Source organism: Sphingomonas cellulosilytica, assembly GCF_052321755.1.
Taxonomy (GTDB): Bacteria; Pseudomonadota; Alphaproteobacteria; order Sphingomonadales; family Sphingomonadaceae; genus Sphingomonas.
In genome coordinates this window covers 106971-330093 of record NZ_JBQRTT010000004.1, presented here as the reverse complement: position 1 = coordinate 330093, position 223123 = coordinate 106971, and the positions used below count along the sequence as shown (strand labels likewise).

218 protein-coding genes and 3 tRNA genes (2 of these 221 only partly in view) are annotated in these 223123 nt (G+C 68.5%); 96 read left to right on the top strand and 125 right to left on the bottom strand.

The window, feature by feature from the left end; translation table 11 throughout:
* Both ACTZQ5_RS09070 and ACTZQ5_RS09065 read left to right on the top strand, forming a co-directional pair.
* A protein-coding gene (locus ACTZQ5_RS09070; RefSeq protein WP_443584846.1) for a ferritin-like domain-containing protein crosses the window boundary here: on the top strand, positions 1–792 show its 3' portion. Its footprint begins 192 nt before the window's first position; the window shows 792 of its 984 coding nt (coding positions 193–984); its start codon lies beyond the left edge, outside the window; its stop codon occupies positions 790–792.
* A gap of 31 nt (positions 793–823) precedes the next feature.
* A complete protein-coding gene (locus ACTZQ5_RS09065) occupies positions 824–1816 on the top strand; it encodes a ferritin-like domain-containing protein (protein ID WP_443584845.1) in 993 nt (330 codons plus the stop codon).
* Positions 1817–1880: 64 nt separating this feature from the next.
* On the opposite strand, the gene rplS is transcribed toward ACTZQ5_RS09065, so the two are convergent.
* From rplS to ACTZQ5_RS09045, 4 genes are read right to left on the bottom strand one after another with little or no spacing between them, the layout of a single operon-like run.
* Complete coding sequence (gene rplS / locus ACTZQ5_RS09060) at positions 1881–2273, bottom strand: 50S ribosomal protein L19 (protein WP_443584844.1); 393 nt, start codon at positions 2271–2273, stop codon at positions 1881–1883.
* A gap of 5 nt (positions 2274–2278) precedes the next feature.
* Positions 2279–3010, bottom strand: a complete 732-nt coding sequence (gene trmD, locus ACTZQ5_RS09055) for a tRNA (guanosine(37)-N1)-methyltransferase TrmD (protein ID WP_443584843.1) — start codon at positions 3008–3010, stop codon at positions 2279–2281.
* Entirely contained in the window at positions 3007–3390 is a 384-nt protein-coding gene (locus ACTZQ5_RS09050) for a type II toxin-antitoxin system VapC family toxin (RefSeq protein ID WP_443584842.1), read from the bottom strand. The genes trmD and ACTZQ5_RS09050 overlap by 4 nt, the downstream gene beginning before the upstream one ends.
* The gene (locus ACTZQ5_RS09045) at positions 3387–3650 is read right to left on the bottom strand and encodes an AbrB/MazE/SpoVT family DNA-binding domain-containing protein (RefSeq protein ID WP_443584841.1); all 264 of its coding nucleotides are present in this window, start codon (positions 3648–3650) and stop codon (positions 3387–3389) included. Before ACTZQ5_RS09045 ends, ACTZQ5_RS09050 begins: the two co-directional genes overlap by 4 nt.
* Positions 3651–3681: 31 nt before the next feature.
* Between ACTZQ5_RS09045 and ACTZQ5_RS09040 the strand changes: the two genes are divergently transcribed.
* Positions 3682–4611 carry an NAD(P)/FAD-dependent oxidoreductase gene (locus ACTZQ5_RS09040; RefSeq protein WP_443584840.1) on the top strand — a complete coding sequence of 310 codons (930 nt, stop codon included), beginning with the start codon at positions 3682–3684 and terminating at the stop codon, positions 4609–4611.
* A 23-nt stretch (positions 4612–4634) separates the two neighbouring features.
* Here the strand turns inward: ACTZQ5_RS09040 and rimM are convergent, their stop codons facing one another.
* From rimM to ffh, 4 genes are all read right to left on the bottom strand, one after another.
* Positions 4635–5153: a ribosome maturation factor RimM gene (gene rimM / locus ACTZQ5_RS09035; protein WP_443584839.1), complete on the bottom strand. Its 519-nt coding sequence runs from the start codon at positions 5151–5153 to the stop codon at positions 4635–4637.
* Complete coding sequence (locus ACTZQ5_RS09030) at positions 5101–5256, bottom strand: hypothetical protein (RefSeq protein ID WP_443584838.1); 156 nt, start codon at positions 5254–5256, stop codon at positions 5101–5103. The genes rimM and ACTZQ5_RS09030 overlap by 53 nt, the downstream gene beginning before the upstream one ends.
* Before the next feature lie 58 nt (positions 5257–5314).
* The gene (gene rpsP / locus ACTZQ5_RS09025; RefSeq protein ID WP_443584837.1) at positions 5315–5731 is read right to left on the bottom strand and encodes a 30S ribosomal protein S16; all 417 of its coding nucleotides are present in this window, start codon (positions 5729–5731) and stop codon (positions 5315–5317) included.
* A gap of 106 nt (positions 5732–5837) precedes the next feature.
* The gene (ffh, locus tag ACTZQ5_RS09020) at positions 5838–7346 is read right to left on the bottom strand and encodes a signal recognition particle protein (RefSeq protein ID WP_443584836.1); all 1509 of its coding nucleotides are present in this window, start codon (positions 7344–7346) and stop codon (positions 5838–5840) included.
* A 362-nt stretch (positions 7347–7708) separates the two neighbouring features.
* Between ffh and mtaB the strand changes: the two genes are divergently transcribed.
* The 3 genes from mtaB to ACTZQ5_RS09005 are packed head-to-tail and all read left to right on the top strand — an operon-like array spanning position 7709 to position 10600.
* Positions 7709–8962 carry a tRNA (N(6)-L-threonylcarbamoyladenosine(37)-C(2))-methylthiotransferase MtaB gene (mtaB, locus tag ACTZQ5_RS09015; RefSeq protein ID WP_443584835.1) on the top strand — a complete coding sequence of 418 codons (1254 nt, stop codon included), beginning with the start codon at positions 7709–7711 and terminating at the stop codon, positions 8960–8962.
* Positions 8959–9897 (top strand): signal recognition particle-docking protein FtsY, encoded by a 939-nt coding sequence (gene ftsY, locus ACTZQ5_RS09010; RefSeq protein WP_443584834.1) that lies wholly within the window; start codon positions 8959–8961, stop codon positions 9895–9897. The genes mtaB and ftsY overlap by 4 nt, the downstream gene beginning before the upstream one ends.
* Before the next feature lie 31 nt (positions 9898–9928).
* Complete coding sequence (locus ACTZQ5_RS09005; protein ID WP_443584833.1) at positions 9929–10600, top strand: inner membrane-spanning protein YciB; 672 nt, start codon at positions 9929–9931, stop codon at positions 10598–10600.
* A gap of 163 nt (positions 10601–10763) precedes the next feature.
* Here ACTZQ5_RS09005 and ACTZQ5_RS09000 read toward each other — a convergent pair.
* The 3 genes from ACTZQ5_RS09000 to lon all read right to left on the bottom strand — a co-directional run bounded on the left by ACTZQ5_RS09000 (position 10764) and on the right by lon (position 13719).
* A tRNA-Val gene (locus tag ACTZQ5_RS09000) sits at positions 10764–10838 on the bottom strand.
* A gap of 62 nt (positions 10839–10900) precedes the next feature.
* Positions 10901–11173: an HU family DNA-binding protein gene (locus tag ACTZQ5_RS08995; protein WP_163958216.1), complete on the bottom strand. Its 273-nt coding sequence runs from the start codon at positions 11171–11173 to the stop codon at positions 10901–10903.
* A 152-nt stretch (positions 11174–11325) separates the two neighbouring features.
* Positions 11326–13719, bottom strand: a complete 2394-nt coding sequence (gene lon / locus ACTZQ5_RS08990; protein ID WP_443584832.1) for an endopeptidase La — start codon at positions 13717–13719, stop codon at positions 11326–11328.
* A gap of 151 nt (positions 13720–13870) precedes the next feature.
* On the opposite strand from lon, the gene ACTZQ5_RS08985 reads away from it, so the two are divergent.
* Genes ACTZQ5_RS08985 through ACTZQ5_RS08975 form a run of 3 tightly spaced genes read left to right on the top strand, consistent with a single transcriptional unit; the run spans position 13871 to position 16403 of the window.
* The gene (locus ACTZQ5_RS08985; protein ID WP_443584831.1) at positions 13871–15577 is read left to right on the top strand and encodes a M1 family metallopeptidase; all 1707 of its coding nucleotides are present in this window, start codon (positions 13871–13873) and stop codon (positions 15575–15577) included.
* Positions 15574–15825 carry a hypothetical protein gene (locus ACTZQ5_RS08980; RefSeq protein WP_443584830.1) on the top strand — a complete coding sequence of 84 codons (252 nt, stop codon included), beginning with the start codon at positions 15574–15576 and terminating at the stop codon, positions 15823–15825. Before ACTZQ5_RS08985 ends, ACTZQ5_RS08980 begins: the two co-directional genes overlap by 4 nt.
* Positions 15822–16403: a methyltransferase family protein gene (locus tag ACTZQ5_RS08975; RefSeq protein ID WP_443584829.1), complete on the top strand. Its 582-nt coding sequence runs from the start codon at positions 15822–15824 to the stop codon at positions 16401–16403. The genes ACTZQ5_RS08980 and ACTZQ5_RS08975 overlap by 4 nt, the downstream gene beginning before the upstream one ends.
* On the opposite strand, the gene ACTZQ5_RS08970 is transcribed toward ACTZQ5_RS08975, so the two are convergent.
* Both ACTZQ5_RS08970 and ACTZQ5_RS08965 read right to left on the bottom strand, forming a co-directional pair.
* On the bottom strand, positions 16361–16960 hold the full coding sequence (locus ACTZQ5_RS08970; RefSeq protein WP_443584828.1) for a GNAT family N-acetyltransferase: 600 nt from the start codon (positions 16958–16960) through the stop codon (positions 16361–16363). The two genes, ACTZQ5_RS08975 and ACTZQ5_RS08970, sit on opposite strands and share 43 nt — an antisense overlap.
* A gap of 44 nt (positions 16961–17004) precedes the next feature.
* Positions 17005–18126, bottom strand: a complete 1122-nt coding sequence (locus ACTZQ5_RS08965; protein ID WP_443584827.1) for a calcium:cation antiporter — start codon at positions 18124–18126, stop codon at positions 17005–17007.
* Between the two features lie 238 nt (positions 18127–18364).
* On the opposite strand from ACTZQ5_RS08965, the gene ACTZQ5_RS08960 reads away from it, so the two are divergent.
* On the top strand, positions 18365–19225 hold the full coding sequence (locus ACTZQ5_RS08960) for a manganese catalase family protein (RefSeq protein WP_443584826.1): 861 nt from the start codon (positions 18365–18367) through the stop codon (positions 19223–19225).
* Between the two features lie 48 nt (positions 19226–19273).
* Here ACTZQ5_RS08960 and ACTZQ5_RS08955 read toward each other — a convergent pair whose 3' ends face one another.
* The 7 genes from ACTZQ5_RS08955 to ACTZQ5_RS08925 form a co-directional block, all read right to left on the bottom strand.
* Positions 19274–19918, bottom strand: coding sequence for a hypothetical protein (locus ACTZQ5_RS08955; RefSeq protein ID WP_443584825.1), 645 nt, complete (start codon positions 19916–19918; stop codon positions 19274–19276).
* Positions 19919–19961: 43 nt separating this feature from the next.
* Entirely contained in the window at positions 19962–20492 is a 531-nt protein-coding gene (locus tag ACTZQ5_RS08950; RefSeq protein WP_443584824.1) for a hypothetical protein, read from the bottom strand.
* 437 nt (positions 20493–20929) lie between these two features.
* On the bottom strand, positions 20930–22201 hold the full coding sequence (clpX, locus tag ACTZQ5_RS08945) for an ATP-dependent Clp protease ATP-binding subunit ClpX (protein WP_443584823.1): 1272 nt from the start codon (positions 22199–22201) through the stop codon (positions 20930–20932).
* Positions 22202–22314: 113 nt separating this feature from the next.
* Complete coding sequence (locus ACTZQ5_RS08940) at positions 22315–23004, bottom strand: ATP-dependent Clp protease proteolytic subunit (RefSeq protein ID WP_443584822.1); 690 nt, start codon at positions 23002–23004, stop codon at positions 22315–22317.
* Between the two features lie 55 nt (positions 23005–23059).
* Complete coding sequence (locus tag ACTZQ5_RS08935; protein ID WP_443584821.1) at positions 23060–24001, bottom strand: glycosyltransferase family 2 protein; 942 nt, start codon at positions 23999–24001, stop codon at positions 23060–23062.
* A gap of 158 nt (positions 24002–24159) precedes the next feature.
* The gene (gene tig / locus ACTZQ5_RS08930; protein ID WP_443584820.1) at positions 24160–25854 is read right to left on the bottom strand and encodes a trigger factor; all 1695 of its coding nucleotides are present in this window, start codon (positions 25852–25854) and stop codon (positions 24160–24162) included.
* Between the two features lie 71 nt (positions 25855–25925).
* Positions 25926–26010, bottom strand: a tRNA-Leu gene (locus ACTZQ5_RS08925).
* A gap of 152 nt (positions 26011–26162) precedes the next feature.
* On the opposite strand from ACTZQ5_RS08925, the gene ACTZQ5_RS08920 reads away from it, so the two are divergent.
* A complete protein-coding gene (locus ACTZQ5_RS08920) occupies positions 26163–26324 on the top strand; it encodes a hypothetical protein (protein WP_443584819.1) in 162 nt (53 codons plus the stop codon).
* A 1-nt stretch (position 26325) separates the two neighbouring features.
* The gene (locus tag ACTZQ5_RS08915) at positions 26326–26550 is read left to right on the top strand and encodes a hypothetical protein (RefSeq protein ID WP_443584818.1); all 225 of its coding nucleotides are present in this window, start codon (positions 26326–26328) and stop codon (positions 26548–26550) included.
* 287 nt (positions 26551–26837) lie between these two features.
* On the opposite strand, the gene ACTZQ5_RS08910 is transcribed toward ACTZQ5_RS08915, so the two are convergent.
* The 6 genes from ACTZQ5_RS08910 to gatC all read right to left on the bottom strand — a co-directional run bounded on the left by ACTZQ5_RS08910 (position 26838) and on the right by gatC (position 31840).
* Positions 26838–27467: a peptidylprolyl isomerase gene (locus ACTZQ5_RS08910; protein WP_443584817.1), complete on the bottom strand. Its 630-nt coding sequence runs from the start codon at positions 27465–27467 to the stop codon at positions 26838–26840.
* A gap of 370 nt (positions 27468–27837) precedes the next feature.
* On the bottom strand, positions 27838–29310 hold the full coding sequence (gene gatB, locus ACTZQ5_RS08905) for an Asp-tRNA(Asn)/Glu-tRNA(Gln) amidotransferase subunit GatB (RefSeq protein WP_443584816.1): 1473 nt from the start codon (positions 29308–29310) through the stop codon (positions 27838–27840).
* Positions 29307–29717: a type II toxin-antitoxin system VapC family toxin gene (locus ACTZQ5_RS08900; RefSeq protein ID WP_443584815.1), complete on the bottom strand. Its 411-nt coding sequence runs from the start codon at positions 29715–29717 to the stop codon at positions 29307–29309. Before ACTZQ5_RS08900 ends, gatB begins: the two co-directional genes overlap by 4 nt.
* Positions 29714–30010 carry an AbrB/MazE/SpoVT family DNA-binding domain-containing protein gene (locus tag ACTZQ5_RS08895; RefSeq protein ID WP_443584814.1) on the bottom strand — a complete coding sequence of 99 codons (297 nt, stop codon included), beginning with the start codon at positions 30008–30010 and terminating at the stop codon, positions 29714–29716. The genes ACTZQ5_RS08900 and ACTZQ5_RS08895 overlap by 4 nt, the downstream gene beginning before the upstream one ends.
* 46 nt (positions 30011–30056) lie before the next feature.
* Positions 30057–31538 carry an Asp-tRNA(Asn)/Glu-tRNA(Gln) amidotransferase subunit GatA gene (gene gatA, locus ACTZQ5_RS08890; protein ID WP_443584813.1) on the bottom strand — a complete coding sequence of 494 codons (1482 nt, stop codon included), beginning with the start codon at positions 31536–31538 and terminating at the stop codon, positions 30057–30059.
* On the bottom strand, positions 31538–31840 hold the full coding sequence (gatC, locus tag ACTZQ5_RS08885) for an Asp-tRNA(Asn)/Glu-tRNA(Gln) amidotransferase subunit GatC (RefSeq protein ID WP_443584812.1): 303 nt from the start codon (positions 31838–31840) through the stop codon (positions 31538–31540). The genes gatA and gatC overlap by 1 nt, the downstream gene beginning before the upstream one ends.
* A 107-nt stretch (positions 31841–31947) precedes the next feature.
* On the opposite strand from gatC, the gene ACTZQ5_RS08880 reads away from it, so the two are divergent.
* The 6 genes from ACTZQ5_RS08880 (at position 31948) to ACTZQ5_RS08855 (ending at position 36569) form a co-directional block, all read left to right on the top strand.
* Positions 31948–33057, top strand: a complete 1110-nt coding sequence (locus ACTZQ5_RS08880; protein ID WP_443584811.1) for a DUF3089 domain-containing protein — start codon at positions 31948–31950, stop codon at positions 33055–33057.
* A complete protein-coding gene (gene ruvX, locus ACTZQ5_RS08875; RefSeq protein WP_443584810.1) occupies positions 33054–33515 on the top strand; it encodes a Holliday junction resolvase RuvX in 462 nt (153 codons plus the stop codon). The genes ACTZQ5_RS08880 and ruvX overlap by 4 nt, the downstream gene beginning before the upstream one ends.
* Before the next feature lie 61 nt (positions 33516–33576).
* Positions 33577–33867 (top strand): type II toxin-antitoxin system RelE/ParE family toxin, encoded by a 291-nt coding sequence (locus ACTZQ5_RS08870; RefSeq protein ID WP_443584809.1) that lies wholly within the window; start codon positions 33577–33579, stop codon positions 33865–33867.
* A complete protein-coding gene (locus ACTZQ5_RS08865; protein ID WP_443584808.1) occupies positions 33857–34159 on the top strand; it encodes a HigA family addiction module antitoxin in 303 nt (100 codons plus the stop codon). The genes ACTZQ5_RS08870 and ACTZQ5_RS08865 overlap by 11 nt, the downstream gene beginning before the upstream one ends.
* A 209-nt stretch (positions 34160–34368) precedes the next feature.
* Positions 34369–35352, top strand: a complete 984-nt coding sequence (locus ACTZQ5_RS08860) for an aspartate carbamoyltransferase catalytic subunit (protein WP_443584927.1) — start codon at positions 34369–34371, stop codon at positions 35350–35352.
* A complete protein-coding gene (locus tag ACTZQ5_RS08855) occupies positions 35349–36569 on the top strand; it encodes a dihydroorotase (RefSeq protein ID WP_443584807.1) in 1221 nt (406 codons plus the stop codon). The genes ACTZQ5_RS08860 and ACTZQ5_RS08855 overlap by 4 nt, the downstream gene beginning before the upstream one ends.
* A gap of 29 nt (positions 36570–36598) precedes the next feature.
* Here the strand turns inward: ACTZQ5_RS08855 and ACTZQ5_RS08850 are convergent, their stop codons facing one another.
* The 3 genes from ACTZQ5_RS08850 to ACTZQ5_RS08840 are packed head-to-tail and all read right to left on the bottom strand — an operon-like array spanning position 36599 to position 39274.
* Positions 36599–37969 (bottom strand): tetratricopeptide repeat protein, encoded by a 1371-nt coding sequence (locus tag ACTZQ5_RS08850; RefSeq protein WP_443584806.1) that lies wholly within the window; start codon positions 37967–37969, stop codon positions 36599–36601.
* A gap of 19 nt (positions 37970–37988) precedes the next feature.
* The gene (locus tag ACTZQ5_RS08845) at positions 37989–38546 is read right to left on the bottom strand and encodes a hypothetical protein (RefSeq protein WP_443584805.1); all 558 of its coding nucleotides are present in this window, start codon (positions 38544–38546) and stop codon (positions 37989–37991) included.
* 5 nt (positions 38547–38551) lie between these two features.
* The gene (locus ACTZQ5_RS08840) at positions 38552–39274 is read right to left on the bottom strand and encodes an AAA family ATPase (RefSeq protein ID WP_443584804.1); all 723 of its coding nucleotides are present in this window, start codon (positions 39272–39274) and stop codon (positions 38552–38554) included.
* 153 nt (positions 39275–39427) lie between these two features.
* Between ACTZQ5_RS08840 and ACTZQ5_RS08835 the strand changes: the two genes are divergently transcribed.
* Positions 39428–40438, top strand: coding sequence for an SPOR domain-containing protein (locus ACTZQ5_RS08835; RefSeq protein ID WP_443584803.1), 1011 nt, complete (start codon positions 39428–39430; stop codon positions 40436–40438).
* 9 nt (positions 40439–40447) lie between these two features.
* Here ACTZQ5_RS08835 and serB read toward each other — a convergent pair whose 3' ends face one another.
* The gene (serB, locus tag ACTZQ5_RS08830) at positions 40448–41323 is read right to left on the bottom strand and encodes a phosphoserine phosphatase SerB (RefSeq protein ID WP_443584802.1); all 876 of its coding nucleotides are present in this window, start codon (positions 41321–41323) and stop codon (positions 40448–40450) included.
* Between serB and miaA the strand changes: the two genes are divergently transcribed.
* The 5 genes from miaA to ACTZQ5_RS08805 all read left to right on the top strand — a co-directional run bounded on the left by miaA (position 41322) and on the right by ACTZQ5_RS08805 (position 46663).
* Positions 41322–42245: a tRNA (adenosine(37)-N6)-dimethylallyltransferase MiaA gene (gene miaA, locus ACTZQ5_RS08825; protein ID WP_443584926.1), complete on the top strand. Its 924-nt coding sequence runs from the start codon at positions 41322–41324 to the stop codon at positions 42243–42245. The genes serB and miaA overlap by 2 nt on opposite strands.
* Positions 42246–42313: 68 nt before the next feature.
* Positions 42314–44062, top strand: a complete 1749-nt coding sequence (gene ilvB / locus ACTZQ5_RS08820; RefSeq protein WP_443584801.1) for a biosynthetic-type acetolactate synthase large subunit — start codon at positions 42314–42316, stop codon at positions 44060–44062.
* Positions 44063–44173: 111 nt separating this feature from the next.
* Positions 44174–44689, top strand: a complete 516-nt coding sequence (gene ilvN, locus ACTZQ5_RS08815) for an acetolactate synthase small subunit (RefSeq protein ID WP_443584800.1) — start codon at positions 44174–44176, stop codon at positions 44687–44689.
* A gap of 133 nt (positions 44690–44822) precedes the next feature.
* On the top strand, positions 44823–45842 hold the full coding sequence (gene ilvC / locus ACTZQ5_RS08810; protein ID WP_443584925.1) for a ketol-acid reductoisomerase: 1020 nt from the start codon (positions 44823–44825) through the stop codon (positions 45840–45842).
* Positions 45843–46054: 212 nt separating this feature from the next.
* Positions 46055–46663 (top strand): YceI family protein, encoded by a 609-nt coding sequence (locus ACTZQ5_RS08805; protein WP_443584799.1) that lies wholly within the window; start codon positions 46055–46057, stop codon positions 46661–46663.
* 16 nt (positions 46664–46679) lie between these two features.
* Here the strand turns inward: ACTZQ5_RS08805 and ACTZQ5_RS08800 are convergent, their stop codons facing one another.
* Complete coding sequence (locus tag ACTZQ5_RS08800; RefSeq protein WP_443584798.1) at positions 46680–47075, bottom strand: BLUF domain-containing protein; 396 nt, start codon at positions 47073–47075, stop codon at positions 46680–46682.
* A 293-nt stretch (positions 47076–47368) separates the two neighbouring features.
* Between ACTZQ5_RS08800 and leuA the strand changes: the two genes are divergently transcribed.
* Together leuA and ACTZQ5_RS08790 are read left to right on the top strand one after the other, a co-directional pair.
* Positions 47369–49024 carry a 2-isopropylmalate synthase gene (leuA, locus tag ACTZQ5_RS08795; protein ID WP_443584797.1) on the top strand — a complete coding sequence of 552 codons (1656 nt, stop codon included), beginning with the start codon at positions 47369–47371 and terminating at the stop codon, positions 49022–49024.
* Between the two features lie 173 nt (positions 49025–49197).
* Entirely contained in the window at positions 49198–49488 is a 291-nt protein-coding gene (locus tag ACTZQ5_RS08790) for a DUF6894 family protein (RefSeq protein ID WP_443584796.1), read from the top strand.
* A gap of 30 nt (positions 49489–49518) precedes the next feature.
* Here the strand turns inward: ACTZQ5_RS08790 and ACTZQ5_RS08785 are convergent, their stop codons facing one another.
* Genes ACTZQ5_RS08785 through folE form a run of 3 tightly spaced genes read right to left on the bottom strand, consistent with a single transcriptional unit; the run spans position 49519 to position 51234 of the window.
* A complete protein-coding gene (locus tag ACTZQ5_RS08785; RefSeq protein WP_443584795.1) occupies positions 49519–49869 on the bottom strand; it encodes a dihydroneopterin aldolase in 351 nt (116 codons plus the stop codon).
* The gene (locus tag ACTZQ5_RS08780) at positions 49862–50608 is read right to left on the bottom strand and encodes an SDR family oxidoreductase (protein WP_443584794.1); all 747 of its coding nucleotides are present in this window, start codon (positions 50606–50608) and stop codon (positions 49862–49864) included. Before ACTZQ5_RS08780 ends, ACTZQ5_RS08785 begins: the two co-directional genes overlap by 8 nt.
* Positions 50608–51234, bottom strand: coding sequence for a GTP cyclohydrolase I FolE (gene folE / locus ACTZQ5_RS08775; protein ID WP_443584793.1), 627 nt, complete (start codon positions 51232–51234; stop codon positions 50608–50610). The genes ACTZQ5_RS08780 and folE overlap by 1 nt, the downstream gene beginning before the upstream one ends.
* A gap of 225 nt (positions 51235–51459) precedes the next feature.
* On the opposite strand from folE, the gene ACTZQ5_RS08770 reads away from it, so the two are divergent.
* Genes ACTZQ5_RS08770 through ACTZQ5_RS08760 form a run of 3 tightly spaced genes read left to right on the top strand, consistent with a single transcriptional unit; the run spans position 51460 to position 54980 of the window.
* The gene (locus ACTZQ5_RS08770; protein WP_443584792.1) at positions 51460–54411 is read left to right on the top strand and encodes a TonB-dependent receptor; all 2952 of its coding nucleotides are present in this window, start codon (positions 51460–51462) and stop codon (positions 54409–54411) included.
* Positions 54412–54469: 58 nt separating this feature from the next.
* Complete coding sequence (locus ACTZQ5_RS08765; protein ID WP_443584791.1) at positions 54470–54673, top strand: hypervirulence associated TUDOR domain-containing protein; 204 nt, start codon at positions 54470–54472, stop codon at positions 54671–54673.
* A gap of 46 nt (positions 54674–54719) precedes the next feature.
* Positions 54720–54980 carry an SWIB/MDM2 domain-containing protein gene (locus ACTZQ5_RS08760; RefSeq protein ID WP_443584790.1) on the top strand — a complete coding sequence of 87 codons (261 nt, stop codon included), beginning with the start codon at positions 54720–54722 and terminating at the stop codon, positions 54978–54980.
* Positions 54981–55679: 699 nt separating this feature from the next.
* Here the strand turns inward: ACTZQ5_RS08760 and ACTZQ5_RS08755 are convergent.
* The 5 genes from ACTZQ5_RS08755 to ACTZQ5_RS08735 form a co-directional block, all read right to left on the bottom strand.
* Positions 55680–55756: transfer RNA gene (locus ACTZQ5_RS08755), tRNA-Arg, on the bottom strand.
* A gap of 42 nt (positions 55757–55798) precedes the next feature.
* Positions 55799–56230 carry a DUF1178 family protein gene (locus tag ACTZQ5_RS08750; RefSeq protein ID WP_443584789.1) on the bottom strand — a complete coding sequence of 144 codons (432 nt, stop codon included), beginning with the start codon at positions 56228–56230 and terminating at the stop codon, positions 55799–55801.
* Positions 56227–57048 (bottom strand): carbon-nitrogen hydrolase family protein, encoded by an 822-nt coding sequence (locus ACTZQ5_RS08745; RefSeq protein WP_443584788.1) that lies wholly within the window; start codon positions 57046–57048, stop codon positions 56227–56229. The genes ACTZQ5_RS08750 and ACTZQ5_RS08745 overlap by 4 nt, the downstream gene beginning before the upstream one ends.
* Positions 57045–57302, bottom strand: coding sequence for a glutaredoxin 3 (gene grxC, locus ACTZQ5_RS08740; protein ID WP_443584787.1), 258 nt, complete (start codon positions 57300–57302; stop codon positions 57045–57047). The genes ACTZQ5_RS08745 and grxC overlap by 4 nt, the downstream gene beginning before the upstream one ends.
* Positions 57303–57333: 31 nt before the next feature.
* Complete coding sequence (locus tag ACTZQ5_RS08735) at positions 57334–58125, bottom strand: ComF family protein (RefSeq protein WP_443584786.1); 792 nt, start codon at positions 58123–58125, stop codon at positions 57334–57336.
* A gap of 41 nt (positions 58126–58166) precedes the next feature.
* On the opposite strand from ACTZQ5_RS08735, the gene ACTZQ5_RS08730 reads away from it, so the two are divergent.
* Entirely contained in the window at positions 58167–59018 is an 852-nt protein-coding gene (locus ACTZQ5_RS08730; RefSeq protein WP_443584785.1) for a class I SAM-dependent methyltransferase, read from the top strand.
* A 49-nt stretch (positions 59019–59067) separates the two neighbouring features.
* Here the strand turns inward: ACTZQ5_RS08730 and ACTZQ5_RS08725 are convergent, their stop codons facing one another.
* From ACTZQ5_RS08725 to ACTZQ5_RS08680, 10 genes are all read right to left on the bottom strand, one after another.
* Positions 59068–59457: a response regulator gene (locus ACTZQ5_RS08725; RefSeq protein ID WP_443584784.1), complete on the bottom strand. Its 390-nt coding sequence runs from the start codon at positions 59455–59457 to the stop codon at positions 59068–59070.
* Between the two features lie 58 nt (positions 59458–59515).
* Positions 59516–61927 (bottom strand): ATP-binding protein, encoded by a 2412-nt coding sequence (locus tag ACTZQ5_RS08720; protein WP_443584783.1) that lies wholly within the window; start codon positions 61925–61927, stop codon positions 59516–59518.
* Between the two features lie 44 nt (positions 61928–61971).
* Entirely contained in the window at positions 61972–63183 is a 1212-nt protein-coding gene (locus ACTZQ5_RS08715; RefSeq protein WP_443584782.1) for an EAL domain-containing protein, read from the bottom strand.
* 452 nt (positions 63184–63635) lie between these two features.
* Positions 63636–65108: a flavin-containing monooxygenase gene (locus tag ACTZQ5_RS08710; protein ID WP_443584781.1), complete on the bottom strand. Its 1473-nt coding sequence runs from the start codon at positions 65106–65108 to the stop codon at positions 63636–63638.
* 57 nt (positions 65109–65165) lie between these two features.
* Positions 65166–69401 carry a translocation/assembly module TamB domain-containing protein gene (locus tag ACTZQ5_RS08705; RefSeq protein WP_443584780.1) on the bottom strand — a complete coding sequence of 1412 codons (4236 nt, stop codon included), beginning with the start codon at positions 69399–69401 and terminating at the stop codon, positions 65166–65168.
* Complete coding sequence (locus ACTZQ5_RS08700) at positions 69401–71638, bottom strand: autotransporter assembly complex protein TamA (RefSeq protein WP_443584779.1); 2238 nt, start codon at positions 71636–71638, stop codon at positions 69401–69403. Before ACTZQ5_RS08700 ends, ACTZQ5_RS08705 begins: the two co-directional genes overlap by 1 nt.
* 153 nt (positions 71639–71791) lie before the next feature.
* A complete protein-coding gene (locus tag ACTZQ5_RS08695; RefSeq protein WP_443584778.1) occupies positions 71792–73210 on the bottom strand; it encodes a coniferyl aldehyde dehydrogenase in 1419 nt (472 codons plus the stop codon).
* The gene (locus tag ACTZQ5_RS08690) at positions 73207–73620 is read right to left on the bottom strand and encodes a hypothetical protein (RefSeq protein WP_443584777.1); all 414 of its coding nucleotides are present in this window, start codon (positions 73618–73620) and stop codon (positions 73207–73209) included. Before ACTZQ5_RS08690 ends, ACTZQ5_RS08695 begins: the two co-directional genes overlap by 4 nt.
* Entirely contained in the window at positions 73617–74372 is a 756-nt protein-coding gene (locus ACTZQ5_RS08685) for a prepilin peptidase (protein ID WP_443584776.1), read from the bottom strand. Before ACTZQ5_RS08685 ends, ACTZQ5_RS08690 begins: the two co-directional genes overlap by 4 nt.
* A 1-nt stretch (position 74373) precedes the next feature.
* Positions 74374–74634, bottom strand: coding sequence for a hypothetical protein (locus ACTZQ5_RS08680; RefSeq protein WP_443584775.1), 261 nt, complete (start codon positions 74632–74634; stop codon positions 74374–74376).
* A 109-nt stretch (positions 74635–74743) separates the two neighbouring features.
* Between ACTZQ5_RS08680 and ACTZQ5_RS08675 the strand changes: the two genes are divergently transcribed.
* Positions 74744–75928 carry an acetyl-CoA C-acyltransferase gene (locus ACTZQ5_RS08675; protein ID WP_443584774.1) on the top strand — a complete coding sequence of 395 codons (1185 nt, stop codon included), beginning with the start codon at positions 74744–74746 and terminating at the stop codon, positions 75926–75928.
* A 46-nt stretch (positions 75929–75974) separates the two neighbouring features.
* On the opposite strand, the gene ACTZQ5_RS08670 is transcribed toward ACTZQ5_RS08675, so the two are convergent.
* A complete protein-coding gene (locus ACTZQ5_RS08670; protein ID WP_443584773.1) occupies positions 75975–76466 on the bottom strand; it encodes an SH3 domain-containing protein in 492 nt (163 codons plus the stop codon).
* 76 nt (positions 76467–76542) lie between these two features.
* On the opposite strand from ACTZQ5_RS08670, the gene ACTZQ5_RS08665 reads away from it, so the two are divergent.
* Both ACTZQ5_RS08665 and ACTZQ5_RS08660 read left to right on the top strand, forming a co-directional pair.
* Positions 76543–77559 carry a 2-hydroxyacid dehydrogenase gene (locus ACTZQ5_RS08665; protein WP_443584772.1) on the top strand — a complete coding sequence of 339 codons (1017 nt, stop codon included), beginning with the start codon at positions 76543–76545 and terminating at the stop codon, positions 77557–77559.
* Positions 77560–77653: 94 nt separating this feature from the next.
* Positions 77654–77851 carry a YMGG-like glycine zipper-containing protein gene (locus ACTZQ5_RS08660; RefSeq protein WP_443584771.1) on the top strand — a complete coding sequence of 66 codons (198 nt, stop codon included), beginning with the start codon at positions 77654–77656 and terminating at the stop codon, positions 77849–77851.
* 23 nt (positions 77852–77874) lie between these two features.
* Here ACTZQ5_RS08660 and ACTZQ5_RS08655 read toward each other — a convergent pair whose 3' ends face one another.
* The 3 genes from ACTZQ5_RS08655 to ACTZQ5_RS08645 are packed head-to-tail and all read right to left on the bottom strand — an operon-like array spanning position 77875 to position 80083.
* A complete protein-coding gene (locus ACTZQ5_RS08655; protein WP_443584770.1) occupies positions 77875–78342 on the bottom strand; it encodes a hypothetical protein in 468 nt (155 codons plus the stop codon).
* A 38-nt stretch (positions 78343–78380) separates the two neighbouring features.
* Positions 78381–78680 carry a putative quinol monooxygenase gene (locus ACTZQ5_RS08650; RefSeq protein ID WP_443584769.1) on the bottom strand — a complete coding sequence of 100 codons (300 nt, stop codon included), beginning with the start codon at positions 78678–78680 and terminating at the stop codon, positions 78381–78383.
* The gene (locus ACTZQ5_RS08645; protein WP_443584768.1) at positions 78680–80083 is read right to left on the bottom strand and encodes an NAD(P)H-dependent flavin oxidoreductase; all 1404 of its coding nucleotides are present in this window, start codon (positions 80081–80083) and stop codon (positions 78680–78682) included. Before ACTZQ5_RS08645 ends, ACTZQ5_RS08650 begins: the two co-directional genes overlap by 1 nt.
* A gap of 344 nt (positions 80084–80427) precedes the next feature.
* On the opposite strand from ACTZQ5_RS08645, the gene ACTZQ5_RS08640 reads away from it, so the two are divergent.
* Positions 80428–80886: a hypothetical protein gene (locus ACTZQ5_RS08640; RefSeq protein WP_443584767.1), complete on the top strand. Its 459-nt coding sequence runs from the start codon at positions 80428–80430 to the stop codon at positions 80884–80886.
* A 72-nt stretch (positions 80887–80958) separates the two neighbouring features.
* Here the strand turns inward: ACTZQ5_RS08640 and ACTZQ5_RS08635 are convergent, their stop codons facing one another.
* From ACTZQ5_RS08635 to ACTZQ5_RS08625, 3 genes are read right to left on the bottom strand one after another with little or no spacing between them, the layout of a single operon-like run.
* Entirely contained in the window at positions 80959–82092 is a 1134-nt protein-coding gene (locus tag ACTZQ5_RS08635) for a glycosyltransferase family 4 protein (protein WP_443584766.1), read from the bottom strand.
* A 20-nt stretch (positions 82093–82112) separates the two neighbouring features.
* Positions 82113–83306, bottom strand: coding sequence for a DUF418 domain-containing protein (locus ACTZQ5_RS08630; RefSeq protein ID WP_443584765.1), 1194 nt, complete (start codon positions 83304–83306; stop codon positions 82113–82115).
* Positions 83303–84154 (bottom strand): alpha/beta fold hydrolase, encoded by an 852-nt coding sequence (locus ACTZQ5_RS08625; RefSeq protein ID WP_443584764.1) that lies wholly within the window; start codon positions 84152–84154, stop codon positions 83303–83305. The genes ACTZQ5_RS08630 and ACTZQ5_RS08625 overlap by 4 nt, the downstream gene beginning before the upstream one ends.
* Before the next feature lie 78 nt (positions 84155–84232).
* Between ACTZQ5_RS08625 and ACTZQ5_RS08620 the strand changes: the two genes are divergently transcribed.
* Complete coding sequence (locus ACTZQ5_RS08620) at positions 84233–85591, top strand: protein adenylyltransferase SelO family protein (RefSeq protein ID WP_443584763.1); 1359 nt, start codon at positions 84233–84235, stop codon at positions 85589–85591.
* A gap of 54 nt (positions 85592–85645) precedes the next feature.
* Here ACTZQ5_RS08620 and ACTZQ5_RS08615 read toward each other — a convergent pair whose 3' ends face one another.
* The 3 genes from ACTZQ5_RS08615 to ACTZQ5_RS08605 form a co-directional block, all read right to left on the bottom strand.
* Positions 85646–88513 carry a TonB-dependent receptor domain-containing protein gene (locus ACTZQ5_RS08615; RefSeq protein ID WP_443584762.1) on the bottom strand — a complete coding sequence of 956 codons (2868 nt, stop codon included), beginning with the start codon at positions 88511–88513 and terminating at the stop codon, positions 85646–85648.
* 106 nt (positions 88514–88619) lie between these two features.
* A complete protein-coding gene (locus ACTZQ5_RS08610; protein WP_443584761.1) occupies positions 88620–90251 on the bottom strand; it encodes a beta-helix domain-containing protein in 1632 nt (543 codons plus the stop codon).
* 297 nt (positions 90252–90548) lie between these two features.
* A complete protein-coding gene (locus tag ACTZQ5_RS08605; protein WP_443584760.1) occupies positions 90549–91889 on the bottom strand; it encodes an alkyl sulfatase dimerization domain-containing protein in 1341 nt (446 codons plus the stop codon).
* A 309-nt stretch (positions 91890–92198) separates the two neighbouring features.
* Between ACTZQ5_RS08605 and ACTZQ5_RS08600 the strand changes: the two genes are divergently transcribed.
* Positions 92199–92804, top strand: coding sequence for a pseudouridine synthase (locus ACTZQ5_RS08600; RefSeq protein WP_443584924.1), 606 nt, complete (start codon positions 92199–92201; stop codon positions 92802–92804).
* The gene (locus tag ACTZQ5_RS08595) at positions 92801–93637 is read left to right on the top strand and encodes a 23S rRNA (adenine(2030)-N(6))-methyltransferase RlmJ (RefSeq protein WP_443584759.1); all 837 of its coding nucleotides are present in this window, start codon (positions 92801–92803) and stop codon (positions 93635–93637) included. The genes ACTZQ5_RS08600 and ACTZQ5_RS08595 overlap by 4 nt, the downstream gene beginning before the upstream one ends.
* Positions 93638–93738: 101 nt before the next feature.
* On the opposite strand, the gene ACTZQ5_RS08590 is transcribed toward ACTZQ5_RS08595, so the two are convergent.
* From ACTZQ5_RS08590 to ACTZQ5_RS08570, 5 genes are all read right to left on the bottom strand, one after another.
* On the bottom strand, positions 93739–94707 hold the full coding sequence (locus ACTZQ5_RS08590) for an FAD:protein FMN transferase (protein WP_443584758.1): 969 nt from the start codon (positions 94705–94707) through the stop codon (positions 93739–93741).
* Positions 94707–95570 (bottom strand): DUF4198 domain-containing protein, encoded by an 864-nt coding sequence (locus ACTZQ5_RS08585; RefSeq protein WP_443584757.1) that lies wholly within the window; start codon positions 95568–95570, stop codon positions 94707–94709. The genes ACTZQ5_RS08590 and ACTZQ5_RS08585 overlap by 1 nt, the downstream gene beginning before the upstream one ends.
* A 17-nt stretch (positions 95571–95587) precedes the next feature.
* Positions 95588–96067, bottom strand: a complete 480-nt coding sequence (locus ACTZQ5_RS08580) for a DUF2271 domain-containing protein (protein WP_443584756.1) — start codon at positions 96065–96067, stop codon at positions 95588–95590.
* Positions 96068–96078: 11 nt separating this feature from the next.
* Complete coding sequence (locus tag ACTZQ5_RS08575) at positions 96079–96732, bottom strand: PepSY-associated TM helix domain-containing protein (RefSeq protein WP_443584923.1); 654 nt, start codon at positions 96730–96732, stop codon at positions 96079–96081.
* 73 nt (positions 96733–96805) lie between these two features.
* Positions 96806–97969 carry an acetyltransferase domain-containing protein gene (locus tag ACTZQ5_RS08570; protein ID WP_443584755.1) on the bottom strand — a complete coding sequence of 388 codons (1164 nt, stop codon included), beginning with the start codon at positions 97967–97969 and terminating at the stop codon, positions 96806–96808.
* 162 nt (positions 97970–98131) lie between these two features.
* Here ACTZQ5_RS08570 and ACTZQ5_RS08565 point away from each other — a divergent pair, with 162 nt between their 5' ends.
* The 4 genes from ACTZQ5_RS08565 (at position 98132) to fghA (ending at position 101540) form a co-directional block, all read left to right on the top strand.
* Positions 98132–99238, top strand: coding sequence for an S-(hydroxymethyl)glutathione dehydrogenase/class III alcohol dehydrogenase (locus tag ACTZQ5_RS08565; protein WP_443584754.1), 1107 nt, complete (start codon positions 98132–98134; stop codon positions 99236–99238).
* Positions 99239–99457: 219 nt separating this feature from the next.
* Positions 99458–99841 (top strand): VOC family protein, encoded by a 384-nt coding sequence (locus ACTZQ5_RS08560; RefSeq protein ID WP_443584753.1) that lies wholly within the window; start codon positions 99458–99460, stop codon positions 99839–99841.
* Positions 99838–100707 carry a formyltetrahydrofolate deformylase gene (gene purU, locus ACTZQ5_RS08555; RefSeq protein ID WP_443584752.1) on the top strand — a complete coding sequence of 290 codons (870 nt, stop codon included), beginning with the start codon at positions 99838–99840 and terminating at the stop codon, positions 100705–100707. Before ACTZQ5_RS08560 ends, purU begins: the two co-directional genes overlap by 4 nt.
* Positions 100704–101540 (top strand): S-formylglutathione hydrolase, encoded by an 837-nt coding sequence (fghA, locus tag ACTZQ5_RS08550; protein WP_443584751.1) that lies wholly within the window; start codon positions 100704–100706, stop codon positions 101538–101540. Before purU ends, fghA begins: the two co-directional genes overlap by 4 nt.
* 124 nt (positions 101541–101664) lie before the next feature.
* Here the strand turns inward: fghA and ACTZQ5_RS08545 are convergent, their stop codons facing one another.
* On the bottom strand, positions 101665–101973 hold the full coding sequence (locus tag ACTZQ5_RS08545; RefSeq protein ID WP_443584750.1) for a polyhydroxyalkanoic acid system family protein: 309 nt from the start codon (positions 101971–101973) through the stop codon (positions 101665–101667).
* A gap of 127 nt (positions 101974–102100) precedes the next feature.
* The gene (locus ACTZQ5_RS08540) at positions 102101–104572 is read right to left on the bottom strand and encodes a glycoside hydrolase family 31 protein (RefSeq protein WP_443584749.1); all 2472 of its coding nucleotides are present in this window, start codon (positions 104570–104572) and stop codon (positions 102101–102103) included.
* A gap of 272 nt (positions 104573–104844) precedes the next feature.
* Between ACTZQ5_RS08540 and purL the strand changes: the two genes are divergently transcribed.
* The 3 genes from purL to bfr all read left to right on the top strand — a co-directional run bounded on the left by purL (position 104845) and on the right by bfr (position 108126).
* Positions 104845–107064, top strand: a complete 2220-nt coding sequence (purL, locus tag ACTZQ5_RS08535; RefSeq protein ID WP_443584748.1) for a phosphoribosylformylglycinamidine synthase subunit PurL — start codon at positions 104845–104847, stop codon at positions 107062–107064.
* Between the two features lie 263 nt (positions 107065–107327).
* Positions 107328–107498 (top strand): (2Fe-2S)-binding protein, encoded by a 171-nt coding sequence (locus tag ACTZQ5_RS08530; protein WP_443584747.1) that lies wholly within the window; start codon positions 107328–107330, stop codon positions 107496–107498.
* A gap of 112 nt (positions 107499–107610) precedes the next feature.
* Positions 107611–108126, top strand: a complete 516-nt coding sequence (gene bfr / locus ACTZQ5_RS08525; RefSeq protein WP_443584922.1) for a bacterioferritin — start codon at positions 107611–107613, stop codon at positions 108124–108126.
* A gap of 160 nt (positions 108127–108286) precedes the next feature.
* Here the strand turns inward: bfr and ACTZQ5_RS08520 are convergent, their stop codons facing one another.
* Together ACTZQ5_RS08520 and ACTZQ5_RS08515 are read right to left on the bottom strand one after the other, a co-directional pair.
* Complete coding sequence (locus tag ACTZQ5_RS08520) at positions 108287–108661, bottom strand: glycine zipper 2TM domain-containing protein (RefSeq protein WP_443584746.1); 375 nt, start codon at positions 108659–108661, stop codon at positions 108287–108289.
* A gap of 43 nt (positions 108662–108704) precedes the next feature.
* Entirely contained in the window at positions 108705–109370 is a 666-nt protein-coding gene (locus tag ACTZQ5_RS08515) for a peptidylprolyl isomerase (protein ID WP_443584921.1), read from the bottom strand.
* A gap of 370 nt (positions 109371–109740) precedes the next feature.
* Here ACTZQ5_RS08515 and ACTZQ5_RS08510 point away from each other — a divergent pair, with 370 nt between their 5' ends.
* Entirely contained in the window at positions 109741–110439 is a 699-nt protein-coding gene (locus tag ACTZQ5_RS08510; protein ID WP_443584745.1) for a type 1 glutamine amidotransferase, read from the top strand.
* A 31-nt stretch (positions 110440–110470) separates the two neighbouring features.
* Here ACTZQ5_RS08510 and ACTZQ5_RS08505 read toward each other — a convergent pair whose 3' ends face one another.
* The 7 genes from ACTZQ5_RS08505 to ACTZQ5_RS08475 all read right to left on the bottom strand — a co-directional run bounded on the left by ACTZQ5_RS08505 (position 110471) and on the right by ACTZQ5_RS08475 (position 117765).
* Positions 110471–110896 (bottom strand): Hpt domain-containing protein, encoded by a 426-nt coding sequence (locus ACTZQ5_RS08505; protein WP_443584744.1) that lies wholly within the window; start codon positions 110894–110896, stop codon positions 110471–110473.
* Between the two features lie 91 nt (positions 110897–110987).
* A complete protein-coding gene (der, locus tag ACTZQ5_RS08500; RefSeq protein ID WP_443584743.1) occupies positions 110988–112364 on the bottom strand; it encodes a ribosome biogenesis GTPase Der in 1377 nt (458 codons plus the stop codon).
* A 181-nt stretch (positions 112365–112545) separates the two neighbouring features.
* On the bottom strand, positions 112546–113250 hold the full coding sequence (locus ACTZQ5_RS08495) for an NTP transferase domain-containing protein (protein ID WP_443584742.1): 705 nt from the start codon (positions 113248–113250) through the stop codon (positions 112546–112548).
* Positions 113250–114341, bottom strand: a complete 1092-nt coding sequence (locus ACTZQ5_RS08490; protein ID WP_443584741.1) for an inositol-3-phosphate synthase — start codon at positions 114339–114341, stop codon at positions 113250–113252. The genes ACTZQ5_RS08495 and ACTZQ5_RS08490 overlap by 1 nt, the downstream gene beginning before the upstream one ends.
* The gene (locus ACTZQ5_RS08485) at positions 114338–115210 is read right to left on the bottom strand and encodes a CDP-alcohol phosphatidyltransferase family protein (RefSeq protein WP_443584740.1); all 873 of its coding nucleotides are present in this window, start codon (positions 115208–115210) and stop codon (positions 114338–114340) included. Before ACTZQ5_RS08485 ends, ACTZQ5_RS08490 begins: the two co-directional genes overlap by 4 nt.
* 45 nt (positions 115211–115255) lie before the next feature.
* Positions 115256–117313, bottom strand: a complete 2058-nt coding sequence (locus tag ACTZQ5_RS08480; protein WP_443584739.1) for an NAD(+) synthase — start codon at positions 117311–117313, stop codon at positions 115256–115258.
* Positions 117314–117423: 110 nt separating this feature from the next.
* Positions 117424–117765, bottom strand: coding sequence for a hypothetical protein (locus tag ACTZQ5_RS08475; RefSeq protein WP_443584738.1), 342 nt, complete (start codon positions 117763–117765; stop codon positions 117424–117426).
* Positions 117766–118014: 249 nt separating this feature from the next.
* Here ACTZQ5_RS08475 and ACTZQ5_RS08470 point away from each other — a divergent pair, with 249 nt between their 5' ends.
* The 7 genes from ACTZQ5_RS08470 (at position 118015) to ACTZQ5_RS08440 (ending at position 125690) form a co-directional block, all read left to right on the top strand.
* The gene (locus ACTZQ5_RS08470) at positions 118015–118362 is read left to right on the top strand and encodes an ArsC family reductase (protein WP_443584737.1); all 348 of its coding nucleotides are present in this window, start codon (positions 118015–118017) and stop codon (positions 118360–118362) included.
* A 67-nt stretch (positions 118363–118429) separates the two neighbouring features.
* Positions 118430–119305, top strand: coding sequence for a 3-methyl-2-oxobutanoate hydroxymethyltransferase (panB, locus tag ACTZQ5_RS08465; protein ID WP_443584736.1), 876 nt, complete (start codon positions 118430–118432; stop codon positions 119303–119305).
* 80 nt (positions 119306–119385) lie between these two features.
* The gene (locus ACTZQ5_RS08460; RefSeq protein WP_443584735.1) at positions 119386–120126 is read left to right on the top strand and encodes a tetratricopeptide repeat protein; all 741 of its coding nucleotides are present in this window, start codon (positions 119386–119388) and stop codon (positions 120124–120126) included.
* Positions 120123–121463: an outer membrane protein assembly factor BamB family protein gene (locus tag ACTZQ5_RS08455; RefSeq protein ID WP_443584734.1), complete on the top strand. Its 1341-nt coding sequence runs from the start codon at positions 120123–120125 to the stop codon at positions 121461–121463. The genes ACTZQ5_RS08460 and ACTZQ5_RS08455 overlap by 4 nt, the downstream gene beginning before the upstream one ends.
* A 293-nt stretch (positions 121464–121756) precedes the next feature.
* Positions 121757–122503 carry a trehalose-phosphatase gene (gene otsB / locus ACTZQ5_RS08450; protein ID WP_443584733.1) on the top strand — a complete coding sequence of 249 codons (747 nt, stop codon included), beginning with the start codon at positions 121757–121759 and terminating at the stop codon, positions 122501–122503.
* A complete protein-coding gene (locus tag ACTZQ5_RS08445; protein WP_443584732.1) occupies positions 122500–124296 on the top strand; it encodes a glycoside hydrolase family 15 protein in 1797 nt (598 codons plus the stop codon). The genes otsB and ACTZQ5_RS08445 overlap by 4 nt, the downstream gene beginning before the upstream one ends.
* A complete protein-coding gene (locus tag ACTZQ5_RS08440) occupies positions 124293–125690 on the top strand; it encodes an alpha,alpha-trehalose-phosphate synthase (UDP-forming) (RefSeq protein WP_443584920.1) in 1398 nt (465 codons plus the stop codon). The genes ACTZQ5_RS08445 and ACTZQ5_RS08440 overlap by 4 nt, the downstream gene beginning before the upstream one ends.
* Here ACTZQ5_RS08440 and ACTZQ5_RS08435 read toward each other — a convergent pair.
* From ACTZQ5_RS08435 to ACTZQ5_RS08420, 4 genes are all read right to left on the bottom strand, one after another.
* Positions 125638–126732, bottom strand: a complete 1095-nt coding sequence (locus ACTZQ5_RS08435) for a mechanosensitive ion channel family protein (RefSeq protein WP_443584731.1) — start codon at positions 126730–126732, stop codon at positions 125638–125640. The genes ACTZQ5_RS08440 and ACTZQ5_RS08435 overlap by 53 nt on opposite strands.
* 48 nt (positions 126733–126780) lie before the next feature.
* On the bottom strand, positions 126781–127899 hold the full coding sequence (locus ACTZQ5_RS08430) for a PepSY-associated TM helix domain-containing protein (protein ID WP_443584730.1): 1119 nt from the start codon (positions 127897–127899) through the stop codon (positions 126781–126783).
* Entirely contained in the window at positions 127896–129935 is a 2040-nt protein-coding gene (locus ACTZQ5_RS08425) for a TonB-dependent receptor (RefSeq protein WP_443584729.1), read from the bottom strand. Before ACTZQ5_RS08425 ends, ACTZQ5_RS08430 begins: the two co-directional genes overlap by 4 nt.
* Before the next feature lie 69 nt (positions 129936–130004).
* Entirely contained in the window at positions 130005–130412 is a 408-nt protein-coding gene (locus ACTZQ5_RS08420; protein ID WP_443584728.1) for a DUF2946 family protein, read from the bottom strand.
* Between the two features lie 91 nt (positions 130413–130503).
* On the opposite strand from ACTZQ5_RS08420, the gene ACTZQ5_RS08415 reads away from it, so the two are divergent.
* From ACTZQ5_RS08415 to ACTZQ5_RS08395, 5 genes are all read left to right on the top strand, one after another.
* Positions 130504–131406, top strand: a complete 903-nt coding sequence (locus tag ACTZQ5_RS08415) for an ATP-grasp domain-containing protein (protein ID WP_443584727.1) — start codon at positions 130504–130506, stop codon at positions 131404–131406.
* Positions 131406–132422, top strand: coding sequence for an LLM class flavin-dependent oxidoreductase (locus ACTZQ5_RS08410; RefSeq protein WP_443584726.1), 1017 nt, complete (start codon positions 131406–131408; stop codon positions 132420–132422). The genes ACTZQ5_RS08415 and ACTZQ5_RS08410 overlap by 1 nt, the downstream gene beginning before the upstream one ends.
* Positions 132423–132686: 264 nt before the next feature.
* Positions 132687–134333: an inorganic phosphate transporter gene (locus ACTZQ5_RS08405; RefSeq protein ID WP_443584725.1), complete on the top strand. Its 1647-nt coding sequence runs from the start codon at positions 132687–132689 to the stop codon at positions 134331–134333.
* A gap of 94 nt (positions 134334–134427) precedes the next feature.
* A complete protein-coding gene (locus ACTZQ5_RS08400) occupies positions 134428–135291 on the top strand; it encodes a UDP-2,3-diacylglucosamine diphosphatase (RefSeq protein WP_443584724.1) in 864 nt (287 codons plus the stop codon).
* Complete coding sequence (locus tag ACTZQ5_RS08395) at positions 135291–136316, top strand: glycosyltransferase family 4 protein (protein ID WP_443584723.1); 1026 nt, start codon at positions 135291–135293, stop codon at positions 136314–136316. The genes ACTZQ5_RS08400 and ACTZQ5_RS08395 overlap by 1 nt, the downstream gene beginning before the upstream one ends.
* Before the next feature lie 181 nt (positions 136317–136497).
* Here the strand turns inward: ACTZQ5_RS08395 and ACTZQ5_RS08390 are convergent, their stop codons facing one another.
* From ACTZQ5_RS08390 to ACTZQ5_RS08380, 3 genes are read right to left on the bottom strand one after another with little or no spacing between them, the layout of a single operon-like run.
* Entirely contained in the window at positions 136498–138018 is a 1521-nt protein-coding gene (locus tag ACTZQ5_RS08390) for an efflux transporter outer membrane subunit (RefSeq protein ID WP_443584722.1), read from the bottom strand.
* 3 nt (positions 138019–138021) lie between these two features.
* Entirely contained in the window at positions 138022–141222 is a 3201-nt protein-coding gene (locus tag ACTZQ5_RS08385; protein ID WP_443584721.1) for an efflux RND transporter permease subunit, read from the bottom strand.
* Between the two features lie 6 nt (positions 141223–141228).
* Positions 141229–142437: an efflux RND transporter periplasmic adaptor subunit gene (locus ACTZQ5_RS08380; protein WP_443584720.1), complete on the bottom strand. Its 1209-nt coding sequence runs from the start codon at positions 142435–142437 to the stop codon at positions 141229–141231.
* Between the two features lie 161 nt (positions 142438–142598).
* Between ACTZQ5_RS08380 and ACTZQ5_RS08375 the strand changes: the two genes are divergently transcribed.
* Positions 142599–143180 (top strand): TetR/AcrR family transcriptional regulator, encoded by a 582-nt coding sequence (locus tag ACTZQ5_RS08375; RefSeq protein ID WP_443584719.1) that lies wholly within the window; start codon positions 142599–142601, stop codon positions 143178–143180.
* On the opposite strand, the gene ACTZQ5_RS08370 is transcribed toward ACTZQ5_RS08375, so the two are convergent.
* The 5 genes from ACTZQ5_RS08370 to ACTZQ5_RS08350 are packed head-to-tail and all read right to left on the bottom strand — an operon-like array spanning position 143177 to position 149061.
* On the bottom strand, positions 143177–144499 hold the full coding sequence (locus tag ACTZQ5_RS08370) for a sigma-54-dependent transcriptional regulator (RefSeq protein ID WP_443584718.1): 1323 nt from the start codon (positions 144497–144499) through the stop codon (positions 143177–143179). The two genes, ACTZQ5_RS08375 and ACTZQ5_RS08370, sit on opposite strands and share 4 nt — an antisense overlap.
* Entirely contained in the window at positions 144496–146196 is a 1701-nt protein-coding gene (locus tag ACTZQ5_RS08365) for a sensor histidine kinase (RefSeq protein WP_443584717.1), read from the bottom strand. The genes ACTZQ5_RS08370 and ACTZQ5_RS08365 overlap by 4 nt, the downstream gene beginning before the upstream one ends.
* Positions 146197–146249: 53 nt before the next feature.
* Entirely contained in the window at positions 146250–146861 is a 612-nt protein-coding gene (locus tag ACTZQ5_RS08360) for a TetR/AcrR family transcriptional regulator (protein ID WP_443584716.1), read from the bottom strand.
* 58 nt (positions 146862–146919) lie between these two features.
* Positions 146920–148566: an NAD(P)/FAD-dependent oxidoreductase gene (locus ACTZQ5_RS08355; protein ID WP_443584715.1), complete on the bottom strand. Its 1647-nt coding sequence runs from the start codon at positions 148564–148566 to the stop codon at positions 146920–146922.
* Positions 148567–148599: 33 nt separating this feature from the next.
* Positions 148600–149061 (bottom strand): NUDIX domain-containing protein, encoded by a 462-nt coding sequence (locus ACTZQ5_RS08350; RefSeq protein ID WP_443584714.1) that lies wholly within the window; start codon positions 149059–149061, stop codon positions 148600–148602.
* 91 nt (positions 149062–149152) lie between these two features.
* Between ACTZQ5_RS08350 and dcd the strand changes: the two genes are divergently transcribed.
* A complete protein-coding gene (gene dcd, locus ACTZQ5_RS08345) occupies positions 149153–149707 on the top strand; it encodes a dCTP deaminase (RefSeq protein ID WP_443584713.1) in 555 nt (184 codons plus the stop codon).
* A gap of 24 nt (positions 149708–149731) precedes the next feature.
* Here the strand turns inward: dcd and ACTZQ5_RS08340 are convergent, their stop codons facing one another.
* The 6 genes from ACTZQ5_RS08340 to ACTZQ5_RS08315 form a co-directional block, all read right to left on the bottom strand.
* Positions 149732–150076, bottom strand: a complete 345-nt coding sequence (locus ACTZQ5_RS08340) for a tetratricopeptide repeat protein (protein ID WP_443584712.1) — start codon at positions 150074–150076, stop codon at positions 149732–149734.
* 291 nt (positions 150077–150367) lie between these two features.
* Positions 150368–151963 carry a GH39 family glycosyl hydrolase gene (locus tag ACTZQ5_RS08335; protein ID WP_443584711.1) on the bottom strand — a complete coding sequence of 532 codons (1596 nt, stop codon included), beginning with the start codon at positions 151961–151963 and terminating at the stop codon, positions 150368–150370.
* A gap of 198 nt (positions 151964–152161) precedes the next feature.
* On the bottom strand, positions 152162–152590 hold the full coding sequence (locus ACTZQ5_RS08330; RefSeq protein WP_443584710.1) for an ExbD/TolR family protein: 429 nt from the start codon (positions 152588–152590) through the stop codon (positions 152162–152164).
* Positions 152591–152626: 36 nt separating this feature from the next.
* Complete coding sequence (locus tag ACTZQ5_RS08325; RefSeq protein ID WP_443584709.1) at positions 152627–153103, bottom strand: ExbD/TolR family protein; 477 nt, start codon at positions 153101–153103, stop codon at positions 152627–152629.
* Positions 153104–153200: 97 nt separating this feature from the next.
* Positions 153201–153995, bottom strand: a complete 795-nt coding sequence (locus ACTZQ5_RS08320; protein WP_443584708.1) for a MotA/TolQ/ExbB proton channel family protein — start codon at positions 153993–153995, stop codon at positions 153201–153203.
* Positions 153996–154070: 75 nt separating this feature from the next.
* The gene (locus ACTZQ5_RS08315; protein WP_443584707.1) at positions 154071–154748 is read right to left on the bottom strand and encodes an energy transducer TonB; all 678 of its coding nucleotides are present in this window, start codon (positions 154746–154748) and stop codon (positions 154071–154073) included.
* Between the two features lie 217 nt (positions 154749–154965).
* Here ACTZQ5_RS08315 and ACTZQ5_RS08310 point away from each other — a divergent pair, with 217 nt between their 5' ends.
* Complete coding sequence (locus tag ACTZQ5_RS08310; protein ID WP_443584706.1) at positions 154966–155835, top strand: hypothetical protein; 870 nt, start codon at positions 154966–154968, stop codon at positions 155833–155835.
* A 3-nt stretch (positions 155836–155838) separates the two neighbouring features.
* Here ACTZQ5_RS08310 and ACTZQ5_RS08305 read toward each other — a convergent pair whose 3' ends face one another.
* Complete coding sequence (locus tag ACTZQ5_RS08305; protein ID WP_443584705.1) at positions 155839–156210, bottom strand: dihydroneopterin aldolase; 372 nt, start codon at positions 156208–156210, stop codon at positions 155839–155841.
* Positions 156211–156338: 128 nt separating this feature from the next.
* On the opposite strand from ACTZQ5_RS08305, the gene ACTZQ5_RS08300 reads away from it, so the two are divergent.
* From ACTZQ5_RS08300 to ACTZQ5_RS08285, 4 genes are read left to right on the top strand one after another with little or no spacing between them, the layout of a single operon-like run.
* Positions 156339–156836, top strand: coding sequence for a GNAT family N-acetyltransferase (locus tag ACTZQ5_RS08300; RefSeq protein WP_443584704.1), 498 nt, complete (start codon positions 156339–156341; stop codon positions 156834–156836).
* A 38-nt stretch (positions 156837–156874) separates the two neighbouring features.
* A complete protein-coding gene (locus tag ACTZQ5_RS08295) occupies positions 156875–157441 on the top strand; it encodes a DUF1285 domain-containing protein (protein WP_443584703.1) in 567 nt (188 codons plus the stop codon).
* Positions 157438–158040: a CoA pyrophosphatase gene (locus ACTZQ5_RS08290; protein ID WP_443584702.1), complete on the top strand. Its 603-nt coding sequence runs from the start codon at positions 157438–157440 to the stop codon at positions 158038–158040. The genes ACTZQ5_RS08295 and ACTZQ5_RS08290 overlap by 4 nt, the downstream gene beginning before the upstream one ends.
* Positions 158031–159245, top strand: coding sequence for a CCA tRNA nucleotidyltransferase (locus tag ACTZQ5_RS08285; protein ID WP_443584701.1), 1215 nt, complete (start codon positions 158031–158033; stop codon positions 159243–159245). Before ACTZQ5_RS08290 ends, ACTZQ5_RS08285 begins: the two co-directional genes overlap by 10 nt.
* Here the strand turns inward: ACTZQ5_RS08285 and ACTZQ5_RS08280 are convergent.
* From ACTZQ5_RS08280 to glmU, 11 genes are all read right to left on the bottom strand, one after another.
* On the bottom strand, positions 159161–160855 hold the full coding sequence (locus ACTZQ5_RS08280) for a putative bifunctional diguanylate cyclase/phosphodiesterase (RefSeq protein ID WP_443584700.1): 1695 nt from the start codon (positions 160853–160855) through the stop codon (positions 159161–159163). The two genes, ACTZQ5_RS08285 and ACTZQ5_RS08280, sit on opposite strands and share 85 nt — an antisense overlap.
* Positions 160856–160940: 85 nt before the next feature.
* Positions 160941–163193, bottom strand: coding sequence for a DNA topoisomerase IV subunit A (parC, locus tag ACTZQ5_RS08275; RefSeq protein WP_443584699.1), 2253 nt, complete (start codon positions 163191–163193; stop codon positions 160941–160943).
* A 12-nt stretch (positions 163194–163205) separates the two neighbouring features.
* Positions 163206–164399 carry a glycosyltransferase gene (locus ACTZQ5_RS08270; protein ID WP_443584698.1) on the bottom strand — a complete coding sequence of 398 codons (1194 nt, stop codon included), beginning with the start codon at positions 164397–164399 and terminating at the stop codon, positions 163206–163208.
* A 22-nt stretch (positions 164400–164421) separates the two neighbouring features.
* Complete coding sequence (locus ACTZQ5_RS08265; protein WP_443584697.1) at positions 164422–166281, bottom strand: CHASE4 domain-containing protein; 1860 nt, start codon at positions 166279–166281, stop codon at positions 164422–164424.
* Positions 166281–168179 (bottom strand): EAL domain-containing protein, encoded by a 1899-nt coding sequence (locus ACTZQ5_RS08260; RefSeq protein ID WP_443584696.1) that lies wholly within the window; start codon positions 168177–168179, stop codon positions 166281–166283. The genes ACTZQ5_RS08265 and ACTZQ5_RS08260 overlap by 1 nt, the downstream gene beginning before the upstream one ends.
* Before the next feature lie 48 nt (positions 168180–168227).
* Entirely contained in the window at positions 168228–169142 is a 915-nt protein-coding gene (locus ACTZQ5_RS08255; protein WP_443584695.1) for an ROK family protein, read from the bottom strand.
* A 45-nt stretch (positions 169143–169187) separates the two neighbouring features.
* On the bottom strand, positions 169188–170363 hold the full coding sequence (locus tag ACTZQ5_RS08250; RefSeq protein ID WP_443584919.1) for an FAD-dependent oxidoreductase: 1176 nt from the start codon (positions 170361–170363) through the stop codon (positions 169188–169190).
* 14 nt (positions 170364–170377) lie between these two features.
* A complete protein-coding gene (gene glmS / locus ACTZQ5_RS08245; protein ID WP_443584694.1) occupies positions 170378–172201 on the bottom strand; it encodes a glutamine--fructose-6-phosphate transaminase (isomerizing) in 1824 nt (607 codons plus the stop codon).
* Positions 172202–172211: 10 nt separating this feature from the next.
* Positions 172212–172586 carry a PIN domain-containing protein gene (locus ACTZQ5_RS08240; RefSeq protein ID WP_443584693.1) on the bottom strand — a complete coding sequence of 125 codons (375 nt, stop codon included), beginning with the start codon at positions 172584–172586 and terminating at the stop codon, positions 172212–172214.
* Entirely contained in the window at positions 172583–172906 is a 324-nt protein-coding gene (locus ACTZQ5_RS08235; protein WP_443584692.1) for a CopG family transcriptional regulator, read from the bottom strand. Before ACTZQ5_RS08235 ends, ACTZQ5_RS08240 begins: the two co-directional genes overlap by 4 nt.
* Before the next feature lie 25 nt (positions 172907–172931).
* Positions 172932–174284 (bottom strand): bifunctional UDP-N-acetylglucosamine diphosphorylase/glucosamine-1-phosphate N-acetyltransferase GlmU, encoded by a 1353-nt coding sequence (gene glmU / locus ACTZQ5_RS08230; RefSeq protein WP_443584691.1) that lies wholly within the window; start codon positions 174282–174284, stop codon positions 172932–172934.
* Positions 174285–174346: 62 nt separating this feature from the next.
* Here glmU and ACTZQ5_RS08225 point away from each other — a divergent pair, with 62 nt between their 5' ends.
* On the top strand, positions 174347–175039 hold the full coding sequence (locus tag ACTZQ5_RS08225) for an HAD-IA family hydrolase (protein WP_443584690.1): 693 nt from the start codon (positions 174347–174349) through the stop codon (positions 175037–175039).
* A 40-nt stretch (positions 175040–175079) separates the two neighbouring features.
* Here the strand turns inward: ACTZQ5_RS08225 and ACTZQ5_RS08220 are convergent, their stop codons facing one another.
* The 4 genes from ACTZQ5_RS08220 to ACTZQ5_RS08205 are packed head-to-tail and all read right to left on the bottom strand — an operon-like array spanning position 175080 to position 177595.
* Entirely contained in the window at positions 175080–176069 is a 990-nt protein-coding gene (locus ACTZQ5_RS08220; RefSeq protein ID WP_443584689.1) for a nucleotidyltransferase domain-containing protein, read from the bottom strand.
* Positions 176054–176908, bottom strand: coding sequence for an HprK-related kinase A (locus ACTZQ5_RS08215; protein WP_443584688.1), 855 nt, complete (start codon positions 176906–176908; stop codon positions 176054–176056). Before ACTZQ5_RS08215 ends, ACTZQ5_RS08220 begins: the two co-directional genes overlap by 16 nt.
* Positions 176905–177132 (bottom strand): HPr-rel-A system PqqD family peptide chaperone, encoded by a 228-nt coding sequence (locus tag ACTZQ5_RS08210; RefSeq protein WP_443584687.1) that lies wholly within the window; start codon positions 177130–177132, stop codon positions 176905–176907. The genes ACTZQ5_RS08215 and ACTZQ5_RS08210 overlap by 4 nt, the downstream gene beginning before the upstream one ends.
* A 43-nt stretch (positions 177133–177175) precedes the next feature.
* Positions 177176–177595, bottom strand: a complete 420-nt coding sequence (locus ACTZQ5_RS08205) for a hypothetical protein (protein ID WP_443584686.1) — start codon at positions 177593–177595, stop codon at positions 177176–177178.
* A 137-nt stretch (positions 177596–177732) separates the two neighbouring features.
* Between ACTZQ5_RS08205 and ACTZQ5_RS08200 the strand changes: the two genes are divergently transcribed.
* The 10 genes from ACTZQ5_RS08200 to ACTZQ5_RS08155 all read left to right on the top strand — a co-directional run bounded on the left by ACTZQ5_RS08200 (position 177733) and on the right by ACTZQ5_RS08155 (position 187658).
* Positions 177733–178959 (top strand): ATP-binding protein, encoded by a 1227-nt coding sequence (locus ACTZQ5_RS08200; RefSeq protein ID WP_443584685.1) that lies wholly within the window; start codon positions 177733–177735, stop codon positions 178957–178959.
* 55 nt (positions 178960–179014) lie between these two features.
* Positions 179015–180055: a substrate-binding domain-containing protein gene (locus ACTZQ5_RS08195; protein WP_443584684.1), complete on the top strand. Its 1041-nt coding sequence runs from the start codon at positions 179015–179017 to the stop codon at positions 180053–180055.
* Positions 180052–181428 (top strand): phosphate ABC transporter permease subunit PstC, encoded by a 1377-nt coding sequence (gene pstC / locus ACTZQ5_RS08190; RefSeq protein WP_443584683.1) that lies wholly within the window; start codon positions 180052–180054, stop codon positions 181426–181428. Before ACTZQ5_RS08195 ends, pstC begins: the two co-directional genes overlap by 4 nt.
* Complete coding sequence (gene pstA / locus ACTZQ5_RS08185) at positions 181421–182677, top strand: phosphate ABC transporter permease PstA (protein ID WP_443584682.1); 1257 nt, start codon at positions 181421–181423, stop codon at positions 182675–182677. The genes pstC and pstA overlap by 8 nt, the downstream gene beginning before the upstream one ends.
* A 20-nt stretch (positions 182678–182697) precedes the next feature.
* Entirely contained in the window at positions 182698–183444 is a 747-nt protein-coding gene (gene pstB, locus ACTZQ5_RS08180) for a phosphate ABC transporter ATP-binding protein PstB (protein ID WP_443584918.1), read from the top strand.
* Positions 183437–184147, top strand: a complete 711-nt coding sequence (gene phoU, locus ACTZQ5_RS08175; RefSeq protein WP_443584681.1) for a phosphate signaling complex protein PhoU — start codon at positions 183437–183439, stop codon at positions 184145–184147. The genes pstB and phoU overlap by 8 nt, the downstream gene beginning before the upstream one ends.
* Positions 184147–184839 (top strand): phosphate regulon transcriptional regulator PhoB, encoded by a 693-nt coding sequence (gene phoB, locus ACTZQ5_RS08170; RefSeq protein WP_443584680.1) that lies wholly within the window; start codon positions 184147–184149, stop codon positions 184837–184839. Before phoU ends, phoB begins: the two co-directional genes overlap by 1 nt.
* Positions 184840–185129: 290 nt before the next feature.
* Positions 185130–185555: a hypothetical protein gene (locus tag ACTZQ5_RS08165; RefSeq protein WP_443584679.1), complete on the top strand. Its 426-nt coding sequence runs from the start codon at positions 185130–185132 to the stop codon at positions 185553–185555.
* Between the two features lie 87 nt (positions 185556–185642).
* Positions 185643–186542, top strand: coding sequence for an SDR family NAD(P)-dependent oxidoreductase (locus ACTZQ5_RS08160; RefSeq protein WP_443584678.1), 900 nt, complete (start codon positions 185643–185645; stop codon positions 186540–186542).
* Positions 186543–186632: 90 nt separating this feature from the next.
* Positions 186633–187658 carry a hypothetical protein gene (locus tag ACTZQ5_RS08155; RefSeq protein ID WP_443584677.1) on the top strand — a complete coding sequence of 342 codons (1026 nt, stop codon included), beginning with the start codon at positions 186633–186635 and terminating at the stop codon, positions 187656–187658.
* A 145-nt stretch (positions 187659–187803) separates the two neighbouring features.
* On the opposite strand, the gene ACTZQ5_RS08150 is transcribed toward ACTZQ5_RS08155, so the two are convergent.
* Positions 187804–188142, bottom strand: coding sequence for a DUF2794 domain-containing protein (locus ACTZQ5_RS08150; RefSeq protein WP_443584676.1), 339 nt, complete (start codon positions 188140–188142; stop codon positions 187804–187806).
* A complete protein-coding gene (epsC, locus tag ACTZQ5_RS08145) occupies positions 188142–188834 on the bottom strand; it encodes a serine O-acetyltransferase EpsC (RefSeq protein WP_443584675.1) in 693 nt (230 codons plus the stop codon). The genes ACTZQ5_RS08150 and epsC overlap by 1 nt, the downstream gene beginning before the upstream one ends.
* Before the next feature lie 174 nt (positions 188835–189008).
* Here epsC and ACTZQ5_RS08140 point away from each other — a divergent pair, with 174 nt between their 5' ends.
* The 5 genes from ACTZQ5_RS08140 to ACTZQ5_RS08120 all read left to right on the top strand — a co-directional run bounded on the left by ACTZQ5_RS08140 (position 189009) and on the right by ACTZQ5_RS08120 (position 193922).
* Positions 189009–189782: a sulfite exporter TauE/SafE family protein gene (locus tag ACTZQ5_RS08140; RefSeq protein ID WP_443584674.1), complete on the top strand. Its 774-nt coding sequence runs from the start codon at positions 189009–189011 to the stop codon at positions 189780–189782.
* Positions 189783–189933: 151 nt separating this feature from the next.
* Entirely contained in the window at positions 189934–190497 is a 564-nt protein-coding gene (gene ahpC, locus ACTZQ5_RS08135; protein WP_443584673.1) for an alkyl hydroperoxide reductase subunit C, read from the top strand.
* Positions 190498–190567: 70 nt separating this feature from the next.
* Positions 190568–192157 carry an alkyl hydroperoxide reductase subunit F gene (ahpF, locus tag ACTZQ5_RS08130; RefSeq protein WP_443584672.1) on the top strand — a complete coding sequence of 530 codons (1590 nt, stop codon included), beginning with the start codon at positions 190568–190570 and terminating at the stop codon, positions 192155–192157.
* A gap of 233 nt (positions 192158–192390) precedes the next feature.
* On the top strand, positions 192391–193293 hold the full coding sequence (locus ACTZQ5_RS08125) for a hydrogen peroxide-inducible genes activator (RefSeq protein ID WP_443584671.1): 903 nt from the start codon (positions 192391–192393) through the stop codon (positions 193291–193293).
* Between the two features lie 17 nt (positions 193294–193310).
* Positions 193311–193922: a fasciclin domain-containing protein gene (locus ACTZQ5_RS08120; protein WP_443584670.1), complete on the top strand. Its 612-nt coding sequence runs from the start codon at positions 193311–193313 to the stop codon at positions 193920–193922.
* Positions 193923–194121: 199 nt separating this feature from the next.
* Here the strand turns inward: ACTZQ5_RS08120 and ACTZQ5_RS08115 are convergent, their stop codons facing one another.
* Genes ACTZQ5_RS08115 through pgsA form a run of 3 tightly spaced genes read right to left on the bottom strand, consistent with a single transcriptional unit; the run spans position 194122 to position 195403 of the window.
* Positions 194122–194577: a molybdenum cofactor biosynthesis protein MoaE gene (locus tag ACTZQ5_RS08115; protein WP_443584669.1), complete on the bottom strand. Its 456-nt coding sequence runs from the start codon at positions 194575–194577 to the stop codon at positions 194122–194124.
* Positions 194574–194831 (bottom strand): molybdopterin converting factor subunit 1, encoded by a 258-nt coding sequence (gene moaD / locus ACTZQ5_RS08110; RefSeq protein ID WP_443584668.1) that lies wholly within the window; start codon positions 194829–194831, stop codon positions 194574–194576. Before moaD ends, ACTZQ5_RS08115 begins: the two co-directional genes overlap by 4 nt.
* A 5-nt stretch (positions 194832–194836) precedes the next feature.
* Complete coding sequence (gene pgsA / locus ACTZQ5_RS08105) at positions 194837–195403, bottom strand: CDP-diacylglycerol--glycerol-3-phosphate 3-phosphatidyltransferase (protein WP_443584667.1); 567 nt, start codon at positions 195401–195403, stop codon at positions 194837–194839.
* 136 nt (positions 195404–195539) lie between these two features.
* Here pgsA and ACTZQ5_RS08100 point away from each other — a divergent pair, with 136 nt between their 5' ends.
* Positions 195540–196829, top strand: coding sequence for an MFS transporter (locus ACTZQ5_RS08100; protein WP_443584666.1), 1290 nt, complete (start codon positions 195540–195542; stop codon positions 196827–196829).
* Between the two features lie 15 nt (positions 196830–196844).
* On the opposite strand, the gene ACTZQ5_RS08095 is transcribed toward ACTZQ5_RS08100, so the two are convergent.
* Complete coding sequence (locus tag ACTZQ5_RS08095) at positions 196845–197012, bottom strand: hypothetical protein (protein ID WP_443584665.1); 168 nt, start codon at positions 197010–197012, stop codon at positions 196845–196847.
* Positions 197013–197122: 110 nt separating this feature from the next.
* Here ACTZQ5_RS08095 and ACTZQ5_RS08090 point away from each other — a divergent pair, with 110 nt between their 5' ends.
* A complete protein-coding gene (locus tag ACTZQ5_RS08090; RefSeq protein ID WP_443584664.1) occupies positions 197123–197593 on the top strand; it encodes a GreA/GreB family elongation factor in 471 nt (156 codons plus the stop codon).
* A gap of 121 nt (positions 197594–197714) precedes the next feature.
* Positions 197715–197987: a hypothetical protein gene (locus ACTZQ5_RS08085; RefSeq protein ID WP_443584663.1), complete on the top strand. Its 273-nt coding sequence runs from the start codon at positions 197715–197717 to the stop codon at positions 197985–197987.
* A 198-nt stretch (positions 197988–198185) separates the two neighbouring features.
* Here ACTZQ5_RS08085 and ACTZQ5_RS08080 read toward each other — a convergent pair whose 3' ends face one another.
* Together ACTZQ5_RS08080 and ACTZQ5_RS08075 are read right to left on the bottom strand one after the other, a co-directional pair.
* Positions 198186–199526, bottom strand: a complete 1341-nt coding sequence (locus ACTZQ5_RS08080; protein ID WP_443584662.1) for a sensor histidine kinase — start codon at positions 199524–199526, stop codon at positions 198186–198188.
* A 2-nt stretch (positions 199527–199528) separates the two neighbouring features.
* Positions 199529–200275: a response regulator gene (locus ACTZQ5_RS08075; RefSeq protein ID WP_443584661.1), complete on the bottom strand. Its 747-nt coding sequence runs from the start codon at positions 200273–200275 to the stop codon at positions 199529–199531.
* Between the two features lie 140 nt (positions 200276–200415).
* On the opposite strand from ACTZQ5_RS08075, the gene ACTZQ5_RS08070 reads away from it, so the two are divergent.
* Positions 200416–201117 (top strand): EF-hand domain-containing protein, encoded by a 702-nt coding sequence (locus ACTZQ5_RS08070; RefSeq protein WP_443584660.1) that lies wholly within the window; start codon positions 200416–200418, stop codon positions 201115–201117.
* A 116-nt stretch (positions 201118–201233) separates the two neighbouring features.
* On the opposite strand, the gene ACTZQ5_RS08065 is transcribed toward ACTZQ5_RS08070, so the two are convergent.
* On the bottom strand, positions 201234–202562 hold the full coding sequence (locus tag ACTZQ5_RS08065; protein WP_443584659.1) for an MFS transporter: 1329 nt from the start codon (positions 202560–202562) through the stop codon (positions 201234–201236).
* A 168-nt stretch (positions 202563–202730) separates the two neighbouring features.
* Here ACTZQ5_RS08065 and cyoA point away from each other — a divergent pair, with 168 nt between their 5' ends.
* The 5 genes from cyoA to ACTZQ5_RS08040 are packed head-to-tail and all read left to right on the top strand — an operon-like array spanning position 202731 to position 207609.
* Positions 202731–203882 (top strand): ubiquinol oxidase subunit II, encoded by a 1152-nt coding sequence (gene cyoA, locus ACTZQ5_RS08060; protein ID WP_443584658.1) that lies wholly within the window; start codon positions 202731–202733, stop codon positions 203880–203882.
* Between the two features lie 10 nt (positions 203883–203892).
* Positions 203893–205893: a cytochrome o ubiquinol oxidase subunit I gene (cyoB, locus tag ACTZQ5_RS08055; RefSeq protein ID WP_443584657.1), complete on the top strand. Its 2001-nt coding sequence runs from the start codon at positions 203893–203895 to the stop codon at positions 205891–205893.
* A 5-nt stretch (positions 205894–205898) separates the two neighbouring features.
* Positions 205899–206528 (top strand): cytochrome o ubiquinol oxidase subunit III, encoded by a 630-nt coding sequence (gene cyoC / locus ACTZQ5_RS08050; protein ID WP_443584656.1) that lies wholly within the window; start codon positions 205899–205901, stop codon positions 206526–206528.
* Positions 206525–206935 (top strand): cytochrome o ubiquinol oxidase subunit IV, encoded by a 411-nt coding sequence (gene cyoD, locus ACTZQ5_RS08045; RefSeq protein WP_443584655.1) that lies wholly within the window; start codon positions 206525–206527, stop codon positions 206933–206935. The genes cyoC and cyoD overlap by 4 nt, the downstream gene beginning before the upstream one ends.
* A gap of 5 nt (positions 206936–206940) precedes the next feature.
* A complete protein-coding gene (locus tag ACTZQ5_RS08040) occupies positions 206941–207609 on the top strand; it encodes an SURF1 family protein (RefSeq protein WP_443584917.1) in 669 nt (222 codons plus the stop codon).
* Between the two features lie 21 nt (positions 207610–207630).
* Here the strand turns inward: ACTZQ5_RS08040 and ACTZQ5_RS08035 are convergent, their stop codons facing one another.
* The 3 genes from ACTZQ5_RS08035 to ACTZQ5_RS08025 form a co-directional block, all read right to left on the bottom strand.
* The gene (locus tag ACTZQ5_RS08035) at positions 207631–207807 is read right to left on the bottom strand and encodes a DUF4169 family protein (RefSeq protein ID WP_443584654.1); all 177 of its coding nucleotides are present in this window, start codon (positions 207805–207807) and stop codon (positions 207631–207633) included.
* A 268-nt stretch (positions 207808–208075) separates the two neighbouring features.
* The gene (locus ACTZQ5_RS08030; protein ID WP_443584653.1) at positions 208076–208621 is read right to left on the bottom strand and encodes a 3'-5' exonuclease; all 546 of its coding nucleotides are present in this window, start codon (positions 208619–208621) and stop codon (positions 208076–208078) included.
* A gap of 26 nt (positions 208622–208647) precedes the next feature.
* On the bottom strand, positions 208648–209733 hold the full coding sequence (locus ACTZQ5_RS08025; protein WP_443584652.1) for a GNAT family N-acetyltransferase: 1086 nt from the start codon (positions 209731–209733) through the stop codon (positions 208648–208650).
* Positions 209734–209832: 99 nt separating this feature from the next.
* Here ACTZQ5_RS08025 and ACTZQ5_RS08020 point away from each other — a divergent pair, with 99 nt between their 5' ends.
* Positions 209833–210282 (top strand): DUF2721 domain-containing protein, encoded by a 450-nt coding sequence (locus ACTZQ5_RS08020; RefSeq protein ID WP_443584651.1) that lies wholly within the window; start codon positions 209833–209835, stop codon positions 210280–210282.
* Positions 210279–210692, top strand: a complete 414-nt coding sequence (locus tag ACTZQ5_RS08015; RefSeq protein WP_443584650.1) for a DUF4345 domain-containing protein — start codon at positions 210279–210281, stop codon at positions 210690–210692. The genes ACTZQ5_RS08020 and ACTZQ5_RS08015 overlap by 4 nt, the downstream gene beginning before the upstream one ends.
* 13 nt (positions 210693–210705) lie before the next feature.
* On the opposite strand, the gene ACTZQ5_RS08010 is transcribed toward ACTZQ5_RS08015, so the two are convergent.
* Positions 210706–212283: an amidase gene (locus ACTZQ5_RS08010; RefSeq protein ID WP_443584649.1), complete on the bottom strand. Its 1578-nt coding sequence runs from the start codon at positions 212281–212283 to the stop codon at positions 210706–210708.
* Positions 212284–212405: 122 nt separating this feature from the next.
* Between ACTZQ5_RS08010 and ACTZQ5_RS08005 the strand changes: the two genes are divergently transcribed.
* Positions 212406–213575, top strand: a complete 1170-nt coding sequence (locus tag ACTZQ5_RS08005; protein ID WP_443584648.1) for an MBL fold metallo-hydrolase — start codon at positions 212406–212408, stop codon at positions 213573–213575.
* Positions 213576–213695: 120 nt separating this feature from the next.
* On the opposite strand, the gene ACTZQ5_RS08000 is transcribed toward ACTZQ5_RS08005, so the two are convergent.
* On the bottom strand, positions 213696–214517 hold the full coding sequence (locus tag ACTZQ5_RS08000; protein WP_443584647.1) for a ferredoxin--NADP reductase: 822 nt from the start codon (positions 214515–214517) through the stop codon (positions 213696–213698).
* Between the two features lie 146 nt (positions 214518–214663).
* On the opposite strand from ACTZQ5_RS08000, the gene uvrB reads away from it, so the two are divergent.
* Positions 214664–216859, top strand: a complete 2196-nt coding sequence (gene uvrB, locus ACTZQ5_RS07995) for an excinuclease ABC subunit UvrB (protein WP_443584646.1) — start codon at positions 214664–214666, stop codon at positions 216857–216859.
* A gap of 19 nt (positions 216860–216878) precedes the next feature.
* On the opposite strand, the gene ACTZQ5_RS07990 is transcribed toward uvrB, so the two are convergent.
* Entirely contained in the window at positions 216879–217256 is a 378-nt protein-coding gene (locus ACTZQ5_RS07990; protein WP_443584645.1) for a PRC-barrel domain-containing protein, read from the bottom strand.
* 101 nt (positions 217257–217357) lie between these two features.
* On the opposite strand from ACTZQ5_RS07990, the gene ACTZQ5_RS07985 reads away from it, so the two are divergent.
* Positions 217358–217894, top strand: a complete 537-nt coding sequence (locus ACTZQ5_RS07985) for a hypothetical protein (RefSeq protein WP_443584644.1) — start codon at positions 217358–217360, stop codon at positions 217892–217894.
* 529 nt (positions 217895–218423) lie between these two features.
* On the opposite strand, the gene ACTZQ5_RS07980 is transcribed toward ACTZQ5_RS07985, so the two are convergent.
* A complete protein-coding gene (locus ACTZQ5_RS07980; RefSeq protein ID WP_443584643.1) occupies positions 218424–219947 on the bottom strand; it encodes a fumarate hydratase in 1524 nt (507 codons plus the stop codon).
* Positions 219948–220113: 166 nt separating this feature from the next.
* Here ACTZQ5_RS07980 and ACTZQ5_RS07975 point away from each other — a divergent pair, with 166 nt between their 5' ends.
* Together ACTZQ5_RS07975 and ACTZQ5_RS07970 are read left to right on the top strand one after the other, a co-directional pair.
* On the top strand, positions 220114–222768 hold the full coding sequence (locus ACTZQ5_RS07975; protein WP_443584642.1) for an EAL domain-containing protein: 2655 nt from the start codon (positions 220114–220116) through the stop codon (positions 222766–222768).
* 99 nt (positions 222769–222867) lie between these two features.
* Positions 222868–223123, top strand: partial view of a prolyl hydroxylase family protein gene (locus tag ACTZQ5_RS07970; RefSeq protein WP_443584641.1) — the start only. The gene runs 452 nt beyond the window's last position; only the first 256 of its 708 coding nucleotides appear in the window; its start codon is at positions 222868–222870; its stop codon lies beyond the right edge, outside the window.

Genomic DNA, 223123 nt, shown 5'->3' with positions numbered 1-223123 from the left:
TATCTCGAGGCGCAATTCTACGCCTATGCCGCTAACGGCACCGGCCTCGCCGGCAACCTGCTGACCGGCAGCGGCACGCAAGGTCCGGTCAATGGCGGCCGCCAGGTACAGTTCACCGACACCGCCGTCCGCCAATATGCCCGAGAAATCGCCGCCGACGAGGCGGCCCACGTCGCCTTCCTGCGCAACACGCTGGGCAGCGCGGCGGTGGCGCAGCCGGCGATCGACATCGGCGTCGGCCCCAACACCGCCTTCTCCGCCGCGGCGCGTGCCGCCGGCCTCATCACCGCCGGCCAGACCTTCGATCCATATGCCAGCGACGAGAACTTCCTGCTCGGCGCCTTCATCTTCGAGGATGTCGGGGTCACCGCCTATAAGGGCGCCTCGCCGCTCATCACCAACAACACCTATCTCGATGCCGCCGCCGGCATCCTGGCGGTCGAGGCGTTCCACGCCGGCCTGATCCGCAGCGTGCTCTATGCCAAGGGCATCGCCACGCCGACGCTGCGTTCGGGATCGGAGGCGATCTCCAACGCACGCGATTCGCTCGACGGCGCCTCGGACCTCGATCAGGGCGTCGCGCCGCAGACCGTCGCCTATGTCAACGGCAGCGCGGCGGCGGTGAACGTGCAGGTCAGCAACATCGCGCCGACCGATGCGAACGGCATCGCCTTCAGCCGCACGCCGGCGCAGGTGCTCAACATCGTCTACCTCACCGCCGGCACGACCGCCTCATCGGGCGGCTTCTTCCCCAATGGCGTCAACGGCACGCTCCGCACCACCGCCGCCTGACCACCGACGCCACTCCAGGGAGACCCTCATCATGACCGACCAGACCACGATCCTCGACATGCTGGAAAGCGCCGGCCACGCGCGCGACGCCCGGCGCCGCTTCATCCGCCTGTGCGGCGGCGCCGCCGCGATGGCCGGCGGGCTGTCGCTGCTGTCCGCCTGCGACGACGACGATGCGCAATCGACCCCCTTCCCTACTCCTACCCCCACGCCGGCGCCGACCAGCACCAGCGCGGATATCGACATCCTCAACTTCGCTCTCAGCCTCGAATATCTGGAGGGCGCCTATTACAACCAGGCGGCGTTCGGGCAGGCGGTGAGCGCGGAGCTCACCACCGGCGTCGGTACGCAGGGCACGGTGACGGGCGGGCGGCAGGTGACCTTCACCGATCCCGTCGTCGCGGATTATGCGCGGGAAATCGCCTATGACGAACTGGCGCACATCCGCTTCCTGCGCAATTCGCTCGGCCTGTCCGCGGTGGCGCAGCCGGCGATCAATATCGCGGGCGACGCCAGCGGCGCGTTCACCGCAGCGGCGCGCGCCGCCGGTGTGATCGGCCCGACCGAGACGTTCGACCCCTATGCCAATGACGAGAACTTCCTGCTTGGCGCCTATCTGCTGACCGACGTCGGCGTGACCGCCTATCGCGGCTCCGCCCGGCTCATCACCAACAAGGTGTTCCTGGAGGCATCGGCCGGCATCCTCGCCACCGAATGCTATCACGACGCGGCAATTCGTGGCACCCTGTGGGCCAAGGGCCTGACCCGTTCGGCGATCTACACCAACGTGACGAAGATCAGCGATACGCGCGATTCGCTCGATGGCCCCGCCGATACCGATCAGGATATCGGCAACGCCGCCACGGCCAACATCGTACCAGCCGACGGCAATGGCCTGGCCCTCGGCCGCACCGCGCCGCAGGTGTTGAACGTCGTCTATCAGAACCGCGCCGCGGTCAGCTCCGGCGGGTTCTTCCCGGCAGGCGTCAACGGCAACATCCGCACCAGCGCGGCCAACGCCTGAATGCAAAAAGGGCGCGGAAGGTGATCCCTTCCGCGCCCTGCGCTGTACCGTTGCCGGTGCCGGATTACTCGGCGGCGACAGTGCCCTTCGCCGGACGCGTGTCGCGGCGCTCGGCGATACGCGCCGACTTGCCGGTGCGGCCACGCAGGTAATACAGCTTGGCGCGACGCACCGCGCCCTTGCGCACCACTTCGATCGAATCGATGTTCGGCGAGTAGAGCGGGAAGACGCGCTCGACGCCCTCGCCGAAGCTGATCTTGCGCACCGTGAACGACGATCCCATGCCCTTGTTCGAACGCGCGATGCACACGCCTTCGTAGTTCTGGACGCGGGTCCGCTCGCCTTCGACCACCTTCACGCCGACCTTCAGCGTGTCGCCGGGACGGAATTCGGGGATCGGGCGATTGCCGGTGAGCTTGGCGATCTGCTCGGCTTCGAGCTGCTGGATCAGGTTCATTGACGTCAGTCCTTCGTTCGCCGCGCGCCAGAGGGAGGTTGGACCCGAGCGCCCTCGTGGCGCTCCCAAAGGTCCGGCCTCCGTAGCCGTGTATCGGTCTCGGCCTGCGCCATACGCCAGGCCGCGATCCGCGCATGATCCCCCGATCGCAGCACTTCGGGGATCGTGCGCCCTTCCCATTCATAGGGGCGGGTATATTGCGGATATTCGAGCAGCCCCGTTTCGAAGCTCTCGTCATCCCCGCTTGAAGCCGCGCCCATTACGCCTGGCAGCAGCCGAATGCAAGCGTCGAGCAGCACCAGCGCGCCCATCTCGCCGCCCGACAGGATATAGTCGCCGATCGATACCTGCTCGATATCGCGGCCCTCAAACAGCCGTTCGTCGAACCCCTCGAACCGCCCGCACAGCACGATGACACCCGGCCCGTCAGCCAGTTTGCGCACCCGCGCCTGCGTCAGCGGCCGGCCGCGCGGCGTCATCGCGAGGATCGGGCGCGCGTCGGCGACGCTGTCCACCGCTGCGGCAAGCACGTCCGCACGCAGCACCATCCCCGCGCCACCGCCCGCCGGCGTATCGTCGACCGAGCGATGCCGGTCGGTAGCGAAGTCGCGGATCTGGACGGCGTCGCACGACCAGCCGCCCTCGCGCAGTGCCCGCCCCGCCAGCGATACGCCGAGCGGCCCGGGAAACATCTCGGGGTAGAGCGTCAGGATGGTGGCGGCGAAGGTTCCGCTCATGCCGGCAGCGTCCAGTTCTCGACCACCAGACCGGGTACGTCGACGAAATCGCTTTCGTTGTTGGTGACGATCGTCAGCCCTGTCGCCAGCGCATGCGAGGCGATAAACCGATCGAGCTTACCGCGCCGAAACGGTACGTCGGGAAAGCGCCGTGCCTCCGGGAGGCCGAAAGGCAACGGTTCGATCGCCGTCAGCAGGCGGCCGAGCGCGACCTTCTGCTTGTCCTCCGTGACGCCATACAACGCCTCGGCCACGCAGAGCGTCGAAGTGACGATTACCCCCGGCTCATGCTCCTCGACCCGATCGCGCAAGGCATCGTTCTCTCCCGCGACGAGATAGATGAGGATATTGGTGTCGAGGAGAAAGCGCGGCATGTTCATCGGCGAAGCAGCGTCCCCTTCCAGTCCAGGTCGCGCGGCGCCATTTCCAGTCGATCGACCGGCTTGAGGCCAGGACATGACCCATAGATGCCGGTCAGGTCGATCTTCTTCGGCACCGCCGGCGCGGGTTCAACCGTGAAGCTGCCTCGCTCCTCGCGCAGCAGCATCTCGTCGCCGTCCTTGAGGCCGAGTGCCTTGGGCAGCCGCAGCGCGACGGAGTTTCCCGATTTGAACACCTTGGCGCGATATTCGTTACTCATGCCGGCCTCCGTATAGACGGGATGTATATACATGGACGAAGCGGTGCAAGGCGAGCTGGACGATTGCATCATCATCGGTGCCGGGCCGGCGGGCCTCACCGCCGCGATCTATCTTGCGCGCTTCCATCTTTCCATTCGGCTGTTCGATAGCGGATCGAGCCGCGCCGCGATGATCCCGTGCACGCGCAACCATGCCGGCTATCCCGATGGCATCGCCGGCAAGGACCTGCTCCGGCTGATGCTTGCCCAGGCCGAGAAGTATGGGGCGTATCGCGAGGAAAAGAAGGTCACGGCGATCGAGCGCGACGGGCAGGATTTCCACATCGTCACCGATCACGGCACCTATCGCGCCCGCAGCGTCCTGCTCGCGACCGGCGTGGTGAACCACCGGCCGCATATCCTGCCGGAGGTGCATGACCCGGCCCTGGAACGCGGCCTGATCCGCTATTGCCCGATCTGCGACGGCTATGAGGTGACCGACAAGCGGGTCGGCGTGATCGGCACCGGCGACCATGGCATGCGCGAGGCGCTGTTCCTGCGCGGCTACACCCGCGACGTCACGCTGATCGCCCCTGATGCGGAGCATATGCTCGACCGGGCGTGTGCGGCGAAGCTGGATGAAGCCGGCATCGTCCGGGTCGATGGGCCCTGCGGCGGCTGGGCGATCGAAGGCGACCGGCTTGCGCTCGACACCGCGCGCGGTCGGATGGCCTTCGACAGCGTCTACCCTGCGCTCGGATCACGCATCCGCTCGCACCTTGCGGTCGCCGCGGGCGCACGCGCGAGCGACGAGGGATGCCTGGAAGTCGACGATCACCAGCGCACCAGCATCCCCGGCCTGTTCGCCGCTGGCGACGTGGTGAAGGGGCTCGACCAGATCAGCCACGCGATGGGCGAGGCCGGCGTCGCCGCGACGACGATCCGCAACCTGCTCAGCGAGCGGCAGCCGATCCGACGCTGACGCGCCGGTCGGCCGATCGCCTCCTATTCGACGAAGTCGGCGTTCACGATCAGGCGTTCGCCATCCCACGCCGGGACAGCATCGACCGTCATCGGGACCATGAAGCGTTTGCCGTCCGGCCGCTCGATCTCGATCACGTCGCCAGCGCCGAAGTTCTCGATTAGCACTACGGTGCCGAGCGGCTGGTCATCACTGGACACGGCAGCGAGCCCGATCAGGTCGGCATGATAATATTCGCCGTCCGCCAGCGGCGGCAGCACCGATCGCGGCACCGTCAGTTCGGTCCCCCGTAACGCCTCGGCGGCATTACGGTCGGCGACTTCAGCGAAGCGCGCGATCGTACCATTGCTGCCGGGCTGGGCCGATTTCAGCGTCAGCGCACCACCGTTGAAGCTTTTGTAGGTCGCGATATCCTCGGCGAACACCTTCAGGCGAACCTGGCCGTGGATGCCGTGCGCGCCGATCACCACGGCCAGCGTGATGGTGTCGTCAGCCTTGCGCGCGATCGGGTGACCCGTCGGTTCCTGTGGGGGCATCATCATCGCCTTCCGCAGGCTCGGTGGTGGAGACGCCCTGGTTGGTGGCGTCGTTCGCACTCTCCTCGACGGCGTCGGGAGCGGTGCGGGGGTCGGGTTCGGTGGCCATGATGCGTTCGGTCCTTCGTTGGTGAAGGCGATCAACGCATCATGGCCCGATCCGATGCTTAGGCCTCGGTGGTCTCTTCCGCGGCCGGTGCCTCTTCGGCCGGAGCGGCAGCGGCAGCTGCAGCGGCCTCTTCCTGCGCCTTCAGCTTCTCGGCACGCTCTTCGGCGCGCTCGGTCGCCTTCTCGCCCGGCTTGCCCTTGTTGGGGTTGCTGCGCGCCGCGCGTTCACGCACGCCGGCCTGATCGAGGAAGCGGGCGACACGGTCGGTCGGCTGGGCGCCGTTCGACAGCCAGTACTTGGCGCGCTCGGCGTCGAGCACGATGCGGTTCTCGGCGTCCTTGGCGAGCAGCGGGTTGTAGTTGCCGATCTTCTCGATGAACTTGCCGTCACGCGGGCTGCGCGCATCGGCGACGACGATGCGGTAATAGGGACGCTTCTTGGAGCCGCCACGCGACAGGCGAATGCTGAGTGCCATTGTAGTTTCCTTGCCTTCTGATCGTCACCCCAGCGAAGGCTGGGGTCTGGTTAGTGTCGTATTCCCTCGCGTGAGATCCCGGCCTGCACCGGGATGACGGTCGGGACTATTTCTTCTTCAGGATATTCTCGAAGCCGGGGGGCAGCTTGGGCATGCCATCCTGGCCGCCGCCGAGGCCGGGAAGCCCCTTGGGCAGGCCGCCGCCGGCCTTTTCCATCATGTCGCCGAGGCCCTGGCCGCCGAGCGCGTTGCCGAGGCCGCCCATGCCGCCCTTCCCCAGCATCGCCATCATGCCCTTGAGGCCGCCCATCTTCTTGATCTTCTTCATGGCGGTGGACATTTCCTGATGCATCTTCAGGAGCTTGTTCACCTCCTGCACCGTCGTGCCCGATCCCTTGGCGATGCGGATCTTGCGCTTGGCGTTGATGAGTTCGGGCTTGGACCGCTCCTTGACGGTCATCGATCCGATCATCGCATCCATGTGGATGAGCACCTTGTCGCCGCCCGCCTGGGCGAGCGCACCCTGTGCCTTCTTCATCCCCGGCATCATGCCGGCGAGCGCGCCGAGGCCGCCCATGCGACGCATCTGCGCCAGCTGCCCGCGCAGGTCGTTCATGTCGAACTGACCCTTGGCGAGCCGCGCGGTCATCCGCTCGGCATCTTCCTGCTGGATCGATTCCGCGGCGCGCTCGACGAGGCTGACGACGTCGCCCATGCCCAGGATGCGGCCGGCGACGCGGCTGGGGTGGAAGGCCTCCAGCGCATCCATCTTTTCGCCCGTACCGGCGAACTTGATCGGCTTGCCGGTGACGGCGCGCATCGACAGCGCCGCACCGCCGCGCGCGTCGCCATCCATGCGGGTCAGCACGACGCCGGTCAGCGGCACCTGGTCGGAGAAGTTCTGCGCAACGTTCACCGCGTCCTGGCCGGTCAGGCTGTCGACGACGAGCAGGATCTCCTGCGGCGTGGCGATCTCCGCCACCGCCTTCATCTCGTCCATCAACGCCTGATCGACGTGCAGGCGGCCCGCGGTGTCGAGCATCAGGACGTCATAGCCCTGCAGCTTCGCCGCCTGGAGCGCGCGGCGGGCGATGTCGACCGGCTGCTGGCCCGCGACGATCGGCAGCGTCGCCACCTCGATCTGCGTGCCCAGCGTCGCCAGCTGCTCCTGCGCCGCCGGGCGGTTGACGTCGAGCGACGCCATCAGCACCTTCTTGCGGTCACGGCCGGCGCCACCCGAACTCAGGCGCTTGGCGATCTTGGCGGTCGTCGTCGTCTTGCCCGAGCCTTGCAGGCCGACCATCATCACGACGGCGGGCGGCGTCACCGCCAGCTCCAGCTCCGACGCATCGGCACCGAGCATCTCGACCAGCGCATCGTTGACGATCTTGATGACCTGCTGCCCCGGCGTGACCGAGCGCAGCACGTTCTGGCCGACCGCTTCCTCGGTCACCTTGTCGACGAACTGGCGCGCCACCGGCAGCGCCACGTCCGCCTCGAGCAGCGCGACGCGCACCTCGCGCATCGCGGTCCGCACATCGGCCTCGGTCAGCGCACCACGGCCACGCAGGCGGTCGAACACGCCGCCAAGCCGGTCGCTCAGACTGTCGAACATCGCCTCAAACCCTCACTCAAGCCACACAACGCAAAAGACGCCGGCGGGCGAAACCTCGCCGGCCAGCGTGCACCCGTGGGCGCGTCCTCGATCGCATTCCGTGGTGGAACGTGGGGGCGCCTTACGGGAATGCGGCGGGAAAGGCAAGGTGCGCAGTGCAGTGGGCGAGACGCCGCCCCCCCCCTTCCCGTCATCCCGGCGAACGCCGGGCCCCATGGATACGAGGCGGCCGTTCTTTACGCTCCACCATCAGCGTTGCGCGTCCATGGGTCCCGGCGTTCGCCGGGATGACGAATACAGCGGCGGCCTCCCTACTCGCTCGAACATGGACTTGGGCCGCCACCGCGACTAAATCCCGCGCCATGCATGCTTCCGCGCCAGAGGTGATCTCCCTCGGCTGCCGCCTCAACATCGCCGAGAGCGAGACGATCGCCACGCTGATCGCGGGTCGCGACACGGTGGTGGTCAATTCCTGCGCGGTCACTAATGCCGCGGTAAAGGCGACCCGCCAGGCGATCCGCCGCGCCCGCCGCGCGCGGCCGGATGCGGAACTGGTCGTCACCGGCTGCGCAGCGCAGATCGACCCGGCAAGCTTCGCCGCGATGCCCGAGGTCACCCGCGTCATCGGCAACGGCGAGAAGCTGCTGCCGGAGGCGTGGGCCAGCGCCGAACCGATCGTCGTCGGCGACATCATGCGGCTAACCGAAACCGCGCCGCACCTCGCGCCCCTCTTCACCGGCCAAGCCTTCGCCGGCCACGCGCGCGCCTTCGTCGAGGTGCAGAACGGCTGCGACCATCGCTGCACCTTCTGCGCCATCCCCTTCGGCCGCGGCCCGAGCCGATCGGTGCCGGCCGGCGCGGTGGTGGAGCGGATCGCGGCACTCGTCGATGCCGGCCATGCCGAGGTGGTGCTGACCGGCGTCGACCTCACCAGCTATGGCCACGACCTGCCCGGCACGCCGACGCTCGGACTGCTGGTCGAACGGATCCTGCGCCACGTCCCCGCCCTCGCCCGCCTCCGCCTCTCGTCGCTCGATTCGATCGAGATCGACGACCGCCTGGCCGACATCGTCACCGGCGAGCCGCGGGTGATGCCGCACCTCCATCTGTCCTTCCAGGCGGGCAGCGACATGATCCTCAAGCGGATGAAGCGCCGCCACAGCCGCGCGCAGGCGATCGAGACGGTCGCCCGCCTCAAGGCGGTGCGGCCGGACATTGCCATCGGCGCCGACCTGATCGCCGGCTTCCCGACCGAGGACGAGGCCATGTTCGCCGACACGCTGGCGCTGATCGACGATGCCGACATCGTCCATGCCCACATCTTTCCCTATTCGCCCCGCGCCGGCACGCCCGCCGCGCGCATGCCGCAGGTCGACGCCGCTACCATCCGCACCCGTGCCGAGCGGCTGCGCACCGCCGCCGCCCGCCGCAAGGCGGCCTGGCTTCGGGGGCTCGTCGGCACGACGCAGGCGGTGCTGGTCGAACGGCCCGGCGACCGCGGCCACGCCGATACGTTTGCCGAAGTGCGCCTCTCCTCCAGCGGGCAATCGGGGCAGATCGTCTCCGCCCGCATCACCGCCGCCACCGACACCCATCTGTTAGGTACCATCGCATGAGCACCACTCCCACCTGGCACGAGCGGCTGCTCGGCGGGTTCAAGAAGACCTCGGACCGGCTGGTCGGCAATCTCGCCGGGTTAGGCGGCGCGCGCCTCGACGATGCGACGCTCGACGAGGTCGAGGAGGCGCTGATCGCCTCCGACCTCGGCCCCGAAACCGCGGGCAAGATCCGCACGCGGCTCGCGGAGGGGACGTTCGAGCGCAACATGGAGGAACTCGGCATCCGGCTGGTCGTCGCCGAGGAGGTGGAGAAGGCGCTGGCGAAGGTCGCGCAGCCGATCGCGGTCGAAGCCTTTCCGCGGCCGCAGGTGATCCTGGTCATCGGCGTCAACGGATCGGGCAAGACGACCACGATCGCCAAGCTCGCGCACCTCTTGATGGAGCAGGATTACGGCGTGATGCTGGCCGCCGGCGACACCTTCCGCGCCGCGGCGATCGGCCAGCTCGCCACCTGGGCGGAACGGGTCGGCGTGCCGATCGTCACCGGGCCGGAGGGCGGCGACGCCGCCGGCGTGGTGTGGGATGCGGTGAAGAAGGCGACAGAAACCGGCATCGACGTGCTGATCGTCGACACCGCCGGGCGCCTGCAGAACAAGCGCGAGCTGATGGACGAACTCGCCAAGATCCGCCGCGTGCTCGGCCGGATCAACCCGGCAAGCCCGCACGACGTGGTGCTGGTGCTCGACGCCACCACCGGCCAGAACGCGCTGTCCCAGATCGAGGTGTTCAAGGAGGTGGCGGGCGTCACCGGCCTGGTCATGACCAAGCTCGACGGCACCGCGCGCGGCGGCGTGCTGGTCGCGGCGGCGGAGAAATACGGCCTGCCGATCCACGCGATCGGCGTCGGCGAAGGGATGACGGACCTGCGCCCCTTCGATGCGCACGAGGTCAGCCGGATCATCGCCGGCGTCGATACCGGGGGGCGGAAGTGAACGGGCCTCGCACCCGCCGCGAGGTGATGGCATGACCCACAAATCGTCCCCCGGCCTGCGCATGGGCGTCGAATACGGGCCCCTGCTCGTCTTCTTCGCGGTGAACTTCCTCTTTCCCGCGGCGCTCGCCATGCGGCTCGTCGGCGCGAGCACCGGCTTCCTCTCCGACCTCGATCGCGCCGGCGCGCTGGTGATCGCCAAGGTGATCGTCGCCACCACCGCCTTCGTCATCGCGACGGTCGCGGCGATGATCGTGTCCCGGGCGAAGCTCGGCCAGATCTCGCCGATGCTGTGGATCTCGGGTGGGTTCGTCGTCGTGTTCGGCGGCCTCACCGTCTATTTCCACGACCCCAAGTTCATCCAGATGAAGCCGACCTTCGTCTATGCGATGTTCGCGGTCGTGCTCGCCTTCGGCCTGCTGACCGGCCGCCCGCTGCTGCAAGGGCTGCTCGGCACCGCATATCCCGGCCTGACCGCTGAGGGCTGGCGCAAGCTGACCCGCAACTGGGCGGTGTTCTTCGCCGGCATGGCCGGGCTCAACGAGCTCGTGTGGCGGACGACGAACTGGGACTTCTGGGTCGGCTTCAAGCTGTGGGGGGCGATCCCCCTGACGCTGCTGTTCGCCTTTGCGAACATCCCGATGCTGCTGCGGCATGGGCTGTCGACGGGGGAGAACCCGGCCGTGGACGTGCCGCCGGAATAACGGGCCGTCCTGCGCCCACCCTCACCCTCTCGCCGCCTTCGGCGTCTTTCTCCCTCTCCCATTGGGAGAGGGAGGGAGGCGCGAAGCGCCGGAAGGGTGAGGGTGAGCGCTGGACGCCAGAACCAAAAAGCCCGCGCCGGTCGTGCGACCGCGCGGGCTATAATGGTGGGCGCGACAGGGATTGAACCTGTGACCCCACCCGTGTGAAGGGTGTGCTCTACCGCTGAGCTACGCGCCCGAAACCGTTTGAAACTGTTCGGAGGCGGGCCTTTACGAAGCCCCGCGCCCCCTGTCCAGCCCTCAGTTCACAGAATCCTTCAAGCCCTTGCCGGCCTTGAACTTGGGCTGCGAGGACGCCTTGATCGTCATCGGTTCGCCGGTGCGCGGGTTGCGGCCGGTCGACGCCTTGCGCTTGGACACCGAGAAGGTGCCGAACCCGACCAGGCGCACTTCGTCGCCCTTCTTGAGGCTCGCCGAGATCGCGTCGAACACCGCTTCCACCGCCTTGATCGCATCGCCCTTGGCGAGGCCGGAGGTGTCGGCGACCGTGGCGATCAGCTCTTGCTTGTTCATGGAATTGCTGCCCCCTTCATAAACTTATGAGAATCGTTGCCGCGCCAGAATGACCAGTAAGGCGATCAGGCGCGGCAGAGTCAATGGATACCGCCGGGCCTTGGCAGCCGCGGCGGTTCCAAAACGTTAACAAGCGGACCGAAGTCCAAGGCTCAGTGATGCAACTCGCCGCCCGCCGGCGCAACCCCCGCCGGGGGCAATGCGGCGAGTTCGTCCGCGTCGGTCCAGTCGATCGCCTCCAGCGGCTCGGTCAGCGCGAGCTTCAGCACCTCGTCGACATGGGACACCGGAACGATGGTCAGCCCGTCCTTGATGTTCTGCGGAATGTCGGCGAGGTCCTTCTCGTTCTCCTGCGGGATGAGCACCGTGGTGATGCCGCCGCGCAGCGCCGCGAGCAGCTTTTCCTTCAACCCGCCGATCGGCAGCACGCGGCCGCGCAGCGTCACCTCGCCGGTCATCGCCACTTCCTTCTTCACCGCGACGCCGGTCAACGTCGAGACGATCGAGGTGACGAGGCCGATACCCGCCGACGGCCCGTCCTTGGGCACCGCCCCTTCGGGCAGGTGGATGTGGATGTCCTTGCGATGGAACAGCGACGGCTTGATCCCGTAGCTGGGCGAGCGCGCCTGCACGAAGCTGAAGGCGGCCTGCACCGATTCCTTCATCACGTCGCCGAGCTTGCCGGTCGTCTTCACCGCGCCCTTGCCCGGCACGGTGACGCTCTCGATCGTCAGCAGTTCGCCGCCGACCTCGGTCCAGGCGAGGCCGGTCACCGCGCCGATCTGATGCTCGGTCTCGCTGAGCCCGTGGCGATACTTCTGCACGCCGGCGAACTCGTGGAGGTTGTCGGGCGTGATCGTCACGCTGGTCGCCTTGCCCTCCAGGATCTGGCGCAGCGCCTTGCGCGCCAGCTTGGCGATCTCGCGCTCCAGCGTGCGCACGCCCGCCTCGCGGGTGTAGCGCTGGATCAGCGCCCGCAGGCCGGCATCGGTCAGCGTGAACTCGCCGTCCTTCAGGCCATGCGCCTCGACCTGCTTGGCGACGAGGTGCCGCTCGGCGATCTCGACCTTTTCATCCTCGGTATAGCCCTCCAGCCGGATGATCTCCATGCGGTCGAGCAGCGGCTGCGGCAGGTTCAGCGTGTTCGCCGTGCAGACGAACATCACGTCGCTGAGGTCGATATCGATTTCGAGATAGTGATCGTTGAACTTGCCGTTCTGTTCGGGGTCGAGCACCTCGAGCAGCGCCGACGCCGGATCGCCGCGGAAATCCTGGCCGAGCTTGTCGATCTCATCGAGCAGGAACAGCGGATTGCTGGTCCCGGCCTTCTTGAGGTTGGTGACGATCTTGCCGGGCAGCGAGCCGATGTACGTCCGGCGGTGACCGCGGATCTCGGCCTCGTCGCGCACGCCGCCGAGGCTCTGGCGGATGAACTCGCGCCCCGTGGCCTTCGCGATCGACTTGCCGAGGCTGGTCTTGCCGACGCCCGGCGGGCCGACGAGGCACAGGATCGGCCCCTTCAGCTTGTTGGTGCGCGCCTGCACGCCGAGATATTCGACGATCCGGTCCTTCACCTTCTCCAGCGCATAATGGTCCTCGTCGAGCACCGCCTGCGCTGCCGCGATATCCTTCTTGATCTTGCTCTTCTTGCCCCACGGCAAGCCGAGCAGCACGTCGAGGTAGTTGCGCACCACCGTCGCCTCGGCGCTCATCGGCGCCATGGTCTTCAGTTTCTTGAGCTCGGCGGTCGCCTTGGTGCGCGCTTCCTTCGAAAGCTTCAGGCCTGCGATCTTCTGCGTCAGTTCGGCGATCTCGTCGCCGTCGCTCTCGTCGTCGCTGTTGCCCAGCTCGCGCTGGATCGCCTTGAGCTGTTCGTTGAGGTAATATTCGCGCTGCGTCTTTTCCATCTGGCGCTTGACGCGGCTCTTGATCTTCTTCTCGACGTGCAGGACGCCGAGTTCGCCCTCCATCAGCGCATAGGCCATCTCCAGCCGCTTTACGGGGTCGAGCTCGACCAGCAGCGCCTGCTTGTCGGCGACCTTCACCTGGATGTTGGCCATGATCGCATCGCCCAGCTTGGAGGCCTTGACGATCTCGCCCAGCTGCTGCGCGGTTTCGGCCGGCAGCTTCTTGTTGAGCTTGGCATAGGTTTCGAACTGGTCGACTGCCGAGCGCATCAGCGCGTCGACCTCGATCCCCTCCGCCTCGCGCTCTTCCAGCATCTCGACGGTGGCATGCAGATAGCCGTCGGCTTCCGTCAGCTCGCCCAGGCGCGCGCGCGCTTTGCCCTCGACCAGCACGCGCACGGTGCCGTCGGGCAGCTTCAGCAATTGCAGCACGGTGGCGGTGACGCCGACCTCGTACAGGTCTTCGCGGCCGGGATCGTCCTCGGCCGGGTCGAGCTGCGCGACGAGGAAGATCTCCTTGTCGGCGCCCATCGCCGCTTCCAGCGCCGCCACCGATTTGTCGCGCCCGACGAACAGCGGCACGATCATATGCGGGAAGACGACGATATCGCGCAGCGGCAGAACGGGGAATGTGGTCATGGATACTCCGGTGCCGCGTCGAACGGGGCGGCTTTGCTACACTATATGGGGCGCGCGGCGCATCCATCAATCGTCACGGCTGCGGCATGATGCCTCTTGTCATCGACCGGGCGAGCGCCGAAACCCGCGGGCGATCGATCGGGAGTATGGAATGTCGCTTCGCCTGCCGTTTGCCGCCCTGCTGCTGCTCTCGTCGAGCGCCTTCGCCGCCGACCCGGGCAAGCCGCCGCTTACCGCCCAGACCTCCGCCTCCGGCGGGCCGCTGGACGCAGCGCAGAAGAAGGTGACGTTCGACACCGCCGATCTCGCGATCGAGGTCGATCCCGACCGCGAGGTCATCAACGCGACCGCGACCCTCGTCTTCACCACGCTCGACAAGACCGACCGCCTCGTGGTCGATCTCGACAAGAACTACACCGTCACGGCGGTGACGGTCGACGGCGCCGATTCCGCCGGCTTCAGCAATCCCGAAGGCCGGATGACGATCAAGCTGGTCAAGAAGGCCGCCAAGGGTGCCAAGCTGACCGTCAAGATCACCTACGGCGGCCGGCCGCACACCGCGGTGCACGCGCCGTGGGACGGCGGCTTCGTCTGGGCGCGGACGCCCGACGGGCAGCCCTGGGTCGCCACCGCCGTGCAGAACGAGGGCTGCGACCTCTTCTGGCCGTGCATCGACTATCCGACCTACGAGCCGCAGTCGGTGACGCTGCACATCACCGTGCCCAAGGGGCTGAAGGCGCCGTCCAACGGCAAGCTGCTCGGCGTCGACACGTTCGACGACGGCCGCACCACCTGGAACTGGCAGATCGCCCATCCCAACCCCTACGCCATCGCGCTCAACATCGGCCCGTACGAGGAGATCAGCGGCACCTACAAGAGCCGCTACGGCAACGAGATCCCGATGTTCTACTGGTACCTGCCGGGCGAGAAGCCGCAGGCGGAGAAGCTGTTCGCCGAATTCGCCCCGACGCTCGACTTCTACGAAGCCGTGGTCGGCCCCTACCCCTGGCCGAGCGAAAAGGTCGGCGTGGTCGAGACGCCGCACCTCGGCATGGAGCACCAGACGATCAACGCCTACGGCAACAAATACGCCAAGGCGCCTGAGGGATTCGACTGGCTGTTCCAGCATGAATTCGGCCACGAATGGTTCGCCAACCAGATGACCGCGCCCAATTGGGACGACTTCTGGATGCACGAAGGCTTCACCGAATATATGCAGCCGCTCTACGGCCGCTGGCGCGAGGGCGAGGCGCGCTACGACGCGATGATGCTCGACATGCGGCCGAAGATCCTCAACCAGTCGGCGCTGGTGACCGGCAAGCCGCAGACCGCCGACGACGTCTACAAGAAGGCGCCCGGCCGCGGCGGTGACATCTACTACAAGGGCGCCTGGGTACTCCACACGCTGCGCAACGCGATCGGCGACGCCGCCTTCCACCGCGTGCTGCAGCTGACCGTCTATGGCATTCCGGACCCGCAGCCGGGCAATTTCCAGCCCGTCTTCCGCACGACCCCGGAATTCATCGCCTACGTCAATCAGGTGACCGGGCAGAACTGGCAGTGGTTCTTCGACGTCTACCTGTATCAGGCGGGGCTGCCCAAGCTGACGGTCAGCCGCAATGCGACGCAGCTCCAGCTGAAATGGGTCGCCCCCAACGGCAAGCCCTTCCCGCTGCCGGTCGAGGTGTCGATCGACAATGTGGTGCAGAAGGTGCCGATGACCGGCGGCCTGGCGACGATCACGGTGCCCGAAGGCGCGCACGTCGTCGTCGATCCGATGGCGCGCGTGCTGAAGCAGGACGATGCCGTCGACGCCTTCCAGGCCTGGAAGTCCGCGCAAAAGGCGCCGGCCAAGTGAGCGCGCGCCCGTCCGCTTCGGCACCCTGGCTCGCCCGCGCCGCGGAGATGGCGGCGATCTTCATGGTCGGCGACGGACTGGTCGGTCTCGCCCAGCCGCGCCGCCACGTCGACCTGTGGAAGCGCGATGCGCTGGGTGCCGAACGGACGGTGCGCCCCTTCGTCGACCGGCCGGGGCGGCGGCGGCTGTATGCCGTGGCGCAGATCGCCACCGGCTTGTGGCTGGCGGGCAAGCAGCGTCCGCGATGATCGCCGCCACCGGCCTGCCCGCGCTCGCCGCGCTGGCGCTCGGCCTGTTCCTGTTCGCGGTCGCGCTCGTCGCGCGCCGCTGGCAGCGTCGGCCGGAGGCAGGTGGTCGGCGCGACCCGGTTTCGATCGGGGGCATCGCGGTGCAGGGCGTCGCCTTCTGCATCGCCTGGGCGGGGCCGGTGGCGGTGACACTCGATCCGCTCGGCGCGGCGGCGATGGCGCAGGCCGCGGTGACCGCGCTGCTGCTCGCCGCGGCGCTGGCGCTGTTCGTCTGGGCGACCGCCGTGATGGGCCGCAACTGGAGCCTCGTCGCGCGCACCCGGGCCGATCACCGGCTGGTGACCACCGGCCCGTTCGCCTGCGTCCGCCACCCGATCTATAGCGCGCTGGCGCTGGTCGTGGTGGCGATGGCGCTGGCGCTCGGCCACGCCGCGCACCTGCTGGCGGCACTGCCGGTCTATGCGCTCGGCACCTGGCTGCGCGTGCGCGCCGAGGAACGCCTGCTGCACGCGCTGTTCGGCACCGCTTATGCCGATTACGCCGGACGGGTGAAGCGCTTCGTGCCCGGCGGGTTCTGACGTTCCCCGCCCGCGGGACCTCGATCCGGCTGGCGCAGCATCGACCAGAAGCGTGGCCCGTCGCGCCCGACCCGCCAGTCCGCCGTCACCGCAAACCCCGCCGCGGCATAGAAGCCGAGGTTCCGTTCGGTCGCCGTCTCCAGATAGCAGGGCAGCCGCCCCGCCGCCCGCGCAAGTCCCGCAGCAAGGGCCGCCCGGCCGAAGCCCTGGCCCTGCGCCGCCGGATCGCACCCGGCGATGTGCAGATACCAGAAGGCGCCTTGCGGCATGTGAGCGTCGATCGCCGCGCTGACCGCCAGCGCGCGCCGCACCCCGCCGCGCAGCGCAGCGAGCAGGGGCACGGCATGGCGCACCATCTCCCCCCAGCCGACCGCCGCCTGCCCCGGTGCCCGCCACAGCGTCGCCGCCTCGCCGCCCCCCGTCAGCAGCCGCATCCCGGCCCGTCCGTCGCTGTCGAAGAGCAGCGCGAACAATCGCGGCAGCCGAGCCGCGCGCTGCACCGGATCGGGGATGATGTAGGCGAACGCCGGATCGTCCTGAAACGCGCGCGCCAGCATCGCCGCGGTGGGCGTGCGATGGGTCTGGCGCGCGAGCAGGATGGTCAGGGGATCACCGTCGTGAAGAGGTAGGCGGCGAAGATGACGAGGTGCACCACGCCTTGCAACACCGTCGTCCGCCCGGTGCCGAGCGAGATGGTCGTCACGAACAGCGACAGGGCGAGCAGCGTCATGCTCTTGGCACCGATGCCGAGCGCCAGCGGCAGGCCCAGGGTCAGGCTGACGATCGCCACCGCCGGGATGGTGAGGCCGATCGTCGCCAGCGCCGATCCGAGCGCGAGGTTGAGGCTCGTCTGCAATCGGTCGCGTCGCGCCGCATTGTAGGCGGCCAGGCTCTCCGGCGCGAGCACCAGCCCGGCGATCACCACGCCGACGATCGCATGCGGCAGGCCGGCGGAGGCGATCGCCTCCTCGACCCGCGACGACAGCCCCTTGGCCAGCATCACCACCACGACCAGCGCGACCAGCAGCACGCCGAACGCGGTCCACGCGGTACGGTTGGTCGGCGGCGCGGCGTGCCCCTCCGGCTCGATATCGCCGGCGGGCAGGAAATAGTCGCGGTGCCGCACCGTCTGCACCAGCACGAACGTGCCGTAGAGCACCACGCTGACCACCGCGACGAACAGCAGTTGCGAGGGCGCATAGGTCGGCCCCGCCGCGCTGGTCGTGTAATTGGGCAGGATCAGCGACAGCACCACCAGCGCGGCGAGCGTCGCCAGCGCCGCGCTGATCCCGCGCAGGGTAAAGCGCTGCTCGCCATGCTTCAGCCCACCGGTCAGCAGGCAAAGGCCGATGATGAAGTTGAGGATGATCATGATCGCCGCGAACACCGTATCGCGGGCGAGCGCCGCGACATCGCCCGATCCCGACAGCATCAGCGAGACGATCAGCGACACCTCGATCACCGTCACCGCGACGGCGAGCACCAACGTGCCAAACGGCTCGCCGACGCGGTGCGCGACGACCTCGGCATGGTGGACCGCGGCGACCACCGATCCGATCAGGATCGCCGCCGCGATGCCGGTGCCCACCGCCCCCATCGCATAGACCGACAGCAGCACCGCCGGCACGCCGGCCAGCGGAAACAGGATCGCCCACGGCGGCAGGCCGAACCATCCCTTTGCAGGTCCCTGCCCGGTCGTGTCGTCGTTCGTCGCTGCAGCCACCTGTGCTCCTTCGCATCGCCCGTAAAAGCCAATGCACCGCCGCCGCGAAAGGTCCGTGTCGATCCATCCGGCGAATTGCGCGGCGATGCGCGGCGACCCCGGTACGGCGTGATCTAAGTTACGACGATTGTTGGACTTTGTTATTCCTTCGCAACAAACCCTTGCGCGTCTGAACGGTTAGCACCGGGTCGGCACACTGCCGGCGTCCATCCTCACGATCCATCAGGAGACGCCCGTCATGTACTACCACGACAAGCGACTGCAGTATCCGGTCACCGTCGAGAAGCCCGATCCCCAGTTCGCCCGCATGCTCCAGCAGGCGATCGGCGGCGTCGAAGGCGAGATCCGCGTCTGCATGCAATATTTCTTCCAGGCCTGGGGCAATCGCTCGCCCGATCCGCGCTATCGCGACATGCTGCTCAACACCGCGACGGAAGAGATCGGCCATATCGAGATGCTGGCGACCGCGGTCGCGCTCAACCTCGACAAGGCGCCCGCCAGCCTGCAGGAAGAAGGCGCGGCTGACGGCATCGTCGGTGCGGTGATGGGCGGCGAGCGGCCGCGCCACATCGTCGAGGGGCTGATCCACAAGAACCTGCTGTCAAGCGGCCTGTCGGCGATGCCGATCGATTCGGACGGCGTCCCCTTCGACATGAGCCACATCTACGCCAGCGGCAACGTCGCCGCGGACATGTATGCCAACGTCGCGGCGGAGAGCACCGGGCGCGTGCTCGCCGTGCGCCTGTTCAACGCCGCGCATGACGAAGGCATGAAGAAGATGCTGCATTACATGATCGCGCGCGACACCATGCACCAGAACCAGTGGCTGGCCGTGGTGGAGGAACTGGGCGGCGCGGCCAAGCAGGTGCCGATCCCCAACAGCTTCCCGCAGAGCGAGGAGGACAACCAGAACAACTACAATTACTACGTCACCTCGATCGACGGATCGGTGCCGGAGGGCCGCTGGACGAGCGGACCGTCGATCGACGGCAAGGGCGAGTTCACCGTGTTCCGCAACGAGCCGCTGGGCGACGTGCCGAACCTGGGCCCCGCCCGCCCCGACAGTGGCGCGCAGACCGACCAGATCGGCAAGCCGTAACCCAAGCGGAGCCGGCGGCGATGGAAGCGCCGCCGGCTCCATACCCGGTCAGCGCTTCTGGGCGGCCCGCGCGTGCGCCGGCCGGTCGAAGGCATGCTCGCGATAGCGGCCGTCCTTTTCCACCCAGTGCAGAAAGAGGTGCGCGGACCAGCTGTTGGGACTGGGGTCGAGCCGCCCGTGGCGGTGGTGCGTCCCCTGGTACATCACCCCATCGCCCGGCTGCATCGCCACCGAACCATAAGGCTGGCTGCCGAAATCGTCCGCCATCACCGGCTGCGGTACCTCGGTCCGCTCCGTCGCCACCGACAGAGCCCAGGGACGGTCCTCGGCGTAAGCGATGGTCAGCGACAGGCTGTGCTCGCAGGCCTGCCGATCGGAGTGCACGCGGCATACGTCGCCCTGCTGATAGGCGCGGAAATAGGCGTAGGTCGGCATGAGGTCGCAACCGGCGACCTCCGCCATGCGCGGCGTCAGCCCCCACAGGAAGGTGAGCATCGGCGCATATTGGAAGGCATAGATTTCGATCGCCGGCTGCCGCAGCAGCGGCCCGCGCGCGGCGAAGCTCTGGAGCGGCCGCCCCGCTGCCGCCAGATCGGCCTGCATCATCTGGTAGAAGGCACGCAGCACCTCGGGCGGGAACAGGCCCGGCAGCGCGACATAGCCCTGGTCGCGATAGGTCGTGGCAAGTGTCATGACCGCAGCCTAGGACAGCGGCATCACGCAGGCCAGAGCCCGCTCAATGCCCCGTGACGATCAGGATCGCCGGGAAAACGTTCTGGAGGATGTGCACGGCCGCGACCAGCGCGGCGGCGCGCCAGAAGCCGCGACGGCGCCAGGTGACGTAGAGCGTCGAGAAGATCAGGAACGGCCACCAGATCACCGCCCCCCACCAGGGCGAGGCGAGGCTGTGCAGCACGCCCCAGATGGCGGCGCTGGCGACTACCGCCTGCCACGCACCCAGCAACCGCAGCAGCACGGCGAGGATCGCGGCCATGACGAGCGTCTCGATCACCGGGCTGAACAGCGCGATCAGGAACAACTTCACCGGCGCGGAGGTGTCGCCGAGGTCCGGCCCGGCATGATCGGGGACGAGGTGCGCGATGACGAAGCTGAGCGCAGTGCTGCCCGCGATCGTCAGCACCCAGCCGACGAGGATGGCGAGCCACGGCTGCCGGTCGCGGAACAGCAACGCGGGGAGCACGCGCAGCGGTCCCCGGCCGCGCCGCCAGGCGGGCGCTGTGGTCGTATCCAGAGAGAGATCCGTCATCGTCGCCCCATTCGTTGCGCGGCTGTCATGCGGCGGTACGCGTTAACGGCGGATGATGCGGTCGGACCAGTATCATGGTCCGCCACCTGCCGGATGTCCTCGCAAAGCAGATGCTGCTGCAAAGGCCACGCATGTCACATGCGAACCGTCACCCCGGACCGGTTCCGGGGTCTACCGAGCCGCGCAATCCATGGCGTCTGGCTACGCTCCACCGTGGAGGCCGGAACGAGCCCGGCATGACAGAAGGGTTGGCACGAGCGTTCCGCAAGAGCTGCGCGCCCGAAATCCTCGGCATCAAGTGCACTGTAAATCAAAAGCATTACCGCAAAGGGGACGACCACGCCTCGCGGTATCCACAGTAAATCGATGTGACTGGGCCACCACGAAAAGGGGGCGCCGCTCACACGACGCCCCCCCCCGATCGGTTCAGGCCGGCATCATGCCGCAGCGCCGGCGCCGTCCTTCTTCTTCTCGGCATAGACGCGGATCGGTTCCTTGCGGCCCTCGATCACGTCCTTGTCGATCATCACCTCGTCGACGCCGTCCATGCCGGGCAGGTCGAACATCGTGTCGAGCAGGATGCCCTCCAGGATCGATCTGAGGCCGCGCGCGCCGGTCTTGCGTTCGATCGCCTTCTTGGCGACCGTCACCAGCGCATCGTCGGTGAAGCCGAGTTCGACCTCCTCCATCTCGAACAGCTTCTGGTATTGCTTGACCAGGGCGTTCTTGGGCTCGCTCAGGATCTTGACCAGCGCCGGAATGTCGAGGTCCTCCAGCGTCGCGATGACGGGAAGGCGGCCGACGAATTCGGGGATCAGGCCGAACTTCAGCAGATCCTCAGGCTCGGTCTGGCGCAGCAGCTCGCCGGTGCGCTTCTCTTCCGGAGCCGCGACATAGGCGCCGAAGCCGATCGACTTGCCCTGCAACCGATCGCCGATGATCTTTTCGAGGCCGGAGAACGCGCCGCCGCAGATGAACAGGATGTTCGTCGTGTCGACCTGCAGGAACTCCTGCTGCGGATGCTTGCGGCCACCCTGCGGGGGCACGGAGGCGGTGGTGCCTTCCATCAGCTTGAGCAGCGCCTGCTGCACGCCCTCGCCCGACACGTCGCGGGTGATCGACGGATTCTCGGCCTTGCGGCTGATCTTGTCGATCTCGTCGATGTAGACGATGCCGCGCTGTGCCCGCTCGACATTGTAGTCGGAGGCCTGGAGCAGCTTGAGGATGATGTTCTCGACGTCCTCGCCGACATAGCCCGCTTCGGTGAGCGTCGTCGCGTCGGCCATCGTGAACGGCACGTCGAGGATGCGCGCCAGCGTCTGCGCGAGCAGCGTCTTGCCGCAGCCGGTCGGCCCGACCAGCAGGATGTTCGACTTGGCGAGCTCGACGTCGGCACCCTTGGCGCCGTGGTTCAGCCGCTTGTAGTGGTTGTGCACCGCCACCGACAGCACGCGCTTGGCCTGCTTCTGGCCGATGACGTAATCGTCGAGCACGTCGCAGATCTCCTGCGGCGTGGGGACGCCGCCGTCCTTCTTGCTGACCAGCGCGGACTTCGTTTCCTCACGGATGATGTCGTTGCACAGCTCGACGCACTCGTCGCAGATGAACACGGTCGGTCCTGCGATGAGCTTGCGCACCTCGTGCTGCGACTTGCCGCAGAACGAGCAATAGAGGGTGCTCTTCGAGTCGCCACCGCTCAATTTCGTCATTCACACTTCCTTGTCGCGGGGGTTGCCCCGCTGGTGAGGCCGGTCATGGTAGACCGGCCGATACGCAAACCACAACGCCGAAAAGTCACTAAAAGTCACGCCCAGGCGCATGTTCAGGCCGCCTGGGCGACATCCTCGGCAGGGGTCGGCCGCTTGTCGAACACCTCGTCGACCAGGCCGAAGTCCTTGGCTTCATTGGCTTCCAGGAACGTGTCGCGGTCCATGCGGCGCTCGATCTCCTCGATCGGCTGGCCGGTGTATTGCGCGTACAATTCGTTCATCCGCTTGCGAATGCGCAGGATTTCCTTGGCCTGGATCTCGATGTCCGACGCCATGCCCTGCGCGCCGCCCGACGGCTGGTGGATCATGATCCGCGCATTGGTGAGCGCGACGCGCATACCCGGTTCGCCCGAGGCGAGCAGGAAGCTGCCCATCGACGCCGCCTGGCCGATGCACACCGTGCCGACGCGCGGGCGGATGTACTGCATCGTGTCGTGGATCGCCATGCCCGCCGTGACGACGCCGCCCGGCGAGTTGATGTACATGAAGATGTCCTTCTTCGGGTTCTCGGACTCGAGGAAGAGCAGCTGTGCGGTGATGAGGCTGGCCATGCCGTCCTCGACCCCACCGGTCACGAAGATGATCCGCTCGCGCAGCAGGCGGCTGAAGATGTCGAACGAACGCTCGCCGCGGTTCGACTGTTCGATGACGATCGGCACGAGGCCCGCCTGCGTCTGCTGCAGGCCAAGGCCCGCGCGACCCAGATGGCCCGCGTAATCACCGGTCTCGAACGGATTGTGCATGGAAATCTCTCTTATGCCCTAAGGAGCGCCAACATCGGCGCTCCGGCGGGCGAGTTCAAGCCCCGGCAGAGGGTGCGCGGTGCGCCAGATAGGCGAGCCGTCGCACCTCGCGCCGGCCGCGCACCACCGTGTCGAGGATCAGCCCGGCGAACACGCACAGCGCGGCGACGATGCCGAGGCCGGTGATGAGGATCGCGGTCGGGAAACGCGGCACCAGATGCGTGGCCATATAGGTGATCGCCAGCGGCACGCCGAGCACCAGCCCGACGAGCGCGAACAGCGCGCCGATCACGCCGAAGAACAGCAGCGGCCGCTCGATCCGGTACAGCGTCAGGATGGTCGAGAGGATGCGGAAACCGTCGCTGTAGGTGCTGAGCTTCGACGCCGACCCCTCCGGCCGCGCGAAATAGGGCGTCTCGATCTCGGCGCAGGGCATCTTGAGCTCCAGCGCATGGACGCTGATCTCCGTCTCGATCTCGAACCCCGCCGACAGCGAGGGGAAGCTCTTGACGAAGCGGCGCGAGAAGACGCGGTAACCCGACAGGATGTCGGTAAAACTGCGCCCGAACAGCCGCGCCAGCATGCCGGTGAGCAGCGCGTTGCCGAAGCGGTGGCCGCGGCGATAGCTTTCCTGCACCTGGCTGACGCGGGCGCCGACGATCATGTCGCATTGTTCGGCGAGCAGCCGCGCGACGAGCGCGGGGGCGGAGGCGGCGTCATAGGTCGCGTCGCCATCGGCCATGACATAGACGTCGGCGTCGACGTCGGCGAACATCCGGCGGACCACGGCGCCCTTGCCCTGGATACGCTCGGTCCGCACGACGGCACCCGCGGCGCGCGCGACGGCGACCGTGTCGTCGGTCGAATTGTTGTCGTAGACGTAGACGGTGGCGCCGGGCAGCGCGGCGCGGAAGCCGGCGACGGTCTGCGCGATCGCCGCGGCCTCGTTGTAGCAGGGGAGCAGGACTGCGATCACCGGCTGCGTCACGTCTTGCATTCCCCTGCCCCAGCAGTTCCTGAATGTTACCCGTCATCCCCGCGCAGGCGGGGATCCATACTGGCTGACGTCGCGATGGATCATCAACGGAGCGACTATGGATCCCCGCCTGCGCGGGGATGACGACGGAGAGGAGGCGCCGCCCCTCCCCCTCACGATCAGCCCTCGGTCTTCGCCGCGGCCTTCTTCGCGCGCGGCTTCTTGGCCGGGGCGGCGTCGGCGGCTTCGGTGCCTTCCGCCGCTTCGGCGGCGACCGGCGACGATTCCGTCGCTGCGGTCTCTGCCTCGACGGGAGCGGCAGCCTTCTTGGCGCGCGGCTTCTTGGCGGCGGGCGCTTCGTCGGCGGCCGGGGCCGACTCGACCTCGGCGCCGGCATTGTCGTCCTTCGCCACCGGCTTCTTGGCCGCGGCCTTCTTGGCAGGCTTAACCTCGCCTTCAGCTGCGCCCTCGCCCCCGTCGGCCTTCTTCGACTTGCGCGGCTTGTGGTTGTCGTGGTCGTGACTGTGCGTGCCGGTCGCGAAGCCGTCCTCGCTCTCGATCGCGGCTTCCAGCTCCTCGCGGGTCGCTTCGCGGTCGGTCACCTCGGCCTTGTCGAACAGGAAGTCGACGACCTTGTCCTCGTACAGCGGCGCGCGCAGCTGGGCGGCGGCCATCGGCTCCTGCTGGATGTACTGGATGAAACGCTGCTGGTCCTCGCCGCGATACTGCTGCGCGGCCTGGGCGATCAGGCGGTTCATTTCCTGCTGGCTGACCTCGACGCCGTTCGCCTGGCCGATCTCCGACAGCAGCAGGCCGAGACGGACGCGGCGCTCGGCGATCTTGCGGTAATCGTCGCGCTCGGATTCCATCTCGGCGAGCGCGGCGGCCGGGTCAGCCTCATGCGTCGCCTCATGCTCGAGCTGCTGCCAGATCTGCGCGAATTCGGCCTCGACCATCGAAGGCGGCACTTCGAAATCGTGACCCTCGGCGAGCTGGTCGAGCAGCTTGCGCTTCATGTGGGTGCGGGTGAGGCCGTTGTGCTCCTGCTCGATCTGCCCCTTGATGAGGCCGCGCAGCTGCTCCAGGCTTTCGAGCCCGAGGTTCTTGGCGAGATCCTCGTCGATCTTGCTCTCGCCGGCGACCTGGATCTTCTTGACGGTGATGTCGAAGGTGGCGGGCTTGCCGGCCAGTTCCTTGGCGCCGTAATCCTCGGGGAAGGTGACGTTGAGCGTCTTTTCCTCGCCTTGGCGGACGCCCACCAGCTGGTCCTCGAAGCCCGGGATCAAGCGGCCCGAACCCAGTTCGACACCCATGTCGGTGCCGGTGCCGCCATCGAAGGCGACGCCGTCCGCGGTCTTGCCGACGAAGTCGACGGTGACGAGGTCGCCCATTTCGGCAGCCTTGTCATCGGCATCGTCCCACTTCTTCGATTGGTCCGCGAACTTCTGCAGCTGTTCGTCCACCGCCTCGTCGGCGACCGGCACGGTCAGCCGCTCGAGCTTCAGCGCGTCGATCGCGGGCGCGGGCACGGTGGGGAGCACTTCCAGCTCGACGGTGACCGCGGCATCCTTGCCCGGCGCGTAATCGTCGTTCAGCGCGACCGAAGGCTGCATCGCCGGACGCAGCGCCTTGTCGGCGAGCAGCTGCTGCACGCCCTGCTGGATCGCGCTGTTCAGCGCGTCGGCGGCCAGCGCCTCGCCGTGCATCTTGCGCACTAGGTTCACGGGCACCTTGCCGGGACGGAAACCGGGCATCTTCACCTGCGGGGCGACGCGCTTCACCTCAGCATCGACCTTGGCATCGATGTCGGCGGCGGTGATGGTCAGCGTGTAGGCGCGCTTCAGGCCCTCGTTCAACGTCTCGACAGTCTGCATGTTCGGCCTTCAATCTGGAGAAATCTGACGGAAATTCATATGGCTGCCGTCCCGCCCTGGGTATGCGGGACTGGTGCGGGCGAAGGGACTCGAACCCCCACATCTTGCGATACTGGAACCTAAATCCAGCGCGTCTACCAGTTCCGCCACGCCCGCACGAGGACCCGCCGTTGGGGTTTTCCGGCACAGTGAACCTGCGCCGGGCCATCCCTTGGGCGCGCGTCTATACCAGCGTGGCGCGTACAGGCAAGCGCGCAAGGCAACCGGCGTCGGTGCGGGGCGTTATCCAGCGCGAAGGAGAGTTCCCCATGGCCACCCAGCCCCCGCCCGAAACCCCCGCCCCGACGCCGCAGCCGGTGCAGCCCGACGGCCCCCCGCCCGAGGTGACGACGCCCGGCCCGGACATCGACGTCCCCTCGCCCGGCACGCCGGCGACGGATCCCGGCACCGCGCAGCCGGCGGAGGTCTGACATGACCGACACCAATCGCATTCCCGCAGACGCGCCGGACAGCAACCCCGACGGCGACCGCGCCGATCCGCGCCCCGACATCCAGCAGGCGGTGGAGGCGCGCTCCGATGCGGTGGCGCGCGGCGAAGGCGGCGAGGAGCCGTCGCGCTTCACCGATCCCGGCGCGTTCGACGGCAACAGCGGCACCGGCGGCGAGGTCAAGAACCAAGACCTGACGCAGCAGTGATGGCGCCCCTCGCTCTCCCGGCCGGGAAAGGGAGGGCTATCCCATCTGTTGCTGGCCCTTGGTGAAGCGTATCCCATCACAATATTCTTCGTCACCCCGGACGTGTTCCGGGGTCCACCGTGCTGCAAAGCCAACAGCGTATTGGTGCGCGGCACGGTGGATGCCGGACCAAGTCCGACATGACGGTGGATTGGAGAACACCACCCCGGATCAGACTGGCCATATGCGTGAGCCCCGCCCCGGCAGGGGGAAGCGCGCCGGCCGATGCCCCCCCTCGGCGGCCGGCCTCAACCCGCCTTGATGCGGCGGGCCGACAGGATCGTCACCCGGTCCACCGGCACCTCGCCCTTGAACGACCCGCGCATCGTCGCGGTCGGCGATACCGGCGCATCGAAGACCTTCAGGATCGTATCCTGTCCTTCGACCACATGGCCGAAGGCGGCATAGCCCAGATTGTCGCCGGGCTTCGCCGGATCGGCGTCGAACGATGGCTGGTCGCCGATGCTGATCGTGAACTCGCCGCGCCCGCTGCCCGGCTCCAGCCGCGCGGTGGAGACGGTGAAGTCGGTATGCTTGATGCCGGTAAGCGTCGTGGGTTCATGCTTGATCGGCGGCAGAATGCGCTTGCCGTCGCCGTTCGGGCCGAATTGCACGAAGCCGAAATGGTCGGCGACCTTCACCGCGCGATAGAAGGTGACGCCGTCCAGGCGCTTGCCGTCGACATATCTCAGGAAATTGCCCGCGCTGATCGGCGCATGCACCGTATCCGCCTCGATGACGAAGCGGCCTGTCGTCGTCTCGAACGCGACGCGGGGCAGAGGCGCGGGCGCGGGCGCGGGCGCGGGCGCGGGCGCGGGCGCTTGCTGCGCGGAGAGCGGCGCCGCCAGTGCCAGTGCGAGGAGCCATGCGGGTTTCATCGAGCGTCCTTTCCTGATGCTGACCGCATCATCATGGCGACGCACGGGCAATTCAACACTCAGGCTCTCGATCGCCTCTGAATACCCTTCCGTCATGCCCGACGTGTTCCGGCATCCACCAGTCCGCACACGCATAAGTTCATGGCTCCGAGGCGCGGTGGACCCCGGAACGAGTCCGGGGTGACGTATCGCGTGTAACCGATGAGGGTCGTTCGCCGACGCCTCGGCTCACCTAGGACCAATCGCCGTTCAATCCTCCCCCGCCAGGGGGAGGATGAAGAAGGTCCCTAATCTTGCATGTCGATCAGCTTTGGCGTTCGAGGCGGCTCATGCAGCTGCCCGCACCGGCAGCGGGCGACCCGCTCGCGCATCAGCCGGCCATCGCGGTCTTGAGCAGGTCGTTGACCACGGCGGGGTTGGCCTTGCCGCCCATCGCCTTCATCGTCTGGCCGACGAAGAAGCCGAACAGCGCCTCCTTGCCGCCGCGATATTGCGCCAGCTGGTTGGGGTTCTTCGCCAGCACCTCGGCGATCACCGCCTCGATCGCGCCGGTGTCGCTGGTCTGCTTGAGGCCGCGATCCTCGACGATCTTCGTCGGCGCGTCGCCCGTCTCCAGCATCACCTCGAACACCTGCTTGGCGAGGCTGCCGGACAGCGTGCCATCGGCGACCAGCGCCAGCAGCTCGGCCGCCTGCGCCGGCGACACCGGCGATTCGGCGATGCCCTTGCCGGTGCGATTGAGCGCGCCGAACAGTTCGGACGTCGTCCAGTTCGCCGCCGCGACCGGCTTGGCGCCCGCCTCCAGCAGGGTATCGAACCAGCGCGCCGCCTCGACCTCGGCGGTCAGCACGCCCGCCTGATAGGCGGAGATGCCCAGCCCCTCGTAGCGCTGGCGCTTGGCATCGGGCAGTTCGGGCAGGCTGGCGCGGCATTCCTCCAGGAACGCCTCCTCCAGCTCCAACGGCAGCAGGTCGGGATCGGGGAAGTAGCGGTAATCGTGCGCATCTTCCTTGGATCGCATGGTCCGCGTCTGCCCCGTGTCGGGGTTGAACAGCCGCGTCTCCTGCACGATCGTGCCGCCGTCCTCCAGCACCTCGACCTGGCGCCTCGCCTCATGCTCGATCGCCTGCATGACGAAGCGGACCGAGTTGACGTTCTTGGTCTCCGTGCGCGTGCCGAACGGCTCGCCGGGCTTGCGCACGCTGACGTTGACGTCGGCGCGCATCGACCCCTGGTCCATGTTGCCGTCGCAGCTGCCGACGTAGCGCAGGATAGATCGCAGCTTCGTCAGGTAAGCCCCTGCTTCCGCGGGAGAACGCATGTCTGGCCGGCTGACGATCTCCATCAGCGCGACGCCCGAGCGGTTGAGGTCGACATAGGAGCGCGTCGGATGCTGGTCGTGCATCAGCTTGCCCGCGTCCTGCTCGACGTGGATGCGCTCGACGCCGATCGTCTTGGTCGCGTCCGGGTTCTTGTCGTCCGGCGCGATCTCCACCGCACCCTCGCCGACCAGCGGGTGGTAGAGCTGGCTGATCTGATAGCCCTGCGGCAGATCGGCGTAGAAATAGTTCTTGCGATCGAACCGCGACCAGCGGTTGATCTGCGCGTCGATCGCCATGCCGGTGCGCACCGCCTGGCGGATGCACTCCATGTTCGGCACCGGCAGCATGCCCGGCATCGCCGCGTCGACCAGGCTGACCTGCGTGTTCGGCTCCGCACCGAACGCGGTCGCCGCGCCGGAGAACAATTTAGCCTCGGAGGTCACCTGCGCGTGCACCTCCAGGCCGATCACGACCTCCCACTCGCCGGTGGCGCCCTGGATGCGATAGCTGGTCTCGGTCATGGATGCGTCTCTGGGGTGATGAGGGTGAGATCGGGGAAATAACTGGCGAGGCGACGGTCGCGGGTCATCAGCGTGGCGCCCAGCGTCGCGGCATGGCCGGCGATGAGGAAGTCGGGCAGCACCCGCTGCCGCGTTCCGCCGCGCCGGCGATATTCGCCATGGGCCTTGCCGGCGGCAAGTGCGACCTGGTCGGTCAAGACAAGTATGTCTATCTGCAGCTGCTCCAGGTCGCCGAGCAATTCCGCAGGACGTTCCGCGCCGGCCGCAGCCTCTGCCAGCACCAGCTGGTTGCAGACGAGCGTTTCCACGCCAAACACCGAGGCATAACGTTTGCGCGACCAAGACGCACTTGGGGTGTCGTGCGTACCTAGAAGGTCGATGATGATATTCGTATCGACAAAGATCACGGCAACGGTTCGTCACCACGGATGTCCCGCATGATCTCGTCGGTCGGCCGTGTGAACTGCGGATTTTCCTGCATCCGTGCGAAGAACGCTTCTATCCGCGCGGTGCGCTGCTCAGGCGTCTCGTCCGGCCAGCGCCGCCCTGGCACGACAACCGCTTCGCCGCGATCGTTGACCCCGACGTCCACGGGCAGCCCGGGCACCAGACCGATGGCATCGCGCACGTCCTTCGGGATCAGCACCTGACCTTTGCTGGTCATGTTGGTCGTCGTGCGCTTTTCGAGCGGCGCGTTCATCGTCTACCTCCGGCACTACCAAGGTAACACTGGGTTGCCCGATCGTCTACCACCACGCATCCGGCCGCGCCGTGAAGCCGGCGCGCTGCTCGATCGCGAGGCCGGCATTCAGCACGCCCTGCTCGTCCAGCGGCCGACCGATGATCTGCAGGCCCAGCGGCAGCCCGTCCTTGTCGAGCCCGCCCGGCACGCTCATCGCCGGCAGCCCCGCCAGGCTCGAAGGCACGGTGAACACGTCGTTGAGGTACATGGCGATCGGATCGGCCGATTTCTCGCCCAGCGCGAACGCCGCCGACGGGGCGGTGGGCGTCAGCAGCACGTCGCACGTCTCGAACGCGCGCTCGAAGTCGCGGGCGATCAGGGTGCGGATCTTCTGCGCCTGGGTGTAGTACGCGTCGTAGAAGCCGGCCGACAGCACATAGGTGCCGATCATGATGCGCCGCTTCACCTCCGCGCCGAAGCCGTCGGCACGGGTCGCGGCATACATGTCCTGCAATCCGGCGCCATCGGGCAGGTCGCGCAGGCCGTAGCGCACGCCGTCGTAGCGCGCGAGGTTGGACGAGGCCTCCGCCGGCGCGATGATGTAATAGGCGGGCAGCGCATATTTCGTGTGCGGCAAGGAGACTTCGACGATCTCGGCGCCCGCATCCCTCAGCCAGTCGATCCCGGCCTGCCACAGCGCCTCGATCTCCTCGGGCATGCCGTCGACGCGATATTCCTTGGGAATGCCGACGCGCTTGCCGGCAAGGCTCGGCGACAGGCCATGCTCCCAGCGCGGCACGTCGAGTTGCAGCGAGGTCGCGTCCTTGGCGTCGAAGCCGGCCATCGCCTCCAGCATGATCGCGCAGTCGCGCACGTCGCGCGCCATCGGCCCGGCCTGGTCGAGGCTGGAGGCGAAGGCGATCGTCCCCCAGCGCGAGCAGCGGCCGTAGGTCGGCTTGATGCCGCTGATGCCGGTAAAGGCGGCGGGTTGGCGGATCGATCCGCCGGTGTCGGTACCCGTCGCGCCGGGGCACAGCCGCGCCGCCACCGCCGACGAGCTGCCGCCCGACGAGCCGCCCGGCGCCAGTGGCGCATTGCTGCCCGCCTTGCGCCAGGGCGACAGGACGTTGCCGAACGCGCTCGTCTCGTTGGACGAGCCCATCGCGAACTGGTCCATGTTGAGCTTGCCGAGCATGCCGGCGCCGGCGTCCCACAGGTTCTGCGACACCGTCGATTCATAGGGCGGGGTGAAGCCGCCCAGGATGTCGCTCGCCGCGGTGGTGGCGACGCCCTTGGTGCAGAACAGGTCCTTCATGCCGATCGGCACGCCGGCGAGGGCTTTGAGCGTCTCGCCCGCCGCGCGCGCGGCGTCGGCGGCACGGGCCGCGGCCAGTGCATGATCGGGCGTCTCGACCAGGAAGGCGTTGAGCGGCTTGGCCTTGGCCACCTTCACCACGAAGGCGTCGGCCACCTCGACCGCGGAAAAGGTGCCGGCGCGCACGCCGTCGCGGATGGCGGCGATGCCGAGGTCGGTCAGGTCGGCCATTATTCGATCACCTTGGGAACGGTAAAGAAGCCGTGCTCGGCCTGGGGGGCGTTGGCCATCAGCGCATCGCGGATGCCGCCGCCGGTCAGCGGATCGGCGTTGACCACGTCCTCGCGCAGCCGCAGCCGGTTGGGGATGACGGCGGTCATCGGCTCGACGCCGGTGGTATCCACCTCGCCCAGTTGCTCGATCCAGCCGAGGATGTTGCTGAGTTCGGGGGCGAGGCGGCTCGCATCCTCGTCGGTGATCGCGATGCGCGCGAGCGCGGCGACCTTCTTCACGGTGGCGGTGTCTACGGACATGGCCTGCGGCTAGCAGAGGCGTCGCCGCCCTTGCAACCTCGTGTTGCGCGCGACGCGACGCTCGTCCATCAGGGCGCCTCCCCCGCCCATCCGGGAACCCGTCCGCCTTGGCCCGTAAATTCCTCTATGTCTTCGCCGTTCTCATCGCGCTGGTGATCGCCGGCGGCATCGCCTACCGGCTGTACGGCGTCGAGATCCTGCGCCTGGCGCTCGTCCCGACGGAGCAGTTCCGCGGCCAGCCGCGCGTCGACCCGAAGGTGTATGCCGACGCCAGGATGTGGGTCGCCCGGCCGGACATCGCCGGCAACCCCTCGCTGTGGACGCCGGCCGGCTACCAGCCCGCGGCCAAGCCGCAGGCGGCGGTGTTCTTCATCCATCCGACCTCCTACATCGGCCGCGACCATTGGAATGCGGCGCTGGACGATCCCGAAACCAACGCGCGCACCGCGATCTTCCTGCGCGGGCAGGCGAGCGCGTTCAACGCGGCCGGCGCCGTGTGGTCGCCGCGCTATCGCCAGGCGACGTTCGGCGCCTTCCTGACCAGCGTCGCCGATGCCAACCGCGCGCTCGATCTCGCCTATGGCGACGTCGCCGCCGCCTTTGCCGCGTTCGTGAAGCAGGTCGATCCGAAACGCCCGATCATCCTTGCCGGGCATAGCCAGGGTGCGCTCCACCTCACCCGTCTGCTGCGCGAACAGGTGGCGGGCAAGCCGATCGCGCGGCGCATCGTCGCCGCCTATGTCGTCGGCTGGCCGGTGTCGAAGAGCACCGATCTCGCCGCGCTCGGCCTGCCGCAATGCACCCGGCCCGATCAGGCCCGCTGCCTGCTGTCGTGGGAAAGCTTCGCCGAACCCGCCGATCCGTCGCTCGTCACCGATCTCTACGATCGCTCGACCGGCTTCGATGGCCGCACGCGCAAGGACACGCCGCTGGTCTGCACCAACCCGCTGACCGGCACCGCCGATGCCGCCGCCCCGGCGAGCGCCAACCTCGGCGCGCTCTACCCCTCCGCCGACCTCGCCACCGCGGTCATCACGCCGGCCAAGGTGCCCGCCCGCTGCGGTCCGCGCGGCTTCCTGCTGATCGGCGAGCCGCCGGAACTGGGCAATTACGTGCTGCCCGGCAACAACTTCCACGTGTACGACTACAGCCTGTTCTGGGCCAACGTCCGCGCCGACGCTTTGCGCCGCCTCGCCGCGTTCGGGGCGAAGCGATGATGACCCTCGACCGCGCCGCCTTTCGCGAGGCGCTGCCCGGCGGCGGCCGGTTGCTCGGCCTCGACCTCGGCACCAAGACGATCGGCACCGCGCTGTGCGATGCCGGCTGGAGCTTCGCCAGCCCCGCGCAACTGATCCGCCGCACCAAGTTCACCGCCGACAAGGCGGCGCTCGCCGCCCTCGCCACCGCGCAGCAGGTCCGCGGCCTGGTCCTCGGCCTGCCGCTCAACCTCGACGGCAGCGAGAGCCCGCGCAGCCAGTCGACCCGCGCCTTCGCCCGCAATTGCGCCGACCTCGCCCTCCCCATCCTGCTGTGGGACGAGCGCTGGAGCACGGTGGCGGTGGAGCGCACGATGATCGAACAGGACATGAGCCGCGCCAAGCGTGCCGAACGGATCGACAATCTCGCCGCCGCGCACATCCTGCAAGCGGCGATCGACGCGCTGGTGATGGTGTGAGGCAAGGTCGCGTGTCAACCGAGGCTTGACAAGGTCGATGGTGTCAAGTATCGCTTGACACATGCGGATCGACAGCATCGTGCATAAGGGCCTGCGCAGGTTCTTCGAAGCGGGCAACACCAAGGGGCTGGTTGGCGACACGGCACGAATCCGCAGGATGCTCGCCTTCATCGATGCGGCCGGATCGTTGGACGAACTGGCGGTGCCGCCGAATTATGGATTGCATCGGCTCACCGGCGATCGGGCAGGAACATGGGCGATGACGGTGACCCGCAATTGGCGCATCACCTTTGCGGTCAACGCCGACGGCGCCCTTATCGATATGGATCTGGAGGATTATCATGGCGCTTAAGATGCATCCCGCGCTTGCCGTGCATCCCGGCGATTGGCTGAAGACGGATATCGTGGAGCCGCACGGCGTAACGGTGAAGGCATTGGCTGCCCATCTGGGCGTATCGCGGCAGGCGTTGAGCAACCTGCTGAACGGCCACGCCGGACTGTCGGCGGATATGGCGCTGCGCTTCGAGAAGGCATTCGGCGTCCGCGCGGATACGCTGCTGCGCATGCAGCTGACCTATGATCTGGCGCAGCTGCGTGCGCATGAGCATGACATCAAGGTCGAGCGTCTGGCGGAGGCAGCCTGACCACGCTGTCCTACAGGCGGGGTTTCTGCCACACTGCCACAATGCCCATCCCCGCTTCGTGCCGCCGCCCATCCGCGACGGAGCCGTGCGGGAAGCGATTCCGAGCGGGACGTGCCGTAAACTTCGACAACTTCCGCGCCCTTCGATCATGGTCCGAATCGGGCGTCCCGCTTGCCCCCGTCCCCCGCCGGCGCTACCCGGCGCGCTTGATGCAAGCCTCCGATCACCGTCCCGCCACCCTGATCCAGGGTGGCGCCGTCTTCCCGCACCGGCACCTCACCGGCATCGACGGGCTCCAGCCGCATGAGATCGCCTTCCTGCTCGACGAGGCGGAAGCGTGGGTGGCGGCGAACCGCAGCCATGCCGCGCCGGACAAGCGGCTCGCCGGGCTTACGCAGATCAACGCCTTCTTCGAGAACAGCACGCGCACGCTGTTGAGCTTCGAGATCGCGGGCAAGCGGCTGGGTGCGGACGTCGTCAACATGCATGCCGCGCAATCGAGCGTGAAGAAGGGCGAGACGCTGATCGACACCGCGCAGACGCTGAACGCGATGCGCGCCGACGTGATCGTCATCCGCCACATGGCGTCGGGAGCGGTGCGGCTGATCGCCGACAAGGTCGACTGCCCGGTGCTGAACGCCGGTGACGGGCGCCACGAACATCCGACCCAGGCGCTGCTCGACGCGCTCACCATCCGCCGCCGCAAGGGGTCGATCGCCGGCCAGCGGGTCGTCATCTGCGGCGACGTGCTGCACAGCCGCGTCGCGCGCTCCAATATCCTGGCCTTGACCGCGCTCGCCGCCGAGGTGCGCGTGTGCGCGCCATCCACCCTGATGCCGGCCGCGATCGAGCGGATGGGGGTGACGCCGTTCACCGACTTCGACGCAGCGCTGGTCGGTGCCGACGTGGTGATGATGCTGCGCGTCCAGAACGAGCGGATGGCGGGCGGCTATATCCCGTCCAGCCGCGAATATCGCCTCCGCTACGGCCTGACGCCGGAGCGGCTCGCGAAGCTGCCCGACGCCCTCGTCATGCATCCCGGGCCGATGAACCGCGGGGTGGAGATCGACTCGGCGGTCGCCGACGGGCCGCAATCGGCGATCACCGAACAGGTTGAGATGGGGGTGGCGGTGCGCATGGCCTGCCTCGACGTCCTCACCCGGCGCGCACGCGGCGTGGAGGGCTGGGCATGAGCACGATCGCCTTCGTCAACGCACGCCTCGCCTGCCCCGCCACCGGCGTCGCCCAGGGCAGCCTGCTGGTCCGCGACGGCGTCATCGCCGCGACCGGCGCCGTCGCGCCTCCGGCCGATGCGATCACGGTCGATTGCGGTGGCAAGACGCTGGCGCCCGGCATCGTCGACCTCGGCGTCTTCAAGGTCGATCGCGCCGCCTGCCGCGCCGGCGGCATCGTCCGCGTCGCGCTGATGCCGGACGGCAATCCGGTGCTCGACGATCCCGGCATCGTCCAGCGCGCCGCGCTGATCGGCAAGCCCGACCTGTGGATCCATCCGATCGCCGCCGCCACGCGCGGCCTCGTCGGCGAGGACATGGCGGAGATGGCGATCTGCGCCTCGGCGGGCGCGCGGGCGGTCGGGACGGGACGCGGCTGGATCGCCGACAGCGGTGTGATGCTGCGCGTGCTGCGCTATGCGCGCGACCTCGACATCGCCGTCGTCACGCATGCCGAGGACGGCGGCCTCACCGCCGGCGCGGTGGCGACCGATGGCGAGACGGCGACGCGGCTCGGCCTCGCCAGCGCCCCTGCGGTCGCCGAGGCGCTGGCGGTGGCGCGCGACCTGATGCTTGCCGAGGAGACCGGCGCCCGGCTCCACATCCGCCAGGCGACCACCGCCGCCGCCTTTGACCTGATCCGCGCCGCCAAGCGCCGCGGCGTGCGCGTCACCTGCGGCATCACGCCAGCGCACCTGCACCTGTCGGAGATCGCGATGAGCGATTTCCGCACCTATGCGCATCTCTCGCCGCCGCTGCGCAGCGAGGCCGACCGGCAGGCGGCGCGGGCGGCGGTGGCCGACGGCACGATCGACGTGCTCGCCTCCGCGCACGATCCGCATGGGCCGGAGGCGAAGCGCCTGCCGCTCGCCGATTCGGCGGCCGGCATGGCGGGGGCGGAGACGCTGCTGCCGCTGGCGCTGATGCTGGTGCGCGATGGCCTGTTGCCGCTCGACCGGCTGATGGCGATGCTCGCCGCCCATCCGGCGCAGGTGCTCGGCCTCGATACCGGCACGCTGCAACCGGGCAAGCCTGCCGATCTGATGCTGTTCGATGCCGATGCGCCGTGGCAGATCGACGGCGCCGCCTTCACGGCGTCGGCCGGCAATACGCCGTTCGACGGCCTGCCCGTGCAGGGCCGCGTGCTGCGCCTGTGGAAGGGCGGCCGCGAGGTGTGAACGCCTGCGGCTCAGCCCTGTCGAGAGGCCTAGCCTCGCGAGGCGAGCCGCACCGGCGTGGCGAGCCATTGCGCCATGCGGTCGCCGGCCTCGCGCCGGACGAAACAGTCGCCGCCCTGCGCACGGTAGCGGCGGCACATCCGGTCGGCGTCCTCGCGGGTGAAGCCGCCCACCGACAGGCGGTACAGCGATCCCTGCCGCGCGGCGATCGGCGTGCCGGTCGGCTGATGGCCGGAGAGCGAGGCGAAGCGCCGCGTCGCGCGGTCCCAGCCCGATTTGGCGATGGCGACATTGCTGAACGCGCCGAGTTGCACATACCAGTCGCCGCCGCCCGCGGCGGGCTTGCGGACGAAGGGGATGGCCGCAGGCACATCCTGCACCACGCGGCTGCCGCCGGCGCGAGCGCCGCCCTGCGCCAGGGCGAGCTTGGCAGGCGCCGCATCGGCCCGGATCAGCATGGTCGGCAGCGGCTGCACCACCGGATTGCGCGGGCCGAACACCACCTTGGCAAATTGCTGCGTCGCGGCCGGTGACGGCGCGGCGACGGGAGCCTCGACGCTCGCTGCCGCAGCGGCCGCAGCCGGCACGGCAGCGTCAGTACGTGCAGCCGTCTCGATCGGCGTATCGGCGATCGGCGTCACCTGCACCGGCGCTGTCAGCGCCAGCGCGACCGGGCGGCCGGCGTCGACGACCGGCGTCACGCCGAGCAGCGAGGCGACCTGGTCCGACGCGCCCTTGGGCTGCGCGAAGGCCGCCCATTGCGCGATGCGCGCATCGACATCGGCCGGCGACATGTCCGCCGCCGCGACGACGCGCGCCATGCCCCATTGGCCGGCGAGCGCATAGCTCAGCGCCAGATTCTGCCGCACCTTCGGCCCGGCACTGGGCGTGCGGGCCGCATCGGTGAGCATCGCCACGGCGCCTGCCGGATTGCCCGCGAGTGCCGTGGCGAGGCCGAGATCGCCGATCGGGATGATCGCCGCATTGCGTTCCAGCGTCGCGCGCGCGCTCGCCCAGTCCCCCGTCGCGATCTGCGCCAGCGCGAGGTTGAGCGCCGCTTTGCCGTTCGCGCCGTTCAGCTGGAGTACGTCGGCGAAGGTGTCGCGCGCCGAGGCGAACCGCCCCGCCTGTAGATACGCCTGGCCCAGCACCATGCGATAGCCGGCGTCCTGCGGCGCCAGCGCCACGGCGCTTTCCGCATAAGGCACAGCGGCGGTGCCATCGCGGTGGTTCAGTGCCTTCATCGCCTTCGCAGCGTCGCGCGAGGCAGATTTCGTCGCGCGCGCCGTGCTGCGATCGCTGGCTTTGGCCAGCGGATCGGACGTGGCAGTGCAGCCGACCATCGTGCCGCCGAACACCAGCGCGGACAGGCCGAAGGTCAGGATCAAACGAGGCGTCATCGCATATTCCCCAAAAGGCTCAGCGGGCGGACTTCGCCGGCGACAGCTGCGCCACCAGCGCCTCCACCTCGGGCACCGCGCCGAGCAGCGCATCGAGCGCCTCGGTCACCAGATCCTGCGCGGACCGGTTCGTGATCGCGGACGCAAGGCGCAGCCGCAGGTGCCGGTCTGCGTCGACCCGCAGCGTGAAGGCCGCCTTGCCGCCATGCTGCGTCTCGCGCCGGATGCGCGTCGCGGTGGCGACCGAGACGGATTTCACCGCCTCGGGCGATTCGATCTGCGCGGCGAGCAATTCGCGCTGCACCAGCACCGTCGGCACCGGTTCGGCGGCGGCAGCGGGCGCCGCAGGTGCCGGAACCGGCGCAGGCGCTTCGGCCGCGGCGGGCACGGCGACCGGCACGGGCGCAGCGACGGGCGAAGGCTCCGTCCCCATGTCGTTCCAGCCGAGATCGTCCGGCCCCTGGTTGTGGCTGCCGAAGCCGCCGAATCCCTGGCTGCGCATCGCCGGGCGGGCCTGCCCCTTGCGGGCGAGCAGGCCGGACGACAGCGACGCCATCGGCTTGGACGATCCGAACATCGCGCTCAGCCCCCCACCACGCGGCGGCCGAAGCCGCTCGCCGCGGTCCGCTGGCCGAAGCCGGGACCGCCCGACAGCGTCGGGACGCTGAACACGGTGCGGCGGAAATTCTTTTCGAGGCGATCGGCGATATAGGTCCACAGCTGGGCCACCTCGCCCGCCGATTTGCCGTTGGGATCGACCTCCATCACCGTGCGCCCGTCGATCATCGACGCGGCGAAATCGGTGCGCTGGTGGATGGTGATCGGCGCGACGGTGCCGTGCTGCGACAGCGCGACGGCGGCGTCGGAGGTGATCCGGGCCTTGGGCGTCGCGGCGTTGACGACGAAGATCAGCGGCTTGCCCGCCCGGTCGCACAGGTCGACGGTGGCGCCGACCGCACGCAGATCGTGCGGGGACGGCCGCGTCGGCACGACGACCAGCTCGGCGACGTTGATGACGCTCTGGATCGCCATGGTGATGGCGGGCGGAGTGTCGATCATGGCGAGCTTGAAGCCCTGCTGGCGCAGGACCTCCAGATCGGCCTGCAACCGCGCGACGGTGGTCTGGGCGAAGGCCGGATATTCGGCGGACCGTTCGTTCCACCAGTCGGCCAGGCTGCCCTGCGGATCGATGTCGATCAGCACGACGGGCCCATGCCCCGCCAGCTGCGCCTGCACGGCGAGGTGGCCTGACAAGGTCGTCTTGCCCGAACCGCCCTTTTGCGATGCCATCGCGAGAACGCGCATAGGCCCCCTTTGAGAAAATTAGCGTTATTCCACCAGCAGACCTGCCAGAACCGGCCTAAAAAGCCGTTAATGGTTGCGGATGCGCGATGACGCTTTGCTCGGGCGGCGCGCCGGGGCATGAAGGCAGCGGCAAGGGTTAAAGGGGTGACAAGCATGCGTACGATCCTGTGGGTCGCTGCCGGACTGACGATCGCGGGCGCACCGGCTGTGGCACAGACCGTCAAGGCCGGCGTCGATGCGTGGAGCCGCGGCGATTTCCCCGCGGCGGTCGCGCAATGGCGGGGCCTGGCGGTGGCCGGCGATGCCGACGCGCAGTTCAACCTGGGCCAGGCCTACAAGCTCGGCCGCGGCGTGCCGGTCGACCCGGTGCTCGCCGAAAGCTGGTTCCGCAAGGCGGCATTGCAGGGCCATCCGCAGGCGGAGGACAATTACGGCCTCGCCCTGTTCCAGGCGGGCCGCAAGTCGGAGGCCGCACCCTGGCTGGAGAAGGCGGTGCGCCGTGGCGAGCCACGCGGGCAGCTGGTGCTCGGCACCATGTTGTTCAACGGCGACGGCGTGCCGCGCGATTACCCCCGCGCCTATGCACTGATGACGCTCGCCTCGCAGGCGGGGTTGAAGGCGGCGTCCGAAACGCTGGCGCAGATGGACCAGTACGTCACCCCCGTCGATCGCGAGCGCGGGCTTGGGTTGGCACAGAGCTATGCGGCGGCGGCACCCGGCGCATCCGCCGCGCGCGGCCGTGCCACCCTGGCGAGCGTGCCTGCCAACGATGCCCCGCCGCCGCGCGTCGTGCTGGCGCAACAGCGCCCGGCCGCGGGACCGCTGGCGCGGGGCGGCCCCGCCATGGTCCCCTCACCCGACCGCCCCGCCCCCGCCCGTCCGGCGCCGGAGCGGGCGGAACACCGTCCTGCGCCTCCCCGCCCGCAGCCCGAGCGTGCCGAACGGAGCGGCGGCAGCTGGCGGATCCAGCTCGGCGCCTTCAGCACCCAGGCGAACGCCAGCACGCAATGGGCGCGCGTTCGCGGCAGGATCGGCGGCGCAGAACCCGCCTATGTGAAGGCCGGCTCGGTCATCCGTCTGCAGGCCGGCGGTTTCGCCTCCAAGGCGGCGGCGCAAAAGGCGTGCGCGGCGTCCGGCGTGCCGTGCGTGGTGGTGGCGCCGTAAGCCGGCGGCTCAGGCCACCCAGTCGGTGCGCCGATAGCCTTGTGCATAGAGCAGCGCGCTGAGGTCACCGTGATCGATCCGCGCGGCCGCCGCGGCGGCGACGATCGGCTTGGCGTGATAGGCGACGCCCAGGCCGGCGCGCCGGATCATCGCGAGATCGTTCGCGCCGTCGCCGACCGCCAGGCTCAGCGCCGAATCGATCCCGCCGGCCGCGATGGCGGCGAGCAGCGTCTCCTCCTTGGTCGCCGACCCGACGATCGGCTTGGCGACGGTGCCGGTCAGCTTCCCGTCCTCGATCAGCAGCACGTTGGCGATGGCGCGTGAAAAGCCGATCGCCGCCGCCACCGGCTCGGCGAAGCGGGTGAAGCCGCCCGACACCAGCACCGCCTCCGCGCCGTTCGCGCGCATCGTGCCGACCAGCGCCCGGGCGCCCGGCATGATGTGGACGCGCTCGGCGAGGCATTGCGCGATGACCCGCTCGTCGAGCCCGGCGAGCAGTGCGACACGGGCGTCCAGCGCCCCTTCGAAATCGAGTTCGCCGCGCATCGCCGCCTCGGTCACCGCCGCGACCTCCGCCTTGATGCCGGCATAGTCGGCGAGTTCGTCGATGCATTCGACGGTAATCATGGTCGAATCCATGTCGGCGACGATCAGCCGCTTGCGGCGGGTCGCGGTCGGCTGGACGACGACGTCGGTGCCGGCGAAGGCGCCCTCCAGCGCCTGGCGGGCGGCCGCCGGATCGTCGGCGAAGCCGATGTCGGCCGCGGCGCCCTCGTCGAGCCACGCCGCGGCGCCCGGCGCGCAGCCCGCCGCCGCCAGCCGATCGGCGGCCGCCGACAGGTCGCCTCCGGTCAGCGCATCGCCTATGAGCGTCGCCGTGAACATCGCTGCCTCCCACCCGAAACCTAGGGTCGCGCTCATCGCAGGGCCGACCGCCAGCGGCAAGTCCGCCGCGGCGATCCGTCTCGCCGAGCGGTACGATGGCGTCGTCATCAACGCCGACGCCAGTCAGGTCTATGCCGACCTCCGCATCCTCACCGCCCGCCCGAGCGCGGACGAGGAGGCGCGCGTGCCGCACCGTCTGTTCGGCCATGTCGATGCCGCGGATGCCGGCTATTCCGCCGCGCGCTGGGCGACCGAGGCGCGCGAGGCCATCGCCGCCGCCCATGCCGCCGGCCGGCTGCCGATCCTGGTCGGCGGCACCGGCCTCTACCTGCGCACGCTGATCGACGGTATCGCCCCCGTGCCCGCCATCGATCCCGCGATCCGCGCGGAGGTGCGCGCGCTGCCGGTCGCCGAGGCGCACCGCCTGCTCGCCCTCGCCGATCCTGCCGCCGCCGCCCGGCTCGCCCCCGCCGACACCACGCGCGTCGCCCGCGCGCTGGAGGTCGTGCGCTCGACCGGCCGGCCGCTCGCGCACTGGCAGGCCGCAACGACGGGCGGCATCGGCGACACGATCGCCCTCGCCGCCGCCATCCTGCTGCCGGATCGCGACACGCTGCTCGACCGGATCGACGCGCGCTGCGTCGCCATGCTGGCAGGCGGCGCGATCGACGAGGTCGCCGCCCTGCTCGCCCGCCGCGACGTGGCGGCCGATGCGCCGATCCGGCGCGCCATCGGTGTCCCGCCGATCGCGGATTATCTCGCAGGCGCAGCATCTTACGACCGGATGCTGGACAGCATCCAGCTCGACACGCGGCGCTACGCCAAGCGCCAATATACCTGGTTCCGACATCAACCGCCGACAACCTGGATGCGCGCGACAGATTCGAATGATTTAATGGCGATCATAGCAAGTTTATTATAGAACGGGGTTGACCCCCCGTCCCTGCCCCGCTACCCGCCGCCGCACCAACCTTCAGGCGGAGACGAACCGTGGGCGAACAAAGCGGAGCAGACATCCTGGTCGAGGCGCTGTGCGATCTCGGCGTGGGGGTCGTGTTCGGCTATCCGGGCGGTGCCGTCCTGCCGATCTACGACGCGATGTTCCGGTCGGGGCGGATCAAGCACATCCTCGTCCGCCACGAACAGGCGGCGACGCATGCGGCGGAAGGCTATGCGCGCTCCACGGGGAAGCCCGGCGTCGTGCTCGTCACCTCCGGCCCCGGCGCGACCAATGCGATCACCGGCATCACCGATGCGCTGCTCGATTCCATTCCCATGGTCGTCATCACCGGCCAGGTCCCGACCGGGCTGATCGGCACCGATGCCTTTCAGGAGGCGGATACCGTCGGCATCACCCGCCATTGTTCCAAGCACAATTACCTGGTGAAGGATCCGGCGAAGCTCGGCCCGACGATCCACGAGGCGTTCCATATCGCGACCAGCGGCCGCCCCGGCCCGGTGGTGATCGACATCCCCAAGGACGTGCAGGTCGCGACCGCGCGCTACACCAAGCCCGGCCCGATCCAGCACAAGACCTATCGCCCGCAGGTGAAGGCGCCGCAGCGTGACATCGAGCAGGTCGTCGATATGCTCGCCGCCGCCGAACGGCCGATCCTCTACACCGGCGGCGGCGTCATCAACGCCGGACCCGCGGCATCGCAGCTGCTGCGCGAGCTCGCCCGCATCACCGGCGCGCCGGTCACCTCGACGCTGATGGGGCTGGGCGCGTTTCCGGCATCGTCGGATCAGTTCCTCGGCATGCTCGGCATGCACGGGACCTATGAGGCGAACATGGCGATGAATCAGGCCGACCTGATCGTCGCGATCGGCAGCCGCTTCGACGACCGCGTCACCGGCCGGCTCGACGCGTTCAGTCCCAACAGCCGCAAGGTCCATATCGATATCGACCGGTCGAGCGTGAACAAGAACGTCCGCGTCGACCTCGCCATCATCGCCGATGCCGGCCACGCGATGGAGGACATGGTCCGCATCTGGAAGGCGCGCCAGCATCCCAAGCCCGACACCGCCGACTGGTGGCAGCGCATCCGCGGCTGGCGCGCGGTCAAGAGCCTCGACTTTCCGGAAACCGCCGGCGACGCGATCATGCCGCAACGCGCGATCCGCGCGCTGTGGGAGGCGACGCACGCCCGCAATCCGATCATCACCACCGAGGTCGGCCAGCACCAGATGTGGGCGGCGCAGCATTTCGGCTTCGAAAAGCCCAACACCTGGCTGACCAGCGGCGGGCTCGGCACGATGGGCTATGGCCTGCCCGCCGCGATCGGCGCGCAGCTCGGCAACCCCAACGCGCTGGTCATCGACATCGCCGGCGAAGCCAGCATCCAGATGAACATCCAGGAGCTGGCGACCGCGACGCAATACCGGCTGCCGGTCAAGATCTTCATACTCAACAACGAATATATGGGGATGGTCCGCCAGTGGCAGGAACTGACCTACGAGAGCCGCTATGCCGAGAGCTATTCGGATTCGCTGCCCGACTTCGTCATGCTCGGCGAAGCCTATGGCTGGAAGGGCATCCGCATCGACCATCGCGCCGATCTGGAGGATGGCATCCAGGCGATGCTCGACCATGACGGCCCGGTGATCGTCGATTGCCGCGTCGCGAAGCTCGCCAATTGCTTCCCGATGATCCCGTCGGGCGCGGCGCATACCGACATGATCCTGCAGGCCAACGAAGTGTCCGGCACGATGGACGACGAGGCGAAGGCGCTGGTGTAACTCCCCTCCCGCTTGCGGGAGGGGCTGGGGGTGGGCCTATCCACCTGCCGTCCCGCTCGCGGCTTTCCCACCCCCGACCCCTCCCGCAAGCGGGAGGGGGGAAGAGGTCCCATGCACATCAAGACCGAAGCCACCGAACGCCACACGCTGGCGGTCATCGTCGACAACGAACCCGGCATCCTCGCGCGGATCGCCGGCCTGTTCACCGCGCGCGGCTATAATATCGAGAGCCTGACGGTCAGCGAGATCACCGCCGACAAGCAGGTGAGCCGCATCACGATCGTCACCAGCGCATCGCCGGCGACGATGGAGCAGATCATCGCCCAGCTGGAGCGGCTGGTGCCGGTGCATAAGGTCACCGACCTCACCGCCCAGGGTGCGCACGTCGAGCGCGAGCTGGCGCTGGTGAAGGTCGCGGGCACCGGCGACCATCGCATCGAGGCGCTGCGCCTCGCCGACGTCTATCGCGCCCGCGTCGTCGATGCGACGACGACCAGCTTCGTGTTCGAGGTGACGGGGTCGATCGAGAAGATCGACAAGTTCGTCGAACTGATGGGCGAAGTCGGCCTGATCGAGGTCGCGCGCACCGGCATCGTCGCCATCGCCCGCGGGAAAGAGGCGGCCTGAACGCCTTTAACTCCACGTTACGCAACCATCGTCACCCCGGCGCCGGCTGGGGTCTCCAGGTTAGAGCGCACCGCCCTTGCCGCATGAGATGCCAGCCTGCGCCGGCATGACGGACTTCACGAAAGGGATCATCATGAAAGTCTATTACGATCGCGACGCCGATCTGAACCTCATCACCGACAAGAAGATCGCCATCGTCGGCTATGGCAGCCAGGGCCATGCCCACGCCCAGAACCTGCGCGATTCGGGCGTCAAGGACATCGCCATCGCGCTGCGCGAGGGATCGCCGACGGCGAAGAAGGCGATCGACGCCGGCTTCGCAGTGAAGTCCAACAAGGAAGCGGCCGAGTGGGCCGATATCGTCATGATCCTCGCCCCCGACGAGCATCAGGCGGCGATCTGGGACGCGGACCTCAAGGGCAACATGAAGCCCGGCGCGGCGCTCGCCTTCGCGCACGGGCTCAACGTGCATTTCGGGCTGATCGAGCCGCCCGCCGATATCGACGTCATCATGATCGCGCCCAAGGGGCCGGGCCATACCGTGCGCAGCGAATATGTCCGCGGCGGCGGCGTTCCCTGCCTCATCGCCATTCATCAGGACGCCAGCGGCAACGCCCATGACGTGGCGCTCGCTTATGCCAGCGGCGTCGGCGGCGGCCGCTCCGGAATCATCGAAACCAACTTCCGCGAGGAATGCGAAACCGACCTGTTCGGCGAGCAAGCCGTCCTCTGCGGCGGCGTCACCCATCTGATCCAGGCGGGGTTCGAGACGCTGGTCGAGGCAGGCTACGCGCCGGAAATGGCCTATTTCGAATGCCTTCACGAAACGAAGCTGATCGTCGACCTGCTGTATGAAGGCGGCATCGCCAACATGCGCTATTCGATCAGCAACACCGCCGAGTACGGCGATATCGTGACCGGCCCGCGGATCATCACGGACGAGACGAAGAAGGAAATGAAGCGCGTGCTCGCCGACATCCAGTCGGGCCGCTTCGTCAAGAACTTCGTCCTCGACAACCGCGCCGGCCAGCCCGAGCTGAAGGCCGCGCGCAAGCAGGCCGCCGCGCATCCGATCGAACAGGTCGGATCGGAACTGCGCGCGATGATGCCCTGGATCGGCGCCAACAAGCTGGTCGACAAGGCGAAGAACTGACACGTCGGGCGCCCACCCTCACCCTTCCGCGGCTCCGCCGCTCCCTCCCTCTCCCATCGGGAGAGGGGGAAGACGCCGCAGGCGGCGAGAGGGTGAGGGTGAGTGCGGGACGGTCAATGGCTCACCCGCAACGATCCGTTTCGCAACTGCCCCCTTCCCCGCCGGCTGGCGGCATGATTAAACCTCCGCAACGATCCCACGGAGCTTCCATCATGCGTCTCTTTCCTGTCCTGATTTCGGCCGCCGTCGCGGTTGCCGTCCCCGCCATCGCGCAGACCGGCCTGCCCGGCACGCCGAACAAGGCCGCGGTCACCGCCGGCACCTATGCGGTCGATCCCGCGCACACGCAGGTCACCTGGACGCTCAACCACATGGGCTTCAGCATGCTGTCGGGCCAGTTCGGCGCACAGGGCGGCACGCTGACCATCGATCCCGCCAAGCCCGCGGCCACCAAGCTCGACGTGACCTTTGCGATCGACCAGCTGTCGGTCACCTCGGAACAGTTCGCGCACCATCTGAAGTCGAAGGACTTCTTCGATGCCGCGACCTATCCGACCGCGCGCTTCGTCTCGACCGGCGTCGTCGCCACCGGCAACGGCGCCAGGATCACCGGCAATCTGACGATCAAGAACGTCACCAAGCCGGTGACGATCGATGCGACCTTCGTCGGCGCCGGCACCAACCCGATGAGCAAGAAGCTGAACTTCGGCTTCCGCGGCACGGCGACGATCAAGCGCAGCGACTTCGGCCTCGGCTATGCGACGCCGGTGGTCGCCGACACGGTGAAGCTCGACATCAACGCCGCCTTCACCGCCCAATAAGTCAGTCGCGCGCGGCTCAGGCCGCGCGCCGCACCTTGGCGAAGCCCTCGAACGTCGCCCGGACCGCCGGGTCGGCGTTCGCGGTCAGCTTCGCGACCCGCTCCAGCATATCGGCATCGCCGTCGCCCGGCACGTTGAACGCCATCGCCCATTCGCCGAATTCGCGCGTCTCGACCTCGCGGTTGGACAGCACGACCAGGGCATGGTGCCGCTCGTCCTGCTGGATGCGGGCGAAGGTCGCATCGACCTGCGCATCGTCCCCCTCCAGCGCCTGCAGGAAGCGCTTGCCGTCGAAGAACAGCAGGCCCGTCACCCGCGCCCGCGCATTGTTGCGCCGCGACTGGGCGAGGATCGCTGCGGGATCGACCGCAGCCTGGCGCCGCATGCTACTGATATAGACGAGTTGACGCATCGTAAGTCGTTCCCAACACAGGTTAGAGGCACGCCCCCGCGTCCCTTCTTGCGATACCGCGCGGTGCTTAACGCAAGGTCAACGATGCGCGGCGCGCCGATGGCTGGACAAGCCCGCCCGCCTCGGCCATGAACGCGGTCGAGATGGATTGCACGATCACCCTGCTTCGACTTATCCGCCCTTAGGGCGGCGGTTGCTCGTGCACGCTCCCCTAAGGGCCGGATAACGCTTCAGCGCCACTCCGCCGCGCGCGACCCCGATGGTCCCGCGGCGCCGACAGACGGGACCGACACATGCTCCGCGATCCTTCGACCAAATACCGCCCCTTCCCGACCATCGACATCGCCGACCGCCAATGGCCATTGCGCACGATCACCAAGGCACCGCGCTGGCTTTCCACCGACCTGCGCGACGGCAACCAGGCGCTGATCGACCCGATGGACGCCGAAAAGAAGACGCGGCTGTTCGAGCTGCTCGTCAAGGTGGGGTTGAAGGAGATCGAGGTAGGCTTTCCAAGCGCCGGCGCGACGGAATTCGACTTCATCAGCGGTTTGGTGCGCGACGGGCGCATTCCCGCCGACGTGTTCGTGCAGGTGCTGACCCAGTCGCGCCGCGACCTGATCGAGACGACCTTCGCGTCGCTGGACGGCGCGCCCCGCGCGATCGTCCACCTCTACAACGCGGTTTCGCCGGCGTGGCGCAAGATCGTCTTCGGCATGAGCCGTGCGGAGGTGAAGCAGATCGCGGTCGACGGCGCCAAGGTGCTGCGCGACGAGGCGGCGAAGCGCCCCGGCACCGACTGGCATTTCGAATACAGCCCCGAAACCTTTTCCACCGCCGAACTCGATTTCTCGGTCGAGGTCTGCGCCGCGGTGATGGACGTGCTGCAACCGACGCCGGACAAACCGATCATCTTCAACCTGCCCGCGACGGTCGAATGCACGACGCCCAACGTCTATGCCGACCAGATCGAATGGTTCGGCCGCAACATCCCCAATCGCGACGCGGTGGTGATCTCGCTCCACACCCATAACGACCGCGGCACCGGCGTCGCCGCGGCGGAGCTGGGGCTGATGGCGGGGGCCGATCGCGTCGAGGGCTGCCTGCTCGGCAACGGCGAACGCACCGGCAATTGCGACCTCGTGACCGTAGCGCTCAACATGTACACGCAAGGCATCGATCCGCGGCTCGACCTGTCGGATATCGATGCGGTGGTGAACACCGTCACCTATTGCACCAACATCCCGGTCCACCCCCGTACGCCCTATGCGGGCGACCTGGTGTTCACCGCCTTTTCGGGCAGCCATCAGGACGCGATCAAGAAGGGCTTCGCCGCGCAGGACCAGCGCAACGACGAACTGTGGGAGGTCCCCTACCTTCCCATCGATCCCGCCGATCTCGGCCGCAGCTACGAAGCGGTGATCCGCGTCAATTCGCAGTCGGGCAAGGGCGGCGTCGCCTGGGTGATCGAACAGGACAAGGGCCTGAAGCTGCCCAAGCGCCTCCAGGCCGATTTCAGCCGTCACGTGCAGGCGCTCGCCGACGAGACCAGCCGCGAACTCGGCGCCGCCGATATCTGGCGCCGGTTCGAGGAGACGTACCTGCCGCGCGCCGCCGATCGCTTCGTGTTGCGCGACTATGACGAGAGCGGCCATGCCGGCGACCGCCTGTTCGTCGGCCGCGTCGCCGTCGACGGCGTGGAGCGATCGATCTCCGGGCGGGGCAACGGCCTGATCTCCGGCGTCATCGCCGCGTTGGGCGAGACCGGACCCGATCTCGACGTGGTGGATTACAGCGAGCATGCGATCGGCCATGGTGCCGATGCGCAGGCCGCCGCCTATGTCGAATGCCGCACGGCGGATGGCCGGACGGTGTTCGGCGTCGGCCTGGATACGGACATCGCGACCGCCAGCGTGCGCGCGGTGCTGAGCGCCGCCAACCGCGCCTGATCGACGGCCCCGCCCGGGCGCGGGGCCGATGATCCTGCTGCCGCTCGCAAGGGCCGTGATCTTATCCCACATCTATAACCTGCATCGATTTCGCCGTGTCTTCTGCTCCGGTATTGTTTGGCGCCGAAGCAGCCCGGGCCTTGCTGCGGACGGGCCGAACGGAAGAACGCCGCATGCCCGTCTACAAGATCCACCTCCGCCGCCGTTCCAGCATCCAGCCGGACGACCTCGGGATCGAGTTTCCGGATCTGGAGGCGGCCTATCTGGACGTATGCAGACTGATTCCGGACACTGCCCGCGACATGCTGATCGATGGCTGCGATCCGATGAGCGCCGGCTACGTCATCTGCGACCCGACAGGCGAGCAGTTGCTGGACGTGCCGTTCGAGGAAGTCCTGTCACCGCGCGAATGGCGGCTGCGCCACGGCCAGGCACGCCCGTCGGCAGCCTTTGACCGGCCATAACGTCAACGCGCGAAATCGACCGAAAGGTCGTCAGCGCCTCCGCACGATCTCGCACCCGACACGGGCATCCGGATAGACGTCCGGCTTCGTCGATCGCACCTGCACCTCGCGCACCCGCGGATCGCCGAGGCACAAGGCCGCGACCGCCTCGACCAGCGTCTCCTGCAAGGCGAAGCCGGGTCCTTCGGCCAGTGCGCGGATGCCCGTGCGCACGAAGTCGTAATCGAGCACCTCCTCGATCGCATCGCCGCCGGGCGGGGCGGGATAGGTGACGGTCATGCGCACCGACAGCAGCACGCGTTGCGGCGTCGCCTCATGCGGGTGGATGCCGAGACGCATCATCACCTCCAGCCCGTCGAGGATCGTCGTATAGTCAGCCATCGCGTCCCTCGAACATCACGTCGCCGTCGCGCTGCACGAAGCGCTGGCCGCTGTCGACGTAGAGCGTCTGTCCGGTGACGCTGCGCGCATCGAGCAGATAGGCGACCGCGTCCGCGACATTCTCCGCGCCGACCGGACGGCGCAGCAGGTTGTCGGCGGCGACGCGCGCGAACTCCGCCGCGCTCTGGTCGCCGCTCGGCAGGGTGATGCCGGGTGCGACCGCATTGACCCGCACCTTGGGGGCGAGCGCCTGCGCCAGCATCGTCGTCGCGCCCGCCAAGGCATATTTGCTCAGCGTGTAGCTGAAGAAGTCGGGATTGGGATTGGCGAGCTTCTGGTCGAGCAGGTTGACCACCGCGCCCTCCCCCACGTCCTCCTGCGCCGCCAAAGCCGCGGCGAGCAGCGCCGGCGTGACGGCGTTGATCGCATGCAGCCGCGCGGCGAGCGCCGGATCGATCGCCTCCGGCCGATCGAACTCGAAGGCCGAGGCGCTGTTGACGAGCCCCGCGATCGGGGCGCCGGCCGCGGCGCGGGCGCGCGCGAACAGCGCCGCCGCGCCGGCGCTGTCGGCCAGGTCACCCTGCACGCATGCCGCGCCGAGTTCCGCCGCCAGCGCCTGCGCCGCCTCTGCGGAGCGGCCGTAGTGGATCACCACCCGCCAGCCCGCCGCCGTCGCCGCACGGGCGATCGCCGCGCCCAGCCGCCTGGCGCCGCCGGTGACCAGCACGTGCCGCGTCATCAGCTCCGCAGGCCCATCAGTGACAGCACCTCCTTGCGGCTGCGCTCGTCCTCGCGGAACACGCCCATCATCCGGCTGGTGACCATGCCGACGCCGGGGGTCCGCACGCCGCGCGCGGTCATGCAGGCATGGCTGGCCTCGATCACCACCGCCACGCCCTGCGGCTTCAGATTGTCCCAGATGCAGTCGGCGACCTCCGCGGTCAGCCGCTCCTGCACCTGCAACCGCCGCGCGAAGCCGTGCAGCACGCGGGCGAGCTTGCTGATGCCGACGACATGGTCGCGCGGCAGATAGGCGATATGCGCGACGCCGATGATCGGCGCCATGTGATGTTCGCAATGCGACTGGAACGGGATGTCCTTCAGCAGCACGATCTCGTCATAGCCGCCGACTTCCTCGAACACGCGCGACAGATGGTGGGCGGGATCGTCCCCATAGCCGGCGCAATATTCCTTCCACGCCTTGGCGACCCGGCGCGGGGTATCGACCAGCCCCTCGCGCGCGGGATCGTCGCCCGCCCAGCGAATGAGGGTGCGGATCGCCGCCGCGACATCCTCCGGGATCGCCGCCTGCCCCGTTGCCTCGATCAGGTCGCCATCCGCCGGTGACCCGTGTCGATCGCTCATCGTCCTTCGCCTTTCATTCAAGCCCATATGCGGCGCCTGCGCGCCCAACCGTAAGTTCGATTTTGCAACCGGCTCTTTTCAATTCGACGAGCAGAGCACGAACTTTCCTTGCAAAAATCCATTGACCTCAGAAATTCCCGGAGGCTAGCTTCGCCATACCCGAAACAGGAAGTTTCGCCAGCACCGGCAAAAGACCGGGCGAGCGGACAGGGAGAGGATGCCACCATGAAGAAGTTCGAGCTGCTTGCCGCTTCCGCCGCCGTATCCGCCTTCGCCATGCTGGCAGCGACTCCCGCCGCCGCGCAGACCGCCGATACCACGTCGGCACAGAATACGGCACCCACCAACGGCCCCGGCCAGGAGGCGCCCTCGGACGCGCCGGCCGCGGTCGACAACGGCGATATCGTCATCACCGCGCAACGCCAGTCGCAACGGCTGCAGGACGTGCCGATCGCGGTCAGCGCCTTCACTGCGCAGAACATCGAGAAGCAGCAGATCGTCAATCCGACCGCGCTCCAACAGACGCTGCCCAACGTCACCTTCACCAAGACGAACTTCACCACCTCCAGCTTCACGATCCGCGGCATCGGCGACCTGTGCGTCGGCGCGACCTGCGACCAGGCGACCGCGGTTCACGTCAACGACATGCCACTATTCCAGACACGGCTGTTCGAGAGCGAATTCTTCGATCTCGAACGGATCGAGGTGTTGCGCGGCCCGCAGGGCACGCTGTTCGGGCGCAACGCGACGTCGGGCGTGGTCAATTTCATCACCGCCAAGCCCGACCTCAGCGGCGTCCACGCCGCCGGCGAGTTCGAATATGGCAATTACGATTCGAAACGGGCGCGGGCGATGTTCAACCTGCCGATCGGCGACACGATCGGCATCCGCGTCGCGGGCACCTACCTCAACCGCGACGGCTATACCCGCAACACCTACGACAACAGCCGCATCGACGGCCGCGACCTGTACGCGGTGCGCGGCACGCTGTCGTGGGAGCCGTCCAGCGACACGCGCGTCGACCTGATCGGCTATTATTTCCGCGAAAAGGACAATCGCAGCCGCATCCAGAAGCAGCTCTGCCATCGCGATCCGACCGGCGTGCTGGGCTGCCTGCCCGATACCAAGGCCTATGAGACGACCAACGGCCTTTCCACGCTCGCCGCCGTGCTGACCTCCACCGAATTCTTCCGCGTCAACAATGCCGCGCTCGCGCCGTTCGCGCTACAGAGCCTGTATGGCGCCGATCCCTATGCCGGCGTGGTCAACCCCGCCGACGTGCGCACCGTCCGCATCGACTACAACCCGACCTATTTCGCCGACGAAGAGCAATATACCGCCAAGATCTTCCACGATTTCGGGCCGGTCAGCTTCAATTTCACCGGCGGCTATGCCCGCAACTCGGTGGACAGCACCACAGACTTCAACCTCGCGGTGGAGGCCCCGCTCGCCGGCAATCCCGGCCTTGCCGCCCTCAACGCCTTCGGGCGTACCGGCAGCGGGGCGCCGTTCCTCAATGGCGTGCGGCAGGCGCTGATCCCCAACGGCCCGGCGGGCGGCATCTGCCAGTCGGCGGCGGACCCGAACAATCTGGGCGTCTATGGCGGCAATGCCATCGGCTGCTTCCCGCAGAGCCTGGATTTCGACCGCTCGCGGATTTCGCATCGGCAGTTCTCCGCGGAAGCGCATATCGACAGCCAGTTCGATGGCGCGTTCAACTTCCTGATCGGCGGCATCTATCTGGATAATCTCAGCCGCAACAACGACTATTTCGTCAACGCCTTCGGGCTCGATTACGCCTCCGGCATCCTCGGCGCGGCATCGTCCGCGGCGATCCCCGGCGTCGGTGGCGCCGCCTTCCTCGGCCCGCCCTTCTACCGCAACGACACCAAGCGCTTTCGCCTGAAATCCTACGGCATCTTCGGCGAGACCTATTTCGCATTCAGCAGCCGAGCCAAGCTGACGCTCGGCCTGCGCTACAATCACGACGACAAGTCGGTGCAGGCACGCAACCTGACGCTCAGCGTGTTGACCCCGTATAGCGCCGCGGGGATCGAGAACGGGCTTAATTATGCCGCGGTCGATTTCGATCCGACCACGCCCGGTATCCAGGACTATGCACGCCGCAGCGTGTCGTTCGGCCGCCTCACCGGCCGCGCCGTGTTCGACTTCAAGATCGACGACGACAAGCTGCTCTACGCATCCTATTCGCGCGGGTATAAATCGGGCGGCATCAACCCGCCGGTGGCCGCGAGCTTCTCGGTGCCGACGACCTTTGCCCCCGAACAGGTCGATGCGTTCGAGATCGGTTCCAAGAACACCTTCGGCAACGGCGCGCTGCGCCTCAACCTCACCGGCTTCTACTACAAGTACAAGGGGCTACAGCTGAGCCGCATCGTCGCGCGCACGGCGGTGAACGACAATGTCGATGCCAATATCTACGGCGTCGAGGCGGAGGCGGTGCTGATGCCGATCCCGCGCTTCGTCGTGAACATGAACGCCAGCTACCTGCATAGCGAGATCACGGGCAGCAAGGCGCTCATCAACCCGCGCCTTCCCTCGGGCGGGCGGAACGACACCGTCATCATCAAGGACATCACCAACGCATCGAACTGCGTCGTCATTCCCAATGCCGGCGGCGCGGCGGTGGCGAACGGCTTCGTGACCGCCGTCAACCAGGCGGTCGGCCTGCGCGCGCCGACGGCGATTTCCGGCACCGGCACCACCGGCGCCTTCGGCATCTGCTCCGTCCTCCAGGCGCAGGCTGCCGCGACCAACACGCCGGTCACCGTCACCGATGGCGTCGCCGTCGGCCTCAACGGCAATGCGCTCCCGCAGGCGCCGACCTACAAATGGGCGGTGGGCGCGCAATACACGATCGACATGGCGGGCGGCTGGTCCGTGGTGCCGCGCGCGGACCTCAACTATACCGGCAATTTCTCGGCCAGCGTCTTCAACCTCAACATCGACCGCGTGCCGGGATACGAGGTGGTGAACGCGCAGGTGCAGGTCAACGCGCCGGACGACCGCTTCTACCTGCGCGCCTTCGTGCAGAACCTGACCAACAACGACGCGATCACCGGCCAGGCGGTGGCGGATCAATCATCCGGCCTCTACACCAACATCTTCACGATCGAACCGCGGCGCTACGGCGTCGCGGCCGGCTTCAAGTTCTGAGCCCGCAACCTTCGGGCCTCCGCTCGATTGATGCAGGACAACCAGCAGGAGACGGACGATGACGGACCTCAAGAAGGGCGACGAGGTGACGTGGAAGAGCCATGGCGGCACCGCGCACGGCAAGGTCGAAAAGAAGCAGACGAGCGACACGCACATCAAGGGCCATACCGTCCGCGCCTCCAAGGACGACCCGCAATATATCGTAAAGAGTGACAACGGCGGAAAGGCGGCGCACAAGGCGGACGCGCTCAAGAAGGCGTAACGATTCATCGCCCGGGCTGGACCGGGCGCCAACAGGAAGGAATGCGATGGCTACTGCACCCAAGACCGGCGGAATCCACGCCCCCGTGCAACCCTCTGCCGAGCTCGGCGCGGTGGTCGGCAACGAGAAGCTGCCGCGCAGCCAGGTGATCAGCAAGGTGTGGGACTATATCAAGTCCAACAACCTGCAGAACCCGGAGAACAAGCGCGAGATCCTGGCCGACGACAAGCTGCAGAAGGTGTTCGGCAAGGACAAGGTCACGATGTTCGAGATGAACAAGTACATCTCGCAGCACGTAAAGGCCTGAGGACCAGACGCGGTTCCGGTCGGGAGCATCGCGCCGTATCGGCCTGCGATGCTCCCGACAGCGGGCTTTGCCTACAGATGGTTCGGCGCAGCGCCTCCGGCGCAAGGTAGCGCCGGGTCGATCGCCCCTCCCCCTTCGCCCTGATCCTGTCGAAGGGCATGGCACTCATCGTGCCAAGACAAGCTCAGCACGAACGCAGGAGGGCTGATCCTACCGTATTCCGGGCATCGTCCGGCGGAGGCCTCAGCGCGAGCGCGCGGGCACGAACGGCAAAGCGATCGCCGACAGGATAATCATCACCGCCCCCGCAGCGACATACAGCCAGAAACTGATCGGCCGCACGGTCAGGCACGCGCCCGAAGGGCGCTCCCCATCGAAGAATGTTGCATGTCTATCTCCCCACCGGAGTGATCCGGCCCCATCGGTACAATGCGTTTGTTGCGGCCGTTTTGCAATCGCCGCCGACGTTCACGGGTCGCGGGGTGGCACGGCGGGAGCAACGGGGGGAGGCCCGGACCGCCGTACCGGACCGGGAAATGGGTGCGCCATGCCGCAAAAACAAGCCGCTAGCCCAAGCGCACCAGCGCCCCCGGCAGCATCGCGCGACGCACCCGAACACCTGACGTCCGCCCTGATGGCGCGCACCCCGTAGGGAGCGAGGGTCCTCGGCGCATCGGCCATCATGACGGAGGGAAACGGTGGTGACCCCGGCGCGATTCGAACGCGCGACCTACAGATTAGGAATCTGGCGCTCTATCCGGCTGAGCTACGGGGCCAACGCGTGTCGTGATACAAGCCGTGCACGAAAGGGTCCAGCGTCAGTTCGCCTTTTCGGGCGGCACCACCGGCAGGGGCAGCGGCGCGACGGAAACGCCCTCTTCCACCAGGGCTTTCGCCTCGGCGAGGCTCGCCTGTCCGTGGATGCGCTGGGTGTCCTCTTCGCCGGCGTGCATCGCTCGGGCGCGGGTGGCGAAGTCGTTGCCGACCCATTGCGATCCTTGCAGCGCCTTGGCCTGCACCTCGGCCAGCTGGCGCAGCGCATCCTTGATGCGTGCCGGCGGTGGCGTGTCGTCGCGCTGGTTGCCCTTGGCAGGGATGCGGGGCGCCATCACCGCCTTGGCGATGGCGGTGTCGCCGCACAGCGGGCAAGCGACCTGGCCGGCGGCGCATTGGTCTTCATAGGCACCGCTCGATGCGAACCAGGCTTCGAAGACGTGCCCTGCCCCGCATCGCAGATCGAAGACGATCATGCCCGGATGACCGGCGGGATCGGCCGCCGGTGCGTCAGCACCGGGATGCGGGCGCGGACCTCGTCGACGCGCGCGAGGTCTATCTCCGCAAAGCCCAGGCCGCGTCCCTCGCCCATGTCGAGCAGGATGTCGCCCCAGGGATCGACCACCAGCGAATGGCCGTAGGTCGTACGTCCGTCTTCATGGGCGCCGGCTTGCGCCGCAGCGACCACGAAGCAGCCTGTCTCGATCGCACGGGCGCGCAGCAGCGCATGCCAATGTGCGGCACCGGTCGGGCGCGTGAAGGCGGCGGGCACGGCCAGAATGTGTGCGCCCGCGGATGCCAGCGCCGCATAGAGGGCAGCGAAACGCAGATCGTAGCAGATCGACAGGCCCAGCGCGCCAGCCGGCGTATCGACCACGATCGCGCCCTCCCCCGGCGCATAGGCCGCGGATTCACGCCAGCTCTCGCCGGTCGGCAGATCGACATCGAACAGGTGCAGCTTGTCGTAGCGGGCGCGGATGGCACCGGCGGGATCGATCACGAAGGCGCGGTTCGCCAGCCGGCCATCCGCGCGCCGCACGGCGAGCGAGCCGAGATGAACCCAGATGCCTGCCTTGGCCGCCGCCTCGCGCACCTCGGCGAGCACGCGCTCGTCCGCCTCGTCGTGCAGGGATGCCGCAGCGCGCGTGCGGTCGCGATCGAGCAGCCCGGACATTTCGGGCGTGAACAGCATCACCGCACCATTGGCCGCCGCCGCCGCGATGCCGTGGCGCAGATCCGCGCCGTTGACGGCGGGGTCGATCCCGCTGGTCATCTGCAGCAGCGCGATCCTCATGCGGCGAGCAGCGGATCCAGTCCCCCGCGGGCGTCGAGCGCGGCGAGATCGTCCGACCCGCCGATGTGCCGGCCGTCGATGAACACCTGCGGCACGGTGGTACGGCCCCCCGCCCGCTGGATCATCTCGCCGCGCTGCGGCCCGCCCAGCGTAATGTCATATTCGACCGGCTCGACGCCCTTGGCGGCGAGCAGCCGCATCGCACGCGAACAATAGGGGCAGAATGCCTTGGTGTAGATTTCGACCTTTGCCATGCAGGGGAAGTGTGGGTTCGACCCGCCCTTGTCAATCGAGGGCCGTCGATGTCCCTCCATCGGCCGCCGCATCGTCCTCGCCGGGGATCACGCGGGCCCAGCACAGGATGGTGACCGACGCCGCACCCGCGGCGAGCAGGGCGCGCGTGCACGCCGCCGCCGTCGCGCCGCTGGTGTAGACATCGTCGACCAGCCCGATCGACCGGCCGCGGACGCGCGCAGCGCCGGTCACCGCAAAGGCGCCCGCCACCGCACGGCGCCGGCCGCGGCTGCCCAGCCCTTGCAGCACCACGGTCCGCCGACGCCGGACCAGCACCAGCGGATCGTGGTCGATCCCCGTCCGCCGCCGCAACGCCGCGGCGATCAGCGCCGCCTGATTGTAGCCACGCGACCAGAGCCGCCAGCGGTGGAGCGGCACCGGCACCAGCAGGTCGAGATGGCGCGGCACCGTTGGCGCGATCCGCTCCGCCATCGTCGCCGCCACGCCGATGCGACCACCATATTTGAGCTTGAGCGCCAGCCGACGCGCCACCGCCCCATAGGCCACCGCGGCCCGGACACCGGCATGGCGCGGTGGATCGGCCAGGCACGCGCCGCAGCGCGCGCCCTCGCCGCGATCATGCGCGAACGGCAGGTTGCATCCCGCGCACCATGGCGGCGCGATCAGCCGCAGCCCGCTCCAGCAGGTCGCGCAAAAGCGATGATCGGCGGCGACCGGCATGCCGCATCCCGGGCAGCGTGGCGGCAACGCCAGGGCGGCGATATGCCCCGCCGCGCGGCCAACCCATGCCGCCAGCCGCCGCCCTGCCCCGTTCCGCCCCATGGGCGCTTGTCGCGCGCGGGCGGCGCGGGCACAAGCCGCCGGTGACCGCCATCGATGCCCCCGCCGATATCTTCGACCGCAACGCGCGCCGCGCGCGTCGCGACCGTGCCGCCGCAGGCGATACCGCCGCCCACAGCTTCCTGCGCGACGTGATGGTGGACGGGCTGCTGGAACGGCTGGGCGCGGTGAAGCGCGATTTCGGCGAGGTGCTCGATATCGGTGCGAGCGACCGGACGCTCGCCGTGCCGGGCGCGCGGATCGCGCATGTCGACGCCGGCTTCCGCTTCGCCCGCGACACCGCTGGCGTGCAGGCGGACGAGGACCGGCTGCCGTTCGCCGACGCGAGCTTCGATGCGGTGCTGAGCGCCGGCGTGCTCGATCAGGTCAACGATCTGCCCGGCGCGCTGACGCTGATCCGCCGTATCCTGCGGCCCGACGGGCTGTTTCTGGGTGCCTTCCTCGGCGGCGGCAGCCTGCCGGCGCTGCGTGCAGCCCTCCGTACCGCCGAAGGGGAGCGCCCGGCGGCGCGGCTCCATCCGCAGATCGACGTGCGATCGGCGGGCGACCTGCTGATGCGGGCGGGCTTTGCCTTGCCGGTCGCCGATATCGAGACGGTCGACGTCCGCTACGCCAGCTTCGGCCGGCTGCTCGACGATCTGCGCGGCATGGCGGCGAGCAACATCCTCGCCGGCCGATCAGGACTCACCCGTGGCACGCTGGCGCGTGCGGCAGCCGCCTTCGCGGCGGCGGCGGATGCCGATGGGCGCACCACCGAACGCTTCGCGATCGTCTATCTGACCGGCTGGGCCCCCGATGCGTCGCAACCCCAGCCCGCACGGCGGGGCAGCGCCACCGCCTCCCTGGCTGCCGCGCTCAGGCCGCCGCAGGACTGATCGGCCGAAAGCATGACGCGCCCCCGGCAATTGCCGCAGGCCTTTCCCGTCAGACCAGCATACCGCCATCGGCGTCGCGCGCCAGGATGCGGCCCATCGCTTCGAACAAGGCGTCCATCGCCACGGGTTTGAACAATACCTCGTCCGCCCCGGCGGCCATGCAACGCTCGCGCAGGTCGAGCGCGGTATCGGCGGTGATGACGATGATCGGCACGCTGCCCTTCGCGTCCGGACGGGCGCGGATATGCTCGATCGCGGTGATCCCGTCCATGCCGGGCATGCGCAGGTCGATCAGCAGCATGGCGAAATCCTGCGCTTCCAGCGCCGCGAGCCCCGCCTCCGCATTCTCCGCTTCCGTCATGCTGGCGCCTGCCACATCCAGCATGTCCCGTACGACGCGCCGGTTCATCCGATCGTCCTCGATGAACAGCACGTTCATCGGCGAGCCATCTGTCGTGGAGGAGATTGGGGCCTGAGCATGGGCTTGCGTCTACGCTTCATGCCGCCTGCGATACAAGCGCCGCGTCGCGTGGCGGGTAGACGGTTGCGACCAATGACGCACCACTCACCGGTTTGATAACACAGGTGAGGTTATCGACCGCTGCCAATGCCTCGACCTTCGCATCGCTGCCGGCCGGCCACAGCATGATCGTGCGCGCTACCCCGGCCGCATCGCTCAGGCGGCGCGCTGCGGCGACAGCGTCGTCGGGGGGCAGCACGGCCGCATCGACCAGCACGCCGGCGATACCGCCCTTGGCGAGCGCCGCCTCCGCCTCCGCCAGCGACGCGGCGAGCGCGATCTCCTCGGCATGCGGCATCATCAAGGTCTTGAGCAGGCTGCGCGTGATCGGATTGCGGTCGACGATCAGCAGGGGCGGACGCGCGGCGGCCTCGCCGCTCGTCTGCTCCGCCTCGGGCGCGGCGATCAGCGGCAGGTCGACGGTGAAGCGCGAGCCCTCGCCGATGCGGCTCGTCACCGCCACGTCCCCGCCCATCGCGCGGGCGAGATTGCGGCAGATCGACAGGCCAAGCCCGGTGCCGCCGAACTGCCGCGTCGTGCTCGCATCGGCCTGGCGGAACGATTCGAAGATCTCTTCGCATTTCGCAGGTTCGATGCCCACGCCGGTATCCGCGATGACGATGCGCAGACGATCGCCGTCGGCCGATGCAGCGGCGCTCAGCGTCACCGTTCCCGTGGTGGTGAACTTCAGGGCATTGGACATCAGGTTGAACACGATCTGCCGCAGCCGCGCGCAATCGCCGACGATATGGTGCGGGCAGGCGCTGAGATCGCGTTCGAAGGTCAGCCCCTTCGCCTGCGCCTGATCCTCCCACAGCCGCGTCGATTCCGCGAGCATCGCGGCAAGATCGAACGGCGCCTTTTCAATGACGAGGTTGCCCGTCTCCATCTTGGCGACGTCGAGGATGTCGTCGACCAGCGCGCGCATCGTCACGCCGGCGCTGTGCACGACGGTCAGCCGTTCGCGGGTGGCATCGGCGACGCTGCGATCGGCCAGCATCACCTGCGTCATGCCGAGGATGCCGTTCAGGGGCGTGCGGATCTCGTGGCTCGTCGTCGCGAGGAATTCGGTCTTGGCCGCCAGTGCCTTGCCGAGGGCGGTGTTGGTGACGGCGAGATCGTCGTTGGCGGCGCGCACCTCGTTGCGGCTGCGCCGGATCGTGATGAGCCCGAAGCCGAGCAACGCGACGACGATGGCGGTCGCCGCCGCCGCGACGAGGAAGATGGTGCGCTGCGTATGGGCGCGCGCCTGTTCGTACGCCACGCTGCGCCGGGCCTCGTCGCGCTGGAGATTGGCGATCTTGAGTTCCTGGTTCGCGAAGTCGAACCGCGCCGCCATCAGCGCCGCGCCCGTCGAGCGGGCCAGCGTCGTCGCTTCGTCATCCAGCCGCTTCAACGCGACGAGATGCTGCAGGGCGAGGTCATGCTCGCCGGTCGCCCGGTAGATCGTATAGGCGGTGCGATGCGCCTCACGGTCTATCAGCGTGGATTTGGAGAAATCCTCATCGGGAAAGCGCTCTCCGATCAGACGCGATGCCTGTCTCAAATCTCCTTTCTGGTAGGCGGCCCTCGCGGCAAGCGCGATCAGTATCTGCCGATACTCTCCACCCTCGCCGTTCGCGGAAAGCGCCAAACCCAGGTTGATGGCGCGCTCGGCGCCTCGCACATCATGATCTAATAAACGCGCTTCGGCGATGTTGCCGAGAACCAGCACGCGCAAAAGCGAACTTTCCATACCTTGCGCCAACTTCAAAGCGTTGCGGAACTGAATTTCCGCTTCATGGTACCGCCCAAGATCCTTTAGGGCGTTACCTCTGTTATTCAGAAGGGTCAAAGAAAGCATCGGGTCCGACCGGTAGGTCGCTATCGCCTGCTCATAGTAACGCAAGGCGTTCACATAATCATTCGCGACGCCGTAAAGCGATCCAATCGCCTGCAGAGCCTTGGCCTGACTGCGGGTTTCTCCTAGCTTCTGGAATATCGTGTACGCATGCTGGTAATCAGCGAGTGACTTCGCAACCTTCCCCTGTTGGGCATTGATCCAACCACTTGCGAGGAGCGCGTCTCCTTGCAGTTTTGATCCCGGCGCCAGCCGGGTCGATATCCGAACAGCGCGCGCTACGAGGGGTTCTGCACCCCTGACGTCGTTAAGGCGCATCAGCGCTTCACCCCGCAGCCACGATGCGGTGCCCTGCATCAGCGAACGCTCTGCGGATGGGGGCCGGCGGTCGGCGAATCGCGCCGCCTCTTGGGCTTTCTCTACGCTTTTATGTGGATCGCTCAGCATCGCCGCGCGGGCATCGGCAACGAGTGCGTCGAATTGGCCTTGAACGCTCGTAGCGCTGGCCATTGATACTGCGCAGAACAAAGCCACCAGCACCAGCGTCACGCCCCGCACGACGACTCGAGCATTTCCCATCATTGCCATAGGCCTCAGCGGCCGCGTCGGTTCGCGGCGAATCCCGCAAAGGCAGCCAGCGGATCGGGCGCGGGCGCGCGGTGCCGCCCTTCATCGAGATATTGGATGAAGGACTCGAGCACCACCGGACGGCTGATGAGGAACCCCTGCACCATGTCGCAGCCCATCACCGTCAGGAGCGCGAGCGCGGCATGGGTTTCCACCCCCTCCGCCACGACCTCCATCTCCAGCGCATGCGCCAGATCGATCGTCGACCGGACGATCAGCGGATCGCGGTTCGAACTGGTCAGCTGGGTGACGAACAATTTGTCGATCTTCAGTTCGCGCGCGGGCAGCTGCTTCAGATAGGCGAGCGACGACAGGCCGGCGCCGTAATCGTCGATCGCGATCGTAATCCCGAAATCGGCGAACGTCTGAAGGTTGGCGATGGCGCTTGCCGGATCGCGGATGACGGATGTTTCCGTGATCTCGAAGCCTAATCGCGCGTCGCTGCCCCCGACCAGATCGCAGGCTTCGCGCACGAAGGCGTCGTCGGCGAGCAGCTGCCCGGCGATATTGATGAACAGGCGCAGATCATGCCCGCGCGCAGCCAGATCGCGCTGGTCCGCAATGGCGCGGCGGATCGTCCACAAGGTCATGCGGTCGATCAGGTGGCATTCCTCGGCCACCGGAATGAAATCGTTGGGCATGACGAGCCCGCGCGTGGGGTGGCGCCAACGCACCAGTGCCTCGGCACTGGTGATCTCCTGTCGGCGGACATGCACCTTGGGCTGGTAATGCAGGACGAGCTGGTCCTGTTCGATGGCCGTGTCGAGTTCCCGCGCGGTCCGGACCGTGTCGAGTCGCGCGCGGGCCGGCACGGCGTGGGTGATCGCACGATACGCGATCCGTGCCTCGGCCAACGCCGATTCGGCCTGCTCCACCAGGGCAACCTCATCGACATGGGCATCGGGAGCGGTCGCGCCGCCGAACGTCAGCGCCACGGTCATCGTCTGGTCGTCGACGATGAACGGCTGCTGGAACGCCCGTTCGATCGCCTCGATCCGCTTGTCGATCGCCTCGGCATCCGTGTCGCGGAAACAGCAGGACAATTGCGTTCGCCCGAGGATCGCGATGCTCGCCATCGGCGCGACCCGGCCGATTCGTTCGCTGACCAGGCTGGAGAGCAAGGCGGATCGTTCGCACCCCAGCCGTCGCCGCAGAACGGCGAAGTTGGCGATCTCCACCAGCAGGTGAAAACGGAAGGCCTCGCCTCCCGAAACGGGCGGTTCGCCGCGAGGTTCGGCGAATCGGGTTGGCACGGAGTCCGGGCGGGGCGCGGCAGTCATGACCGCCCCGGCTTACCCACGAGATTTGAAGATAAAATTAATCGTGCGGCCACCCTGCCAACCGGAGGGATCGACATTGTGACATGCTTAATTTTCCGTTAAGGTTAACACGCATCCTTGAGGTGCCACGATAAGGGAGATCAGCATGTACGCATTTTTCGCAGAGTTCCTGGCGGCCATCAGCGTCAACATTCCGCCTTGGTGAATGCGACCCGGCTCGGATCGTCGCCGATGCGGGCGTCTCTGACCCTCCACAGCGACGGCCGAGCCGATTTTCGATGATGGAATAAGAATGGTGCACCGCTCCGGCGGTCACGCACAGCTGACGGGGATCGACCGTTTTCGTTCCGTCAGGCGGCCAAGGAACCAGGCGGAGGGCCTGGATTGCTGAACACCATATCGTCGTCCACCGAGCCCAGCCTGAGCGCCAGCACATCGAGCGCGTAATTCTGGTTCAGCTTCCACGGTTTGCGAGCACCCTGCCGGGGCAGCATATGCTCGGCGCGCTGAATGTAACCGGAGGTGAAGTCGACGAACGGCTCCGTCGCCATATCCGCATCGCTGTTCTGCGGCGTGGCCTGCCGCAACCCCCGCTTCTTCATCGTGTTGAGCAAACGGCAGACGTACGTCGCCACCAGATCCGCCTTCAGCGTCCAGGACGCGTTGGTGTAGCCGAACGTATAGGCAAGGTTCGGCACGTCCGAAAACATCATGCCCTTGTATTGCAACGCCTTGCTGAGATCGATCGGCACGCCGTCCTTGCTGAAGCGTACATCGCTCAGCAACTGAAGCTCGAGCCCAGTCGCGGTGACGATGATGTCGGCGGCAAGCTCCTCGCCCGAGGCCAGGCGGATGCCGGCGGGGGTGAACCGCTCGATCGTGCCCGTCGCCACCGCCGCATCGCCGCGCTTGATCGCCTGGAACAGGTCGGCATCCGGCACCAGGCACAGCCGCTGGTCCCAGGGGTTGTAGCGGGGGGTGAAGTGGGTGGCGACGTCATAGTCCGGACCGAGATGGTCGCGAACCATGCCGATCAACCGCGCCTTGAATTTTTCGGGACGTTTCTTGGCAATCCGATAAAAGAGCATGCCGAGCAGCACATTCTTCCACCGCGTCACCCCATAAGCGGCCCTGCCAGGCAGCTTGGCGCGCAGCCAGTTGGCGACCTTGTCCTCCGCCGGGCGTGAGACGACGTAGGTCGGGGACCGCTGCAGCATGGTGACATGTGCGGCTTTTCGGGCCATCTCCGGCACCAGGGTGACGGCGGTCGCGCCGCTGCCGATCACCACCACGCGCTTGCCCGCATAATCGAGATCGTCCGGCCAGAGTTGCGGATGGACGATCCGCCCGGCGAACTGCTCGGCACCGGCGAACTCGGGCGTGTAGCCCTTGGCGTAGTTATAATAGCCCGAGCACATGCACAGGAAATTGCAGGTGAAAGTCAGCGCGCCATCGGGGCCGGTCGCCTCCACCGTCCAGCGCGCATCCTCGGTGGACCAGGCGGCCGACACGACGTGGTGGCGAAACCGGATGTGCTGGTCGATGCCATAGGCGCGCGCCGTCTCCTCGACATAGGCGCGGATCGACGGACCATCGGCGATCGCCTTGGCGTCGGTCCAGGGATGGAAGCCGAAACCCAGCGTGTGCATGTCACTGTCGGACCGGATACCCGGATATCGAAAGAGGTCCCAGGTGCCACCGATCGCCGCCCGCCCCTCCAGGATGACATAAGAGCGATCCGGACAGCGGGTTTGCAGATGATACGCCTGCCCGATGCCGGATATCCCCGCACCCACAACGACCACGTCGATATGCTCGGCCATCGGCCCCTCCACCATACCCGTTATTCGGTTTCGTGGAGAGACCTACCCTAATCCGCCTCAATAGTCTTTCGAATATTTCAGGCGGGCGTCCGACCCACCCTGCGATCCGGTCGAGGTGAGCAGGCTGAGCGACTTGGTCAGCGCGATCTCCAGCTGCGTCGCGGTGAAGCCGCGGGCATCGGTCACGATCTCGACGTAGATATTGTCGGTGATGTACTTGCCCGCGGCGAGGCTGGTGCCACGCCCCGTCGCCTCATCCGCCCCGAGCACCCGCAGCCGGTCGAAGCCGGTCGCCGAGCGCAACTTGCCGAGCGGGTTCAAGCCGCCCCCCGAGCCACGCAGCGAATTGAGCGCGCTGGCCAGCTGGATCGCCTCCGTCGCCGACAGGTTTTCGGGATTGGTACCGAAGAGCAGGCGGCTGAGCACCTCGTCCTGCGGCAGCGCCGGCGTCGAAGTGAAGGCGATCTGCGGCCGTTGCCCGGTACCGGTGATCGCGATCACCGCGGTGATGCCGTTGACCGTGGTCTGCGCCTGGATGTTGATATCGGGATCGGTCATCGCGCCGCCACGGAAGCGGATGGTGCCACGGGTGACGTCGAACCGCTTGCCGGCGAAGGAATAGGTGCCGCGCACCAGATCGAGCCCGCCGCTGATCGTCGGAGCCGCAGAGGTGCCGCCGATCTTGAGGTTCATCTCCCATTCCGATTCGAGGCCCATGCCCGACACGAACAGCTGGTTCTCGGCGCTCACGGTCAGGTCGAGCTTGATGACGCTCACCGGTGCCGGCTTCGGCCGATCGGTGGGACGCGGCGTGACGATCTGGCTCTTGCGCCGGACGCCGGTCAGCTCCGGCACCTCGGCCGAACCCTGGCGGATGATCTCATATCGCGCGTTCGGCACGGTGAGATTGCCCTGCAACAGCCCGCCGTCACGCCCATAGGTGAAGCGGATCGTGCCGGACGTGGTCGCCGCCAGCGCATCGCTCTTGGCGAGCTGCGCATCGTTCAGCGTCGCGCGCAGATCGATCGGGAAGCCGCTTTCCGACGCGAGGCCGACGGTGCCCTGAGCCTGCACCGTGCCGTCGCCGGCGCGCGCCGACAGATTGGTGAGTTCCAGGCGATCGTTGTTGAAGCGCGCTGCGATTTTCATCTGCGACAGGCGGGTGCCATAGGTCTCGTTGTCGTAGGTGAGGTTATCCGCGCGGATCAGGCCATTGAGCTGCGGCGCAGCGACGCGGCCGGAGAAATCGGCAGCGATCGCGATCGGCCCCGACAGCTGCTGGTTGGGCAGCGCCGCCAGGCTGAACAGCACTGCCGACGGGCCGTTGTAGCGGATGCCGCCGGAGAGCGGCGCCTGCATCAACCGCGTCGTCCACGATCCCGCGCCGGGCGGCAACGGACGCAGCGTCGCGAGCATGCGGCCGACGGTATCCGGACCCCGCTTCACGAGAGCCCGCGCCTCGCCGCCATCCGGCAGCAGCCGTCCGACGAACTGCACGTCGACGGGCTCCGACACGGCGGCAAGGCCGGTGCGCTGGAAGTTGGCGATCGTGAGGCGCGCGTCGGCCTGCGGAATGGCGCTGCCCTGCTGGCGATAATCGAGGCTGCCGGTGACCGCGCCCGAAAGGCCGAGGCTGGGCATGAACGCCGACAGCATCGACAGGTTGAGCCGATCGAGCCGCGCCTGCGCCGCCGTGACCCCGCCGCCGAACGAGCCCGCCACGCGCGCCGAACCCGCCGTGGGCCCCTGACCGAAGTCGATCCGCGTCGGAGCGAGCCGGTAGGTGCCGGACACGTTGCTGATCCGTGCCGGGTTGGCGGTGCGGAACGGAATGCCGTTCGCCTGCCCCTGCGCGGCCACCAGGTAATTGTCCGGCGACAGGCGGGCATTGACCGCCAGCCGCAGCGGCACGCCGCTCGATCCGGTGAGCACGGCCTGCGCCGTACCGCGGCCGCCGGCATAGTTCACCTTCGCACGCATCGCCTCGATGACGAAGCTGTTGTAGCGCGTGTCGGCGATCTGCACGTCGGCGACGACCTGCGGCGCCTTGGGCAGCATGACGACGCTGGCATTGACGATGGCACGCCCGATGGTGAAGTCCGACTGGCCGGGGATCGTCGCGTTATAGGCGCGCGCCGCAACGTCGGCGCGCTGATAGCCGCCCTGGTCCGCGAGGCGGACATTGCCGCTGATGCCGCGGCCGGCGAATTGCAGTGCGCCCGCAAACGGTCCGGCCGGGGTCGCTGCGATCCGCCCGCTGCCGGTGATGCCGGCGAAGACGACCCGGTTGACGTCCACGGTCAGCCGCGGGCTCGGCCGCACCAGCACGTCCGCGGTGAACGGTCCGTAGTTGGTGCCGCCGCTGGCGGTGACGGCATAGGCGCCGTTGCGCCCGACCACCCGCGCATTGAGATCGACCAGACCGACTCCGACACCCGGGCGCGGTGCGCGGAGCACCACCACGGGCGCGGTCGCGCTGCCGGTCACCCGCGCAGTGAGCGGGCCATATTGCGTCGAATAGGCGTCCGCGCTGACCGCCACGCTGCCGTTGGCGGGATCGAAACGCCCTTCGCCGCGACTGATGCGGAATTGGGGCGCATTCATCCTGAGGTTGCGGAAGGTGACGATCCCTTCCGGGCTGTAGCCGATGTCGCTCCGCACCACGGCGTTGCCACCGAGGAAGTTGCGGACGCCGCTGTTGAAAAGCTGCTTGGTCTGCGCGACGACGCGGCCGGTGATGCCGAACCCGCCGTTGGCGCCGGGTACCAGCTTGGCATCGGTCGACAGGTTGAGGATGCCGATGCTTTCCAGCCGGTAGTTGTTCACCCGGCCCTTCAGCGCACCGGTATAGCGGCCGGTGGCGGTGTTCGCCACGACCACCGCGGTGGCATCGATGTTGTCCGACCGGATCTTGAGATTGTCCGACAGGATGTTCGGCATCGAGATGGCGAAATCGCCCTGGATGCGGACGTTGTTGGCGAGGCCGCCGACCGCGGCGTTCAGCCCGGTGACGCGCCGCGCGCGGGCATTGACCGGCACCAGGATGCGGTCGCTGTTCACCCGCGCCAGCCCTTCGGCATACACGTTCTCGACCGTGGTCGTGCCGAAGCCGATGGCGGCGGCGGTGACCTTGTAATCCACGGTCGGCGTCGCGAAGGCGCCATCGAGCACCACCCGCGCCATGACATCGCGACCGGTGAGGTTCGGTGCGATCGCGCCGGGCGTCAGCAGCCGCGCGTTGACCGCGAAATTCCCGAACCGGCTGTTGGCGAGATCGAGCAGGCCGCCGGCATCCACCGCCAGCGCGTCGGACTTCAACGTCATCCGCGTGTCGGCCTTGCGGTCGTTCAGCGTGGTGTCGATCGCTAGATCGAGCCGTGGCGCGGTGAGGCGCTCGACGGGGCCCTGGAGATAGAGTCCGGGAATCGCGAAGCCGCGCACCTCGATATGGCCGTTGCGCGCGGTGACGTTGAGGTCGGCGAGCTGTCCTGCGCCGAGCGTCGCCGCGGCACGTCCCTGCCAGGCCTGCCAGCTGCCGCGGCCGTCGACCGTGGCGGTCAACGGCGCCTTCAGCGAGGCCATGGTGGCGACGACGCCGCCGACCGGCGCGTTCAGCTTGAGATCGACATCGAGCTTGTTCTGCTCGGGCACCGCATCCAGCTTGAGGTGCAGCGTATCGCCGCCTGCGACCCCCGCCCCCTTCAGCGCTGCGGCATCGGTGACGAGCTGCGCGCGCCGATCGGCGATGTGGACCTTGCCGTCGATACGCACGATATGGGTCTGACCGGTCACCGGCTTGGCCAGCACCAGCCGGCCGACGTGCAGCCGGTCCACGTCGATGTCGAGATCGGGCAGCAGCGGCGCGTTCGGGTCGCTCGGCGTCTGCTTCAACTCGGGCCGCCGCGCGAGCGTGACGAGATCGGTCGACAGCGACCGCACGTCGACATGATTGTTGATGAAGGCGAAGGGCCGCCAGTCGACGGCGAGCTTCGGACTGGTGAGGAACACGCCCTTGGGATCGGCGACGCGCACGTCGCTCAGCACCATCTGGCCGTAGAGCGAGCCGTCGATCCGGCCCACCTTGATGTTGAGGCCGGATGCGGTCGTATAGCCGCCGATGCGATTGGCGACGAAGCGGCGGCCGGGATCGGTGTTGATCCCCAGCACGACGATGCCGACCAGCAGCACGAGGCCGAGGATCAGGAACAGCACCCATTTCAGGATGCGCTGCCACAGCGGGCGCTTGACGACGACGGTGTCGGTCGTCTCGGTTGCGGGCGTATCCTGCGCCATCAGAATGCCTGCCCGATCGAGATGTAGAGGGCGATCTTGCCATCGCCCGGCCGCGGATTGAGCGGCGTCGCCACGTCGATCCGCATGGGTCCGAAATTGGTGTAGAAGCGGCCGCCGATGCCGGCGCCGAAGCGCAGGTTCGATGCGGTCGGCAGGCTCGATTCATAGCTGTTGCCGGCATCGAGGAACGGCACGATGCCGAAATTGCCGAACCGGTAGCGCGCCTCGATCGAAAATTCGTTGAGGCTGCGGCCGCCGACCGGATTGCCGTCGGGATCGAACGGCCCAAGCCGCTGATAGCCATAGCCGCGCACCGATCCGCCGCCGCCGCCGTAATAACGACGCGATGGTGCGAGATCGTCGCGGGAGATGCCCTGGATCGACCCCGCCTGCGCGCGACCGGCGATCACCAGGCTCTGGGTCGCAGGGTAATAGAAGGTCCCCTGGATCATCGTGCGGACGTAGGGGCGGAAGGCGCCGCTGACCGATGCTTCCGGGCTGACGTTCAACTGCAGGCGATACCCGCGCGTCGGGTTGAGCAGGCTGTCGGACGTGTCCCATTCGACCTGGCCGGGCAGCGCCGCGATGCCATAGGTGCGACGGACCGAACGTCCCTGCGTGAAATCGTAGACGCTTTCGTTCGTCCCGACGAGTTCGCCGCCGTAATAATAGGTGAAGCGCTTCTGCCAGATCGGCGTGGACGCGTAGCTCCAGCGCGCCGACAGCGTACCGGTATAGGCCTCGAACGCGTCGTAATTGTTGTGGTTGGCGGCGGCGATCACGGTGAAGGTGCGGTCGCGCTTGCCGGCGTTGGAGCGGCGGAAGGTGCCCGACACGCCCTGTTCCTGCGTACCGGCGACGATCGATCCGATCAACGCGCCTTCGGGCGGGAACAGGTTGCGGTGCGTCCAGCTGCCCTCTGCCTTGAAGCCCTGACCGGTGGAATAGCCCGCGCTTCCCGCCAGGCTGCGTTCCGGTCCTTCCGTCTGCCGGACGAGCAGGTCGACAGCCTCCGTCCCATCGGGATTGGTACGGCCGGTGCGCTGCGGCTCGACGGCGATGCTGGAGAACAGCCCGGTCGCGACCAGCGCATCGCGCAGATCGTCGGTCTTGCGGCTGTCGTAAAGATCGCCCGTGTCGAAGCGCGGGAAGACGTTGAGATGGTCGAGGCCGAAGACCGGATCGCCCGTCGTCGTCAGCTTGCCGAAGCTGGAGCGCGGACCGGTATCGACCGGCAGGGTGTAGGCGCCCGTCGCCTTGGCCGACACGTCGTCGAGCAGGATATCGCGCTCGCCGACCTTGACGAAGGGATAGCCGCGCTGCGGCAGCACCAGGCTGACGTTCGCCTCGGCACCCTGGATGCGCGCCGCCTCGATCGGGTCGCCGACCTTGAGTGGCAGGTTACGGGTGATGAGATCGGGCGGCGTCACCGGCTGCGCGTCGACGGTGACCGACGACAGGCGGTACAGGCGGCCAGGCGTCGCGGTGACGATCGCGCGCAGCGTGCCGGGCTTGTTGGGATCGGCGGCGTTGGCGACCGGCTCGATCACCGACACCGCGGTACCGTCGTAATAGCCGAGCGACTTCATCAGGCGGACGGCCAGCGCTTCGTCTTCGCGGGCGCGGGCGGCGACCTGGGTGGCATTCGCCGCCTTGCCCTTGCCGTCTTCCAGCGCCGAGAGCGACTTGAACTCGCCCTCCAGATGCAGTGGCTCAAGCCCCTTCAGCACGGTTTCGTAGCGGATCTGCGGCGCGTTGGCGGACTTGATGTCGGCCTCGGTCTGCAAAGGCACCGTGTTGAAGGCGCTCAGCGGCGTCAACGGCTGGGCGAGTTCCGGGTTTTCGGGCGTGGCGGGTGGCAGGCCATCTGCGGCGGTGCCGATCGGCTGCACGGTCTGCGGCGGTACGGCTTGGGGCTGCGCGGATTGGGATTGGGCCGGCGTTGCGGCTGGGGTGCCCGCCTGCTCTGCCGGCATCGGCTCGAGCGGTGCGTTGATGTCGCCGCTCAGCGGCGGCAGGGCGGCTTCGAACTGAGCCTCGGGAACGATCGGCGCGTTTCCCGCGGGGTCGGTCGGATCGGCGGCGGTGGTGGTTTGCTGGGTCCGCGCCTCAGCCTTCGGCGCATCGGGCCCTTGCGCAGGAGCCTTGCCCTGCTGCTGGTTGAACTGTGCAGACGCAGACGCCGACGCGACGAGCGCGAAGGCGAGCCAATAATGTCGACCAGTGGATACTCGCACGCGTTCTCGTTCCCCTCTGCGGAAGCGTTCGCGTTCGAATCCACCCCCAAGCCTGACGGAAACGTTGCACATGCAGCTTGGTTGCGCTGCCGCATCGGTTTTTCCATCGGCCCTGGGGGAATTACTTAGATTTCCAACGGGATGACGACCGCTTCATCCCTTCACCTGCCGCCGGATCGTGGCGGCCAACGCCTTGCCGTAGGGCGGTTTCAGCCCGGCGATCCGGGCGACGTCGAAGCGCGACTGCCGGAACACCGCCTTGGCATGGCTGAATGTCCGGAAGCCATCGATGCCGTGATAGCTGCCCATGCCCGATGCGCCGACACCGCCGAACGGCAGGTCCTCCATGGACACGTGCAGCACGACGTCGTCCAGCGTCACACCGCCGGAGATGGTGCGATCGAGCACCCGGCGGCGCTCGGCGGCGTCGGTGCCGAAATGGTAGAGGCCGAGCGGACGCGGACCGCGGTTGATGCGGGCGATCGCCTCGTCGATCCCATCGTAGCGGACGATGGGCAGGATCGGGCCGAAGATCTCCTCCTGCATCAGCGTCATCGCGTCGGTCACATCGCGCACGATGTGCAGCGGCATCTTGCGGCTGTTGGAGGCGGCGAAATCCTCATCCGCCGGATTGACCACCTCGATGCGCGCGCCTTTCGCCCGCGCATCGTCCAGCCATTCGTGCAGGCGGCGGTGATGCCGGTCGTTGATGACCGCGGTGTAATCCGGATTGGCGAGCAGCGTCGGGTACATCGCACCGACCGCCGCGGTGAGGCCGTCGACCACCGCCTGTTCCCGATCCGCAGGGGCGAGCACATAATCGGGCGCGAGGCAGATCTGGCCGGCATTCAGCATCTTGCCGAGCGCGATCCGTTCGGTGGCGCGGCCGATATCCGCTCCCGCCCCGACGATCGCCGGGCTCTTGCCGCCGAGCTCCAGCGTCACCGGCGTCAGATTGTCGGCCGCCGCATGCAGGATGTGCCGGCCGATACCGGTGGCGCCGGTGAACAGCAGATGATCGAACGGGAGCGCCGCAAAGGCCTTGCCGACCTCCGGGCCGCCGGTGACGAAGGCGAGTTCCTCGGCCGCGAAATAGCGGGCGACGACATCCTCGAACACCGCGGCGGTGGCGGGCGTGAATTCGCTGGTCTTCACCATCACGCGATTGCCGGCGGCGAAGGCACCCGCGATCGGCCCCATCACCAGATTGACCGGGAAATTCCACGGCGCGATCACGCCGACGACGCCTTTGGGCTGATACTCCACCCAGGCCCGCGCGCCGAGCAGCCCAAGCGGAAACTGCACCCCGCGCCGTTCCGGCTTCGCCCAGGCATCGAGCCTCTTCAGCGCGTGAGCGATCGGCGCGATCGATCCGGCGATATCGGTCAGCATCGACTGGTCGCGGCTGCGGTGGCCGAAATCCTCGCTGAGCGCATCGCAGAAGCGATCCGCGCAGTCGCGGATCATCGCTGCGGCACGTGTCAGCCGATCCTTGCGCACCGCCAGCGATACCGGCAATTCCGCGGTGAAGGCGGCGCGCTGTGCCGCCAGCACCTGCGCCGCCGTGGTCATGCCCGGCAGCCGACCAGCCCGGCGACGGGCACCACGATCCCGTCCTCGCCGGGGCGATCGATCTGCAACGCACCGCTCGGCACACGGGCGCCGGCGGTCAGGCCCTCCTGCTGCATCACCTCCAGGGTCAGGTGCGCGCTGACGGCTCCGCCCCGATAATCAGCGCTGGCCGGGAAGCCCAACCGTGCCGGCCCCTCGATGGCCACTCGGGCGAGGTCGACGGTCTTGCCGCCCAGCGAGAGGCGCAACGTTCCCGGATCGGCGGTGGCCATCGCCACCAGCTGACGATCGGCGGCACTCCACAGATAGGCGGCACAGCCCTTGGCGGGCAATTCCTGCCGGCCGATCGGGCCGAGCACCGGGGAAACGGCAGCGGCCTGGGCCGCGACGGCGAGTAACAGCGCGATCATGGCGCCAGCATTATCATGGCCAGCCACGCCGGGTAAGCCGCCGCCGCGAGCATGGCGCCGAAGGGCAACGCCGTATCGCGCGCGAGGCCGCGGCCCCTCACCTGCGCGAACACTGCGATGCCGAGCCCGATGAGGCTGGCGATCACCAGCACCGCCGGCAGCATCCGCCAGCCGAGCCACAGGCCGATCGCCCCGAGCAGCTTGGGATCGCCGCCGCCCATGCCGTCGCGCCCGCGCCACACCTTGTACCCCCGGGCGATGCCGGCAAGGACGGCATAGCCGGCGATGCCGCCAATCAACCGGTCGGCGAGCGGCGGGTCCGATCCGATGACGCCGGCCACCGCACCCGTTGCCGCGAGCAGCCCGGTCAGCCGGTCGGGCAGCCAGAAGGCAACCAGGTCGAGCGCGGCCAAAGCCAGCAGCAGCCAGCCGAAGACTGCGCCTGCCAGCCCGATCCAGCTCGGCGCGACGCAGCCCGACAGCGCACCGACCGCCGCCGCCGCCGCCTCGATCCGCCAGTGCAGCGGGTCGATTCCCGCACCGCACCGTCGACACCGGCCGCGCTGCATGGCGAAGCTCAGCAATGGCACCAATTCGCTTGGCCCAAGCGCGTGGCCACACCCGTCACAGGCGGAGCGGCCGCGGGTCACCGAGCGTTCCTGCGGCCAGCGGATCACCAGTGCCGCAATGAAGCTGCCGAGCAGAGCCCCCAACACACCAAGCGCCAGCGGCCAGCCGACTGCGGCGCTCATCTCACGCCTCGGCGGTGTTCCGGTCGCGGATCAGGTAGCGGTAGACGCCGAGCAGATCGATCAGCAGCAGCACGACGTTCTGCGATCCCAAAGCCCAGTCGCGCATCAATACCGCGCCGGTGATCCAGGCGACGGCGGACAGGCAGAACAGCACCATCGCCCAACCCGTGTCGCGCCGCCCCCAGTCGAGCGACACGATGGTCGCGGCGATCATGCCGCTGATCGAGGCAAACCATCGAATCGGTTCGATAAAGTTGTCCATGGCGGCGTAGCGCGCGAACGGCGCGATGTTTCCCGGCCATGCTCCTCATTGCCCTGCCCTGCCCGCTATCCTAGATCGCGCGCAACCTCGAAAAGATCACGGAGAGCCTATGTCCACCGATCCCGTCGTCATCCTCGGCTATGCACGTACGCCGATGGGCTCGTTCCAGGGGGCATTGGCGGGCGCATCCGCCACCGATCTCGGCGCAGCGGCGGTGAAGGCCGCGGTGGAGCGCAGCGGCGCCGCGGCGGACACGGTGGAGCGCATCTACATGGGCTGCGTGCTCCCCGCCGGCCTCGGCCAGGCGCCCGCGCGGCAGGCGGCGATCAACGCCGGGCTCGGCACGCATGTCGAAGCGACCACGGTCAACAAGATGTGCGGATCGGGCATGCAGGCCGCGATCCTCGCCGCCGATGCGCTCGCAGCGGGATCGGTCGACCTGCTGGTCGCAGGCGGCATGGAGAGCATGACCAACGCGCCCTATCTCTCGCGCAAGCATCGCTCCGGCGCGCGTATCGGCCACGATACGCTCTACGATCACATGTATCTCGACGGGCTGGAGGACGCCTACGAACCCGGCAAGCTGATGGGCAATTTCGCCGAGGAAACCGCGGTGGACTATCAGTTCACCCGCAAGGCGATGGACGATTACGCGATCGAATCGCTGACGCGGGCACAGGCCGCGCAGCGCTCCGGCGCCTTCGAGCGCGAGATCGTGCCCGTCGAGGTGAAGGGGCGCAAGGGCTCGGTCACCGTCGCCGAGGACGAGCAGCCGGCCAAGGGCGATGTCGCCAAGATCCCGACGTTGAAGCCCGCCTTTTCGAAGGAGGGTACGATCACCGCGGCCAACGCATCCTCGATCTCCGATGGAGCGGCGGCGCTGGTGATGACGCGGGCGAGCGTTGCCGAGCGGCTCGGCCTCAACCCGATCGCGCGCATCGTCGCACATGCCGCCCATGCGCACGATCCGGCGAAGTTCACCACCGCCCCCGTGTTCGCGATGCGCAAGGCGATGGACCGCGCCGGCTGGACCCGCGACGATATCGACCTGTTCGAGGTGAACGAGGCCTTCGCCGCCGTCTCGATGATCGCGATCCACGACCTGGGCCTCGATCCGGCACGGCTCAACGTCCACGGCGGCGCCTGCGCGCTCGGTCATCCGATCGGGGCGAGCGGCGCGCGCATCCTCGCGACCCTGTTGTCGGCGCTCCAGACCAACGGCCAGCGCCGCGGACTCGCATCATTGTGCATCGGCGGCGGCGAGGCGACGGCGATGGCGGTGGAACTGCTGTAAGGATGGTGCGGCGGCGGATCGTCGCATCCGCCGCCGCACCACCACATCACGGCAGTCGCTCGGTCGGCTCTACGCCCCACAGGCTGCCGACCTCGACATAGCCCGCCTGCCCTTTCACATCGAAGCGGCACCAGCCGCCGCCGCACTGGCTGAGGCGGCCGACGACGCCGGGCGCCGCACGCCACGCCAGCCGGGCGCCGCCGGCAGGACGATCGCGCATGTCGATCGGCTGCGGGCCGCGGATGATGGCGGTGCGCCGTTCGCTGAGCAACGCGGCGAGCATCCAGCCCTGCGTGCCGTCCGGATCCTCGACCTTGCGCCATTGCTTGAAGGTCGCGATCACGCGCACCGGCAGATCGGCGCGCTGGTAGAGCCAGCTCGCCGGATAGGTCTTGTCGGGGCCGGTGCGCATTCGCGCGCGGCCGGCGCTGATCGACGCGAAATACGGCAGCGTCTTCTTGGCCTCCGCCGCCAGCGCGCTGCCCTCGGCGGCCAGCATCGCCAGCGCCGCGGCCGTTGCCCATGCCAGATGGCGCATCGTTCCTGTCCTTGTCCCTGTGCGTCCTCTCTAGCGCCGCGGGATGGCTTGGCAACGGGCCGTTGACGTGCGGCGGATGTATCGCCAAGCCGGTGCCGCGATGCCAGAACTCCGCCGCAATCCCAAGGTGATCGTCACCCGCGAACTCGCCGACACGGTGATGGACCGGCTGGAGGCGCTGTTCGACACCCGCAACAACCGCGGCGATGCGGCGATGAGCCGGGAGCGGCTCGCCGCGGCGATGGCGGACTGCGACGTGCTGGTGCCGACCGTCACCGACGAGATCGATGCAGACCTGATCGCGGGCGCCGGCGAGCGGCTGAAGCTGATCGCCAATTACGGCGCCGGCGTAAACCACATCGCGCTGAAGGCGGCGCGCGCGCGCGGCATCATCGTCACCAATACGCCGGGCGTGCTCACCGAAGACACCGCCGATATGGCGATGGCGCTGATCGTGTCCGTACCGCGGCGGCTTGCCGAGGGCGAGAAGCTGGTGCGATCGGGCGAATGGCACGGCTGGAGCCCCGGCGGCATGCTGGGCCGGCGGATCGGCGGCAAGACGCTGGGCATCGTCGGCATGGGTCGTATCGGCCAAGCGGTGGCGCGTCGCGCCCGCGCCTTTGGCCTGGCGATCCATTACCACAACCGCCGCCGCCTGCCCGCCGTGGTCGAGGCGGAGCTGGGCGCGACCTTCCACGCCGACCTCGACGATCTGCTCGGCGTCGCCGACATCGTCAGCATCCATACTCCGCTCAACGCCGACAGCCGCGACCTCGTCGACCGGCGGCGGATCGGGTTGATGCGCCCGCATGTCTACCTCATCAACACCTCGCGCGGCGGCATCGTCGATGAGGCCGCGTTGGTCGATGCGCTGGAGGCGGGGCGGCTCGCAGGCGCGGGGCTGGACGTGTGGGAGCATGAGCCGCGCATCGATCCGCGCCTGCTGGCGCTGCCCAACGTCGTGATGACGCCGCACATGGGGTCGGCGACGCTGGAGGGGCGGCAGGCGTCGGGCGAGCGTGTGATCCAGAACATCCGGATGTGGGCCGACGGCCACCGCCCGCCCGACCAGGTGCTGGAAGGCTGGGCCTGAACGTCGCGCTATTGCGTGATAAATCATTGCCGTCCGGAACCCTTGCTGCGCAGCAACATTGACCGCGCATCCAGCAACACGAGGGACATCAACGATGAACATCAAGCCATTCGCCGCGCCCGCAACACTCGCGCTCGCCGCGCTCAGCCTGTCGGCCTGCTCGACGCTGAAGGGCGCCGGCATCGGTGCCGCGGGCGGTGCTGGTGTCGCCGCCGCGACCGGCGGTAGCGTCGAAAAGGGCGCTGCGGTCGGCGGCACGGCCGGCGCGGTGGTCGGCACCGTCGCCGACTAAAGGGTTCGGGAGCGTCGAGCGCCTCAACCCGGCGCTCCCGTACACATGGCGGCGAGCAACGCGCGCCGCACCTGATCCTTGGGGCGGCCGAAGCGATCGAGGATCGCCATCATCTCCATGCGATCGGGCAGGTAGATCGCCTCGCCGGCAATCGTCCGGCACATCTGCGTACGCGGTTCGACAGGCGTCCACCCTGCACCGTCGCGAACCTCCAGTCCTGCCATGATTTCGACGGTGCGATCCTGCCTTGGCCAGCGTGCGAACAGCTGCGAGCGGAAGAGCGGGTGATCGTCCGGCTGCATGATCGATAACCGGTGCGTGGCGATGAGCCGGCGTGCATCGCGTTCGCTGGTCAGCAGGTCGATGTCGGCCACGGGCGTCGCCGCGCCATGTAGCGCCACGGCCGCGCTGCCGATGATCCACCAGTCGTCTTCGGCATGGCGCATCACCCGAGCGACGGCGATCAGGGCTGCCGTGGTCTCGGTGTCCATCCCTGCCCCGCCCTGTCGCGGATCGTCGATTGCGGCGATCAGAATGGTTCGCCGCCTCCGGTTTCGAACAGCGTCAGCGCGCGGTCGTGGATGCCCAGATCAGCCCAGCCGGCTCGCCAGGTGGCGAGGTGTGGCGCCGCGAGGTGACGATCGAGCGCGGCGCGATCCCGCCAGCGTTCCGCGACGTGGATCAGCCCCGGCTCCAGCACATCCTCGGCGTAGCTGTAGGCGAGGCATCCGTCCTCGGCGCAGCTCGCCTCCACCATCGTCCGCATCGCGGGACGGGCCGCCGCCAGCCGGTCGGCCGGCAGCCGGACCGTCCCCGCGATCAGCAGCATCAATCCCCCGTCAGGATGCGGTCGACCAGTTGCTTGACGCTCGGCACGAAGCCGTTGGAATAGAAGGGGTCGCGCTTGAAATTATAGGCGGCGTGACCGGCGAACATCAAATTCTGGTCGACATCGCCGCCGTGCGCGATGTCCTGCAGCGTCTTCTGGATGCAAAAGCTGCGCGGGTCGGCGAGACGGCCGGTGGAATTCGTCTCGGTATCCGCCCAGCTCGAGAAGGAGCATTGCGACAGGCAACCCATGCAGTCCGCCTGGTCCTTGCGGATGATGCCCTTTTCGGTCGGCGTGACGAACACCAGCGTATTGTCGGGCGTCTTCAGCGCATCGGTATAGCCCTCGCCGAACCATTGCCGCGCGCGCAGCAGGTCGTTGCGCGTCACCCAGAAGTTCTTGCCCTTCACCCCGACGTCGAGCTGGAAGACGTGGTCGCCCGCCTCCTGCGTCGAAAAGGCGATCTGGCGTTCCGAGCGCGCTTCGAGGTTGCGGAGGAAGGGATTGCGCACCGCGGACGAATAGAAGCCGGTCGGCGAGAAACGGTGCAGCAGCACCTCGCCTTCCTCGATCTGGGTCAGCTTGTCCTTCCAGTCCTGCGGAATCGGGCTTTCCTGCGTCAGCAGCGGCCGCGTGCCGTATTGGAAGGCGATGGTGCCGAGTTCGGGATTGTCGATCCAGTCGTTCCAGTCGCGCAGGTACCAGACGCCGCCCGCCATCACGATCGGCGTGCTGTCGGGGATGCCGCCTTCGCGCATCACGCTGCGCAGTTCGGCGACGCGGGGATAGGGATCCTGCGGCTTCAACGGGTCTTCGGCGTTCGACAGGCCGTTGTGGCCGCCGGCGAGCCAGGGATCCTCGTACACCACGGCGGCAAGCCATTGCGCAGCCTTGGAATAGGCGCGCTTCCACAGCGCGCGGAAAGCGCGGCCGGACGACACGATCGGCAGATACGACACCTCGTAGGAGGCGGCGATCTCGCTCAACTTATAGGGCATGCCCGCGCCGCAGGTGACGCCGGCCACCATGCCGCGCGTCCGCTCCAGCACGCCGTGCAGCACCCGCTGCGCGCCGCCCATTTCCCACAGCACGTTGATGTTGATCGCGCCCTTGCCACCGGCGATCTCGAAGGCACGCTTCACCTGCTGGACCGCACCTTCGATGGCGTATTCGACCAGCTCCTCGTGCCGTTCGCGCCGGGTGAGCGCGCGGTAGATCTGCGGGATGATCTTGCCGTCCGGGTCGTAGCTGTCGGCGTTGACCGCCGACACCGTGCCGATGCCGCCCGCTGCGGCCCAGGCCCCTGCCGAGGCGTGATTCGTCGCGGCGACGCCCTTGCCCCCCTCGACGAGCGGCCAGACCTCGCGGCCATTGTAAACGATCGGCTTAAGGCCCTTGAACACGGGAAACGACACCTCCTCGGGGGTAAATACGGCCGGCTATATAGAAAGGATGCGGCGATGCGAAGCCATTGGGCACCGCGTCCGCCAAACCCCGTTCACGCGACGCCGCCGCCGAGTCGCGGCCGCGGAAGTTGGCGAAGTTTACGGCACGTGCGCGTCAGAATCCGGTTCCGCAGGGGCACGCGGCGGTCGGCGGCGGCAGTGGCGGACGGATTGGTCATGGCGCGAAGGTATACGCCCTTCTCCGTGTAGGACAGCCGGTACGGCGCAGGCTTAGGTGCCCGTTAACCCTGATCGGGCAGAGCGATGCCCAGCACGTTATCGCAATCCGAGGGAATCGACCGATGGGGGTCCTCAATCACCTGATCGCGCCCAGGCGGCCGGCGCGCAAGCAACTCGCCGCTGCGCTGCGCTCGCCATTGGGCACATTGCTGCTGCCGCAGTTCGAGCGGCTGGGCCTCGTCGCCGGTACGGTGCCGATCCACGGCCCGACCGGCTCGGCCTGGTCGCGCGCCTATGTGCTGGGCGCCGCCTGCGCGTCGCTGCAACAGCAGGATGCCGCCCCGGCGAGCGACCAGGAATGTTTCGGCGTCGCGCTGACCGCCTTTGCGATGACCTATGGCGAGGATGCGGCGCGTGCCTGCCTGGCGCAGACGGTCGCCGCCGCCGAAGCGCACGAGCCGGAGGTGGAGGACGGCATGATGCAGGGCGCCACCGACCTCGCGCTGGTGACGTCGGGCGATATGGCGGCTGCCGACCTCGCCTTCGCCTTGCGCAATGGCGAGGAAATGGAAGAGCTTTGATGCTCTAAGGTGCCGCTCCCTCCCCTCTTCCCTCGTCACTGCAAGAGGGAAGAGGCACTGCACCTCGAGCGTTCAGGCCAGCGCTCCTGCCCGGCCCAGCGCGTCCTCATACAGCGTGCGGTAGCGGGCGATCATCGTCGCCTCGTCATAATCCGCGCGCGCCTTCGCCCGGTTGGCTGCGCCGACCTCGGCCCGCAGATCCGGGTTCGCGATCAGCGTCCGCAGTGCGTCGCGCAGTTGCACCTCGTCGCCGGCGACGATGAACGGGGCGTTCGCCTCCGACACCATGCGGGGAATGTCACCGACGGCGGTGCTGACGATCGGCAGGCCGGCGGCCATGCCCTCGACCAGGCTGATCGGCAGCTGTTCGCTGCGCGACGACAGCGCCATGATGTCGAACGCACCGACGAAGCGATGCGGGCGATCCAGGAAACCCGGCATCACCAGCCGGTCGGCGATGCCCATCGCGCGCGCGGCGGCGAGGATCGTCTCACGCTCCGGCCCTTCCCCGACGATCACCAGCCGGAACCGCCCGGCAAGCCCGCCGCAGGCGCGCACCAGCAGAGGCAGGTCCTTCACCACGCGCAGGCCGGCGAGGACGCCGATCGTCACCTCTTTGGCATGGGGTACGAAGCCGGGGATGGCGCGCGGATCGGGCTTTTTCGCATAGAGCGCGGTCGGGATGCCGTTGGCGATGCGGTGGACGCGGGCGGGCGGCTGCTTCCACGTGTTCAGCGCCACCTCCTCCAGCACCGCGGAGGGAACGACCATCGCGTGGGCGGCGCCCAGCGCCATGCGGCGGTAGACGTTGCGTTCGATCTTCAGCCCGCCCGCTTCGTCCGCGTTGAAGCCATCCTCGTGATGGACGATCGGGGGCGCGCCCCTGGCAAAGACGCGGCGCGCCATCACGCCGTCGATCGCGCCCCAGTTATAGGTCAGCACCAGGTCGAAGCGGCGCATGTAGCGCGCCAGCGCCTCGTACCGGGCGACCGACGGGCGGCCGGTGAGCGGCGGCGGATCCTGCGCGATTTCGTAGCGGACGCGCGGGTCGATGGCGCTGCGCGCGCCGAGTTCGCCGGGTACGCCGCTGACGATCGTGTGGCGCGCGGCGTCGCCGAACGCGTTCATCAGGCGGACCGCCCGCGCCTCCTTGCCGCCCAGGCTGAAGCTGGAATGGAGATGCAGGATGCGGACGGGTTGCGGCATGCCGGACCGTGTAACGCGGTTCAGCGGAACGGCAACAGCCGCCGTTCGACCAGCGAGCGCCACGCCCATTCCACCGGCGCGATGCGGTAGCGGCGCAGATAGAGGACCGCTGCCCACAGCAGCAGCGCGTCGACCGCGAGCGCGAGCGCCAGCATCGCCGTCCAGTGCATCCGCCCGTACAGGCCGAACCCGAAGGGGGAAAAGACCAGCCACGACACGATCAGCGTCTGCGCGATGTAGAGCGTCAACGCGCTGCGCCCCGCCGCGGCGAAGGGGGAAAGCCAGCGACGCCCGCGCGCCGTCGACAGCGCGAGCACGACCAGCGCGACATGGCCGAGCGTTGTCGCGAGCCGGGCGACATCCTCCCACATCCAGGCGATCGGGGCGGCGCCGTCGAAGCGCGTCGCCTCCCACGCGGCATAGATGCGCAGCGGCAGGCCGATGCCGTAGCCGATCGCCAGCATGACGGCGTAGCGCCGCCGCGGCCAATCGCCCTGCAACGCTCCCACGCGGAACAATGCGGCACCGACCAGCATCGTCGCGGCCGCTTCCCATATGAAGGTGATCTCGTCGCCGCCGAGCCGATCGAGCGCGACGTGGCGCTGCCCGGCGACCCAGGCGTGGATCGTGCCACGGCCGAAGGCATCCTCGCGCAGCACCGCAGCGGCATCGGCGGCGGCGATGGCCGCGCGCGTGGCGGCCGGGATATGGGTGGCGAGGCCGATCGCGAGCGTGAAGGCGGCATAGGACAGGCCGAGCGCCAGCAGCGCGCGGGTCGGCAGGGAGCGGAAGGCGCAGGCGAGCAGCGCCGCGACCGCATAGGTGTGGAGGATGTCGCCCGGCCACAGCAACAGCAGCATATGCGCCATGCCGAACGCCCACAGCACGGCATTGCGCCAGCCGTAGCGCAGCGGCACCGCCAGCGGATGATCGGACGCGGCGGCGATCCGCTCGGTCAGGATCAGCATGCCTGCACCGAACAGCATCTCGAGCAAGGCGCGCGCCGTGCCTTCGACGATCAGCGTCCGCGCCCACCACACCAGCTGGTCGCTGCCGCTCCAGCCGAGATGGCGGATGTCGGACCAGTTGGCGGTCATCGACGCGCCCATCTCGGTGACGTTCATGAACAGGATGGCGAGGATGGCGAGGCCGCGCAGGATATCGAGCGTCGCGATCCGCGGCGCGCCGTCCGGTTCGTCGGCGGCGGCGATCACGCCTGTGCCAGCAGCCGGTCGATCGGCGCCGCGACGTCGGCTTCGGTGAGGGTCGGGGCATGGCCGACGCCCGGCACCGTCACCAACTCGGCGCGATCGAGCGAGGCCGCCATCCGTTCCGCAACAGCGGGCGCCAGCACGTCGGACCGGCCACCGCGCACCACCAGCACCGGCACGGTCCGCAGGGCGGCGAGCGCCCCCCACATATCCGGCGCCGCCTCGTTCCCCGGCACCTTGAAGGGCTCGGCGATCTTGAGGTCGTAATCGAGCACGATCCGCCCGGCGCTGTTGAGCCGGTAGACGCGCTTGGCCATCGCCAGCCATTGCTCGATCGTCCAGTCCGGATAGACGTCGCCGTTCGCCTCCGCGAGGGTGCGCGCGGCGTGCATCCAGGTCGGGCAGCTGCTCCCCTTGCCCACATAGCCGCGGATGCGGGTGATGCCGGCGGGGTCGATCTCCGGCCCGACGTCGTTGAGCAGCGCGGCGGCGATCGGCGCGCCGGCGGCGGCGAGCAGCATCGTCACGATCCCGCCCAGCGAGGTGCCGACCGCGACGAAGCGGCCGATCCCGCGCGCGGCGAGCAGCGCCTGCACGTCGGCGACATAAGTGGCGGGCACATAGGTCATCGGATCGCGCGCATATTCGCTTTTTCCCCGGCCACGGAAATCGACCGCGATCACCTGCCGCGGCCCGGCGAGCCTTTCGGCCAGCCCCTCGTAATCGCGGGCGTTGCGGGTGAGGCCGGGCAGGCAGACGACCGGCGGCGCTCCTTCGTCGCCGGCGTAGAGCCGGTAATGCAGCTTCAGCCCGTCGCCGGATGTCCAATAGCAATGTTCGTAGGCGACCATGGCGATATCCTTGGGGCAAAATCCCGGGGACGGATCCTCGGGGTTGCGCCGGCGGGGCGGCGCCCTCCATATCCACGGATGCCTACCGACCCGCAAGCGTACCGGCCCGCAGCGGCCCTCCTCGATCTCGGCCCGTCGTTCTGGGACCCGGTCGAGGCCGCCGATTTTCCCGACACGCGGCTGCGCTTCCGCAACCAAGCCGCGGCGCGGGAGGTCGGGCTCGATAGCCTCGACGACGCCGAATGGGTGCAGGCGTTCGGCCGTTTCGCCCCCCTGCCCGGCACGCTGCCGCAGCCGCTGGCGCTGCGTTACCACGGGCATCAGTTCCGGTCCTACAATCCGGAGATCGGCGACGGCCGCGGCTTCACCTTCGCGCAGATGCGAAGCCGCGACGGGCGGCTGATGGACCTCGGCACCAAGGGATCGGGGCAGACGCCCTACAGCCGGTTCGGCGACGGACGGCTGACGCTGAAGGGCGGCGTGCGCGAGATCCTGGCGACCGAGATGCTGGAGGCGCTGAACGTGCCGACCAGCCGCACGCTGTCGCTGATCGAGACGGGCGAGGAACTGGTCCGCGGCGACGAGCCCTCCCCCACGCGATCGGCGGTGCTGGTGCGGCTCAGCCACGGGCATATCCGCATCGGAACGTTCCAGCGGCTTGCCTACCACCAGGATGCGGACGGCATGCGGGCGCTGGTGCGCTATGTGCTGGAGCGGCTGTATGGCGAGGAGGCCGACGACCCGATCCGGCTGCTCGACCACGTCGTCGCGCGGACCGCGACCCTGGGGGCGCGCTACATGGCGGCGGGGTTCGTGCATGGCGTGCTCAACAGCGACAACATCAACGTCACCGGCGAAAGCTTCGATTACGGACCGTGGCGGTTCGCGGCGACCTGGGACCCGGCATTCACCGCCGCCTATTTCGACCATGCCGGCCTCTACGCCTTCGGCCGCCAGCCCGAGGCGATCCATTGGGACGTGATGCAGCTTGCCGCCTCGCTGCGGCTGGTGGCCGAGAGCGATCCGCTGATCGCGAGCCTGGAGGGCTTCGCAGCCCGCTATCAGGCGGCCATCGCCGATGCCATGCTGTGGCGGCTGGGGGTCGTGCCGCGGGAGGCGGCGGAGGATCGTGCGCTGGTGCAGGCGGTGGAGCGGGCATTGCGCAGCACCGGCGTTCCCCTCGACCGGTTCTTCTTCGATGTGTTCGGCGGCGGTCTGCCCGATGGCTATGGCGCAGAGTGGGAGGCGGTACGCGGGGCGCTGGCGCCCTACGGCCCGCGTAAGCAGCGCGATCATGGCTATTGGCAGGGTGCGCCGTGCAGCATGTTGATCGACGAGGTGGAGGCGATCTGGGCGCCGATCGCGGCGGAGGACGACTGGTCGGCGCTCCATGCCAAAGTGGCGGCGGTGCGCGCGATGGGCGAGGCCCTGGCCTGAACCCCCGCATCGTCATCCCCGCCCGCGCGGCGGGGATGACGGATGCGGCAACTTTTAGAAGGTCGCGCTTACCCCCAGGCTGAACACGCGGCCGAGGTTGTAGCGGTTGATGAACACCTCCTTGCCGTTCGGGAAGGTCTGGCTTTCTCGATAGCGCGTGCGGGTGAGGTTGCGCGCCTCCGCCTTGATCTCGAATTGGCCGCCGAGCAGCGACACGCCCTGCCGCGCGACGAGGTCGAGGCGGATGCCGGGATGCTCGACGATGTCGGGCTGGAAGCCGTTGCCGCCGAGCAGCGACGGGCCGCGATTGGTGACGCGGTCGCTCGCATAGTTGAACAGCAGGGTGACCTGCGACAGCGCATCCTTGTCCTCGATGCCGACCTGCACGTTGACGAGGTGGTCGGACTGGCCGGTCAGCGGCGCGCCGTTGCGGAACAGCGTCACCGCGGGCGCGAAGCCGATTTGGCAGCCGGCAACGCCCTGCGTCGAGGATGAGATCGACGGCACGCAGCTGCGGTCCGCGGTGATCCGCGATTTCGTGTAGGTGTAGTTGGCGATCAGCAGCGCGCGGCGGGTCGCGAAGAAATCACCGCCGAACACGTCCGCCAGCGGGAAGTATTTCTGCAACTCGACCTCGCCGCCGTACAGCGTCGCCTTGGGCAGGTAGGTGAAGCCGGTCTGCAACCGATCGTCGGCGCCGGTGTAGAAGCCGACCTGTTCGATCGGATTGTCGATCCGCTTGTAGAAGCCCGCCAGCGTGAAGCGCTGATCGCGCTTGAAGAACCATTCGTAGCGGGCTTCGAGATTGTACAGCTCGCTGTCGCGGAGCAGCGGGTTGCCGAAGAACAGGCGATCGGAATCCGGATCGCGGAACTGCTGCGGCGCGAGCTCGCGGAACTGCGGGCGCGAGATGGTCTTGGCGGCGCTCGCCCGCAGCTGCATGTCCTCGGCGAAGTTCCAGGTCAGCGTCGAGGCGGGCAGGAAATAGTCGTTCTTGAGCCGCGCCGCGCCGGTGGTGACGCCGAACGGCGTGACCCGCTCATCGCCCCTCTCGTAGCGCACGCCGATCACCGCGCGCAGGCCGTCGAGCGCCTCCGCCTCGGCCTGGACGTAGCCGGCGTGGACGTCGAGGCTCGCATCGTAGCGATAGGCGCCCGCTGCGGTGTTGAATTGCAGCTGGATCGTGCACGCGCCGGTGCCGTCGAGCGGACAGGCGTTGTTGAGCACGTCCGGGCTGAGCAGATAGTTGGGGCGCAGCAGATTGTAGGGGTAGCCCGGCGCCGTGCCGCCGCCGCGCGAGGTCTGGTAGTTGAAGACGAGGCGCGACGAGGTGCGATCCGTGCCCTGGTAGAAATAGCCCGCCGACAGCGTGATCGGCCGATCGCCGTCGATCTTGTACGAGGCGTCGGCCTGGCCGGTCCAAAGGTTCTCGTTCAGCTCGCTGAAGATGATCGAGGCAAAGGGGGTGAAGCGCTGCGACACCTGATAGGCGCCGTTGCACTGGAAGCCCGATGCCTGCTGGTTGCCGTCGTTGGTGATCGGCAGGCCGTTGGTCGTGGTGGTCGAGCAGAGATAGTCGAACTGCCGCTCGTAGGGCGCATTGCGCTTCGAATTGGCATAGGCGCCACGAGCATCGACCTTCAGCGCGTCGGACAGCTTGAATTCGCCGACCAGCTGGGTTTCGATCAGCTGGCGTTCGAACCAGTTGGTGTTCTGCTGAAAGCGCAGGCCGCTGGCGTTGTTGTAGAGCGTCGCGGCGGAGCCGCGGGCCTGCTTCAGCGTGTCGTGGATGTAGACGTTGGTCCATCGGATCGTGTTTTCGCCGAATTCGAGGCCGAGGCCGATCAGCGCGTTGGCGACGATGCGGTTGTCGGTCAGCAGCGTGCTGAAATCGTTGCGCAGCGTGCCGTCGACCGAAACGCTGTCCTGCTGCGTCGCGAAGCGGGTGCGGAAGGTGTTGCTGGCGCTGAGCGATGCGATGACGCCGAGGCGCGAGCCGCCGATGTCGTACACCGAGCCGCCGCTGATCTCGCCCGACCAGTTCGCCGGCAGCTGGTTGTTGCGCTGGAGCAGGGTTGTCGAGGCGTTGGACAGTTGCGCCACCTGCGCCGCCGGGATGATGCCGCTGCCGTTGGGCGCGTTGCGGATGAAGGACGGCACCTTGCGCGTGCCGTCGTCGAAGCCGATCCAGTCGTAGTCGCCGCCGTAATAGGTGTAGCCGAGTTCGCTGGTGGTCGCATCGTCGGCGGCGATGGTCGCGCCGAACGACAGGAAGTTCTTGTCGGGAATCGCCTTGGTGGTGAGGTTGATGACGCCGCCGCCGAATTCGCCGGGATAGTTCACCGAATAGGTCTTCTGGACCAGCGCCGAGCCGACGATCGTGGTCGGGAAGATATCGAGCGGCACCGAGCGGCGCAGCGGTTCGGGGCTGGGCAGCGGCGAGCCGTTGAGCAGCGAGGAGGAATAGCGATCGCCCAGGCCGCGGACGTAGACGAAGCCGCCGCCGACGACGGACAGGCCGGTGACGCGGGTCAGCGCGCCGGCGATGTCGCCCTCGCCGGTCCGCGCGATATCGGCCGTGGACAGCACGGAGACGATCTGCGCCGTGGCGCGCACCGCATTGGGGATGTTGCGGCCGACGACGACGATATCCTCGACATCGCCGTTCATCCCCGGCGCCGACACCTCGACCTGTTCCTGGGGGGCGGGCGCCTCCTGCTGGTCGGTGGAGGTCGGCGCGGCGCCCTGCGGATCGGCGGTGCCGCTGGGGCTGGAGGTGGCAGGCGTCGAGGTCTGCGCCGGCGGCGAGGTCGGCGCTGCCGTGCCGCCCGCCGGCGCCGTAGCACTTTGGGCGAGGGCCGCGGGCGCCACGAGGGTGGAGGTAACGAGGAGGAGCGTGGGCAGAGCGAACCGCTGCGGCATGACCGTCAATCCCGGATCAGGAGGCTGTGATACAGGTGTCCGGGGCAGCGTTGCCGCCACCCCGGAACCCAAGGCTGTGACGGGGCGGCGCGCCGCCCCTGGGTCATCAGCGGCCCTGGCAGGCGAAGTAGACCGAGTTGAACGACGGCGGGCCGAAGTCCTGGAGCGCCGAGTCCGCCGGGCGCACCGTGCTGCGGCCGCCGCTGGTCTGTTCGCCGGCGACGATGTTGACGCAGGCGACGTTGTTCACCGTCTTCACGATGCCGTTGACGAAGCGCATGTCCGATCCGCCGCGCTGACGGATCGCGGCCGGCGCCAGCGCGGTCTGGATGAAGGTGAAGTTGGCATAGGTGGCGAAGGTGCGCGGCAGCAGGTCCTCGGCGTTGTTCGAGTCGATCTCGGTCGAGAAGCTGTCCACCGTCGCGCCACCGACGCGCTGCGCGGCGATCATGAACTGGATGAAGCCGCGATAGCCGTTGTCGATATCGAAGCCGTCGTCGTCGGCGCCGGTGATCGCGATATATTTGAGGTTGCTGGTGCCGCCGAAGATCTCGATGCCGTCGTCGGCCGAGTTATGGCTCTGGATATGATCCAGCACCGTGCCCGAGCCGGTCGCGCCGAGCGTCAGGCCCTGCAGCTCGTTGCCGTCGCTGATCGCGATGCCCGAATAGCGGATCTGCACGTAGGACATCTGGCCGCTCGAATCCGCGGCGTTGCTGCCGCCGTAGAAGCGGCCGGTGACGCCCTCGATCGCCAGCTGGCAGGGAACGCCGGTGGTGCCGCCGCTGCCCGCCGCGCACACCGCGGTCGGCGCGCGGCCGAGCAGGATGATGCCGCCCCAATGGCCCTGGCTGGTTTCCGATTCGCCGGTCGCCGAGGTGACGTTCTGCTGCGAGGTGAAGATGATCGGCGCATCGCGCGTGCCGATCGCGTTCAGCTTCGACCCGCGGTTGACCAGCAGCAGGTCGTTGGTCGATTCGTTGGCATTGGCGAAGACGGTGACGCCCGGTTCGATCGTCAGCGTGACGCCGGTGCCGCCGGTCGCGCCGAGATCGGTGCCGACCTCCGTCTGCCCGGTGAAGCGATAGGCGATGCCGGGGATACGCGGCAGCGTGAGGCTGGTGGTGATCGCCTGCGGGATGTCGCAGACCTTGAAGCCGCCGACCGTCGCCGCGGTCGCGGAACCGGCCGCGCCGCTCGCCGTCGCCGTGCCGGTCGGGCAGGCCGCGCCGCTCGCCAGCGTGCCGATCGCCGGCACCGCGGTGCAGCGCGCGCCCGATCCGCCGAACTCCGCCGCGGTCGAATTGCAGGTCCAGCCCTGGAAGCTGGTGTCGTTCGGGCCGTTGAGCGCGCCGACATAGTTGGTGCTGGTGAAGAAGCTGCTGATCGTCGACGGATCGACCGCCGTGGTCAGCGAGGTGGCCGACACCGGGTAGACCCCGTTCAGCTGCGCGCCGGTGCCGTTGACATTGTTGTTGCTGCCGGCGTTGACGATGGCGAGCTGTTCGTCGGCGGTTACCGAGATGCCGTTGACCGCGGTGACGGCGGCGAATTGCGCGGCGGTGATCGCGGTCGGCGTGGGGGTGGGCGCGGTCGGGCTCGGCGTCGGTGCCGGCGGCACGATCGTCACGCTGCCGGCGCCCGGCGAGGCGACGTTGTCGGCACCGCCGCAGCCGGCCAGCGCGAGGCAGGCCGTGGAGGCCATGAGGAAAGTGCCGATGCGCATGTTGCTCGCCATGATCGAAAGCTCCCGGTCGATGATCGTTGGTGCGATCGGCCAAGGCTCCCCCTCACGCCGATCCCTGCCGCGGCGCCTAGGAGCGTCGCGTGACGCCTGCGTGAGAGTTCGGCGACGCTTTCGTTACGGCCGCGCGACAGTTTCGTGACGGCGGGTGCCGGGGATGGTGCGAGAAACTGAAAAGCGTGCCTCTCACGGGGCTGACGCCCGCTTACCCTTGCCCTTTGCGATCGCTGCCGATGTGTGTATCAATCGCTTGCGCAGGCGTCCGGGTTTCGCCGGATCGGGACACACCGTTCACCGGCGCGGGTCATCTTTCGACAGATGCGCGGCAACCGACAGATACCAGTTGCGCGCGATGGCGTTGCCCTCGCGCTTGCCAAGCTCGGTAAGCGCCCGAGCCTTGAGGCTTTTCGCCGCGACATCGGTCCCGTCTCCGACCAGCACGAGGTCTGCCAATTCCGCCGCCCAACGGTATTTACCATCACGCAAGGCGGCTTCTCCCGCCGCGATCGCACCGGCCTTGCCGCCGATCATCGGCAGCAGATCGGCCGCGCGCGCCCTGGCCGACAAGGGGAATACATCCGTCGCATTCCCGTCGAACCAGCCGAGTTCCGCGGCATAGATGCCCCGGACCATCCATTCGACCGTGCCGTAATATTGCCGCAGCCAGGGGTTGGCGGCGAGCGCAGGCGTCAACTTCACGGTACGAACCAATGCGTCCGGCCGCTCGCCCCGCTTCATCCCCGACAGGGTCTGGTCGTTGATGGAGCGAATGGCGTCGCGATAGGCAGCGACGACACCGTGCACCTCCGCCGCGCCCGTGATCGGTCGCATGTGGCCCGGCAGCAGGACCGCAGGGTCCAGCGCGAGGATCGTGTCGAGGCTGGCGATCCACTGCCCGGGCGGACGCATCGGTGCGCCGCGGATCGGCGCGATGTTCGGGAAGGTCTTGAGCACGTCGTCGCCCGACGCGATCACCCGCTTTTCGGGCAGCCAGATCGAGATGGAATCGCCCGCCTCGCCAGGGGTGGGAATCACCTCCAGCGTGACGCCGGCGACCGTCATCGTCTCACGCGTGGTGACGACGCGGGTCGGGGCAAGATAGCCCGCATCCGTCGGCGGAACTTCGCGCCCATATTCCTGCTGGACGCCGGCATTGATGTAGAGCGCGTCGGGCACCTTCATGCCGAACTGGTCGGCGCCGTCCTGGTCGGGCCGGCCGATCGGTGTCCTGACACCAGCAAACCCGGCGATGATCTGTGGATGATCGTCGCCGGCGAAGACGCTCGCGCCGCCGGTATGGTCGGGGTGCGAGTGCGTATAGAAGATCGCACGCACCGGCCCCTTCGCAACCGTGGCGAACACCGTCCTGATCGTGCGTGCCTGGGTCGGATTGGGCGACGTGTCGACGATGATGACGCCATCCTTGCCTTGGATCAGGATGACATTGCTCGCGGCATAGCCGACTGCGATCCAGACGCCATCGGCGACGCGGATCAGATCCCGCCGGAACTCGGCCGAATGGGCCCGCAACTCGGCCGGTGTCACGTCCGATTGGGCCGCTTGCGCGCTCGGTGTCACGACCGCCAAGGCCGCGGTCAGGAGCAGGGATACGCCCGGTCGATGATGGCTCACTCTCGTCCTCCTTCACAACGCCAGCCAGACGCTATCTCCGGCATGGGCGGCAAGCACGCGGCGATGGCGCATCGTCAAGGCTTCGGCGCGATCGCCCCTGATGTTCCAGACGATAGGCCGGGATGCGGCGGAAGTCGTCAATCGAGTATCCACGCATGCAGCGTTCGATCGACCAGGTTCGGCCCCGTAGCCGACCGGCCGACGCTCGCTGGCAGACCGACCGGCAGCGTCGGCCGAGTCCGGCGGACGCAGCCCGTTCGGCGGCATGCGCCAGAAGACATGGCCGCAGCCGAACGATATGAGCGCGCGATGACCCGGCTGCTCCTGTTCAACAAACCCTTCGGGGTGCTGTCGCAATTCACCGACCGGGGATCGCCATCGGCTCGGTCGACATTGTCGGACTTCATCGACGTGGAGGGCGTCTATCCCGCCGGGAGGCTCGATCGGGACAGCGAAGGCCTGCTGCTGTTGTGCGACGACGGGCGACTGCAAGCGCGCATCGCCGACCCGCGCTTCAAGATGCCCAAGACATACCTCGTGCAGGTCGAAGGCGATCCGCAGGAACCGGAACTGGAGCGCTTGCGGCGGGGTGTCCAGTTGAAGGACGGCCTGACCCTGCCGGCCGATGTCGTGCGTATCGACGCACCCGACCTGTGGCCGCGCGATCCACCGATACGCCAGCGCAGGTTCATCCCCGACAGCTGGCTCGCGATCACCATCCGCGAAGGGCGCAACCGGCAGGTGCGCCGGATGACGGCGGCGGTCGGGTTGCCCACCCTGAGGCTGGTCCGCTGGTCGATCGGCGACTGGTCCGTCGCCGGGATCGCGCCGGGCGAGTTCCAAGAGCTTCCGGGTTCGGGCGGAGCCGGTAGCAGGAATCATAAGACAGATCGGCAGGATTCTGGATTTCGATGAATTATCGCCATTCCTTCCATGCCGGCAACAGCGCCGACGTCGTGAAGCACAGCCTGCTGATCGCCCTGATCCGGGCGTTGCAGCAGAAACAGGGTGCGTTGACCCTGATCGATACGCATGCCGGTTGCGGGCTCTACGACCTTGGCGGCGAGCAGGCCCAACGCACCGGTGAAGCCGCACACGGCGTGGTGCAGGCCTTTGCCGATCCGAACCCCTTGCTGGACGATTATCGCGCCGCGGTGCAGGCGGTGAACGTCGGGATGGAGCCGCGCCTCTACCCCGGCTCGCCGCGGTTCCTAGCGCAGCTCTTGCGCCCGCACGACATGCTGATCCTCAACGAGAAGCATCCCGAGGATGCGCGCGCACTGCGTGGTGCGATGCGCGGCACGCCGGCTGCCGTGCATGAACGCGACGCCTACGAACTGTGGCTGGCGATGCTGCCTACCCGGACGGCGCGCGGCGTGGTGGTGGTCGACCCGCCGTACGAGCAGCCCGACGAACGCGCCCGCATCACCGCCACCCTCGCGGCGGCTCACCGCAAATGGGCGCATGGCGTGACGGTCATCTGGTACCCGCTGAAAGATCGAGCGACGCACCAGCAGTGGAAGGGCGACTTGCGCCGGCTTGCGATCCCCAAGTTCCTGTCGGTGGAGCATTGGCTGTATGATGCCGATCGCCCCGGCATCTATAACGGCGCGGGCCTCTTCATCGTCAATCCACCCTATGCCTTCATGCAGGCGCTGCCGCCTCTGCTGGAGGCCCTCCGCGTCGCGCTGGCGCCGGAAGGGCATCGGGGCGAGATCACAGCCGACTGGCTGGACGATCGCAGATGAGCACGGGCTGGGCCATCCAGGCCGGCTGGTGACGCCGGTCTGTTTCCAACGGACCGGCGGGCGCGCTGCAAGGCTGGAAGACGTCGGCGACTGTCCGCGGATCAGTCGGCGAGCATGGCCAGCAACGCTGGGGTGAGATGTTCGTGCGGCGGCTCCGCCGTGACGATCCGCGCCGGCAGTCCTCCGGCGGTCGCGAGCGCCAGTCCCTGCGCCACCCCCATGACGGTCAGCGCCGTCGCCCAGGCGTCTGCCGCCAGCGCGGTGTCGGCGATCACGCTGACCGAGACGATGCCGGTGTCGGCCGACCGTCCGGTGCGCGGATCGAGCGTATGCCGGCCGCGGCGATAGTCTCCCGAGGTCGCTACCGCGAGCCCGTGCAGCGCGATGCGGAGCGGCGCCAGGTCGATCCCCGGCGGCGTCTCCAGGTCGACCCACCACGGCTGGCCATCGGGGCGCACGCCGCGCCCGACCAGTTCGCCGCCGATCTCGACCAGCGCGTGGACGATGCCCATGCCGCCGAGCAGGTCCGCCACCGCATCGACGGCGAAGCCCTTGGCGATCCCCGACAGGTCGAGCGACAATCCGCCGGGTTGGCGCAGCCGGCGGTCGCCCGGCGACCAGTCGAGCCGCCGGTATCCGGACGTGGCCCGCGCCGCCGCCAGCGCCGCATCGTCCGGCGGTTCCGCCACCGGATGCGCGCCGAAGCCCGACAGGTCGACCAGCCGGCCGATCGCCGGATCGAACGCGCCCCCGCTGGCCGCGGCGATGCGCAGCCCCGCCGCGATGACATGCGCGAAATCGGGCGGCAGCGTCGCCCAGCTGCCCGCCGGTGCGGCGTTGAAGCGCGACAGCAGCGACGTGGGCGACCAGTGGCTCATCTCGGCAACGATGCCGTCGAGCCGCACCGTCACGGCGCGCTGCACCGCCGCCGCCTCCAGCCGGCCGGGCAGCGTCGCACGGACGCTCCAGCGCGTCCCCATCGTCTCGCCGCCGAGATCGGTGACATGCGCGGCGGGATCGAGGCACGCCAGCGCAGCGCCGTCGATCACCGCCGGCAGGGCGATGCGCATCAGGGGGTGAGCACTTCCAGCGTCGTGACGTAGCTCATCCGGCGTTCGGTGGCGCGCGGCGTCGTCGTCTTGCCGTCGGTCGCGGTGGCGTTGAGCCAGTACATGCCCGCCGCCGGCCAGGTGACGCTCAGCACGCCGTCGGCACCCGTTGTGAGGTTCATCGCGCCTTCGTCGTTGCGATAGCGCTTGCCGCCGGGGATGACGGTGACCTTGAGGCCCGGCGCCGGCTTGCCGTCGATCAGGAAGCGGAACTTCGCCGCCTCGCCCGCGACCAGTTCGTCGGGATGGGTGATCGGCGCGAATTCCAGTCCCTTGCCGGTCGGCTTGAGCACGGTCGTGGTCGGCGCACCGGCGGTGAGGAACACCTCGTTGCGCGAGGAGACCTCGGTCAGCTTCACGTCGGTAGCGTTCGCCGGGATGTCGGCGACGGTCAGCGGCGCGGGCTGCCCCGGGCGCGGTGGGCCGCCCCGGCCGCCGACGCGCTTTTCGACGCCGTCGGCCTTGAAGCTGCCCATCACGCCGGACATCTGCGTGCCGACCTTCCACGTCCCCGGCTTGTCGAGTTCGACGTCGAAGACCGAGCGGTAGCGGCCGGTGGCGCCATTCTGCAACTTGCCCTCGCTGCCGTCGGGCTGCCACACCTTGACGGCGTCGAGGCGCAGCGGCTGGTGATCGAAGAAGAACAGGTCGTTGGAGACGGCGGCGTCGATCGTCGCCCAGTTGTCCGTGCCGGAAAACACGGTGCCGGACGGCAGCATCCACATGCGGTGCGCCGACAGCATCGTCGGCACGGCGATCAGCGCGGCGGCGGCCAGCAGGCGCACGGGCAGGCGCACGGGCAGGCGCGTGGCGAGACGGTTCATGGCTATTCCCCTTCTTTTTAGCGAGCGGAGACGGTGACGGCGCCGAGTTCGGACTTGCCGGTGGCGCGGGCGGCCGGATTGGGCACGGTCAGCGGCAGGGTGACGAGTTCGCGCCCGCCGGTTTCGCGCGCCGCCTCGACGTTGAGGACGTAGGCGCCCGGCTTCAGATTGTCGGGCAGCTTCACGCTATATTGCCCCGGTGCGCGGGTCGCCCCGGTGATGCCGTCGGCGGGGACGGTCATCGACCGGCCGCCCTTGCGCCACCAGGCGCGCAGGTCGGCGAGATACTTGGTGCCGGCCTCCTTGCCGGTCTTCTTCGTCTCGTACCACAAGGCCACCGTGCGCATCGCGCCGCCGCCCGCCGGCTCCAGCCAGATCGCGACATAGGGGCGGTGATATTCCGCCACATCCTGCTTGGGGATGGTGACGGTGACGGTGGATGCGCTGGCCGGCGCGGCGATGACGCCGCCGAGCAGGGCGAAGGTCGATGGACGCATGATATTCCCCCTTAGTGAATGAAGAGCAGGATCAGCAGGGCCGGGATCGCGACGCCGGCCGCGACGATCGGCCAGGTCGAGCGCCGGTGGCGGGCATGCAGCTGGAGCAGCAGCAGCCCGGTGAGCGTGAACAGGATGCAGGCGGCGGCGAAGACGTCGAGGAACCAGCTCCACGCGGTGCCGGCGTTGCGGCCCTTGTGCAGGTCGTTGAGCCAGGCGATCCAGCCGCGGCTGGTGACTTCCGAGGTGATCGCGCCGCTCGTGCGATCGATGCTGACCCACGCGTCGCCGCCCGGCCGCGGCAGCGCGATATAGACATCGGCGTCGGACCATTCGCCCGGTCGGCCGGCGGGATCCAGCCCGACCGCCTGCTCGACCGCGGCGGCGACGCGTGGCGGCAGCGGGCTGTCGGGCGCCCTCCCCTGCAGGTCGCGCAGCAGCGGCGGCGGCAGCGTCGCCGCCTTGTCCGTCACCACCGGCGTCGCACCGATCGACGCGGCATGGTTGAGCGTGATGCCGGTGATCGCGAACAGCAGCATGCCGACCAGCGACACCGCGGCGCTCATCCAATGCCAGGTGTGGAGCTGCTTCAGCCACCAGCCGCGCCATTTGCGCCTGGGATTGGCGCGCCGGGTTGATGCGGCAGCCGGGGCGATGGATTCGATACGGGTCACCGCCCCCGATTAGCGGGGCGGTGCGACCAGTTCAATATTCTTGCGAATGATTATCATCCGCACCTTACAAATAGCGCATCCAGGCCTGCCCACTGCGGCGCTTGAGCGCGGCGAACCAGCGGGTCGCCAGCCACAGCGGCGGCACCAGCGCCGCGGCGATCAGCCACAGCCAGCCGACGCCGGGCACGTCGCCGGGTCCGGTGGCGAGCCGTACCAGGTGGAGGACGTAGAGGTGCAGCACGTAGAAGAAGAGCGGCGCCCCGCCCAACACCGCCAGCCAGCGCCCGCCCCGTTCCGGCCAGACCGCCAGCAGCAGCGCGGCGATGCCCAGGGTGAGCAGCAGGAAATCGAGCGAGGGCGGATATTTGGTCAGGTTCAGGAATGCCATGACGCTGACCAGCGGCGTCGCGCCCGCCACCCAGGGCGTCGGGTCGCCATAGCCGTTGATCCCGCGGATCAGGCAAAAGGCGACGAGCAGCCCTGCCCCAGCCGACACCAGCAGCCGCGTGCGCTTCGCCTCCGGCATACTCGCGGCGAACCATGGCCCCACGGCATAGCCCAGCGCGATCACGCCGATCCACGGCAACACCGGATAGGACGTCCGCACCCGCACGCCCTCCCACAGGTCGATGAAGCCGCGATCGTGCAGGATCGCCCACAGCGCATGCCCCGGTGCCTCCGGCGGAAACGTGACGGGATCGAGCAGGTTGTGGCCGGCGACGATGGCGATGCCGATGCCGGCGATCCACGTGCGCGGCAGATGGACCAGCGCGGCGAGCGCGATCATCGACCAGCCGATCGCCCAGATCACCTGCAGGAAATAGGTGTCCGGCGACAGCGAGAAAGACCAGCCGAACCCGACCACGGTCAGTTCGAGCACCACGAGGAACAGGCCGCGCTTGAGCAGGAACGCCGCCGTCTCCGCGGGCGTGCGACGGGCGCCGAACAGCCAGGCCGATGTGCCGGCGAGCGCGATGAACACCGGCGCGCACAGATGCGCGGCCAGCCGGGTGAAGAACAATCCCGGCGAAGTGACGGCAAGGTCCATCGGATCGGACACCTGATGGCCGAAGAAGAAGAATTCGCGGCTATGATCGACCAGCATCAGCAGCATGACGAGCCCGCGCAATCCGTCGATCGATCCGATCCGCGTGCCTGTCGCGGCAGTGGCGGCGGTCGCGGTCGACACCCTGGGTGGGAATGGCAGGATAGCGGCGGCGGTCGGCATGATCGGGCTCCTTGGTGCAACGCTATGATATAGCATCACCCGTAACGCAACCGCCGATGCGTCCGGATGGGGCGGATCGGCGGCGGGCGGGCCGCCATCGCCGCTTGCCCCCGGTGCGGCTGAGGCGTTAACCGCCGCGCCAGCCAATGCGGGAGTTTAGCCATGAAGACACGTGCCGCCGTCGCGTTCGAAGCGAAGAAGCCGCTGGAGATCGTCGAGCTGGATCTGGAAGGCCCGAAGGCCGGCGAGGTGCTGGTCGAGATCATGGCGACGGGCATCTGCCACACCGATGCCTATACGCTGGACGGGCTCGACAGCGAGGGGCTGTTCCCGAGCGTGCTGGGCCATGAGGGCGCCGGCATCGTCCGCGAAGTGGGCGCGGGCGTCACCAGCGTCGCCGTCGGCGACCATGTCATCCCGCTCTACACGCCCGAATGCCGCCAGTGTAAGTCGTGCCTCAGCCAGAAGACCAACCTGTGCACCGCGATCCGCGCCACGCAAGGCAAGGGGCTGATGCCCGACGGCACCACGCGCTTCAGCTACAAGGGGCAGCCGATCTTCCACTATATGGGCTGTTCCACCTTCTCGAACTTCACCGTGCTGCCGGAGATCGCCGTCGCGACGATCCGCAAGGACGCGCCGTTCGACACCAGCTGCTACGTCGGCTGCGGCGTGACGACGGGGGTCGGCGCGGTGGTGAATACCGCCAAGGTGCAGCCGGGCGACACCGTGGTCGTCTTCGGGCTGGGCGGGATCGGCCTCAACGTCATCCAGGGCGCCAAGCTGGCGGGCGCGACGATGATCGTCGGGGTCGACATCAATCCCGACCGCGAGGACTGGGGCCGCCGCTTCGGCATGACGCATTTCGCCAATCCGCGCGATGTGGGCGACATCGTCGCGCATATCGTCCAGCTCACCGACGGTGGTGCCGACTACAGCTTCGATGCGACCGGCAACACCGACGTGATGCGCCAGGCGCTGGAATGCTGCCACCGCGGCTGGGGCACCAGCGTCATCATCGGCGTCGCGGAAGCGGGCAAGGAGATCAGCACCCGCCCGTTCCAGCTCGTCACCGGACGCAACTGGCGCGGCACCGCCTTCGGCGGCGCGCGCGGGCGGACGGACACGCCCAGGATCGTCGACTGGTACATGGACGGCATGATCCAGATCGACCCGATGATTACCCACCGGCTGACGCTGGAGGAGATCAACAAGGGCTTCGACCTGATGCACGCCGGGGAAAGCATCCGCTCGGTGGTGATCTACTGACCAGTGCTCCGCCCCCCTGCCACCTTTGTCATCCCCGCGCAGGCGGGGATCCATATTGGCTGACGTTTCGGCTCCTCCCGCAGGCCGTCGTGATTATGGATCCCCGCCTGCGCGGGGATGACGTCGGAACAATGACAGGCTCAGGCGCCCAACATCCGGCGTGACGGCGGGGCCGCAATGCCGCTACCACGCAACCACGACACACACAGGAGAGGCACCATGTTCAGTCACGTCATGCTCGGCACCGACGATATGCCCGCGTCCAAGGCCTTCTACGATGCGACGCTGGCAACGCTGGGCGTCGGCCCCGGTCGCAGCGATGCGAAGGGTCGTACCGCCTATATGCACCCCGGCGGCACGCTGATGCTGAGCCATCCGATCAACGGCGAGCCGGCCTGCCACGCCAACGGCGGCACGGTCGGCTTCGCGGCGTCGTCGCCGGAGGCGGTGGACGCATGGCACGCGGCCGGCACGGAAGCGGGCGGCACGCCGATCGAGGATGCGCCGGGCGTCCGCCAGTCGCCGTTCGGGCCGCTCTACCTCGCCTATCTGCGCGATCCCGCCGGCAACAAGGTCTGCGCGATGCACCGCATGCCGGCATGAGCGAGCGGCGCGCGGTCCAGGTCCTCACCCTCACCTGCCAGGACCGCGTCGGCATCGTCGCGGCGGTGGCGGGCGCGCTGGCGGGGATCGACGGCTTCATCCTCGACAGCCAGCAATATGCCGATCTGGAGACGGCGCGCTTCTTCATGCGCGTCGCCTTCGTGCGCGGCGGGGACCGGTTCCCGGCCGAGCCCGCGGCCGTGCATGCCGCCCTCGCGCCGGTAGCGGAGCGTTTCGGCTTCGACTGGAGCCTCACCGCCGCCGCCGACCGGCCGCGCGTGCTGATCGCGGTGTCGAAGGGATCGCACTGCCTCAACGACCTGCTGCATCGCTGGCAGACGGGGGCGCTGCCGGTGGAGATCGCCGGCGTCCTGTCCAACCACGATGCCCTGCGCGGGCTGGTCGAATGGCACGGCCTGCCGTGGCATCACCTGCCCGTCGATGCGGCGACGCGTGCGGATCAGGAGGCGGCGATCCTGGCGCTGATGGACGGGGCGCAGGCCGATTATCTGGTGCTCGCCCGCTACATGCAGGTGCTCTCGCCCGCACTGGTCGCGGCGCTGGCCGGGCGCTGCATCAACATCCATCACAGCTTCCTGCCCGGCTTCAAGGGCGCGCAGCCCTATCACCGCGCCCATGCCCGCGGCGTCAAGCTGATCGGCGCCACCGCGCATTTCGTCACCTCCGACCTCGACGAAGGGCCGATCATCGAACAGGCGGTGGAGCGCGTCGATCACCGCGCGAGCGTCGACGACCTGATCCGCATCGGCCGCGACATCGAATCGCAGGTGCTCGCCCGCGCCGTCGCCTGGGTCGGCGAACGGCGCGTCTTCCTCAACGGCAACAGGACGGTGGTATTCCGATGACGATCGAGACGGTTTCCAGCGCCAGGGCGTTCGGCGGCACCCAGGGCGTCTACCGCCACGAATCCGCGGCGACCGGCACGCCGATGACCTTTTCGGTATACGTGCCGCCGCATGACGAGGGCGCGCGGCTGCCGGTGGTCTGGTATCTGTCCGGCCTCACCTGCACCCACGCCAACTTCACCGACAAGGGCGAATACCGCCGCGCCTGCGCCGAACTCGGCCTGATCTTCGTCGCGCCCGACACGAGCCCGCGCGGCGAGGGCGTGGCGGACGATCCCGCCTATGACTTCGGCCAGGGCGCGGGCTTCTACGTCGATGCGACCGAGGCGCCTTGGGCGCCGCATTTCCGCATGTGGTCCTACGTCACCGAAGAACTGCCGGCGCTGATCGGCGCGAATTTCCCCGCCGACACGCGCCGCCAGTCGATCATGGGACATTCGATGGGCGGCCATGGCGCGCTGACCATCGGCCTGACGCTGGCGGAGCGGTTCAAGGCGGTGTCCGCCTTCGCGCCGATCGTCGCGCCCGCGCAGGTGCCATGGGGCGAGAAGGCGCTCGGCGGCTATCTGGGGCAGGATCGTGCCGCGTGGCGCCGCCACGATGCGGTCGCGCTGATCGAGGACGGCGCGCGGGTGCCGGCGCTGCTGGTCGACCAGGGCGATGCCGACCAGTTCCTGAGCGAGCAGCTGAAGCCGCAGCTGCTCGCCGATGCCTGCGCCGCGGCGGGGATCGACCTGACGCTGCGGATGCAGCCGGGCTACGACCACAGTTATTATTTCATCGCGACGTTCATGGCCGACCACCTCGCCTGGCACGCGGCGCGATTGGGGTAGGGCTGCCCCCGCCCGTCATCCCCGCGCAGGCGGGGATCCATACTGGCTGACGGCGCTGCTCTGTCAGGCGCCGTCGTGATTATGGATCCTCGCCTGCGCGGGGATGACGGTGAATCGGGAAAGCTCAGCCCTTCGCCAGCATCTTTTCCGCGCTGGTCTTCACGAAGTCGGCGATCGGGCCGGACATCATCGCCAGCATCATCGGCACCTTCACCGTACCCGCCACGTCGCGCTCGCCGACAGTCATGTCGACCGCCACCTTCTGCCCCATCGCGACGATCGCCAGCGTCAGCGCGTCGTCGCCGGTCCAGTGCGCATCCACCGTGCCGCCGCCGGGGATGTGCTGCGCGAGCTTGGGCAGCCCCGCCTCGATTCGCCGTCGCGCCTCGTCGCGGCCGAGGGTGTGGGGAATGTCGAAGGGGATGTTGGCCATGGGTCGTCCGAAACGAGAGGGGGTGTCACTCACCCTCACCCTTCCGCGGCGGGACGCCGCTCCCTCCCTCTCCCGATGGGAGAGGGAAAAGACGCCGAAGGCGGCGAAGGGTGAGGGTGCGCCCCCCCTATCGCCGCGCGATCGTCACGTCACCCGCCCGGCGCTGGTCGGGTAGCGTAAAGGCGAGCGTCGCCGCCGCGGCATCGGCCTGCGCCGTCACCGGCCGGCGCGCCGCGGTTACCTGCCCCTCCCCGTCCCAGCCGTGGACCACGACCCGCATCTGCTTCCACCACGGGCGATAGCGGCCGGTGCGGGCTGCGAAGCGCAGCGTGATCCCCGCGGGCGTCACCGTGCAGGTCATCGCCTGCCGCAGGTAATCGCCCCTGGTGTAGGCCATCGAGTGGCCGTCGTCGGCGTAGAGGTCGCCATGGCAATCGTCGCCGGGATAGACGTCGAGCTGCAACGGGCCATCCGGCACCTGCGCACTATGCTGCACGAGCGGCTGGCGGGGCAGGATGGTGCCGGCGCGGACGAACACGGGCAGACGGTTGAGCCGCGGCGTCTCGGTCACCCGGTCGCCGAGCACCGTCGCCTGGCCCGTCGCCTGCGTCGCCGACTGGATCTGGCCGGGGCCATCCTGCCGCTGCGGCACGCCGGCGCGGCTGCCGGTCCAGTAATCGTACCAGCCGCCCGCCGGCAGGCACACGTCATAGGCGCGCGGCTGTTCCGGGTTGGGCGGCGGCGCCACCAGCAGCGCACCGCCGAGCGTGAACGTCCACGACTGGTCGCAGCCCATGCGCAGCGCAGCCGGATAATCGTAGAACACCGGCCGCAGGATGGGATCGCCGGTGCGCGCGTTGCGGTCGGCGAGCGCGTAGAGATAGGGCATCAGCCGGTAGCGTTCCTCGACGAAGCGGCGGCGGATGGCGAGGTGCTCCGGCCCGTCGACCCAGGGCTCGGCGCGCGGCGTGCCCTTGGCGCTGTGATCGCGGAACACGGGGTAGAAGGCGCCGATCTGGAACCAGCGGGTGAGCAGGTCCGGGCTCGGCCCGCCGGCGAAGCCGCCGACGTCGGCCGCGCCATAGGAAAAGCCCGACAGGCCGAGGTTGATGATCTGCTGCACCGACAGCTTCAGGTGATCCCAGGTCGCCAGATTGTCGCCCGTCCAGGTCACCGCATAGCGCTGGCCGCCGGCATAGCTCGCCCGCGTCATCACGAAGGCGCGCTCGTCGGGGACGAGGCGGCGCAAACCGTCGTAGGTCGCGCGCGTGTTCTGCATGCCGTAGACGTTGTGGATCTCGGCATGGCTGGCGGTGCGGGGCGCGAAACCGTCGCTGGCGATGCGGTGGACGACATCGTCCGGCATCGTCTTGGTCGGCGTTTCGAAGATCGCCGGCTCGTTCATGTCGTTCCACGCGCCGGCGACGCCCATCTTCACCTGATCGTTGAACAGGGTGCCGTACCAGTCGCGCACCTTCGTTTCGGTGAAGTCGGGGAACACCGACGGGCCCGGCCATACCGGCCCGACGTACACCGAACCATCGGCGCGATGGACGAAGGCGTCGCGCTTCGCGCCCTCGTCATACGGGCGATAGCCCTGGTCGGGCGCGCGGGCGACGTGCAGGTCGGTGATCGTCACCACCTTGAACCCGTCGCGCTTCAACGCGCCGAGCAGGCCCTTCATGTCCGGAAACGCCTTGGTATCGACGGTGAACGGCCGGTTGCGGTCCTGCCAGTCGATATCCAGCCACAGCACGTCGGTCGGCACCCGCTCCTGCCGCAGCCGCGCCGCGACGGTGCGCAGTTCGTCGGCGGTCATGTAGCTGTAGCGCGACTGCTGGTAGCCCAATGCCCATTGCGGCACGAGCGGCGCCTTGCCGGTGAGGTCGGTGTAGCGGCGCACCACCTCCGCCGTGGTCGGTCCGGCGATCAGGTAGTAATCGATCGGCCCGTCCGGCCCGCCGAAGCTCAGCGTCGTCGCATCGCGATGGCCGAAATCGAACCACGTCCGCCACGTGTTGTCAAGGAAGATGCCGTAGCTGCCCCCCGCGCCGCCGACGCCGAGGAAGAAGGGGATCGATTTGTAGATGGGATCGTCGCCGCTGCCGAAGCCGAAGGCATCGGTGTTCCAGTCGACGAAGCTCTTGCCGCGGCGGTCGAGGCCGCCGGTCTTGTCGCCCAGGCCGAAATAATGCTCCGCCTGCGGCATCGTCTTGGCGAGCGTGAAGGCGGTGCCGTCGAGGCGCACCGGTGTCGCATCGGCGGAAATGACCTGGCCGGCGAGGTCCTCCACCGTCATCCGTCCGTCGGCGGCGAAGCGGACGCGCAATGCCTTGGTCGCGAAGCCGTCCGCGGCGGGGGCGACCGCGACATGGGCCGCCCGCGTCGCGGCGTCGACCGCCCAGCTGGCGTCTTCCGGCATCGCCCCGTCGCGCGCCACCCGCACGCGCAGGATCGAATCGGTCAGCGCCACGACGCGGACGGTCGCGGCGCCCTGCCGCACCTCGGCGCCGTCGGACCGCGCGGTCACCTGCTGCGCAAAGGCCGGCGCGGCGGCGCTCGCGAGGGCGGTCATGGCCATCAGGGTGGCGGCGCGCATCGATCTCTCTCCCGGTTGTCGCGGCCGGTCTGATCGGTGGAGGAGGGAGCGTCAACGATGCGGGGGCAAGCATACGTATGCAGCCAACCCACCGTCACCCCGGACGTGTTCCGGGGTCCACTCCGCGGCGAGGGGAATAGCTAGAGCCTCTTGCTTCACCCGAGTGGCCAAGTGGACCCCGGAACACGTCCGGGTGACGAACGGATGTGATCATGGTCCCCCACCCGCCACGGGAGGTGACGAAGCGGCCCCGCCCCGCTAAGGCGCCGCGCATGACCGAGATCACCGCCCAGATCGTCGCCGACCACGGCCTGTCCCCCGAGGAATATGACCGCGTCCTCCACGCGCTCGGCCGCGAGCCGAACCTCGTCGAGCTCGGCATCTTTTCGGTGATGTGGTCCGAGCATTGCTCGTACAAGTCCAGCCGCATCCATCTGAAGAAGCTGCCGACCGAAGGCCCGCAGGTGATCTGCGGCCCCGGCGAGAATGCGGGCGTCATCGATATCGGCGACGGTCAGGCGGCGATCTTCAAGATGGAATCGCACAACCACCCCAGCTACATCGAACCCTATCAGGGTGCGGCGACGGGCGTCGGCGGCATTCTGCGCGACGTGTTCACGATGGGTGCGCGGCCGGTGGCCAACATGAACGCGCTGCGCTTCGGCCGGCCCGATCACCCGAAGATGCGCCACCTCATCAGCGGCGTCGTCCACGGCATCGGCGGCTACGGCAATTGCGTCGGCGTGTCCACGGTCGGCGGCGAGGTGAACTTCCACCCCGCTTATGACGGCAACATCCTGGTCAACGCGATGACCGTCGGCATCGCCGACACGGACAAGATCTTCTATTCCGCCGCGTCGGGCATCGGCAATCCGATCGTCTATGTCGGCAGCAAGACCGGCCGCGACGGCATCCATGGCGCGACCATGGCGAGCGCGGACTTCGGCGAGGATGCCGACGCCAAGCGCCCGACGGTGCAGGTCGGCGACCCCTTCACCGAAAAGCTGCTGATCGAGGCGTGCCTGGAACTGATGGCGACCGACGTCATCGTCGCGATCCAGGACATGGGCGCCGCCGGCCTCACCTCGTCGTCGGTCGAGATGGCGTCCAAGGGCGGCGTCGGCATCGAGCTGGTCATGGACGACGTGCCGCAGCGCGAGACGGGCATGACCCCGTACGAGATGATGCTGTCGGAATCGCAGGAGCGCATGCTGATGGTGCTGAAGCCCGGCCGCGAGGCCGAGGCGGAGGCGATCTTCCGCAAATGGGAACTGGATTTCGCCGTCATCGGCCGCGTCACCGATACCGGGCGGATGGTGCTCACGTGGCAGGGCGAGACGGTGTGCGACATTCCGCTTGGGCCCCTCGCCGACGAAGCGCCGCTGTACGACCGGCCGCATGTGCCGACGCCCAAGCCCGCGCCGCTGGAGAATGCGCCGGAAAGCCGCGACATCGCCGCCGACCTGCTGACGCTGATGGGCTCGCCCGATATCGCCAGCCGCCGCTGGATCTGGGAGCAATACGACCACATGGTCGGTGCCGACACGGTGCAGGCGCCGGGCGGCGACAGCGCGGTCGTACGCGTCCACGGGACGACCAAGGCGCTGGCGATCACCACCGACTGCACGCCGCGCTATTGCTTCGCCGACCCGGTCGAGGGCGGTCGCCAGGCCGTCGCCGAAGCATGGCGCAACCTGACCGCGGTGGGCGCGACGCCGCTCGCCATCACCAACTGCCTCAACTTCGCCAATCCGCAGCGGCCCGAGATCATGGGCCAGATCGTCGGCTGCCTGGAGGGCATGGGCGAGGCGTGCCGCGCATTGGACTTCCCGATCGTCAGCGGCAACGTGTCGCTCTACAACGAATCCAAGGCGACCGGCGGCGGCTCGGCGATCCTGCCGACCCCGGCGATCGGCGGCGTCGGCCTGCTCAAGGACTGGACGAAGAACGCGACGATCGCCTTCAAGGGCACGGGCGACGTGATCCTGGTCGTCGGCAACCGCGGCGGTCACCTCGGCCAGTCGCTCTACCTGCGCGAATGCCACGGCCGCGAGGAAGGCCCGCCCCCGCCCGTCGACCTCGCCGCCGAGCGCAAGGCCGGCGACCTGATCCGCAGCGCGATCGCCACCGGGCAGCTGTCGGCCGTCCACGACGTGTCGGACGGCGGCATCGCCGTGACGCTCGCCGAAATGGCACTCGCCGGCAATATCGGCGCGATGATCGACCGCAAGCAGCCCTTCGGCTGCGCCCGCTCCTTCTTCGCCGAGGACCAGGGCGTCTATGTCGTGACGGTGGAGGACCACGCGCTGCTCGACTTCCTCGGCGCCGCGCATGCAGCCGGCGTCGAGGCCGAGCCGCTGGGCCGCACCGGCGGCAAGCGCCTGATCTTCGAACGCCCCGATCGCGACGACGTGGTGACCCTCGACGCACTGCGCGCCGCGCACGAGGGCTTCTTCCCCAAGCTGATGGGGGTCGACGGGGCACTGGCCTGAGTCCTCCCCCGCCAGGGGGAGGTGGCGCCGCGCAGCGGTGACGGAGGGGGAGGTAAGCGACGTCCCCTGACGGAGCCTTCGTCGTTTACCTCCCCCTCCACCACTCGGCTACGCCGAGCGGTCCCCCTTCCCCTGGCGGGGGAGGAGTTACGCAGATGCGCAGATGCGACGAACCGAGCATCAGCGACTGCGAATCACTCGCACAGGCACTTGCGACCGTTTCGCATTAGCCCTATTCCCCGGGGTGAAGCGAAGGAGCGTTCATGGTCGTCTGCGTCTGCAATGCCATCCGCGAATCCGAGGTCCGCGCCGCGGCGCGCAGCGGCTGCATGACCGCGTGCCAGGCGTATAGGTCGCTCGGCTGTGCGCCGAAATGCGGCCAGTGCACGGTGGTAGCGCGAGCCATTATCGATACCGAGCGCGCTGCTGCATAACGTTCGCAGCCACGAAAAACCGCAGATTTCCGCCATTTTCCGGGTTGCCGCAGGGCCGACCCGGCGCCTAATATCGGCCGGTACGACGATATAAGGTGTTGGAGCCATGGCGATGAAGGGCGACCCGCGGGTCATCGAATTTCTGAACGAGGCGCTCAAGAACGAGCTGACCGCGATCAACCAATATTGGCTCCACTACCGGATGCTCGACCATTGGGGCGTCTACAAGCTCGCCCAGTACGAGCGGATGGAATCGATCGACGAGATGAAGCACGCCGACTGGCTGTCGGAGCGCATCCTGTTTCTCGATGGCCTGCCCAATTTCCAGCTGCTCGGCCGCCTGCGCATCGGCGAGACGGTGGAAGAGGTGCTGCGGTCGGACCTCGCGATGGAGCTGGAATCGGTCGAGCAGCTGAAAGGCGCGATCGCCTATTGCGAAGAGGTGAAGGACTATATCAGCCGCGACCTGTTCGCGCGCATCCTCGCCAGCGAGGAAGAGCATGTCGACACGCTGGAGCGCCAGTTCGAGATGATCGAGCGGATGGGCATCCACAATTACGTGCAGCTGAATTCGATCAGCGAGCATGATTCGCCCAAGTCCGGCGCCGCGCCGTATCTGAAGGGGTAATCGCGGAACTCCTCCCCCGCCAGGGGGAGGTGGCACCGCGCAGCGGTGACGGAGGGGGAGGTAAGCGGCGAACGCCGTGATCGCGGACAGGCCCCCTCCACCATTCGCTTCGCGAACGGTCCCCCTCCCCCGCTGAAGCGAGGGAGGAATCAGAACAGGGTCAGCGGCACTTGACCTTGCCGCGATCGACCGACCGGCCGAGCAACGCACCACCGCCCGCGCCGAGCAGCGTGCCGAGCGTGCCGCCACCGACGAGATTGCCGAGCACGCCGCCACCGACGGCGCCGACCACCAGGCCGGTGGTGCCGTCGTTGCGCTTGCAATAGGCCCGACCGTCACGGCCGCGGTAGATACGGTCGTTACGTCCCAGCCGCCGCTCGCGGTAGCGGCCGTCGCGATAGTGATCCGACGGTTCCCAGTTGCGATCGTTGTCGCCCTGCCAACGATAGTCGCCACGCTGGGCCATGGCGGGGGCCATCGTCACGGGCGATGCCATGGCGACGACCGCCAGCGCGGCGAGAAGTCCGGTCTTCATCGGTGATCCTCCTTGCGATGATCGGGGATAACCGCAGGGATCTTCATTTGGTTGCAGGGGCGTTCCGCGGCGCCGCCGGCTTGGTCTTCACCAGCCAGGGTTTGACGAGGCCGGTCGGGCGCGGCGTGCCGTTGAGGCGGCGGGCGGCGATCAGCTTGACCGGCTGCATCAGCAATTGCCCGCCCATGCCGCCGCCGGTCGGCTGCGCCAGGATCCGCCGCAGCACCGGCATCCCCGACACGACATGGCCGAAGGCGGCATAGCCGGGATAGCTCCCCTTGGCGTCCATGCTGGGGATCGCACCCAGGGTGATGAAGAAATTGCCGCCGGCCGATCCCGCCTCCGCCCGCCGCGCCATCGAGATCGTGCCGTCGAGGTGCTTGATCCCGGTCATCGTCGTGGTTTCGAGCGGGAACGGCGGCAGGATACGGCGCGCATCGGTCCGGATGCCGCCCTGCACGAAGCCGCGACCGGGCGCGCTGCGATTGCGGGCGGCGCGGTAGAAGGTCATGCCGTCGAACCGCTTGTCGTCGACATAGCCCATGAAGTTCGCGACCGTCTGCGGCGCGCGCTTCGCCTCCAGCGCCAGCACGATCGGGCCATAGGCGGTGTCGAGTCGCACGCGGACGATCGCGGGTTCGCGCGCCTGGGCGGCAGGGGCGATCGCGAGCCATGCTGCGGCTGCGAGGGGAACGAGGAAAGGACGCATCATGCCTCCGCGCTATGCGCTCCTCGCCTTCGGCGCAACAGCCGCGAAAACGCCCGTCGAATCAGACGATTGCTTGGAACAAAACGCTGATTGCGCTTTTTGCAGTTGCGGAGAATCGTGCTGCGGCGCACAACGACTGTGCCTTTCAGGCATCCTCTCCTAAAAACTTTCCGGCCGGTCTTTGACCGGCCTTTTTTTTGGCCGCCGTCCCGCGTAGGGGGTCGTCACCCAAAGACGCGCCGTCAACGAGATATACGGAGCGGAGCCGCCGGTGAAACCGGCACCGGCGCGTCGGGTGCGGGGGATCGAGTCCATCGGCGTATCCGGATTCTCCCCCGCGGTTCCTTCCGCGCAAGGCTGATCCCGACCCATGCATATCGGCATCCTCGAAACCGGCGCGCCTCCCGGCGATCTGGCCGCCGTGCATGGCAGCTATGGCGCGATGGTCGCCCGCCTGCTCGGCCCGCAGCATAGCTACACCTGTTACGACGTGCGTGCCGGCGTGCTGCCGGAGCGGCCTGACACGTGCGACGCCTATGTCGTCACCGGCTCCGCCGCCGGGGTGAACGACGGACTGGCGTGGGTGGAGCGGCTCGCGAATTTCCTGCGGGCGGCGCGCGGCCGGGCGCGGCTGATCGGCATCTGCTTCGGCCATCAGATCATCGCGCATGCCTTTGGCGGAACGGTGGTGAAGGCGCCGCAAGGCTGGGGACTCGGCCTGCACCGCTATGATCTCGCGCATCCGGTCGTCGGCCTGCCCGATCGGGTGAGCGCGATGGCGTCGCACCAGGATCAGGTGGTGGTGGCCCCCGCCGGAGCGACGGTGCTGGCGGAAAGCGCGTTCACCCCCTGCGCCGCTTTGGCCTATGCCGATGGCGCGGCACTGACGCTGCAATTCCATCCGGAATTCGATGCTGCCTATGCCTGTGCGCTGGTCGCGGCACATAGCGCCCCGGATATCGGCGACGACCTGCGCGCCGGTGCGATCCGATCGCTCGATGAGGCCAGCGACAATGCAGGCATCGGCGCCTGGCTCAACCGCTATTTGGAAACCGGCGCCGCGGCCTGACCGGGTATGGTCACCGCGTCGCGCCCGCGCGTCAGACCCCCGTCGTCCGACGACCGAAACCGCCATTGCCCAGCGGACGGCGCGACACCAGCGGATTGGCCTCGCGCTCCAGCAGCGCCAGCGTTTCGAAGAACAGCGGGCGCAGGCGCACGACATGCTCCAGCGCCTCTTCGCAGGTGTCCTGACGCTCGACGCAGCCGCGTGCGATCTCCTCGATCGTCTCGGCGACCGCGGCGAGCGGTTCGGCCCCGAACTGCCGCGCCTCGCCCTTCAGCGTGTGCGCGGGGATGACCATCGCGGCGGAGCTGTGCGATCGCATCGCCTGCTCGATCGCCGCGACGGATTTCACCCCGTCCTCGCGGAAATAGCCGAGGATGCGCACGAATCCGGCGCCGAGCTCGCTGCGCGCCTGCGCAAACGCCGCCCAATCCACCAACGTGCTGCCTTCGAACGACACTGCCTTCTCCCTCGGCCGCGGGACCCACCCCGCTCAGGTTCGGGATCCACGCTTAGGCCGAAGCGGTAAACACGACGTTGCCGTGGCTGCCCTATTCCTTGGCGTCGAAGGGATTTTTCGGCGCGCGCAAGGTGAGCCGCACCGGCACCGCGCCGAAATCCAGTTCCTTGCGCATCGAATTGACCAGATAGCGTTCGTAGCTCGCCGGCAACTGGTCGACGCGCGTGCCGAAGATCACGAAGCTCGGCGGGCGTGTCTTCACCTGGGTAACGTAGCGCATCTTGATCCGCTTGCCGCCGGGTGCGGGCGGCGGATTGGCCTCGATCGCGCGTTCGAACCAGCGATTGAGCTCACCCGTCCCCACCCGCTTCGACCACGCCTCGCGCGTGTCGAAACAGGCGTCGATCAGCTGGTCGATGCCCTTGCCGGTGGCGGCGGAGACGGTCATCACCGTCACGCCCTTCACCTGGCTGAGGCCATCCTCCAGCGCCCGCTTGACGCCGTTGAACAAGGACGAGGCGTTTTCGGCGACGTCCCATTTGTTGAGCGCGATGACGAGCGCCCTGCCCTCTTCCAGCACGCGGTCGGCGATGCGCAGGTCCTGCGCCTCCAGCCCCAGCGTCGCATCGAGCAGCAGCACCACCACCTCGGCGAAGTCGACCGCGTGGAGGGCGTCGGCCACCGACAGCTTTTCCAGCTTGTCCTGCACCTTGGCGCGCTTGCGCATGCCGGCGGTGTCGATCAGGCGGACGGGACGCGGCGCGCCGAGCCGATCGTACCAGGTCCAGTCGACCGCGATCGAATCGCGGGTGATGCCGGCCTCGGGGCCGGTAATCATCCGGTCTTCGCCCAGCATCTTGTTGATGAGCGTCGACTTGCCCGCATTCGGGCGGCCGACGATGGCGAGCTTCAGCGGCGCATCGGGGCGCTCGTCGTCCTCCTCCTCCTCCGGCATCGCCGCCGCTGCCGCCTCCAGATGCGGCAGCAGCCCTTCGAACAGGTCGCCCAGCCCCTCGCCATGTTCGGCGGACAGCTGCACCGGATCGCCGAAGCCCAGCGCCAGCGCTTCCAGCACGCCCTGCTCGCCCGCCCGGCCTTCCGCCTTGTTGGCGGCGAGCACCACCGGCGTGCGCGACTGGCGCAGCCAGCGGGCGATCTCCTCGTCGAGCGGCACGATGCCCGCGCGCGCGTCGACCAGGAACAAGGCGACATCGGCCTGGCCGATCGCCGCCTCGGTCTGCAGGCGCATGCGGCCGGGCAGCGTCTGCGCGTCGTGATCCTCGTAGCCCGCGGTGTCGATGACGCGGAAATCGAGGCCGATCAGCGTCGCATCGCCCTCCCGCCGGTCGCGCGTCACGCCGGGGCGATCGTCCACCAGCGCGAGTTTCTTGCCGACCAGGCGGTTGAACAGCGTCGACTTGCCGACATTGGGACGGCCGACGATCGCGACGGTAGGAAGACGGGACATGATGCGGCCTTAGAAGACGCGAGAGGTTAAGGGAACCGGCTGTCCATTCCTCCCCGGAACGGGGAGGTGGCGCCGCGCAGCGGTGAGGGAGGGGCAGCCAAGCAGTTCTATCGCCTGGGGCTGCCCCTCCACCACGCCTGCGGCGCGGTCCCCCTCCCCGTTCCGGGGAGGATTGAGCACATCACGCCGCCAGCCGGGTCATCCAGCCTTCGGCATGGGCGAACGCCGGCGCATCGTCGACGTCGAGCCAATCGAGGTCGCTGCAATCGACCACCTTGGCATGGCCCCTGGCGGCGAGGATGCGCACGCCCTCGGTCAGCGACGGGCTGTCGAGCGTCGCCAGCGCGGCGAAGAAGGCTTGGCCCACGGCGAACACGCCGGTGTCGTAGCAATCGTGCGGTTCCAGCCCCTTGCCGATCGCGACGATCGCATCGCCGCGCGTCGCGACGCAGGTGACGTCGAGCGGATCGACCCAGGCATGCCCCAGCCGCCGGTCGATGCCGAGCCGCAGCCCCTCGCCTGCGCCCGCCTTGGCGAGCCGGCGGTAGTGGCGCGGGCGGACGAGGTGATCGCACATCGCCAGCACCGCGCCCTCCTCGCCCACCAGCGCGCGCGCCGCCAGCGCGCTGACGCCGTTGGGCTGGTGCCAGTCGGTCATCACCGTCAGCACCTCGAGCGGCCACGCCCGCGCGGCGAGATGCGCGGCGATCGCCTCCGCACCATAGCCGAGCGAGACGATCGCACGGGTCAGGCCCGCCGCCGCCATGCCGTCGAGGGCATGGTCGATCAGCGCGCGCCCGCCGACCGGGCAGAGCGGCTTGTACGGCGTCACCGTACGGAGCCGGCTGCCCTGTCCGGCGGCGAGCAGCAGGCCCGTGGTGAGCATCAGGCGGCCTTGATGAAGTCCTCGACCGCGATCTGGGCGAGGTCGTCGGTCATCTGGGTGCGCGGATGCTTGCAGAAATAGGCGGATGCGGGATCGATCACGCCGGCGATGCCGCGATCCTTGGCGATCGCGGCGCAGCGGATCATGTCGATCGCGACACCGGCGCTGTTGGGCGAATCCTCGACCGACAGGCGCAGTTCCAGGTTCATCGGCACGCCGCCGAACAGCTGGCCTTCCATGCGCAGGAAGCAGACCTTGTTGTCGTTCTGCCACGGCACGTAATCCGACGGACCGATGTGGACGTTCTCGTCCTCCAGCCGCTCGGCCGCGACCGACTGCACGGCTTCCGTCTTCGACACCTTCTTGCTGGCGAGGCGGCGGTGGTTGGACATGTTGAGGAAGTCGGTGTTGCCGCCGGTGTTGAGCTGGTAGGTGCGATCCAGCTTGACGCCGCGCTTGGCGAACAGGTCGGTCAGCACGCGGTGCACGATCGTCGCACCCAGCTGCGCCTTGATGTCGTCGCCGATGATCGCGACGCCGGCATCCTCGAAGCGCTTTGCCCATTCGGGGTTGGAGGCGATGAAGACCGGGATGTTGTTGACGAACGCGACGCCGGCTTCCAGCGCGCATTCGGCGTAGAATTCGGTCGCCTCCTGGCTGCCGACCGGCAGGTAGTTCATCAGCACGTCGGTGCCCGAACGCTTCAGTTCGGCGACGACCTCTTCCTTGGTCGGCTGCGTGTCGTTGGCGACCACGAAGGTGCGGTCGTCCTTGTATTCGCTCATATGGTCGGCGACGCCGTCCAAGACCGCGCCCATCTTCACCACCGTGCCGGTCGACGGGATGGTGGCGGCGAACACCGCGGTGCAATTGGGCTTGGCGAAGATCGCCTCGGCGACGTCCTTGCCGACCTTGCGCGCATCCACGTCCCAGGCGGCGACGACCTTGATGTCGGAGGGCTTATAGCCGCCGACTTCCCAGTGCATCAGGCCGACCACATCGTTGGTCCCCTCGCGATAATGCTCCAGCCCCTGGACGAGCGAGCTCGCGCAGTTGCCGATGCCGACGATGGCGATGTTGATGCTCTTCATGAATGACCCTGTTCGCTTGAAAGAAGAATAGATTGCGGCGCTGCGCCGTGAACGAAACGGCGCTCGACGCGCCGGTGGAGAAGGAGGCCGAGGGCGGTGACCGCGGTGAGCGGCACGATCTCGAACCACCAGAACAGCCGCGGATTGCCCGCGAGACAGGCGATGGCGATGGCCCAGACCCGCACGTTGGCGGTCAGCAGGCTTTCCAGCCGCATCACCGGCACCGCCGCGGCGGCATAGGCGCGCGCGAAGGCGTCGCGATCCCCGCCCTGCGCCTCGGCCGCGCCGAAGCGCCGCTCGAACGGCATGGTGATGCGATCGACCGAGCCCGCGATACTGTCGTAGAAGCGGACCAGCGCCATGCCCGTCGGCACCGGCACGCTGGCAAGCGCGATCCCGCGGGCGCGACGATGGAACCGCGCACGCTCGCCCTCGTACAGGCTGGACTGCACCGCGTGGCAGCCGCCGGCGGCGATGGCGAGCAGCCAGCCCTCCGCCGTCCCGACGCTCCAGGCGAGCGCGACGTAGATCAGCGCGAAGACGCCATGATCGCACAAGCCGTCGAGCGCCCGGCCGAGCGCACTCGCCGTGCCCGTCGCGCGCGCGATCATGCCGTCGAGCCCATCGGCGACCAGCCAGGCCACCGACAGGACGAGGCCGAGCAGCGCCAGCGCGGGGTGGTGCCAGTTCGCATAGGCGAAGGCCGCCGCGGTCCCGCAGCCGAGCCCCATCACCGATACCGCATTGGCCGACACGCCCTGCCGCAGCGCAAAGGGCAGCAAGGCGTGCGACGCGGGATGGATCAGGTAAAGATTCGATGGGTCCTCGATCCGGCGATCGCGCGAGCCATCCCGGGGCGGCGGTGTCATCAGGCGTTCATAATGCGCCTCTACAGGCGCAAACGCAACAATCGACTAAAGGTTCGACGGCACGTTTCGCCGCAATTCGTCGAGCCACACCGCCGCCGTCCCGTCGGACGGTGCCCGCCAGTCGCCGCGCGGGCTCAGCGCGCCGCCGCCCGACACCTTGGGACCGTTGGGAATCGCCGATCGCTTGAACTGGCTCAATTGGAAGAAGCGGACGACGAACCGCTCCAGCCAATGCCGGATCGTCGGCAGGTCGTAGGCGACCCGCGCGTCGGCGGGGAAGTCCTCCGGCCATTCGCCCTGCCCCGCATCGCGCCACGCGTGCCAGGCGAGGAAGGCGATCTTCGACGGCGCCAGCCCGTAGCGGACGACATAATGCGCGAAGAAATCGTTGAGCGCATAGGGGCCGATCATCGATTCGGTGCTCTGCATCGCACCGGTATCGGCATCGGCGGGCACCAGCTCGGGCGAAATCTCCTGCGACAGGATGGTCGAGAGGACCGCGTTGGTCGCCTCGTCATACTGCCCGGTCCGGATGCACCAGCGGATCAGGAACTGGATCAGCGTCTTCGGCACCCCGGCGTTGACCGCATAATGGCTCATCTGGTCGCCGACGCCATAGGTGCACCAGCCGAGCGCCAGCTCGCTGAGGTCGCCGGTGCCGAGCACGATGCCTCCGCGCTGGTTGGCGAGGCGGAACAGATAATCGGTGCGCAGGCCCGCCTGCACATTCTCGAACGTCACGTCATACACCGATTCGCCGCGCGCGAAGGGATGGTCCATGTCGGCGAGCATCTGCCGCGCGGCGGGCCGGATATCGATCTCGTCCGCGGTGCATCCCAACGCCCGCATCAGCGCCCAGGCATTGCCCTTGGTCGTATCGCCGGTGGCGAAGCCGGGCATGGTGAAGCCGAGGATATCGGCGCGCGGCCGCCCCAGCCGGTCCATCGCCTTGGCCGCGACGATCAGCGCATGGGTCGAATCGAGGCCGCCCGACACGCCGATCACCAGCGTCTTCGAGCCGGTCGCGGCGAGCCGCTTGGCCAGCGCCTCCACCTGGATGTTGAATGCCTCGTAGCAATCCTCGTCGCGCCGCGCCGGCTCGTCGGGCACGAACGGGAAGCGGCGCACCTTGCGGGCAAGGCCGGCATCGGCAAGCGCCGGCCGGTGGTCGAAACCGATGCGGCGAAAGCGCGTCTCCGGGTGCCCGGCCGCCATCGCCGAATCGTTGAACGTGCCGTTGCGCAGCCGCTCGGCGACGATCCGTTCGAGGTCGACGTCCGCCACCGCCAGCTCCGGCTCCTGCACGAAGCGCCGCGATTCGATCAGCAGGTCGCCCAGTTCGTAGATCATCCCCTGCCCGTCCCAGGCGAGGTCGGTGGTGCTCTCCCCCGGCCCGGCGGCGGAATAGACATAGGCGCACGAGGTGCGCGCCGACTGCGCCTCGGCGAGCAGCATCCGCTCGCGCCCCTTGCCGATGATGATGTTGGAGGCGCTGAGATTGCAGCAGACCGTCGCCCCGGCCAGCGCGCCGATCGTCGAGGGCGGCGTCGGCGCCCAATAATCCTCGCAGATCTCGGCATGGACGACGAAGCCCGGCACGTCGTCGGCGGCGAACAGCAGGTCGGTGCCGAACGGCACCTCCGCATCGCCCAGCCGCATCGTCAGCCCGGCGAGGCCGAGGCCGGAGGCGAACCAGCGCTTTTCGTAATATTCGCGATAATTGGGCAGGAAGCTCTTGGGCACCACGCCCAGGATGCGACCGCGATGCAGCGCCACCGCGCAATTGTAGAGCCGCCCCTGCCGCACCAGCGCCGCGCCGACCAGCAGCAGCGGCGCGAGCCCCGCGGTCTGCTCCTCCAGCGCCAGCACCGCCGCCTCGCTCGCCCGCTGCTGCGCGGACTGCAGGTGCAGGTCGTCGATCGCATAGGAGGTGAGATTGAGTTCGGGAAACACCACGAGGTCGACCCCGCGCGCATCCGCATCGCGCGCCATCGCCACCGCCGCCTCGACGTTGGCGGCGACATCCCCCACACTCGCCCGCGGCGTCGCCGCGGCGACACGGACCATCTGGTGGCGGTGGATCGAAAGGAACGCATCGGTCATGGGCGGGGTGCTAGCCGTGTCGGAAGGGGGATACCACCCATGCAACGTGCCGACGCCCGAGGCGATCCGCGGGGGTTAGCGTGGTTTGCCCGGCCTCTCCGAAACGAGGTTCAGCAGCGGCCCCCGCGCAGTGTCCTTGCGGCCAGTACAAGGTGCAGGAGCTGGATCACCAGAAAGCCCGCCCCCAGCGCGAGGAAGACCGGCCAAACCACCCCTTCGTCACCGAGCCTTGGCTTCACGCAGGAGCCCATCACGATATAGGCGACCAGACACACCGTCCCCAACACCGGTATCAGGGCAAGCCCGATCACGCGCGGCGCAGTCCATGTGACGGCCCCGGTGAACGACCATTGCATCGGCAGACGCGCGTGGTTCCGAAGCCCGGCATTCGCTCGCATAGCGACACCGACATAGACCAGCATGAACACCAGCGCGGCAGCGATCATGAACATCAACCGTCCTTCCGCGGTGGAGACTAGCACGACCCCGAAAGTGCGCCATCCGGGCGATTACGCACGTTGTGTCGCGCTGCCCGAGGCGGACAGTGCTCGGTGACGTCAGGTAGATCCACACTCGCCATTCGACTCGAACCCGTCGAAGGGCCGGAGTCTCACCCGTGCTTCGACAAGCTCAGCACGAGCGGTTCTAAGTAGCGTCATCATGCTCTACGACGCGGTTCGTTCATCACGAGGCGGCAGACAGTGACGACCACCCTCTACGGCATCCCGAACTGCGACACGGTGAAGAAGGCGCGCGCGTGGCTGGATGCCGCCGGGGTCGCCTACACCTTCCACAATTACAAGACCGCCGGCGTCGACGCGGAGCGGCTGGCGGGGTGGGTCGACCGTCTCGGCTGGGAGGTGCTGCTCAACCGCGCCGGCACGACGTTCCGCAAGCTGCCCGATGCCCAGAAGACAGGACTGGACGCGGAGAAAGCGATGGCGCTGATGATCGCGCAGCCGTCGATGATAAAGCGCCCGGTGGTGGAAGCGGGCGACACGCTGCTGGTCGGCTTCAAGCCCGCGGACTGGAGCGCCGCCTTCTCCTGATGCCCCCCGGGCGGCGGATGAGGCTGGCCTCTGGATCGCGCGCCGCCCACGCGGTACATCGCGCGCCATGTCCACCACCTACACGATCGACACCGCGACCAGCCGCGCCAATCCGACGCCGGCGCCGGCCAAGCGCCTGACCATCCCCGCGATTCGGCGGCGCAAGGGCGGCGATCCGGACAGGGGCGGGCCGCTGGTGATGCTGACCGCCTATACGGTGCGGACCGCGCAGCTGCTCGATCCGCATTGCGACATGCTGCTGGTCGGCGACAGCCTGGGCCAGGTGATCTACGGCCTGCCCTCCACCGTACCGGTGACGCTGGAGATGATGGCGGCGCACGGCGCGGCGGTGGTGCGCGGCAGCTATCATGCGCTGGTCGTCATCGACATGCCGTTCGGCAGCTACGAGGCCTCTCCCCAGCAGGCGTTCGAGAGCGCCGCCTTCCTGCTCAAGCAGACCGGCGCCGCCGCGGTGAAGCTGGAGGGCGGCGAGGCGATGGCGCCGACGGTGCGCTTCCTGTCCGAACGCGGCGTGCCCGTGATGGGCCATGTCGGCCTGACGCCGCAGGCGGTGAACGTGCTCGGCGGCTATGGCGCGCGCGGGCGCAGCGAGGCGGAGGCGGCAAAGATCCTCGCCGATGCGGTGGCGATCGCCGATGCGGGCGCCTTCGCGATCGTCATCGAGGGCGTGATGGAGCCCATCGCGATCCGCATCACCGAAACGATCGCCTGCCCGACGATCGGCATCGGCGCCTCGGCCCGCTGCGACGGGCAGGTGCTGGTCGCCGAGGACATGCTCGGCCTGTTCGAGCGCACCGCGCGCTTCGTGAAGCGCTACGAGGACATGGCCGGCCGCATTTCCGCCGCAGCCGAGACCTATGCCGCCGAGGTCAGGGCGCGCAGCTTCCCGGGGGCGGAGCAGATCTACCCCTCGAAGGGGTGAACCGCGCCCATCTTTTGTTTCGCGGCGGCCACCGCTAAGAGTGCGCGCCGTTCACCCTCGTCTCTCTTTCGGAGCCCTCCTTGGCCCTTACGCCGCAAAACAACGAAGCGTTCCTGCGCGAAGTCGATGACGAGCTGCGCCGCGATCAGCTGATGACCTTCTGGGAGCGCTACGGCCGCTGGACGATCGCGGCGATCGTGCTCGCGCTCGCGGCGTTCGGCGGCGTCCTCTACTGGCAGCACCACCAGCGCGAGGCGGCCGGGGTACAGGGCGAGCAGCTGCAGGCGGCGTATGACTCGCTCGGCAGCGGGCAGACCGACGCCGCGGCCAAGGCGCTCGCGCCGATCGCCGCGTCGGACCGCGACGGCTACAAGGCGCTGGCGCTGATGACGGAGGCGGACATCCTGCTGAGCAAGAAGCAGGACAAGGCCGCCGCCGCCAAGTTCGCCGGCATCGCCGCCGATACGGGCATCGCCCAGCCGTTCCGCGATCTTGCGCTGATCCGCCAGACCGTCGCCGAATATGACGCCCTGAAGCCGCAGGTGGTGATCGAGCGGCTGCGTGCCCTCGCCGTCCCCGGCAACGCCTATTTCGGCAGCGCGGGCGAGCTGGTCGCGATCGCCTATCTCGACAGCGGCCGCAAGGATCTTGCCGGCCAGCTGTTCGGCCAGCTCGCGCAGAATGACGCGGTGCCCGATTCGATCCGTCAACGCGCCGTTCAGATGGCCGGCACGATGGGCGTCGCCACGGATGCGAGCGGCACCGCCGACGTGCGCATCGTCCGCCCCGCCGCACAACCCAAGGAAGCACCCGCGCAATGACGACCATCACCAGCGGCCGCCGGTTCCGCACCTCCGTCGGGCTCGCCGCGCTGATGGCCCTGTCCGCCTGCGGCATCTTCAAGGGCGGCCCCAAGAAGACGCCGACCGTCGGTGAGCGCGTGCCGATCCTGTCGTCGGAGAATGCGATCGAGGCGGACAAGACGATCGCCGACATCCAGGTGACGCTGCCCGCCCCCGCCCCCAACGACAGCTGGACGCAGCCGGGCGGCAACGCCGCGAAATCGATGGGCCAGCTGGTGCTCGCCGAATCGCCGGCGCGTGCCTGGCAGGCATCGGTCACCGGCGGCTCCCCCCGCGAACGGCTGGGCGCCGCCCCCGTCGTCGCCGACAACAAGCTGTTCGTCGTCGATGTCGAGGCGCAGCTCCACGCCTTCGCCGCGGACACCGGCGCCAGCCTGTGGACCGCCTCGGTCAGCACCGGCGACGAAAACCGCGCGGCGCGCTTCGGCGGCGGCGCCAGCTATGAAGGCGGGCGCGTGTTCGCCACCGACGGCGTCGGCGACGTGGTCGCGTTCAACGCCGCGGACGGCAAGGAGATCTGGCGCGCCAAGCCCGGCGGCCCGCTGCGCGGCGCGCCGACGGTCGCCAACGGATCGGTGTATGTCGAGAGCCAGGACAACCAGCTGTTCGCGCTCGACCAGAACGACGGCAAGGTGCAGTGGGCGCAGTCCGGCACGCTGGAAACGCAGGGCGTGTTCGGCGTCGCGGCACCTGCCGCCAGCCAGGGCACCATCGTCGCCGGCTTCTCCAGCGGCGAACTGAACGCCTATCGCTACGAGAACGGGCGCGTGCTGTGGGGCGATGCCCTGTCGCGCACCTCGATCACCACCTCGGTGTCGAGCCTGTCCGATATCGATGCCGATCCGGTGATCGACAACGGCCGCGTCTTCGCGGTCGGCCAGGGCGGCCGCATGGTCAGCCTCGACCTCGCCACCGGCCAGCGCCTGTGGGAACAGAATTTCGCCGGCATCTCCACGCCGTGGATCGCGGGCGAATGGCTGTTCGTCGTCACCGACGATGCCCGCCTCGTCTGCCTCGCGCGTTCGAACGGCAAGGCACGCTGGATCGCCCAGTTGCAGCGCTTCAAGAACGCCAAGAAGAACAAGGGGCCGCAGGTCACCTGGTTCGGTCCGGTGCTCGCCGGCGGCCGCCTGCTGCTGACCAACTCGCTCGGCCAGATCGTCTCCGTCTCGCCGGGCGACGGCAGCGTCGTCAACACGATCGAGACGAAGGACAGCTATGCGCTGCCGCCGATCGTCGTGAACAACACGCTCTATACGCTGGGTCAGTCCGGCAAGATCACCGCCTACCGGTAAGGCAGGCCGTCTCCCTCTCCCCTCGGGAGAGGGAGGGAGCGCCGCAGGCGCGGTGGGGTGAGGGTGAGCGCCACCCGCTATCGATCCGGCGCTGTCCTACACCCCGTCGCATCCGCTATACGGCCCGGATGCCCGCCCATGTCCAGCACCGCGCCGCCACTCCCGGCGGCCGGGTGCGGAGGGCCATTTCGACGCGCACGTGCCGTAAACTTCGTCAACTTCCGAGGCTGCCGACTCGGGATGTCGGCCCTGCCCGGCTTGACCCCTCCGGCCCGATCCCCGACAGGCGCGGCGTGACCCACCTGCCCCCGCCCCCCGCCGACCTGTTGCGCGATGCCGCCCTGTTCCTCGACTTCGACGGCACGCTCGTCGAATTGCAGGAGCGCCCGGAGGCGGTCCGCGTCGACGCCCGTCTCGCCGCGCTGGTGGCGGAACTGTCGCAGGCGCTGGACGGGCGCGTCGCGATCATCTCCGGCCGGCCGGTGGAGGGCATCCGCGCGCTGTTCGGCGATCCGCCCTTCGCCATCTCCGGCAGCCACGGGCTGGAGGTCGCCTGGCCCGACGGCCGCCAGACGCGCGCGGAACGTCCCGCCGCCCTCGACATTATTGTCGACAGAATGACCGTCTTCGCCACCGCAACGCACGGCGTCCTCGTCGAGGAAAAGCCGCTCGGCGCCGCGCTCCACTATCGCGCCGCACCGCAAGCGGAGGCAGAGGCGCATGCGCTCGCCACCCGCCTCGCCACCGACAGCGGCCTGCACCTCCAGACCGGCAAGATGATGATCGAGGTGCGCGTCGCCGGTGCCGACAAGGGCACGGCGCTCGCCACCCTCATGCAGGCCCCCGCCATGGCCGGCCACCGACCCGTGTTCCTGGGCGATGACGACACCGACGAACCGGCGATGGCCGCCGCCGCCGCACTGGGCGGCGCGGGCGTGCTGATCGGCGAACCCCGTCCCACCGCCGCCGCCTGGCGCCTCGCCGGCGTTGCCGACACCCTGTCCTGGCTCCACGCCGCAACCGAAAGCCTCCGCCGATGACGTCCATGCCGCAGACCAGCGTCGACCTCTGGCCGATCGGCAATTGCCAGGTGAGCGCACTCATCGATCGCGCCGGCCGCTTCGTCTGGGCCTGTGCGCCGCGCGTCGACGGCGATCCGGTGTTCTCCGCCCTGGTCGGCGGTGCCGAGCCGGAGAGCGGCTTCTGGGCCGTGTCGATCGAAGGATCGGTCAGCGTCGAGCAGCATTACATCCGCAACACCCCGATCCTGGTCAGCACGCATACCGACGCCGCCGGCAACGCGCTGGAGGTGATCGATTTCTGCCCGCGCTTCAATCGCCTCGGGCGCACCTATCGCCCGGTTGCCTTCGCCCGCATCGTCCGTCCGATCGCGGGCAGCCCGCGCATGACGATGCAGCTGCGCACCACCTGCGGCTGGGGCGGCGCCTGCCGCGAACAGGTCGGCGGGTCCAACCATCTGCGCATCATGCTCGACGCGATGCAGATGCGCCTCACCACCACCGCGCCAATCGGCATGGTGCAGGAAGAGCGCACCTTCCGCCTCGAAAGGCCGCTGCACTTCTTCCTCGGGCCGGACGAAAGCTTCACCGGCGATCTTGCCGAATCGGTGGAGGCGATGCTCGCGCAGACGACCGCCGAATGGCAGGAATGGACGCGCAGCCTCGCCATCCCATTGGAATGGCAGGATGTGGTGATCCGCTCGGCGATCACCCTGAAATTGTGCCAGCATGAGGAAACCGGCGCGATCGTCGCCGCGCTCACCACCTCGATCCCCGAACATGCCGGGTCGGAGCGCAACTGGGATTATCGCTACTGCTGGATTCGCGACGCTTACTACACGGTGCAGGCGCTGAACCGGCTCGGCGCGCTCGACGTGCTGGAGGGTTACCTCGGCTATCTGCGCAACATCGTCGACGATGCGCGCGGCGGCCATATCCAGCCGCTCTATGGCGTGCTCGGCGAGGCGACGCTGACCGAACGCTTCGCCCCCGCCCTCGCCGGCTATCGCGGCATGGGGCCGGTGCGCGTCGGCAATGCGGCGTACGAGCAGCATCAATACGACGCCTACGGCCAGATCGTGCTGTGCAGCGTCCACGCCTTCTTCGACCAGCGGCTGCTGCGCCCCAACACGGTCGAGGATTTCCACCGGCTGGAGCAGGTCGGCGAGCGCGCCTGGACGCATTACGACAAGCCCGACGCCGGGCTGTGGGAGCTGCGCACCCGGCAGAGCGTGCACACCTATTCGGTCGCGATGTGCTGGGCGGCGTGCGACCGCCTGGCCAATGCCGCGCACGTGCTCGCCATGCCGGAGCGGCGGGATTTCTGGCAGGAACGCGCCGACCACATCCGCGGCGTGATCGAGGACAAGGCGTGGCGGCCCGACACCAATCGCATGTCGGCGACCTTCTCGGGCGACGACCTCGATGCCAGCCTGATCCAGCTGCTCGACCTGCGCTTCTTCCAGCCCGACGATCTGCGCTTCCTGGGTACGCTGGAGGCGGTGGAGCACGGCTTGCGCCGCGGCAGCTTCATGCTGCGCTACGATACCGAGGACGATTTCGGCCTGCCCGAAACCGCGTTCAACGTCTGCACCTTCTGGCTGATCGAGGCTTTGCACGCCACCGGCCGGACGGACGATGCGCGCGCTCTGTTCGAGGAGATGCTGGCACGGCGCACCGCAGCTGGCTTGCTGTCCGAGGATATCGATCCAACATCCGGTGAACTATGGGGAAATTATCCCCAGACCTATTCGTTGGTCGGCATGATAAATTGTGCCGCCATGCTGTCCAAACCGTGGAGTTCGATCCGCTGAGCCGCCTTATCATCATTTCCAATCGCGTATCCGCCCCGTCGGGCTCCAAATCCGGCGCACAGGGGGGGCTGGCCGTCGCGCTCGCCTCCGCCTTGCGGGAATATAAGGGGATGTGGTTCGGCTGGTCGGGCGAGCAGACCGACGAATATACCGGCCAGATCACCTTCCAGCGCAACGAAGGCGTCACCACCGCGACCGTCGACCTCGAAGAGCAGGATATCGAGGAATATTACAACGGCTACGCCAACCGTACGCTGTGGCCGCTCTTCCACTATCGCGTCGATCTCGCGGAATATGAACGCGAATTCGCCGGCGGCTACCAGCGCGTCAACGAACGCTTCGCCGACACCGTCCAGCCGCTGATCGAGGAGGAGGATGCGGTCTGGATCCAGGATTACCACCTGTTTCCGCTCGGCCAGGAACTGCGCAAGCGCGGAGCCAAGAACCGCCTGGGCTTCTTCCTCCACATTCCCTGGCCGCCACGCCGACTGCTCGCGATCCTGCCCGAAGCGCAGGATCTGGTGCGCGGCCTGTTCGCCTATGACGTCATCGGCTTCCACACCGACGAATGGCTGTCGTCGTTCCGCGACTATGCGGTCGCCGAACTGGGCGCGGTCAGCGAGGGCGACGAGCTGGTGCTCGGCGACCGGCGGGTGAAGGTGATGGCCTGCCCGATCGGCATCGATGCCCGGGAATTCGCCGGCCTCGCCACCAGCACGCGCGGCCGCCTCGCCTTCCGCCAGATGCGCGATGCGGCGGTCGGGCGCGACATGATCGTCGGCGTCGACCGGCTCGATTATTCCAAGGGGCTGGAGGAGCGTTTCCTCGGCTACGAACGCTTCCTCGTCGAGCATCCCGAGGAGCGCAAGGAAGTGACCTTGCTCCAGATCGCGCCGCCGAGCCGCGCAACCGTCGGCAGCTATCAGAAGATCCGCAGCAACCTCGAAGGGCTCGCGGGCCGGATCAACGGCGCCTATGCCGATATCGACTGGGTGCCGATCCGCTACGTCAACCAGGGCTATCCGCGCGACGTGCTGGCGGGCATCTACCGCGCCGCCAAGATCGGCCTCGTCACCCCCTTGCGCGACGGCATGAACCTCGTCGCCAAGGAATATGTCGCGGCTCAGAACCCGGAGGATCCGGGCGTCCTCATCCTGTCGCGCTTCGCGGGCGCCGCCTGTCAACTGACCGACGCGGTGCTCATCAATCCCTATTCCGCCGAGGAGATGTCCGACGCGATCATGCTGGCGCTGCGCATGCCGCGCGAAGAGCGGATCGCGCGCTGGGAAAAGATGATGGACGTCATCATGCGCGAGGATATCGGCTGGTGGCGCCGCACCTTCACGGATGCGCTGATGGAGGCGCCGCTGGAGATGGAGCAGGAGCCGGCATGAGCCGGGTCTTGGGCAGCGCTTCCGGCATTTCGGTGCGGAGGAAGGCATAGATCGCCTCGCGCACGTCGCACCGCAGGTCGAAGGCGGTGGAGGCGTCCTTGGCGGTCATCAATCCGCGCAGCTCCATCGTCCCGTCGGGCTTCGAATCGGTCACCTGCAGGTTGAAGAAACGCTGGTCCCACCGCGGGTTGGCGCGCACCACCTCCTCCAGCTTGGCGCGGATCCGCGGCACGTCGGCGGCAGGATCGAGGTACCAGAACACCGATCCGAGCAGCGCGCTCGTTTCCCGCGTCCAGTTCTGGAAGCTGTTTTCGAGGAACTTGGAAACCGGCACCACCAGCCGCCGTTCGTCCCACAGCCGCACCACGACATAGGTCAGCCGGATATCCTCGATCCGCCCCCATTCGCTGTCGATGATGACGACGTCGTCGATGCGGATCGGTTCGGTGAACGCCATCTGGATGCCGGCGATCAGGTTCTTAAGCGCCGGCTGCGCCGCGGCACCGATGGCAAGGCCGGCGACACCCGCCGAGGCGGCCAGGGTGACGCCGATGGTACGGACCGAGGGGATGCTCATCAGCATCATCATCGCGGTCAGCAGGATCAGCACGAACACGCCGATGCGGTGAAGGATGCCGATCCGCGTTCGCCGCCGCCGCGCCCTCAAATTGTCGGCGGCCGTGATGTCGAACCGCACCTCGCTGATGTCGCGATAGGCGGTCAGCACCGCGAGCAGCATCCAGCCGAAGACGGCGGGCGTCAGCAGCCCCAGCACCCGCTGCCAGATCGTCTCCCAATAGCGCGGCAGGTCGAGCCCCGGCCCCGATGCCGCCAGCGCGATGCCGATCGCCAGCCAGAAGGTCGGCCTGCCGAGGCGGGCGATCAGGATGTCGTCGGTTTTGGTCGCCGTCCGGCTGGCGAAGCGCCGCAGCACCGCGAACAGCACGCGATGGAGCAGCGCCACCACCAGCACGAAGGCGGCGACGCCCGCCAGCTTGGCGACCCATTGGGGCAGGTCGAGATCGAGCCACGGCATCCGCATCAGACGTAATCACGCCCGACCGCCGCGAAAGCTCCCTCGCCCGTGGAATTAATGCTGCATGTGCGAACGCCGCAACGCCCATCGCCACAGCCCGGTGCCGAACAGCAGCGCCGGCAGCAGCCCCGACGCGAACACCAGCCACCGTCCGGCAAGCCCCAGCGCCTCGCCGCCATGCAGCGGATGCAGCCAGGCAAGCACCGTATCGCCCGCCGAGTCCGCCCGTTCGTCGCGCACCGCCAGCACCCGCCCGTCGTACGGATCGAGCCACACGTTGCTGCGCGGGAACCGCCGGCTCGGCTCGCCCACCACCATCAGGTTGACGCGCACCGTTCCGTGCGCGTCGGCGGGCGTCTCGATCCAGGCAAGCGCCGCCCCCGGCAGCCGTGCCTCCGCGCGACGTACCAGCGTATCGAGCGGCAGGAACCCGCCGGGCCGCGGCACGCTGACCGGCCTTGGCGTCGCGAACAGCGGCGAGGCCCGTGCCACCAGCGGGTGCACCTGATCGGGCAGGTCGAGCATCGCGCCCGTCGCCGTCACCACCAGCAGCACCGGTGCGCCCGCCAGTCCGGTCCATTTGTGCAGGTCGTACAATCGCCGCGACCGCGATGCCTGCCGCTTCCAGGCGAGCGAGCGCCGCCACCCGCCGATCCGCGGCCACCACGCCCAAAGCCCCGTGACGAGCATCGCCAGCATCACGATGCCGGCGATCCCCATCCCGATCGCCCCCGGCGCTCCCAGCAGCAGCCGGTAATGCAGATCGTAGATCCACGTCGTCGCATAGCCGCCCCAGAAGCCGCGCCGCACCACCTGCAGGCTGCCGGGATCGAGCCACAGCATCAGCGGCGCGAACGCCTGCCCCCGCGTTTCGACCGGCGTATAATAGCGCACCGGGATCGGCCCGCCGTCCGGCGTCACCTCGATCCGCCACGCGCCCGTCCGCTGCGGCTCGGCGCGATGCAGTGCATCGTACACCGCTTGCCACGATGGCGGCCGCACGCCCGCGGCGACACCGGACAGGCCGGGATGCAGCGCGCCGTCGATCTCGGGATAGAAGACCAGCACGCTGCCGGTCAGCCCGGTCACCGCGAACAACAGCCCGACGCTCAGCCCCAGCCACAGGTGCACGCGCCGCACCGCGATGCGCACCCGCTGCACCGGCGTCGTCACAGCGTCAGCCGCACGCTGCCGTAGAGCGCGCGTCCGTCCGCCGGCGAATGCAGCACCTGCGTCCCGTCGTACCAGACGTATTCGTACTGCCAGTCGCCGATGTTCTTGAGCTGCGCCGCCACCTCCAGCTTGGGGAGCACCCGCCACGCCACCTCGGCCGTCACCACCAGATAGGCGCCGTAGCGCGGCAGGGTGTTGGCCGGCGTCAGCGCGTAGCTGGACTGGCCGTTGCCCCACAGCGAAACGCGCCAGCGCGCCGCCGGCGTCACGTCAAGGCCGCCCGAGAACAGGTTCTGCGGCACATGGTCGATCCAATTGCCCGCCTGCGACGGTGTCGCCGGATCGGGCACGATGATGCGCGCATGCTGGTAGGAATAGGCGCCCCACAGATTGGCACCCGCCACCGGCGTGACGCTCAGCTGCACGTCGAGCCCGCGCCGCCGCGTCGAACCCAGGTTGGCGCTATCGCCGGAGGGATCGTTGAGCAGCCGCTTGATCTCGCCGCTCGCGGTCTGTTCCCACAGCGCCACGCGCGCCTCCAGCCAGCGCCCGCGCGCGAATTTCACGCCCGCCTCCCAGCCTTCGTTGATCGAGGGTGCGAGATCGGTGGTGCGCGGCGGCACCTTATAGGCGCCCGCCCCGACGCCGATCTGGAAGGTGCGCCCGTAATTGCCATAGGCCGTCACACCGGCGGCCGGCGTGATCGCGACGCTGATCTTGGGCTGGCTGATCGTGCCATAAGCGTTGATCGGATAGCGCTGCCCGTTCAACCGGTTGTCGAGGTGCCCGGACACGGTGTCGAAACGCCAGCCCGGCGTGATGCTGAGCCAGGCGGTCGGCTCCACCACCGCCTGCACATAGCCACCCGCGACCGTCAGCGCGAAGGCCTGGTCGCGCGTCTGGCTGGTGATCCTGCGGTTGGCGGTCAGCCAGCGCAGGCTCTCGTTGTCCTGCACCTGCACGTCGCCGCCGGCCTCCAGCATCAGCCGGTGCACGAAGGCGACGCTGGGGTGGTAATGCAGCGTCGCGATGCCGCCATATTGCTGTTCGCGGGTCAGCCGCCGCTGTTGCGCGACCGCGGCGGAGAAGCGGACGTAGCGGTCGTCCTCCAGCCCGTTGGCATAGGCCTTGGCGCTGAACCCCAGGTCGCGGGTCAGATCGGCGTCGAGATGCAGGCTGTACTGGTTGAGCTGCCGCCGCCCGCCGTCGCTCGCCGACACCGCATAGGAGCGGCGTCGGTTGGTATAGGCGTCGGCATCGGTCAGATAGCCCGGCTCCTCGGCATCCGCCTGCGACACCCGTGCGATGCCCCCCAGCCTTACGCCGCCCCAATCGTAGAACCATTTGCCGGCGAGGCTGACCCGCTCCAGCGCCGAATGGTCGCGGAACCCGTCGCTGCGGCGATAGCCGACGAAATAATTCTGGCTCAGTCGCCCCGTCTCGACGCCGGCGGCAAGCTGTCCCTCGGCGGTGCCGAACGCGCCGCCGAGCCCGCGCACGTCCAGGTAGTTGCCGCCGATCCGCGTCACGATATTGGCGCTGCCGGCGATCGCATGCAGGCCGTAGCGCGGATCGGCCGTGCCGCGCACCAGATCGATCTGCGCGATGTCGAGCGGCATGACGTCGTCGATGAACATCATGCCACCGTCGTTGGCGTTGCCGGGGATGCCGTCGATCAGCAGCTTGACCGCGTTGATCTCCCCCTCCCCGTTGAAGCCGCGGATCGAGAAGCGGCCGGAGGTGGTGCCCTGGTTGAAGTCGGTCAGCGAGACGCCGGGCAGCCGGGCGAACAGTTCCCAGCTGTTGTCGACGCTCTGTCGCTGCGCGATGTCGCCGCCGAGCCGATCGACCGAGGTGAGGACGGGGCTGGCGCTGCGCGCCATGTCGCGTGCGGTGACGACGATGTCGCCGACCGAGAAGCTGGTATCGCGGGCCACGTCCGCGGCGTCATGGGCGTGGTCGGCGGTCTGCGCGACTGCCGGTGTCGCGCAGGCAAGCGCCGCGGCCGCCGCCGCCGCGGTAGGAAATGGGGTCATCGATGCTGGTCCTGATCCGGGCGCGCGCCCTCTCCCGGACGCTGCGCCATGTCTGTGATTATCGGAGGATCAGGCGAGGATCGGTGGCGCTCGCGAAGGAGGCCGCAGGTGTGGCGCAGCGGTGACCCGCGGCCCCGCGACGATCCGCAATCCCAGCGCCAGTGCAAAGGCCAGAGCTACGGCGAGCACCAGCGGATCGATCGGCGTGTCCGCCGCCTGCGCCAGCGCGGCATAGGGGCACGGCATCTCCGCCGCCGGATGCTGCCGATCGTCGTGGGTAGCGGTGCGATGGTGCATATGCGCCATCGGTTCGGGCTCGACCGGCATCACGCCGCTGCACACCTGCAACATGGCGCGACCGTCGACCACGCCGACCATGAAGCCGCTCGGCACCAGCAGCTTCACCGCCAATGCGGTTAGCGCCAGCAGGAACACCAGCCGGCGACGATCCAGCAGCAGGTGGCGGAGCGACAACACGCGCAGGTGCATAGGCCACCACGAGCGATCTGTCATTGATCCAAGTCCGGGCTTTCCGCCCGCCCGATCCATCCGCTAAGCGCCTGTAGCCATGACCGATCTTGCCATCCTCTACGAACATCCCGCCTGGTTCGTGCCGCTGTTCGCCGCGCTCGACCGGCGCGGTGTCGCCTATCGCGCGCTGAAGCCCGACGGCGACTGGAACCCCGCCGATTCGCATCTGCCCGCACCGCTGGTCTTCAACCGGATCGCGATGTCGAGCTTCCTGCGCAGCGGCGAGCATCCGATCTTCCACGCCGCCGCCCTGCTCGATCACTGGCGGCGCGGCGGCGCGCGGATCGTCAACGGCCCGGACGTGCTGGCGATCGATTCGTCCAAGGCCCGGCAATTGTCGCTGATCGCCGGGCTCGGCCTCGCGATTCCCGAAACGCGCGTCGTGCACCGCGCCGCCGACGTCGAAGCGGCGGCGGCGAGCATCGGCTTCCCGCTGGTCGTGAAGGCCAATATCGGCGGTTCGGGCGCCGGCATCGTCCGCTTCGATGCGATGGAAGACCTGCGCGCCGCCGTGGCCGACGGCGGGCTGCCGACCAGCATCGACGGCGTGCTGCTGGTGCAGGATTACGTTCCCGCCCGCGGCGGCACGATCACCCGCATCGAAACGCTGGACCGCCGTTTCCTCTACGCGATCGACGTGGCGGGCGGCGGCGCCTTCGACCTTTGCCCCGCCGATGCCTGCGTCGTACCGGGCAGCGGCATCGCGATGACCGCGATCACCCCGCCGCCCGCGCTGGTCGAGGGGGCCGAGCGGATTGCGCGCGCGGTCGACCTCGACGTCGGCGGCGTCGAGGCGATGATCGACGATCGCGATGGCGTCGCGCGTTTCTACGATATCAATGCCTTGTCGAACTTCGTGGCCAAGCCGCATGAGGTTCTGGGCTATGATCCGCACGACCGGCTGGTCGACTATCTCCTCACGCTGTCGAAGGACCTGTGATGCGCTACGGCTATTGGATGCCCGTGTTCGGCGGCTGGCTGCGCAACGTGCCCGACGAGGGGATGGAGGCGAGCTGGGACTATGCCAAGCGGCTGACGCTCAATGCCGAGCGCTGGGGCTATGACCTCAGCCTGATTGCCGAACTCAACCTCAACGATATCAAGGGCATCGAACAGCCCGCGCTCGATGCGTGGTCGACCGCCGCGGCACTGGCCGCAGTGACCGAGCGGATCGAGCTGATGGTCGCCGTCCGCCCCAATTTCCACCATCCCGCCCTGTTCGCCAAGGCCGCCGCCAACATCGACCGCATCTCCGGCGGCCGGCTCGCGCTCAACGTCGTCTCCTCCTGGTGGGCGGACGAGGCGCGGCAATATGGCCTGCAATTCGACCAGCACGACGATCGCTATGCGCGCACCGAGGAATGGCTGACCGTCGTCGACGGGCTGTGGACGCAGGAGCGCTTCAGCTTCGAAGGGCAGTTCTACCGTACCGAGGAGGCGATCTGCGCGCCCAAGCCGGTGCGCCGCCCGACCGTCTATGCCGGCGGCGAGAGCGAAAAGGCCAAGGCGATGATCGCCGCGCAATGCGACGCCTATGTCATGCACGGCGACCCGGTCGGCGCGATCGCACCCAAGATCGCCGACATGGCAGCGCGACGTGCGGCGGCCGGCGGCGCTCCGATGCGCTACGGCATGGCGGCCTATGCCATCGTCCGCGACAGCGAGGCGGAGGCGAAGCGCGAACTGGAGCGGATCACCACCGTCAGCGAATTGCCCGCCGGCTACGCCAATTTCGATCAATGGCTGTCGGGCACGCAGCTGGAGCGGGAACTCAAGATCCAGGAATATTCCGTCTCCAACCGCGGCCTGCGCCCCAATCTGGTCGGCACGCCCGAACAGCTGAAGGAGCGGATCGCCGAATATGAAGCCGCCGGCCTCGACCTGCTGCTGCTCCAGATGAGCCCGCAGGCAGAGGAGATGGAGCGGTTCGCGGTGCAGGTGATGGGAACGGCATAAGCCCCCCCTCTGTGCTCTCTGCGAAAGTCCTCATTGTCTTGCCGGACGTGTTCCGGCATCCACCGTGCCGCGGAATCCCAAGGCGCTGATTTTGCGGAACGGTGGACCCCGGAACACGTCCGGAGTGACGAACCGGGTGAGAGGAACGAAGCGACGTTCGCATAGGCCTCGCCTTTCCGGGGACGCATTGCGAAGATCCTCGCAACCTCGCACCTTGATCTACGTTGTCACGGACTCGTCACATCCCGGGTCCACGCACGCATCATGGCAACCATGGTATCCGCAGCTCCCGCCCCGGCGCCGTCGCGGGGTCCGCGGCTGGATGGGCATCTCCATCCGGCCGGACGCTGGATCTTCCTCGCCGTGCTGGTCGGCGCGCTCGGCTATGCCGGCGGCAGCATCATCGCCGATACCGCGGAGGTGGGGGAGACGCTGGCGACCAGCGTGTTCCTGTTCCTCGGCCTTGCGCTGCTGATCGCGCTGGGCTTCGAATTCGTCAACGGCTTCCACGATACCGCCAATGCGGTGGCGACGGTGATCTACACCCACGCCATGCCCGCGCCGCTCGCGGTGGTGTGGTCGGGGTTCTTCAACTTCCTGGGCGTGCTGCTGTCGTCGGGCGCGGTCGCCTATTCGATCATCACGCTGCTACCCGTGGAGCTGATCCTGCATATCGGCTCGGCTGGCGGATTCGCGATGATCTTCGCGCTGCTGCTCGCCGCCGTGCTGTGGAACCTCGCCACCTGGTACGTCGGCCTGCCCAATTCGTCGAGCCATGCGCTGATCGGATCGATCCTCGGCGTCGGCCTCGCCAATCAGCTGCTTTCGCGTGGGAACGGCGGCACCTCGGGCGTCGACTGGCACCAGGCGGAGAAAGTGCTGTCGGCGCTGCTGTTCAGCCCGCTGATCGGCTTTGCCGGCGCGCTCGTCCTGCTGCTGGTGATGAAGCGTTTCCTGCGCGATCCCAAGCTCTATCGCGAACCGCGCACCGATGCGCCGCCACCGCGCGGCATCCGCGCCACGCTGATCCTCACCTGTACCGCAGTCAGCTTCGCGCACGGCAGCAACGACGGGCAGAAGGGCATGGGGCTCATCATGCTGATCCTGATCGGCTGCGCGCCGACCGCCTATGCGCTGAACCGCACCGTCCCCGAAAGCGCCACCCCCGCCTTCGTCGCGCAGGCGCGCGCGGCGGAGGCGATCTTCGCCCGCCAGCCCGGCCCCGAACCGCGCTCGATCGACGTCGCCCGTGCCACCGTGACGCAGGGGCTCGCCACCCGCCGCATCGATACGCCCGCGGTCTATGGCGCGCTGTCGTCGCTGTCGCGTGACGTCGGCGACCAGCTGGCGAGCTACGGCTCGCTCGGCAAGGTTCCCGCCGCCGCCACCCCCAATTTGCGCGGCGACATGTATCTGGTGCTCGACGCCAGCAAGATGGTGATCGCCGACAAGGGCGCGCAAGGCCGCTTCACCGCGCAGGAGATCGACGGGATCAAAAACTATGCCGGCGCGCTGGAGCAGGGCACGCGCTACATCCCGCTGTGGGTGAAGGTGACGGTCGCCATCGCGCTCGGCCTCGGCACGATGATCGGCTGGCGGCGGATCGTCGTCACCGTCGGCGAACGGATCGGCAAGACGCACCTCACCTATGGCATGGGCATGTCGGCCGAACTGGTGACGGCGGTCACGATCCTGCTCGCCGACCGGTTCGGCGGCATGCCGGTATCGACCACGCACATCCTGTCGTCCGGCGTCGCGGGTGCCTCGGTCGCCAACGGCGCGGGGCTGCAGTGGCGCACCATCCGCAACATGGCGCTCGCCTGGGTGATGACGCTGCCCGCCGCGATGCTGCTCGCCGGCGTGCTCTACTGGATCCTGCTGACGGGGTTACGCGGGGTGATCGCCAGCTGACGGCGCAACGTTTCCGTCACGCATTCGTGACCGGCCCGTAACATCGCGCTGGCATGACGGTCCCCAGGGAACAGCAGGTTCCGGGGGGCCGATGATGACCACCACCGATCACGCAAGCGCCGACATCCTCGCCTTCGTGCCGCACCGGCCGACGCAGCCGGAGCGGACGGGCGTCACCCGCCGCCGCTACCGCACGATCTGGATTTCGGACGTTCACCTCGGCACGCGCGGCTGCAATGCCGAGATGCTGATCGACTTCCTCGACCATGTCGACAGCGATCAGCTTTACCTCGTCGGCGACATGATCGACGGCTGGCGATTGAAGAAGCGATTCTACTGGCCGGCCAGCCACAACGATGTCGTCTGGCGGCTGATGAAGCGGGCGAAGCGCGGCACCCGCGTCACCTACATCCCAGGCAACCACGACGAGGTGTTCCGCCAGTTCGCCGGCCTGGATTTCGGCGGCGTCAAAATCCGGCGCAAGGCGATCCACACCACCGCGGACGGGCGGCGCCTGCTCGTCCTCCATGGCGACGAATTCGACGCGATCACCCTCGCCCACCGCTGGGTCGCGCTGATCGGCGACAGCGCTTATACCGCGCTGATGGTGGTGAACCGCTGGGTCAACGCCGCTCGCCGCCGCCTGGGCTTGCCCTATTGGTCGCTGTCCAAGCATGCCAAGGCGAAGGTCAAGAACGCCGTCGCCTTCATCTCGCATTTCGAGGAGGTGGTGGCGCACGCTGCGGGTTCGCGCGGCGTCGACGGCGTGGTCTGCGGCCATATCCACACCGCCGAGATCCGGACCATCGGCGATGTCGCCTATTACAACGACGGCGACTGGGTGGAGGGCTGCACCGCGCTGGTCGAGCATTTCGACGGCCGCATGGAATTGCTGCACTGGGCGGACGAGATCGCCGCGCGCGACGCCGATGACCGGCTCGCGGTGGCAGCCGCCTGATGCGGATCGCGCTCGTCACCGACGCCTGGAGCCCGCAAGTCAACGGCGTGGTTCGCACCCTCACCGCGATCAAGCGCGAACTGGAAGCACAGGGCCACGAGTTGCTCGTCGTCTCGCCCGATCGCTTCGCCAGCCTGCCCTGCCCGAGCTATCCCGAAATCCGCCTCGCGCTCGCCGGTCGGCGCACCGTCGGCCAGCTGATCCGCGCCTTCGACGCCGATGCGATCCATATCGCCACCGAAGGGCCGCTCGGCCTCGCGGCGCGGCGCTGGTGCCTGGCCGAGGGGCTGCGCTTCACCACCGCCTACCATACCCAGTTTCCCGATTACGTCGCGGCGCGCACCGGCGTGAACGCGCAGTGGATCTGGCGCTACATCCGCTGGTTCCACGGACCCGCCGATGCGATCCTGTCCTCGACGCCGTCGGTCGACGCGGTGCTGCGCGAACACGGCCTGCCTCAGGTGCGGCGCTGGGGCCGCGGCGTGGACCTTACCCTCTTCTCCGCCGATGGTGCCACCGACCCGGCGATCGATGCGCTTGCTGGCCCGATCCTGCTCTACGTCGGTCGCATCGCGGTGGAGAAGAATATCGCCGCCTTCCTCGCAGCCGACGTGCCGGGTACCAAGGTCGTGGTCGGCGATGGCCCGGCGCACGCGGCGCTGGCAGCGCGCTACCCCGACGCGCATTTCATGGGGCCGCGCTTCGGCCCGGCGCTCGCCGCCGCCTACCGCAGCGCGGACGTGCTGGCCTTCCCCAGCCTCACCGACACGTTCGGGTTGGTGATGATCGAGGCGCTGGCCTGCGGCACCCCGGTCGCCGCCTTGCCTGCGCCGGGGCCGGTCGACGTGCTCGATTCCTCTGTCGGCGCGATCGATGCCGACCTCCAGACGGGGATCGCCGCCGCCCTCACCCGCGACCGCGCCGCCTGCGTCGCCTACGCCCGCCGCTTCACCTGGGCGAACAGCGCCCGCCAGTTCCTCGGCAGCCTCGCCCCGATCGGAACGGCGCACGCGCACGCGGCGTGAGCAATAAAGGCGTGGGGAGAAGCGCAGGCCGCCTCGGCTCCTACCCGTCGTGCCGGGCTCGTTCCGGCATCCACCGTTCCGCACATTCGGAGCTATGGGATATGCGGAGCGGTGAACCCCGGACCAAGTCCGGGGTGACGGATTGCTGCGGGACAGACGCACGCGCCTGAACGAGCCGCGCCTACTCCAGCCCGCCGCCCAGCGACCGGTACAGCTCGACGAGGTTGCTCCCGCGGTTCAGCCGCGTCGTCACCAGCTGCTGCTGCGCAGCATAAGCGGTGCGCTGCGAGTCGAGCGTCGTCAGGAACGACTCCACCCCGGCGCGGTAGCGCGCGTCCGATATGCGCAACGCGACGGTCGCCGCCTCGACGCGGGCGGACTGCGCCGCGATCTGCTCGTCGATCGTGCCGCGCTGCGCCAGCGCATCGGCGACCTCGCGGAACGCGGTCTGCACCGTCTTCTCATAGGTCGACACCGCCGCCTGCTGCTGCGCGCGGGCGAGGTCGACGTTGCCACGCAAGCGGCCGCCATCGAACAGCGGCAGAGAAACCGACGGTGATCCGGTGTAGGTGAAGCTGCCGCCGGCAAAGAGGCCCGAAAGCGCCGTGCTGATCGTCCCCAGCGTCGCCGTCAGCGAGATGCGCGGAAACAATGCGGCCCGCGCCGCGCCGATATTGGCGTTCTGCGCGATCAGCTGATGCTCGGCCTGCAACACGTCCGGCCGCCGCAGCAGCACGTCGGAGGCGATGCCGGCGGGGAGCACCTGCAACGCCGCATCGCCGGTGCCGAGGCCCTGCGGCAGCAGTTCGGTGCCGACCGGCGTGCCGACCAGCAGGTCGAGCGCATTCTTGTCCTGCGCCACCCGCGTCTTCAGCACCGCGATATCGTTGCGCGCCGCCTGATAGGTCGTTTCCGCCTGCCGTGCCTCCAGTTCGGAGGCGACGCCGATGCGGAACTGCGCGCGGGTCAATTCCAGCGATTGTTCGAACGACTTCAGCGATTCGGTCGAGATGCGCAGCTGGTCCTGATCCGACGCCAGCGTCAGCCACGCCGTCGCGATCTCCGCGATCAGGCTGATCCGCGTCGAGCGCTGCGCCTCCTCGGTCGCGAAATATTGTTCCAGCGCCGTACGGTTGAGGTTGCGGATGCGACCGAACAGATCGAGTTCGAACGCCGAAAAGCCGACGTTGGCGGAGTAGAATTCCAGGTTCGACGAGGTCGATCCGACGTTCGCGCCAGCCCCTGCACCCGCTCCGGTGCCGACGCCCGTCCCGGCACCGGCACCGGTCCCGGCGCCAGTTCCCGTGCCGGTCCCTGCCCCGGCCCCAGCGCCCGCCGTCGCGCCGCCGAAGATGTTGTTGGTATAGGTCCCCGATCCCGACGCCGTGGTCGACGGCACCAGGTCGGCGCGCTGGATGCGATATTGGGCGCGCGCCTGCAACACGTTGGCGGCCGCGACGCGAAGGTCGCGATTGTTTTCGAGGCCCAACGCGATTGTGCTGCGCAGCCGCTCGTCGGTGAAGAAGGTGCGCCAGCCGATTTTGGTCACGTCGGGCGCATCGGTCGCCGCCGCCGGATAGACGCCGCCCTGCGGCAGCGCCGCAGGCACGGCGCCGACCGGGCGGACGTATGTGGGGGCCAGATTGCAGCCGGCGAGCGCCGTGGCGCCGAGCAGGCCGAGGATGATCTTGCTGTACGTCACGTCTTACGCTCCCTGGGGCGCAGGCTGGTGGTGGGGTTCATCCCCGTCGCGCGGCTCGTCTTTCGCCACCGGGTGGTCGTCGCCGCCCTCCTCGCCGCCGTGCCCGAACAGGCGCAGGACGACGACGAAGAACATCGGCACGAAGAAGATGGCGAGGATCGTCGCCGACAGCATGCCGCCGACCACGGCGCGGCCGATGGCGTTCTGCCCGCCCGCACCGGCCCCGGTCGAGATCGCCAGCGGCAGCACGCCGAAGACGAAGGCGAGGCTGGTCATCAGGATCGGCCGCAGGCGCAGCTTGGCCGCCTCGATCGCCGCGTCGAACGGCTTCATGCCCTCGTTGATCCGCTCCTCCGCGAACTCCACGATCAGGATCGCGTTCTTCGCCGAGACGCCGATCGTCGTGATGAGGCCGACCTGCAGGTAGATGTCGTTGTTGAGGCCGGTCAGCGTCGCCGCCAGCATGGCGCCGAGCACGCCCAGCGGCACCACCAGCAGCACCGAGATCGGCACCGACCAGCTTTCGTACAGCGCGGCGAGGCAGAGGAAGACGATCAGCAGCGACAGCCCGTAGAGCGCCGGCGCCTGGCCACCCGACAGCCGCTCCTCATAGCTGAGGCCGGTCCATTCGAGCGCGGTACCGGGCGGCAGCTTGGCGTGGATCGCCTCCATCGCCTTCATCGCCGCGCCGGACGAGACTCCCGGTGCGGGCGCGCCGAGGATCTCCATCGAGGGCAACCCATTGTAGCGGGTCAGCTGCGCCGGTGCCTGCTTCCACGACAGCGTGGAGAAGGCGGTGAACGGCGCCATCGTGCCGGTCGCGCCACGGACGTAGAAGTTGCCGACATCCTCGGGCTTCAGACGATAGGGTTCGTCCGCCTGGATGTAGACGCGTTTCACGCGGCCGCGATCGATGAAGTCGTTGACATAGGCGCCGCCCCAGGCGGTCGAGATCGTGTTGTTGACCGTCGACAGATCTAGACCGAGCGCGCGCGCCTTGTCCTGATCGACGTCGATCTTGAGCTGCGGCGCGTCGTCGAGCGCGTTGGGACGCACGCCGACCATCGACTTGTCCTGGCTCGCCATGCCCAGCATCATGTTGCGGGCCTCCATCAGCTTGGCGTGGCCGATGCCGGCCTGATCGACCAGCTGGAGGTCGAACCCGGTCGCGTTGCCGAGTTCCTGCACGGCAGGCGGGATGACCGCGAAGATCATCGCGTCCTTGAACTGCGACAGCGCACCCATCGCACGGCCGGCGATCGCCTGCGCCTTGTTGGCGCCGCCTTCGCGCTGGTCCCACGATTTCAGCGGAATGAAGGCGATGCCGCTGTTCTGGCCCTGGCCTGCGAAGCTGAAGCCGTTGACGGTGAACACGCCCTGGACGTTGTTGCCTTCTTGGCTGAGGAAATGGTCCTTGATCGCATCGAGGCCCTTCTGGGTGCGTGCGGTGGTGGCGCCCGGCGGCCCCTGCACCAGCGCGATCATGATGCCCTGGTCCTCTTCGGGCAGGAAGCCCGTCGGCAGACGCATGAACAGCACGCCCATGCCGAGCACGATCAGCAGGTAGACGATCATCGACCGCTTCCAGCTGCGCGCCGTCCGGCGCACGCCGCGCTCGTACTTGGCCTGCCCGCGGTCGAACTTGTCGTTGAACCAGCGGAAGAAGCGGGCGAGCGGGCCGTTGCCCTCGACCCGCTTGGGATCGTGCGGCTTCAGGATCGTCGCGCACAGGGCGGGCGTCAGGATCAGCGCGACCGCGATCGACAGGACCATCGCCGAGACGATGGTGATCGAGAACTGGCGATAGATGACGCCGGTCGATCCGCCGAAGAACGCCATCGGCAGGAACACCGCCGACAGGACCAGCGCGATGCCGATCAATGCGCCGGTGATCTCGTCCATCGATTTCCGCGCCGCTTCCTTGGGCGTCAGATGCTCGGTGGTGATGAGACGTTCGACGTTCTCGACGACGACGATGGCATCGTCGACCAACAGGCCGATGGCGAGCACCGTGCCGAACAGGGTCAGCGTGTTGATCGAATAGCCGGCGACCGACAGGATGGCGAAGGTGCCGAGCAGCACCACCGGCACCGCGATCGTCGGGATCAGCGTCGCGCGCCAGTTCTGCAGGAACAGGAACATGACGAGGAAGACGAGCACCACCGCTTCGATCAGCGTGTGGACCACCTGCTCCACCGACAGCCGCACGAAGGGCGAGGTGTCGTAGGGGTAGATGACCTTCACGTCCGGCGGGAACTGCTTGGCGATGGCATTCACCCGCTCCTTCACCGCGGTGACGGTGGTGAGCGCGTTGGCGCCCGGCGCCAGCTTGATGCCGATGCCGCTCGCCGGCTTGCCATTCCATTGCGAGGAGAAGCCGTAATTCTCCGCGCCGATCTCCACCCGCGCGACATCGCTCAGCCGCACCACCGACCCGTCGGTGTTGCTCTTGAGGCGGATGGCGGCGAATTCCTCGGGCTTGGTCAGCCGCGACTCCACCGACACGGTGGCGTTGAGCATCTGCTCCTTGGGCGCCGGCTGCGCGCCGATCTGCCCGGCGGAAACCTGCGCGTTCTGCGCGGTGATCGCGCTCGTCACGTCGGCGATGGTCAGCGCGTAATTGTTGAGCTTGATGGGATCGACCCAGATGCGCATCGCATATTGCGATCCGAACACCTGCGTGTCGCCGACGCCGTTGACGCGGGCGAGCGGGTCCTGAAGCTTGGAGACGATATAGTCCGACAGGTCGGAATCATTGTGGCTGCCGTCCGCCGAATAGAGGCCGACGAACATCAGGAAGTTCTGCGTCGCCTTGGCGACGATCAGCCCCTGCCTTTGCACCTCCTGCGGCAGTAGCGGCGTCGCCGCCTGCAGCTTGTTCTGGACCTGAACCTGCGCGATGTCGGGGTCGGTGCCCTGTTCGAAGGTCAGGATGATCTGCACCGAGCCCGCCGACGACGACGAGGACGAGAAGTAGCGAAGGTTGTCGATGCCCTTCAGCTGCTGCTCGATGATTTGGGTCGTCGTATTCTCGAGCGTCTGGGCATCCGCGCCCGGATAGGTCGCGGTGATCGACACCGCGGGCGGCGCGATCGCGGGAAACTGTGCGATGGGCAGGCTGCGGATCGCGAGGATCCCGGCCAGCATCACCACGATCGCCAGCACATAGGCAAAGATCGGGCGATCGATGAAATAGCGTGACATGGCTGGTTACTTCGCCTGTGCCTGAGTTTGGGCCTGCGCCTGCGCCTGGCCCTGCGGCGCTTGCGCGGCAGGCTTGGCATTGGGGTTCCAGGGCTTGCCCTGCACGGCCATGCCGGGGCGCAGCATCATGCCGCCCTCGACAATCACCTTGTCGCCGGCCTTCAGGCCGCCGGTGACCAGCCAGTTGTCGCCGATCGTGCGGCTCGTCTGCAACGTGCGCGGCTGCACCTTGCCGTCGTTGCCGATCACCATCGTGGTGGCGTTGCCGCGTTCGTCGCGGCTGACCGCCCGTTGCGGCACCAGCAGCGCATTCGCCTGCGTGCCCTGCACCAGCTGCGCGCGCACGAACATGCCCGGCAGCAGCAGGCCGTTGGGATTGGGGAACAGCGCGCGGATCACCTGCGATCCCGTGGTCGGATCGACCGTCACGTCGGCGAAGCGCAGCGTGCCTTCGGGACCGTAGGCGGTGCCGTCCTCCAGCGTCAGCTTGACGCGGGCGTTGCCGTCACGGGTCAGCTGGCCGCTCATGATCTGCTGGCGCAGCTTGAGCAGGTCGGCGCTCGACTGCTGGATGTCGACATAGATGGGGTCCAGCCGCTGGATCGTCGCCAGCGCATTGGTCTGCGCGGCGGAGACGAGCGCGCCGGTGGTCACCAGCGAGCGGCCGATGCGGCCCGAGATCGGCGCGCGGATGGTCGTGCGCGCAAGATCGATTTGCGCGGTGCGCAGCGCCGCCTGCTGGGCGGCGACGTCCGCCTGCGCCTGGGCGGCGCTGGTCTGCGCATTCTCCAGTTCCTGGCGGGCGACCGCGTTGATCTTGACCAGCTCGCCATAGCGGCGGGCGAGCGCGGCGCTCGACGCGATGCTGGCACGCGCGCGGGTCAGCGCGGCGCGGGCGCTGGCGACCTGCGCCTGATAGGGCGCGGGATCGATGCGATAGAGCGGCTGGCCCTTGCGCACCATGTCGCCTTCGACGAACAGGCGGTCGAGCACCAGCCCGTTGACCTGCGGCCGCACCTCGGACGTCTCATAGGCGGTGGTCCGGCCGGGCAGTTCGGTGGTCAGCGTCACCGACTGGTCGCGCACGACGACATAGCCGACCTGCGGCGGGCCTTGCGGTGCACCCTGCTGCTGTTGCTGCTGGTTACCGCCCCCGCACGCCGCCAGAGCCAGTGCCAGGGCGAGCACCGCTACTCCGTGTCCCCGTTTCGTCATGCAAATTGTCCGCTGAAAAAATTGTGAGTGATCGATCACTCACCGCCTGCTACAACCGCTTGGCAAGCGGCGTCAAGGCCAGCTAGGACGAGGATGGAATGATCGATTCGGGCTTTTGTTGCACCGCACCAGGGAACAAGGCTGACATACGCCGTCGCCGGGTGATCGATCAGGCTCGTAAGCTCTTCATCGAAAACGGCTTTCATGCCACGGGCATCGCCCAGATCGCGCGCGAGTCCGGCGTTGCGGTCGGCCAGCTCTATCGCGATTTTTCCGCCAAGGAAGATATCGTGGCGGCCATCGTCGATACCGATTGCCGCTCGTTCATGGCCGCCGAAGCGCTGCGACTCGCCATCCAGCAGGGCGACGAAGTGGCGGTGCGCGACTGGATCCGCCAGTTCGTGCTGCCGGAAGACGATCTGGACGACAGCCGCCTGTTCGCCGAGATCATGGCGGAGGCAGGCCGCAATTCGCGCATCGCTGCGATCTTCGATGCGACGCACAATGACGTTCGCATCCTGATGCTCGATGCGCTGGCGATGCTCGCTCCCGGCGAAGCGCTGGCCGACAAGCGTGTCGCGCTCGCCGACACCATCCTCACCATGTCGCTGGGGCTGCTCCATCACCAGCTGGTGCGGCCGCAGATGGATGTCGCCTCGCTCGTCCATTCGCTGCTCCACATCATCGATCGCGATATCGATGCGCTGCGCGTGGAAGCGGGCATGGCGCGCGCGCGCGCCTAACGCCCCGGTCTGAACGTCTCCGGATCGATGCCGTAGCGCGTCAGCTTGTAATACAGCGTCTTGCGCGGGATACCCAGCCGCTCCACCGCGCGAACGACATTGCCGTCGCACGCGCGCAAGGCGTCGACGATCACCCCCGCCTCGAATTCGGCGACGCGACCGGGCAGATCCTGCGCCTCCGCCGCCGCCTCCCCCGGCACCGACGCCAGCACCCGCTCGAACGCATAGCTGCGCAGTTCGCGGACGTTGCCGGGCCAGCCATGCTCCAGCACATGCCGCCGATCGGCTTCGGTGATCGCATGGTCGGGCCGGTCGAGCTGCACCCGCGCTTCCTCGACGAAGCCGACGAAGAGCAGCATCCGGTCCTGCTCGCGCAGCCGCAGCGGCGGCAGGTGCAGCCGCGTCGCCGCGAGGCGGTGGTACAGGTCTTGGCGGAACCGCCCTGCCGCCACCGCGCGTGCAAGGTCGCCCTGGCTGGTCGCGATCACCCGCACGTCGACGGGTTCCGCTCGCGCCGCGCCGATCGGCTGCACCTCGCGATCCTCGATCACCCGCAGCATCGCCGCCTGGAGCGACGCGGGCAAGGCATCGATCCCGTCGAGCAGCAGCGTTCCGCCCTGCGCGGCGGCGATCGCCCCGGTGCGCGACAGCCGGGTATGCGCGACGCTGTCCGCGGCATGACCGATGAGGTCGATCGTCGCGCGCTCCTCGGTCAGCGTCGCGCAGGCCACCGCGACGAACGGCCGCGCCCGTCGCGGTCCCAGCCGGTGGAGCAAGGTCGCGGTCAGGTCCTTGCCCGTGCCCGCCTCCCCCTCGATCAGCACGTCGACATCGGCCGACGCCAATTGCCCGATCGCACGGCGCAGATCGACCATCGCCGTGCTCTGCCCGACCAGCGGGCTGTCCGCCTCGGCTGCGGCGGTGCGCAGCCGCCGGTTCTCCATCATCAGCCCGCGGCGTTCCAGCGCGCGGCGGATCGTCGCCACCAGATGATCGACCGCGAACGGCTTGGTGAGGAAATCATAGGCGCCGTCGCGCAGCGCCGATACCGCCATCGGCACGTCGCCATGGCCGGTGACGAGGATCACCGGCAGCTCCGGGTCGAGCGCCCGCACGCGGCCGAGCAATTGCAGCCCGTCCATCCGCCCCATGCGGATATCGGTGACGATCGCTCCGTCGAAGTCGGGCGGCAGCGCCGCCAGCGTCGCCTCCGCTCCCGCAAAGGCGAGCACGTCGAGCCCGGCCAGTTCCAGCGCCTGCACCGTCGCGATGCGCAAGGCGTCATCGTCCTCGATGAAGAGCACGCGCTGTCCGGTCATGCGAGTCGCAACGTCAGGACGAAGGCGGCACCCGCGTCGCTTGTGTGGGCAAGATCCAGCTCCCCGCCGAATTCGCGCGCGATGTCCCGCGCGATGGCGAGGCCCAGCCCCAGTCCCTCCGGCTTGGCGGAGGCGAAGGGGGTGAACAGCGTGTCGGCGAGGCTCGCGTCCACGCCCGTCCCGTTGTCGGCGATCCGCACCGTCACCCGGCCCCCCTCCCGTTCCGCGTCGATCGTTACCCGCGGCGCATCCATGCCGGCCACCGCATCCAGCGCATTCTGCAACAGGTTGACCAGGATCTGCTCCAGCCGGATGCGATCCGCGTCGACCGGCAGGGTTCGCACGCCCACGGGCACGCGGTCTTCGACGACATGCCGCGCCCGCTCGCCGATCAGCAGCAACGTGCCCTCGATCGCCTCCGCCAGCGTCGGCGCGCCGCGCGACGGCGTGCGTTTGCGGGCGAAGGCGCGCAATTCGCCGGTGATCGCCCCGATCCGCTCGGTCAGCGCGACGATCCGGCCGAGGTTCTCCCGCGCCCCCTCCGGCGCCCCGCGATCGAGCAGGGTCCCGCCGTTCTCCGCAAAGGTGCGGATCGCGGCAAGCGGCTGGTTGATCTCATGCGCCACCCCCGCCGTGATCTGCCCGAGCGAGCCTAAGCGATTGGCCTGTGCCAGTTCCTCGCGCGCCGCGCGGAACCGGCGATCGGCCGCGGCGCGCTCCTCCGATTCGATCACCAACCGGGCATTGGCATCGCGCAATTCGGCGGTGCGGCGGGAAACCTCCTCCTCCAGCACCGCGTGCACCCGCCTCTGCACCCCCGCGCGCAGCAGCGCGGCAGCGCCGAGCAGCGCGAGCAGAAGCAGCCCCGCTCCCCAGAGCAGCGCCCGCGTGCGTGCCGCGGCCAGCGCCGGAGCGAGCGGCTGGAGATGGAGCAGCCGCCCTCCCTCCAGCGCCGCCGGCGTTCCTGCGAGGCGATACCGGCGGCGACCGACGATCACCTCGCGACCCTGCGCGCCGAAGGCGAGGTCGGTCGGCGGCGCAACCCCGAACTGACGCGAGGCGCGCAGCGCCGCGATGCGCGCGGGCGACAGATCGCGTGTCGGGTGGAAGCGCCAGCGGGCGACGCTGGTGATGAGGATCACGCCATCCGCGTCGGTGACCACGGTCGCCCCCGGTGCGCGGGCCCATTCGCGCTCCAGCCGGGTGAAATCCACCTTGACGACGATGATCCCCAGCGCCCGCCCGCCGCGGTCGATCCGCCGCGCCAGATACAGGCCCGGCCGGCCGCTGACCGATCCCAGCGCGAACAGTTCGGATCGCCCCCGCGCCATGGCCTGGGTGAAATAGCGGCGGAAGGCATAATCCTGGCCGACGAAGCTGGTCGGCAGCCGCCAGTTGCTCGCCGCCACCGCCCGCCCCCGCGCATCGATGGCGTAAAGCACCGCCGCATCCGTCCGCGCGGCCAGCAATTCCAGCGTCGCGTCGAGCCGCCGCGCCGCGCCGGGATCACCGCCGGCCAGTGCGGCCGGCACATCGGGATATTCCGCCAGCACCAGCGGCAGCAGGCGAAATCGCTGCAATTCGCTGTCGAGCAATTCGGCATGGCTGCGGGCGAACGCCGCCGCCTCGCGATCGGTGGCGACAGCGGCCGTGTCACGCGCCCAACGGCTGCCGATCGCGACCGCCGCCGCCAGCACGCCTGCCAGCAGCAGGAGCCAGGCGATCCGCCTGCCCTGCGTCGCAGCGCCGCCTAACGGCTGGGCCAGATCGCGAGACTGGTGTCGACCAGTCGTTCGAGGTCAATCCGGCTGGCGCCGGAGCCCGCCTGCACCGCCATCCCTTGCAACAGCGCGTAGAGGTAGCTGGTCAGCCCCAGCACATCGATATGCGCCGGCAGGTCGCCATCGCGCTTCGCCTGTTCGAATCGCCCGATCAGCGCCGCCTGCGACGAGGCGCGCCGCGCGATCACATCGGCCTTGATCGATTCCGCCTCCGGGCTGCACGCGACCGCGCTGATGACGCCCAGGCACCCCTTCGGCCCGTCATGGCTGGTCTGCATCGCCAGCGCCCCGCGCATGAAGCATTCCGCCACGCCGCGCGCGGTCGGCTGCTCCAGCGCCAGCCGGGTATATTCCAGCTTCTCGGCTTCGTAGAGGTCGAGCGCCTTGTGGAACAACGCCTCCTTGTTGCCGAACGCGGCGTAGAGGCTCGGCCGGGTGATGCCCATCGCCTCGGTGAGGTCGGCCATCGACGCGCCGTCATACCCCTTGCTCCAGAACACGCGCAGGGCGGCGGCGAGCGCGGCGTCGGTGCAGAATTCCCGCGGACGGCCCTTGGGCGGGAGGATGGCCAGGGTTTCCATATCGCTCAGTATAGAATGGCGGCGCCGTGCAGACAAGTCCGCTGCGGACGCAAGCGGCTCAGGCGGCATGCGCGAGAGGCTTGCCGCCGCCCACGAGGGATTGCGCCACCGCCTCGGCGATCTTGATCCCGTCGACGGCCGCAGACAGGATGCCGCCGGCATAGCCCGCACCCTCTCCCGCCGGAAAGAGCCCTGCGGTATTGATGCTCTGGAAGTCCGCGCCGCGCGTGATCCGCACGGGTGAGGAGGTCCGCGTCTCGACGCCGGTCAGCACCGCGTCGGGGTGATCGTAACCGGGGATTTCGCGCCCGAAGGCGATCAGCGCCTCGCGCATCGCGGTTACCACGAAATCGGGCAGGCATGCGGCGAGATCGGTGAGATGCACACCCGGCCGATAGGAGGGGATGACGCTGCCCAGCCGCGTCGAGGGACGTCCGGCCAGGAAGTCGCCGAGCCGCTGCGCAGGCGCGCGATAATCGCCGCCACCCGCGGTGAAAGCCAGGCTTTCCCAGTGGCGTTGCAGCGCGATGCCGGCAAGCGGGCCGCCGGGATAGTCGCGCGCCGGGTCGATGCCGACGACGATGCCGGAATTGGCGTTGCGCTCGTTGCGCGAATATTGGCTCATGCCGTTGGTCGCGACGCGGCCGGGTTCCGACGTCGCCGCCACCACCGTGCCACCGGGACACATGCAGAAGCTGTAGACGGTGCGGCCGTTGGCGCAATGGTGCGACAGCGCATAGGCGGCGGCGCCCAGATCGGGATGCCCGGCGCAGGGGCCGAAGCGGGCTTCGTCGATCCAGCTTTGCGGATGCTCGATCCGCACGCCCATCGAAAACGGCTTGGCCTCCAGATGCACGCCGCGATCGTGCAGCATGTGGAAGGTGTCGCGCGCGCTGTGGCCGAGTGCCAGCACCACCGGCCCGGCCGCCAGCGTCTCGCCCGTCGACAGGTGCAGCGCGGTCAGCCGCCGGCTGCCGTCCGCCGCGGTATCGATCGCGAGATCGTCGACGCGGTGGCTGAAGCGATATTCCCCGCCCAGCGCTTCCACGGTGGCCCGCATGCTCTCCACCATCGTCACCAGGCGGAAGGTGCCGATATGGGGGTGCGCCTCCGTCAGGATTTCGGGCGGCGCCCCCGCCTTGACGAATTCGGTCAACACCTTGCGACCGAGATGGCGGGGGTCCTTGATCTGGCTCCACAATTTGCCGTCGGAGAAGGTGCCGGCACCACCTTCGCCGAATTGCACGTTCGATTCGGGGTCAAGCTTGCTGCGCCGCCACAGGCCCCAGGTGTCCTGCGTCCGCTCGCGCACCACCTTGCCGCGATCGAGAATGATCGGGCGGAATCCCATCTGCGCCAGGATCAGACCGGCGAACAGGCCGCATGGCCCCGCCCCGACCACGATCGGCCGTGGCCCGGCATAATCGGCCGGCGCCATGGCGACGAAGCGATAGCCGGTATCGGGCGTCGGCCCGACGTGGCGGTCGCGCTTGCAGCGTGCGAGCACCGCCGCCTCGTTCTTCACGGTGACGTCGACCGAATAGACAAGCTGGATATCCATCTTGTCGCGCGCATCGTTAGCACGCCGCGCGATCGCATAGCGCACGAGATCGCGCGGCGTGATCCGCAGCCGGTTGCGGATCGCTGCGGCGAGCGCCTCCTCGGGATGGTTGATCGGTAGCTTCAGATCGGTGATGCGCAGCATGCCGCGTGCCTTAGCGCCGCACGGCTGCGCGTGCTACCAGCGTCCGTCCGGCACCCGCCCGCCTTGCCATTCCGCGATCCGCCGCAGCGTCGCAGGCGACACCGTATCCGGCAAGGCGTCCAGCGCGAAGAAGCAGGCAGCGGCAAGCTCCACGCCGTCCACGACCGGCCGATCGCAGGTCTGCGCCTGGAACAGGTACACCGTGTCCCGCCGCCCCTCCGCCCGCGTCATGAATGTGGCGATCGGCGCGATGCCGGTCAGGCGGCAGCCCGTTTCCTCGTGCACCTCGCGCGCCACGGCATCGGCGGGTGCCTCGCCGCGGGCGATGCCGCCGCCCGGGAGCATCCACAGGTCCGACCGGCCATAACGATGGCGCACCAGCAGCAACCGCCCTTCGGGATCGAAGGCCATCGCCTTCACCCCGCGGGTCTGCCAGCGCAGCAGCGCCATCGCGAACCGGCGGAGACGATAGGCAAGATCGATCAGCGGACGCATCGTCGGGCGCTACCCCGCACCTCCGCCCGATGCCAGCACCTTGCCCTCGACCGCCGAACCGGCGAAGAGGCGCATCCGAAGGGGAGCCGCCATGTCCATCCTGTCCGACCGCTGGATTCGCGAGGCCGCGCTGGGCCAGCGGATGATCGAGCCGTTCGTCGAGAGCCAGCGCCGGGAAGGCTGCATCAGCTACGGCCTGTCCTCCTACGGCTATGACGCGCGGGTGGCCGACGAATTCAAGATCTTCACCAACGTCGACAATGCCCTGGTCGACCCCAAGGATTTCGCGTCGAACAGCTTCGTCGATCGCAAGACGGATGTCTGCATCATCCCGCCCAACAGCTTCGCGCTTGCCCGGACGGTGGAATATTTCCGCGTGCCGCGCGACGTGCTGGTCATCTGCCTCGGCAAATCGACCTATGCCCGCTGCGGGATCATCGTCAACGTCACCCCGCTCGAACCCGGCTGGGAGGGGCATGTGACGCTGGAATTCTCCAACACCACGCCGCTCCCGGCCAAGATCTACGCCAATGAGGGCGCGTGCCAGTTCCTGTTCCTGCAGGGCAACGAGCCGTGCGAGACGAGCTATGCCGATCGCGCCGGCAAATATATGGGGCAGCGCGGCGTCACCCTGCCCCGGCTCTGATCCCGCTGCGGCGGCCGCCGCAGCTCAGCGCGTTGCGATCGTCGTCGTCAGTCGCGACAGGCCGCGGTTTGCGACATCGTGCGAGGACACGACAGCGCCATTGGGCAGGTCCATCGCCACCGCGGGCTTGTCCAGCACATCGCGATACAAGGTCCGCGCTTCGGCGCTCCGCCCGGTGCGCGCATACGCCACCGCCAGGTTCAGCATCAGTTCGGGCCGGTCGGGGAAGATCCGCCGCTCCGCCTCGATCCGCTTCGCCGCCGCGGTGAAGTCCCCTGCGGCAATCGCCTGATAGCCCGTCCGATCGGCTGCCAGCGCCGGCGTCGCCACACATGCCGCCGCCAGCATCGCACCTGCAATCACACGCATCGCATCGTCTCCTTCCCCTGCCTCTCCGGCAGGTTTCATTTTTGTGACAGGAGTGTGTCACTTCGAAGACAAACGCGCAAGCGGCATCGCGGCCGCACAGGGGGCGATGGAAAGCCTGTCTCGACTTGAGGCGAACGTGACCGCCCCGCCCGGCACGCCGCAGTTCGACGCACAGGTCAGGAGCGCGATGACGTGAGCCGGCCCGCTCTACGCGTGCAGGTCGAGGGAGACAGGATGCGGTCCAGTGGCCGACGCGTCCGTACTGCCAGCCTTGCCGACGGCAGCAGGCGTTCAGCGGCGATCGATCGCGATCATCACCACGTCATGGTCGCGCATCGGCAGCCGGATCGCTCCCCTGCCGTCGGCGCCCACGGTCAGCGTCTGCATGACCGGAACGTCGCGCGTCAGTGCCTGCAACTCTGCCAGTTGCGCGTCGCTGAGGGTCGCGGGGCGTCCCATCTCCAGGTAGGCGGTATAGGCATCGTTGTGCCGAAATCCCGTCCGCCGCACGGCGACCCGGTAGGGTCCGGGCGCGAGGCCCGTCAGCGTCACGGCGAGCGGCGCCGCCTCCTTCGGCGGACGGACCTTGGTGAAGAACGGGCGGTTGCTCACCGGCTGGTCGGGCAACACGTCGCGCCAGGCGAGCAGTTGCACCGTCTTGCCCTTCAGCGCTGCGATGCTCTGCGCGTCACCGGTCGGCAGCGCGCGCGGCCCCAGTTCGTTCAGATACTTGTATGCGAACCACGCCGGTTTGCGGATGCCCTGCGGCGTCATCAGGCCGAAGCCACCCTCGAATGGCCTGGCCTGCGGCCCCGGCTCCTCGAACAGGTCGCTGAAGGTCCAATAGCTCATGCCCTGCGCAAGCCCCTCCACTCCGTGCAGCTTGGCGAGGATGTAGGCGGGCGACAGATAATCGTCGTGGATCGGATCGCGCGGATTGTAGCTGGTGCTCCACTCGGTGAAGAACAGCGGCAGCCCCGGCCGCGACGAGCGCTCGATCTGCCCACGCACCTTGCGCACGTCGGCGACGATCGCATCGGGATCGCGCGACAGCTTGTTGTCGCCCTCGCCCTTCTCGTCGAGGAAGCCGCCCTCGACGCCATAGGTGTGGGTCGTCACGAAATCGACCGGCAGGCGCCGTGTATCGGCAAAGGCGAGGAATTCCGATACCCATGCCGCGCCCGCGGTCGACGGTCCCCCGACGCGCAACCCGCCGTCGACCCGCTTCAGCACGCGGGCGGTGCGCGCATAGAGGTCGAAATAGGCGGGTTGGTCGGCGCCCTCCCAGAAACCGGCGAGGTTGGGTTCGTTCCACACCTCGAAATACCAGTTGCGCACCTCCGCGGCGCCGTAGCGCGCGATGAGGTGGCGGGCGAAGGCCTCCACCAACGCATCCCACGGCTTGGCCTGGGGATGCGACGTATTGCCCTTCCAGTAGAAGATCGTCTGGTCGGACGTCTTCATCGCATCGGGGGTGAAACCCAGTTCCACGAACGGCTTGAGCTTCAATGCGAGCAAGCGGTCGTAGAGGCGATCGATGCGGGTCCAGTCGTAGACCGGCTTGCCGTCCACCAAGCGATAGGTGCCGAGCTGGTCGGCGAAGACATGGTGGAAGCGGATGTAGCGAAAGCCCAGTTCCTGCTGCACGATCCGCAATTGGGCGAGGCTGTCGTCGCGTTCCAGCGTGCCGGGGAAGTCCGCGCCGATCGAAAATTCGGGCATGCGGCTGGTCGGCCTGGTCGGCGCGCGAACATCGATCGTGATCGGCCGGGCCGCCGGTGCAGCCGTGGGTGCCTGCGGAGGCATCGCCGCCACCGGAACCGCACCGATCAGCATCGCACCTGCCAGCCACAACCGGCTCGCCCGCCCCATCGCCCCCATGACCATCCTCCCTGCTATCGGGTGGACGATAACGCTACCAGACCACAGTTGACCAGTCTCGATCGGCATCCCCCTCGGGCTGGCCGCGATCGCGGAAGCGGTCCGTCGGTCGGGTCATAGGGCGTCCGGAAACGCGCTGCGGTCAAACGCAAAAGGGCGGCTCCTTGCGGAACCGCCCTCTTGCCTCATCCTGACCCGATCGGATCAGAAGTCGTTGCGATACTGCTCGTTGCCGATGAAGCCGAGCTTCGTCACCGCAGACCGCTTGATGACGGCCAGCGTCTGATCGACCTTGTCGTACTTGGCTTCCGGATCGGGCTGGAAGTGCAGCTCCGGCTCCGGATTGATCGCCGCCGCCGTATCGAGATACTGGCGCAGCGTCACCTCGTCGACGGGCGTCCCGTTCCAGGTCACCAATCCCGCCTTGTCGATCACGATCTTGTTCTTCTGCGGATCGACCGGCGGTGTCCGGTTGCGCGGATCGTTGACCGGCAGGTCGACCTTCACCGCGTGCGTCGGGATGGGAAGCGTAATGATGAACATGATGAGGAGCACGAGCATGACGTCGATCAACGGCGTCGTGTTCATTTCCATCATCGGCTCGCCGTCGTCCGAGCCACCACTCATTGCCATGTCAGATACTCCTGGGTCGGCCGGTTCGTCTGGGGATCAACCACCCGCGGGGGGCGGCTGCGAGATGAAGCCGACCTTGGCGAACCCGGCCTGCTGCATCGTGAAGACCGTGCCGCCGATGCACTTGTAGGGGGTGCTGACGTCGCCGCGGATATGAACCTCCGGCAGCTCGATATTCGGGTTGCCGACGCCGCCCTGACGCTGGATTTCCAGCTTCAGCTTGTCGACGGCGCGGGTCAGCAGGTCCTTGCTCGTGATCGGCGAGGTACCCCAATACACCTTGCAGGCGCCGTCCGGCCCGGCCGTGACCGAGAGCAGGACGTTTTCGGGCTTGGTCGTCGTCGGATCGAAGCGGACCTTGGGCAGAACGATGCCCTTGACCGTCTGGATCGCCACCGGAACGGCGATCAGGAAGATGATGAGGAGCACCAGCATCACGTCCACGAGGGGCGTGGTGTTGATGTCCGACATCGGTTTCTCGGAGGAACCTCCTCCGCCAGCGCTCATCGCCATGTGCGAGCTATCCTATCCATTCCATCATGCCGGCGGCTTGCCGCCACCGGCCGGTTGCGGGGCCGCCCAGATGGACGCCCCCGCAGCCTTGTCGTCTTTACGGGCGGGTCTGCACGCCGCCGGCCTGGCCGGCAGTGGTCGTCGCCGCAGCCGGCTTCACCGGTGCCTTGGTCGGAGCGGCGCCCGCCAGCGTCGGCTTCACCGCGCCGTTCGAGGCGAGGAAGCCCAGCACGTCGTTCGAGAAGGCCGACAGGTCTTCCGCGATCGACTTGTTGCGACGCTGCAGCCAGTTGTAGGCGAGCACGGCCGGAACCGCGACGACCAGACCGAGCGCGGTCATGATGAGCGCCTCGCCGACCGGGCCTGCGACCTTGTCGATCGAAGGATCGCCCGACGCGCCGATCTTGATGAGCGCGCGGTAGATGCCGACCACGGTGCCGAACAGACCGATGAACGGTGCGGTCGCGCCCACGGTCGCCAGGAAGGCGAGACCGCCGCCCAGCTTCGAGTTGATCGCCGCTTCCGAGCGGGCGAGCGAACCGTGCAGCCAGTCGTGCGCCTCGACCGGATCGGTCAGCTTGGCGTGCTGGTCCTGCGCCTGCAGGCCGTCGTCGACGAGCTGCTTGTAGGCCGAGTTCTTCTCGAGCTTGGCCGCACCCTCACGCAGGTTGCTCGACTGCCAGAAACCCTGGCGGACGCGCTTGGCCTGGTTGATGATCTTCTGCTGCTCGAACAGCTTCGAGAACAGGATGTAGAAGGAGACGATCGACATCAGCACGAGGATCGTGAAGACCGACTGCGAGATGAGGCCGCCTTCCTTCAGCGCTGCCTGGAGGCCGAACTGGTTTTCGGCGGCCGCGGTGCCGCCCGCCGCGAGAATGGTGGTGAGCATCTGAATTAAGTCCTTATCAAACGGGTATACGTTCGGGGGGAGATCCGCCCGTCGTCGCGACGGGCGGAGACCGCATCATTCCTTGGGGATCTTCCAGACCACACGACGCGACTGGGTCGTGGCGATCGGATTGCCCGAGGCATCCTGCGCCGGGGTATAGCGTCCCCGCCGCGTGATCGCCTGGCATGCCGCCCGGTCCAGAGCGGTCGAACCGCTCGACGAGGTGGTACGGCAATTCTCGACCCGGCCCTGCGTGTTGATCGTCCACGCGATCGCGCTGACACCCTCTTCGTTGTTACGGAGCGAGCTCGGCGGATAGTCGTCGTTCGTGATCCAGTCCGCAGGATTGCCCTTCGCACCGGCCGCCTTGCTGACGACGGGCGGACCCGGAGGTGCCGGCGGCGCAGGCGGAGCCGGCGGTGCGGCGATCGGCGTCAGCGCGACCGCAGGCGGCGGCGTCGCGACCGTCTGGATCACCACGGGCGGCGGGTTCGGATTCTGCACGATCGGCGGCGGCGACACCACGGGCGGCGGCGTCATCGGCGTGTCTGGCGGCGGCGGCGGCGGCGGCTCGTCAGGCGGCGGGGGAGGCGGCTCCTCCACGTCGAACGTGTTAAGTTTTTCTTGGGCCTTCTTCACGTATTGGTACGCGAGCCCGGTGACGAAGGCATAGCCCAGCGCAGCATGGATGAGCACGACGATGACGATCGCGACCACCCTGCCACCGGACATCTTCTGGTCAGCATAGGCCATTCAGCAACGACACTCCCTAATCTCGTGGACCTCGCAGCGCCCGGGGGAAGAACGCACGTAGGCCCCTGCCCCGGCTGACGCCGTGTGTGGCAGAGCGCAAACCCTATCCTCACGTTTCCCGGCGTGCAAACGCTTTGTCGGACGCAACAAACGTACAATCGCTTGGAGACAGAATTATTTCTGTATCGTTCAGGCGCACTGGGGTAGCGCGATCCGCATGAAACCGGGATTTCGAACCGCCCTCGCCGTCACAACGTTGCTGGCCATAGCTCCCATGGCGTCTCCGGTCGTGGCGCAAAGTGCACCGAATGTGCCACTTTCCGGCATGATCGAAGGCGGCCCGGGCTATGCGGACCTTGCCGATCTCGTGATCGCCTCGCCGATCATCGCCGATGCCGCCATCCGCTCGGCCGTGAAGCTGAAAGGTGCCGACTCGGCCGGAGTCGCGCCCGGCTTCACGCGTTTTTATGTCGAAGCGGACCTCGTCGCACTGGTGAAAGGCGCCGGCGGCCTGCCCCCGCGAATCGGCTATCTGCTTGATGTCGCTCCCGATTCGTCAGGACGACTGCCCAAATTGAAGAAGCTGCGGGTGCTGCTGTTCGGCCGTCCCGTCGCCGGCATGCCGAATCAGATCCAGCTCGTCGCCCCCGATGCGCAGGTCGCCTGGACGCCGGCCAACGACCAGCGCATCCGCGCGATCGCGCAGGCGCTGGTCGCCGCCGACGCCCCGCCGGTCATCACCGGCATCGGCAATGCCTTCCATGTTCCGGGCGCCCTGCCCGGCGAAGGCGAGACGCAGGTCTTCCTGACGACCAACACCGGGGCGCCGGTATCCTTGACCGTGCTGCGCCGCCCCGGCGAGCAGCCGCGCTGGGCGGTGGCGCTGTCGGAGATCGTCGACGAGGCGGCCGCCCCGCCGGCCCGCGACACATTGCTGTGGTACCGGCTGGCCTGCGCGCTGCCGGCGCAGCTGCCCGCACGCAGCACCGCACAACTGGCGGAGAGCGACGCCGGCATCGCGCGGGAGGATTACGGCTTCATCCTGCAGCAGCTCGGGCCGTGCGGCCGGACGCGGACGATCCGCTGACCGTCAGCGCCGGTTGCGGACCAGCGTGATGCCGATCGATTCGCCCGCCTCGGCGATGGCGAGCTTCACGATCTTGACGCGCACGCGCAGCACGCGCGGGTCGGCGAGGAACAGCGTCTCGCAGATGTGGTCCGCCACCGCCTCGATCAGCGTGAAGTGCACGCCCTCGGGCAAGGCGCCCGTCGCGGCATGTTTGAGGTCGAGGTAGTTCTTCGACGCCGACAGCGGCGTATCGGGCGCGAAATGGTCCGGGCAGCTGAGGTCGACGGTCAGGTCGATACGCAGCGGCTGGGGCAGATGCGTCTCCTCCGAATAGATTCCGGTGAGCACCTGGACCTCGAGGTCGTGGACCTCCAGCTGAAGACTGTCTTGCATGGCGCGGCTCTCTAGCAAGCGCCGGGCGGTGCGCACAGTTGCGATTGCGCGTCGCATTCCGCTTGCGTTCGGGGACCATGCACCGCAAGGCGCGCCGCCCGCCGGGGCCAGCCTTGAGGAAGTTCGCCGTGATCGCATTCGTGCCGCTCAGCACCGTCGATGGAGCCGCCGTGGAGGCGCTGCTCGACCGCGCGTTCGGCACGGATCGCCATGCCCGCACCGCCTACAAGGTGCGGGGCGCCGCCCTGCCGATCCCCGCGCTCAGCATCGCCGCGACACACGGCGACCGGCTGATCGGCACGATCCAGTGCTGGCCCGTGCGCCTGATGGACGATGACGGCCGGTCGCACCCGCTCGTGATGATCGGCCCGGTCGCGGTCGATCCCGATCGGCAGCGCGACGGCATCGGGCGGGACCTGATGACCCGCATGCTCGCGGCGGCGCAGGCGGAGGGGCTGGACGATCGGCTGATGCTGATCGGCGATCCGGAATATTACGGTCGCTTCTTCGGCTTCGATGCGGCGCGCACCGGCGCGTGGCGGCTTCCGGGTCCGGTGGAACGCCATCGGCTGCTCGCCCGCGGCGACGCCATCCCTGCCGTTGCCGGGATGCTCGGCCCGGCCTGACCTTTACGGGGGGCCGCGCAGTCCCTACCTCGCGGCGCATGCCGATGGAGGAGCTTCCCGATCTCGCCAGCCTGAGCCTCGCCGAGATCGCCGCGCTCGTCGAACAGCGGCGCCTGCCGCCGGTCGACCAGTGGAACCCGTCGCATTGCGGCGACAGCGAGATGCGGATCGCCCGCGACGGCACCTGGTATCATCAGGGCTCGCCGATCGGCCGGCAGGCGATGGTACGCCTGTTCGCGACCATCCTGCGCCGTGAGGCGGATGGCCGCTACGTCCTCGTCACCCCGGTCGAGAAGCTCGACATCGCGGTGGAGGACGCCCCATTCGTCGCGGTGGAGATGAAGGCGGAAGGCAGCGGACGGGACAGCCGCCTCGCCTTTCGCCTCAACACCGGCGATCTGGTGACGGCGGGGCGCGATCATCCGCTGCGCTTCGCTGCGGGCGAGGACGGGCCACGCCCCTATCTGCATGTCCGCGGCGGGCTGGAGGCGCTGGTCGCCCGCCCGGTCTATTACGATCTCGCCGAACGCGCGCTGGCCGACGATGCGGCAGCGCCCGGCATCTGGAGCGATGGCGCCTTCTTCCCGCTGGACGCCCCCGCGTGACGGCAGCACTCGTCGACCGGTTGACGAAGGCGTTGGAACAGGGCCGTGGCGGATCGCCGGTGCTGCTCACCGGCGACCTGCGCGAGCTGGATGTGCGCCCGGAGGCGGACCTGACGCCGGCCGCCGTGCTGGTGGCGGTGACCGATCGTCCGCGCCCGGGCGTGATCCTGACGCAGCGGACCGAGACGCTGCGCAAGCATGCCGGGCAGATCGCCTTTCCCGGCGGCCGGCTCGATCCCGGCGAGACGGTGGTGGAGGCGGCGCTGCGCGAAGCGGAGGAGGAGGTCGCCCTGCCCCGCAGCGCGGTGACCCTCGTCGGCGCGGTCGATCGCTATCGCACCGTCACCGGTTTCGCCGTCACCCCCGTGCTGGCCGTCGTGCCGCCCGACCTGCCGCTCGTCGCGAGCGAGGCGGAGGTGGCGAGCGTCTTCGAGGTGCCGCTCGATTTCCTGCTCGATCCCGCCAATCAGGTGGAGGCGAGCGCCGAATGGCAGGGGCGCACCCGCCATTTCCATGAGATCCTGTGGGATGGCCGCCGCATCTGGGGTGCGACGGCAGCGATGATCGTCAACCTGTCGCGGCGGCTGGCATGGGCATGACGCTGCCGCTCGATCGGATCGTCGCGCGGGACGGGTTCACCGCGCTGATCGACGCGCTCGGCGGCGCGGCGACGACGCGCCTGGTCGGCGGCGTCGTCCGCGACACTTGGCTCGGCCTCGATCCCGCCGATGTCGATCTCGCCACGCGCCTGCTGCCGGAGGCGGTGCTGGCCGCCCTGCAGGCCGCCGGCATCCGCGCCGTGCCGACGGGGCTCGCGCACGGCACGATCACCGCGGTGCTGCCATCGGGTCCGATCGAGGTGACGACGCTGCGCCGCGACGTGTCGACCGACGGGCGCCACGCCATCGTCGCCTTCACCGATGCCTGGGCGGAGGATGCCGCCCGGCGCGATTTCACGATGAACGCGCTCTATGCCGATCCGGCAAGCGGTGCGCTGTTCGATTATTTCGGCGGCCTCGCCGATCTGGAGGCGGGGCGCGTCCGCTTCATCGGCGATCCCTATCGCCGCATCGCGGAGGATCACCTGCGCATCCTGCGCTTCTTCCGCTTCCATGCCCGCTTCGGCGATGCGGTGGATGCGGAGGGGCTGGCGGCCTGCGCCGCGCGGGCCAACGACCTGATGGCTCTGTCACGCGAACGGATCGCCGCCGAACTGCTGAAACTGCTGGTCGCCCGCGCCGCCGTGCCGGTGACGGCGCTGATGATCGAACACGGCATCCTGCGTGCGGTGCTGCCCGAAATCACCGACGCCACTGCCCTGGCCGCCTTGACTGCACGCGAGGACGCCGTCGGCATCGCGCCCGATGCGATCCGCCGCCTCGCCAGCCTGATCCCCGCGGATACGGCCGAGGCCGTCGGCGCGCGGCTCAAATTGTCCAACGCCGATCGCAAGCGTCTGGTCGCCGCCAGCCAAGGGCCGGGCGAGGAAGGCCCACGCGCCCTCGCCTACCGGGTCGGCACGGCGAGCGCGGTGGACAGATTGCTGCTCGCAGGCGATCCGGTGGATGACGTGGTCGGCTGGACGCCGCCGGCGCTACCGATCACCGGTGGCGCATTGGTCGAGCGCGGCCTGCGCAAGGGGCCGGAGGTCGCGCGCGTGCTGCGCCGGGTCGAGGCAGCGTGGATCGCCGAAGGCTTCCCCGGCGAACCCCGCGTCGCTCAGCTGGCCGACGAAGCGGTCGCCGCCGCCCTGACCCCGGCGATCAGCGACAGTGCGTCGGCCGCCTCCAGGGGCTTGGCGTAGAGATAGCCCTGGCCGTAGGTGCAGCCGAGCGCCGCCAGCGTCTGCGCCAGCTCGTTGCTCTCGACCCCTTCCGCCGTCGTCCGCATGCCCAGCGCCTGCGCCAGGCTGAGCACCGCGCGCACGATCGCGATCTTGTCGCGGTCGGCGAGCATGCCGGTGACGAAACTGCGGTCGATCTTCAGGATGTCGATCGGCAGCTTCTGGAGATAGGCGAGGTTCGAATAACCGGTACCGAAATCGTCCATCGCCAGGCTGGTGCCGAGCGCCTTCAGCGCGTGCATGATGCCGGCGATGCGATCGGGGTCGCTGACGATCGCGCTTTCGGTGAGCTCCAGGTTGAAGCGGTCGCCGGCAAGGTCGTGGCGGATCAGCGCCGCTTCGACGACGGGCGCGATATCGTCGCGCTGCATCTGGATCGCCGACAGGTTGACCGCGAGCCGCATGCCGCAATGGCCGCCGCTCTCTTCGTCCCACCAGCGCAAGGTCCGCGCCGCCTCCTCGATCGCCCAGCGGCCGAGCGGCACGATCAATCCCGATTCCTCGGCCACGGGGATGAAGGCGCTCGGTTCGTGCTCGACGCCGCGATCGTCACGCCAGCGGGCGAGCGCCTCGAACGACACGATCGAGCCGCTGGCCAGATCGCAGATCGGCTGGAAGGCGAGGCGCAGTTGCCGCTCCTCGATCGCGCGGCGCAGCGCGGTTTCCATCGCGAACTGCTCGCGCGCCAGCGTAAAGGCCTGGGTCTGGTAGCTTTCGACCTGCCGCCCGGTCTTCGCGCGCTTGACGGCGAACTGGGCGTTGCGGATCAATTCCTCGACGTCCTCGATGGCGTCGTCGCCATGCGCGATGCCGATCGAACATTCGACGCCGATCTCGTAATCGCTGAGCCGGAACGGCGCAGCCAGCGCACGCTGGATCCGTTCGGCGAGCCGTCCCGCCTCGTCCGGATCGTCGTCCACCGCCATCAGGATGCCGAATTCGTCGCCGCCGATGCGGGCCAGCGCGTCGCGCGCGCGCAGCACACCCTTGATCCGGCGCGCGACCGTGATGAGCAATTCGTCGCCGGCGAGGCCGCCGAGGCACGCGTTGAGCCGCCCGAACCGGTCGAGGTCGATGACCAGCACGGCATGGCAGCTGCGCTCTGCCTGCACCGCCTCGATCATGTCGCTGAAGCCTTCGCGATTCGGCAGGCCGGTCAGGCTGTCGGTCGTCATCTCGCGGCGTAGCGAGCGTTCGGTATGGACCTGTGCGGTGAGGTCGATGAAGGCGATCTGGCAGCGGTCGCGCAGCGCCGGGCTCGGCCGGGCGATCGTGACCCGATAATAGCGCGAATCGATAACCTGGCCGATCGACCAGTCGAAATCGGTGCGGATATCGGTGGATCGCAGAAACGCATCGATGCGGCTGCTGAGCAGCGCCAGCATCGGCGATCGGTCGGCGATGACGCCCAGCCCCGCCAGCCGGTACGCGCGATTGACCGCCAGGAACATGAACCCGTCGCCCGCCCGCGCGACCTGCACCGTCGGAATCGGGATGAGTTCCAGATCCCGCTCAAGCAGGTCGAGCTCGGCGGCGGGTGGTCGACCCAAATCTGGCGAGGCGCTGGCCATGCAGTCTGTCTAGGTGCCGAACGTTAAGAGGCACTGAAAATTGTGAAATTTACGTCCGCGCCCGACTAAAACCGTGCGGGGGCCTTTACTGGCCGAACCGGTTGTCGCGGGGGAAGCCGGTCGGCGGCGTGCGCCCGGCGGCCCCTCGCGCCGTCCGCCAGAGCGACAGGTCGCTTTCCGTCCGCGTCCGGCCGGTGTCGCCGCCCATCGGCCAGCTCATCCCCTCGGCAAAGACGAAGGTGGTGGCATCCGACAGGCTGCCCTCGCGGAACCGCTGGATCTGCACCCCCTGCCCCCGCGTCATCACCGGCAGTTCGGCGATCGGGAAGACCAGGAACTTGCGATTGTCGCCGATCGCCGCGACGTAATCGGCGTTTGGCGCAACGGGACGCACGACGAGCAGCTTCTGGCCGACCCGCGGCGTCATCACCGTCTTGCCCTTACGCGTCTCGGCGATCACGTCCGCCACCGGCACGCGAAAGCCGCGGCCGTCGGTCGCCGCGATCAGCAATTGCTCCTGCGCGCGGGCGTTGAGGAAGCTCGCGACGCCGACCGACCCGTCGAGATCGATCATCGCGCGCACCGGCTCGCCGAAGCCGCGCCCGCCCGGCAATTTGTCGGCCGCCAACGTGTAGAACCGGCCGTTCTCCGCCGCGAGCAGCAGCTTGTCGGTGGTCTGCGCGTGAAAGGCGAAGGCGGGGCCGTCGCCTTCCTTGAACTTGAGGGTGTCGGCGGACGCGAGATCGCCGTGCCCCTTCATCGCACGGATCCAGCCGCGCTGCGACAGGATGACGGTGATCGGCTCGCGCTCGATCATCGCCTCCAGCGGGATGTCGCCGGTCGGCGCCGCCTCCTCGATCCCGGTACGGCGTGCGCCCAGCGCCGTCTCCGGGCCATAGCGGTCGCGCACCTTCTTGAGGTCGCGCTTCATCCGCCGCTTCTGCTTGGCCGGATCGGCGAGCAGCGCCTCCAGGTCGGCGCGTTCCTTGTCGAGCTTGTCGCGCTCGCCGCGGATCTCGAACTCCTCCAGCCGCCGCAGCGAGCGCAGCCGCATGTTCAGGATCGCCTCCGCCTGCCGATCGGTCAGGCTGAACTCGGCCATCATCACCTGCTTGGGCTCATCCTCGGTGCGGATGATCTCGATGACGCGATCGAGGTTCAGGTATGCGATCAAATAGCCGTCGAGCAGCTCGATCCGGTCGGCGATCTTGCCGAGCCGATGCCGGGTCCGCCGGTCGAGCACGACGAACTGATGCTCGACCCAGGCCTTCAGCGCCCCGCCCAGCGACATGACGCGCGGCGTGCGATCCTTGTCGAGCACGTTGAGGTTCAGGCTGATTCGCGTTTCCAGGTCGGAAAAGCGGAACAGCCCGTCCATCAGCACCTGCGCATCGACGGTGCGGCTGCGCGGTTCGAGGACGATACGCACCTCGGCATCCGATTCGTCGCGCACGTCGGCGAGGATGGGGAACTTGCGGTCGTTGATGAGGCCGGCGATCTGTTCGATCAGCTTGCCCTTCTGCACGCCATAGGGGATTTCGCTGACCACCGCCTGCCAGCCGCCGCCCTTTTCACGCTCCACCGTCCAGCGCGCGCGGACCCGGAAGCTGCCGCGCCCGGTGGCATAGCTTTCGGCAATCACCGCCGCCGGATCGACGACAAGGCCGCCGGTCGGGAAATCCGGCCCCTTCACATGGTCGAGCACCGCGGCGTCGGGCGCATCGGGCTTGTCGACCAGCATCATCGCCGCATCGAGCAGTTCGGCGGCATTGTGCGGCGGGATGCTCGTCGCCATGCCCACCGCGATGCCGCTGGCGCCGTTGGCGAGCAGGTTGGGGAACAGGCCGGGGAACAGCTCCGGCTCCTGCTCCTCGCCATTGTACGTCGGGCGGTAGGCGACGGCATCCTCGTCCAGCCCATCCATCAGGTCGATCGCGACCTGCGTCAGCCGCGCCTCGGTATAGCGGTACGCGGCAGCGTTATCGCCGTCGATGTTGCCGAAATTGCCCTGCCCGTCGACCAGCGGATAGCGCAGCGCGAAATCCTGCGCGAGGCGGACCATGGCGTCGTACACCGACTGGTCGCCGTGCGGATGGTATTTGCCGATCACGTCGCCGACGACGCGCGCGCATTTCTTGTAGCCCTGCGTCGGGTCGAGGCGCAGCAGCCGCATCGCCCACAGCAGGCGGCGATGCACCGGCTTCAACCCGTCGCGAACGTCCGGCAGCGAGCGCGCCGTGATCGTCGACAGCGCATAGACGAGGTAGCGGTCCGACAGCGCGGTATCGAAGGGGGCGTCGAGCACGCCGATCGGCGGCTCCTGGAAGTCGGTGGCCATATCGGGAACACGTTAAGCCGGCCGGCTGGAAACGGCAACGCCCTCCACCGCGGCGGCGAGCAGGGCGCGATGCCGCCGCCCCGTCTCGCGCCAATCGTAGCGCATGGCATAGCGCCGCGTCGCCGCCCGATCGGGCAGGTTCGCCAGCAAGGCGCCGAGTGCGTCGCGGATCGCCGCGACCGACCGATCGGCGCTGAGCAGCCCCGCCTCGGGCACCCGCACCACCTCCGGCGATCCCCACACCGGCGTCGCCACCAGCGGCGTGCCGCAGGCGAGCGCTTCGAGCAGCACGTTGGCGATCCCCTCGCGATCCGCCGCATTCACCGCCACGTCCGCAGCGCCGTAGAGTGCAGGCAGCTGCCGCTGGTCGACATGGCCCAGGAACCGCACGCGCTCCGAGACGCCGAGCGCCGCCGCCAGCGCCCGCAACGCCGCCTCGCGCGGGCCATCGCCGGCGATCATCAGCGTGACGCCGGGCAGCGCGGCGATGGCGCGGATCGCCAGGTCATGCCCCTTGCGATCGATCAGGTGACCGACCGACACGATCGTCGGGCCGCAAAACCCGAGTTCACGCCGCAGGCGCTCGCGATCGGCGGGCGGGCTGAACAGGTCGAGATCGACGCCATGTTCGACGACGCTCACCCGCTCCGCGCCGGCCCTCATCAGCAACAGCTCGTCGCGCAGCGCGCCGCACACCGTCGTCACCGCCGCCGCCCGTCCGATCGCGTCGAGGATCATGCGCCGCGGCAGGCGATGGCGCGGGATCAGGCTGACATCGGTCCCGAGCGCGGTCATCACGAACGGGCGGTCGAGGGCGCGGGCAAGCAGCCCGGCAGCCACCCCGTCGGGGTAAAGATAATAACTGTCGATCACGTCGAAATCGAACGTCCGGCGCAAGGCGGCAAGGTGCGGATACAGCGCCGCCGCCATCAGCCACGGCGCGGCCGTCATGCCGACCTTCGGCGGCAGCGGATAACGCGGATGGTGGATGTCCATCCCGCGCCGCACCGCCGTACCCGGCACGCGGGCGAAATCGGCATAGCGGCCGAAGACACGTCGCGGGCTGGGAAACCACGGCACCGGCGCCACCACGCGGATCGCATCGCCCGCCGCCGCGGCGAGATGCGCGATACGATGTTCGATGAAGATGCCATGCCGCGGCTGCACGGCGTTGGGGTACAGGCTGGACAGCACCAGGATCTTCATCGGCAACGACCCGCGACGTGGTTCACGCCGCGTGCGGCAGGCGCGCCACGTCGGCGGCCCGCAGCGTCAGGATCGCCACCGCGCCGCGGCCGCGCCCCTCGCTTTCCAGGCGCAGGCTGCCCTCCATCGCGTTCATCGAATTGGCGCACCAGTGCAGGCCGAGGCCGCCCGACTTGTGTTCGCGCGTCGAGAAGCCGCGCTGAAACAGCGTCGCGCCGGTCGCCGCATCGAACCCCTCGCCATCGTCGCGGATGTGGACGCAGACCGAATCGCCGTTTCGGTACATGGTGACGCCGATCGAGCCGCTGTCGCGCCCGCCCGCCGCGATCGCCTCGGCGGCATTGCCCAGCAGGTTGCCGATCACCTGGCTGAGGATGACGCGGTTGGCCAACGCATGATGCGGCTCGGCGGGGAAGCTGAAGGCGATCGACGCGGTATCCGAATAGCGCGCGATCGCGGCGTTCCGCGCGACGATCTCGCTGAGGTCGCACGGTTCCAGCGTCGGGCGTTCGTGCGCGCGCTTCTGCTGTTCGCCGATGATCTCCAGCACATGCGCCATCGCCTCGCGGCCGACCTGCAATTCGCCGCGCATCGTCTCGCGTCCCGCCACTTCGGCGGCCAGTGCGGCGGTGACGAAGGCGGACAGCTTGGCCCGGCGGCCGGCGGGCAGTTCGTCCAGCGCCAGTTCGGCGAGCGCCCGGTCCACGGTCGCCCGGTCGATCGGCGGCGGCTGGGCGATGCCGTGGCTCAGGATCGTGCTGATCGGATTGAGCGCGTTGCGCACGTTGTGCATCACCGCCACCGCGCTCTCGGTGCGCCCCAGCGCGAAGCTCTGCACCTCGATCTGTTCGCGCAGGTCCTTCAGCTGCGACAGCATGGCATTGAGGCTGTGGCCGAGCGAGCCGAACTCGTCGCGCCGGCCGTCATCCTCCAGCAGCGCCATCGAACCCGACGCGCGGACCCGCTGCATATGGCGCTCGACGCGCTGCAACGGCCGCAGCACCAGCCGCGAGATCGTCCGGCGCAGCACGACCAGCACGATCAGCAGCAGCAGCGTCGACCCCGCCACCGCCAGCAACAGCATGCGCCGGCCGAGCAGCGACACGTCGCGCACGATGTGGAACCGGGCGGCGGCGACGGCCCGGCCGTTGGCACCCGGAATCGGCACGGCGATGCCGATCATGGTCCGGCCGGGGGCGACGCGTTCGTGGTCGCCGGTGACGTTGAGGTCGATCCGCGCATCGAGCTGCAACAGGTCCGACAGCTGGCGGGAGGTGATCTGCCGCGCCATCAGCACATAGCCGCGCGACGCGCCCGTCCCGTCGGAGCGGCGCACCTGCGCCACGCCTACCGCCGCGACGACCGGCCCGAGGCGCGCATAGAAATGCCCCGAATTGCTGCGGCCGACGATCCGGCGAAGGTCGGTATGCGTCGCGACGCGCACCATCGCCGCGCGCAGGTCCGGCCGCTCCCGCCCCGTCGCGGGGTCCAGCCAGCGCGCGATCTGGATTTGTCCATCGGGGCGGACATAGGCCATGCCCTGCACGCCGAGGTTGGTCATCGCCAGCGGCGAAAAGCTGTCGCGCTCGAACGCGGCGGACGGCGCCGCCATGTAGTCGTAGCTCTGCGTCCAGTCGCCATAGTCGCGCACAGCATTTTCGACCTTGGCGGCATATTCGCTCAAGGCGGCGCGGGTGCGCTCGACGTGGCCGCCGATCGCCTTGCTCTCCAGCGCATGGAAACTGGGGGTGATGACGCTCGCGAGCAGCAGCGTGATGCCGAGCGCACCGGCGGCGCCGACCGCGGTCAGGATCAGCACCAGCTTGGCGCCGAGCGACGCGGGGCCTCTCGCCCGAACGCGCCCCGACCCGGGGCGCCGCATCAGCCGTGCGTCCCGGTGCCCGCCACCTCCTCGGGTTCCTCACCGAAGAAGCGCTGCTGCGCGATCTCCAGCGCGAGGTCCGATGACACGGGGCGTGAGAAGAAATAGCCCTGCAGGTGGCTGGCACCGGCCAGCCGCAGCGCCTGCACCTGCGCCTCCGTCTCGACGCCCTCGGCGATCACCTCCAGCCCCAGCGCCCGGCCGAGATGGATGATCGAATGGACGATGGCGGCGCTCTCGCGCTCGCGGCCCATGCCGTCGATGAAGCTGCGGTCGATCTTCAGGCTGTCGAGCGCGAACTTGCGGATGTTGTAGAGGCTGGAATAGCCGGTGCCGAAATCGTCCAGCGCGATGCGGAAGCCCATCTGTCGCAGCTTGTAGAGCGTCTCGGCGGCCCGCTCCGCATCGTCGAAGATCGCCGTTTCGGTGATCTCGATCTGCACGCGCCCCGGCTCGACGCCCGCACGCTGCACGCTTTCCATGATATGGCCGACGAAGTTGTGGCGACGGAACTGGCGGGGCGAGAAGTTCACCGACACATATTGGCCGGGGAATTGCTGCACCGTCTTCAGCGCCTCGTCGAGGATCCAGTCGCCCAGTTCGTGGATGACGTTCGATTCCTCGGCGATCGGAATGAAGGTCGCCGGGCTGATCGGCCCGTATTCCTCGGTATTCCAGCGCACCAGCGCCTCGAAGCCGATCACCTCCAGCGCATCGCGGCTGATGATCGGCTGGTAGACGAGGCTGAGCTCGCCGCGCGCCACCGACTGCGCGAGACCCTGCTCGATGCGCCGGCGGAAGCGGATGCCTTCGTCCATGCTCTCGTCGAACAGGCGGGTGACGCCGCGCCCGGCACGCTTGGCATCGTTGAGCGCCAGGTCGGCACGGCGCAGCGCGTCGATGGGATCGCACACGCCGGCGCCCTCCACCACGACGAGGCCGGCGGACGCGCCGCTCTGCACCGAATTGCCGAAGACCTGATGCGTGCCGGTGCAGGCCGCGACGATCCGGTCGCAGGCCATCACCGCCGCATCCTCGCCCGGCGCATCGAACAGGACGCCGAATTCGTCACCGCCGAGCCGCGCCACCACCGCCCCCTCCGGGGCATGGGCGTGCAGGATGGCGCAGACCTCGCGGATCAGCGCATCGCCGGCGAGATGGCCGAGCGTATCGTTGACGATCTTGAACCGGTCGAGGTCGAACATCGCCGTGGCGAACAGCCCCGGCCGCTTGGCACGCTCGCCCAGCGCGCGCAGGAAGGCGAGGCGATTGGGGGCATCGGTCAGCGAATCGTGCGTTGCCATGTGGATAGCGCGGCTCTCGTTGGCGGCGAGTTCCGCGCCCTGCTCCTCGAGCTGGACGATCTGCGCGGCCAGCTGCGCGCGCGCGGCGGCGAGTTCGCGGTCCACCTCCCACCGGCGGGACAGCGCCGTGGCCGTCTGCACGATCTCGGCGACCTCGAACGGCTTGGCGATATAGAAGATCTTGTCGGCCGGGCCGGCGACCTTGCTGATCTCGATCGGCGAGAAATCGGAAAAGCCGGTGACGATGACCAGGTTGATCTCGGGGTCCAGCGCCCGGATGCGCCGCGCCGTCTCGCGTCCGTCGATCCCCGGCGGCATGCGCACGTCGATGAAGGCGACCGCATAGGGCGTGCCGGCCGCCAGCGCCGCCTCGACGGCGGCGACCGCGTCGAGCCCCTGGTGGCAATGCGTCAGGTCGAACGGATCGGCCTCATCCGCGGCATCGGGCGCTTCCTCGCCGAACAGCTCGGCCGCCATCGCTCCCAAGGCATCCTCGTCCGCGCCGCGCTGGCTGGCGAAGCTGCGGGCGTAGCTGTCGTGCATCGCCGGTTCGTCGTCGACGATCAGCAGGCGCTTGGGGGCGGCAACGGTCATGGGTGCGAACTTCCCTCACATGGTTGACGAGGGCGTAAGCGAACGCGGTTAAAGCGTCGTAAACGACTTCAGCTGCCCCTCCAGCGCCTGCGCCCCCAGCACGATCGCGCCGAGGGGGCCGGCATTGCCGCCGAGGGCGGGCGGCACGACGAAGCCGGGCTCGGCGATATCGGGCAGCGCGATATAGCCGGCAAGGCTCTTGACCATCGCGGCGCGGACACGCGGGAACAGATGGTCGTTGCCGACCATCACGCCGCCGCCCATCACGATCCGCCGCGGCACCCCGGTCAGCACCAGCGTGTGGCAGAGCTGGCCAAGCACGTGCGCGACCGGGTCCCACACCGGATCGTCGGCGGCGATCTCCTCGCCCTTCTTGCCCGCCCGCGCACCGATGGCGGGGCCTGCGGCCAGCCCCTCCAGGCAGCCGCCGTGGAACGGGCAGATGCCCATCCAATCGTCACCCGGCAGGCGATCGGGACGGATATGGCCGAACTCGCTGTGCGTCAGCCCGTCGACCGGCTTGCCGCCGGCGATCAGGCCGACGCCGATGCCGGTGCCGACCGTCGCATAGGCGATGTCGCGCAGGCCCCTGGCCGCTCCCCAGCGCGCCTCCGCCAGCGCCGCGCCGACGACGTCCGTGTGGAAACCGGTCGGGACGCCGTAGCGCGCGCCGAGCCGGCCGGCGACGTCGGTGCCCGCCCAATGCGGCTTGGGGGTGGAGGTGATGTGGCCGTAATCGGCGGACTCGCGGTCGATCGAGATCGGGCCGAAGCTCGCGATGCCGAGCGCGTCGAACGTGCCCCAGCCGTCCAGCACCCGCTCGATCCCCGCCAGCGCCTCGTCGGGGCGCGTCGTCGGCAACTGGACGCGATCCTCGATCGCGTCCGGCCCGCGGGCGAGGAGGCAGATGATCTTGGTCCCGCCCAATTCGATGCCGGCTACCAACGGGGGGACGCTTACCACGATCGCTTTCTCCTTCGGGGCATCCGATTAGACGAGTCCGGACGGTTAGGCGAGAGCAAGCGGGCGGAGCGGCGAGCCGATCAGCCCGCTCACCATGGCCGCCTGGATCCGGTTTGCAGGCCACGTTCCCGACAGCGGCCCCACCAGCCTGTCGCGCACGAACGGCAGCGTCCGGCTGTCCGACTGGTAGACCGGCGTGAACAGCGCGGTCAGCGCCTGATAGAGCCGGACATGCCGGCGCCGCAGGGCCACCGCCGCCGCCAGCCCGGCAGCGACGCCATCGGCCTCCCGCAGGCCCTTGGCGAGCGCATAGGCATCGAGCAGCGCCATGTTGGCGCCCTGTCCCAGCTGCGGGCTGGCGGAATGCCAGGCATCGCCGATGTGGATCATCGCCGCGCCGGCCGGTCGCGAGAGCGTGCGATGGGCATAGCGGGCGAAGGTGAGACAGTCGGGATCGACGATCTGTTCGAGCAGCGGCGCGGTCGCCGGCCAGAGCGCCTGCACCTCGTCGCGCCATGCGGCGAGGCCCGCCTGTCGCCAGGCCGCCACCCGGTCGGCCCGGATCGACCAGAAAAAGGCGACCTGATCGGCCGCCGCGCCCGGCGGGCGCCCGATCGGCAGCACACCCGCCATCATGCTCGCCCGGCGGTAGCGCTGTTCGAGCGCATCGCCGGCAAAGCCGGGTACCGCATCGAGGTTCGCCCACAGGGCACCATAATGCAGCGCACGGCCGCAGGGTGGCGCCAGCGGGGTTCGCGTGCCCAGCGCATCGACGATCAGGTCGAACGGCGCCGATCGCGTGCCGTCGGCGAAGACGAGACGGCGCCCTCCCGCGGCGACCGGCTCGCTGCCCGCGATCGTCCGCCCGGTTTCCACCGGAATGCCTGCCGCCGTCACCGCATCGTGCAGGACGGAAAAGAGCGTCGCGCGATGGACGCCGAACCCGCACAGGCCGGCCTGCCCGAGCGTCGCATAGGCGACGTCGAGCACCGTCCGGCCGCCTGCTTGGCCGGACAGCCGGTCGATCCGGGCGCTGCGCGCGATCAATGCGCCATCCAGTCCCAGCGACCGCAACACGGCAAGGCCGGTCGGCTGGATCATCAGTCCCGACCCGATCGGTGCCGGCGCGGCGAAACGCTCGACGATGGTGACGCGATGTCCGTCGCGCGCCAGCAGCAACGCCGCCGCGAGCCCCGCCGGCCCGCAGCCGGCGACCGCGATGGCGTGGCGCGCGGCTATTCGACCGTCACCGATTTTGCGAGATTCCGCGGCTGATCCACATCCGTGCCCTTCGCCACCGCGACATGGTATGCCAGCAGTTGCACCGGCACAGCATAGACCAAAGGCGCGATCAGCGGATGGACCTTGGGCATGGTGATCGTGGCGATGCACCCCTCGCCCGCCGCCTGGATGCCGTCATAGTCGCTGATCAGCACCACTCTGCCGCCGCGCGCCTGCACCTCCTGCATGTTGCTGACGGTCTTGTCGAACAGCGGACCCGACGGCGCGATCACGATCACCGGCACATTCTCGTCGATCAGCGCGATCGGGCCGTGCTTCATCTCGCCCGCGGCATAGCCCTCGGCGTGGATGTAGCTGATCTCCTTCAGCTTCAGCGCGCCTTCCAGCGCCAGCGGATAGTCGGTGCCGCGGCCCAGATAGAGGACGTCGCGTGCCCCCGCGACCGCGCCCGCCATTTCGGCGATCGCCTCGTCATAGGCGAGCGCACCGTTGAGCGCGGCGGGCGCCTCGGCAAGGTGACGGACGATCTCGCGCTCCTCGCCATCCTTCAGCTTGCCCTTGGCACGGGCGAGGTTGGCGGCGAGCGCGGCGAGCACCGCGAGCTGGCAGGTGAACGCCTTGGTGGAGGCGACGCCGATCTCCGGCCCGGCGTGCGTCGGCAGCAGCAGGTCCGCCTCGCGCGCCATGCTGCTGGTCGGCACGTTGACCACCGCGGCGATCGTCTGCCCCTCCGACTTGGCGTGGCGCAGCGCGGCCAGCGTATCGGCGGTTTCACCCGACTGGCTGATGACGATCATCAGCCCGCCCGGCTCCATCACCGGCGCGCGGTACCGGAATTCGGATGCGACATCGAGGTCGACCGGCACCCGCGCGAACTGCTCGAACCAATATTTGGCGACCATGCCGGCATAGAAGCTGGTTCCGCAGGCGACGATGGTGACGCGCTTGATCCCCGCCAGATCGAAGTCGGGGATCGGCAACGTCACCCGATCCTCCATGCGCTGCAGGTACGAACGCAGCGTCTGGGCGACGACGATCGGCTGTTCGTAGATCTCCTTCAGCATGTAGTGGCGGTGATTGCCCTTGCTGATGAGTTCACCGGTCACGCCAGAGATGGTGACCGGCCGTTCGACCGGATGATTGTCGCGGTCGTAGACCTCGGCGCCTTCTTTCGTACAGACGACCCAGTCGCCCTCTTCCAGATAGGCGATCCGCTGGGTGAGGGGCGCCAGCGCCAGCGCGTCCGAGCCCAGGTAGGTTTCGCCATCGCCATGGCCGACGACCAGCGGCGAGCCCAGCCGGGCGCCGATCAGCAGTTCGGGATGCTTGCGGAACAGGATGGCGAGCGCGAACGCCCCGTGCAGGCGCGGCAGCACCTCGCGCACCGCCGCGGCGGGTTCGATGCCCGCCTCGACCTTTTCGCTGATGAGATGGGCGACCACCTCCGTATCCGTCTCGCTGGTGAAGATGCGCCCGCGCGCGATCAGTTCGTCGCGCAGCGGCTTGAAGTTCTCGATGATGCCGTTGTGCACCACCGCGACCTCGTCGGTCGCATGCGGATGGGCGTTGTTGGTCGTCGGTCCGCCATGCGTCGCCCAGCGGGTGTGCGCGATGCCGGTGGTGCCGGGCAGCGGATGCGCGGCGAGCTCACTGGCAAGGTTGACGAGCTTGCCTGACGCCCGCCGCCGCTCGATGCCGCCGTCATGATCGGTGGCGATGCCCGCCGAATCGTAGCCGCGATATTCCAGACGCTTGAGCCCATCGAGCAGGCGATCGGCCACATCTTCCGCACCGACGATTCCAACGATTCCACACATGAGACTGGCCTTAGGAATGAAGAGTGTAGGGGACACGGATGCCGGGCATGTCGCTCGGGAAATCCCGTGTATTGCGTGTCACGAGGATGCGGTTGCCGAGCAGCGCGGACGCATGGATCACGGCATCCGGCAGCTTCAGCTTGGGTCGTTCGAACCGCAGGGCAGCCGCCCGCCGCGCGATCGGTATGGTCATTTCTTCGATCAGAAAATCTTCAAAGAAGAGCGCCATCGTGGCCTCCTCCTCCGAACGCACCTTCGACATCACCTCGATCCAGGTGACGCGGCTGATCCAACGCCGTTCCGTCCGGATCAACTCCAGGCGCGCCCGTCGATCGCCATTCAGCGCGTCGATCAGGATATTGCTGTCGAACGATGCCTCGTTCACTTACGCGTCCGCCAATATTCGCGTTCGCGATCGTCCTCCGCATCGAACAGGTCGGGGAACTCGGCCCGGACGGAATCGTAATCCTCGTCCCAAGGGCGCGTCCATTCCGCACGCATGCGCCGCTGCCATGCGACCGAGTCACCGATGTCGTCCCGATCGCGCCACAGGCCGAATGCCTGTTCTATGCCCTCACTCGTGCTCGCCGTGCGATACTTGGCCACTGCGTCGCGAACCACCGCGGCACGAGACTTGCCCTCGATGACGGCGCGATTGTCCAGCCACCGCATGTCCTCCTCAGGGATATCGATCAGCGTGCGCATGGAAGCACGATATCACGCGATGATATCACTTGCCAGCCTTGCGCGCCGCCATCTGCTGGCGGAAGCGCGCGGCCCAGCCGGGCTTGGCGACCTGCGCCGGGCGGACCAGCGCGAGCGCGTCGGCGGGGACGTCCTGCGTCACTACCGATCCCGCCGCGACGATTGCGCCCGCCCCGATCGCCACCGGCGCGACCAGCGCGGAGTTCGAGCCGACGAAGGCCCCCGCCCCGATCGTCGTCCTGTATTTAAAGAAGCCGTCGTAATTGCAGGTGATCGTGCCCGCGCCGATGTTCGCCTTCGCGCCCACGTCGGCATCGCCGATGTAGGACAGGTGGTTCACCTTCGCCCCCGCGCCGACGCTCGCCTTCTTGACCTCGACGAAGTTGCCGACCTTGGCCCCCTCGCCGAGCGCCGCGCCCGGCCGCAGCCGGGCATAGGGGCCGACCTCCGCCCCCGCACCGATCGTCGCGCCCTCGATATGGCTGAAGGCGTGGATCACCGCGCCGTCCGCGATTGCCACGCCGGGGCCGAACACCACGTTGGGCGCGATCGTCACGTCCCGCCCGACGACGGTATCGTGGCTGAACCACACCGTCTCGGGCGCGATCAGCGTCGCGCCATCGGCCATCGCCGCCAGCCGCCGCGCCGCCTGCCAGCCGGCCTCCACCGCCGCCAGTTCGCCGCGGCTGTTGATCCCGGCAACCTCGTCCTCGCCCGTCTCGATCGCCACCGCGCGGCCGCCCTCGGCGATGGCGAGCGTCACCACGTCGGGCAGATAATATTCGCCGGCCGCATTGTCGTTGCCGACCGCCTCCAGCAGCCGCCACAGGTCGCGGGTGCGCACCGCGGTGACGCCCGAATTGCACAGGTCGACGGCGCGCTCCTCGGCACTCGCATCCTTGAACTCGACCATCTTGGCGATGGTGCCGTCGGCGGACGCGACGATCCGGCCATAGGCACGCGCGTCGGCGGGGCGGAAACCGAGCACCGCGACGGTCGGCGCATCCGGCGCCTCCAGCCGGGCTGCGAGCCGCGCGACGGTGTCGGTCGCCAGCAACGGCGTGTCGCCGAAGCAGACGATGGCGACGCCGTCGAAATCGGCGAGGCTCGCCTTCGCCTGCAAGGCCGCATGCGCGGTGCCGAGCTGTTCGCGCTGCCACGCGATCTCGACGCCGGTCGCGGCGACCGCCGCCTCCACCTGCTCGCCCGAGGCGCCGACCACCACGACGCGGCGGGTGGCGCCGGCGCGGTTGAGGCTGTCGATCAGGTGGAGCAGCATCGGCCGCCCCGCGATCGGGTGCAGCACCTTGTGCAGGTCGGATTTCATCCGCGTGCCTTTGCCCGCGGCGAGGATGATGACGGCGATCGGCGTGGTCATGGCGGCACCGCCTGCCACGGAAGGCTTGCCATTTCCATAGCGAGCCGTCACCGCCGCCCGACATGACAACGAATTCATCGCCTTTCGATATCGTCGGCTTCGATCTCGACGGCACCCTGCTCGACACCAGCGGCGATCTCGCCGCCGCGGTCAACCACGCGCTCGCCTCGATCGACCGGCCGATGCTGACCGTCGAACAGGTCAAGCCGATGATCGGCGGCGGCGCGCGCCACATGCTGGCGCAGGGCATGGCGGCGACCGGCGGCTGCGACGACGCGACGCTCGACGTGCTGCACCGGCGCCTGCTGGCCCATTACGAGGCGAACATCGCCGTCCTGACGCAGCCCTACCCCGGCACTCTCGACGCGCTCGACGCCCTCGCCGCGCGCGGCGCGCGGCTGGCGGTGGTCACCAACAAGTTGGAAGGATTGGCGCGCAAGGTGCTGGACGCGCTCGGCCTGACGCAGCGCTTCGCCTGCATCATCGGCGGCGACACGATGGGACCAGGCAACGCCAAGCCGAGCCCCAAGCCGATCTACGAGATGCTCGCCCGCTGCGGCGGCGGCCGCGCGGCGTTCGTCGGCGATTCGATCTTCGACATCCGCGCCGGGCAGGCCGCCGGCCTGCCGACGATCGCCTGCTCCTTCGGCTTCCTGATGCAGCCGGTCGAGGACCTGGGCGCCGATGCGGTGATCGACGGCTATGCCGAACTGATCTCGACGCTGGAGCGGCTGAGCGGCGGGCGACCATCCTGACCTGTAACGGCGGGAATGATCCCCCAATGCACGCAATATCCTAGCCGCGCCGCCACTTGGTCCAGAGGTGCCGCGTCAGCATGGCAGGCGGCATGCGCAGCCAGTGCGAGCGGACGTAGAACGCGAAGCGGATGAACGGCCGGATCGGGCGGCCCCAGTCGTCGCGGGCGAGCAGGCGCCGCAGGTACAGCCGGTCGAACGATCGCAGACCGCGGTGCTCGGGCGCAACGGGTGTCGCGAACAGGCGGTGGCTGAGCCGCTGCGCCCGCGCCGCCTCGCGCGAGAGGCCGTGGTGCGCCGCGCGTTCGTCGAGCCCGGCGGTGCCATGTTCCTCGATCAGGCAGTGGATGTCCCACAGGTTGCGCAGGCCGCCGGCAAGATCGCCGTCCGCCAGCAGATGCGCGGCGGCGTGCACGATCATGTCCGTCGGCGATAGCACCGACAGGCCATTGCCCAGCGGCCGCGCTGCGGCGATCAGCGCATCGGCGTCAGGGGTCACCCGCGCGGTCAGCGGCAGGATGGTATGGTGGACGTCGATCATCCGGTCGCGCGTGCGATGGATCAGCGGCGGCAGCTCGTGCATCCAGCGGCGGTAATAGGCATCGTCGTACGGATCGGGCTTCACCCACTCCCATCCCGCCGCGATCAGCGCCGCCTCCACCGCATCGAGCGACGCACGCGGCACCAGGATGTCGAGATCGCCGATCGACCGCCCCCGTCCGGCGAGCAGCCCCGCCGCGACGAACGCCGTGCCCTTCAGCAGCACGACCGGACACCCCAGCGGCGCCAGCGCCCGGCGTGCCATCTCGGCTTCCCACAAGGCGGCGCGGCGCCCGTTCTCCGCCGCGGCGCGGGCGTCGGCGAACAGCTGCGCGACGTCCTCGGGCAGCGGCAGCCCGTCGAGCCGGTAGGCGAGCGTGCCCAGCAGCTGTTCGGCCCGCGCGGCGGTGATGAGGCCGGTCCAGTCGGTGTCGAGCGCCAGGCTGGTCGGCTCGGCCAGCGCCTGCGCCAGGGTCAGAGCGTCTGCCACAGCGCCTCCACCTGGCGAACCGCCGACGCGCCGTCGGGATAGTCGATCGCGTGCGCGGGCGCGCGCCTCACCAGCCGCGCCAGCGCGTCGAACCCGGCCTCGCCCATCGCGACGTAATTGGTCGACGCCTGGGTCAGCCGCACGAAGGATTCGCTCGCCCGCACCGGCCGCACGTCGGCGGCGAAGCCGTGCCGCGGATAGAGCAGCAGCGCCGGCTCCGCCGGCTCGTCCATCGCCCCGACCGCGATCGCGTCGGGCACCATGTGGCGGATATCGCCCTTGGGGGTGCCGGCGAGCAGCGGTCCGAGCCGCGCCTCCGGCCGCGCCGCGACCGCGGCGGCGATGCCGGCATTCTTCAGGCTGACCAGCCGGGGAAAGGCGTGGACCAGCCCCGTCTCCGGATCGATCAGCGCGAACTCGTCGCCCATGAACCGCCAGCCGCGGGCCGCCAACAGCGTCGCCAGCGTGGATTTGCCTGCCCCCGATTCCCCGGTCATCAGCAGCGCCCGCCCGTCACGCTCGACGCATGAGGCATGCAGCAAGAGATAGCGGCGCCCGCCCAGCGCCAGCTGCAGGTTCATCCCCATTTCGGCGGCGAGCAGGCCCTGCGCGAGCGGCAGCGGTGCCGCCTCCGGCAGGATGTAGTCGCCGGCGATGCGGATCGACGGCCGCACCCAGCGGCGCCACGGCCGCGTCGCCTCCAGCCGAACGGTGAAATCGGGCAGATTGGGCGCGGGATAATAGCGGTAGAGTTCGCGCAGCAGCGCGATCGGCTCAGGCCAGTCGCTGCCGACACGGAAACCGATCGGCCCGATCCGCACGCAGAAGACGTGCTTCATGCCGCTTCGACCAGGCCGGCGACGACCAGTTCATCGAGCCGCGCGAGCAACGCCGCGCGGTTCGCATCGGCCAGGTCGAACCGTTCACCGAGCCGCGCGAGCAGCGCGTCGGCGGCCAGCGGCTCCTCGGCCAGCACGGCCAGGATCTCGGGCGCCGGACTGGCCAGCAGATGCGTGATCCCGGACGGGCGGTGGAACAGCGCGACGAAGGCATCGAGCTCCACGCTCAGCAGCGCCTCCCCCCCTGGCGCGCGATAGCGCACCGCCTCAGCCGCGGGGCATCTGCAAGGAGGCAAAGCAGGTGAAGCCGCCCTGCCCGCGCTGCAACCGGCGGATATAGCTCACATAGGCGCGATTGCTGTCGTAGGTCGTGCCGGGCAGCTGCGCGCCGGCCAGCGCGCGCTTCACCTCTTCGCCCTTGAACGGCCGCGATGCCGGCGGAAAGGCGCCCTTGGTTCCGGCGGCGACGACATTGCCGGCCGGATCGATGAACTGCCCCGCCCGGCCCATGTCGGGCACCGGGATCTCGCAGGTCATCACCGATCCCGCCGTCTGCGCCAGTGCCGGGCGGATCGACACCACCGCTCCCGCGCTCACCGCGCCCAGCATCAGCATGCGCCGCCGCGACGGCACGGCATCGGCCGCCTCGGTCTGGTCGTGGCCGTTGGTCGGCATCTCGTCGCTCATCGCCCCCTGCTAGCCGACGCTGAGTTTCACATTCGCTAACCACTGGCAAGCGCCTGACTCGTACCGCTGCGGGACGGGCCAAGCCGGAATCGACTGCCCCCTGCCCTTCGCACGCAACCTCGGCTAGCGAGGCGCGCATGACCTCCCGATTCGTCCGACGATTGAGCGGCGCGCTGGCCATCGCGCTCGGCGTCGGCATCGGCGTGCTGGCGGTCGACGGGCGGCCGGACGGGGCGGCGGTGGCACTGGTCGGCGCGATCGCCGCGGCGCTCGCCGCGCTGGGCCGCGGCGACGATGGCGAAGCCGCGGCGGGCCAGAGCGGCCCGGACGCCACGCTGCTGCTCGCCGAGGTGCTGGACGTGATCGCCGAGCCGGTGCTGCTGGTGCGCGGCGGCATCGTCACCTGCGCCAACACGGCGGCGAGGGCGCTGCTCGGCCGGCACATCGTCGGGGAGGACGTGCGCGTCGCCATCCGCCATCCCGCCGCCGCCGACCGACTGAGTTCGGCAGCGCCGCTGCCCGATCGTCCGGTGGAGCTCGTCGGCCTCGGTTCGCCCGATCAGCATTGGGAGATGCGCACCGGTGAGACCGCCGACGGCGCGCGCATCGTCCACCTCGTCGATCAGTCGGGCAATCACGCCGCGGAGAAAATGCGCGTCGATTTCGTCGCCAACGCCAGCCATGAACTGCGCACGCCGCTCGCCTCGATCCTCGGCTTCATCGAGACGCTGAGCGACGAAGCGGGCGAGGATCCGGGCCTTCGTACCCGCTTCCTCCAGGTGATGTTCGCCGAGGCGCAGCGGATGCAGCGGCTGGTCGAGGACCTGATCTCGCTCTCCCGCATCGAGGCGGAGAAATACCGCCTGCCCGGCGACCGGCTCGACCTCGGCGAACTGCTGGAGGACGTCGCCGCCGAAATCCGGGCGGCCGGCAGCCCGCGCGCCGCCGACGTCGGCATCGCCATCGATCCCGACCTGCCGCAGGTGATCGGCGACGAGGCGCAATTGTCGCAGTTGCTGCACAACCTCATCGGCAACGCGATGAAATACGGCCGCGCCGACACCCCCGTGCGTGCCAGCCTGTCGCTCGACCGCTCCGGGCTGCTGCGCGTCAGCGTGGCGGACGAGGGCGAAGGCATCGCGCCCCAGCATATCCCGCGCCTCACCGAGCGTTTCTACCGCGTCGACGCCGGGCGCAGCCGCAGCATCGGCGGCACCGGCCTCGGCCTCGCCATCGTCAAGCATATCGTCGAGCGCCATCGCGGCCGGCTGGATATCGCCAGCAGGGTCGGCGTCGGCACTACCGTGTCGGTCGCGTTGCCCGCCGCGGACGAGCCGCCCGGCGGCACTGTCATCAAAGGGTAACCGAACCGTCACACAGGCGGGTTCAGAGGCGATCGAGTCGCCTCACGGGGATTCGATGCGCCTTCTTCTCCTGGCTATGGGACTATGCCTCGCCGGCTGCCAGGATCAGGCGCTGGGCGGCAGCGGCTCGCGCGACCGGATCACCGCGGTCGGTTCGTCCACCGTCTATCCGTTCACGACGCTGGTCGCCGAAACCTATGTCGCCAACAATCCCGATGCCAGGGCGCCGGTGATCGAATCGACCGGCACCGGTGCGGGCATGAAGCTGTTCTGCGCCGGCATCGGCGCCGGGCATCCGGATATCGAGGACGCCTCGCGCCGCATGAAGCGCAGCGAATATGCCGCCTGCGCCGCGAACGGCGTCGGCCCCGTGATGGAGGTGCAGATCGGCATCGACGGCATCGCCTTTGCCGAGGCGAAGGACGGCCCCGGCATGTCGCTGACCCCCGCCGATCTCTACCGCGCGCTCGCCGCCACCCCCGGCGGCCGGCGCAACACCGCCCGCACCTGGCGCGACGTCAATCCGGCGCTGCCGGCGACGCCGATCCAGGTCTATGGCCCGCCGGCGACCAGCGGCACCCGCGATGCGCTCGCCGAACTGATCCTCACCCGCGGCTGCGAGGCGGTGGACCCGCGCGCGAAAGCGCTCGCGATCCGCGATCCCGACGCGCACCGGGCGCTGTGCACGCGGGTGCGCGAAGACGGCGCCTATGTCGACGCGGGCGAGAACGACAATCTGATCGTCCAGAAACTCGCCGCCAATCCGGATGCGATCGGCGTCTTCGGCTACAGCTACCTCGAACAGAATCGTGGCACGGTGAACGGCGTCGCGATCGATGGCGTCGCGCCGACCTATGCGACGATCGCCGATGGCCGCTATCCCGGCTCGCGGCCCTTGTACCTCTACGTCAAGACCGCGCACCTGCGCGCCATTCCCGGCCTTGCGGCTTTCCTCGCTCTCTACGCCGACGCCTGGGGGCCGGGCGGACCGCTCGTCCGCCGCGGCCTGATCGCGGCGCCGCCCGCCGTGCGCGCGCGCTCGGCGGCGATCGTCGCGCGCCAGACCCCGCTCGATCCCGCGGAGCTGGGCGCGTGAGCGGGCTCGCCATCGTCCTCGTCGTCTTCGGCCTCGCGCTGATCGGCTGGCTCGCCGCGCGGATGCGCGCGGCGACGTTCCGGCGACCGGGCGTCGCGCGGTTCACGGCATTGCCCGTCCATTACGGCTATTTCGTTGCGCTCTGCGCGCTCGTGCCGCCGCTGCTGTTCCTCGGCGCGTGGAGCCTCGCCTCGCCCGCGCTCGTCACCGATGCGGTGATCGCCACCCCCGCCGCCGCCACGCTGCCGCCGCCCGGCTTTGAGCGCGCCTCGATCCTGTCGGAGGCGCGCGAACTCGGCGCCGGCCGCAGCTATGGCGCGTTCCACGATCTGTCGCAGCGGCTCGCCCCCGCCTATGCCGCCGCGCAGGCGCGCTACGACTGGATCGCGACCGCCGCCGCGCTGCTGCTCGCGCTGACCGGCGGCATCCTCGCCTTCACCCGCGTACGTGCCGATTTCGCCGCGCGTACCCAGGTCGAGCGCGTCGTGATGCTGCTGCTGCTCGCCGCCTCGCTGATCGCGATCCTCACCACCATCGGCATCGTCGCATCGCTGCTCTATGAATCCGGCCGCTTCTTCCGCATCGTCGACGTCGGCGACTTCCTGTTCGGCGCGCATTGGAGCCCGCAGGTGATCGACGCCCGCGATCCAGGCGCCAGCCTGGGTGCGGTGCCGCTGTTCTGGGGCACCTTCTTCATCGGCGCGGTGATTGCGATGGCGGTCGCCATCCCCTTCGGCCTGATGAGCGCGATCTACCTGACGCAATATGCGCAGCCGCGCACCCGCCGCTGGATGAAGCCGGTGCTGGAGATGCTCGCCGGCGTGCCGACCGTCGTCTACGGCTATTTCGCCGCGCTCACCGTCGCGCCCGCGGTGCGCGAACTCGGCGTCGCGCTCGGCATCGCGTCCGCGTCCTCGGAAAGCGCGCTGGCGGCGGGCGCGGTGATGGGGATCATGATTATCCCCTTCGTCTCGTCGATGGCCGACGATTCGATCGCCGCCGTGCCTGCCGCGATGCGCGACGGCAGCCTGGCGATGGGCGCGACCCAATCGGAAACGATCCGCAAGGTGATCCTGCCCGCCGCGCTGCCCGGGGTCGTCGGCGGCATCCTCCTCGCGCTCAGCCGCGCGATCGGCGAGACGATGATCGTCGTCATGGCGGCCTCGGGCGTCGCGACGCTCACCGCCAATCCCTTCGCCAGCACCACCACCGTCACCAAGCAGATCGTCGACCTGCTGACCGGCGAGGCGGAGTTCGACAGTGCGAAGACGCTGGCCGCCTTCGCGCTCGGCCTCACGCTGTTCGTCATCACGCTCGCGCTCAACGTCGTCGCGCTCACCGTCGTGAAGCGGTATCGGGAAGCCTATGAATAGCCCGCCGCTCCCCACCGACTGGACGGCGGAGGCGTTGCGGCGGCGCAGCCGGCGACGCCATGCCGCCGAGCGGCGCTTCCGCCTGCTCGGGCTCGCCGCGGTCTGCCTGTCGGCGGGCTTCCTCGCCTTCCTGCTGGCGACGATGCTGTGGCAGGGGATGAGCGGTTTCCGCAGCACCCGCATCGCTCTGCCGATCGATTTCGTCGCCGCACGGCTGCAGGTCACGCCGGCGCGGTTGCGCGGCCGCGGTGCCGACCTCGCGCTTGCCGGTGCGGGGCTGGAAAGCCTCGTCGATCGCGCCGCGACCCGCGCCTATGGCCCGCGCGGCCCCGACCTGCTGTCCGACGGCGCCTGGCTGGTGGTGCGCGATGCGGTGCTGCGCGATCCTGCGCTGCTCCACACGCGCGCGACGATCGCCGTTCCCGTCGCCAGCGCGCTCGACGTCGCCGCCAAGCATGACGGCACGCCCGCCGCAGAAGCGGTCGTCGCCCGCCTGCAAGCCCGCGGCGTGCTCCGCATCGACTGGTCGTGGCGCTTCCTCACCGCGGCGGACTCCACCGATCCGACCCGCGTCGGCATCTGGGGCGCGCTCAAGGGATCGTTGCTCACCATGGCGGTGACCATCGGCCTCGCCTTTCCGATCGGCGTGTTCGCCGCCCTCTACCTGGAGGAATATGCGCCGCGGAACCGCTGGACCGACGTGATCGAGGTATCGATCAACAATCTCGCCGCCGTGCCCTCGATCATCTTCGGCCTGCTCGGGCTCGCGGTGTTCCTCGGCACCTTCCACCTGCCGCGTTCGGCGCCGCTGGTCGGGGGGCTGACGCTCGCGCTGATGACCATGCCGGTGATCGTCATCGCCGGCCGCAACGCCATTCGCGCCGTTCCGCCCTCGGTGCGCGATGCCGCGCTCGCGGTCGGCGCATCGCCGGTGCAGGTGGTGTTCGACCATGTCCTGCCGCTGGCGCTGCCGGGCATCCTCACCGGCACGATCATCGGCATGGCGCGTGCCCTGGGCGAAACGGCGCCTTTGCTGATGATCGGCATGCGTGCCTTCATCGCGGCGCCGCCATCCCGCCTCACCGATCCCGCCACGGTGCTGCCGGTGCAGATCTTCCTGTGGTCCGACGATGTGAACCGCGGCTTCGTCGAAAAGACCTCGGCGGCGATCATCGTCCTGCTCGTGCTGCTCCTCGCCATGAACGCGCTCGCCATCTACCTCCGCAACCGATTCGAGACCCGCTGGTGACCTCCCCCTCCCTGCCCAAGATGTCGGCGCGCGACGTCAGCGTCTTCTACGGCGCCGCCCAGGCGATCGACCATGTCTCGATCGACGTGACGCAGGACAATGTGGTCGCCTTCATCGGCCCGTCGGGCTGCGGCAAGTCGACCTTCCTGCGCACGCTCAACCGGATGAACGACACCGTGCCCTCGGCCCGCGTCTCGGGCGAGATCCTGCTCGACGGCGAGGATATCTACGCGCCCGCCATGGACGTGGTGCAGCTGCGCGCGCGCGTCGGCATGGTGTTCCAGAAACCGAACCCCTTCCCCAAGTCGATCTACGAAAACGTCGCCTACGGCCCGCGCATCCACGGCCTGGCGACGGCGCGCGCCGACCTCGACCGGATGGTCGAACAGTCGCTGCGCCGCGCCGGCCTGTGGGACGAGGTGAAGGATCGCCTGACCGACAGCGGCACGGCGCTGTCGGGCGGCCAGCAGCAGCGGCTGTGCATCGCCCGCGCCATCGCCGTCGATCCGGAGGTGATCCTGATGGACGAACCGTGCAGCGCGCTGGACCCGATCGCCACCGCCAAGATCGAGGAGCTGATCCACGAGCTGAAGGGCCGCTACGCCATCGTCATCGTGACGCACAACATGCAGCAGGCGGCGCGCGTGTCGCAGCAGACCGCCTTCTTCCACCTGGGGCAGCTCGTCGAATTCGGCGCGACCAGCGACCTCTTCACCAACCCGCGGGAAGAACGCACCCGCGACTACATCACGGGGCGTTATGGTTGACCACACCGTCAAGGCGTTCGACGCCGATATCGGCCTGCTGAGGGGCCTGATCTCGCAGATGGGGGGCCTCGCCGAGGATGCGATCGGCCAGGCGATGCAGGCGTTGCAGCGGCCCGATCCCGCGCTCGCCGCCCGCGTCCGAGCCGACGACAAGGCGATCGACACGATCGAGGCGGAGGTGGAGCGGCTCGCCGTGCGCATCATCGCCCTGCGCGCGCCGATGGCGGTCGACCTGCGCGAGGTCGTCGCCGCGCTGAAGATCGCCGCCGTCGTCGAGCGGATCGGAGACTATGCCAAGAACATCGCCAAGCGCGTTCCCCTGATCGCCGATCCTGGCGAAGGCGGCGAACATCGCATCGAGCCGCTGTCGCTGCTCCCCTCCATGGCGCGCATGGCGAGCGACATGGTGCGCCGCGCGCTCGACGCCTTCGCCGCACGCGATCCGGAGGCGGCGCTGCGCGTGGTGGAGAGCGACGCCGCACTGGACGATTTCTACGACAGCATCTTCCGCACCCTCGTCACCTACATGGTCGAGAACCCGCGCACGATCAGCCAGGTCGCCCACCTGCTGTTCGTCGCCAAGAACCTGGAGCGGATCGGCGACCACGCCACCAACGTCGCCGAGATGGTCTATTTCGCCGCAACCGGAACCCAGATGGCCGACCGCGACCGCGGCGGCCTCACCCCAGAGGACGAACGCTGATGGCACGCGCATCCATGCTGCTGGTCGAGGACGATGCCGCCCTCGCCGAACTGCTGATCTACCATTTCAAGCGCGAGGATTTCGACGTCGCGCACACGCCCGACGGTGAGGAGGCACTGCTGCTCGCCAAGGAGAAGGCACCCGACATCGTGCTGCTCGACTGGATGGTCGAGGGGCTGTCGGGCATCGAGGTGTGCCGCCGCCTGCGCCGCATGAGCGAGACGCAGAACGTGCCGATCATCATGCTGACCGCGCGCGGCGAAGAGGAAGACCGTATCCGCGGGCTGGAAACGGGCGCCGACGATTACGTCACCAAGCCCTTCTCCCCACGCGAACTCGTCGCGCGCGTCAGCGCGGTGCTGCGCCGGGTGCGCCCCGCGCTCGCCGGCGAGGCACTGACCTATGACGACATCGAGATGGACACGGTGGGGCACAAGGTGCGCCGCTCGGGCGAGGTCGTGCCGCTCGGCCCGACCGAATTCCGCCTGCTCAAGCATTTTCTCGAACATCCCGGCTGGGTGTTCAGCCGGGAACGCCTGCTCGACGCCGTCTGGGGCCACGACAGCGATATCGAGAGCCGCACCGTCGACGTCCATATCCGCCGCCTGCGCAAGGCGATCAACATCGGCAACCGGCCCGACCTGATCCGCACCGTGCGATCCGCAGGATATTCGCTCGATTCAGGCGCCTAGGACTGATCGACATTCAAGATGAGGGATCCTCTTCATCCCCCCCGCCAGGGGGAGGTGGCGCCGTAGGCGACGGAGGGGGAGGACTCCCAACGCTGGTCGTCGCTTACCTCCCCCTCCGTCAGGCTACGCCTGCCACCTCCCCCTGGCGGGGGAGGATCGAATGTCGACTGGTCCTAAATCATCCGCGTGAATTGAATCGCTGTCGAAACGATGGATAAAAGTCCGCATTGGGGCGTTGGGCCGGAGCGTTGATGCTGATCGACGCATGAGATTTCGAAGGAGATTCCGCGATGAAGCTCATCCTGCTGGCCGCGACCGCCCTGGTCGCCGCCCCCGTGCTGGCGCAGACCACACCCGCCCCGGCACCCGCCGACGCGCAGACCGCGCCCGCCGATCCGGCAACGGCGCCCGCCGACCAGACCGCGCCGGCGCCGGCTGATCCCGCCGCGGCTCCCGCTCCGGCCGATGCCACGGGCGCGCCGCCGCCGCAGATGTCGAGCTCGGCGCCGATGACGACCGGTGGCGCGACCCCGGCCGGCGGCTATGCCCCGACCGGTCCGGCCGTGACCGGCGGCACGCCCGGTTCGAACCTGCCGCCCGTCTTCCGCCCGGCGCCGACCCCGGACCAGGCCTTCCCGCCGCCCGCGCCGCTTGCCGAATATCCGATCTGCAAGAAGGGCCAGTACGATCAGTGCCGGCAGCGCGGCGGCAAGTAACGCCCGCCGCGACCGGTCACCGGTTGCATGATGCCACCTAAACGATAGGGGAAGGCGCTCCACGATACAGAGAGGAGCGCCTTTTCCATGTCCACCATCCGCTTCGACGGGCGCGTCGCCATCGTCACCGGTGCCGGCGGCGGCCTCGGCCGGGAATATGCGCTGGAACTCGCCCGCCGCGGGGCCAGGGTGGTGGTCAACGATCTCGGCGCAGCGCGCGATGGCACCGGCCATTCGGACGCGGCGCTCGCGGTAGTCGAGGCGATCCGCAGCGCCGGCGGCGAGGCGATGGCGGACGGCGGCAATGTCGCCGACTACGACCAGATGACCGAGATGGTCGCCCGCGCCCGGGAGGCCTGGGGCGGCGTCCACATCCTCATCAACAACGCCGGCGTGCTCCGCGACAAGACGTTCGCCAAGATGGAGGCCGCCGATTTCGAATTCGTCGTTCGCGTCCATCTGCTCGGCTCCGCCTTCGCGACCAAGGCGTGTTGGGAAACGTTCCGCGAACAGAATTACGGCCGGGTGCTGATGACCGCCTCCTCGACCGGCCTGTTCGGCAATTTCGGTCAGGCGAACTACGGGGCGGCGAAGATGGGGCTTGCCGGCCTCACCAAGACATTGAGCCTCGAAGGCGCCCGTAACGACATCCGCGTCAACACGATCGCGCCCACTGCCGGCACACGCATGACGCAGGACCTGTTCCCGCAAGCCGCATTCGAGGCATTCTCGCCCGAAAAGGTAGCACCCGGCGCTCTTTACTTGGTCAGCGACGACGCACCCACCAATGTCATCCTGGGTGCCGGCGCCGGCGTCTTCCAGACCTCGTACGTCACGCTCACGCCCGGGGCGCTGCTCGAAGGTGACGACCTCTCGCCGGAAGGCGTCGCCGCGCATTTGTCGGCGATCACCGATCGCACCGGCGAGATCGTGCCCCAGTCGGGCGCCGAACAGGCGATGACGATCGGCCGCCTGCTACAGGGCTGACGACGTCCTGCGCCGCTCATCACGCCATCAAGGTGTATTGATTCGATAATACACACATGATAGCCTCCCGCGGTCAACAGGGAGGATGCGATGTATAGCGAAAGCGATATCGATGGCGCGGTGACCGCCGGGGCGATCAGCCCCGATGCGGCCGCCGCGTTCCGCGCCCATGTCGCGGCGGTGCATGCCGCGCCGGCGGTGGACGAGGAGCATTTCCGGCTGCTCACCGGCTTCAACGACATCTTCGTCTCGATCGCGATCGTGCTGCTGCTCGTCGCCGTCGGGCAGATCGGCCTGACGATCGCTCGCCCCATGGGCGGCGCGGTGGTCGCTGCCGCCGCCTGGTCCCTGGCGGAATATTTCACGGCCAAGCGGCGGATGGCGCTGCCCAGCATCCTGCTGCTGATCGCGTTCGTCGGCGGCGTCGCGGGCGCGTTGTTCGGCGGCCTGACGCTGGTCACCTCGGATCTCGGCGAGCGTGCCGGTGCGCTCGCCGCCGCCGGCATCGCGCTGTGCACCGCGGGGGCGGCATGGCTGCACTGGCGGCGCTTCATGGTGCCGATCACCGTCGCCGCCGGCGCCGCTGCGATCGTCGCCACCGCGATCGGCCTCGTCGTCGCCGCGATACCGGGGATCCAGGATGCGGTGTGGCCGCTGCTGCTGATCGGCGGGCTGGGCGTCTTCGCCGCCGCCATGCGCTGGGACATGAGCGATACCGAGCGCAAGACGCGGCGCGCGGACGTCGCCTTCTGGCTGCACCTCGCCGCCGCGCCGATGATCGCCCATTCGATCTTCCAGATGCTGGGCGTGTTCCGCGGCGACATCGGCGCCGGCATGGCGGTGGTGGTGCTGGCGCTGTACGTCTGCTTCGCCGGCATCGCGCTCGCCGTCGATCGCCGCGCGTTGCTCGTCTCCGGCCTCGCCTATGTGCTCGCCGCGCTCTACGCGCTGTTCCGCAGCGCCGGCGCGATCGAGCTCGGCGCGGCGCTGACCGCGTTCGTCATCGGATCGGCGCTGCTGTCGCTCTCCGCCTTCTGGCAGCCGATGCGCCGCGGCGTGGTGACCGCTCTGTCGCAGTCGCTGCGCCACCGCCTGCCGCCGGTCCAGATGGCATGATGGCCGGGAGCGTCTTGGCCTCGACCTGATCGACCCGTTCCGTTCGGCCGGAGCCTGTCGCAGTTCACGGGTTTCCCCTGTGCTTCGACAGGCCCGGCGCGAACGGTTCAGGCAAGTCGCGGGGCGCCGGCACCGCGACGGGACGTCAATCGACCAGTTTCATCAGGCGCCGTTCGACCGGTGCCAGCACCGGGCCCAGTTCGTGGCCACGCTTCAGCACGGCACCCTGCTCGCCGATCAGCGCCCACATGCCCTGCCGACCGCGCAGCGCCGGCCGCTTCTCGATGCGGAATTCCGGCCGCTCGGCGGCACGGCGAAAGGCGGCGAAGACCGCGGCATCCTTGCCGAGGTCCATCGCATAATCCTTCCAATGGCCGGCGGCGACCATCCGGCCGTACAGGTCGAGGATGCGGGTGAGTTCCAGCCGGTCGAAGGCGACCTGCGTCGGCTTGCCGCCGATCGGAAAGGGCGTGACGGTTCCCATCAGGCGCGATCGCGCTCCGCATCCTGCCCCTGTTCGGCGAGCAGCGCATCCAGCCGCTTGCGCATCGCCTCCAGTTCGCAGCGCATGATCTCCATCTTCTGCGTCGCCGGGTCGAACAGCGCGCTGCACGGCGTGCCATAGGGCACGAAGCGTGCCGGCGCCTCCGCAGCCCCGCCTTCGACCACCGTCGGCCGTGCCGGAATGCCGACCATCACCGCGCCTTCCGGCACGTCGCGGGTGACGACCGCATTGGCGCCGACCCGCGCACGGGTGGCGACCAGGATCGGCCCCAGCACCTGCGCGCCGGAACCGATGATGACGCCATCGGCCAGCGTCGGATGGCGCTTGCCCGCGACGCCATTGTCGGGGCTGGTGCCGCCCAGCGTCACGCATTGGTAGATGGTCACGTCGTCGCCGATCTCGGCGGTTTCGCCGATCACGACGAAACCGTGGTCGATGAAGAAGTTGCGCCCGATCTTTGCGCCCGGATGGATATCGATCGCGGTCCAGGCGCGGGCGATGTGGTTGACCAGCCGCGCCAGGAAGAACAGCCGATAGCGGTAGAGACGATGCGCCACGCGGTGCAGGCCCAGCGCCCAGACACCGGGGTAGAGCAGGATTTCGGCACGCGAATGCGGCGCCGGATCGCGCGCCCTGATCGAATCGAGATAGGCGGCCAACCGTCCCAGCATCCGTCACGTCCCCTTCGGCCGACTGGCCCTTGGCCTTGGATGTAGTCGCTCGTTCCGCCGATTTCCATGCCGCCCGCGCGGTCGCTTGGCCGCGGCAAATTCCAGCTTTGTTGTAGGAATTGCCGCGAGGATGCACGATGGTCGCCTCGCGTAGCTTCGGAGTTGTTGTCGTCCATGCCCGATTTCCTCACCGCCATCGACTGGACCGAAGTGCTGCCGTTCATCGCGATCGGCTTTGCCGCACAGGTGGTGGACGGGGCGCTGGGCATGGCGTTCGGCGTCATCAATTCGACGCTGCTGGTGACGTTCATGGGCGTGCCGCCTGCGGTCGCCTCCGCCAGCGTGCATGCCGTCGAGACGTTCACCACCGCCGCCTCCGGCATCAGCCACGTCGTCCATCGCAATGTCGATTGGAAGCTGTTCCGCCGGCTGGTGATCCCCGGCATGATCGGTGCGATCCTCGGCGCGACGATCCTCAGCACCGTCGACGCCTCGATCGCGCGGCCGTTCGTGATGATCTATCTCGCCTGCATCGGCCTATACCTGCTGCTGCGCGCGATCAGGGGGCGAATCGAACCGCGCAAACCGCGCGTCATCGCCCCGCTCGGCCTCGTCGGCGGCTTCCTGGATGCGGCGGGCGGCGGCGGATGGGGGCCGGTGGTGACGTCCAACCTGCTCATCCAGGGCGCGACGCCGCGCCATACGATCGGCACCGTCAACACCGCCGAATTCTTCCTGACCGCGACCGCGTCCGTCACCTTCTTCATCGCGCTCGGCTGGTCGGCGTTCACGTTGCACACGCTCGGCATCCTGATCGGCGGCGTCGTCGCCGCCCCGCTCGGCGGTCTGCTGGCGAAGCGAGTGCCGACCCGGCAGCTGATGGCGCTGGTCGGCGTGCTGCTGACGCTGACCAGCGCATGGTCGATCTATGCTGCATTCGCGAGATGACAACCGGCTGGAGAAACCATCCCTAAACGCCTGTCACCACAAGTTTTGGTTTCTGATCGCCTCAACCGATCACGCAGCGCAAACAGATTAATTTTGCACTGCGGCATGAGCACCTATATCCGGCCCACACCATTCAACCGGAGACCTCCTCATGGCCCTCATCGGCAGCAAGCTGAAGCCCTTCACCACCCAGGCCTACAAGCAGGGCAAGTTCGTCAGCGTCAGCGACGCGGACGTGCTCGGCAAGTGGGCGGTGTTCTTCTTCTACCCGGCCGACTTCACCTTCGTCTGCCCGACCGAGCTCGAAGACCTCGCCGACGTCTATCCGACGCTCCAGAAGATGGGCGTCGAGGTGTACAGCGTGTCGACCGACACCCACTTCAGCCACAAGGCGTGGCATGACAGCTCGCCGGCGATCGGCAAGATCAACTACTACATGCTCGGCGACCAGAACCACGCGATTAGCAACAATTTCGAGATCCTGCGCGAAGGCCAGGGCCTCGCCGATCGCGGCACCTTCGTGATCGATCCCGAAGGCACGATCCAGCTGATCGAAGTCACCTCGGAAGGCGTCGGTCGCAACGCCGCCGAACTGCTGCGCAAGATCAAGGCGGCGCAATATATCGCCGCGCATCCGGGCGAAGTCTGCCCCGCCAAGTGGGAAGAGGGCGAAGAGACGCTCGCCCCCAGCCTGGACCTCGTCGGCAAGATCTGACGACCCGCGCCGCCGCCCCGCGTAGCCCCTGGGGCGGCGGCCCTCCCTTTTACCTGTTCCTGGAGTACCCATGCTCGACGCCACTCTGACGCAGCAGCTGAAGGCCTATCTGGTCAACATCCGGCAGCCGATCGAACTGGTCGCCAGCCTGGGTGACGACGCCAAGTCGCGCCAGATGCGCGAGCTGATCGACGAGATCGCCGCGCTGTCCGACCGGATCACCGTCGCCGCCGACGACGACGCGCGCAAGCCCAGCTTCCTGATCCGCCGCACCGGCACGGATATCGGCGTGCGCTTCGCCGGCCTGCCGATGGGCCATGAATTCACCAGCCTGGTGCTCGCACTGCTGCAGGTCGGCGGCCATCCGTCGAAGGCCGCGCAGGACCTGATCGCGCAGGTCGAGGCGCTGGACGGCGACTTCCGCTTCGAAACCTATTTCTCGCTGTCGTGCGCCAACTGCCCCGACGTGGTGCAGGCGCTCAACCTGATGGCGGTGCTCAACCCGCGCGTCACCCATACCGCGATCGACGGCGCGCTGTTCCAGGAGGAGGTCGCCAGCCGCAAGGTGATGGCGGTGCCGACCGTCTTCCTCAACGGCGAACCCTTCGGCCAGGGCCGCATGGAACTCGAACAGATCGTCGCCAAGCTCGACACCGGCGCCGGTGCGCGCGCCGCGGAGAAGATCGCCGCCAAGGAGCCGTTCGACGTGCTCGTCGTCGGCGGTGGTCCCGCCGGCGCCGCCGCGGCGATCTACACCGCGCGCAAGGGCATCCGCACCGGCATCGCCGCAGAGCGCTTCGGCGGGCAGGTGCTCGACACCATGGCGATCGAGAATTTCGTGTCCGTCTCGCACACCGAAGGGCCGAAGCTCGCCGCCGATCTCGAACGGCACGTCCGCGAATATGACGTCGACATCATGAATTTGCAGCGCGCCGAGCGACTGGTCCCCGCCGCGACCGAGGGCGGCCTGCACGAGGTGGTGCTGGAGAACGGCGCGTCGTTGAAGGCACGCACGGTGATCCTGTCGACCGGCGCGCGCTGGCGGACGATGAACGTGCCGGGCGAGGACGCCTATCGCAACAAGGGCGTCGCCTATTGCCCGCATTGCGACGGCCCCTTGTTCAAGGGCAAGCGCGTCGCGGTGATCGGCGGCGGCAATTCGGGTGTCGAGGCGGCGATCGACCTCGCTGGCATCGTCGCGCATGTGACGCTGATCGAATATGATGCGGACCTTCGCGCCGACGCGGTGCTCCAGCGCAAGCTCGCCAGCCTGCCCAACGTGCGGATCATCACCTCGGCGCTCACCACGGAGGTGCATGGCGATGGCGAGCGGGTGACCGCCCTCTCCTATCGCGACCGCAACCACGACACGCTGCATCGCGTCGAGCTGGAGGGCGTGTTCGTACAGATCGGGCTGGTGCCGAACACCGAATGGCTGGCCGGCACGGTGGCGCTGAGCCCGCGCGGCGAGATCGAGGTCGACCATCGCGGCCACACCTCGCGCGCCGGCATCTTCGCCGCCGGCGATGCGACGACCGTGCCGTTTAAGCAGATCGTCATCGCCATGGGCGAAGGCTCGAAGGCGGCGCTGGCGGCCTTCGACCACCTCATCCGCCTGCCCGCGGAAGAAACCCACGACTGGGAACAGGCCGCGGAATAGCATCTCCAATTCCTCCCCTGCTGCGCAGGGGAGGAATGGTGCATCCTCCCCGGCACGGGGAGGTGGCAGCGCGTAGCGCTGACGGAGGGGGCTTCCTCATGCGACACCCTGCGCGGCGAGCCCCCTCCACCACCGCTACGCGGCGGTCCCTCCCCCGTGCCGGGGAGGAGCGCCAAGGCCAGGGCGGACTTAGGGGGTGGCATCCCCTGCCCCGCCCCTCTATCTCGCCGGCCATGGCGGCGACCTACCTCCCTACGCTCAAGCAGCTGCAATATCTCGTCGCGCTGAAGGACGCCGGCCATTTCGGCCGCGCCGCCGAGGCGTGCTTCGTCACCCAGTCGACGCTGTCGGCGGGCTTGCGCGAACTCGAAACGCTGATCGGCGTCACCCTGGTCGAACGCACCCGCCGCGTCGTCCGCTTCACGCCGCTGGGCGACCGCATCGCCGACAAGGCACGCCGCGTGCTGCGCGAGGCGGAGGAGCTGGGCGATATCGCCCGCGCCGCCGGCCGGCCGCTGTCGGGCGACATGCGGATGAGCGTCATCCCGACCATCGCCCCGTTCATGCTGCCCCACATCCTGCCCCGGCTGCGGCGCGACTACCCCGATCTCAAGCTGTTCCTGCGCGAGGAGCCGTCGGGCGCCGCCTGCGAAGGGCTGCACAACGGCCGCACCGACTGCGTGCTGCTCGCCCTGCCGTTCGCCTGCGGCGAGGTGGCGGTGCAGACCTTGTTCGACGATCGCCTGTTCGTCGCCTATCTGCCGCAGGACATGCCGAGCGACCCGCCGGCGGTACCCGCGGCGCTGATCGACGAAACGCGGCTGTTGCTGCTCGAGGACGGACACTGCCTGAAGGACCATGCGCTGTCCGCCTGCAACCGGCCCGAACTGCGCGCGGAGGCGACGATGCTCGGCACCTCGCTGCACACCATCGTGCAGATGGTCGACAACGGCCTCGGCCTCACCATGCTGCCCGAGATGGCGCTGAAGGCCGGCATCCTCGACCATACCGATATCGTCGCCCGGCCGCTCGACGCCGACAATGCGGTGCGACGCATCGCATTGGTGTGGCGGCGGGCGTCCCCGCGCGAAAAGGATTTCCAGCTGCTCGCCGAAGCTCTGGCGGAGGCGCGCTGATGCAAGGAGGCCGCGATATGATCCCTACGATCCGCAGAAGGGTGCGCCGCGCCGCGCCGTTGCTCGCCGCCCTGCTGGCCGGCTGCGTGCCCCCCACGGCCGCCCCCGTCGTCACGCCGCCGCCGGTGGTCAGCGCCGCCCCCGTCCCGGTCGATCCGTCGCTGATCGGATCGGAGGCGACCATCGCCGCCTCCATCGCCGCGACGCCGGGCTTCCACACGCTGGCGAACGAGCTGCGCACCGCCGAGCTCGACCCGCTGCTCGCCGGCCCCGGTCACTACACGCTGTTCGCACCGACCGACGCGGCCTTCACCCGCCTCGCGCCCGGCATCGCCAACGATCTGCTCGCACCGGAAAACCGCGCCGCGCTCGTCGCGCTGATGCGCTATCATGTCGTGCCGGGCACGGTGACGACCGAACAATTGACGCAGCGCATCCAGGCAGGCGGCGGCCGCACCGTGCTGACGACGCTGGGCGGCCAGCCGCTCACCGCGACGATGACGGGGAACGTCATCACGCTGACCAGCGCCACCGGCAACCGCAGCTATGTCGAGGCAGCGGACGTCGCGCAGGTCAACGGCGTGATCCACGTGGTGAACGGCGTGCTGGTGCCCACCCTGCCGCGTTAGGCCAACCCTGCCCCTGACGAGTCATTACGGGCTCCCTCCTTCACCAGCCCGGCGAGAGCGTGATGAGGTGGCACCAAACCGTTCGTGCTGAGCCTGTCGAAGCACAGGTGAGCGTGGATCAACGCCAGAATGTCCTAGCCGGTACAGAGGGCGAGAAGAACCGGCCCTAACGCGTCGCCCCCACATCGGACGGCCACCGCTACCGCCCCCAGCGCGCCGCCGCATCCGCGTCGCTGTCGCGCGCCTCCACCCAGCGCGCCTCGTCGCCGCGCGTTTCGCGCTTCCAGAACGGCGCGTCGGTCTTCAGCCGGTCGATCAGATAGGCGCACGCCTCCAGCGCCGCGGCGCGATGCGCCGCCGCCGCCGCGACGAAGACGATCCGTTCGCCCGGCCGCATCGGTCCGACGCGGTGGACGATCGTCGCGCCCTCCAGCGACCAGCGTGCCACCGCCTCTTCGGCGACGCGGGTCAGCGCCGCCTCGGTCGCGCCGGGATAATGTTCGAGTTCGAGCACGGCGACGCCGCCCGCCGCGTCGGCATCGGCGCGGACCAGCCCCGTAAAGGTGGCGACCGCGCCCGAGCCGTCCGCCGCTTCGGCGCGCGCAATCTCTCCGGCGATATCGATCGGCTCCGGCCCGACGGCGATGCGGATCATCCCCCGGTCACCGGCGGGAACAGCGCGACCTCGCGCGCGCCGACGATGCTGGCGTCCATCGCCACGAACGCCTGGTCGACCGCTGCGCGCAACCGACCGCGATCGGCCAGCGCCTCGGCGCTCGTCGCATCCCGCGCGGCGAGCCAGTCGACCAGCGCGGCGACGCTCGTCACCTCGGCAGGGGGCGTCACCACCTCGCCGCCGCGGCCCATGCGCTCGCGCACCCAGGCGAAATAGAGCAGGTCGATTCCCATCCGCCTCAATCCATGTGCTTCAAGCCGACGCGCAGGTAATCCCAGCCCGTCACCAGCGTCAGCGCCGCCGCCCCCCACAGGCAGGCAAGGCCCGTCACCTTGATCCACGCCTCCGCCGGCAACGCGCCGGCCAGGATCAGCGCACCGAACGCGACGAGTTGCAGCGTCGTCTTCCACTTGGCGAGCTTCGACACCGGCAGCGACACCTGCAGCCCGGCGAGGAATTCGCGCAGGCCCGACACCGCGATCTCGCGCAACAGGATGATGAGCGCGGCGATCAGGTGGACGCCGGTGATGAGCGCCATGTCGTCGTGCCGCGTGCCGACCAGCATCAGGATCACGGCGGCGACCATGATCTTGTCGGCGATCGGATCGAGGAACATGCCCAGTTTCGAGACGGCCCCCTGCGCGCGCGCCAGATAGCCGTCGAAATAATCGGTGATGCCCATCAGGCAGTAGAGCGCGAAGGCGATGCCGAAGCCCGCCTCCCACCGCGGCCACCACAGCAGCGCGACGAGCAGCGGCACCGCGACGATCCGCGACAGCGTCAAAAGGTTGGGCAAGGTCAGCATCCCCGCTCTCCTACCGCGCCCCGCGCGCCGACGTAAGCCCCGGTCGCCGCGCGCTTCTTCGCTACCCCGTTGGCGATGCCCCTGCACTCGGCTATGCCCGCCGCAGTTTCGCCACGATCGAAGGCCGACGTCTGCCATGTTGAATGCCATGGGGTTGCTGAAGCAGCGCCGCTTCCTGCCCCTTTTCACCACGCAGTTCCTGGGCGCGTTCAACGACAATCTGTTCAAGACGTCGATGGTGCTGTTCGCGACCTATGCGATCTTCAACGACCCGCACATGGAGGCGAATTTCAACGCGCTGGCGACCGGCATCGCCATCCTGCCCTTCTTCCTCCTCTCGGCGCTCGCCGGCCAGCTCGCCGACAGCCATGACAAGGCGCGCATCATCCGCATCGTCAAGACGGCGGAAATCGGCATCATGCTGCTCGGCGCGGCCGGGCTGATGGTCGCGCGCGCCGGCCAGCCGCATCTCGGCGTCGGGCTGATGCTGGGCGCGGTGCTGTTCCTCGGCGTGCATTCGACCTTCTTCGGGCCGATCAAATACGCGATCCTGCCGCAGCATCTCAAACCCTGCGACGTGCTGGGCGGCACCGGGCTGGTGGAGGCGGGCACCTACCTCGCCATCCTGCTCGGCACGATCATGGCGGGATGGATCCCGATCGAGGGCGCCGCGATCCTGGTGCTGGTCGTCGCCGCGATCGGCTGGATCTGCGCGCGGCAGGTGCCGCCCGCCCCGCGCGAGGGGCCGCGGCTGAAGCTCAACTACAATCCCTTCACCGCCTCGTGGCGGCTGATCAGCGCGACCATGCACATCCCGCGGCTATTCCTGGCGATCTGCGCGATCAGCTTCTTCTGGACGATCGGCGCGGTGCTCATCATCGTCTTCCCGCCCCTGGTGAAGAACGTGCTGACCGCCGACGAACGCGTCGCGAGCGGCGCCATCGCCGTCTTCTCGGTCGGTGTCGCGATCGGCTCGGTGGTCATCAACACCATGCTGAAGGGCAAGATCAGCGCCCGCTATTCCCCGGTATCGGTGATCGCGATGGGCGTGTTCGTGGTGATCTTCTCGCTGCTGTGCCGCACCTGGATGCCGGCCGCGCCGGGCCATTATTACGACTGGAGCCAGTTCGTCGCCCAGCCGCGCGCCATCCCGATCATGCTCAGCCTGCTCGCCATCGCGACCACCGGCGGCATGTTCGTGGTGCCGCTCTACGCCTTCCTCACCACCACCGTGGAAAAGGATCAGACCGCACGCACGGTGGCGGCCAACAATGTCGTCAATTCAGGCGCGATGACCCTGGGCTCGATCGCCGTGCTCGGCATCAACATGCTGGGGGTGCGCCCGGTCGACATGCTGCTGGTGGTGGCGGGCATGTGCCTGATCTCCGCCTGGATCGCGCAGAAACTCCACCTCGCCTGCGACTGAGGGCCGGCCCGGCCGTCAGAGCAGGAACGTGTAGAAGCAGGTGAAGAACGCCGCGAAGCTGAGCAGGAACAGCTTCCAGTCCTCGTCGTCGCGCTTGCGCACATCGGGCAGCACCGGGGGCGGCAGCGACCGTCGAAACGGGTGGCCGGCGGATTCGTTGGTCAGGACGAGGCGTCTGGTCATCATGGGCGAGTTAACGCTTTGTTTACGATTGGGACCAGCGGCAAAGGTGGTTAAGCCGCAGCTGTCCGAGGATGGGACAGGCCGCAGGACAGGGTGAGAGAGGTTTACCGATGAGTGTCGCATTCCGCCGCGAGAGCGACGAGGAGCATCTGGAGCCCAAGTTCGAACTGCCGATCCCCGCCGGCCCCAATCTGGTGACTGGCGCCGGCAAGGCGCTGATCGACACGCGGATCGCCGAAATCGAGCGGACGCTCGGAAAGGCGACCGCGGAGGAGGCCGAGCCGCTGCGCCGCGACCTGCGCTATTGGCAGACCCGCCGCGCGACCGCGATTCCGACTCCCGCTCCCGCCGACGGCAGCGCCGGCTTCGGCACGCGCGTCACGATTCGCCTCGGCAATCGCACCCGCACGATCGCCATCGTCGGCGACGACGAAGCGGATCCGCACGCCGATCGGCTGGCCTATGGCGCGCCGCTCGCCCATGCCCTGATCGGTGCGGAGCCGGGCGATCTGCTGCCGTTCAACGGGCGCGACGATGCGATCGAGGTGCTGGGCGTCGAACCGATCGACCTGCCGGACTGAGCCGAGCTACGAGATCGCGTGCGATCCCGTAGCTCGACCGTCGGGCACCGGGGAGCGCCCGGATATCGGCGGAGCCAGTATGGGAGAGAACGCCGCCGATCCGCGATCCTATCACATAATCATGTTGCCGCCATATGTCCGGCGCGACATTCCGGCGCAATCTGCCGGTCGCATGGCGGGGCCGAAAGAGGTCCCGCCCGTCATGCCAGCGCCATCCGTCCATCCCAGTGCCGCAGCACGATCGATCGCGACCTGCATCGCCATCGGCCACCGCCCGACGCGCAAACAGACGGAGGACGCCGGCGTCCGCCGCGCGCGCTGCCGCTGCTGCGGCCTGCAACTGATGCGCACGGCGATCAGCCGCCAATGGATCATCGCCGACCGGCTGGGCTGATCGAAGAGCGCCGCACCTGCCATCGCCTGATGACACCACGGAAACCGGATCGCCCGATGACACCACGGAAACCGCATCGCCTGATGACACCACGGAAACCGTTCGTGCTGAGCCTGTCGAAGCACAGATGAGTCTCATGCCCTCCGACAGGATCAGGGCAAACGGAGATGCAGTGCGCCGTGTCGACAGACTCATCTTCTAAACGGGCAGCACCACCCGCGCGATCGCGCCGCCGTCCGGATGGTTGGCGATCGTCGCATCGCCGCCATGTGCCCGCGCGACGCCGCGCACGCTGCTCAGCCCCAAGCCGATGCCGCCGGTGTCGCGATTGCGCGAGCGCTCGCCGCGGAAGAAGGGTTCGAACAGATGGTCGAGGTCGTCGGGGTCGATGCCCGGCCCGTGGTCGCGCACCACGATCACCGCATGGCCTTCCATCCGCTCCAGCGACACCTCGGCATCGCCCGCATATTTCAGCGCATTACCGACCAGATTGGCGACCAGAGCCTTCAACCCGACCGGATCGCCCTCGATCACCAGCGGATCGCCATCGTGCAGCATCACCGCCTCGCCGCGATCCTCCAGATCGTCGGTCACGCTTTCCACCAGCGAGCGCAGGTCCAGCCGCCGCCGCTCGCCGCCTTGCGTCGCATCGCGGAAGAAGGCGAGCGCCGCCTGGATCATTGCCTGCATGTCATGGATATCGGCCTCTGCGGCGTGGCGCAGCGGCTCGGGCGCCTGTTCCAGCCGCAGCCCCAGCCGCATCAGCGGCGTGCGCAGGTCGTGGGCGATCGCCGCGATCATGGTCGTGCGGTCCTCGACATAGCGGTTGAGCCGCGCCTGCATGCGGTTGAACGCCGCGGCCGCATCCGCGATTTCCGCCGGGCCGCCGAGCGGCACGGGCGCCGCCCGCGGGTCGCGCCCCAGCCGTTCCGCCGCGGCACCGAAGGCGGCGATCGGCTTGGTCAGCCGCCGCGCCAGCAGCCACGCAAAGGGCGCCAGCGCCACCATCGCCGCCAGCAGCCACAGGAAGGCACGCCACCGCCAGCTCTCGAACCCGGTCCGCGCCGCGCGTGCGGTCAGCCAGCTGCCGTCCGTCTGCTGCACAGACACGGCGAAATGGCCGAACAGGATCTGGTTGCGCGCATCGGGCGATCGCGGCGGCTGCGGCATGCCGGGGCGATGCGGCATCGGGCCGAAGAACATCGGCGGCGGCCCGCCGAAATGCACCCGCACCCGCTCGGCCGGCACGCCCAGCAGGCCGGCGATGATCCCGCCGATCCGCGTGCCGCGCTCGTCGAACGGCTCGGGATTTTCGGGGTCGCGTGCCAGCAACAGCTCGCCCGTCGCATCGCGGCCTGAGCGCAGGGCGGCGGCGACCTGCGGCGCGGAATAGATGCGCGGCGTCGGCGGGGTGATGAACACCACCAGCGCGACGTTCAGCGCCTGCACGCTGGCGACGCTCAGCAGCATCAGCAGGAAGATACGCCAGAACAGCGACTTGCGCACCCACGCCAGCCCCGCCTTCCAGCGACGCGCCATGCTCACAGGCGGCTGACCTGCGGCACGAACAGATAGCCTTCGTTGCGGATGGTGCGGATGATCTCGTCGCCGCCGCTGCGCAGCTTGCGGCGCAGCCGGCTGATCTGCACGTCGATCGCCCGGTCGAAGGCATCGGAATTCGGGCCGCGTGCCGCCTCCAGCAGCCATTCGCGGGTCAGCACGCGGCGCGGCCGCTCGGCAAAGACGCGCAGCAGCGCGAATTCGCCATCGGTCAGGCCGACGAGCACGCCCTGCGCATCGAACAGTTCGTGCGCCAGCAGGTCCATCGTCCACCCGTCGAACGTCAGGCGGGATCGGTCGGCGGGTTCCGCCTGCTGCCGGCTGCGCAGCGCCGCCCGCAGCGTCGCCAGCACCTCGCGCGCGCTGCACGGCTTGGGCAGGTAGTGGCTCGCGCCGATCTCCAGCCCGACGATACGGTCGCGCTCCTCGCCCAGCGCGCTCAGCATGATGACCGCCGGCCCGCCATCGCGGGTGATGCGGCGGCAGGCGGAGATGCCGTCCTCGCCCGGCATCATCACGTCGAGCAGCACCGCATCGATCCGTTCGCGCTCCAGCACCGCATCCATCTCGCGCGTGTTGGCGGCGGCATGGACGCGGTAGCCGCGCGCGCCGAGGCTCTGGGTCAGCAGGCTGCGGATATCGCGATCGTCGTCGACCACCAGGACCGCGGCGGGATCGTCACCCGGATGGCCCGCCCCCGAACCGCCCCTGTCATGCTGTTGGCTCATCATGCTGCCTTCATGCCCGCGATTTGTTGCCGCAGGATATCAGCGCAGGCTCGCCCGGTCACCGCGCCCATGTGCGCGGCTGACATTCGCCGGCAACATTGGGCTGGTTCGGTGCCGCCACCATCGGGGAGCCGCTTGCCATGAACCGTACCATCGCCATCCTTCTCGCCACCGCCCTCGGCTGCACCGCGGCCGGTGCATCCGCCCAGGCCCATCGCCGCGTCTTCATCAGCCCGATGGGCCAGCCGTTCCGCGCGACCGACACCGCACCCGATCCGGAACGCGCCTGGTTCACCGCGGTGGACGCCAACGGCGACGGCATCGTCACCGCCGCCGAATTCCGCGCCGACGCCGCGCGCTTCTTCGCGATCCTCGACCGCAAGCATGACGGCGAGATCGATCCCGACGACATCGACTATTACGAAAACACGCTCGCCCCCGAGGTCCGCTCCAACGAAGGGCCGGGGATCAGCGCGAGCACGGCGGGATCGGAAGGCGAATCGAAAGCGCCCGCCTATGATTCGCGTCGCCTGGGCGCGGCGCGCTTCAGCTATTTCGACCTGCCCGAGCCGGTGACCTCGGCCGATCGCAACTTCAACCGCGGTATCGACGCCCGCGAATTCGCCGACGCCGCCGACAAGCGCTTCGATGCGCTCGACAAAAGGAAGGACGGCAAACTCACCTGGGACGAGCTGCCCCACGTCAGCGGCCGGATGGAAGGCCCGCAGCGCCGCGGTAAGGGCGGCCCGAGCGGCGGCGGCCATCGCGGCGGCGGCCGTGGTATGCGGGGCGGCGGTGGTGGCGGTTTCGGGGGAGCGGGCGGCGGCTTCGGCGGCGACTAAAACATTCGGCGCACCCGGCTCGCCAGATTCCCGTTCGCCCTGGGCCTGTCGAAGGGCAGGCTCAGGGCGAACGGATCAGGTTTGACGCGCGACTCCCTGCGCGAGACGCTCCCGCCTCAATCGAGGCGGCGCGCCAGTTCCTTGTTCAGCCCCAGCGCAACCAGCGTCGCCACCGCGCCCGACAGCAGGTAACCACCCGCCGCCAGCAGCCCGAACTGGCTCGCCAGCACCAGCGCGGCGAGCGGCGCGAAACCGGCACCGAATAGCCAGGCAAGGTCCGACGTCAGCGCCGCGCCGGTATAGCGCGCCCGCTTGGGGAAATTGTTGGTCACCGCGCCCGACGACTGGCCGAACGACAGGCCGAGCAGCACGAAGCCGCCGATCATGAAGGCGAGCTCGCCCGCATCGCCGACCGCCAGCAGCTGCGGCGCGAAGCCGCTGAACACCGCGATGCCGACCGCCGTATAGCCGAGCACCGAACGCCGCCCGATCCGGTCGGCGAGCAGGCCCGAGATGACGACCGAGCCCAGACCGAAGAACGCGCCGATGATCTCGATGCCGAGGAAGCGGGCGATATCCTCCTTGGTGAACAGCGCGACCCAGGAGAGCGGGAACACCGTCACCATGTGGAACAGCGCGAAGCTGGCGAGCGGGGCGAACGCACCGATGACGATGTTGCGCCACTGCGCCTTCACCGTCGCGGTGACGCGGCTGGGCGTCAGTTCGCGGCTCTTGAACAGCTCGGTATATTCCGGCGTCACCACGATGCGCAGGCGGGCGAACAGCGCCACCACGTTGAGCGCGAAGGCGACGAAGAAGGGATAGCGCCAGCCCCACGACAGGAAGTCCACCGCCTCCATGTTGGCGAGCAGGAAGGCGAACAGCGCGCTCGCCACGATCAGGCCGAGCGGCGCGCCGAGCTGCGGCACCATGGCATACCAGCCACGCTTCTCCGGCGGCGCGTTGAGCGCCAGCAGCGAGGCCAGGCCATCCCAGGCACCGCCGAGGGCAAGGCCCTGACCGATACGGAAGGCGGCAAGCAGGAACGCCGAAGCCATGCCGACCTCGGCATAGCCGGGCAGGAAGGCGAGCGACACGGTGGAGGTGCCGAGCAGGAACAGCGCGATCGTCAGCTTGGTGCCGCGGCCGTATTCACGATCCACCCACATGAAGATCTGCGTGCCGATCGGCCGCGCGATGAAGGCGAGCGGAAAGAGGGCGAACGACCACAGCGTGCCCGTCAGCCGGTCGACATAGGGGAAGACCAGCGCCGGAAAGACGATGACGGAGGCGATGGCATAGCAGAAGAAGTCGAAGAATTCCGACGTCCTGCCGATGATGACCCCGATCGCGATCTCGCCCGGACGGACCTCATGGTCGCCCCGGGTGTTGACGGCACGTGCATCGCGTTCGAGCGGCGCGGAATGGGCGGAAGCCACTGACATGTATCACAGTCCTGTCGTCTCGCGGCCCTGGAGCCACCGGTCACAAACGCATGTCCTGCCCGTTCGGGTGCAGCGCAAGCGGCTTCGTGTACCGCAAGCCATGTTACGGCTCGATAGGACAAAATGTCCTATTCCGCCGGCCACTTGCCAGGCGTAGCGGAGATGACGATGCGAACCCTTCCGTTCCCCCGCGCCCGCTCCGCATGCGCTGCCGCCCTTGCGCTCGCCGCCCCGCTGCTGCTCGGCGGCTGCGACTGGGTGGTCATGAACCCCACCGGCGATGTCGCTCGCCAGCAGGCGCACCTGATCCTGTGGTCGACCGGGCTGATGCTGCTCATCATCATCCCCGTCATCGCGCTCACCATCCTGTTCGCGTGGAAATACCGCCACACCAACGAGGATGCGGAATACGCGCCCGACTGGGACCATTCGACGGGGCTCGAACTCGTCATCTGGGCAGCGCCGCTGATGATCATCATCGCGCTGGGCGCGCTGACCTGGATTAGCACCCACGCGCTCGATCCCTATCGCCCGCTCGCCCGCCTCGCCAAGGGGCAGCCGCTCGCCAAGACCGACAAGCCGCTGGAGATCCAGGTGGTGTCGCTCGACTGGAAGTGGCTGTTCATCTACCCCGAACAGGGTGTGGCGACGGTCAACGAGCTGGTCCTGCCGGTCAACCGCCAGGTCCGCTTCCGCCTCACCTCGTCGTCGGTGATGAACACCTTCTACGTGCCGACCATGGCGGGCATGATCTACACCATGCCGGGCATGGAGACGCGGCTGCACGCGGTGCTCAACAGGCCCGGCCGGTTCAACGGCTTTTCCGCCAACTACAGCGGCGCCGGCTTCTCGGAGATGGACTTCGTCGTCACCGCGACCGACGATGCCGGCTTCGCAGGCTGGGTGAACAAGGCCCGCGCAGCCGGACAGCGGCTCGATCTTGCCGCCTACAACCAGCTCGAACGTCCCAGCGAGAACGTGCCGCCCACACGCTATGCCGGCGCCGCCCCGCAGCTGTTCGACCGCATCCTCGGCATGTGCACCAAGCCCGGCGAGACGTGCATGCAGGCGACGATGATGAAGGACATGCACGCCGGCGGCGGCCATGGCTCGGCCGTCAACGACACGCCGCACCAGCGCGGCAGCGACGCCAAGGGCGCGATCCTCAAGGAGCCGGAGGAAAAGGGCAGCAGCCCGCATATGACCCAGCCGCGCGGCAAGCCCGAAGGCAGCACCGAACCCGGTTCGGGCGCCAACCGCAACATGACCTCGCTCGACCCGACCGCCCTCCCCGGCCGGGTCGCGACCGCCCGTTCGTAGGACCGACACGATGTCCGATTCGCTTCTCAAGACCATCTTCGGGCGGCTGACGCTCGAAAGCTTCCCGATCCACGAACCGATCCTGATCGCGACCTTCGCCGGCGTCGCGCTGGGCGGCATCGCGCTGGTCGCCGCCCTCACCTACTTCAAGGTCTGGGGCTATCTGTGGAAGGAGTGGTTCACCAGCGTCGACCACAAGAAGATCGGGATCATGTACATGATCCTCGGCATCATCATGCTGCTGCGCGGGTTCTCCGACGCGATCATGATGCGCATCCAGCAGGCGATCGCCTTCGGCCCGAACGACGGCTACCTGCCCGCGCACCATTACGACCAAGTGTTCACCGCGCACGGCGTCATCATGATCTTCTTCGTGGCGATGCCCTTCGTCACCGGCCTGATGAACTATGTCGTGCCGCTGCAGATCGGCGCGCGCGACGTGTCGTTCCCCTTCCTCAACAATTTCAGCTTCTGGATGACCGCGGCGGGCGCGGCGATCGTCATGGTCAGCCTGTTCGTCGGCGAATTCGCGCGCACCGGCTGGCTGGCGATGGCGCCGCTGTCGGGCCTCGACTATTCGCCCGACGTTGGCGTGGATTATTACATCTGGGCGCTACAGGTGGCGGGCGTCGGCACCTTGTTATCCGGCGTCAACCTGCTCGCGACCATCGTCAAGATGCGCGCGCCGGGGATGACCCTCATGAAGATGCCGATCTTCACCTGGTCGGCGCTGACCACCAACGTGCTGATCGTCGCCGCCTTTCCGGTGCTGACCGCGGTGCTCGCGCTGCTCAGCCTCGATCGCTATTTCGGCACGCACTTCTTCACCAACACCATGGGCGGCAATCCCATGATGTACGTCAACATGATCTGGATCTGGGGCCATCCTGAGGTCTACATCCTGATCCTGCCGGCGTTCGGCGTGTTTTCGGAAGTCACCTCGACCTTCTGCGGCAAGCGCCTGTTCGGCTATACGTCGATGGTCTACGCGCTGCTGGTCATCACCATCCTTGCCTATCTCGTCTGGCTGCACCACTTCTTCACCATGGGGTCGGGGGCGAGCGTCAATTCGTTCTTCGGCATCACCACGATGATCATCTCGATCCCGACGGGCGCGAAAATCTTCAACTGGCTGTTCACCATGTACAAGGGGCGGATCCGCTTCGAATTGCCGATGATGTGGACGATCGCGTTCATGATCACCTTCGTGATCGGCGGCATGACCGGCGTGCTGCTCGCGGTGCCGCCCGCCGACTTCGTGCTGCACAACTCGCTGTTCCTGGTCGCCCACTTCCACAACGTCATCATCGGCGGCGTGCTGTTCGGGATGTTCGCCGGGATCAACTATTGGTTCCCGAAGGCGTTCGGCTTCAAGCTTGATCGCAAATGGGGCACGATCAGCTTCTGGTTCTGGGTGATCGGCTTCTACGTCGCCTTCATGCCGCTCTACGTGCTCGGCCTGATGGGCGTGACGCGGCGCCTGCGCCACTTCGACGATCCCAGCCTGCAGATCTGGTTCATCATCGCCGCCATCGGCGTCGCGATGATCGCGGTCGGCATCGCCGCCTTCCTGATCCAGTTCTACGTCAGCTTCCGCAACCGCGAGCAGCTGCGCGACTTCACCGGCGATCCGTGGAACGGTCGCAGCCTGGAATGGGCGACCTCGTCGCCGCCGCCGGCCTACAACTTCGCCTTCACGCCGGTCGTCCGCGATCTCGACGCCTGGTACGACATGAAGTCGAACAACGCCGTGCGTCCGACCGGGGGCTTCCGCGACATCCACATGCCGCGCAACACCGGTGCCGGCCTGATCCTGGCCGGGCTGTCGGGCGTCTTCGCCTTCGCGATGATCTGGTACATGTGGTGGCTGGCGGTGCTGGCGTTCGTCGCGCTGGTCGCGGTCGCGATCGGCCACACCTTCAACTACGACCGCGATTACTACATCCCGGCGGCCGAGGTGACCGAGGCCGAGGATCTGCGCACACAGCAACTCGCCGCACGGGGGGCCTGAGGACCATGAGCGAAGCGACCATTCCCCCCGGTGCGCAGGCACCGGTGTTCTACGAGACGGACGAACATCACCACGACGCCGGCGGCAGCACCATGCTGGGCTTCTGGCTGTACCTGATGAGCGACTGCCTGATCTTCGCCATGCTGTTCGCCAGCTATGGCGTCTACGGCGGCAGCTATGCGGGCGGTCCGCAGCCGCACGAGATCTTCAAGCTGCCGCTGGTGGCGCTGAACACCTCTATGCTGCTGCTGTCGTCGATCACCTATGGCTTTGCCATGCTGGCGATGAACGACGGCAAGGTCCGCGCCGTGCAGGGCTGGCTGGCGGTCACCGGCCTGTTCGGCCTCGGCTTCCTGTGCATCGAGCTATACGAATTTTCCGAACTGATCGCCGAGGGCGCCGGGCCGCAGCGCAGCGCCTTCCTGTCGGCGTTCTTCACCCTCGTCGGCACGCACGGCCTGCACGTCACCTTCGGCATCATCTGGCTGGTGACGCTGATGGTGCAGGTCGGCCGCAAGGGGCTGATCGCCGCCAACCAGCGCCGCCTGCAATGCCTGTCGCTGTTCTGGCACTTCCTCGACGTGATCTGGATCGGCGTCTTCACCTTCGTCTACCTGCTGGGAGTGCTGCGATGAGCCTCGACAACCCGGTCGCGGGCCAGCCGCACCACGACCATGCGCACGACAACGTTCACGGTCACGGCCATTCCTCGGCCGAGGCGCACGGCACCCGCAAGGATTACATCATCGGCTTCGTGCTGTCGGTGATCCTCACCGCCATTCCCTTCGGACTGGTGATGAGCGGCGTCATCGCCGACGCGCGGGTCACCGCCGGCATCGTGATGGTGTTCGCGCTGGTGCAGATCGTCGTGCACATGATCTACTTCCTGCACATGAACTCCAAGTCGGAGAACGGCTGGACGCTGATGGCGCTGATCTTCACGATCATCATCGTCACCATCTGTCTGGCGGGATCCTTGTGGGTCATGTTCCACATGAACCTCAACATGATGCCGCAGCCCGGAGACATGGGCGGGATGTGACCGCCATGCGCGGCAAGCTGACGGTCGGCGCCCTGCTGGCCGTCATCGCGCTGCTGGTCGGCCTCGGCGTCTGGCAGCTGCAGCGGCGGACGTGGAAGCTGGCGCTGATCGCCCATACTGAGGCGATGCTGGCGAGCCCGCCGGTCGCCGCCCCCGGACCGGCGCGATGGCCGGCCATCGGCAGCGCCGATCTCTACCGTCCGGTGGTGGCGAGCGGCCGCTACCGGTCTGGCGCAGACACCTATGTGCAGGCGGTGACCGACTTCGGCGGCGGCTATTGGGTGCTGACGCCGCTCGAGACGGATCGCGGCTTCACAATACTGGTCAACCGCGGCTTCGTACCGGCGGACCTGCGCGGCAAGGCGCCGCCCGCCCCGGGCGTGCAGTCCGTGCGCGGTCTGCTGCGGCTGAGCGAGCCCGGCGGCGGCTTCCTGCGCCACAACGATCCCGCCGGGGATCGCTGGTACTCGCGCGACGTCGCCGCCATCGCCGCCGCCCGGCGCCTCGGCCGGATCGCACCCTATTTCATCGATGCAAACCAACCCCGCACCGGCTGGCCGCGTGGCGGCCTGACCGTGGTCCGCTTCCGCAACACGCACCTCGTCTATGCGCTGACCTGGTTCGGCCTCGCCCTGTTAGTGGCGGTGATGGCGTGGCGGGTGCGGCGGCGCTAGCCTGCCGACGTACCGCCGGGGTCAATCGTCCAGCTTGGCGCCATCGACGATCCGGGCAGCGCGTGCGGCCTCCCGAGCCTCCGCATCCCGCTCGGCCTTGGTCCGGCCGAACTTCACGCGGTTCGCCGCAGCCGCCTGCCCGGCGGCCTCCCGATCGCGCGCCTTCCGCGCGCGCCGCAAGTTGATGATCTCTGCCATGGCCAACCCTCTACCATGCCTCCCCCGCCGGCGCGATCCGACCGCGAAGCTGGCAAAGGGAGCAATAAGCGTCGCGCTCGCGGAACCGCCCCCCCCCACCCCCGGCTATGCCGGCGGTCCCCCTCCCCCGCTTAAGCGAGGGAGGAATGGCTTCACTCCTCCCCCGCCAGGGGGAGGTGGCAGCGCGCAAGCGCTGACGGAGGGGGAGGTAAGCCATGCACGTCGTACTCGGGCGAACACGCCATTCCCCAGCTGGGCTGAGGAAGGATTATCGCCCGGCCATCTCCTCCGCCGCCCGCTTTACCAGGCACCAGCGCTGCCACTCGTCGCGCGCATCCGCCAGCGCGCGGTGCGCCGGCACGTCGCGGTCGCGCACCTCCGCCAGCGCCACTACATCGGCCACCGCCCGGCCGAGTTCCGCCGCCGGCACCGCATCGCGCAGGATCGCCGTCGCGATGCCGCGCTGCGCCTCCTCAGTATCGTGCAGCCGCAGCGCATGGCGCGGCAGCTTCGCCGCCCGCAGCAGCGCGCTCAGCCACTTGCCATCCCAGGACGGCGCGCTCGCATACAGGTCGTGCCCGGTCAGCACCGCGATCATCCGCTGCGCCACCACGTCGTGCGGCGTGCCCTCCGCCAGCAGCGTCGCGCGCGGGATATGGTGCACCGCCTCCGCCGTCGCGTCCCAATCGTCCCATTGCGCCGGCGGCCGGATCAGGTGGCTCTCTTCGCGTCCGTCCTCGAACACCCAGGCGACCTCGATCGGATAGCTCTTCTTGGCGAGCGACGAGGCTTCGAAATCGAGGAAGACGTGCATGACCCGGATAACGCGGCAGCGGCGCCTCAGTGCCCCGATCGCCGCCACGCAGTCCGCAGCAGCCGCCCGGCCAGCGCCGGCAGGCCGGGCCGCAGCAGCAGCCAGTCGCGAATCGCCGGCCCCTTCTCGGCGCCGATCACCTGCTTGTAGCCGCTGTCGCCCGCGCCCCAGTCGACGCGGGTGATGCCACGCCCCATCGCCGCGACGAGGTTGCGGTAATACAGCAACTTGCCCGGCGAATGCTTGGCGTAGGCGGGGTCGTAGCTGTTGGCGATCGCATGGGTCAGGTCGCCGGCGTCCAGGTCGAACGAAAAGGCGGCGGGCCGGCCATCGATGGTCAGCAGCGCTCCCCGCATCATGCCGGCCACCACCGGGTCGGCCGCTGCGGCCCGCCAGAAGGCGCCATGGCCGGTTGCGGTGAACTTGGCATCGGAGCCGTCGGTCCGCGCCGCGATCCAGCTCGCCTGTTCGACCTGCGCCAGCGCGTCGAAGGCGGCCGGCCAGTCCGCCCCCGCCAGAAAGCGCCACGCGGGCTCGCCATGCGCGGCGAGATGCTTTTCGTGGAAGCGGTTCTTGCGCAGCGTCGACCCTCGCGGCCAAGCGCCCTCCGCCTGCAACGCCGCCATGTCGAGCAGCCAGCTGTCCGCAACGAAGCGGTCGATCACCGCCCAACCCGCCACCCGCGCCGCCGCGATCAGCGCCGTCGCCGCCGGGTCACCGTCATAGACCGGCCCGATCCTCACGCCGTTCGCCGTGCCCGCCAGCGTCGCCAGCGCCACCTTCACCGCCGCCTCGCCCGCATCTTCGGCGATCGGAAAGCTGCGGAACGGCCAATAGCAGCCGGGCACCGCGGCGATGCGCAGCACCGGCGGCCCCATGCCGACCAGCGGCAGCGCCAGCACCGGCTCGCCATCCTCTTCGACCAGCAGCGTCCGCGCCGCGCCGCCATAGGCCGCCAGAGCCGCGGCGAACCAGCCGTGGCGCAGGAAGGCGTGGCTGGCGGGCGCGCGCGCGGCGACCCGGTCGATCGCCACCGCCAGCCCCTCGGTCACGCTGCCGCGCGCCACCGGCGGCAGCCGCTCGAAATCGGCGAGGAGCATCGGCTTGGTCACGCATGCGGGCTTAGCCGCCATCGGTTACCAAGGCGTGCAGGCTTGCGGCGGGCCGTGCACCCTATCGCACGGCATGCCGCCCGGCCTATGGTGGCGGCCATGCCGGTGTTCCTTCAGGTTTCCACGATCGCGCAGACGATCCAGCTGTCGCTCGCGCCCGTCTTCATGCTGGCGGCGATCGGCCAGATCCTCAACGTGCTTGCCGGCCGCCTCGCCCGCGTCATCGACCGCGCCCGCGCGCTCGAAGAGCGGGTGCCCGATGCCGAGGGGGCCGAGCGCCAGCGGCACGTGTGGGAATTGAAGCTGCTCGACGAACGCATGTCGATCATCAACGCCGCGCTGTTCCTCGCGGTATCCAGCGCGGTGATGGCCTGCATCGTCATCGCCCTGCTGTTCATCGCCAATATCGCCAAATTCCACATCGGCACGTGGATCGCGCTCGTCTTCATCGTCGCCGTCAGCCTCCTGATCTGCTGCCTCACCGCCTTCATGTGGGAGGTGCGGGTCAGCCTGCGCGCGATCCATGTCCGCAAGGAGATCCTGTCGTGACGCTCGCCGCCGAACGCCGGCTGCTGCAGGCGGTGGTGGCGCTGGCCTGCCTCGTGCCGCTGAGCGTCGGCGGCGAAAGCGTGCTGCGCGGGCCGGGCTTCCTCGGCCATCCGCCGGTGATCCCGACCGATCTCGACAGCCATTTCCGCTACATATCGGGCATCTTCTTCGCCGTCGGCATCGCCTTCGCCAGCTGCGTGCCGCGGATCGAGGCCACCGGCCTCCGTTTCCGCCTGCTCGGCGCTTTGGTGGTCGCGGGCGGCCTTGCCCGGCTGGTATCGCTGATGGAGGTCGGCGTGCCATCGTCGGGGCATCTGTTTGGCTTCGCGATGGAACTCGGCGCGGTGCCGCTGCTCATGCTGTGGCAGCGGAGCTTCGCGCGCCGCTGGGCCACCGCCCCGACCCGCTAGAGCGAGCGCGGACTCACCGCACCCCCTCCAGCCCCTCGCCCACATCCGCCTGTTGCAGATAGCGCGGCGCCACCCGTGCCTTGGCCCGCTGTTCATAGGCATAGCCCGCGCCCAGCACCGTCGCCTCGCCGTTCTTCGTCGCGATGAACGACAGGCCGACCGGCAGCCCCTTCACCAGCCCCATCGGCACGGTGAGATTGGGATAGCCCGCAATCGCCGGCAGTTCCGACGACGAAGGGCCGCTATACTGGTCGCCATACACCGGATCGCTCAGCCACGCGCCGGCATAGGTCGGCTCCACCAGCACCTGCGCGCCGGCGCGGCGCAGCATTCCGTCGATCGCTTCGCTCGCCAGCCGCAGCGACGTCGCGCGCGCGGCCTTGTAGGCCGGGTCGTTCAGCCCCTTGGTCTTCGCCGCCTCCTCGAAGATCTCCTGCTGGAAGAACGGCATCTCCTCGGCCGCATGCGCCCGGTTGAAGGCGATCAGCTGGTCGAGCGTCCGCGCGGTCACCGCCGGCGGCGTGGTCGCCAGATACGCCTCCAGGTCCGCCTTCAACTCGGTCTTGAGCACGGTGAACTCGGCATCGCCGATCCCCTCCAGCTTGGGCGGCTTGACGTCGACCAGCACCGCGCCGGCCCCTTTCAGCACCGCCAGCGCCGCCTCGTATCGCGCCGCCAGCGCCGCCGACAGCCCGTCCGGCCGCAGCACCGCGATGCGCATGCCCGACAGCGCGCTCACCGTCAGGCCGGCGGCATAATCGCGCGGCACCGCGCCCGCCGTGGTCGGGTCGGCCGGATCGGCCGCGACCATCGCCGAAAACAGGATCGCCACGTCGCGCACGCTCCGCGCCATCGGCCCCGGTGTATCCTGCGAATGGCTGATCGGCACCACGCGGGTGCGGCTGACGAGGCCGATCGACGGCTTCAGCCCGACCAGCCCGTTGATCGACGAGGGACAGACCACCGACCCGTCCGTTTCCGTGCCGACCGCTGCCGCCGCGAAGCTCGCCGCCACCGCCGCGCCCGACCCCGACGACGAACCGCAGGCGGTGCGATCGAGCGCATAGGGGTTGCGTACCAGCCCGCCGACCGCGCTCCACCCGCTCATCGCATGGGTCGATCGGATGTTCGCCCATTCGCTGAGATTGGTCTTGCCGAGGATCACCGCCCCCGCCGCGCGCAGCGCCGCCACCACCGGCGCGTCGCGGCGGGTGACATTGTCCTTCAGCGCCAGGCTGCCTGCCGTGGTCGCGATCGCGTCTGCGGTTTCGATATTGTCCTTGATGAGCACCGGTACGCCGTGCAGCGGCCCGCGCACCCGCCCCGCCCTGCGCTCGGCATCCAGCGCCTTGGCCTGCGCCACCGCATCGGGATTGACCGCGATGACGCTGCGCAGCGTCAGCCCCTTGCGATCCATCGCCGCGATCCGGTCGAGATAGGCGCGGGTCAGGTCGACGCTGCTCGCCTTGCCGGCGCGCATCAGCGCCTGCGCCTGTTCCAGCGACACCTCCTCCACCGCAACCTTGCGCGCCGCAGCCGGTGCCGCCGCCAGCGTGCCGGCCAGCACAATCGCCAGTGAAATCCGCAGCATATAACCCCCTGTTGACGATGCGATGCTAGCGGAGCCGCCCCGCAGCGCAAGCGGCGTCGCATCGCGGATGAACCCGCGGCAGGTCGCGGCGTTCACCCAGATCAACGTGGCAAAGGACAATCGTGGCACTGGCATTGAAGATCGTCGGCGGGATCGTGGTGGTGCTGGTGGTGGCGATCGGCCTCGCGCTGACGATCGTCCCGCGCTTTCTCGACCGGCTCTATTACGAAGGGCCGGAGAGCGACCATTACGACGGCGCCCGCTTCTTCAATCCCGATGGCGATCAGGACACGATGCGCCTGCCCGCGCGCGGCGGCCGCGCCGGCTTCTTCTGGCGCCAGATGACCGGCCGCGACGGCCGCCCCGCATGGCCGACGCAGGTGGCGGTCACTCCGGCAAAGCCGCCGTCGCGCGTCGAGGGCGACCGCATGCTCGTCACCTGGATCGGCCACGCCAGCGTGCTGATCCAGACCCAGGGCCTCAACATCCTCACCGACCCGATCTACGCGGAGCGCGCCGGCCCCTTCGGCTTCGGGCCGAAACGGGTGGCGGCACCCGGCGTGGCGTTCGACGACCTGCCGAAGATCGACCTCGTGCTGGTCAGCCACAACCATTACGACCATCTCGATCAGGCGGCGTTGCAACGGCTGTGGCAGCGCGACCGGCCGCAGATCGTCACCAGCCTCGGCAACGACAGCGTGATCGGGCAGGTCGGGGCGAAGGCGACCGCGCTCGACTGGGGGCAGCGGGTCGACGTGCGGCCGGGAGTCGCGGTGGCGGTCACCCGCAACCACCATTGGGGCAGCCGCTGGTTCACCGATCGCAACCGCGCTCTGTGGTCCAGCTTCGTGGTGAGCCTGCCCGGCGGCAACATCTTCTTCGCCGGCGACACCGGCTTCGGCGACGGCCGCTGGCCGGCCGAGGCGGCGCGGCTCGGTCCGGTTCGCTTCGCGATGATCCCGATCGGCGCCTTCCGCTTCGCGCCCGGCCAGATGAGTTCGGGCAGCCATGTCGGCCCCGCCGAGGCCGCGCTGATCCACCAGCGGCTGGGCGCGGCGCGATCGATGGCGATCCACTGGGGAACGTTCCGCCTGTCCTATGAAGGCTATGACACGCCGCCGAAGATGCTGGCCGCGGCGATGCGGTGCAGTGGCGGCCAGGGCTTCACCGCCGAACGGATCGGCGTGCCCTTCGAGGTGCCGCCCTATGCCGCGCCCGACACGGGCCAGCCGATGAAGCGGGAAACGATGCTACGCTGCCTCGACACGCCTGAGATGAAAGCGCTGCGGTAATCCAAAAGCCCCTCCCCTTCAGGGGAGGGGTTGGGGTGGGGCCTGTCCATGCAACCGACACGCTCGGTGAGACCCTGCCCCACCCCCATCCCCTCCCCTGAAGGGGAGGGGCGAGCCCGATCAATCCACGAACGCGCGCTCGATCACATACGTGCCGGCCTTGGCGTTCGACCCTTCCTCGAAACCGATGCCGTCCAGCATCGCCGCCGTTTCGCGGATCATCGCCATGCTGCCGCACAGCATGATCCGGTCCGTCTCCGGATCCAGCTTCTTCGGCCCCTGCACCGGGTCGCCGAACAGCGCGGCGCTCTCGATCAGGTCGCCGATGCGGCCGGTGGTGCGGAACGGCTCGCGCGTCACCGTCGGCACGTAATGGAACTGCGTCGCCGCTTCCTCGGACACCAGCGGATCCTCCGCCAGCCGCGCCTGCAATTCGTCGTGATAGGCAAGGTCGCTGACCTGCCGCACCGAATGCACCAGGATCACCTGGTCGAACATTGAATAGACGTCCGGATCGCGCGCCAGGCTGAGGAACGGCGCAAGCCCCGTGCCCGTCGAGAAGAAGAACAGCCGCTTGCCGCCGACCAGCGCGTCGGTGACGAGCGTACCGGTCGGCTTCTTGCCCATATACACCTCGTCCCCCGCCTCGATCAGCTGGAGCTTGGAGGTGAGCGGCCCGTCCTCGACCTTGATCGACAGGAACTCCAGCTCCTCGGCATAATGCGGGCTGGCGATCGAATAGGCGCGCATGATCGGCTTGGCGCCGTCCCCATCCCCCGGCAGGCCGATCATCACGAACTCGCCGGACCGGAAGCGGAAGCTCGCCGGGCGTTCGACCGCGAAGCTGAACAGCCGGTCGTTCCAATGGCGCACCCACAGCACCTTCACGTTGGCGAAGGCCTTGGTCTCGGGGATCGTCTTGGCGGAACGCAGGTCGGTCATTGCAGGCAGGACTTCGGATCGTTTGCGAAGGGCTCGCATTATGAAGCGCGAGCCCCGGGGTCAACCAAAGCAAAGCTTGCTCGCCCCAATCCCGCATTGCCCCCTCATTGCCGATACGGCGCCGCTCCCCCATATCCGTTCCCGATATGGCCATCCAGATCCGCACCAGCCTCGCCGAACCGGAAACCGGCGAAAGCTTCGTCCCGCATCGCCCCGCCCGCCCCGACAAGGTGGAGGGCGGCCGCCCGTTCAAGCTGGTCAGCGAATACCAGCCCTCGGGCGATCAGCCGACCGCGATCCGCGAACTGGTCGCGACCGCGCGGGCGGGTGAAAAGGACCAGGTGCTGCTCGGCGTCACCGGTTCGGGCAAGACCTTCACCATGGCCAAGTGCATCGAGGAATTGCAGCGGCCTGCGCTCATCCTCGCCCCCAACAAAATCCTCGCGGCGCAGCTCTACGGCGAGTTCAAGAGCTTCTTCCCCGAAAACGCGGTCGAATATTTCGTCAGCTATTACGATTACTACCAGCCCGAGGCGTACGTGCCGCGGTCCGACACCTATATCGAAAAAGAATCCTCGACCAACGAATCGATCGACCGGATGCGCCATTCGGCCACTCGTTCGCTGCTGGAGCGCGACGACGTCATCATCGTCGCCTCGGTGTCGTGCCTGTACGGCATCGGCTCGGTCGAAACCTATTCGGCGATGATCTTCGACCTCAAGAAGGGCACGACGGTCGACCAGCGCGAGATCGTGCGCAAGCTCGTCGCGCTGCAATACAAGCGCAACGACGCCGCCTTCGCCCGCGGCAATTTTCGCGTGAAGGGTGACACGCTCGAAATCTTCCCCTCGCACTACGAGGACAGCGCCTGGCGGATCAGCTTCTTCGGCGACGATATCGAAGAGATCACCGAATTCGATCCGCTCACCGGCAAGAAGGTCGCGAGCCTCAATTCGGTGCGCATCTACGCCAACAGCCACTATGTCACCCCCGGCCCGACGCTCAAGCAGGCGGGCGAGGCGATCAAGCACGAGCTTGCCGAGCGGCTCAAGGAACTGGTCGCCGAAGGCAAGTTGCTCGAGGCGCAGCGGCTCGAACAGCGCACCAATTTCGACCTCGAAATGATCGCCGCCACCGGCAGCTGCGCGGGGATCGAGAATTACAGCCGCTTCCTCACCGGCCGCCTGCCCGGCGAGCCGCCGCCGACGCTGTTCGAATATCTGCCGGAAAACGCCGTGCTGTTCGTCGACGAAAGCCACCAGACGGTGCCGCAGATCGGCGCGATGGCGCGCGGCGACCATCGTCGCAAGATCACGCTCGCCGAATATGGTTTCCGCCTGCCCTCATGCATCGACAACCGTCCGCTGCGCTTCAACGAATGGGACGCGATGCGCCCGCAGACGGTCAGCGTCTCGGCGACGCCGGGCGGCTGGGAGATGGAGCAGACCGGCGGCGTCTTTGCCGAACAGGTCATTCGCCCCACCGGCCTGATCGATCCCCCGGTCGAGATCAAGCCGGTCGAGGAACAGGTGCAGGACCTGATCCAGGAGTGCAAGGCGACCACCGCCAAGGGCTATCGCACGCTGGTGACGACGCTCACCAAGCGGATGAGCGAGGACCTCACCGAATATATGCACGAGGCGGGGATCAAGGTCCGCTACATGCATTCCGACGTCGAGACGCTGGAGCGTATCGAGCTGATCCGCGACCTTCGCCTCGGCGTCTACGACGTGCTGATCGGCATCAACCTGCTGCGCGAAGGCCTCGACATTCCCGAATGCGGGCTGGTCGCGATCCTCGATGCGGACAAGGAGGGCTTCCTGCGCTCCGAAACCTCGCTGATCCAGACCATCGGCCGCGCCGCGCGCAACGTCGACGGGCGCGTGATCCTCTACGCCGATCGCATCACCGGCTCGATGGAGCGGGCGATGAACGAGACGCAGCGCCGCCGCGAGAAGCAGGAGGCGTATAACGCCGAACACGGCATCACGCCGCAGACGATCCGCCGCCAGATCGGCGACATCATCGCCCATGTCAGCCAGGGCGATCAGGTCACCATCCCGATCGACGAGGATCGCCCGCACATGGTCGGCCACAACCTGCGCGCCTATATCGAGGATCTCGAAAAGCGGATGCGCAAGGCGGCGAGCGATCTGGAGTTCGAGGAAGCCGGCCGTCTGCGCGACGAGATCCGCCAGCTGGAGAACGAGGAACTGGGCCTGCCGCCTGCCGAGCAGAAGGCGCCGATCATGGGCCGCAGCAACGAAGGCAAGCCCGGCACCCGCAAGACGCGCTACGGCAAGCAGCAGAAGATGCGGATGGGCGGTGGCCGGGGGCGTTGACCCCGGCCGCCCCCACGCCTCACCCCGCGCTCAGGTCCTCGCGGCCGACGCCGTAATAGCTCGCCACGCGGTCGGCATAGGCCTGGTCGAACATCGGCGCATTGTTCGCCCAGCTCGGCCCGCCCTCCAGCATGCGGCGATCGATCGTCACCACGTACAGGTCGCGCACGGGATCGAACTGCAGCAACTCGAACGGCAGGGGATAGAAGCTCTTGCCCATGCCCAGGAACCCGCCGAGGCTCAGCACGGCATGCGTGGTGCGGCCCGACCCCTTGTGCACCATCAGCGCATAGACCGACCCGACCTGGTCGCCGTCGCGGCTCTCGACCTTCAGCGAATGGGCGACATTGGCCTGCACGAGCAGCTGCGTGGTGGGGGTCTGCGGGTCGGTCGACATCGGATGCTCCTGATTGATGCCGGTGAACCGCCCGGCGCCCGCGCCGGTTCCATGCCCGCGCGGGTTGAGGCCCCTGCCCCCATCGCCCATAAGCCCGTGCCATGCGCCGTAATTTCGCCCCCGTTCTGCTCGCTCCGCTGTTCGCCGCCGTCGCCGCCTGCGTGCCGCAGAGCGTTCCGCCTGCCCCCGCGCCCTCCCCGGTGGCCCTGCCCGCACCGCCACCGACGCCGACCGCGGCACCGCGCAGCAGCGACTGGCGCGACTGGCCGCTGACGCCGGGAAACTGGACCTGGCGCCGCGACGGATCCGGCAGCATCGCGCTGTTCGGTGTCGCCGGCAGCGATGCCCGCCTGACGCTGCGCTGCGATCCCGCCGCGCGCCGGCTCTACCTGTCGGTCGCCGGCACCGGCACCGCGCCGCTCACCATCCGCACCACCAGCACCACCCGCACGCTTGCCGTCCAGCCGACCGGCGGCACCCCGCCCTATGTCGCGGTGGCGTTCCCACCGAACGACCGCCTGCTCGACGCCATGGGCTTCAGCCGCGGGCATTTCGTCGTGCAGCAGCCCGGCGCAGCGACATTGGTCGTCCCCGCTTGGGCGGAGGTGGAGCGGGTGACGGAGGATTGCCGCGGCTGAGTCTGCCCGGCGGCCGCGGCGGCGCAGGATGCTCGGCCAAAATGTCCGGCATTACAAGTCTTGCATGTCACGCCCGCGATGCGCACATTGCACCCGTGGCCGGGCTACCGGTCACTTGGCTATCAACAAGCGAAAGGAGGTGATCCGATGTCTCATGGTTCAGCAGTGGGGTCGGTTCAGTTCGTTCGGGGGACCCGCTTCTAACGCCTGCTGATGGGTGCCGGGGGGTATCCTCCCCCAATCAACGGCATCACGAGGGTTGTTGGAGGCCTCATGGTTTCCCGGGCTGGAGCTCTCCGGCCGCTGACCATGTTTAGGGGCTGTCGGGTCGCCGGGAGGCGCCCGGCAGCCTCTTCTCATTTCTAGGGTATGCCGCTTCGCGCGGTGATATCACGACAGGTGTTTCCGTCATTGCGAGCGCAGCGAAGCAATCCAGGGCGTCCTGATCCGGCTCTGGATTGCTTCGCTGCGCTCGCAATGACGGCCGCAAATGGGAGCGCCCGCCGCTCCCTCAACCGGCGACGCCCCCTCACGCCAGTGTCAGCAATCCCTCGCGCGCGATCTTCTCGCGCCACACCAGCGGCGCCAGCTGGTGGACGTTCTGGCCCGCGCTATCCACCGCGACGGTCACCGGGAAGTCGCTGACCTCGAATTCGTAGATCGCCTCCATCCCCAGGTCCTCGAAGCCGACGACCTTGCTGCCCTTGATCGCCCGTGCGACCAGATAGGCCGCGCCGCCGACCGCCATCAGATAGGCCGATTGGTGGTCGCGGATCGCCTCGGTCGCCGCCGGGCCGCGCTCCGCCTTGCCGACCATCGCGAGCAGCCCCTGTTCCAGCATCATCCGCGTGAACTTGTCCATGCGCGTCGCCGTCGTCGGGCCGGCGGGGCCGACCACCTCCTCGCCGACCGGATCGACCGGGCCGACGTAGTAGATCACGCGGCCGGCGAACTCGACCGGCAGCGTCTCGCCGCGGGCCAGCATGTCGGCGATGCGCTTGTGCGCGGCATCGCGGCCGGTCAGCATCTTGCCGTTGAGCAGCAGCCGGTCGCCGTGCTTCCACGTCGCCACCACCTCCGGCGTCAGCGTATCGAGGTCGACGCGGATCGCCGCGCTGTCCGGCTGCCAGTCGACCTTGGGCCAGTCGGCGAGGTTCGGCGTCTCCAGGTACGACGGGCCGCTGCCGTCGAGCGTGAAGTGCGCGTGGCGCGTCGCGGCGCAATTGGGGATCATCGCGACCGGCTTGGAGGCGGCATGCGTCGGCCAGTCGAGGATCTTGACGTCGAGGATGGTCGAGAGGCCACCCAGCCCCTGCGCGCCGATGCCGAGCGCATTGACCTTGTCGAACAGCTCGATGCGCAGCGCCTCCAGGTCATTGCGCGGCCCCCGCGCCTTCAGCTGCCCCATGTCGATCGCACCCATCAGCGATTCCTTGGCGAGCAGCATCGCCTTTTCCGCGGTGCCGCCGATGCCGATGCCCAGCATGCCCGGCGGGCACCAGCCCGCGCCCATCTGCGGCAGCATCTCCAGCACCCAGTCGACGATGCTGTCGCTGGGGTTCATCATCTTGAACTTGGACTTGTTCTCGCTGCCGCCGCCCTTGGCCGCGACATCCACCGACACCTTGGTTCCCGGCACCATCTCGACGTGGAGCACGGACGGCGTGTTGTCGCGCGTGTTGCGGCGGGTGAACGCCGGGTCAGCGAGGATGGAGGCGCGCAGCTTGTTGTCGGGGTACAGATAGGCCCGGCGCACGCCCTCGTCGATCACCGCCTGCAGGCTCTGGTCGCCCTCCAGCCGGCAGTCCTGCCCCCATTTCACGAACACGGTGACGATGCCGGTATCCTGGCAGATCGGCCGATGCCCCTCGGCGCACATGCGGCTGTTGGTCAGGATCTGCGCGATCGCGTCCTTGGCCGCCGGACTCTGCTCCGCGTCATACGCCTCGCCGAGCGCGCGGATGTAATCCATCGGGTGATAGTAACTGATGAACTGCAGTGCGTCGGCGACGCTCTCGATCAGGTCGGCGGGGCGGATGGTGACGGTCGACACGGGCGAACTCCTTGCGTGGCGCTGCCTTTAAGGCGCGGCCACGCCCGCGCCAAGCCGGTCGTACGGGGGGGCCTGCCCGCATCTTTTCAGTCCCTTGCAGGATGGGCTGGCAACACCCTTGTTTTCGCAAAACTTTATCAACGAGTGCGCGGCTAAGCCCTCCACCATGCCGCACCTCGTCTCCCGCCGCCAATCGGACACCGGCCGCCCATCGGCATCGCTCGCGCACCTGCTGGGGTTGCGCGACGACCATAATGAGGCGGAGGCGCACACCCACGCGGCGCGTCTCGCCGCGGTGGCGGCGGTATGGCCGTTCGTCCTGGCGGCGCAGGCGATCGCCAGCATCCTGCTGGTCGCCGCGACGATCGTCTCGCCGCACGCCTTGTCCTTCGTCGCGCTGGCGCCGATCGTCGGCGCGGCCGCGGTGCCGACGGCGCTGGCCGCCCTGCTGTTCACCGCGCAGACGTTGCGCGAACGGCCGCCGCACGTGCGCAATCGCATCCTGGCGCTGGCCGCCGCCGGCACCGCCGCCGGCCTGTCCTCGCTGCTGTGGGCAACGACGCGCGCGCCCATGGGGTCGGTCCAGCTCGGCTGCTTCGTCGCCAGCGCCGGCGCGATCGGCATCGCCGCGATGGCGCTGCATCCGGTCCGCGTCGCCATCCTCGGCTTCGGCGCCGGCCTCGTCGCCATGCTGCCGATCCTGTCCGGCCAGGCGCTCCCCTCGTTCGTCGCGCTGGCGTTGCTCATCTGCCTCGGCGTCGCGACGCTGCGGCTGGCGCGGATCGATGCCGGCCATGTCCACGACCATGCCGCCGAGGCGCGCGAAGGCCGGCTCGCCGCCAAGATGATCGCCGAATTCGAAAGCCAGGGCACCGGCTGGTTCTGGGAGGCCGATCGCCACGGCCGCCTCTCCTACATCTCCGCAAAGGTCGCCGCCGAACTGCGCCAGACGGGCAGCGATCCGATCGGCCGGGCGCTGATCGACGTTTTCCGCATGGACAGCGCCGCGCCGGGCACCGAACGCACCCTCGCCTTCCACCTGTCCTCGCGCACCTCCTTTTCCGACTACATGGTCTGCGCCGCCGACCAGCCGACCGGCGACAGCGAACCCGACCATTGGTGGTCGATCTCCGGCCGGCCGGTCGTCGACGACCTCGGCCGGTTCCAGGGCTTCATCGGTTCGGGCAGCGACCTCACCGAAAAGCGCCGCTCGGATGCGGAGATCACCCGCCTCGCGCTGTTCGACGGGCTCACCGGCCTCGCCAACCGGCAGCGCATGCGCCACAGCCTCGACAAGACGCTGCAACAGCAGCAGACCGGCCCCTATCGCCCCGCCTCGCTGTTCCTCATGGACCTCGACCGGTTCAAGGCGGTCAACGACACGCTCGGGCACCAGGCGGGCGATGCGCTGCTGAAGCAGGTCGCGCAGCGGCTGCAACGCACGGTCGGCGACGCCGGCCTCGTCGGGCGCCTCGGCGGCGACGAATTCCAGGTGCTGCTCCCCGGCCTCGACAACCGCGACACGCTGGCATCGCTCGCCAAGGAACTGATCGGCGCACTGTCGCAGCCCTATTTCATCGCCGGCGTCTCCGTCTCGATCGGCTGCTCGATCGGCATCGCCATCGCGCCGCACCACGGCGAGGACGCCGAAGAGCTGATCCGCAACGCCGATCTCGCGCTCTACGCCGCCAAGGCGGATGGCCGCGGCGTCCACCGCTTCTATTCGGACGAGATGCTCGCCGGCGCCAAGAGCCGCAAGGCGCTGGAGGACGACATGCGCACCACCTTGCAGGACGGCGGCTTCACCCTCGCCTACCAGCCGGTGGTGTCGACCGCCGATGCGCATATCGTCGGTTATGAAGCGCTGCTGCGCTGGGATCACCCGACCCGCGGCACCATCTCCCCCGCCGACTTCGTGCCGGTGGCGGAGGAATGCGGCCTGATCGAAGCGATGGGCGAATGGGTGCTGCGCACCGCGTGCGACGAGGCGGCGGGCTGGCCGGGCAACGTCCGCGTCGCGGTCAACGTCTCGCCCATCCAGTTCGCCAACCCCGCCTTTCCGGCGCTGGTCGCCTCCGCCCTCGCGCACGCCGGCCTCGCGCCGCAGCGGCTGGAGCTGGAGATCACCGAAGGCGTGTTCCTCGACGGCTCCACCTCGACCGATACGATGTTCCGTGCGCTGAAGGGCCTCGGCGTCCGCCTCGCGCTCGACGATTTCGGCACCGGCTATTCCAGCCTCGGCTATCTGCGCACCGCGCCGTTCGACAAGATCAAGATCGACCAGAGCTTCGTGCGCGGTGCCGCGCAGCCGGGCAACCGCAACGCCGCGATCATCCGCGCCATCGTCACGCTCGCCGACACGCTCGGCATGGAGACGACGGCGGAGGGCGTCGAGATCCAGGACGAGATCGATCTCGTCCGCGATCTCGGCTGCAGTCACATCCAAGGCTATGTCTACGGCCGCGGCGTCGCGGGCACGGAGGTGATCGCCCAGCTCGGCGGCGGCCGCGTCGCGCCTGTCGGCCACAAGGTCAGCCGTGCGCCGCGGACCAAGATGCTGCGCTCCGCCCGCATCGCCGTCGGTCGCAACGAGGGCGACGTGCGCATCCGCGACATATCCGCGGGCGGCGCGATGATCGACGGCATCGCCATCGGCGGCGACGCGGTCGGCCTCGACGTGCTGATCGAACTTGTGGAGGACCAGATGGTCGCCGCGAAGATCGCCTGGGCGAAGGACGGCAAGGCCGGCCTGCGCTTCGACGAGGCGTTCGCCGTCGAGCGCCTCGCCCAGCCCCCCGGCCGTCTCCAGCGCCGGGCGTGAGGCGCTCGCCCGGACGACAGGCTTTAACGCCGCCTTTACCACGTTCGCCTACCCGATGGTCAGCCGCCGGCATGCCCGGCCTTCCGACGGGGACGTTCGATGACCATCCAGGCCGCCTTCGACATCAACAGCCTGGGCCTCGACGAAGCCGCCCTGCGCGCGATGCGATTCGCCGGCGGCGCCGAGATCGACAATCCCTATATCGACATGGTCATCGCCCCCGGCTTCCTCAACGGCGAGGAATGCGCGCTGCTGACCGGGATGATCGATGCCAACCGCCGCCCCTCCACCGTCGCCTGGGGCGGCGCCAGCGCCCGGACCAGCGAGACCTGCGCCTTCGACGCCGCCGAACCGC

What these genes read in the sequence shown, in the direction of transcription:
- ACTZQ5_RS09065 (WP_443584845.1), top strand. Translation starts at nt 824, where the DNA reads ATGACCGACCAGACCACGATCCTCGACATGCTGGAAAGCGCCGGCCAC.
- rplS (WP_443584844.1), bottom strand. Translation starts at nt 2,273, where the DNA reads ATGAACCTGATCCAGCAGCTCGAAGCCGAGCAGATCGCCAAGCTCACC.
- trmD (WP_443584843.1), bottom strand. Translation starts at nt 3,010, where the DNA reads ATGAGCGGAACCTTCGCCGCCACCATCCTGACGCTCTACCCCGAGATG.
- ACTZQ5_RS09050 (WP_443584842.1), bottom strand. Translation starts at nt 3,390, where the DNA reads ATGAACATGCCGCGCTTTCTCCTCGACACCAATATCCTCATCTATCTC.
- ACTZQ5_RS09045 (WP_443584841.1), bottom strand. Translation starts at nt 3,650, where the DNA reads ATGAGTAACGAATATCGCGCCAAGGTGTTCAAATCGGGAAACTCCGTC.
- ACTZQ5_RS09040 (WP_443584840.1), top strand. Translation starts at nt 3,682, where the DNA reads ATGGACGAAGCGGTGCAAGGCGAGCTGGACGATTGCATCATCATCGGT.
- rimM (WP_443584839.1), bottom strand. Translation starts at nt 5,153, where the DNA reads ATGATGATGCCCCCACAGGAACCGACGGGTCACCCGATCGCGCGCAAG.
- ACTZQ5_RS09030 (WP_443584838.1), bottom strand. Translation starts at nt 5,256, where the DNA reads ATGGCCACCGAACCCGACCCCCGCACCGCTCCCGACGCCGTCGAGGAG.
- rpsP (WP_443584837.1), bottom strand. Translation starts at nt 5,731, where the DNA reads ATGGCACTCAGCATTCGCCTGTCGCGTGGCGGCTCCAAGAAGCGTCCC.
- ffh (WP_443584836.1), bottom strand. Translation starts at nt 7,346, where the DNA reads ATGTTCGACAGTCTGAGCGACCGGCTTGGCGGCGTGTTCGACCGCCTG.
- mtaB (WP_443584835.1), top strand. Translation starts at nt 7,709, where the DNA reads ATGCATGCTTCCGCGCCAGAGGTGATCTCCCTCGGCTGCCGCCTCAAC.
- ftsY (WP_443584834.1), top strand. Translation starts at nt 8,959, where the DNA reads ATGAGCACCACTCCCACCTGGCACGAGCGGCTGCTCGGCGGGTTCAAG.
- ACTZQ5_RS09005 (WP_443584833.1), top strand. Translation starts at nt 9,929, where the DNA reads ATGACCCACAAATCGTCCCCCGGCCTGCGCATGGGCGTCGAATACGGG.
- ACTZQ5_RS08995 (WP_163958216.1), bottom strand. Translation starts at nt 11,173, where the DNA reads ATGAACAAGCAAGAGCTGATCGCCACGGTCGCCGACACCTCCGGCCTC.
- lon (WP_443584832.1), bottom strand. Translation starts at nt 13,719, where the DNA reads ATGACCACATTCCCCGTTCTGCCGCTGCGCGATATCGTCGTCTTCCCG.
- ACTZQ5_RS08985 (WP_443584831.1), top strand. Translation starts at nt 13,871, where the DNA reads ATGTCGCTTCGCCTGCCGTTTGCCGCCCTGCTGCTGCTCTCGTCGAGC.
- ACTZQ5_RS08975 (WP_443584829.1), top strand. Translation starts at nt 15,822, where the DNA reads ATGATCGCCGCCACCGGCCTGCCCGCGCTCGCCGCGCTGGCGCTCGGC.
- ACTZQ5_RS08970 (WP_443584828.1), bottom strand. Translation starts at nt 16,960, where the DNA reads ATGCTGGCGCGCGCGTTTCAGGACGATCCGGCGTTCGCCTACATCATC.
- ACTZQ5_RS08960 (WP_443584826.1), top strand. Translation starts at nt 18,365, where the DNA reads ATGTACTACCACGACAAGCGACTGCAGTATCCGGTCACCGTCGAGAAG.
- ACTZQ5_RS08955 (WP_443584825.1), bottom strand. Translation starts at nt 19,918, where the DNA reads ATGACACTTGCCACGACCTATCGCGACCAGGGCTATGTCGCGCTGCCG.
- ACTZQ5_RS08950 (WP_443584824.1), bottom strand. Translation starts at nt 20,492, where the DNA reads ATGACGGATCTCTCTCTGGATACGACCACAGCGCCCGCCTGGCGGCGC.
- clpX (WP_443584823.1), bottom strand. Translation starts at nt 22,201, where the DNA reads ATGACGAAATTGAGCGGTGGCGACTCGAAGAGCACCCTCTATTGCTCG.
- ACTZQ5_RS08940 (WP_443584822.1), bottom strand. Translation starts at nt 23,004, where the DNA reads ATGCACAATCCGTTCGAGACCGGTGATTACGCGGGCCATCTGGGTCGC.
- ACTZQ5_RS08935 (WP_443584821.1), bottom strand. Translation starts at nt 24,001, where the DNA reads ATGCAAGACGTGACGCAGCCGGTGATCGCAGTCCTGCTCCCCTGCTAC.
- tig (WP_443584820.1), bottom strand. Translation starts at nt 25,854, where the DNA reads ATGCAGACTGTCGAGACGTTGAACGAGGGCCTGAAGCGCGCCTACACG.
- ACTZQ5_RS08920 (WP_443584819.1), top strand. Translation starts at nt 26,163, where the DNA reads ATGGCCACCCAGCCCCCGCCCGAAACCCCCGCCCCGACGCCGCAGCCG.
- ACTZQ5_RS08915 (WP_443584818.1), top strand. Translation starts at nt 26,326, where the DNA reads ATGACCGACACCAATCGCATTCCCGCAGACGCGCCGGACAGCAACCCC.
- ACTZQ5_RS08910 (WP_443584817.1), bottom strand. Translation starts at nt 27,467, where the DNA reads ATGAAACCCGCATGGCTCCTCGCACTGGCACTGGCGGCGCCGCTCTCC.
- gatB (WP_443584816.1), bottom strand. Translation starts at nt 29,310, where the DNA reads ATGACCGAGACCAGCTATCGCATCCAGGGCGCCACCGGCGAGTGGGAG.
- ACTZQ5_RS08895 (WP_443584814.1), bottom strand. Translation starts at nt 30,010, where the DNA reads ATGAACGCGCCGCTCGAAAAGCGCACGACGACCAACATGACCAGCAAA.
- gatA (WP_443584813.1), bottom strand. Translation starts at nt 31,538, where the DNA reads ATGGCCGACCTGACCGACCTCGGCATCGCCGCCATCCGCGACGGCGTG.
- gatC (WP_443584812.1), bottom strand. Translation starts at nt 31,840, where the DNA reads ATGTCCGTAGACACCGCCACCGTGAAGAAGGTCGCCGCGCTCGCGCGC.
- ruvX (WP_443584810.1), top strand. Translation starts at nt 33,054, where the DNA reads ATGATGACCCTCGACCGCGCCGCCTTTCGCGAGGCGCTGCCCGGCGGC.
- ACTZQ5_RS08870 (WP_443584809.1), top strand. Translation starts at nt 33,577, where the DNA reads ATGCGGATCGACAGCATCGTGCATAAGGGCCTGCGCAGGTTCTTCGAA.
- ACTZQ5_RS08865 (WP_443584808.1), top strand. Translation starts at nt 33,857, where the DNA reads ATGGCGCTTAAGATGCATCCCGCGCTTGCCGTGCATCCCGGCGATTGG.
- ACTZQ5_RS08860 (WP_443584927.1), top strand. Translation starts at nt 34,369, where the DNA reads ATGCAAGCCTCCGATCACCGTCCCGCCACCCTGATCCAGGGTGGCGCC.
- ACTZQ5_RS08855 (WP_443584807.1), top strand. Translation starts at nt 35,349, where the DNA reads ATGAGCACGATCGCCTTCGTCAACGCACGCCTCGCCTGCCCCGCCACC.
- ACTZQ5_RS08850 (WP_443584806.1), bottom strand. Translation starts at nt 37,969, where the DNA reads ATGACGCCTCGTTTGATCCTGACCTTCGGCCTGTCCGCGCTGGTGTTC.
- ACTZQ5_RS08845 (WP_443584805.1), bottom strand. Translation starts at nt 38,546, where the DNA reads ATGTTCGGATCGTCCAAGCCGATGGCGTCGCTGTCGTCCGGCCTGCTC.
- ACTZQ5_RS08840 (WP_443584804.1), bottom strand. Translation starts at nt 39,274, where the DNA reads ATGCGCGTTCTCGCGATGGCATCGCAAAAGGGCGGTTCGGGCAAGACG.
- ACTZQ5_RS08835 (WP_443584803.1), top strand. Translation starts at nt 39,428, where the DNA reads ATGCGTACGATCCTGTGGGTCGCTGCCGGACTGACGATCGCGGGCGCA.
- serB (WP_443584802.1), bottom strand. Translation starts at nt 41,323, where the DNA reads ATGTTCACGGCGACGCTCATAGGCGATGCGCTGACCGGAGGCGACCTG.
- ilvN (WP_443584800.1), top strand. Translation starts at nt 44,174, where the DNA reads ATGCACATCAAGACCGAAGCCACCGAACGCCACACGCTGGCGGTCATC.
- ilvC (WP_443584925.1), top strand. Translation starts at nt 44,823, where the DNA reads ATGAAAGTCTATTACGATCGCGACGCCGATCTGAACCTCATCACCGAC.
- ACTZQ5_RS08805 (WP_443584799.1), top strand. Translation starts at nt 46,055, where the DNA reads ATGCGTCTCTTTCCTGTCCTGATTTCGGCCGCCGTCGCGGTTGCCGTC.
- ACTZQ5_RS08800 (WP_443584798.1), bottom strand. Translation starts at nt 47,075, where the DNA reads ATGCGTCAACTCGTCTATATCAGTAGCATGCGGCGCCAGGCTGCGGTC.
- leuA (WP_443584797.1), top strand. Translation starts at nt 47,369, where the DNA reads ATGCTCCGCGATCCTTCGACCAAATACCGCCCCTTCCCGACCATCGAC.
- ACTZQ5_RS08790 (WP_443584796.1), top strand. Translation starts at nt 49,198, where the DNA reads ATGCCCGTCTACAAGATCCACCTCCGCCGCCGTTCCAGCATCCAGCCG.
- ACTZQ5_RS08785 (WP_443584795.1), bottom strand. Translation starts at nt 49,869, where the DNA reads ATGGCTGACTATACGACGATCCTCGACGGGCTGGAGGTGATGATGCGT.
- ACTZQ5_RS08780 (WP_443584794.1), bottom strand. Translation starts at nt 50,608, where the DNA reads ATGACGCGGCACGTGCTGGTCACCGGCGGCGCCAGGCGGCTGGGCGCG.
- folE (WP_443584793.1), bottom strand. Translation starts at nt 51,234, where the DNA reads ATGAGCGATCGACACGGGTCACCGGCGGATGGCGACCTGATCGAGGCA.
- ACTZQ5_RS08770 (WP_443584792.1), top strand. Translation starts at nt 51,460, where the DNA reads ATGAAGAAGTTCGAGCTGCTTGCCGCTTCCGCCGCCGTATCCGCCTTC.
- ACTZQ5_RS08765 (WP_443584791.1), top strand. Translation starts at nt 54,470, where the DNA reads ATGACGGACCTCAAGAAGGGCGACGAGGTGACGTGGAAGAGCCATGGC.
- ACTZQ5_RS08760 (WP_443584790.1), top strand. Translation starts at nt 54,720, where the DNA reads ATGGCTACTGCACCCAAGACCGGCGGAATCCACGCCCCCGTGCAACCC.
- ACTZQ5_RS08750 (WP_443584789.1), bottom strand. Translation starts at nt 56,230, where the DNA reads ATGATCGTCTTCGATCTGCGATGCGGGGCAGGGCACGTCTTCGAAGCC.
- ACTZQ5_RS08745 (WP_443584788.1), bottom strand. Translation starts at nt 57,048, where the DNA reads ATGAGGATCGCGCTGCTGCAGATGACCAGCGGGATCGACCCCGCCGTC.
- grxC (WP_443584787.1), bottom strand. Translation starts at nt 57,302, where the DNA reads ATGGCAAAGGTCGAAATCTACACCAAGGCATTCTGCCCCTATTGTTCG.
- ACTZQ5_RS08735 (WP_443584786.1), bottom strand. Translation starts at nt 58,125, where the DNA reads ATGGGGCGGAACGGGGCAGGGCGGCGGCTGGCGGCATGGGTTGGCCGC.
- ACTZQ5_RS08725 (WP_443584784.1), bottom strand. Translation starts at nt 59,457, where the DNA reads ATGAACGTGCTGTTCATCGAGGACGATCGGATGAACCGGCGCGTCGTA.
- ACTZQ5_RS08710 (WP_443584781.1), bottom strand. Translation starts at nt 65,108, where the DNA reads ATGGCCGAGCATATCGACGTGGTCGTTGTGGGTGCGGGGATATCCGGC.
- ACTZQ5_RS08705 (WP_443584780.1), bottom strand. Translation starts at nt 69,401, where the DNA reads ATGGCGCAGGATACGCCCGCAACCGAGACGACCGACACCGTCGTCGTC.
- ACTZQ5_RS08695 (WP_443584778.1), bottom strand. Translation starts at nt 73,210, where the DNA reads ATGACCACGGCGGCGCAGGTGCTGGCGGCACAGCGCGCCGCCTTCACC.
- ACTZQ5_RS08690 (WP_443584777.1), bottom strand. Translation starts at nt 73,620, where the DNA reads ATGATCGCGCTGTTACTCGCCGTCGCGGCCCAGGCCGCTGCCGTTTCC.
- ACTZQ5_RS08685 (WP_443584776.1), bottom strand. Translation starts at nt 74,372, where the DNA reads ATGAGCGCCGCAGTCGGCTGGCCGCTGGCGCTTGGTGTGTTGGGGGCT.
- ACTZQ5_RS08680 (WP_443584775.1), bottom strand. Translation starts at nt 74,634, where the DNA reads ATGGACAACTTTATCGAACCGATTCGATGGTTTGCCTCGATCAGCGGC.
- ACTZQ5_RS08675 (WP_443584774.1), top strand. Translation starts at nt 74,744, where the DNA reads ATGTCCACCGATCCCGTCGTCATCCTCGGCTATGCACGTACGCCGATG.
- ACTZQ5_RS08670 (WP_443584773.1), bottom strand. Translation starts at nt 76,466, where the DNA reads ATGCGCCATCTGGCATGGGCAACGGCCGCGGCGCTGGCGATGCTGGCC.
- ACTZQ5_RS08665 (WP_443584772.1), top strand. Translation starts at nt 76,543, where the DNA reads ATGTATCGCCAAGCCGGTGCCGCGATGCCAGAACTCCGCCGCAATCCC.
- ACTZQ5_RS08660 (WP_443584771.1), top strand. Translation starts at nt 77,654, where the DNA reads ATGAACATCAAGCCATTCGCCGCGCCCGCAACACTCGCGCTCGCCGCG.
- ACTZQ5_RS08655 (WP_443584770.1), bottom strand. Translation starts at nt 78,342, where the DNA reads ATGGACACCGAGACCACGGCAGCCCTGATCGCCGTCGCTCGGGTGATG.
- ACTZQ5_RS08650 (WP_443584769.1), bottom strand. Translation starts at nt 78,680, where the DNA reads ATGCTGCTGATCGCGGGGACGGTCCGGCTGCCGGCCGACCGGCTGGCG.
- ACTZQ5_RS08640 (WP_443584767.1), top strand. Translation starts at nt 80,428, where the DNA reads ATGGGGGTCCTCAATCACCTGATCGCGCCCAGGCGGCCGGCGCGCAAG.
- ACTZQ5_RS08635 (WP_443584766.1), bottom strand. Translation starts at nt 82,092, where the DNA reads ATGCCGCAACCCGTCCGCATCCTGCATCTCCATTCCAGCTTCAGCCTG.
- ACTZQ5_RS08625 (WP_443584764.1), bottom strand. Translation starts at nt 84,154, where the DNA reads ATGGTCGCCTACGAACATTGCTATTGGACATCCGGCGACGGGCTGAAG.
- ACTZQ5_RS08620 (WP_443584763.1), top strand. Translation starts at nt 84,233, where the DNA reads ATGCCTACCGACCCGCAAGCGTACCGGCCCGCAGCGGCCCTCCTCGAT.
- ACTZQ5_RS08615 (WP_443584762.1), bottom strand. Translation starts at nt 88,513, where the DNA reads ATGCCGCAGCGGTTCGCTCTGCCCACGCTCCTCCTCGTTACCTCCACC.
- ACTZQ5_RS08610 (WP_443584761.1), bottom strand. Translation starts at nt 90,251, where the DNA reads ATGGCGAGCAACATGCGCATCGGCACTTTCCTCATGGCCTCCACGGCC.
- ACTZQ5_RS08600 (WP_443584924.1), top strand. Translation starts at nt 92,199, where the DNA reads ATGACCCGGCTGCTCCTGTTCAACAAACCCTTCGGGGTGCTGTCGCAA.
- ACTZQ5_RS08595 (WP_443584759.1), top strand. Translation starts at nt 92,801, where the DNA reads ATGAATTATCGCCATTCCTTCCATGCCGGCAACAGCGCCGACGTCGTG.
- ACTZQ5_RS08590 (WP_443584758.1), bottom strand. Translation starts at nt 94,707, where the DNA reads ATGCGCATCGCCCTGCCGGCGGTGATCGACGGCGCTGCGCTGGCGTGC.
- ACTZQ5_RS08585 (WP_443584757.1), bottom strand. Translation starts at nt 95,570, where the DNA reads ATGAACCGTCTCGCCACGCGCCTGCCCGTGCGCCTGCCCGTGCGCCTG.
- ACTZQ5_RS08580 (WP_443584756.1), bottom strand. Translation starts at nt 96,067, where the DNA reads ATGCGTCCATCGACCTTCGCCCTGCTCGGCGGCGTCATCGCCGCGCCG.
- ACTZQ5_RS08570 (WP_443584755.1), bottom strand. Translation starts at nt 97,969, where the DNA reads ATGCCGACCGCCGCCGCTATCCTGCCATTCCCACCCAGGGTGTCGACC.
- ACTZQ5_RS08565 (WP_443584754.1), top strand. Translation starts at nt 98,132, where the DNA reads ATGAAGACACGTGCCGCCGTCGCGTTCGAAGCGAAGAAGCCGCTGGAG.
- ACTZQ5_RS08560 (WP_443584753.1), top strand. Translation starts at nt 99,458, where the DNA reads ATGTTCAGTCACGTCATGCTCGGCACCGACGATATGCCCGCGTCCAAG.
- purU (WP_443584752.1), top strand. Translation starts at nt 99,838, where the DNA reads ATGAGCGAGCGGCGCGCGGTCCAGGTCCTCACCCTCACCTGCCAGGAC.
- fghA (WP_443584751.1), top strand. Translation starts at nt 100,704, where the DNA reads ATGACGATCGAGACGGTTTCCAGCGCCAGGGCGTTCGGCGGCACCCAG.
- ACTZQ5_RS08545 (WP_443584750.1), bottom strand. Translation starts at nt 101,973, where the DNA reads ATGGCCAACATCCCCTTCGACATTCCCCACACCCTCGGCCGCGACGAG.
- ACTZQ5_RS08540 (WP_443584749.1), bottom strand. Translation starts at nt 104,572, where the DNA reads ATGCGCGCCGCCACCCTGATGGCCATGACCGCCCTCGCGAGCGCCGCC.
- purL (WP_443584748.1), top strand. Translation starts at nt 104,845, where the DNA reads ATGACCGAGATCACCGCCCAGATCGTCGCCGACCACGGCCTGTCCCCC.
- ACTZQ5_RS08530 (WP_443584747.1), top strand. Translation starts at nt 107,328, where the DNA reads ATGGTCGTCTGCGTCTGCAATGCCATCCGCGAATCCGAGGTCCGCGCC.
- bfr (WP_443584922.1), top strand. Translation starts at nt 107,611, where the DNA reads ATGAAGGGCGACCCGCGGGTCATCGAATTTCTGAACGAGGCGCTCAAG.
- ACTZQ5_RS08520 (WP_443584746.1), bottom strand. Translation starts at nt 108,661, where the DNA reads ATGAAGACCGGACTTCTCGCCGCGCTGGCGGTCGTCGCCATGGCATCG.
- ACTZQ5_RS08515 (WP_443584921.1), bottom strand. Translation starts at nt 109,370, where the DNA reads ATGCGTCCTTTCCTCGTTCCCCTCGCAGCCGCAGCATGGCTCGCGATC.
- ACTZQ5_RS08510 (WP_443584745.1), top strand. Translation starts at nt 109,741, where the DNA reads ATGCATATCGGCATCCTCGAAACCGGCGCGCCTCCCGGCGATCTGGCC.
- der (WP_443584743.1), bottom strand. Translation starts at nt 112,364, where the DNA reads ATGTCCCGTCTTCCTACCGTCGCGATCGTCGGCCGTCCCAATGTCGGC.
- ACTZQ5_RS08495 (WP_443584742.1), bottom strand. Translation starts at nt 113,250, where the DNA reads ATGCTCACCACGGGCCTGCTGCTCGCCGCCGGACAGGGCAGCCGGCTC.
- ACTZQ5_RS08490 (WP_443584741.1), bottom strand. Translation starts at nt 114,341, where the DNA reads ATGAAGAGCATCAACATCGCCATCGTCGGCATCGGCAACTGCGCGAGC.
- ACTZQ5_RS08485 (WP_443584740.1), bottom strand. Translation starts at nt 115,210, where the DNA reads ATGACACCGCCGCCCCGGGATGGCTCGCGCGATCGCCGGATCGAGGAC.
- ACTZQ5_RS08480 (WP_443584739.1), bottom strand. Translation starts at nt 117,313, where the DNA reads ATGACCGATGCGTTCCTTTCGATCCACCGCCACCAGATGGTCCGTGTC.
- ACTZQ5_RS08475 (WP_443584738.1), bottom strand. Translation starts at nt 117,765, where the DNA reads ATGTTCATGATCGCTGCCGCGCTGGTGTTCATGCTGGTCTATGTCGGT.
- panB (WP_443584736.1), top strand. Translation starts at nt 118,430, where the DNA reads ATGTCCACCACCTACACGATCGACACCGCGACCAGCCGCGCCAATCCG.
- ACTZQ5_RS08455 (WP_443584734.1), top strand. Translation starts at nt 120,123, where the DNA reads ATGACGACCATCACCAGCGGCCGCCGGTTCCGCACCTCCGTCGGGCTC.
- ACTZQ5_RS08445 (WP_443584732.1), top strand. Translation starts at nt 122,500, where the DNA reads ATGACGTCCATGCCGCAGACCAGCGTCGACCTCTGGCCGATCGGCAAT.
- ACTZQ5_RS08435 (WP_443584731.1), bottom strand. Translation starts at nt 126,732, where the DNA reads ATGCGGATGCCGTGGCTCGATCTCGACCTGCCCCAATGGGTCGCCAAG.
- ACTZQ5_RS08425 (WP_443584729.1), bottom strand. Translation starts at nt 129,935, where the DNA reads ATGACCCCATTTCCTACCGCGGCGGCGGCGGCCGCGGCGCTTGCCTGC.
- ACTZQ5_RS08415 (WP_443584727.1), top strand. Translation starts at nt 130,504, where the DNA reads ATGACCGATCTTGCCATCCTCTACGAACATCCCGCCTGGTTCGTGCCG.
- ACTZQ5_RS08410 (WP_443584726.1), top strand. Translation starts at nt 131,406, where the DNA reads ATGCGCTACGGCTATTGGATGCCCGTGTTCGGCGGCTGGCTGCGCAAC.
- ACTZQ5_RS08405 (WP_443584725.1), top strand. Translation starts at nt 132,687, where the DNA reads ATGGCAACCATGGTATCCGCAGCTCCCGCCCCGGCGCCGTCGCGGGGT.
- ACTZQ5_RS08400 (WP_443584724.1), top strand. Translation starts at nt 134,428, where the DNA reads ATGACCACCACCGATCACGCAAGCGCCGACATCCTCGCCTTCGTGCCG.
- ACTZQ5_RS08395 (WP_443584723.1), top strand. Translation starts at nt 135,291, where the DNA reads ATGCGGATCGCGCTCGTCACCGACGCCTGGAGCCCGCAAGTCAACGGC.
- ACTZQ5_RS08385 (WP_443584721.1), bottom strand. Translation starts at nt 141,222, where the DNA reads ATGTCACGCTATTTCATCGATCGCCCGATCTTTGCCTATGTGCTGGCG.
- ACTZQ5_RS08380 (WP_443584720.1), bottom strand. Translation starts at nt 142,437, where the DNA reads ATGACGAAACGGGGACACGGAGTAGCGGTGCTCGCCCTGGCACTGGCT.
- ACTZQ5_RS08370 (WP_443584718.1), bottom strand. Translation starts at nt 144,499, where the DNA reads ATGACCGGACAGCGCGTGCTCTTCATCGAGGACGATGACGCCTTGCGC.
- ACTZQ5_RS08360 (WP_443584716.1), bottom strand. Translation starts at nt 146,861, where the DNA reads ATGGAAACCCTGGCCATCCTCCCGCCCAAGGGCCGTCCGCGGGAATTC.
- ACTZQ5_RS08355 (WP_443584715.1), bottom strand. Translation starts at nt 148,566, where the DNA reads ATGCTGCGCATCACCGATCTGAAGCTACCGATCAACCATCCCGAGGAG.
- ACTZQ5_RS08350 (WP_443584714.1), bottom strand. Translation starts at nt 149,061, where the DNA reads ATGCGTCCGCTGATCGATCTTGCCTATCGTCTCCGCCGGTTCGCGATG.
- dcd (WP_443584713.1), top strand. Translation starts at nt 149,153, where the DNA reads ATGTCCATCCTGTCCGACCGCTGGATTCGCGAGGCCGCGCTGGGCCAG.
- ACTZQ5_RS08340 (WP_443584712.1), bottom strand. Translation starts at nt 150,076, where the DNA reads ATGCGTGTGATTGCAGGTGCGATGCTGGCGGCGGCATGTGTGGCGACG.
- ACTZQ5_RS08335 (WP_443584711.1), bottom strand. Translation starts at nt 151,963, where the DNA reads ATGGTCATGGGGGCGATGGGGCGGGCGAGCCGGTTGTGGCTGGCAGGT.
- ACTZQ5_RS08330 (WP_443584710.1), bottom strand. Translation starts at nt 152,590, where the DNA reads ATGGCAATGAGTGGTGGCTCGGACGACGGCGAGCCGATGATGGAAATG.
- ACTZQ5_RS08325 (WP_443584709.1), bottom strand. Translation starts at nt 153,103, where the DNA reads ATGGCGATGAGCGCTGGCGGAGGAGGTTCCTCCGAGAAACCGATGTCG.
- ACTZQ5_RS08320 (WP_443584708.1), bottom strand. Translation starts at nt 153,995, where the DNA reads ATGCTCACCACCATTCTCGCGGCGGGCGGCACCGCGGCCGCCGAAAAC.
- ACTZQ5_RS08315 (WP_443584707.1), bottom strand. Translation starts at nt 154,748, where the DNA reads ATGGCCTATGCTGACCAGAAGATGTCCGGTGGCAGGGTGGTCGCGATC.
- ACTZQ5_RS08310 (WP_443584706.1), top strand. Translation starts at nt 154,966, where the DNA reads ATGAAACCGGGATTTCGAACCGCCCTCGCCGTCACAACGTTGCTGGCC.
- ACTZQ5_RS08305 (WP_443584705.1), bottom strand. Translation starts at nt 156,210, where the DNA reads ATGCAAGACAGTCTTCAGCTGGAGGTCCACGACCTCGAGGTCCAGGTG.
- ACTZQ5_RS08295 (WP_443584703.1), top strand. Translation starts at nt 156,875, where the DNA reads ATGCCGATGGAGGAGCTTCCCGATCTCGCCAGCCTGAGCCTCGCCGAG.
- ACTZQ5_RS08285 (WP_443584701.1), top strand. Translation starts at nt 158,031, where the DNA reads ATGGGCATGACGCTGCCGCTCGATCGGATCGTCGCGCGGGACGGGTTC.
- ACTZQ5_RS08280 (WP_443584700.1), bottom strand. Translation starts at nt 160,855, where the DNA reads ATGGCCAGCGCCTCGCCAGATTTGGGTCGACCACCCGCCGCCGAGCTC.
- parC (WP_443584699.1), bottom strand. Translation starts at nt 163,193, where the DNA reads ATGGCCACCGACTTCCAGGAGCCGCCGATCGGCGTGCTCGACGCCCCC.
- ACTZQ5_RS08270 (WP_443584698.1), bottom strand. Translation starts at nt 164,399, where the DNA reads ATGAAGATCCTGGTGCTGTCCAGCCTGTACCCCAACGCCGTGCAGCCG.
- ACTZQ5_RS08265 (WP_443584697.1), bottom strand. Translation starts at nt 166,281, where the DNA reads ATGCGGCGCCCCGGGTCGGGGCGCGTTCGGGCGAGAGGCCCCGCGTCG.
- ACTZQ5_RS08260 (WP_443584696.1), bottom strand. Translation starts at nt 168,179, where the DNA reads ATGACCGTTGCCGCCCCCAAGCGCCTGCTGATCGTCGACGACGAACCG.
- glmS (WP_443584694.1), bottom strand. Translation starts at nt 172,201, where the DNA reads ATGTGTGGAATCGTTGGAATCGTCGGTGCGGAAGATGTGGCCGATCGC.
- ACTZQ5_RS08235 (WP_443584692.1), bottom strand. Translation starts at nt 172,906, where the DNA reads ATGCGCACGCTGATCGATATCCCTGAGGAGGACATGCGGTGGCTGGAC.
- glmU (WP_443584691.1), bottom strand. Translation starts at nt 174,284, where the DNA reads ATGACCACGCCGATCGCCGTCATCATCCTCGCCGCGGGCAAAGGCACG.
- ACTZQ5_RS08225 (WP_443584690.1), top strand. Translation starts at nt 174,347, where the DNA reads ATGACAACGAATTCATCGCCTTTCGATATCGTCGGCTTCGATCTCGAC.
- ACTZQ5_RS08215 (WP_443584688.1), bottom strand. Translation starts at nt 176,908, where the DNA reads ATGAAGCACGTCTTCTGCGTGCGGATCGGGCCGATCGGTTTCCGTGTC.
- ACTZQ5_RS08205 (WP_443584686.1), bottom strand. Translation starts at nt 177,595, where the DNA reads ATGAGCGACGAGATGCCGACCAACGGCCACGACCAGACCGAGGCGGCC.
- ACTZQ5_RS08200 (WP_443584685.1), top strand. Translation starts at nt 177,733, where the DNA reads ATGACCTCCCGATTCGTCCGACGATTGAGCGGCGCGCTGGCCATCGCG.
- ACTZQ5_RS08195 (WP_443584684.1), top strand. Translation starts at nt 179,015, where the DNA reads ATGCGCCTTCTTCTCCTGGCTATGGGACTATGCCTCGCCGGCTGCCAG.
- pstA (WP_443584682.1), top strand. Translation starts at nt 181,421, where the DNA reads ATGAATAGCCCGCCGCTCCCCACCGACTGGACGGCGGAGGCGTTGCGG.
- pstB (WP_443584918.1), top strand. Translation starts at nt 182,698, where the DNA reads ATGTCGGCGCGCGACGTCAGCGTCTTCTACGGCGCCGCCCAGGCGATC.
- phoU (WP_443584681.1), top strand. Translation starts at nt 183,437, where the DNA reads ATGGTTGACCACACCGTCAAGGCGTTCGACGCCGATATCGGCCTGCTG.
- phoB (WP_443584680.1), top strand. Translation starts at nt 184,147, where the DNA reads ATGGCACGCGCATCCATGCTGCTGGTCGAGGACGATGCCGCCCTCGCC.
- ACTZQ5_RS08165 (WP_443584679.1), top strand. Translation starts at nt 185,130, where the DNA reads ATGAAGCTCATCCTGCTGGCCGCGACCGCCCTGGTCGCCGCCCCCGTG.
- ACTZQ5_RS08160 (WP_443584678.1), top strand. Translation starts at nt 185,643, where the DNA reads ATGTCCACCATCCGCTTCGACGGGCGCGTCGCCATCGTCACCGGTGCC.
- ACTZQ5_RS08155 (WP_443584677.1), top strand. Translation starts at nt 186,633, where the DNA reads ATGTATAGCGAAAGCGATATCGATGGCGCGGTGACCGCCGGGGCGATC.
- ACTZQ5_RS08150 (WP_443584676.1), bottom strand. Translation starts at nt 188,142, where the DNA reads ATGGGAACCGTCACGCCCTTTCCGATCGGCGGCAAGCCGACGCAGGTC.
- epsC (WP_443584675.1), bottom strand. Translation starts at nt 188,834, where the DNA reads ATGCTGGGACGGTTGGCCGCCTATCTCGATTCGATCAGGGCGCGCGAT.
- ACTZQ5_RS08140 (WP_443584674.1), top strand. Translation starts at nt 189,009, where the DNA reads ATGCCCGATTTCCTCACCGCCATCGACTGGACCGAAGTGCTGCCGTTC.
- ahpC (WP_443584673.1), top strand. Translation starts at nt 189,934, where the DNA reads ATGGCCCTCATCGGCAGCAAGCTGAAGCCCTTCACCACCCAGGCCTAC.
- ahpF (WP_443584672.1), top strand. Translation starts at nt 190,568, where the DNA reads ATGCTCGACGCCACTCTGACGCAGCAGCTGAAGGCCTATCTGGTCAAC.
- ACTZQ5_RS08125 (WP_443584671.1), top strand. Translation starts at nt 192,391, where the DNA reads ATGGCGGCGACCTACCTCCCTACGCTCAAGCAGCTGCAATATCTCGTC.
- ACTZQ5_RS08120 (WP_443584670.1), top strand. Translation starts at nt 193,311, where the DNA reads ATGATCCCTACGATCCGCAGAAGGGTGCGCCGCGCCGCGCCGTTGCTC.
- ACTZQ5_RS08115 (WP_443584669.1), bottom strand. Translation starts at nt 194,577, where the DNA reads ATGATCCGCATCGCCGTCGGGCCGGAGCCGATCGATATCGCCGGAGAG.
- moaD (WP_443584668.1), bottom strand. Translation starts at nt 194,831, where the DNA reads ATGGGAATCGACCTGCTCTATTTCGCCTGGGTGCGCGAGCGCATGGGC.
- pgsA (WP_443584667.1), bottom strand. Translation starts at nt 195,403, where the DNA reads ATGCTGACCTTGCCCAACCTTTTGACGCTGTCGCGGATCGTCGCGGTG.
- ACTZQ5_RS08100 (WP_443584666.1), top strand. Translation starts at nt 195,540, where the DNA reads ATGTTGAATGCCATGGGGTTGCTGAAGCAGCGCCGCTTCCTGCCCCTT.
- ACTZQ5_RS08095 (WP_443584665.1), bottom strand. Translation starts at nt 197,012, where the DNA reads ATGACCAGACGCCTCGTCCTGACCAACGAATCCGCCGGCCACCCGTTT.
- ACTZQ5_RS08090 (WP_443584664.1), top strand. Translation starts at nt 197,123, where the DNA reads ATGAGTGTCGCATTCCGCCGCGAGAGCGACGAGGAGCATCTGGAGCCC.
- ACTZQ5_RS08085 (WP_443584663.1), top strand. Translation starts at nt 197,715, where the DNA reads ATGTTGCCGCCATATGTCCGGCGCGACATTCCGGCGCAATCTGCCGGT.
- ACTZQ5_RS08080 (WP_443584662.1), bottom strand. Translation starts at nt 199,526, where the DNA reads ATGGCGCGTCGCTGGAAGGCGGGGCTGGCGTGGGTGCGCAAGTCGCTG.
- ACTZQ5_RS08075 (WP_443584661.1), bottom strand. Translation starts at nt 200,275, where the DNA reads ATGAGCCAACAGCATGACAGGGGCGGTTCGGGGGCGGGCCATCCGGGT.
- ACTZQ5_RS08070 (WP_443584660.1), top strand. Translation starts at nt 200,416, where the DNA reads ATGAACCGTACCATCGCCATCCTTCTCGCCACCGCCCTCGGCTGCACC.
- ACTZQ5_RS08065 (WP_443584659.1), bottom strand. Translation starts at nt 202,562, where the DNA reads ATGTCAGTGGCTTCCGCCCATTCCGCGCCGCTCGAACGCGATGCACGT.
- cyoA (WP_443584658.1), top strand. Translation starts at nt 202,731, where the DNA reads ATGCGAACCCTTCCGTTCCCCCGCGCCCGCTCCGCATGCGCTGCCGCC.
- cyoB (WP_443584657.1), top strand. Translation starts at nt 203,893, where the DNA reads ATGTCCGATTCGCTTCTCAAGACCATCTTCGGGCGGCTGACGCTCGAA.
- cyoC (WP_443584656.1), top strand. Translation starts at nt 205,899, where the DNA reads ATGAGCGAAGCGACCATTCCCCCCGGTGCGCAGGCACCGGTGTTCTAC.
- cyoD (WP_443584655.1), top strand. Translation starts at nt 206,525, where the DNA reads ATGAGCCTCGACAACCCGGTCGCGGGCCAGCCGCACCACGACCATGCG.
- ACTZQ5_RS08040 (WP_443584917.1), top strand. Translation starts at nt 206,941, where the DNA reads ATGCGCGGCAAGCTGACGGTCGGCGCCCTGCTGGCCGTCATCGCGCTG.
- ACTZQ5_RS08035 (WP_443584654.1), bottom strand. Translation starts at nt 207,807, where the DNA reads ATGGCAGAGATCATCAACTTGCGGCGCGCGCGGAAGGCGCGCGATCGG.
- ACTZQ5_RS08030 (WP_443584653.1), bottom strand. Translation starts at nt 208,621, where the DNA reads ATGCACGTCTTCCTCGATTTCGAAGCCTCGTCGCTCGCCAAGAAGAGC.
- ACTZQ5_RS08020 (WP_443584651.1), top strand. Translation starts at nt 209,833, where the DNA reads ATGCCGGTGTTCCTTCAGGTTTCCACGATCGCGCAGACGATCCAGCTG.
- ACTZQ5_RS08010 (WP_443584649.1), bottom strand. Translation starts at nt 212,283, where the DNA reads ATGCTGCGGATTTCACTGGCGATTGTGCTGGCCGGCACGCTGGCGGCG.
- ACTZQ5_RS08000 (WP_443584647.1), bottom strand. Translation starts at nt 214,517, where the DNA reads ATGACCGACCTGCGTTCCGCCAAGACGATCCCCGAGACCAAGGCCTTC.
- uvrB (WP_443584646.1), top strand. Translation starts at nt 214,664, where the DNA reads ATGGCCATCCAGATCCGCACCAGCCTCGCCGAACCGGAAACCGGCGAA.
- ACTZQ5_RS07990 (WP_443584645.1), bottom strand. Translation starts at nt 217,256, where the DNA reads ATGTCGACCGACCCGCAGACCCCCACCACGCAGCTGCTCGTGCAGGCC.
- ACTZQ5_RS07985 (WP_443584644.1), top strand. Translation starts at nt 217,358, where the DNA reads ATGCGCCGTAATTTCGCCCCCGTTCTGCTCGCTCCGCTGTTCGCCGCC.
- ACTZQ5_RS07975 (WP_443584642.1), top strand. Translation starts at nt 220,114, where the DNA reads ATGCCGCACCTCGTCTCCCGCCGCCAATCGGACACCGGCCGCCCATCG.